Genomic DNA, 230,686 nt, shown 5'->3' with positions numbered 1-230,686 from the left:
TCGGCCACGGCCCGGCTGGTTTCCTGGGTTCTTGATTTTAATGCAATGACAATGGCCTGGGCATCGTCAGGGCGATCCGGGGAATGATGGCGGTCCGGGCCTTTTTCTAAAGCCGGTTGATCCGGGATTCCGTTGTAAAGGCGGACACTCATACCTCCTTTTACCAGAAAGGAAGCCGCGTCACTGGCCCCGGTGAAATCATCGGCAATGCATCCTAATACAGCCATGGGTATACCTCCTTTTACCTTGCGGTATTTCATTTATACCTATTATACAGCAATTTTCATGCCAGACGTAATAATATTTTTTTATGTCTTTACATTCCAGGCAAAAACCACGCCGGTACAGGAATGGGGAAAATGATCCCTCCATTCTGTCTCTTGACTGTAAATGTTGCAGCGTTGTATAATCAAAACAATGCAACATTTTCGCAACACAACATTTTTGCAACATCTATTATGATAAAACATGGGGGTAAACTATGATCCGTCTTTTATTTATTGTCCCGTATCCCGAGTTAAAAGATAAGGTAGAATACGTGGTTGCACATCATCCTGAGAGTCAACGGCTGAATGCGGATATCCGGGTGATGACAGTGGAGGATACGCTGGATGTTCCGGCTGACCAGTATGATGCGATCATTGCAAGGGGGTACTCGGCACTAAAAACATCTGCTAAATACACACAGATCCCTACGATAGGATTATCCATCTCAGGATATGATGTGGTGAGGGCCATTTCCGAATGCTGTGAGACCTACCATCCAAAAAAGATCGCAGTATGCGGATTCAGCGGGCAGATGTATGAGGTAAAGGATATCTGTCGTTTATTTAAGACAAGCGCGGAAGTCTATGCTCCCATCAATCCGGAGGAATTGCCCGCTACTCTGGAAAAAGCCAAAGCAGCGGGATGCGATGCCCTGATCGGCGGGTATTCAGCCAACATCCTGGCGCGGCAGTACAATATCCCGTCTGTTATAATACGGACAGGGGAGGATACGGTTTTGCAGACATTGGATGAGACTCTCCATACAGTGGACCAGATCCGCCAGGAACGGATCATTTCCCAGATGTATAAGACCATCATCTATTCATCCAAGGACGGTTTACTTTATGTGGATTCCGGGGGCGTAATCAAGGTGCGTAACCGGGTGGTGCGTCAGATGAATGGGGATATCAGCCTGATGAACCAGCCCCTAAAGCAGGTTCTTCCCTATCTTCATAAGATGTTCCTTTCCGTTGTTGCCAGCGGGCAGGGGGAAACAGGGCGGATCCTTGCTATTCCCGGAACCAAGGTTACTGTATCTGTGAGTTGTACGCCGGTCATTGCCAACAATGAAATGTCAGGAGTTATTTTCAATCTCTCTGACATTACCATGATCCAGGACCTGGAAAGCCAGATCCGGCGCAAGTTAAGCGAGCGGGGCTTCCAGGCCAAATATACCTTTGATGACATCATTTATCAGAGCAGTATTATTCACAATACCATAGAAAACGCCAAACGGTATGCTGACTCTGATTCCAATGTCATCATTGTGGGGGAGACGGGAACGGGCAAGGAGCTGTTTGCCCAAAGCATCCACAACAGCAGCCAGCGTAAAAATGGACCCTTTGTAGCGATCAACTGCGCGGCCCTGCCTGAGAATCTGCTGGAAAGCGAACTGTTTGGATATGTGGAAGGCGCCTTTACCGGGACAAGCAAAGGCGGGAAAATGGGGCTTTTTGAGCTGGCCCATGGGGGAACTCTTTTTCTGGACGAAATTGGGGAGATATCCCTATCCATTCAGAGTAAGCTTTTAAGAGTACTGCAGGAGAGACAGGTGCGAAGGATCGGTGACAATAAAGTGATTGATGTTAATGTGCGCATTATTTCCGCCACCAATAAGAGTATTGGAAAACTTTCCGAGCAGGGACTGTTCCGGAGAGATCTGATGTACCGTCTGGATGTGCTCCGCCTGTTCCTGCCGCCTCTTAGGATGCGGGAAAATGATGTGGAACTGCTGTTTCTTCATCTGTTGAACGTGCACAGCAGGGAGAACCGCCTTCCGGTTCCCCGGCTGGAGACAGGGGCCCTTGCAACCCTTCACAATTATCCTTTTATTGGAAATATACGGGAACTTAAGAATATAGTTGAACGTACCTGTGTGTTTAAGACTGGGGATTGTATTACAAAACAAAATCTTCAGGATGCCCTGTACCCACCGGACCTGGACGGGGGGCCGCTTCCTGCGCCTGCTCATTCTCTGCCGGACTCTCTTTCCCTGGATGAACCGGAGAGGCTGCGCTCGGCTCTGAAGCAAAGCGGGGGAAGCCGGACGCAGGCGGCCAGGATCCTTGGCATGGACCGCTCTACTCTTTGGAGAAAGATGAAGAAATACGGATTGCAACAATGATGCGTTGCGATTTAAAACAATTGCAACAAATATTGGGGAATATTTAAAATTGGGACCAATGATTTGGGGATAGGAAAAAACACAGATTTGTATGTATTTTAGCGGAGTTTTTTCCTGCCCCCATGTTTGATTGACTGATTTGGCACATTAATTGCTATATATGTGGTTAGCATGTGAGACAGAATGCAATAACCACAAAGGAGAGATGAGGTATGAAGATTTGTGCAACAATGAAAAAATTTCCGGGGGGAATGATGGTAATACCGCTGTTGCTGGGGTGTGTGATCAACACGTTTATACCGCAGGTGTTGGAAATCGGGGGATTTACAACCGGGCTTTTCAAAAATGGAACATCGGCACTGGTAGGACTGTTTATCCTGTGCAGCGGTGCAACCATCAGTTTTAAGCAGGCTGGTATGCCCCTTTACAAGGGCGCTGTCCTGACCGCACTAAAGTATATAATCGGTGTGTTGATCGGCTGGGGGCTGAACAGGGTGTTTGGACCAGCCGGAATACTGGGGTTGACTCCATTGGCAGTTATTACGGCAGTTACCAACTCTAATGGTGCGATCTATACCGCTCTTGCAAAGGAATTCGGCGATTCCACGGATGTGGGAGCAATCGCGATCCTGTCCTTAAACGATGGACCGTTTTTGACAATGATCGCCCTTGGTGCAACCGGATTGGCAGAAATTCCGCTGATATCCATTATTGCTGTGATTGTACCCCTTTTTATCGGTATGTTTTTGGGAAATGCAGATGAGGAGTTTAAGATGCTTCTGACAAACGGACTTGCTATGCTGCTGCCGTTTAATGGATTTGTGCTGGGCGCTAACATGAGCCTTATGTCAATCGTAAAGGCAGGTGCAGGCGGTATTGTCCTGGGACTTGTGACCGTTGTATGTACCGGTGTCCTGACCTATTACATCTACAGTGCGATCCGCCGCAAACCGGATCCCATGGGTATGGCTATTGGAACCACTGGCGGAAATGCAGTTGCAGTGCCGGCCTCTGTTGCAATGGCGGATCCATCCCTGAATCCTGTTGTGGAAGTGGCGACTGCCCAGGTTGCGGCATCTGTAGTTGTCAGCGCGATCCTAACTCCGCTGCTGACAGGGTATTTTTATAAAAAGGCACAAAAAAAACAAGCTGAGACAAGTGATAAGTAAGGAGCCGGATTATGGAACGATTATTAATAAAAGCAGGGACGATCATTAAAGGACAGGATTTAACTGAGGTAAAAAATGGTGCCGTATTAGTGGAAGACGGCAAAATTTCAAAAATTTATGAGCAGGTTACGGACGTAGAGGGACTGGAAGACGCGGTTACTATGGATGTGGGAGATAAGACTCTTATTCCCGGCATGATCGACTGCCACAATCACCTGGCCCTGGACGCCAGGATACCTAATCATCTGGTAAAGATGAGCGACTGTGAGGCGGAGCAGACATTGAGGGCAGTAAAGACCATGCATGACGACCTTCATGCCGGAGTCACTACGGCCAGATGCCTTGGAGACAAATATTACATTGATGTTACCTGCCGCCAGGCCCAGAGGGAAGGAAGGCTGGAGGGGCCAAGGCTGGTAGTCAGCGGAATTGGGATGAGAAGTCTTCACGGCCATGGTTACGTGGGCATGCCTCACTGCGGTGCGGAAGACTTTAGAAAGACATCCAGGGAAAATATTGCCAGAGGGGTGGATTTCCTTAAAGTCTTTATGACAAAGGTGATCAATGCCACACCATTCATCTATCACTTTATCACCCCGGAGGAGCTTCGGGCAGTGGTTGAGGAGGCAAAGAGTGTAAATATAACCACGGCATGCCATTGTTCCGGAGGCCAGGGGCTGGATGACTGCCTTACGGCGGGAATTGACTGTCTGGAGCATGTGTACTACATAACAAAGGAACAGGTAGAGCGGGTCAAGAAGATGGACCGGTGGGTGGTGTATACGCCCAGTTATGCGCTGAATGACGATTTGCTGTTCAAGTTTTCGCCACATGACAAGGAGGGAAGTCTGAGAGAAAAAGAAATCATCTGCGGTTGTCTGTCAGAGGCCATTGCAGGCGGATTAAAGTTTGGAATCGGCACAGACGGGCTTCACGGCAGCCTTGCCAGGGAGGCCCAGTACATTGCACAGTTGGGAGCAAGCAACAGGAATGTGCTTGCAGGCGTTACCACCCAGGCAGCTAAGCTCTGTGGAGTGGACCAGATCACAGGTGCGGTCAAGGAAGGACTAGCTGCGGATCTGGTGATTGTGGACGGCAATCCTCTGGAAGATATAAAGGCCCTTTCCAGGGTAGAGCATGTGATCCAGGGTGGAAATGTAATTCGATAATAAAAAACTCACATTCAGGATGTAAAGGAGACTTATCAGTATGGATTATACAAATTTAATCAACAACACAACCGGAAAAACCTCCAAGGTAGGCATTATCGGCGCCACCCGCGGCTATGGCTACACGCTGCTTGCCCAGATCCCCAAGGTAAAGCATATGGATTTAAGGGTTATCTGTTCCCGGCATCCAGAGGAGTGCCTGGAGGTGTTAAAGGAAATCGGGTATGATGAGGACCAGATCATTTTCTGTGAGGGAAAGCCTGAGATCGAACAGGCGCCCAAGGAGGCTATCCTTATAGTCAGTGATTACCGCCTTGTGATGGAATGCGGAATTACTGCCCTTGTGGAGTGTACGGGAAATACGGCGGTCAGCTCTGACGCAGCCCTTGCAGCCCTTCGGGCAGGAGTTAATGTGTATATGGTTTCCAAGGAAACAGACAGTGTGTGCGGCCCCCTTTTGAACCAGGTGGCTGCAGAACATGGTGCGGTGTATGCACTGGTCAATGGCGACCAGCCCCGCAACCTTCTGGACCTCTATTCCTGGGCCATGCTTTTGGGCCTGGAGGTAGTGGCGGCCGGGAAGTCCAGCGAATATGATTTTGTGTGGGACAGGGAGACAGGGGAATTTACCTGCACGGATGGAAGCGGTGTTGTGGAGAAGATACCGCAGATGCAGGACTGCTGGTATTATAATGGCGTGGAAACACTGGATCAGCGCCGCAGCATACTGGAGAAATACACAGGGGTTATCTCCGCTGACCTTTGCGAGATGAACCTGGTTTCCAATATTACCGGACTTGTGCCTTCCTCTCCGTTTTTAAGCTATCCTGTGGCCAAGACCAGCGAACTGGCCAACATTTTCATTCCCGAGGAAGATGGAGGAATCCTTAAGAAGACAGGAGTAGTGGATGTGTTCTACAACCTGAGGGGTAAGGATGAGGCCAGCTTCTGTGGCGGAGAGTTCATTATTGTCAAGTGCGAAAACGAAAAAATGTGGGAGATCCTTAAGAGTAAAGGTCATGTGATGAGCAAAAACGACAAATACGCATGCATCTATTATCCATACCACTATATGGGCCTTGAGACTCCCATATCCATTCTCCTGGGAGACCTTATGGGGATCGGGACCCATCCTGAGTGCCGCCAGGTATCTGTTCTGGCCGGTGTTGCTGAGCGGGATCTGCCAAAGGGTACCCAGCTTATGGTACAGGGCCATCACCATGCAATCGATGGCCTGATTCCTGAACTTTTGGAAAGAACATCCGGCCAGGACCTTGCTCCGTTTTACCTGCTAAACGGAACAACCTTGCTCAGGGATGTAAAAAAGGGCGACCCCATCACCCTTGAGGATGTGGATCTGGCAGGTTTGGAGACATATAAGCTGTATGCCCAGGGTCTGGATATCAAGTAGAACAGGGGAGATAGAACATATATAACAAAATAAGCTGAGTTAAAACAACCCGGCAGTAAGGTCCAAGAGATCTCCTTTAGGAGATCGTACCTTACTGCCGGGTTGTTTTTAATTATGATACTTCCCGCAAAATTGCTTTTTTGAGCCTGAGAACTGAGAATGAATAGGCCGAAGCCTGGTAGGTAAATGTGTCCGCCCCATTGTCAAAGGTGCGGGTTACAGGGGAGACTTTCAGGGGCTCCTCAAGCGAATTTGTATCCTTTGGGCAGCCGGTTAACAGCTCTGCCTCATATATTGCCTGGATGCCGCAGTCCAGGCAGATCTCCACCGCCTCATGGGTCTTGTCAAAATTTACGATCTTTACATAGATATAGGTGTCATCCTCAGACGCAAGTTCAGCAATCATGGGATAGGGAACCATCTCAGCTGTCTGTACCAGCAGGCCGTTGAGGTAGCAGTCAAATCCCCCATGTCTTGTGACTACCTGGAAATGGTTGTATTCCCCGTAGCGTATGGGAAGGGGGCTGGTTGAACCGAAGTAGCTGTAATTAAAACGGTTGACGGATGCAAACCGTCCCTGCCCCTGTTTGATGGACCATACATACCGGTCTGTATAAACAGGGTTCCAGGATGTATAAAAGGGATCGGTCTCATCCCTGGAGAACAGCATGGGAGTGCTGTGGGCCCATACGGCGATATCGATCTCCTGGTCCGGTGATAATAGCAGAACCTCCAGATCATAGGTGCAGTGTGATGCTTCTTCCTCCCCAAAGGTGACAAAGGCGGTATGCGGGGGGATATGCCCCATGTTGGGATAACCCTCCAGCTGGTCTGTGTAATCGGAGGTAAGCTCCAGGGAGCCATCCTCATGGTGCGTCACGCTGCCAATAATCCCATGGGAGAAACCAGCAGGGCGTCCGTCCACCTTTACATTCCGTACCCGCGTGCCTTCCTGGTAGGCAATGAGACCATTCAGGCCTTCCGGTTCCGGGTAACCGTTTTTAACGTCCGACCGGGTACATAACAGCCTTTGGCCATGGCTTTTGGAAAGCATGGACAGGGCGTGGTAAAAGGGGATTCCGTAGCAGGCATGATTGTTAAAGGCGATCAGGTTGGGATACCATGCAGTATAATCCACGTTCTGGAACAGGGGCGCGTAGGCTGTGAGCCGGACAATGTCCTGATTTTTTTCAGCGTCCATGAGATACATGGTCTCTGCCAGGGCTGACTTCAGGTTGCCGATATCCAGTCCGCTGGTGACCGCATATTCCCCAATGAATATTTCAGGTCCGTTCCTGTGGTAATCACAGTATTTTTTGGCAGCGGTCACAAATGTGTCTGCCGTGCTGTACAGGTGTTCATCCACGATCTGGGTGGGAAGTCCCAGCTTTTCCGTGTGGGTGTTGGATATCAGTTTCAATTGGGGGTAACGCTGGTGGATCGCATGATAAAATTTCTCGTACCTGGAAAAGTATACTTCCCTGTCATTTTCATTTCCGATTTCCAGGTAAGTTAGCTTAAACGGCTCCGGGTGGCCTGCCTGGGCGCGCAGTCTGCCCCACCTGCTGCGGGCAGGGGCGATAGCGTAGTCAATGGCGTCAAAGGCTTCCCGGATCCATTGTTCCAGCTCCTCCCCCTCAAAGAACTCTGGTTTTCTTCCCTGGCAGGTAAGGCCGCAGTTGACCACGTACATGGGTTCTAAGTCCAGATCCTCGCAGATCTGCAGGTATTCATGGTATCCCAGGCCATTGGTGGTGCGGTAATGCCACATCAGGTTGTGGCTGGGGCGTTCCCATACAGGGCCGATCATATGGGGGAAGCGGATCGCGGTTTCCTTGGTAAAGCCTTCCACAATACATCCTCCGGGAAAACGCAGGAATCTGGAATGGGTATTCTTAAGCATTTCCATCAGGTCTTTTCTCATTCCGTGTCCCTTGTAGGTATCCCGCGGCATCAGGGAGATAAAGCCGATCATCAGCGTTCCCCCGCTGTCGGAGCTCAGTGTGAAACGGGCATCCGGATCCGTCTGGTCAGGGCAGAGGGAAAGATCAAAGCGGGTGTATTCAGGCGCATCTATATCCAGGGATTCCCTGGCATAGACATGGCAGTCTGCGGATTCCAGATTGACGGACAGCTTTACCCTGCCTTTGGCAAACAGGTAAAGATCATAAGATTGCCCCTGAACCAGAGACAGGCCCCGAAAACCGATGTTGGTTACAGAACCTCCTGGTTCAAATGTCAGGTCCAGGGCTGCCAGCCTGTTTGCGTTTAACCTGTCCTCAACATTCAATTCCATGGAGACACCGTGGGCGTACCAGGCCGGAACAGGGGTTTTTTCAATCCCTTCCAGCCAGCGCTCTAAGCCTTCTCCGTTATTAAACTGGTCCCTCCATCCCTCAGGGGTTACAAATCCATAGGTTCCCTTAAGGGGTTCACAACGTTTGGGAAGGATGGAATCTTCAAATGCCCGGTTGCGGAGCATTTCCGGGTAAAGCCCCCCGTCCCCTGAACGGTTGATATCCTCGAAAAAAAGCCCATAAAAGTCCGGCGCTGTGTCAAACAGTGCCTTTTTTGTACAAATCTTGATAGAACTCATTGTGGTCACGCTCCTTACTGTTGGTATGCTGCCTGAAAACAGGTTTTTGTTACGTATGATAAGTAATGAAAGCAAAATCAATGCCAAAGGTAAAAAGGCTGTGATACCGGCAGCATTTGCATAAAAATCCCCTTTTGTTTTCATGGCCAAGTGTTACATGGTCTGTTCATTGCGTTCGGGCGCTGCAACGGTTTGAACATGCCGGGATACCCTTTCTCGTATTTATGTGCCTTAAAGGCGGTAAAAACGTGATGGGAAAGGATAGGATCCTTGAGATTTGCATTGGCATGATATTTGCGAGAATATAAACCATAGAACGAGATGAGCAGAACTTAGAGAGAAGTGTATGAGAGATGTATATTAATGGAGAGTGGTCATTGCAATGTGGCAAAAGGTTCTGGCATTGCATGAGATGAACCATTGTGATAAAATTCAGAAAGATGTGAGAAAATTTGCTATGGATAATCTGATTTTCAGCCTTCAATCTGTTATACCCGTATTCCTTGTAATGATTGTGGGATATTGTTTGTCAAAATGCAAAATTATAGACCAGTCTTTTGTGGGCCAGGTGGGATGGAGTATGGCTGGCTCCTTGTATAAGGTGGTCATCACACCGCTGGCATTTGTCATTCCCATGACGTGGCTGGGATTCAGTTCCGAGCAAATTGCAACTGCCTTTGTTTTAGTTTCAGTTCCGTCTGCCATGAATGCATATATTGTGACGAAAAAGATGGGCGGGGATGGAGAACCGGGAGCCGCAGTTATTGTGGCTGCCATGTTTTTGCCTGTCCTCACCATGCCTGCCGGCATATGGCTCATCAGGTCAGCGGGCATTATATAGGGAGGTCTGATATGAAACAGTTTTTTAATGTAGATAATATTATTTTCAGAGGAATCAGCAAATGGATGGATTATATATTTGTAAGCTTCCTGTGGTTTATGTTTTCCATACCCCTGATCACCATGGGAGCTGCCACGGCAGCTCTTTATCATACATCAGGGCAATGTCTTATATCTGACAGGGGGTATATCTTCCGGTCATTCTGGGGCAGTTTTAAGAACAGCTTCAGGCAGTCAACCATGTTGGCAGCAATCCTGGGGGTGTTATTCGGGGCGATCCATTTGGATATGAACCTGGTAAGGGGGCAGGCGGCTATGAAAATGCTCCAGACCCTATTTGTGGCTGCCAGGCTGCTCTTTCTAATGATAGGCGTTTATGTGTTTCCGTATATTTCTAAGTACAGGATGGGAATGGTTCAGATCATAAAAGATTGCGTCTGTCTTTGCGTACTGAGTCTTCCATGGACTATTCTTCTCACCCTTATACTGACAGCAGCCCTGTGTCTGATATCCATCATACCGGGAGCGATCCTCATTATGCCGTCCTGCGTGGGAGTGTTTTTTAACCTGATCCTGGAGCGGATCTTCAGCAAGTACGGGGATAACGGGGGGAGGGAGGAAGATTGAGGAAAATTACATATTTTGTCCCATATCCGGAGCTGATACCTGTGGTGAGGCGGCTTATGGACCAGCCGTGTTATCAGGGGATATTTGTCAATGCATCCATCCAATATTTTCCAATAATGTATGACGTGGAGGTGGAAGATGACTGCGATCTGGTAATTGCCAGGGGCTATTCCATCCATGTGATACGGGAACGGTTCAGCGGGGCCATTGTGGAGATCCCCATAACGGGCAGCGATATTGTCAAGGCCATTGCCCAGTGCAGGAAGAATACAAATTGTCAGAAGATAGGGCTGATCGGGGATTATTCAAACATGAAGGATATCCAATCCATGAGCTCTCTTTTTAATATTAATTTTGTGGTCTACGTGATCGACAATCCGGACCAGATCGAGGACATGGTAAAACGTGCCATAGAAGAAGGCTGTGACGCTTTGATCAGCGGCAGCCATGCAAATAAGTGCGTGATTAAAAATGGGTTCAAGGTCTACTCCGGTATTATAGAAAACAGTGAGGAGGCCATTGCACGGGCGCTGAACTCAGCGGCCAGCCTTTTAAAGAATATGGAATATGAGGCCAGCCAGATGGAACTTTTAAGACTGTTGGCTGAAAATGTAACGGACGGTCTTATATTTGTGGATGATAGGGAGCGCATAAGGATAGCCAACGCCAATGTGGGAAGGATATTCCCAAACAGGCGCCCGGTGGCCGGAAAGGGATTCCAGGAGGAGTTTTCTTTTATGACCCGCAATTATCTGAAGGCATGCAGGGAAAAGCAGCATCTGGACAATGAGATCTACCGGACCAGGGATATGAACATTGCGGTGGATTTTACCCCGGTGATGATCGAGGATAATTACAAAGGCATGATCATCACTATCCGCGACATTGGAAGGCTGCAGCAGAGGGAGGCGCAGATCCGCACAAAGCTGAATGAGATGGGCCTTTACGCAAAGTACCAGTTTTCTGATATCATCCATCAAAGTCCTGTGATGGAGCATGTGATCCAACGGGCAAGGAAATTTGCATCGGTCACCTCCAATGTGCTGGTATATGGTGAGACGGGAACAGGTAAGGAGCTGGTGGCACAGAGCATACACAATGCCAGCAAGCGGAAAAACGGCCCCTTTGTGGCCATTAACTGTGCGTCCTTTCCCGAGAACCTGTTGGAGAGCGAGCTGTTTGGCTATGAGGAGGGGGCGTTTACCGGCGCGGTCAAGGGCGGGAAGGCCGGACTGTTTGAACAGGCGCACAACGGCACACTGTTTTTGGACGAGGTATCGGAGCTGCCTGTCAGTTTCCAGGGAAAACTTCTCCGGGTCCTGCAGGAGCGGGAAGTGCGGCGTGTGGGAGGAAAACGGGTGGTTAAGATTGATGTGAGGATCATTGCAGCCACCAATAAAAACCTGAAGCAGATGATCCAGGAGGGACTTTTCAGGGAGGATCTGCTGTACCGGCTGGATGTCCTGAACCTTTCCATACCGCCTCTCAGGAAACGGAGGGAGGATATCAGGCTTCTGGCTGAGTATTTTCTGCTAAAATACAAAGAGCAGTTTGAGACATGTGCGGACCATTTTACCGAACATGCGGTTGAACTTCTATGCGGTTATCCTTTTAAGGGAAATATACGGGAGCTGCGCAACATTGTGGAACGTCTCAGTGTTACTGTTCAGGACACAACAGTCCATGCCTCGGATGTGGAGGAATCCCTGGGTCTGAATGACACGGATACACAGCCGTATCCGATCCAGCATCCAGGCCAGATGCCTCCCGTGTACCAAGATTCCCCGGCGGATCCGATATATGCCAAGGAAATCCGGAAAGAGGAGGTCGTAAGTCTTTTAAAGGAGTGCGGCTATAATAAGAGCGAGGTGGCCAGGCGGTTAGGCATCAACCGGACAACCCTGTGGAGAAAGATGGGGAAAATGGGTCTGTTATAACCAATCTGTTCGTGTTCAAGAAGCAACGTTCAGGGCAACGGAAAAAGGCAACACATCCAGGAGATGGGAGAACGGTTCGTAACGTTCTCCTGTTTTTTGTTTTTGGGGAAAGCATGGATAAACAAGGTTTTTGGGGTTCTTTGCCTCAACGGTAAGGTCATATCCGGGAGTTGGCATATTGTTTGCTTATTATTATGGCATCAAGATAATAAGGAGGTATTTCTATGAAAAAATTATTGGCACCGGCTCTGGCACTGACAATGGCCTTATCGCTGACAGCGTGCGGCGGGGGCTCCTCTGAGACGGCAGGGGGAGGAAATTCAGGGGGAACACAGGCGGCACAGACAGCGCAGACAGAGGCTGCGGGAGGCCAGACCGGCTCTGGGGAGGGCAATGTAGTGACTGTCTGGACATCCAATGAGCTGCACAACCAGATGTTTGAATTCGGGGAAAAGGTTTACAATGAAAAGCATGGGGATAACCCGGTGGAATTGAAGATAGAGGTCTATCCCAATGCGGAAATGGCTAATAAGCTGCTGATCGCCCTGCAGTCCGGTGTGGGCGCTCCCGATATAGCGGATATTAATATTAACTATTTTTCCAATTTCTTAAAAGGGGATATCCAGCTGGTTCCGCTGAATGATATTGTGGAAAAAGAACTTTCCAGCTGTGTCCAGTCCAGATTCGATCTCTATAAGAAGGACAGCAGCTACTATGGGATCCCTACCCATGTAGGGGCTTCAGTAGTCTATTACAATATGGAGATCCTTGAAAAAGCAGGATTTACCATTGAGGATGTGGATGCCATTGAGACATGGGACCAGTACAAGGAGATGGGCTTACAGGTATTTGAAAAGACAGGTATACCCATGACCATATATGAAGTATCCAACCAGCGTCCCTTCTGGCCTATGATCGTACAGCGCGGCGGGGATTACCTGAACCCTGACGGAACCGTTGCAATGGACAGTGATTCCAACATACAGGTTCTTGAGTGGATGAAGGATTTCTGGGATACAGGGGCAGTGGTAGCTGCACCGGGCGGTTCCACGTCCGTGGAGGAATTCTGGACATGGATGAATCAGGGCGGCTGTGCATCCCTGACCATGCCGTCCTGGTTCATGTCACGCTTTACAAACTATATGCCTGATCTGAAAGGAAAGATCGCGATCCGTCCTATGCCTGTGTTTGAGGAGGGACAGCCTAGAACGGTTGGTATTGGGGGAACCGGTACGGCCATTACCACCCAGTGCAAGAACGTGGAACTGGCAAAGGAAGTGCTGTATGAGTCAAAGCTTACATATGAAGCAAATGTAAATATTTGGGAGTGTCTCCAGTTTGACCCGGTAAGGACTGATGTGTGGACGGATGAAAGGCTGACAGCCCCCATGGAGTATTTTTATAATGAGTCCTTCTTTGAAATCATGGGCGCATACGTGGACGGCTGCCCGTCACCGGTCAATGCAGAACTTTCCGTTGCGGCGCAGGATCTTGTGAACAACACGGTCATGTACAGCGTGTTTGTGGATGGCTCCCAGAGCCCGGCAGAGGCGTTAAAAGCAGCAGCTGAAGAATTGAGGGCGCAGCAGTAGATGTCCTCTGGCTGCCGCGTCCGGTCAGAACCGCCGCGGCAGCCTTGGCATGAGGAGGTAAGGCATTTATGAATCAGAACAAGGAGATAAGGGGTTTTCGTAAGATCTTATACAGTAAAAAGGCAGCGCCGTACCTGTTTTGCCTGCCGTTTATCATATCGTTTTTAATCTTTTTCCTCTATCCCACCATTAATACGGTGCTTATGAGCTTCCAGAAGATAGAGGGATTTAACAATGTGAAATGGATCGGCCTTAACAATTACAAGCGTCTGTTTAATATCCACTTTTACAATGCGCTGAAATCCAGCACCATCTACATGGTATGTATGGTCAGCATCATGCTGATCCTTCCCATCACAATTGCCACATTTTTAAACTCGAAAATACTGAAGTTCAAAAACTTCTTCAGGTCAGCCATATTTGTGCCAACCCTTACATCCGTTATTGTGGCAGGTATTGCCTTCAGGCTGATGTTCGGGGAAACGGAAGCCGGTTTGTTCAACTCCATTATCTTAAAGCTGGGCGGGGAGATTGTAGCATGGAAAACAGGATATGTGACCGGAATGATCATGATGGTCACGCTGGCAGCCTGGCGTGAACTGGGCATCAATATGGTGTACTGCCTGTCCGCGCTCCAGAGTATTCCCGAGGAGCTTTACGAGGCAGCGGACATAGACGGAGCCAATGCGGTCCAGAAGTTTGTGTTCGTAACCATACCCCAGGTCAAACCCATCATTATCTATATCCTGACATTGACCATTCTCAATGGGTACAGAATGTTTACAGAAGGGTATGTGTACTGGAATGAAACCAACCCGGGGGATATCGGCCTGACCATTGTCCGCTACATTTACCAGCAGGCGTTCCAGAGAAATGATTTCGGCATGGGTTCCGCCATCGGCGTGGTGCTGCTGGCAATCGTACTCACCGTCAATATGTTCCAGCTGAACTTCTTTGGTCTGTTTAAAAAGGAGGATGCATAATGAAAGCGCGCAGAAGAATGATGTCCGTACTGGTTTTCATCCTGTTTATGCTGGTGTCCCTGATCATGCTGTTTCCGGTCTATTACCTGGTCATAGGATCACTTCAGGACGGGCAGGAGATATTCCGGGCAGGTATGAAGTTCTTCCTGAACCCGGGAGACATGAAATGGTCCAATTATCCCAACCTGTTCACATATAATAACGGGATCTATACAAGATGGTTTACCAACAGTGTCTTATACGCAGTGGCTTTTACCGTATGCGCGCTGTCTCTGTCCTCCTTTGTGGGATATGGGCTTGGAGCATATAACTTTAAGGGCAGGAACATGATCTTTGTGCTGGTCCTGGCCGTAATGATGATCCCCCTGGAGATCCTCATGCTTCCTCTTTATAAGCTGATCGTTAAGATTAAGCTGATCAATACGGTGGGAGGGATTATCTTCCCCTTTATGGTCGCCCCTGTGGCCATCTTCTTTTTCCGTCAGTTTGTATCCGGCATTTCACAGGAGTTTATGGAGTCGGCCAGGATTGACGGGTGTACGGAATTTGGGATCTTTTTCCGGATCGTGGTGCCGCTGATGAAGCCGGCTTTTGGGGCCATGACCATACTCCTTGCCATGCAGAACTGGAATGGTTTTGTTTGGCCCCTGATCGTGCTGAGGGACAGCGGCAAATTTACATTGACCATAGGAATTGCATCGCTGATCAATCCCTACAGTGCAAATTATGATGTGATGATAGCGGGCTCTGTTGTTGCAATCCTGCCCATCTTGATCCTGTTCTTATTTAACCAGAGATTCTTCATTGCCGGTCTTACGAGCGGCGGTGTTAAAGGATGATACAAATATTATTTACTAATCTTATTTAGGAGGACTGCAGTATGGCAAACCAGATCATTGTCAATGCAAAAGCAGAAAAGTCAACGATCAACAGAATGATTTACGGACATTTCGCAGAACATCTTGGAAGATGTATATATGACGGCTTCTATGTTGGGGAGGATTCCAGGATCCCCAATGTAAGAGGCATGCGGACCGATATCATTGAAGCGCTTAAGAAAATTAAGATCCCGTGCCTGCGCTGGCCGGGAGGATGTTTTGCGGATGAGTACCACTGGCGTGACGGCATTGGACCCAAGGAGTCCAGGCCATCCATGGTAAATACTCACTGGGGCGGTGTGGTGGAGAACAACCATTTTGGCACTCATGAGTTTTTTGACCTGTGTGAAATGCTGGACACGGAACCTTATATCTGCGGCAATGTGGGAAGCGGTACCGTGCAGGAGATGTCGGAGTGGATCGAATATATGACCTTTGACGGACAGTCCCCCATGGCGGACTTAAGAAAAAAGAACGGACGGGAGAAGCCGTGGAGATTAAAATACTTTGGCATAGGCAATGAAAACTGGGGCTGCGGAGGCCGCATGAGGGCAGAGTACTATGCGGACGAAGTGACCCGTTATAACCTGTATGCCAGGGATTACGGCGATAATAAGCTCTACCGCATAGGAGCCGGGCCCAGGGGCGCAAATTATAAATGGACGGAGGTCATGATGCGGGACGCTTCCATGTTCTTAGATGCGATTGCCCTCCATTATTATACAAGGGTGGGTGATAAGGTGATCATCGAATACCTTCCCGATGGAAATGAGCGTTATTTGAGGGATAATTCCAAGTCCCGGAAATCAGCCACTGATTTTGACGAGGACCAGTGGTTTGGCGTTATGAAAGCAGCTGCATTTACGGATGAACTGGTTTCAAAACACATTGCCATTATGGACCAGTATGATCCTGAAAAAAAGGTTGCGCTGATCGTAGATGAGTGGGGAACCTGGTTTGACAATGAACCAGGAACCAATCCGGGATTTTTATACCAGCAAAACACCCTTCGTGACGCGGTATCGGCCGGAATCAGCCTGAATATCTTTAATAACCATGCGGACCGCATCCACATGACTAATATTGCCCAGACCATCAATGTGCTCCAGGCCATGGTCCTTACAGAAGGGGAGAAGATGATCCTCACCCCCACCTACCATATATATGATATGTACAAGGTGCACCAGGATGCAAAGCTTCTGGATTTCGCAGTGCTTTCAGATGACTATGAGTGCGGCACGGAAAATCTGAAGCAGATCAATGCCTCTGTTTCCAAGGATTCACTGGGCAACATCAATGCCACCCTGGTCAACCTGGATCCAAACCAGATGGCGGAGGTGACATGCCATATCGCGGACTTTGGAATGATCTCAAAGGTGAGCGGAACCGTCCTCACATCAGGGGCCATGAACACCATGAATACCTTTGAACATCCGGACCAGATCCAGCCGGAGGAGTTTGAGGACTTTGTCATTGAGGGAAATACCATACACATTAAAATGCCTTCAAAGTCCGTTGTCCTGCTCACTGTAAAACGTTAGTCTAAAGAGGGGACAGGTTGAGATGGCAATAACCGGGGAAGTCTGTATTCCGTGCCTGCAGACAGGATTGTCCGACAGGGACTATGAACAGATCCTTAAGGATTATCTGGAATATATGGATGAGGATATAAAGACTCCTGACCATATCTATCAGGAAAGGCTGTCTGCTTGCAGCCAGTGCGGATTCCTGAGAAACGGAATGTGCAGGCTCTGCGGCTGTTTTGTGGCGCTGAGAGCAGCCAAAATACACAACCACTGTGCAGATACACCTGTGAAATGGTAAGGAAGGAATACAGGAACAGATCAGGAATACCCTGTCGGCATGACAACGATGATGGTTGTTATGCCGGCAGGGTATCTTTTTATGCTTTCACAAAGGGAACTTCCGGCTGCTCGTTGGGATAGAAGATAACCTTCACAGCTCCGCCCTTACGATTGACAAAGGTATCGATCCCCTGTCTGAACTGGGTGAGGGGGAAGGTGTGGGTAACCAGGTCCCTGACTCGCAGCTGGCCGGTTGCCATCAGGTTCACAACAGCAGGAGTCACATTGGGGTTGCCCCTGCTTCCAAACAGGGCCAGTTCCTTAAATGTGATCTTTTTCATGGGAATCTCCACCATGGTTCCCTCAGGCGGGGTGCCTAGAAGGGCAATACTCCCGCCCTTTTTACACATCTCAATGGCCTGGGCCATGGCGCCCTTGGCTCCGCTTGCCTCATATACATTGTCGGGCCCTATTCCTCCTGTCATTTCCACTACTTTCTGTACTACATCCACGCCGTCCCGTTCACATGCTTCAAAATCAATTGCCTTGTCCGGGTCGCAGGCTCCGGTGGCAACAGCAGCTTTCAGGCGGGCGCCCCGGCCCACTGCGATCACATGGGCGGCTCCAAGGCAGCGTGCGATCTTCATGGACATCAGGCCGATAGGGCCGGGCCCGATAACGCAGACCGTGCCTCCGGGAGTGACTCCGGCACGTTCCAGACCGTGGAAGGCAACACCGGCAGTGTCACACATGGCTGCTTCTTCAAAGCTTACATTGTCGGGGAGCGGGGTCAGGGACCCGCAGCTGTACCGCACATACTGGCAGTATGCTCCATAGGTGGTAAATCCGTAATGGCGGTGTCCGGTGCTGTCATTTCCGTAATTAAGGCAGAGAGAATAGCGCCCCTCCTTACAGTTTTTACACACGCCGCATCCGCGGTGGGCTTCTCCTGCCACCCGGTCGCCTACTTTCAAATTAAACACGCCGGGACCCACCTTGACAACAATGCCGGACCACTCATGTCCGATGATAAAGGGATACTCCTCCGGGCAATAGTGGTAAGGCTTCCCTTTTAAAAGCTTGGGGTCGGTACCGCAGATAGCAATTGCCATTACTTTACAGATAACCTCCTGGTAACCAGGTTCAGTTGGCGTCTCAATATCATGGCGGATCTCGTATTGATCATTGGTTCCTGTTAATACCACGGCGGTCATGGTTTTTGGAAGTACATAATGTTCCATTCTGTATCAGTCCTTTCTTTTAAATACCAGTTTTTACATAATAATGATTAAGGCCGGTTCTCAAAATCTGACTATATTCTACAATAGTTTTAAAGCAAATAGTAATATAAAGTTGCAAATAAATATGTAAAACCTGCTAAAACCACATGGATCAGGATCATAGGAAGAAATTACAATAAAAGAATGGACAAGCTCGGATAGAAAAGGCATAATAACCAATATAATTTACAAATATTTGAAATAACCCCCTCCTTAAATGGAGTTAAGTTATCTGAAATAAATAAAAAATAAGATATAAAATTATGTAAAAAATGATTGCTCCAGAACCGCACTAAAACTGTAAGAATATGTAAATAACAAAAAATCATCATCACTTCATTTGATTAAAAGCAAAATTTACATATACATAGACAAGTTTTAATGACTATGACCAGTAAAATCTCTTTACAATATAGTTATATAAAATGTGCGTTCGGAAGTTCCAAGAGTACGCTATCGGAAATGGGAGGAAGAAAATGCGGATGAAGTGGAAACGGTCTGTACTCAGTAAAATTGAAGGGATTTACTGTGTGGAAGTCCTTCATACCAATACTGGCATCAAGATAGCAGCCGCATCTGAACTGCGCCATGGGATCTGCAAGATCATTGATTTTAAATCACGGGAAGAGGAGATCGTGTGGAACGGCCCCGGAGGCTGCATGAATGTTGCCCAGTGGAAAGAGGACGGCAGCCTCATAGGTGTCCAGAATTTCTATAAAGGGGCCCAGGCCCTGGATGCCCAGGTGGCTGTCGCCTACAGAGAAGGACGGGGATGGGTTACAAAGGTCCTTGCAAAACTTCCATACCTGCATCACTGCGGTGTGGTATATGTGGAGGGACGGGCGTATGTGATCGCCTGCACCCTGTGCACCAAAAGAGAATTCCAGGGGGACTGGAGTCATCCGGGCAGAATACAGGTATTGGAGGTACCCGATCCGGCAGAGCATCCTGAGCCGGTGCAAGGCCCGGAGCCGGCGGACAGTTTCGGCGCACATGGAGACATCCGCATCATTCGGGACGGGATAACCAAAAATCATGGTTTCTGGCAGGGAATGCTGGACAACAGACAGGTGACCCTTGTATCGGGGAATGCGTTGTATTGTGTTACGGCGCCAAAGACAAAGGGGGATGATTGGAGGACGGAGATTCTTATAGAACGGGAGATCAGTGATATTGCTGTGGCTGATATAGACGGTGACGGGGAGGACGAGATCCTGGCATTTGAAGGGCTTCATGGAAATCAGGCCACAATCAATAAGCGGGTGAACGGCCAATGGAAAGTCATCTATTCCTGCCCAATGGAATTTGCCCATGGAATCTGGGGCGGAACACTTTTGGGAAAACCGGTTTTTGTTATTGGATCCATGAAAGGGGAAGGAGAACTGTCCGTTCTGTCCTTTACCAGGGATCAGGGAAACGGTGCTTTTTTGCGGACCGTGCTGGAGACAGGGATCGGACCCAGCAATATACGGGGGCTTTCCCATGAGGGTAAGGATTACATCCTGGCAGCGGCAAGGGAAGCAGGTGAACTTGTACTGTTTGAATTATATTAGGAAGACGGAGGGGTAATATTTATATGTCATTAATAGATGATACAACGCGTGAGAGTTGGATACAGTCTGTTTTTCCTGAATGGGGAGAATGGCTTAACGAGGAAATTGGTGAGACCAGGGTTACACCCGGAACATTTGCCATGTGGTGGCTTGGATGCACGGGGATCTGGCTGAAATCAGAGAACAACACGGATATAGTGGTGGACTTCTGGGTGGGAAGAGGAAAGGTGACACAGGACTTTTCAAAGCTTCCTCCTCATTTGGGAGGACCGGATTTCCAGCTGAACCGGATGGTGGGAGGAAGGCAGAGGTTTCCCAACACAAGGATGATTCCGGTTGTGATGGATCCCTTTAAAGTAAGAAAACTGGATGCCTATCTGGTAACCCATAACCACAGGGATCACATGGATCCCAACTCTCTGGCTGCGATTTACCACAAGTTCCCGGATATTCCCTTTATCGGGCCTGAGTATGTGACAAAACAGTGGATTGAATGGGGGTTGCCAAAAGAAAGATGCACCACGGTAAAGCCGGGGGATGTGATAAAGGTTAAGGACTGCGAGATCGTGGTATTGGACAGCTTTGACAGGACCGTATTGCTTACTGCCCCGAGGGATGGGGAGCTGAAAGGCCATTGTCCGGATGATATGGACCGGCGCTCTGTCAACTACCTGATCAAGACGCCGGGGGGAAGTTTTTATCACAGCGGGGATTCCCATTTTTCCAATTATACATTAAGGCATGGGAAGCAGCACCAGATCGATGTGGCGATCGCATCCTTTGGGGAGAACCCGCCCGGACTTACGGATAAGATGACGTCCAGTGATGTTTTGCGCATGGCGGAGAACTTAAGATGTAAGGTCATCATACCGGTTCACTATGAGACCTGGAGCTGCTTTATGGCAGACACCAGAGAGGTGGATGTGCTGTATGATATGAGACGGGACCGGCTTAAGTATGAGTTTAAGCCTTATATCTGGCAGGTGGGAGGCAAGTTCGTGTATCCGGACAATAAGGATGACCGGCATTTTATGTTCGAGCGGGGATTTGAGCACGCAATGGAAGAGGAGCCGAATGTGTATTTTAAATCATTTTTATAAAGCGTTCAATTAAAAGAGGAGGAGAAAAAATGTTTAAGAGAGTGTTATCAATTACGTTGGCGGTGGGGTTGGCGGCAGGTCTCATGGGATGCAGCGGAGGGAAAAAGGCAGAGCCGGCAGCAACTCAGGCGGCATCCACCCAGGCAGAATCAGCCCAGGAAGCAGCAAAGGCGCCGGAAACAGCAAAAGAGGCTCCCGGGGCGGAGGGAGAAAAGAAGGAGTCAGAGGCCCAGGCAGCCGGTAACAGCGGACAGGCAGCCCCGGTCAAGGCGCCGGAAGGCTTTCCCAATAAGGATATCACGCTTGTGAATCCATACGAGGCAGGCGGCACATCTGATATCCCTGCAAGGATCTACGCCGACTATATCAGCGGTATCATGGATGGGGCCATGATGAATGTTACGGATGTAACCGGATCAGGCGGTGCGGTCGGCGCCCAGCAGGTAATGTCCTCACCTGGGGACGGATATACCCTTCTTGTGGCCCCGGCAGGTTATGCCATGCAGTATGCGAAGGGGTCCTGTGAATTTACATATGAAGATTTCAAACCTGTAAGCCTGTTTGTCACCTCTTATTTAGGGATGGCGGTGAATACCTCTTCCGGCATCAAAACCTATGAGGATCTGGTCCAGGCAGCAAAGGACAGGCCCGGGGAACTGAAATTCGGCGTGGCTACCGGCGGACTTCCTATGTTCTGTGTACTGGCAATGGAAAAACAGGAGGGCGTTGATTTTAATATTGTAGATATAGGGGGCACAACTTTAAAGGCTCCTGAACTCTTGAGCAATCGTATTGATGTGATGATCGATTCTCTGGCAGGGCTTACCAGTTATGTGGATTCCGGGGACTTTACGATCCTGGGATTATATGCGGATGACCGCTTTGCAAATTACCCGGATGTGCCTACCTTTGCCGAACTGGGGTATGAGACAAACGTGATGAACCAGGTATTTGGCATCTGGGCGCCAAAGGATACTCCGGACGATGTGGTGGAATACCTCTCCAGCCTGTTTGGGGCAGCCGCAGCGGACGAGGGAGTTCAGAAACAGCTCACGGACCTTACCTATTCCGCAAGCTATATTCCTACGGCTGAGTATGTAACTTATCTGGAAAAGATGTATGCTGATTTCCAGGAATTTGCGAAAGGGCTGAATTAAACGTAGTTTTGGGGCAGGATCCGTTCAGGCGGATTCTGCCTTACAGATAATGAAAGGCAGGAGAAGGATTAGGTAATGGGTGAAATATACTTTAATCTATTTTTATTCGTTGTAAGCATTGCGGGACTCATCAACACATTGTCCTGGCAGGTGATCAAGGACACCTCAGGAGGACCGGCAACTTATCCCCGGATCATTCTGACAGCGCTTCTGGCCTGTTCCCTGATTCGTATCATACAGATACTGAAACAGAAAAAGGAAGAACGACCGGACTTTATATTTATGGACCTGTTTAAAGGCCACAGAGGATTTTTTCTGCTGGCTCTGGTCGTCTATGTGGCAAGCCTTAATATATTGGGATTTATGATCGCCACCATTATTTACCTGAATGTTGTTGTGAACGTGATGATCTATTTTTCAAAGGGAAGCTTTAAGGTTGATAAATGGCTGTTTATCAGGGGAATCTGCCTAGTGGCAGCGGCCTATGGGGTGACATGGTTCTTCCAGTCCGCTCTTAGGGTCATGGTCCCCACAGGCATATTCGGGATTTAGAAGTAATGGGGCAGATCGGAAGATGAAACTGCCTGGTATAAAGGAGGTTATATTTTGGAGGCAATAATGTCAGTAGCGGGCTCCATCCTCAATCCAGAGGTAATGGCCCTGATGTGTCTGGGCGTGGTGGTAGGCATCATATTCGGAGCGATCCCCGGGCTCAATACACCTATTGCAGTAGCACTGCTGCTGCCTTTCAGTTTTGCTCTGGATACGGTTCCGGCCGTATCCCTGCTGATCGCAGTCTATATGGGAGGGATCTCCGGTGGTCTTGTGTCCGCCATTCTTCTTCGTATACCCGGGACCGCGGCAGCCATAGCGACAACCTTTGACGGGTATCCCATGTGCCAGAAAGGACAGGCCGCGGAAGCTCTGGCCATAGGAACCTTTGGCTCTTTTATCGGCGGACTGTTCAGCGCCTTTGCCCTCTGGCTCATCGCGCCGTCCCTGACAAAGATGGCAATCAAATTCGGGCCATGGGAGTATTTTGGAATCACATTCCTCTCCCTTTGCCTGGTCAGTGTGCTGATGGGGAACAACGTGGTTAAGGGACTGATCAGTATGTTGATCGGCCTGCTGCTGTCAACCGTGGGCATGAGTTCCATGGATGGTGTTGTGAAGCGGTTTACATTTAACTTTTACCAGCTGGAAGCAGGGCTTTCCATGGTAATTGTTATCATAGGGATCTATGCGGTGCCAGAGATACTGGCAACAGCGGGACGGCTTAGGGAGGATATGACTTCCGCCAATTTTGAAAAAAAGATATTCTATCTTCCAAGCAAAAAGAATATGCTGGGCTACTGGCCCTGTATTTTAAGAAGCAGTGTGATAGGAACATTTATCGGAGTCCTTCCCGGAATGGGAAGCTCTACAGGATCCATGCTGTCCTACGCGGCAGCCAAAAAGCTTTCCAAGCACCCCGAGGAATTCGGGCAGGGAACTCCCGAGGGTGTGTATGCCACGGAAGTTTCCAACAACGCAGTGACAGGTGGCGCCCTGATTCCTATGCTGAGCCTGGGAGTTCCCGGGGATTCGGTTACAGCAATTATCATGGCGGCTCTGGTCATGCAGGGAATCTCAGTTGGCCCCATGCTGTTTACAACTAATAAGGGGCTGATCCACACCCTGATCCTGGCTGTTTTTGTTGCCAATATACTGATGTTTGTGTTCCAAAGCTTTGGGATCCCCATTTTTGCCAGGATCGTACAGGTGCCCCGGTATTATCTGATGCCTCTTATTGCCATGTGCTGTGTCATAGGCTGTGTCAGCGTAAACAACAGGGTGTTTGATGTCTATGTGATCATTGTCCTTGGCATTCTCGGATACGCACTGGAAAAGAACCATTATCCCCTTCCGCCCCTTTTGCTGGGATTTGTGCTGGGCAGTATGGTGGAGCAGTATTACCGCCGTTCCCTGATGTATTATGGCAGTTTCTGGGGATGCATGAGCCAGTGGAGCGCAGGCTCCTTCCTGGTGATCGCAGCGGTTTTGATTCCTGTAGTCTCCTTTATGATGAAACACATGTCGTTAAAAAAGGCCGGAACAGGACAATAACAGGGCAGTAACAGGATAGCAACAGATAGAGAGGTGGAACATGGCGTATAAAATATCGCCGTCCCTGATCTGCATGGATATGCTGAAGGTGGGGCAGCAGTTGGAGATCATGAACCGGTGCGCGGACTATCTCCATGTGGATATGATGGACTCCCGGTTTGTCCCAACCCTGGGACTGTTTCCAGGATTTGTGGAAGCCGTGACGCGGGGAAGCAAAATACCTGTGGACTGTCATATCATGGTGGAAAAGCCCCTGGATTACATAGACCAGTTAGCGGCAGCGGGGGTTTCCGTGATTGTACCTCACGCAGAGACCATAACAACCGGGGCATTCCGCGTGCTGGACAGGATCACGGCCTGTGGATGCAGACCGGGAGTGGCGGTCAACCCGGCTACCAGTCTGGAGGCGGTAAGGCCGTATATACATAAGATCCGGCGGCTTACTATCATGACTATTGAACCGGGATTCCCCGGTGCGCCTTATATCCCGGAGATGGCAGAGAAGATCAGGGAGGCGGCAAGGCTGAGACGCGAACTGGGCCTGGATTTTGAAATTGAGATGGACGGTTCCCTGTGTTCCCGTAATTTAAAGGAACTAAAGGAAGCGGGATGTGATGTGTTCGTGGCAGGGACAGCGGCGCTTTTTGGAAATGGCCCTGACCTGGAAGCAAATTTTGCAAGCCTAAAAAAACAATTTGAGGATATTGAGTATGGGTGTTGAACAGAGGTTGATGACGTGCCGGTACAGAGATGGCGCAACAAGGCATGATATCCATTATCACAATGCATATGAAGTGACTTATGTGGTGTCCGGTCGGATGAATGTACGCATTGACGACATGCAGTATGAGGTCGGCCCCAATCAGCTGGTATTTATAAGTAATTTTGAGGAGCACCACTACAAGATCGTGGAGGAGCCGTGCTGCCGCTATTTTCTCATACTGGACACGGAACGGATCGACAGGCTTCTGGCCATTCCACAGCTCATATCCATATTAAAGAACCGCCCCGCAGGATTTGACCACTGTGTTTCCATGGATGGTCATCAGGAACTGATGGCCGCCCTGTTCTGGCAGCTGCTCCAGGAGAGCAAGGCAAAGGACAACCGGTATTACGAGGAAATGGTGGTGAATATCATACGCCAGATCCTTATTATGGCGGACCGCATCATAGGCGCATCCCATGACAGTGAGCAGCCCAAGTTCAAGATGGAAGTCTATGAGATCCAGAAATATATGGAAGAGCATTATGCGGAGGAAGTGCAGATCGGAAGTCTGGCGGAGATGTATTATATTAATCCTTATTATCTGTCCCATTGTTTCAAGCGTTCCACGGGATACAGCCCCAAACGTTTTCTGCTGCTCACCAGGATCGCAAAGGCAAAGGAACTGCTTTTGAACTCGGATCTGCTGGTAAGTGAGGTCGCATTTAAGTCGGGATTTTTAGACACGAATAATTTTATCCGGTATTTTAAGCGTGAAGTGGGAATGACCCCTAACCGGTTCAGAAAGCTGTATTAGAGCATTTTTCAGGTATGCTCATGGTAAAGTAAACAAAGGAGGTTTACATAATGGGAATGATAAGAGATATCCGGACTAAATTTCCGGAGACTCATATGTGGTGTGATTCATGTGCAGAAAAGGACCTTAAGTGGGGTATTGAACACGGGATCGTGGGAGCCACCACCAACCCGGTCATTGTGGGCAGTGTATTAAAGCAGGAACTGCCCATGTGGGAAAGCAGGATCTGCGAACTGTTTGCCAAGCCTGAGGTCACGGAGGATGAGGTGGCCTGGGAGCTGATCAAGGAGATGGGGATACGGGGAGCCGGTATGCTGCAACCATTATTTGAGGAAAGCAATGGCCGCTATGGACGCCTTTCCATACAGACCAATATAAAGAACTATAAAAACGCCGGGAAAATGACGGCCCAGGCAGTGGAGTTTTCCAAACTGGCCCCTAATATGCAGGTGAAAATGCCTGTATCACCGGCCGGGATCAAAGCGTTTGAGGAGGCCACGTACCAGGGTGTCAATATCAATGCCACCGTATCCTTTTCAGTGGCTCAGGCTGTGAAGGTTGCGGAGGCAGTGGAGCGGGGGCTGGAGAGAAGAAGGAAAGAGGGACTTGAGACAGAACACATGACCCCTGTGTGCACCATAATGATCGGCCGCATTGACGACTGGCTTAAGAAGGTGGTTAAAAGGGACAATATTGCCATTGACCCGGAATGCCTGGAATGGGCCGGAGTGGCTGTGTTTAAGCACGCTTATGAGATATTTGAGGAGAGGGGCTACCAGACCAGACTTCTGACCGCTGCATACAGAAACCATTATGCCTGGTCCGCTCTCATGGGGGGCAGGATATCCATGACACTCACCCGCTATTACCTGGAACAGGTGGAACTAAGCGGATTTGAGATAAAGGAATCCATGAGTGCCCCGGTCAGTCCGGAGCTGGTCGCCCAGCTGAAGGATAAGCTGCCTGACTTTGTCCGGGCCTATGAGGAGGATGGGATGAAAGAGGAGGAATTTGAGCACTACGGCGCCTTTATTACCTGTCTGGAAGGCTTTTTTAAAGGATATGACGACCTGCTGCAGATGATCCGCCCGTATCAGTTTGGGAAACCCATAAGAGAATGAGATTTGAGAAGATAGCCGCAGGGGGGCTGGAGAAATGTTATTCTGTCAGTGCACTCCACATAGATGGAACATGTAAACTGCTTGCTGCTTCTGAGACTGATGGAGGCGGGGTGGTGATGGATCTGGATCTGACCAGGCCCTTTCCAACCCCTGGCGGAGTAATGCAGATGGCAGAGTGGCCCGGGAGCGGGGGTGGTTTTGCCTCCATATATGGATTTTTCCCGCCGTTTTTGGCAGCAGACTCCGGCCTGCTCCTGACCAATGCCCGGGAGGATGGGAGCTATGCCAGCAGGACGCTTTTTAAGCTTCCCTATCTCCATCGCTTTGAGGTGGTAAAGGCAGGAGATCAGAACTGGCTGGTCCTGGGAGTTCTGTGCAGGAAAAAGGAGGGGAAGGATGATTGGAGCAGCCCGGGCTACGTGGCGGTCCTTCCTGTGAGAGAGGATGGGAGCTTGGGGGAGGACTTTCGGGCCGGAGGGTCAGGGGGCGGCCGATCCCGGACAGAGCAGTCCATGGAAATCCTTCTGGACGGCCAGTTCCACAACCATGGAATGTGGAAGGGGATGCTGGACGGGCGGCTGACGGTAATGACTGCGTCAGATCAGGGGGTGTACGCGTTTGAACCCGGTGCGAAGATAAAGGACTGGAAGGTCCGGCAGCTTTTGTCAGAATCATGCGGGGAAGCGGCGGCTTTTGACCTGGATGGCGATGGGGAGGACGAACTGGTTACCATTTCCCCCTTTCACGGCGCCTGCTTAAGGGTCTATAAAAGAGGAGCGGACAGCTCATCAGGCGCGGAATCCGGCAGTCTGCCGGGGATGTCCCCGGTTGGCCGGAACGGGCCATGGCATAAAATTTGGCAGTATTCCGGGGAACTGGAGTTTGCCCACTCACTTTGGGCAGGCCTGTTCCAGGGAAGAAGGATGATCATCTGCGGTCACCGCAGAGGAAATGGAAATCTACTGGCATTCTGGATAAAAGAAGGACAATGGCAAAGCGTTGTGGTGGACTCAGGGGCGGGGAGCAGCAATGTCTGCGTAACAGAGATCAGGGGAGTATCATTCCTTGTAAGCGCCAACCATGGACAAAACCAGTATGCGGTATATAAAATAGCAGAAGACCTATAACACAGGAAGATAATGGACAAGAAGATAATGGAATGGAGGGGATTGAATGAGCTGGAGTTTTTCTTTACCGGTAAGAATAGAATTTGGAGCAGGCAAGGTATCCGGGGAACTGGGACGCCTTATAGAAGGGGAAGGCCTGTCAAACGGCCTGCTGATCAGTGATCCGGTATTTATAAAGAACGGGTTGGCCGATCAGGTGGTGGAGGCGTCAAAAGGCAGGATAACGGGTGTGTTCTCTGACCTGGTACCAAATCCTACTGTTGAGAATGTGGATACTTGTTCCGGGCTTGTCAGGGAGCGGGGATATGAGTTTCTGGTATGCCTGGGAGGAGGAAGCTCCCTGGACTGCGGAAAGGCAGTGGGAAGCCTGTGTAAAACCCAGGATTCCATACGGGAATATATGTATGGGAAAAAGACCTTTGGACCTGGGCATCTGCCCCTGATCGCCATTCCCACAACCGCGGGAACCGGCAGCGAGGTGACCATGGTGGCAGTGATCTCAGATGAGGAGAATAATAAGAAGATGCCTGTGGGAACCCCTAACTTTTATCCTGACCTGGCCATACTGGATCCCCGGCTGACATTGTCGCTGCCTCCCTCAGTGACTGCATCATGCGGGATCGATGTGCTGAGCCAGGCGCTGGAGGGGTATTGGAGCAGGAACCATCAGCCGGTATGCGATGCATGTGCGGTCAGAGCGTGTTCCCTGGTATTTGAATATCTTGAAAGGGCTTATAAAGATGAAAATGACCTTGAGGCCAGAACCGCAATGTGCGAAGCCAGCCTGCTGGCCGGAATCGCATTTGCAGCGCCTAAGACAAGCGGGCCCCATGTGTGCTCCTATCCTCTTACCAGCATTTACCATGTGCCCCACGGTGAGGCATGCGGTATAACCCTGGACAGCTTCCTGAGACTGAATAAGGATGCACAGGGTGGCCGTCTCCACCAGCTGGCAAAGATGATCGGCAGGCAAGACGCCTGTGAACTGGCGGATGATATCCTTGCATTAAAACAGAGAGCGGGACTGCGCTGCAGGCTGAGTGAGGCAGGGATATCAGAAGGTAACATTCCATCACTGGTCAAAGAATGCCATCACCCCAATATGGCTCTGAACCCGGTGGAAGTAACGGATGAGATTTTAGATGCCATGTTCCGCAAGCTTCTGTAAAACATGGATACCATACATACACTGGGCTTTTGCGGTGTCATGCTGCTGGCCTATCTTATCGAAGCCACATTGGGATTTGGGGGAACTGTGACCGCGCTTCCTCTGTGCAGCATGATCGTGGGGATTCATATCGCCATTCCGGCCATCACCGCTATTGTGTGTGCAGCCGCGCTGATGATCCTGGTACATGACAGGGCATATGTTGAGAAGCGCGCCTATACAGTCATGTTCCTTCTTATGGTATTGGGAATGCCCATAGGCATGGCTGCCTACTCCTGTCTCCCGGAGCGTCCGTTAAAACTTGCATTGGGAATATTTACTATTCTTGTGGCACTGAAGGGATTGTTCTGGCATGACAGGAGAAAGAAAACAGAGAAGCGGATCGGGTTTAGATATTATGTATGCCTGTTTCTGGGAGGCGTGATTCACGGGGCATTTTCCTGCGGCGGGGTTCTGGCGGTCATATATGCAAACCGGGCCATTACAGATAAGCGGTCCTACCGGGTGACCCTAAGCGCCATCTGGTTCTCCCTGAACCTTCTGCTTACGCTAAAAAACATAGTTACAGGCAGTATGACCCTGCCTGCAGCCAGGCTGTCTGTGTGCGGGCTTCCCTTTGTAGCGGCAGCTGTGATGGCAGGAAACCGGATGATCAGCCGGCTGAATACAAAAACCTTTGGAACCGTTGTCTATGTGATGCTGCTGGTGTCAGGATGCCTCCAGGTACTGAGATAGACAGACGGTGACGCAAAAAACGAACGCAAAAAACTCTCCAAGCCAAGGCGCCGGACGATACCGGACCCAGGCGGTTGGAGAGTTTTTTTATAAAGCTCATTGTCAAATCGTTATGAGGTGATACTTTACCTGATTGGCGGTTAAAAGCTGCGCTTCCCTTTGATGGCATGTAAATATGATGATCTGGCTGTCATATGCCTTTACCAGCCACTTAAGGGCGGTTCTTAACCGGTCGTCATCATAGAGCACAAAGCTGTCATCAAATATCAGGGGCATGGTGTCCCGTCCGTTCTGGACCAGTTTGGCAGCTGCCAGACGCACGGCCAGATAGATCTGGTCCATGGTGCCGCTGCTCACCTGCTCAATGGGGACCAGTTTGCCGGGCGTGTTCATGAACACATCCAGGTTCTCATCAATGCTCATGCTGCGGTAGATACCCCCTGTAATCCCGGATATCAGGTCGGAGGCCGTTTTGTTCAAGTATAGTCCAAAGGAATCACGGATGGAGGTGGACAGGGCGGTCATGGTATCCTGGGCCAGGTCGATGGCGTTCAGTTCCTCCTGGACGCGCTCATTCTCTGCCAGTACATGTTTCAGGGCCTCGGCCCTTGTCTTGCAGTCGGCCAGATGCTCCAGCTTCTTTTCCAGCTCCCACTGGATCCGCTGCTGTTTTTCAATCTCCTCCGAGAACACATCCTCCTTTGACTGCAGCTGCCCGATCTCCGCAGTGAGCTGTTCCAGCGTCTGCTCAGACTGCTCCACCGCCTTGCTGAGGCGGAGAAACTCTGCCATCTTGCCCTCCAGGGCATTCATTGCTTCCGGAGAAATGGATGAGTCCCCCAAATGACGGGCAAATATTTCCTGCAGCAGGCGTGTGTTGGTGTCCAGTTCTTTCTTAAACCGGCTGTTTTTGTTCAGCTGCACAATGGCTATGATCAGGGCAGCCAGGGCGATACCGCCTGCGATCCCCGCCGCCGCAGTCATGTGCAGGGGAACCTGTATCAGGGTGCGCACTGCCTGGGGCGCTGCCAGGCATGCGGCTGAGATCCCGGAACATACCAGTGTAATAAGGAACATGAACACTGCGCACACGGTCCTGGATTTCTTGCTGCAGGCCGCTCTGGCGCGGTCATATTCGCCGTACAGTTTTTTTGTATCATCAATATAGACCTGGACGGAAGCCTGGTCCGTGAACTGGCTGTTAAGGAGGATCTGGCGGCCCTTGGCAGCCTTTTCCAATAACCCTTCCTTTTCCCTCTGAAGGTGGTCCAACTGCTTTCTTACCTCGGTTTTCTTGGTGCGGCAGGCAATAAGCTGGTTGGCATATTCAGGTGCGGATATCTCCTGCTCCACCTTGCGGATCTCACCCAGAAGGCCGGTGTAGGTGCGCGCAGCCTCGGGTACAAGCTGGTTCTCCAGTTCCTTCCGCTGGGCCTTTAAGTAGGCAGTGGCCTTTGTTATGTTCAGGGCAATGCTGCCCGAGGTGTTAAGGTTGGCAATATAATTTCTGAGCTCGGACACCATGCCGCCCTCTGTGGCACATTTTAGCTGTCCGATGCTGATGGTGTTGTCATAGGCTGTCTCAGACAGGCCGCAGCGCAGCTGGTCCAGCAGGGCCTTGGTGGGCTCTACCTCCCTGCCCAGGGTCTCATTGACAATGGTAAGCTCCCTGCTGCGCTTATGGAACCTGCGCTGGATGCGGTACACCTGTCCTTCGCTTTCCAGGCGCAGCCATCCCTCGTAGGTACCGCTTCCCTGCCAGGGCTCATATCTGCTGTAGGTGTCGTTTCGTGCGGCGCGCCCCCGCTGGCGCTCCAGGCCAAACAGCATACCCTTGATAAATGTGTGCAGGGTGGATTTACCGGCCTCGTTTTTGCCATACACCACATTCATTCCATCCTGAAAGGAGATGTCCTGGTCGTGGAGTTTGCCAAAGCCGTCAATATGCAGACTCAGTATCTTCATGGGTTCAGCTCCTTTCATCCGTGGTGCGAAGCAGTGCATTGACCCCGTAGTACAGCGCCTTTTTCTCCACCGGGCTCATGTCGTCTTTTTGAAGGGCCTGGATATAGAACCCGATCATATCGCTGGAATGTTCAGCAAACAGGGCTGAAAAATCATATTGAGGTTCTGAGTCATCGATGATCTCAGCAATTCTGAAACGTGAGGATAGCTGCTCCAGATCAAATTCAATCTCAGGGTCCCTCATGCCTTTTAGACGGAAGCGGTAGATATTCTGTTCCCCGCGGTTTTGGATTTCCCTGGCAATCCGGTCGGACAGTTCGCCGTTAGTGGTGTCCTTGGACACATTCACTGCCAGGGGAACATACTGGAGACTGGACGCCGGAACAAACTTAAGGCTGAGAAGCTTTCTGGTAACAGGATGGATCTCGCCCATATAGTAGCCGTGAGGGCCTGTCTCAGTGAGGTCCAAAGGTTCCGGGGAGCCGCAGTATGCCATTTTCCCCTCCACCACGATATGGGGCTTGTGGATATGCCCAAGGGCTATGTAGGAAAATGGGGACAGTTCCAGGCTGTTAAAACTGATGGGAAGGTGGGCCGGGTCACCGCCATGGGCCATGAGGATCTGGATCCTGCTGTTTAGGGGAACCTGGATGTCGTCCAGAAGCGGTTCCTTAATCTCAGCCCGGTGATAGCTGAAGCCGTGTACCTCTGTGTTAATATCTTCAAAGTAGACAGAGGTCAGGTTCTCATCCATGAGGAATGTCACATTGGGACTCCAGGTAAAACTTAAAAGGGCGGAATTATCTCTTATACGGTCGTGATTGCCTGCTATGATAATGATCTTAACGGAAGGTGCTGTGGAAAAAAGATAATTGACCTCCTTTAAATCTTTCATCAGCGGCTGCCTGTGAAACAAGTCGCCGCTGATGAATAAGCAGTCCACATCCATCTCTTTTGCATTTTCAATGATTGTCCTGAAGGTATCTTTGATCGCCAGGGCCCGTTCCTTGCCCCAGGGTTTATTGGCATCCGGGCACATACCCCAGTGGATATCCCCAGTGTGGATGAATTTCATGTCTGCCTCCTAAATTAATTGTGTGTACTCCCGGAGTCTGGAGATTCCGAGAGTACACTTGTTTACAGCTCGCAGTTGTTTACGGTTCTTGGGAAGGGGATCACATCGCGGATGTTGCCCATTCCTGTGAGATACATAACGCAGCGCTCAAAGCCAAGACCGAAACCGGCGTGGCGGGTAGAGCCGTATTTGCGCAGATCCAGGTAGAAACCGTAATCGTCCTTGTTCAGGCCCAGTTCATCCATTCTTGCAACCAGCTTCTCCAGATTGTCCTCCCTCTGGCTTCCTCCGATGATCTCGCCAATGCCGGGAACAAGGCAGTCCACGGCGGCAACGGTTTTGTTGTCCGGATTCATCTTCATATAGAAGGCTTTGATCTCCTTTGGATAATCTGTTACAAACACAGGCTTCTTGAATACCTTCTCCGTCAGATAGCGCTCATGCTCGGTCTGAAGGTCGCATCCCCAGGATACCTTATAGTCAAATTCATCATTGTGCTTTTCCAAGAGCTCCACTGCATCTGTGTAAGTGATGTGTCCGAATTCTGCGTTCAGCACATTGTTAAGGCGCTCCAAAAGGCCCTTGTCCACAAACTGATTAAAGAAATTCATCTCTTCCGGCGCGTGCTCCAGCACGTACTTTATGATGTACTTAAGCATTCCCTCGGCCAGGCGCATGTTGTCGTCCAGGTCTGCAAATGCCATCTCGGGCTCGATCATCCAGAATTCAGCTGCATGGCGGGCTGTATTGGAATTCTCGGCGCGGAAGGTGGGTCCAAAAGTGTATACGTTGCGGAAGGCCATGGCATAGGTCTCAGCGTTCAGCTGTCCGCTTACGGTCAGGTTGGTGGGCTTATTAAAGAAATCCTGGCTGAAATCCACCTTGCCGTCATCTGTCTTGGGGATATTGTTCAGATCCAGAGTGGTGACCTGGAACATTTCCCCGGCGCCCTCACAGTCGCTTCCCGTGATCAGCGGTGTGTGCACATATACGAAATCCCGTTCCTGGAAATACTGATGGATGGCATATGCGATCAGTGAACGGACGCGGAACACGGCCTGGAAGGTGTTGGTCCTTGGACGCAGGTGGGAGATGGAGCGCAGATACTCAAACGAGTGGCGCTTTTTCTGCAGAGGATAATCGGATGCGGATGTGCCCTCCACCGTTACCTCTGCTGCCTGGATCTCAAATGGCTGCTTGGCATCGGGAGTGGCCACCAGGGTGCCCTTTACAATGATGGCAGTGCCTACGTTCAGCTTGGAAACCTCTGCAAAGTTGGAAAGGTTGTCGTGATATACAACCTGAAGGGTCTCAAAATAACTTCCGTCACTTACCACAATAAAGCCAAAGGATTTGGAATCACGCAGACTGCGGACCCATCCTCCTATCTGTATCTCCTTGTCAAGATATTCCTCCGGATGTTTGTAAAGTTCTCTTACGGTAATCAGATCCATGACTGATAATCTCCTTTTCTTTTCTCTCTATACAATACAGTATCCCCAATTCCCCAGGAAATGGACGGTAACTACATATAACGTGATTATAAGATATTTCCCGTAATGTTTCAAGGTTATTCTACCTTCCTCTTATAATGGCCTGCCTCCAAAGGACGGTACAGTGGAAGAATTTAACAGTCATACAAGAGGCGTTTATCTGATATGATGGGTAAGCGGGCCTTTTTGTCGAACCATGACGGTATGCGTCCTGGGGGAAGGGGGATATTTAGTGGCGGCTTAATAAATCAAACACTAGATATAGAGAAAACCGGTGATAAATGGAGAAATAAGGGAGAAAATGTCGGAAAAATGCACAAAAACAGAGAAATATATTAAAAAATTTATGTACTATTTACGAAGTTTGTGATATAATTAAAATTACAAAAATCTTAACAGCAAGAGGTGATAACGTGATTAAAAAAGAAATGATAGCTATGCTATTAGCAGGCGGACAGGGAAGCCGCCTTGGCGTACTGACACAGAAAGTAGCCAAGCCGGCCGTATCTTTTGGGGGGAAGTACCGGATCATTGATTTTCCACTGAGCAACTGTATCAATTCCGGGGTAGATACTGTCGGAGTTCTGACACAGTATCAGCCATTACGTTTAAATTCTCATATTGGAATTGGTATTCCATGGGATTTGGACCGGAATGTTGGTGGTGTAACAGTATTACCTCCTTATGAGCGCAGCAAAGGCAGCGACTGGTATACAGGTACTGCCAATGCCATCTATCAGAACCTGGAATATATGGAGACATATAATCCCGAGTATGTTCTGATCTTATCCGGCGATCACATTTACAAGATGGACTATGAGGTTATGCTGGATTATCACAAAGCTAACAACGCAGATATCACCATTGCTGCAATGCCGGTACCGATTGAGGAAGCCAGCCGTTTCGGTATCCTGATTACGGACGAGTCCAATCGTATCATGGAATTTGAGGAGAAGCCTCCCGTTCCCAGAAGCAACCTGGCGTCCATGGGAATCTACATCTTCAGCTGGCCGGTGCTCAAGGAAGCGCTGATTAAGATGAAGGACGAGCCGGGATGCGATTTCGGCAAGCATATCATTCCATACTGCCATGCAAAGGGCGACAGGGAGTTTGCTTACGAGTACAACGGATACTGGAAGGATGTGGGTACCCTTGGCTCCTACTGGGAAGCGAATATGGAACTCATTGATATCATTCCGGAATTCAACCTGTATGAGGAGTATTGGAAGATCTATACCAAGAGTGATGTGATCCCTCCCCAGTACATATCATGTGATGCGAACATTGAGAGAAGTATCATAGGTGAAGGCACGGAGATCTACGGCGAGGTTGTCAATTCCGTGATCGGTGCCGGTGTTACCATTGGAAAGGGGGCAGTGGTCCGCGATTCCATTGTGATGCAGGGAAGCGTCATTGGAGCGGGAAGTGTAGTTGACAAGGCTGTCATTGCAGAGAATGTAAAGATTGGCTCTGACGTCCAGCTGGGAGTGGGTGAGTATGCCCCCAGCACATATGATCCAAAGGTATATCAGTTTGACCTTGTAACCATCGGCGAGAATTCCATTGTGCCTGACGGGATGAGGGTTGGCAAGAACACTGCCATAGCAGGCGATACAACCGTAAGTGACTATCCTGACGGATTACTGGCAAGCGGAAATTACATTATAAAGGCAGGTGGCGTAAAATGAGAGCAATCGGTATCGTATTAGCAGGTGGTAACAGCAAGAGGATGCGGGAACTTTCTAATAAGAGAGCAGTGGCTGCCATGCCGGTTGCAGGAAGCTACCGCAGTATAGACTTTGCATTGAGCAATATGACGAATTCCCACATCCAGAATGTGGCTGTATTTACACAGTACAACTCCAGATCCCTGAACCTGCACCTGAGTTCTTCCAAGTGGTGGGATTTCGGACGTAAACAGGGCGGGCTGTTTGTATTCACGCCTTCCATCACACCGGAGAACGGTGACTGGTACCGCGGAACAGCAGATGCACTTTACCAGAACCTGACCTTTTTAAAGAACAGCCATGAGCCGTACGTGGTAATCGCTGCAGGTGACGGCGTGTACAAGCTGGATTACAATAAGGTCCTGGAATACCATATTGAGAAAAAAGCAGATATCACAGTTGTCTGCAAGGACATGGAAGACGGCACTGACGTAACCAGGTTTGGCTGTGTGAAGCTTAACGATGACGGACGTATCACGGACTTCGAGGAGAAGCCTATGGCAAGTGATGCAACCACCATTTCCTGCGGTATCTATGTGATCCGCAGAAGACAGCTGATCGAACTGCTGGAGCGCTGTGCAGCTGAAGACAGATATGACCTGGTTAACGATATCCTGGTGCGCTATAAGAACCTTAAGAGGATCTACGCGTACAAGCTGAGCGGATACTGGAACAATATCGCTTCCGTGGACTCCTATTATAAGACCAACATGGACTTCTTAAAACCTGAGGTCCGGGATTACTTCTTTAAGCAGTATCCTGATGTATACACCAAGATCGATGATCTGCCGCCGGCTAAGTACAATCCGGGCGCCATTGTAAGGAACAGCCTGATTTCCAGCGGATGTATCTTAAACGGAACGGTGGAGAACTCCATTCTCTTCAAAAAGGCATATGTGGGAAACAATTGTGTGATTAAGAATTCCATTATTCTAAATGATGTCTATATTGGCGATAATACCGTGATTGAGAACTGCATTGTTGAGAGCAGGGATACCATCCGCGCCAACACCACACATATCGGCACGCCGGAGAACATCAAAATCGTTGTGGAGAAGAACGAAAGGTATACATTATAAGACGCAGCGGACAGCGGGTTAAGCGCACGGGGAGCGCAGCTGCAGGCTGAAGCGGGATAAGACGGAAGGGGTATAAGAACATGCAGGTTACGGACGTGAGAGTAAGACGGGTAGAAAAGGAAGGGAAGATGAAAGCAATTGTTTCCATCACCCTGGACAATGAATTCGTCATTCATGACATCAAGGTTATCGAGGGGGAAAAGGGTTTATTCATAGCAATGCCAAGCCGCAAGGCAGCAGACGGAGAGTACCGGGATATTGCCCATCCCATTAACTCCAACACAAGAGACATGATCCAGACCATTATTCTGAACAAGTATGAGACCACCTTGCTGGAGAATGAAGCGGCTGAGGAAGCGCTGGCATAGTATATTGGTAGATTATAACTGTTCAGGACATCCGATGTGAAAATAGGTGCAAAAACGGACTTATAAGCAAGCTTAACGCTCGCTTTTGCACCCATTTTCCCGCCGTCCTGAACTGTTACGGTAGGTTAATAATTAAGAGCCGTTTCTGGATAACGAAATGTTAGCTGGGGAGCGGCTCTTGTTTTCTATGTATTCTTATGCTATAGTGAAAACACGGTTTTTATCACAATCTTGACACATCAAGTGTCAGACAATCTTTGGTGCCCTATGGGCGCTGTAATGGCCACTTCGGCCGTGGTTCCAAACTGTACTACTGGGAAGTATATGATGCTACAAGAGTATGCTCTTACAAGAAAGTCAGGTGATGTTCCGGATGTTCTATTGAAGATGGGAAAGAAATTTATTATAATATAAGGAGGAAATGTATGGATAAAAAGCGGCTGCAATGGCATCCTGCCTTTTTTGCAGTATTGCAGATTGAATTGGAAGAAGAGAAGCAGTTTATACAGTTTTATGCGGAGTATAATCTTACATGTAAGCCTATGCAGATTGATGTATTGGTGATAAAAAAAGATTCGGAGCGAAGGATAGAAAAGAACATAGGCAGAATGTTTCGCCGATATAATGTGGTGGAATATAAGGGAATGAAAGACTATGTGAGTGTAAATGACTTCTATAAGGTTATAGGGTATGCATGTATCCTGCTGTCAAATACAAAGCAGGTTCGGGAGATCCTTCCCTCCCAGATAACGGTGACATTGGCAGTAAGCCATTATCCGCAAAGCTTGTCAAATTTCCTAAAAAGAACGTACAGGGTAGATATGAGACTGGCATATCCGGGGATTTATTATATAAACGGACTTTTGTTTCCTGTACAGATCCTGGTTATCCGGGAATTATCAAAGGAAGACAATATCTGGCTGAGCCGTCTGAGAAGCGGACTGGAACTGGATGAGGATATAGAGGTCCTTGCAAAGGAATATAAGGGAAATGAAGGAAATCCGTTGTATGAGACGGCCATGGATCTGATCATGCGGGCTAACTGGGAAAAATATCAGGAGGTGAGGAAAATGTGTGACGCGCTGAGGGAGCTGTTTGCAGATGAGCTGGAGGAACGGGAAAGTATAGGGATAGAAAAGGGTGGAATGGAAAAGCTGATAACGCTGGTCATGCGGAAGATGGAAAAAGGACAGTCGGCAGTCCGGATTGCTGAGGATCTGGTGGAACCCCTGGATGCGGTTCAGGAACTGTACGATATGATCGAGTCCCATCCGGATTATGATACAGCCCGCCTTTACGCTCTGCTGGCTGATAGACGAAAAGATCAATATTTGATACGTAAGTAAGGCCATTATTTTAAAAACGCCGGAAATCTCCTTAGGAGCAGGAGATTCCCGGTGTTTTGGCTTCTAAGATTTAAAACTCTTACAGCCCCCTGGAACGAATGGACAACAGAAAGTCCGATGTCAAGTCCGCCGGACTCTTGCGCATGCCTTCCGACTCTTTGTCCGACTGGGTAAACAGGTCGGGGAAACGTTTCAGGAGCCAGCGCTCCTGGGCTTTGTAGCGGTCTGTGTGCAGGGAGGACCAGAACATCAGCTTATCCAGGTTTCTGGTGGACACTGCCCTTATCATGGACTCATGTTCCTCAATGGAGTTCTTCATGAAATTTTCGTCCGCCATCAGGGCCAGCAGACGTATCCTTTTATAGTTGCTGCATTCTCTTTCGATCACGGACAGACAGTAGTCTCTGAATATCTCTGAAAAAAACAGGGCGTGAAATTCTTCATCCGCGTCAAAAAAGCGCCGGATGTCCTTGGCGCGGTACTGCTCCTTTTGCTCCAGGATGCAGTTTTCCATGCGAAGGATGACGGACGGGGAAAACATGCCGATAAAGTCCCTGAGAACATTCTCCTCAATGGAGCGGTGGACAAAACGCTCGTTATCGATCCGGTCCAGATCCAGCTTTGATACAATGCTTCCCCTGTGGGGCAGAACCGTGATCAGATCTTCCTGTTCCAACTGAAGAAGGGCCTCCCGGCCAGGGGAACGCCCCACATCGTAGAGCCTGCATATATCCTTAATATTAAAGAACATACCAGGCTTTAAACGCAATTTCACAATGTCATCTCTTAGAATTGAATAAATATTCGTATCTTCTTTTATAACTGGTTCAGTGCCCATATCTCACTTCCAAATCCTGATTTGCCGCAGCCATAAGATATCTGGTATAGATGTATGGCGAAAACGCCACATCGGACATCAGCTTTGAAAAATGGATGGCGCCGATCTCACTGGCAGCTTCCACCTTTCTGCAGCATGGTATCATACCCAGGAACCGGCCCGGTACGCGGACGTTCCTGGTGTAGATGTCCGGTGTACATTCCTCGATCACATGGTAGAGCTCATGCCAGCAGACAATCTCCCGCAGCTTTTGCCTACGGGAGATATCTTCGGGCATATGGACTTCCATATAATGCTCTACCATGGATATAAGGGTCATATTGATCCAGACAGTTTTGCTGTCCGGTTCCATTAATCCCATGTATAAGAATGCGGCCATAGGTTCGCGGCCGTCATCCTTAAGGTCAAAACCCATCCTGCCAAGACAGCTCTCCGGGGGCTGATCTCCAAAGCATTTTCTGATGTGCTCTTTCTGCAAAGCGGCTTCTTGCATACTTTGTTTAATTATAATTGATTTCTGCATAGAAGTCAAAGGTCTGGCCGCAGAATCTTTGGACAGCAGCAGGCCGTACCAGTATTCATCGGGGTAATTGTCCATGGTCCTTCTCCTTGTAACAATAGGCGTCTGTGATCAGCCCAGAGCATTTTTGGCCAGCACAAGTATGATCTCATCGGAGGGGGCCCTGTCGGAAAGCTCTGCTTCTATAAGCCCTGCCACCTGTTTGTATTCCGGAATGCCGGAATAGTCGATCACTCTTGAGCCGCAGATGACATACACGTCCGGATTGATGCGGACTTCGGAGGAAAAGTTGGAGGAGGCATCCCATATCTTTTTGAGATTTTCGCCGGATTTTTCCATAGTGGTGGTCAGGCAGCTTCCATCGGAGCGCTGGATTTTTACAAAGCCTTTTTTATCAATTACCCGGAGCTGGTTTTTATTGCCCTGCCTGCAGGTGGCCACAAAAATCTGTCCATTGGTCGCTTCCAGGTTTACCTTGTCCTCTGCCACGCCCATGGATGCGGCTGCTATGCTGACCGCTTCCTTCTCATCGCAATTTTTCATCAGATCAGTGGTCTTTACCTCGGTGGATCCCATGGCAATGGCCGTCACTTTCTGGGCCTGCTCATCGATTTCCACATAGACTTCTATGCTGTCTTCTACTGCACCGGAGTTCATGGCCATTTCCTTTGCCTCCTTTTTGAGCTGCGCAATGTCCTGGGCAGAGGGATTGGGCAGGGTGCGCTCAACCATTTCCCTGACCATGGCAAGAGCTACCCCAATGGAGGAGATGACTTCTGCATTTTCCGGGATCTGGTATTTAAAGCCCATATCATTGGCCGTAAAGGTGAGCAGAGTACCGGCGCCGCCTCCGGCTCCCACCAGCACGATCTGGTCACGCTCTATTTTATATTTTGCGATCAAATCTTCAATTACGGGTTTGATCTTGTCTGTGGATTTCTGGAGAATGGCTCTGGCTGTATCCTCCACGGACATTCCCACTTCATCTGCCAGGAGCTTGATAGCCATCCTGGCGGAGTCCTCATTGCCGCAGGCATAGTCTCCCTCGGCCAGGATTCCCAGGACATTGGCGGCGCATGTGTTGGTAATGGTAACGGATTCCCCGTTGTTTAAGCGGATGGCAACATAATCATCCGGATCATTTTCCCGCGGCTGCATATGGTAGAGCGCGGCTCCCTCCAGCAATGAAGGATCGGTAAAACAGGCGTAGCCCATGTTTGCAATATGGGCGGACCTGGGTCCCACATCCGTGATGCCGTTCTTTCCGGCCCTCACCATGGAACCTCCCGCAACACCCAGCACACGCACATCCAGTGAGTTGACATAAGTCCGGTGCCCACCTATGATGGCATAGTCAACAGCGGGGCGTCCGTTCTTGATCACGCCGATATTGGTGGAGGTGCCGCCTACCTCAAAGTAGATACCATTGGATGCCCTGAGGTACATCAGGGCTCCGATCACCGATGCGGCAGGGCCTGAAAGCATGGTGAGCACGGGCCGCTTTTTCATCTCATTGACTTCCATGACGCCGCCATCGCCGCGCATGATCATTAGAGGCACATTAACGCCTGTGGAGCGCACCGAGGATTCGGTGCTGTTGGCTGTTTCCATCATTTTTGGAAGAATACTGGCATTGAGCGCAGCGGTCCTGGTCCTGGTGGTCAGGCCGTAAAGCTTGGTGATGTCGGAGGCCATGGAGGAGGGAAGCCCCATCTTATCCGCGGTTTCGGACACCAGCTTTTCTTCGGACATGTTATCCACGCCAAAAGCCTTGGATGCTACAATAACCCGGTCGCCCTGGTTGTACATGTCCTGGATCAGTGCTCGGACGGAATTTTCATTCATGTCCTTTGCCTTGATAAAGTGTGAATCAATATGGATGAATTTGCCTGTTCCCAGGTCAATGTCGGGAATCTTTGTCTGGCGTTTGGTGAGAAAACTCTCCAGACCGCCTTTTCCAATACCGATCACTCCTACTTTGGCAACATCGCCCTCCAACAGGGCATTGGTGGCCTGGGTGGTGCTGTGGGCGATAAAAATCACTTCATCCGGCTGTATATTATTTTCCTCCAGGCATTTCTGAAAGGAATCCACCACTCCTTTGGCCACGCCTTCTTTGGCAAAGTGGGTCGTCATAACCGACCCTTTTCCCACGATCCGGTTGGTACTGTTGTCAATGGCAACAGCTTTGGTGTGAGTGCCGCCCACATCGATTCCGATTCTGATTGCTCTTTTTTCCATCATTCAGTGACGTCCCTTCTTAAATAATGCTGTATGTAAAGTAACCGACTATCTGTATTGCGATAAAGGCGATCCAGCCCCATGGCAGGTTTGTCTTGATGTAGGTTTTTGGCTCCAGTTTGGAGTAGCTGAGGGCCCACATGGTCCAGGACTGCGTTGGGCAGGCTGATGCCACGATGGAAACCGGCGGAACCAAAAACAGCATGAACAGGTACGGTTCTGTGAAAATACCCATGGCCTGCAGGATGGATGCAAGGGCAATTCCTGAACCCCAGATCATAAGGGGGCCTCTGAACAGGGCCAGGGGAGCCAGGATGCAGAACAGTACAAGCAGTACAAGGGGAGACTGGGGGATCAGTCCGCCCAGCAGATTCTGCAGGATGGGGGCCACTTCCTTGGCGGCTGCCTGGAAAATATTAACCCCATACAGCATTCCGATCAGTAGACCGGAGTCGGCAACACCGTCATACAATGTTTTCTGTACCTTTTCCACGGCAGCGGAGTAGCTTGAAAGGTTGCGTGTGAAAAGGAGTCCCAGAAGAATGCCCAGCAGGAAAGCCGGTACGGGCTGCCATTTGAAAAAGGATACCATGATAATGGGAACAAAGGGTACCAGGATGCAGTAGAAGGGAAGCTCCTGGGCATCCACGGATACGGGAGCGGCAAATGCCCTGGTCTTATTCTGACGCATGAAGTTAAAAACAATAAAGGCGATCATAACTACAATGCTGATGATCGTGGCGATCACTGCAAAGTGGATGTATTTATTATCGTACTGTATATTGGGGAATACGGCAAAAAACTGGCTTACATATGCGATATTCAGGTACATGCCGGATGCAACTGCCAGCATGTAAGCGCCTACGGCTGCCTTTTTGTCAATTCCCACAGAAAACATGATCGGCAGAACGATCATACCAATGGCCATAACAGAGCCCACACCGAAGGCGCTGCAGAAGATCAGGGCACATACAATGTTTAACAGCAGGGCTGTGACCAACGGCTTGTCGCCGGCAAATTCAACGGTTTTTTTGATGATATAGCCTGCGATCCCGGTATCCACCAGAACCCGTCCGAACCAGGCGCCGAACACAATGATCGCTATGGTTTTTCCGTAGCTTTCAACTGATTGTTCAAATACAACATTTACCACTGTTTCCAGGGGCACCAACCCGATGATACACCATAAAACCGCGGTTGTGATAAAACCGATCAATAGATTTCCACCTTTAAAGCAATATACGATTAATCCGATAAACGTGATCAACAGTAAGATGCCGGCAACCATATCTGCCATAACTTTTCCTCCTATTTTCCAATATGCAATTGTTTTGTAGTAACTGGCCATGTGCTAAAGTGATATACCACTTACTATATATTACAACTGATATACCGGTGTGTCTATTCATGTTTTGCACTAATATAAAGTTTATTTTTGTGCAATTAGCAAATAAATCGTGAAGAAAATGTTAACTTTAAATCAAAATATGTACATATATCATAGCAAAGATGAGAAAATAAGAGCAGATTGAATAGATGAAAATACGGAAAAAATGGAATATCATTAAATAAAAATGGACAAGTGATATACCACTATGAGGCTAGGGGATGAGAAGGATGCATAAAAACAGGGCCATACCATTAGGTAAGGCCCTGACAGGATAGGGAGAAGCTTAAGCTTCCATTTGTTTTAAGATACTTCTTGCCACGCTGATACCGTTAGCGGACGCCTGCTGCAGTCCGCGTGTGACGGATGCGCCATCGCCGATGGCCCGAAGGCCTTTGATGCTGGTCTCAAAATCTGTGTTCACTACCACCTTGTTGGAGTAGAATTTGACCTCCACGCCGTAGAGAAGGGTTTCATCACTGGCAATGCCGGGGGTCACTTTATCAAGGGCCAGGAGCATTTCCTTAATATCGGTCATGATGCGGTGAGGGAACACCAGGGACAGGTCCCCGGGTACTGCGTCCTTTAAGGTGGGAATCAGGTTGTTGCGGCAGAGGCGTTCCTCTGTGGTGCGGCGCCCTCTCTGGAAGTCGCCGAAGGTCTGCACCATGATCCGGCCGCCGCAGAGCATGTTGGAGAGCTGGGCAATGTGTTTGCCGTATTCAATAGGTTCATTAAAAGGCTTTGTAAAGTTCTTGCTCACCAGCAGGGCAAAGTTGGTGTTGTTTGTCTTGTATTCCTTGGACTTGTAGGCATGTCCGTTGACAACGGCCAGGCCGTTCTCGTAGTATTCCGTGGCAACCTCACCGGAAGGGTTGGTACAGAAGGTGCGGACCTTGTCGTCAAAGGTGGGGGTATAGTATACCAGCTTGGCCTCGTACAGGTTATCGTTCAGGAACTTCATGACCTCGTCCCTTACCTCCACGCGGACACCGATATCCACGGTGCCTACCTGGGTCTCGATCCCGTGGTCCCCGCAGATGTGTGAGAACCAGTCTGAGCCTTCACGGCCAATGGCAGAAACGATCTCAGGGGCGTAGCAGGTCTCATCCTTGTCTGTGAGAACTCCCTTTACCCTGTCTTCTTCTATGATAATATCCTTGACCATGGTGTTGAATTCCATGGTAACGCCCTGGGCCAGAAGATGTTCCTGAAGGCGGGTATAGATCTTATATCCTTCTTCCGTTCCGAGATGGCGGATGGGACACTCAATCAGCTTTAAATTGGCATTGATGGCCTTGCGGCGGATCTCCTCGATCTCTTTCTGCTTGTCCAGACCGTAGACATTGGTGTCAGCGCCGAATTTAAGGTAAATATTATCGGACTCCTTTAAGAGTTCAATGGTCTTGTCATAGCCCAGGATCTCCGGCAGGTTACCGCCAACGTCCGGTGACAGGGACAGCTTTCCGTCTGAAAATGCACCGGCTCCCGCGAAACCTGTGGTGATGGAACACGGTTTACATCCAACACATACCTTGGTGGTACGCTTGGGGCATACGCGCTTTTCAATGGGGCGTCCTTTTTCCACCATCAGAATCTTCATGTCCGGTTTTTTCTGGATTAACTCGTACGCGCAGAAGATGCCGGAGGGACCTGCGCCAATAATGATCACGTCAAAGTTCTTGGTTGGATTCATAGAAAAACTCCTTTCGCTGTGTAACTTCAGGGCATTTTTTAATATGCCCTAACATAAAAAAAGCCAGTATACAAAATAGAAGCATGTAGTCAACTATTCCGGTAGCTGGTAGAAACGTTCATCCGATTATGAACTTATACAGGCATTGCAACGGTTTTAGTTTAACATAGATTGAGTGGATATGCAAGGGCAGAACGCCCAAAAATTTTGGCCAAATCACAAAGAACACAAAAAATATTTAGGCATCATTAAAAAAATGTATCTATAAATTACAAAAAATTGTGCATTTAGCATAATTAAACTGGTGTTGCCATGTTGACAACTTGGCTGCCATGTTGTAAAATATGTGTACAAGATGAGAAGAAAAGACTTGATGAAAAAATAAGATAAAAATGAGATGAGAAAAAGGAGCACATATTTATGAAACGGATAATAATTGATGCGGATACAGGCGTGGATGATTCCCTGGCTATCCTATACGCATTGAGGTCACCTAATTTCCATGTGGAGGGGATCACCACATGCTTTGGCAATAATAATGCGGAGCAGTCCGCAGACAACTGCCTGCGCCTGATCCGGCTTTCAGGCTGCGGTTATGAGGTGCCGGTGGCCGTGGGCTCCAACGAATCTCTGGACGGCGTGTTCGATTCGGCTCCCGCCCACATCCACGGGGATAACGGGATCGGCAATGTGGAGCTGCCTGAGAGCAGCCAGAAGCCGGTGGACGAGACTGCCTGGGATTTTATTATAAGAAAGGCCGGGGAGCTGAAAGATGAGCTGACCATCATCACAACGGGGCGGATGACCAACCTGGCCCGCGCCCTGGAGAAGGATCCTGAGCTGCCCTCTAAGGTAAAGAAGGTGGTGGCCATGGGCGGAACCCTGAAGGAACCGGGTAATGTGAATCCCTACGCAGAGGCCAACATCCACGGGGATGCAAAGGCGGCTGACCGGGTATTCAGGGCCGGATTCAACCTGGCCCTGGTAGGGCTGGACGTGACCATGAAGACATTTATCACGGACAGGGATGTAAAAAATCTCTGTACCTACTGCCGGGAGGAGTGCAGGGCCATTGCGGATTACATAAGGGATGTTCTGAAGTTTTACTTTGAATTCCACCGGGTATCCATGGGCATGGCGGAGGCATGTGTGGTCCACGATCCGCTGGCCGTACTCATCGCCGAGGACCCGTCACTGGGAGTGTTTCGCATGGTCAGGGCCGGAGTGGAATATGAACATGAGCCGTTTCGGGGCATGATCAAGACGGACACGGGATTTGTGCCGGTTCTGGACCGGGAGGAGATTGCGGTGTGTGTGGAGGTGGATTCCGAGAAAGCGGTCCGAAGGCTGTTTTCACTGTTTCAGGACATGACGCCGGGAAGATACAACAGGAAGTAAGAGCATTAAGATGGATTAACATAAAATAAGAAAAGGGAGATGTGTTATGGGAAAAAAAATGATGCACATTGCACTGGAGGCCGGGGATGTGGGAAGGTATGTGTTTCTTCCGGGAAGCCCGGAGCGCACGGAGAAGATCGCGGCATACTTTGACAATCCGCAGGAGATTGCCTACAACAGGGAGTACAGGACATTTGTAGGTGAGCTGGAGGGCGCCCGGGTGGCTGTGACCAGCACAGGGATCGGCGGCCCGTCTGCGGCCATTGCTGTTGAGGAGCTGCATCAGTGCGGGGCGGATACCATGATGCGCGTGGGCACCTGCGCTTCCGTATCACCCAAGGTGTCGCTGGGGGATGTGGTAATCCCCAACGGAGCCGTGAAGATGGAGGGGGTGAGCCTTCACTATCTGCCGGTGGAGTTTCCCTCGGTGCCGGATTTCCATATGCTTAAGTGCATTGAACAGGCGGCTAAGAACCTGGATTATCCCTACAACGTGGGCGTTACCATCACAAAGGCGTCCTTTTACACACAGACTGAGCCGGAGACAAAACCCGTGGGACCGGAGCTTATGTTTAAGTGGTCCGCCTACGAAAAGGGAGGCGCCACCTCCACCAGCATGGAATGCGCGCCCCTGTTCGCCATTGGCTCCTGCCTGGGGATTCGGACCGCATGTGTGATGGCCAGCGCCACTAACTGCAGGAATTACAGTGATAACGGCAGGAATACGGAAATTGACATTGAGGACAGGGCGATCCGGACCGCTATCGAAGCCATGAGGATCATCATCAGGAATGATAAGGAGATGAAGTAGTTGATGGATTATAAGGAAATGCCTTTGTTAAAGGAAATGAATATTCCTTATTACGTACAGATTTATGATATTATTTACCAGCTGATCCAGGAAAATGTGCTGCAGGAGGGGGATACCCTTCCGGGGGAGAATATTCTGGCCGAGTACTGGAACGTGAGCCGCAGCACGGTGCGCATGGCAGTGCGGAAACTGGAGGAGGACGGCTATATCTATAAGATGCAGGGCAAGAAGACCATGGTCACGGGCCAGCTGGCCAGGAACAAGGATGGGCTTCAGCATATCTCCAATCCCTGTATCAGCAGCTGCATCGATACCATAACAAAGGCGGAGGCAGTGATCAGCGTGCAGAATGGCGGACGCCTTATAGGGGATCTGTTGGGCTACAACGGCAAGGTATTCACCGCAGTGGCCGTGGATATGAAATATTATGTGGGGGAAGCATACGTGGCCTCCTCTGTGGCCATTATACCGGTGCTCCGCCTGGAGCAGGAGGGGATCGCCATTGATGAGGAAGAAAAACTAAAGGACCTGGCCCTTTCCGGACTATACAAGCGCGCAGGACGTTCCAGTCTGTCCATGAGCGCGGTGGAGTGGACGGAGGAGGTGGCGGACCAGCCCCAGAGCCCGATCATTATAGTTATGGATGAGGTGCTTTATGAGGATGAAGCTCCCCTTGCCTATCACAAATACAGGATGGACAGCAACTGGTACCGGTTTACCCTGGACCGCAGGCTGTAAGATATGAAACCTTCTGCTTTTTAGCAGTTTGTTGATAACAAGTTAAACATAGGAGGATATGGAAAATGAAGAAAAGGATCGTAAGTACCGTACTGGCGGCCGCGATGGCCGCATCCATGCTGGCAGGCTGCGGATCTTCAGCAAAAGAGACAGCAGCAGCTGCCGGGAAGCAGGAACAGTCAGGGGATGCCGCTGCCGAAAAGGACAAGGCGGAGAGCGCGGATCCAGCGGACGCGGATGCATCCGGTAAAAAGTTGAAAGTGGTATATCTGTGCAACGGCAACCTGGGAGACAAGGGATTTAACGATTCCGCCGCCAGCGGTATGCAGATGCTGGCTGACCAGATGGGAGCTGAGGTCAAGACCATTGAGATGGGCAGGGATGAGACCAGCTATGAGGGCAACTACCTGGATGTGTCCGAGCAGGATTGGGACATGATCGTATCCGGTACATGGTCTGTGAAGGAACTGGCTCAGGATATTGCCTCCCAGTTCCCTGAAAAGAATTACCTGATCTTTGATGTTTCCGTTGACAGGGACGTGGTTACGGACGGCAATATGATGGGAGTTAACTATTACTCCAACCAGGCAGCATTCCTTTCCGGCGTGCTGGCTGCAAAGATGCTGGATTCAGGGGATGCCAAGATCGATGCTTCCAAGAAGATCCTGGGATTTGTGGGATCCATGGATACATCCAATATCAACGATTTCCTGGTAGGTTATCTGGAAGGCGTTCAGTATGTGGACCCTGAGATCAAGGTAGTGACCTCCTATGTGGGTTCCTTTGAGGATGTTTCCAAGTGCATGGAAATGACCACCCAGCTGTACAACCAGGGAGCCCAGGTAGTATATGCGCCCGCGTCACAGTCCATCCTTGGCGCTGTAACAGCAGCCCAGAAGTCAGACAAATATCTGATCGCCTGCGATCAGGACCTGTATTCCGAGTTAAAGGAATCCGATCCCCAGCTGGCAGCCAATGTTATTTCCTCCAGCTTAAAGAATGTGGGAGAATCCATTTACACATCCGTTAAAGCATGGTCGGAGGGAACCATGACGCTGGATCAGGATTATATCCTGGGCCTGGACAGCGGCGCTGTGGGCCTGGCTGAGAACGAGAATTATAAGGCAATTGTTCCTGAAGAGATTCAGAAATTCATCGATGAGACAGAACAGAAAATCATCAATGGCGATATCGCGGTCGGCACTGCATTTGACATGTCAACAGAAGACGTAGCAGCTCTTCGTGATGGCATGAAGCCATGATTTAATTAACACTGAGGCTGCGGATGCGCAGCCTCTTTTTTCAGAAATAACAACTGTGGAATGATTCTGTGGAATGATGAGGTGCTGATTATGGCAGATGAAGCATTGAGAATGTCGCATATTGTGAAGATATATCCCAATGGAGTGATGGCCAATAAGGATGTGACATTGTCTGTTGATCTGGGAGAGATCCATGCCCTTTCCGGGGAAAACGGGGCAGGGAAATCAACTCTGATGAAGATCCTGTTTGGCGAAGAACAGCCAACATCGGGAGAAATTTTTATAAATGGAAAGCAGGTACATATGTCATCTCCCCAGATGGCGATCAAGATGGGGATCGGCATGGTGCATCAGCACTTTATGCTGGTGTCTTCGCTGACAGTTGCGGAGAACATTATCCTGGGCATGGAGCCCAGAAAGGGAGTTATGGTGGATCTGGCATATGCCAGGAAGCAGGTGGAGGAGATGGGCAGGAAATATAACCTCTATGTGGAGCCTGACAAGCGGGTGGAGGACCTGACCGTTGGCCAGAAGCAGAAGGTGGAAATCCTCAAAGCCCTGTTCCGGGGAGCAAAGATCCTGATCCTGGACGAGCCCACGGCCGTGCTTACGCCCCAGGAGACCCAGGAACTGTTTGAGGAGCTTTTAAACCTGAAGGATCATGGCTATACCATCATCTTCATTTCCCATAAGCTGCAGGAGATCAAGCAGATCTGCAACCGGATCACCATTATCCGCAGGGGGATCACCATGGGCGTACATGATGTTGAGACTGTTTCTGAACAGGATATCTCCCGGCTGATGGTGGGAAGGGATGTGATACTGGATGTGAAAAAGGATGCCGCCAAGCCGGGTGAGGCCCTGGTTAAGGTAAAGGATCTGGTGGTGGTGGATGAGAACGGAAAGCATGCGGTGGACCATGTATCCTTTTCCTTAAGAAAGGGAGAGATCCTTGGAATCGCCGGAGTGGAGGGCAACGGCCAGACGGAGCTGGTCCGTGCCATAACCGGCATGGGCGCTTACAGCCACGGTGCCATTGAGATAAGCGGACAGGATATCAAGGGATATTCGGTTGAGAAGATCAGGAACCTGAAGCTGGCCCATATCCCTGCGGACAGGATGACCATGGGCATGGCTCCCCGCCTTTCCATCACAGAGAATATGATCGCTGACAAGTTAGGCTGGAAGCGTTTCTTTAAGAAGGGTGTGAGGGATAAACGGGCGGTAAAGGAATACGGGGAAGAGATGGTAAAGCAGTACCTGATATTCTGCAAATCCCAGGATGTGGCTATTAACAGCCTGTCGGGAGGAAATATCCAGAAGGCTGTCCTGGCAAGGGAACTGTCCGGTTCACCCCAGGTCATCATCGCGGACCAGCCCACCAGAGGCGTGGACGTGGGTGCCACGGAGTTTATCCGCCAACGTCTGGTTGAGATGAGGGATGAGGGAAATGGGGTCATTCTTGTAACCTCTGACCTGAACGAAGTACTGGGGCTTTCCGACAGCCTGATCGTCATGTATGAGGGAAGGATCGTGGCCTATATCAGCGACACTTCCAAGATGACGGAGGCCCAGCTGGGTACCTATATGCTGGGGATCCGGGTACAGTCCGAGGAAGAGATAAAGGAGGCACGGCATGAACAGTAATAAACGAATCAACCTGCTGGTGGATCTTGTGAAGCTGGCACTGATCATTCTCATTGCCTGTGTGCTGGTATCGGTCATTGTATTGGTTGTAAGTGATGACCCATGGACCGCCATAAGCAGTTTTTTTCTGGGGCCATTTACCTCACTGAGAAGGGTGGGGAATATAATTGAAGCAGCTTCCCCACTTATGTTTACCGCTTTGGCCGTGATCATCATATTTGGCTCAGGCCAGTTTTCCATGATTGCGGAGGGATCCTTTTTTATCGGCATTACAGGCGCCATGATCGTGGCCATTGCCTGTAAGCTGCCGGGAGGGATCCATCCTGCGGCCGCGATCCTGTTCGGAGGATTCTGCGGCGCTTTGGTAGCCCTGGTCCCTGCGTTCCTGAAGATGAAGTGGAATGTGAGTGAGCTGGTCACATCCATTATGTTTAACTATGTGGTGCAGTTTTTTGCCATTTATATGGTGAGTTATCATTTCCGCGAGGTCAGCAGCTCCAGCCTGGCTTCCCTGGAATTTGAAAAGACCTCCAAGCTTCCGGTGGTCCTGGATGGGACCAGGATCCATGCAGGCGTTGTGCTGGGGATCGTGCTCTGTGTCCTGGTGTGGTTCTTCCTGTACCGCACATCCCTTGGGACAAAGCTGAGGATCACAGGCGACAACCCGCTGTTTGCAAAATATACCGGCCTTAAGGTGACCGGCCTTATGGTGGCGGCCCAGGTGATCGCCGGAGCCATTGCTGGCATGGGCGGCGGTGCGGAACTGCTGGGCATGTATAACCGGTTTAAATGGACCACAACTCCCGGATACGGGTGGACGGGTATCGTGGTTGCCCTGCTGGCCAGGAGCAATCCCCTGCTGGTTCCCCTGGCGGCCGCCTTTATCGGATACCTGAATGTGGGAGCTGATATCATGGCGCGCAGCAGTGATGTGGGCAGGGAGGTCGTGGACATCATCCAGGGTGTCATGATGTTCCTGATTGCAGCGGACGCACTGTTAAAGGGCTGGAGGCAGCATCTGATCGTAAAGGCTGCAAAAGCAGAGGAAAAGGAGGCAATGCAGGCATGAATTTATTGAACTTGATCCTTAGCACAGACTTCGTATATATGTGGATACGCGTTGCCACCCCCATTATTTTTGCCTCTTTGGGGGCTGTGATCTGTACAAAAGCAGGCGTGGTCAATCTGGGGCTGGAAGGCATTATGCTGATATCCGCCCTGGCAGGCGTGCTTGGAAGCGCCTTTGGGGGAAACCTGGTATGGGGCGTTGCGGCAGGTATGCTGGCAGCCGTTGCGGTGAGCGCGGTGTTTGCGTATTTCCACCTTGTTTTAAAAGCCAATAATGTGCTCTGCGGTACGGCTGTGAATACCATGGCTTCAGGCCTTACGGTATTTGTGCTTCAGCTGGCAACCGGGGAAAAGGGCAACTCCTCCTCCCTGAAGAGTTTTGCATTTCCCAACCTGGACATCCCTGTGATCAAGGATATCCCGGTGATCGGAAGTGTTCTGTCAGGCCACAATTCCCTGACCTATGTTGCGCTGGTCATGGTGGCTGTGATCTGGTTCTTTCTCTACAAGACACCTACCGGCCTTCGCATGAGGGCGGTGGGCGAGAACCCGGACGCTGCTTCCAGCGTGGGGCAGAATGTGGTAAGGATCCAGTTCCTGGCCATTGTCCTGTGCGGACTTATGACAGGGCTTGGAGGAATGTATCTTTCCATGGGTTATCTCAATATGTTTGTAAGGGATATGACGGCGGGACGCGGGTTTATTTCCCTGGCCGCCTGTTCCATGGGACAGGCCACGCCGGTGGGGGCGCTGCTTTCGTCCATGATCTTTGCGTTTTTTGACGGGCTTTCCAATATTCTTCAGGTACTTAAGATCCCGTCTGAATTTATCCAGATGCTCCCGTATCTGGCAACCATTGCAGGCCTTACGGTTTATTCCATACAAAAGTCAGCCGCGGCCAGCCGTAAGATAAAAAAATTAAAGGAGGTACAGGGCTGATGGCACTGGACAAAGAGAGTAAGACAGCAGGAAAGAAACAATATCACATCCACCTGAAACCAGGTGATATAGGCAATTATGTGCTCCTTCCCGGGGATCCGGCCCGTTCCGACCGTGTGGCACAGTATCTTGAGAATGCAGAGCTTGTGGCCAATAACAGGGAGCACAGGACATTTACGGGATATTATAAGGGCGTTAAGGTATCCGTTACCTCCACTGGCATGGGCTGTCCTTCTGCGGCTATTGCGGCGGAGGAACTGATGAATATTGGGGCGGAATGCCTGATCCGTATCGGAAGCAGCGCAGCCCTGCAGGAGGATATTAAGATCGGGGATCTGATGATCTCCACGGGTTCCATGAAAAACGAGGGGACCAGCCGGTTCTATGTGCCGGACTGTTTCCCGGCAGTTCCTGATTTTGACCTGACCAGGACCATTATTGACACCGCAAGGGAAATGCAGCCGCAGCTGTACGGCAGGGTCCATTATGGGATCAATGCCTCTGATGATGCGTTTTACGGGGAAACCCAGGAGTGGATTGAGAAGCTTTCCTCCCTGGGATGCCTGAATGTGGAGATGGAGAGCTCCGCGCTTTATACCGTGTGTCACAGAAGGAAGAAAAGGGCGGCCATGATCAGCGCTGTTTCCGGTAACCTGGTGACAGGGGAAGTGATCTACGAGACGGCCAACCAGGGGCTGGCAAGGGGCTGGGACGAGGAGATCAAAATCGTTCTGGAAGCAATTTACAGGTTTGAACAGGAACAAACGCAGCGCTGTACCGACGGTGCGGAGAACTAGAAAAGGAAGGTAAAGAACATGGGAGAACAAAAGACCATGCACCTGGATATCACTTCAGACCAGGTTGGCAAATATGTATTTCTGCCCGGCAGCGTGGAGCGGGCGGCCCTGATCGCAGAGCATTTTGATAACCCGGTTAAGATTGCCCACAAAAGAGAGTTTCTGACCTATACAGGCACTCTGGAGGGCGTGCCTGTGACCGTGACCAGCACGGGGATCGGGGGCCCTTCGGCTTGTATTGCCATTGAGGAGCTTCACTCCTGCGGCGCACACACCATGATGCGAGTGGGATCAGCTGCATCCACCTCCCAAAAGGTTAAGATCGGGGATGTGGTCATACCCAACGGCGCCGTGCGCATGGAGGGGACGGGCAACCATTACCTTCCCTTTGAATTTCCTGCAGTGCCTGATTTTGAGATGCTGAAGGCGCTGGAGACAGCGGCGTTAAAACTGGGGTATCCATATAATGTGGGGATCACCATCACAAAGGATTCCTACTATACAGAGGCTGAACCCGAGACAAAGCCGGTGTATGAGGAGCTTAAGTACAAGTGGGATTCCTATGTGAAAGGCGGAGCCACCAATACCAGCATGGAGTGTGCCGTACTGTTCCTGATCGGCGCGTCACTGGGGATCAGGACGTCCAGCGTGATGATCAGCGCCACCAACTTTGGGGAGTACTCTAATGATGCGGCTGATTATCCGGACAGATGGGAACAGAGGGCCATTGAGGTGGGGATCGAGGCCATGAGACAGATCATCCTTCAGGATAAGGAAAAAGGGATTACCATGTAACAATAACGCATTATGACAGGGAATATGGAATTACTGCATGAGATTATTGTATGAAAAGACTAAATGAGATTATTGTAAGGTTCCCGGAAGGCATCAGGCTTTCCGGGGACCTTTTTTGTTAGATGCTGAGATTTGGAAAATAACAAACAAACTTTGAGGAATCCTTTATTTTAATTCTCCCATTTTACCATTAATATAAATGTATCAAAATGCTGGAAAACAAAAAAGAAAATGGATAATGACCGTGCAGTTTGACGGTGAAAATATGAGAGGGGGAAATAGAGAAATGAAAAATGCCCGGAATGTAGTTGCGGCAAAAGGAGGAAGAATGAAAAATGACGGTGCTCTGCGCACCCAGCTTTTTCCATATCTTCTGGTTGCGCCCACTGTGATACTGATCCTGTCGTTTTTGGTATATCCCATTGCCAGGGTTTTTTATCTAAGCTTCCAGAATTATGACCTTACCCAGGCCTGGAAAGACGGATTTGCGGGATTTAAGAATTATCAGAAACTGTTTCATGATGGAAAGTTCTACAGCTCCCTGACGATTACGGCAAAATGGGTTCTGACCCAGGTGGTGGGGCAGCTGGTGCTGGGAACCGTGGTGGCGCTGCTGCTGAACCAGAAGTTTAAGGGCAGAGGCTTTGCCAGGGCCATATCCCTTGTGCCGTGGGCCGTATCCGGCGTGCTTGTGACCATGCTGTGGACCCTGATGTATGACCAGAGCTCAGGTCTGATCAATGATATGCTGATGAAATCAGGTATCATTTCAAAAAAGGTTGCATGGCTGGCTGATTCCAGAACCTTCTTCCCTGCGGTAAACATTGCGGAGCTGTGGAGGGGAGTGCCCTTTTTTGCCATCAACATCCTGGCAGCGCTGCAGTCCATACCGGCAGATGTATATGAGTCCAGCGCCATTGACGGATGCGGGCCGGTGAAGAATTTCTTTTACATCACCCTTCCCTACCTGAAGGAGAGCATTATATTTGCAACGCTTCTCCGCGGCATATGGGAGTTTAATTCCATTGACATGATCTTCACCATGACCAACGGGGGTCCTATGGACAAGACCACAACACTGCCGATCTATATGATGAAGACAGCCATTATCAAGGGAAATTACGGATATGGCTCCACCATCGGAGTGATCGCATTCCTGATCCTTCTGGTGTTTGCGGTCTTCTATATAAAAGTCAGCGGTTTCGGAGGTGAGGAAAATGAGTAGGAAACAGAAAACTGCAGCTGCCAGGATTGCAGTACTATACATACCTTTGTTCATTGTATTGGCGTTGGTCCTTATCCCGTTTTTGTGGGCTGTGTCCACATCCTTTAAGACCATACCGGAATTTCAGTCCGAAACGCTTCATTATCTGCCGCAGTCACTGAATTTTGATAACTATTCCTATGTATGGGGCAAGAGCGGATTTTCCACCTATTTTGTCAACAGTGTGATCGTATCCTCGCTGTCGGTGGTTGTGGTGATTCTGCTGTGTATCTGCAATGCGTATGCCTTAAGCCGGTATAAATTCAGAGGAAAATCCGGTATGACCCTGCTGCTCCTTGGAACGCAGATGATGCCGGTGATCCTGTATCTGGTGCCCCTGTTTTCCGTATTTAAGACCATTAAGCTGATCGACAGCCCTGCGGCCCTGGTTATTTTCAATATTATTCTTCAGACTCCGTTTAATACGCTTCTGATGCGGAGCTTTGTAAACGGAGTTCCGAAGGAACTGGACGAGGCGGCCATGGTGGACGGAGCAGGACGGATGACGATTATGTGCCGGATCCTGCTGCCGGTGTTAAAACCGGGCATTGTGGCGGTAAGTGCATTTACCTTTATCGGATGTTGGAATGAGTTCCTGGTGGCATTTACATTTATACAGACCCAGAGGAAATTTACCATTCCGGTAGGACTTAAGACCATGATCGGAGAGTATTCGGTCAACTATCCGGCCCTTGCTGCCGGAAGCGTGATCGCTCTCATCCCTCCTGTGATCCTGTTTGCCATTATCCAGAAGCATCTGGTGGCGGGACTCAGCGCCGGGGCGGTAAAAGGCTGATTGTAAAAAGCTGATCGTAAAAGCTGATTCACCCATGATTTTTCTACATGGAACAAAATACATGCGGTTTCAGAAAACTATGATATAATTTTGAAGGAGGGTTTTATTTATGAAAAGAAAACAGGTAATGGCGGCAGCCCTGGCAGTTGTGATGGCGGCGGGAAGTATGCTCACAGGATGCGGCAGCAGCAAGGACAGCGGTTCTGCTGCACAGCAGAGCGGACAGGAACAGGCGGGTGCGTCCGGTCAGTCTGGTAAAAATCAATCCGGGAGCAGCCAGTCTGGTGAAGGAAACGGGGAGCAGACCACGGTTACATTCTGGGCAGCTGCCGTGACCGAAGAGCGCCAGGGATTCTTTGACTGGTTTGCCGGCTATGTGACCGAAGTGTATCCTGATATTAAGGTGGATATGCTGGGCGTTCCGGGTGATCTGAGTGATTACAGGCAGAAGCTGGACGTGGCGATCCAGGCAGGAACAGCGCCTGACATCACCAATGATTTCCGTCCGGAACTGGTACTCAATGGATATTATGAGAACCTGAACCCTTATTTTGAAAATTGGGAAGACAAGGATAAAATCAATGAAGCCCTGATTAAATCCAATAAGACATATGACCCCACCGGAGAAGGACTCTACGCGCTTCCCTACAGTTCCCAGACTTGGAATATGTGGGTAAGACCGGATTGGCTAAAGGAAGTTGGAATGGACGTTCCCACCAACTGGAATGATTTCTTTACAGCCGTAGAGAAGATGACGGATGCGTCCAATGATAAATACGGCCTTTGTATCCGCGGCGGTGCAGGCAGCGCCAATACACTGGAGATGCTGATGTACGCATATTCCGGCCTGGACCACTATTTTACCGAGGATGGAAAATCCACCATCAATGACCCAAAGAATGTGGAATTTGTACAGAAATATCTGGTAGACTGTTACAATGTATATACGGCTCAGGATGACCTGACCAAAGGCTGGGCGGATCTGGCTAATTCCTTCCAGTCCGGCAAGGCAGGGATCGTGGTGCATAACCTGGGTTCCGCAGCATCCATGGTACAGGCATTTGAGGAGGATTACAGCAAATTCCAGGCAGCCAAGTTCCCGGCCTGTGATGGCGGTTATGTGGTTCACGCAGGGCTGATGCCTCTGGGACTTTCCATGAACTCTCAGTCCCAGAATAAGGAAGCGGTCTGGAAGGTGATCTCCCTGTATCTGAGCAAGGAAGTAAACACCAAATATTGCCAGCTGTACGGCGAGATTCCGGCCAATATGGAAGCTGCGCAGGATCCATTTTTCAAGGATTCGCCTTACATGAGCGTGGGTGTTGACATTGAGACCAGCGCAGATGTGAAATTTAATGATACTCCATACTATCTTCCGACCTATTCCAATATCCAGTCCGATATGGAGTCCAATATCCAGGCAGTTATGTCCGGGGAAATGACCCCGCAGGAACTGCTTGACACATGGGCGGCAGCTCTGGAAGAAGCGTATGTGGATTATAATGAATCCGTAAAGCAGTAATATTAAAATAATGGCCGGACATTCCGGCAGACCAGGGGCACTGAAAAGTGCCCTTGTTGTGGAATATGATAAAGATCCGGCGGCACGGGGGAGAAGGAGGCACAGCCAATGGCATACAGAAGCAGGCGAACATTTCAGAAGCAGGTCATGAGGACGTTTCTTCCGGCCACGATCCTTCTTATCCTGTTTTCCGGCATTATGATGTACATGCTGGGGGCCGGGCAGGTAAAAAAGAATGCCAGATACCTGATCGCCAACACGACCAGGCAGACCGCTGCCGTGGTGGACAGTAAGCTGGAGCTGACACTGGGGAAATGCAGCGAGCTTAACAAGACCCTGGCCCTGTGGCGAATGGTGAACCATCCTTATACGGAGGACAGCAAAACCAATGAATACCAGGATATGATCACGGTCCATAAGTTTCTTCAGGGGATCTACAATGACAGCAACGGAGCTATTGACTCCATTGCATTCCAGACCGTTTACGGCAACCGGCTGAACGTCTATTACGATATGGTTTACGATTATTCGCACTTAAGCTGGGACAGTTTTGAGGACGGCAGACGTGATTCCCTATTCTGGGTGAACGCCCATGCGGATGAGGTATTTTCCACAAGGATCCCCAGGGAGGTATTTTCCCTTGTCATCCCCTATAACAATACAAAGAAAGAGTACACGGGGCTCTTGGTGATCAACTTTAAGGGAGATTATTTCCAGGAACTTTTAAACGAGGCGGAGATCAGCCGCAACGGCTATGTATTTCTGTTAAGTGAAGACGGCTGCCTGATGCCGGAGCCATCGGACAACCGGTCCGGGCTGAATGAGGAACAGCTGGACCAGCTTCGCGGTATGACGGGGAGCGGGGATTTTGAGATCTGGGATCAGGAATCCAGGGAGATGCTTGATATTCATTATACACCTTTAAAGGCTAACAGCTGGACAGCAGTATCTGTTACGCCTCATTCGGATCTGTACAGCACCCTGGATAATTTCAAGGCCGTATTCTTCATGATCATTGTGGCGGCGGCTATCCTTTCCGTGCTCGTAGCCGTGTTCTGTTCGCGCTATGTTTCCAGGCCTATTAAAGAGTTGTCGGAACAGGTGCTGGCATTTGAGAAGAACCGGGATATGGTCTTTGGCGTGAACGCGGGATACGAAATCACCACCCTGGCCGGCGGACTGAACCATTTAAAAACCACCATTGACCGGCTGTTGGAGCAGGTGCGGGAGGAGCAGAAGCAGAAATCCCACCTGGAACTGATGATCATGCAGTCCCAGATCAAGCCGCATTTTCTCTATAACACGCTGGGGTCTATCAAGGCTCTGGCGGATCTAAAGGAATCCCAAAAGGCTTCCTCCATGTGCGAATCGCTGATCCGGTTTTACCGGATCAGTTTAAGTAACGGGAATTCGGTTATTACAGTGGGCATGGAAATGGAATTGGTGGACAATTATCTTCGGATATTGGAATACAGGTATGGGGAAAAGTTTGAGTATTCCTTTGAAATCGAGAAAGGTCTGGAACATGCCAAGATTCCGCGTATGATGCTGCAGCCGTTGGTGGAGAATGCGGTTTACCATGGAATCAAACCCAAGGACGGCGGGGGAATGATTCTGGTAAGCGGCAGGATGGAAGACGGCTTTATGGTCATAACCGTGTTTGATGACGGTGTGGGAATGGATGCAAACACGCTTGACCGGCTGCGGGAGGATTTAAAGGAGGAGGCAATCGCCCCGGGCAAACAGGGGGGATTTGCCATGCGCAATGTATATATGAGGCTGAAGGGATTTTATGGGGAACAGGCTGGGATGAAGATTGACAGCGTAAAGGATGTCTATACCCAGGTACAGATCATGGTACCCCTGGATGTAATGGAGGGAATCGCTTATGTACAGACTGATGATCGTGGATGATGACGAGATGCTGCGCCGCGGCCTGGTGCAGAATGTGGACTGGGCCGGGCACGGGTTTGAGGTGGTTGCACAAGCTGCAAATGGGAAGGAAGCCCTTTGCAAAATAGATGAATCCATGCCGCAGCTGATCGTGACGGATATCCAGATGCCGATCATGGACGGTTTGCAGCTGACAGAAACCATCAGCAGGCTGTATCCGGAGGTGAAGATCGTCCTGCTGACCGCATATGAGGAATTCGAGTATGCAAAAAAAGCATTGGAATATAAGGTAAGCCAGTATGTTCTGAAATACGAAAGCCAGGATGCGGTTTTGGACGCCGTGCTCCAGGCTGCCAGACAGATTGAGGCGGAGAGTGAGAGCCGGCTTCTTAGGGGGAAGAGCCTGGATATGCAGCGCAGGAATTTTTTCCGTGAGATCAGCTGCAATAAGATGGAATTGGGGGAAATCCAAGCCCAGGCTGGCCGCCTGGGAATCAGCCTTTCCTGTGGACGATGCCGTATGGCGTCATTTAAGATCGAGTCTCTGAAGGCTATGGATGAAATTCCATTTCTGATTCAGACCAAGGAATGGTTTTATGCCATTGAGGAGGCTATCCGGGCAGTGTGCAGGGAGGCCGGGTATGATCTGTCTTTCTTTCAGGGGAAAGAGTATTTGAACGCGGTTATCATGGAAGGGGAAAATGAACCAAGGCGCAGCCGGGAAGAGATACAGAGCAGTGGACGGCCGGATCTGCGGGATCTTCTTGGGGATGCTATGTCCAGACTGATGAACCGGCTTGATATCCACCTGTATGCCGGGATCGGCCGTTGGTATGACACCATTGACCGCATCCATGATTCCTATATGGAGGCTCTCAAGATCAACAATCTGCGGGACGTGCTGGACCGGGAATATCCAAAGCGGCAGTATCCCATTCTGGAGTACAGCCCGTATATGTTTGCCGAGGAGACGGCGGAGGAATTGGTGGGCAAGGTGAGCAGTTATATCAATATGTGTTTCGCAAAGACGGACCTGTCCCTGGAGCGGATCGCAGACCAGGTTCATCTGTCAGCCAACTATGTCAGCACTTTATTTAAGAAACATTCCGGTATGAATATCAGCGATTATATCATAAAGATCCGCATGGAGCATGCGGCCGGCCTGCTTTCAGCAACAAACTTTAAGACATATGAAATTGCCGAACGGGTGGGTTATACGAATTCACAGTATTTCAGCGTCCTGTTTAAAAAATTCTACGGCATGACGCCCAAGGAATACAGGAACCAGAATAAAATTTGACCATAAGGAGATTAGAATCATGGCGCAGATACAAAATCCCATATTAAAAGGATTTAACCCGGACCCATCCATTGTGCGGGTGGGGGAGGAATATTATATTGCAGTATCAACATTTGAGTGGTTTCCGGGAATCACTGTGTACCGTTCCCGTAACCTGCGGGACTGGGAGTTTGCAGCGGCTCCGCTGAATGACGACCAGAAGCTTGATCTGCGGGGAATCGATACGGCCTGCGGAATCTGGGCGCCAAACCTGACCTATGACAATGGACGTTTTTATCTTATCTATACGATTGTCTACACCAACCGTTCCCGTTTTAAGGATACCCATAATTTCCTGGTTACAGCTGAACACATTGAGGGCCCATGGAGCGATCCTGTATTTCTCAACTGTTCCGGGTTCGACCCGTCCCTGTTCCATGACGGTGACCGGAAATGGCTGGTCAATATGACCATTGACCACAGAATGGACAGAGCGCGTTTTTCCGGAGTGGATATCCAGGAATATGATGAGATGGGGAACTGTCTGAAGGGCCCTGTTTACCGCATTTTCCGGGGAAGCCCCATTGGAAAGACAGAGGGTCCCAACATGATGAAGCGGGGCGGATATTATTATCTTATCTGTGCGGAGGGAGGAACGGAATTCGGACACTGCGTAACTGTGGCGAGATCCAGGAACATCACCGGGCCTTATGAGGTGGACCCCCAAAATCCCATGCTCACATCCAAGGCAGATGATGATTATCCCATACAGAGAGCCGGACACGGACAGCTGGTACAAACCGCGGACGGCAGCTGGTATATGGCGCATCTGTGTTCCAGACCCGTGGACGGGTGCAGCATTCTGGGACGTGAAACCGCGCTCCAGAATATCCGTTGGACAGAGGATGGATGGTTCTGCCTGGCGGGCGGGGGGAGGCTCCCGTTTGGGGAGGCGAAGATGGATGCGGAGTTGGAGTTGCTTACAAAAGCAGAGAACGCTTCGGATAAAGTGGAAAAACAGGGAACGGTTTTATGCGCGTCCGGTAATATGGCGGAGGATTTTAACAGTCCTTCCCTCCCGTGGCAGTTCCTCACTTTGCGGGAGTCGGCCGCGCACTGCGGACTGGACCTTAATTCCAGGCCGGGCTGGCTTCGGATCCACGGCGGCAATTCCCTGTCATCCAAGTACCGCCAGGCATTTACCGCCAGGCGTCAGCAGGCATTTTCCTATGATGCGGTGACGAAGGTGGATTTCTGCCCGGGCGATTATCATCATATGGCGGGATTGGTGTGCTACTATAATTATGACAATTATTTTTATCTGAAGATCACCCGTGATGAGGAGCTGGGGCGCTGCATTCAGATTACGTCCGTCATCAACAGGGAGGTGGAGGACAGCCCTTGTGTATCAGTACCGGACAAGGGTGATCTGTATCTCAAGGCAAAGGTAAGGAGAGGAGAACTTACATTTTTTTACTCCACAGATGGAGAAAATTATGAAGCTGCAGGCAATGTCCTGGACATGCATGGGTTGTCGGATGAGCGGGTGAACGGGAATGGCTTTGCCGGCGCCATGGTGGGGATCGGATGCCAGGATCTCCAGGGGAATGGGGTCTGGGCGGACTTTGACTGGTTTTTGTATGAGGAGATCTGATATTTTGTAACTGTTCAGGGCACCCAGTTTCCTGTTGTCTCCCTTAAGAAATTCTAACATTTCCTTTAGAAAAAATTCCACAAATAGTCAGGGAATAGTCATGTGATGTTAAGGCATTTTCAAGGATTAAATCTAAGGTATATGATATGATAGATACATAAAAACAGATATAATCCACATATCCTTAATAAGGGAATGATCTGAGTGAATCTAAGTGGGAAAGCGGGTGAAGCAATGAAGGTGCGTAGAGGATTAAAATATATGGCAGCCGTTGTCTTGGCAGTGGGTATTTACCTTTGTGCAACGGTCATCATGGATGGCTATCATATGTACAGGGATGCGGTGGCTGAGGTAAGCCTGGAGGACAAGGTGGCCTCTATCCGCGGCAAGGAAAACTATACCACCTATCATGAGCTTCCCGAGATCTATGTGGACGCGGTGCTGTCGGTGGAGGACCACAGGTTTTATAACCATCCGGGGATTGACGTGATCGCCATCGGCCGGGCGGTGTTTAACGATATACGGGCAGGAGCCTTTGTGGAAGGCGGAAGCACTGTGACGCAGCAGCTGGCCAAGAACATGTATTTTACCCAGGAAAAGGAACTGCAGCGCAAGGTGGCGGAAGTGTTTGTTGCCTTTGACCTGGAGCGCAATTACAGCAAGAATGAGATTTTGGAGCTGTATGTGAATACGATCTATTACGGAAACGGATATTACTGTGTTAAGGATGCCAGCCAGGGATATTTTGGAAAAGAACCTGGGGACATGACGGATTATGAGAGCACGCTGCTGGCCGGGATCCCCAATGCGCCGTCCAAGTACGCGCCCACCGTCAGCCAGGAGCTGGCAGGCAAGCGCCAGGAGCAGGTTCTGGCACGTCTTGTGAAATGCGGATATTTCACAGAGGAACGGGCACTTGAGACACTGGCTGCAGGGAATATGCTGTAGGCAGGTGTATGCTGTGGGTGAATGATTGCTGCGGATGAGTCCAAGGCGCATTGACGATGGGAATCCAGGATGATATGATGGAAGTATTCAGATTCAGGAGGAGAATACATGCAGATATCGTCCAGCTTAGGAACGAGCATTGTCACGGAAGTAAAGAAAATCATCCATGAAGATCTGACGTTCATGAATAAGAGCTGCCGTATTATTGCCTGTACGGATGAAAAACGGATAGGGGATTTCCATGAGGCCAGCAGGAAGATGCTGGATGAGGGCCTTAAGGAGCTGACGGTGCCGGATGATGATACATATCAGGGAACCCGGTCCGGGATTAACCTGACGCTGGAGATTGAAGGCCAGGTCGTAGGGGTCGTGGGCATCACGGGAAACGAAGAAGAGGTCAGCCGCTACGGACAGGTTGTAAAGAAAATGACGGAAATCCTGCTGCTGGAAAGTTATTTGAAAGAAGAAAAAATGCGGATTCGCAGTGCCAGAAACCGCTTTTTGCAGGAATGGCTGATGACGGATGAGCTGAGGATGAACTCGGCCCTGGTGGATGAAGGTATCTCTCAGGGAATCGATGTGATGGTGGCCAGACGGGTTGCGGTGCTTGAGCATACCGGGAATTCCATCATGAGCCAGGAGGATGTGGAACGGATTGAACACAGGATCCGCCGCATCCTGAAAGAGGACATGCGCAATGTAAATGGCAGCAGCGGCGGAAGCTTTATCGTACTGATGAGCGAGCGCAGCGATGAGATGGCGGCGAAGCTGATTACCCAGATCCAGAAGGATATCCAGAAGGAATGCGGATATCAGCTGATTGCAGGCGTGGACAGCCGTACTGTAAGCGGCGGACAGCTTAAAGCCGGATATCTTCGGGCCATTAAGGCCCTGAACGGGGCCGCGGTGCGGGGAAACGGCGGGATTGCCTTTTACGACAGTATTTTATTGGAAATATTCATCAACGATATTGGACAGGCCACAAAGGAAGAGTTCATACAGCGGGTATTTAAGGGGTGTTCGGAAAAACGGATGAAGGAAGCTGTTCGTATTTTGAGGGTGCTCTATGAGTGCAACGGTTCCATCAACCAGGCTGCCGAGCAGCTGTACCTCCATAAGAATACGCTGCAGTATAAACTGAACCGGTTAAGGGAAAAAACGGGTTATGACCCGCGTAAATTAAGCTCGGCGCCTTATTACTATCTGGCGATCGCGTTTTATGAGAGCATGGAATGAAGGATATTTATAGAAAGAGGATTACTGCGGGCAGCGGTAGTCCTTTTTTGATAGATATTCGGACATATATGGAAATGGGTAATAATAGATAAGAATGTGTATGGAATAAAGTAAAAATAATACAAAACATACAAATGAGTTTGTTACACATACCATATTAATGCTATTAAATGTAGTTTCTATACCATATCGCCCATATTGGATTTATGATATAGTTAATTCATGAAACACACACAGAAACATCGATGAGGAGGGGGACATGGAGATAGAAATACCATATGGGAAATCTGTTCTATCAGCCGACATACCAGATGGAAGAATAGGAGCAGTGCTAACTAACCAGCTTCATGATTATGAGCCTCCCGCTCCGGCGGATGTACTGGTTGAGCAGGCGCTTGCATCGCCAATTGGAAGCCTTCCTTTATGTGAGCTGGCAAAAGGAAAGGAGAATGTGGTTATTCTGGCAAGTGACCATACCCGCCCTGTGCCCAGCAAGGCAATCATACCCGCCATGCTACGGGAAGTAAGACGGTTTAACCCACAGGTAAAGATTACAATCCTTATAGCAACCGGGTGTCACAGGGGATCAACCAGGGATGAACTTGTCCGTAAATTCGGCCGTGAGGTCTATGAACAGGAACATATAGTCATCCATGACTGTCTGAAGGATACCATGGTGGATTATGGAATCCTCCCATCGGGTGCGCCCCTATGTGTAAACCGGATTGGCGCCCAGGCTGACCTGCTGATAGCGGAAGGTTTTATTGAACCGCATTTTTTCGCCGGGTTCTCCGGGGGACGTAAAAGCGTGCTTCCAGGAATTTGCGCAGCCAGTACGGTTTATGCCAATCACAGTTCCGGCATGATTGACAGCCCATATGCCCACAGCGGCTGTCTCAAGGGGAACAGGATTCATGAGGACATGGTGGAAGGTGCGCGGCGTGTTGGATTGTGTTTTATCGTAAATGTGGTCTGTAATGGCAATAAGGAGACTGTGGCTGCCTTTGCAGGGGATTTTGAGCAGGCCCACCTTGCAGGCGTCAGTTTCCTTAATGAGCTGTGCAGGATGCAGGTGGACGAGGAAGCGGGGATTGTCATCACGGGCAACGGCGGTTTCCCGCTGGACCAGAATATCTACCAGGCAGTCAAGGGAATATCCACAGCAGATATCATTTGCCGCAGGGGCGGTGTGATCATCATGGCAGCCGCCAGTGTGGACGGTCATGGGGGGAATGAATTCTATCACACATTCGCATGCGGGAAAACAGCAGGGGAAATCCTGCAGGATATCCTCAGCGTACCCCAGGATAAAACCCGGCCGGACCAGTGGCAGTCCCAGATTCTTGCAAGGGCAATGGCAAGGCATCCGGTCATTCTCATAAGTACGCAGCCGCCTGAATTAGTTCAGAGGATGGGACTCATACCTGCTGACAATCTTTCTCAGGCCGTTGAAATAGCGGATGGGATCTTAGGCACCAAGGAAAAAATCGTGGTAATACCGGATGGGGTCGGATGCATTCCTGCCCTGAAGGAAACATAGTGTACGGCAGTTAAAGGAGGAAAAATATGAGGGAAAAGGCAAAATTATCAGTGAGGAGTAAGAAGTGGGCCCTCCGGTGGCTGAGTATTGGTATCATACTCATTTTAATCAGCTGCGTTGGAGCATCTGTTTTACAGACAAATTTCTATAAGACACAGGTATATACCTTTAAGGTGCCCACCAGCGGCGGAAAATACCTGTCCTGCAACATGTACCGGCCAAAGACAGCCAGTGCGGAAAATAAGGTCCCCCTGGTGATCGCCACAGCGGGAACCTATGCCAGTAAGGAGCAGATGGATATTCCGGGAATAGAACTTTCCAGGCGGGGGATTGCGGTTATTACCTTTGATCCCTACATGCACGGACTCTCCAGCGGCGGCACGGAACCCTATGACCAGTTTGCCTGGACTGACGCGGGTATGATTGCGCTGGTTGAGTTTGCAGCGGCCAATCTGGATTTTGTAGATACCGGGAGAATCGGCGTGACCGGCCATTCTCTGGGAGGACGTATTATTTCCAACACGCTGGCCCATTATGGCGTGGCCTACGAGAAGGCGCTGGCCCAGGCCCAGGAGCCGGATTCTGAGGGGGGTACGGAGATTACGGAAAAAGAGCAGGCATATGCCCGGTCCCAGAATAAGGTGATGGCGGCATTTGCCTCCGGTGTACAGACAAGCGAGATTTCCTTTGGCGTAAAGGACGATACCTTTGCAATTCATGGAATCAAAGGCGCGCCCGAAGATAAGGAGATGCCTCAGAGGGCTTACGCCAGCGTTGCTGTATATAATGGATTTAATGATGAGTTTGGCCGTGGGAATTATCAGGTGGACGGTGTGGCTTATGATTTAAGCGTGCATCCCGACATGATTTCCCTGGTGAACAGCGTGCTTGTGCCGGAGGATAAGGTGGATACCATAGAGATTGACCATTTTTATGGAAATGCGGGGGATCACACGCTGCGTGTGGTGTATAATCCGCCGGAAGTCCACGCTTATGAGCGCTTCTCCACCACGGAGGCCAGGGAAATATCGGATTTCTTTACAAAGGCCTTTGAAATGGAAAATCCCGTTACGCCGGAGAATCAGTTATGGCTTTTGAAAGAATGCTTTAATTTCCTGGGCTTTATCGGAATGTTTCTGCTCCTTGTGCCTCTGGCTTCGCTGTTCATGCGCCTTCCGCTCTTTGCAGAGCTGGCAACGTCCGTACCGGAGAAGCTGCCCGCCCTTAAGTCCGGCCGCAGCAAGCTGATTTTCTGGGGAACCTGGCTGTTTTCAGCAGTGGCATCCTGGCAGTTTTTCCTTCCCGCCATCGGAATATCAACGGCCCTGTTCCAGGTGCAGTCAAAGCAAGGTACGCTGACCTGGCTTTTCCCGCAGAAGATGACAAACTTTGTATGGGTCTGGGCTATCTTTAATGCCATTGTAGGGCTTGCACTGTTCTGGCTCAGCTACCGTTTTAACGGCTCTAAAAACGGCGTTACCCCTAAAATGTGGGGGATTAAAACAAGCGGAAAAGAGCTGCTTAAGAGCCTTCTTCTTGCCTTCACCGTATGCGCCTGCTTTTTTAGTGTGGTTTTTCTCGCCAATTATTTCTTTGTGGCGGATTTCCGCATCTGGGTGCTTGCCATCAAGGTATTTAAGCCCATACATATCATTTATGCCGTAACCTATGCCGTTATGTTCTTCCCTTACTATTTTATGGTATCTGTATCGACCAACAGCTCACGGCGTGTGGAAGGGCAGAAGGAATGGGTGAATCTGCTGATTTGCGGAATCGGTAATATCCTGGGCCTTGCCCTGATGCAGTTTGTAATGTACAGTAACGTGTACGCCACGGGAATCAACCCTTATGGAACGGCCTGCTTAAACTGCATCCAGACCTACCAGCTTCTGGTACTTTTATTTATCGTCCCATACCTTTGCAGGTATCTGTTCAAGCTTACAGGAAAGGTGTGGCTGGGAGCCATGATAAGCTGCCTTACAGTGGTAACGATTAATGTTGCAAACTCCATGCTGCACATTCCGGCATAGAATGGAAATCATGCCAGGTCCCGGTAAGTCCCAATTATTATGAGTCTTTACAATTCATATAGAATCTGTTAGAATGAGAAAACAGCTAAAAAGCGTTAGATACCCCCCATCGGTGCGTATCTAACGCTTTAAGGCGTGTCGTCAGGACATGCCGCGGCACCGGTTTGATATCAGATGGATGAAACAGGACAGAGGGACGTAAAATGAGCGGAATATGGGACAGAATAAAGGATATACTGGGATGGGGAAAAAGGGAACCGGATAAGAGGGAGGACGACAGGGTCATGTATATCATAGCGGGTTTGGGCAATCCCACAAGGGAATACGAGAAGACAAGGCATAATGTGGGATTTGAGGTCATTGATGTGCTGGCCGATATGCTGGGCACCACGGTTGAGGAGAAAAAGTTTAAGGGACTTTACGGCAGGGGGATCATAGGCGGTGAGAAGGTCCTGCTTTTAAAACCTCAGACCTTTATGAACCTGAGCGGCGAGAGCGTAAAGGCGGCTGCGGATTTCTATAAAGTGGACCATGAACATATTATTATCATATATGATGATATCAGCCTGGATGTGGGGCAGCTGCGGATCCGCAAAAAGGGCAGCGCGGGCGGCCATAATGGGATCAAGAACATCATCGCCCACCTGGGGACCCAGGAGTTTTCGCGGATCCGGGTGGGAGTAGGCGATAAACCTAAGAAGATGGACCTGGCGGATTATGTGCTGAGCCGTTTTTCCAAAGAGGACCGTGTGCTTATGGAGGATGCCTTTAAGGACGCGTCAAAGGCGGTAAACGTGATGATCACGGAGAGTGTGGACGCAGCCATGAATCAGTTTAACGGCCATAAGGCTTGATGTGAGGTAAAGGGTAAGATGGAAAATCCATTGTTGGAATTACAGGAATATGACAATCTGGTCCAGGCTCTGAAGAAGGAAAAGGGCCCTCTTCAGGTGACAGGGACCCTGGATTCCCAGAAGGTTCATCTGATGTATGAGCTGGGGGAGGAGACAGGGGTTCCCTGGAAACTGGTGGTGACCTATGACGATACCAGGGCCAAGGAAATATATGACGACTTCCGGAATTTTACAAAGCAGGTGTGGCTGTATCCGGCCAAGGACCTGCTGTTCTACAGCGCGGATATTCACGGGAACCTGATGACACGCCAGAGGATCGCGGTCCTTAAACACCTTATGGAGGAAAAAGGGGGTATTATCGTCACCACCATGGACGGCCTTATGGACCATCTGCTTCCGCTGCAGTTTCTAAAGGAGCAGGCCATTACGGTGGAAAGCGGCCAGGTGATCGACCTGGACCTGTGGAGACAGCGGCTGACAGCCATGGGATATGAAAGGATGGCCCAGGTGGATGGCATGGGGCAGTTCTCCATCCGCGGAGGGATCATTGACATTTTCCCGCTGACAGAGGATGTGCCCTTTCGTATTGAACTATGGGATGACGAGGTGGATTCCATCCGGACCTTTGACCTGGAGAGCCAGCGCTCCGTGGAGCAGCTGGATGAAGTGACCATTTATCCGGCAGCGGAGGTGGTGCTGGATAAAACACAGCTGGATGCCGGGATCGCACGCCTTAGAAAGGAAGAAAAGACCTATGAGAAGGCGCTGAGGGACCAGCACAAGCCGGAGGAAGCCCATCGGATCCACTCCATCATAGAGGAATTGTCGGACGGACTGGAGGAAGGCTGGAAAATAGGCGGGCTGGACGCATATATACGGTATTTCTGTCCTGATACAGTCTCCTTCCTGGAGTATTTTCCCAGGGGAGAAAGCGTGGTTTACCTGGATGAACCGGCCAGGCTGCGGGAAAAGGGAGAGACCGTGGAACTGGAATTCAGGGAGAGCATGGTGCACCGCCTGGAGAAAGGATATCTCCTTCCGGAGCAGACAGAGCTGCTTTACCCCGTGGCAGAGGTGCTGGCCAGGCTGCAGAAGCCGCATACGGTCATGCTTACAGGGCTGGACCAGAAGCTGCCCGGCATGAAGATAAACCATAAGTTCAGCATTGATGTGAAGAATGTTAATTCCTATCAGAACAGCTTTGAGATCCTGATCAAGGATCTGACCAGGTGGAAAAAGGAGGGCTACCGTGTAATCCTGCTCTCCGCTTCCAGAACAAGGGCCAGCAGGCTGGCCAGCGACCTGAGGGAGTATGATCTGCGGGCTTACTGCCCGGATGGAGGGGAGGATGCCGGTGACAGGGGACCGGCCGCCCATTCCAAGGTAAAACCGGGGGAGATCATGGTCACCTACGGCAGCCTTCACCGTGGCTTTGAATACCCGCTTCTCAAGTTTGTCTTTATCACGGAAGGCGATATGTTCGGCGCTGAAAAAAAGAAAAAGCGCAGGAAGAAAACCAACTACCAGGGAAAGGCGATCCAAAGCTTTTCGGAGCTGTCCGTGGGCGATTACGTGGTCCATGAGGAGCACGGGCTGGGTATTTATAAAGGCATTGAAAAGGTGGAGCGGGATAAGGTCATTAAGGACTATATCAAGATCGAGTATGGGGATGGAGGAAATCTCTACCTGCCCGCCACCCGGCTGGAGAGTATCCAGAAATATGCAGGAGCGGACGCCAAGAAACCAAAGCTTAACAAGCTGGGAGGTTCGGAGTGGAACAAGACCAAGACCAGGGTCAAGGGGGCGGTTCAGGAGATTGCCAGGGATCTTGTAAAGCTCTATGCAGCCCGCCAGGAAAAGAACGGATTCCAGTACGGACGCGATACGGTGTGGCAGAATGAGTTTGAGGAGCTGTTTCCCTATGATGAGACAGATGACCAGATGGATGCCATTGATGCGGTGAAGGCAGATATGGAGAGCCGCAGGATCATGGACCGGCTGATCTGCGGAGATGTGGGCTACGGCAAGACGGAGGTGGCCCTGCGGGCAGCCTTTAAGGCGGTCCAGGACAGCAAGCAGGTGGTCTATCTGGTGCCCACCACCATTCTGGCCCAGCAGCACTATAACACGTTTGTACAGAGGATGAAGGATTTCCCGGTCCGTGTTGACATGCTCTCCCGGTTCTGCACCCCGGCCAGGCAGAAGAAGACCCTGGAGGACCTGCGAAAGGGGATGGTGGATATTGTGATCGGCACCCACCGTGTACTGTCAAAGGACCTGCAGTTTAAGGATCTGGGGCTTTTGATCATAGATGAGGAGCAGCGGTTCGGCGTTGCCCATAAGGAGAAGATCAAGCAGCTGAAGGAAAATGTGGATGTCCTCACCCTGACGGCAACACCCATTCCAAGAACCCTGCACATGAGCCTGGCTGGCATCCGGGATATGAGTGTTCTGGAGGAACCTCCGGTGGACCGGACCCCGATCCAGACCTATGTGATGGAATATAACGAGGAAATGGTCAGGGAAGCCATTAACAGGGAACTGGCAAGAAACGGACAGGTGTATTATGTATACAACCGGGTGACGGACATTGATGATGTGGCCGGCCGGATCCAGGCACTGGTGCCTGAGGCCGTGGTCACGTTTGCCCATGGACAGATGCGGGAGCATGAGCTGGAGCGGATCATGGCTGATTTCATTAATGGGGAGATCGATGTGCTGGTATCCACCACCATCATTGAAACGGGACTTGATATCCCCAATGCCAATACCATGATCATCCATGATGCGGACCGCATGGGCCTTTCCCAGCTGTACCAGTTAAGGGGACGTGTGGGCCGGTCCAACCGGACCTCCTATGCCTTTCTCATGTACAGACGGGATAAGCTTTTGCGGGAGGAGGCTGAGAAGCGGTTGCAGGCCATCAGGGAGTTTACGGAGCTGGGATCAGGCATCAAGATCGCCATGCGGGATCTGGAGATCCGCGGGGCGGGAAATGTCCTGGGAGCGGAGCAGCACGGCCATATGGAGGCAGTGGGATATGACCTGTACTGTAAAATGCTCAATGAGGCTGTTCTGGCCCTCAAGGGAGAAATGCCTGAGGAGGATTCCTACGAAACCGTGGTGGAATGCGATATCGATGCGTACATTCCAGCCGCTTATATTAAAAATGAATATCAGAAGCTGGATATTTATAAGAGGATTTCTGCCATCGAGACAGAGGAAGAATACATGGATATGCAGGATGAGCTGATGGACCGCTTTGGGGATATCCCCCGCAGTGTTGCCAATCTCCTGATGATCGCGGCTCTCAGGGCATTGGCCCATAAGGCTTATGTAACTGAGGTGATGGTCAACCGCCAGGAGGTAAGGCTTTTGATGTACCAGAAAGCCAGGATCCAGGTTGACAAGATCCCTGAACTGGTACAATCCTTTAAGGGCGATTTAAAGCTGGTTCCGGGTGAAGTACCCTCCTTCCACTATGTGGACAGAAGGAATAAGAACCAGGACAGCCTGGCCATGGTGGAAAAAGCAAAGGAGATATTAAAGGGGCTGTGCGGACTGAGGTTATAGGGAGAGGGAGTCATGTTCTGTCTTTTCTTCTTCCTTGATCTCCCAGTGGATCAGGAAGGTCAGCGCGGCACGCAGGGCAATGATGCCGGCCACGATCCCGATCTCCTTCCACTCGCGCACCACCACGGTACGCAGGATCTCACTTCCCATCTTAAACTCCAGACCCATGGCCAGGCCTTTGGCCAGGTATATCTTGGTGTCGGGGGAGTGGCGCAGGAATTTAGAAAAGCCTGTAAGTCCGGAATAGATGATAATGCCCACGCCGATAAATTCAAATATGAGGATTGCTATGTTTGCTATCAGGGACAGCAGCGCTTCCATATGCTCCATTGTTCTGCCTTTCTATAGGTCGGTCCGGGGCTGGTGGTCTGCCACCGGTACCTGGATGGATTTTACCTTTACCCCGTCCACTTTGCCCAGATCTCCGGCAAATGAACTGATCTGGTTCTGGGTCCCATGCATTACGATGCTGATAACAGACACGCCGTATTCCCGGCAGGGAACGCCCAGGCGGGCAATGATCATGCTGGACTGGAGATGGAGTTTCTCGTTAACCATTGCCACAGATTCCGGATTGCTGATGATACAGCTTATGACAGCCAGACGGTCTTCCATAGAGTATGTCCTCCCTTTTGTGTTTTTAATCTGGGGTTACGTACACAGGGGGCCTTTGTGCCCTTGTACACTGATGGTATGATATCATGGGAATTGCGGTAAAGTAAAGACGTGAATTGTTAATTTTTAATTTAAGCTTGCTTTTTTCCATTGTCAGGAATATGATGGTAAATAATCGAATAAGACCTTTCTCTGATGCGAAGTAACCCTGAGATAAAGAGAGAGCGGAGCCTTCTGGCCATGTGCGCGTATATTTATGCGGTGACGCGCGGATTGGACCGGTTGTATTTTAGTTATTCTATCCTCTCTCTGTTTTCAGAGAGAGGATTTTTTGTTCCTATCAGCCCAACCTATTAAAATGTAAAGGGGAAAATGACTATGTTGAAAATAGCGGTTTACGGAAAAGGCGGGATCGGAAAATCCACCATCTCGTCCAACCTGTCGGTAGCTCTGGCAAAACGGGGATTTAAGGTAATGCAGATCGGATGCGACCCCAAGGCGGATTCCACCATACAGCTTCACCATGGAAATGGAGTCGCCTCCATTCTGGATACCATCCGTGCAAAAGGAGATGAGGCCGGCCTGGAGGAGCTGGTCACAGAGGGAAGCGAAGGCGTGCTCTGCGCCGAGGCAGGGGGACCCACTCCCGGCATGGGATGCGCGGGGCGGGGGATCATCACGGCCTTTGAGGCCCTGGAGGCACGCCATGCATTTGACATCTACCAGCCGGATGTGGTGATCTATGACGTGCTGGGGGATGTGGTGTGCGGCGGTTTTGCAATGCCCATCCGTGAGGGATATGCGGATAAGGTGTTCATTGTCACATCCGGGGAGAACATGGCCGTCTATGCGGCCGCCAATATTGCCAGCGCGGTGAAATCCTTTGAAGCCAGGGGATATGCCAGCCTGGGCGGCATTATCCTCAACAGGCGCAATGTAAAAAGGGAACAGGAAAAGGTGGAGGAGCTGGCCCGCGACATGGGTACGGCCATCATCGCTTCCCTGGATTTCAGCCCGCTGGTTGGTGAGGCGGAGGAATTGGGACAGACCGTGATGGAGGCATTTCCGGACAGCGATGTTGCGGCAGGCTATCTAAAACTGTCGGATGCCGTGCTGGCGGCCTGCGGGGAAGATGAGGTGAAGGTGGCGTATGCTTAAGGATCTGCATGAGGTAAACAGCCGGGGAGCCGGCATTGAGATAGCGGATGTTTCCGGCCTGGCGCCCTTTACATACGGGCTGGAGTACAGCGCGCCGGCCAGAGGAGGATGGACCATTGTACATATCGGCATGCTGCTGCCCGAGAGCCACCAGGTCTTTGTCTGTGCCCAGAGCTGTCTCAGGGGAGTGGTCCTGTCAGCGGCGGAGTTAAATGATTCCCACCGGTTCTCCACCATATCAGTGGACGAGGACTCTGTGCTGGAAGGCGACTGCGAGGAGATCATCATCCGGGGGGTCACCCATATATTGGAGGAAATGCCTAAGCTGCCCAGAGCGCTTTTATTGTTCACCAGCTGCATCCATCATTTTCTGGGAACTGATATGAAGCTGGTGTTTGGGGAACTGGACAGACGGTTTCCGCAGGTGGGGTTTGTGCAGTGCTGGATGAACCCCATTATGAGAAAGACAAAGATGCCGCCGGACCCATTTATGAGAAAACAGCTGTATTCCCTGCTGGAACCCGCGGAAATTTCCGAAAAGCAGGTCAATATTATTGGCAATAACCTGGCAGTCAGGCGGAGCTCAGAGTTGTACCGGATATTGGAGGAAAACGGATTTGCCCTAAAGGACATATGCACCTGCCGGGACTTTGAGGAATATAGGACCATGGCTGAAGGCTGCCTTAACATTGTCATACATCCCCTGGGCCGTCCGGCTGCCCAGGAATTGGAGGAACGGCTGGGACAGAGGTGGGTGTATCTGCCAGTGAGTTATAACTGGGATGAGATCAGCGAGCGCTGGAAATGCCTGTCGGACCTTTTAAATCTGGACTCAAAAAAGGTATGGAGGGATATGGAGGCGGACAGACTGCAGCAGGCTGCGGAACATGCACTGCGCACCCTGGCCCAAACCCTGTCTGACTGGTCCGTGGTGATTGATTACACCATATCCTCCCGCCCCTTGGGAATGGCTAGGCTTTTGGTAATGTGCGGTTTTAAGGTGGAGCGGATCTATGCTGATACCATATCTTCGGAGGAGGCGGACGTACTGGAGTGGCTGAAGATCCATTGTCCGCGTATTCTGGTCTGTCCCACGGTCTACCACAAGATGGCGGTCCTTCCCAGGACATTCTGCGGGGAAAAGTCCGGAAAGGTGCTGGCCATGGGACAGAAGGCCGCTTATTTTACAGGGACGGGGCATTTTGTGAACATGGTGGAGGACGGAGGCCTTTACGGCTACGGCGGGATCCTGGAGCTGGCAGGCCTTATGGAGGAAGCGGCCCGGGAAGAGAAAGACACGGAGAAACTGATACAGGTAAAGGGATGGGGGTGCTGCTGTTGAGAAGGACGAACCGCATTCTGCCGGTGTACTCGGCGGACATATCAGGGGTTTGCTCAGCCCTTTATGAGCTTGGGGGAATGACCGTGATGCATGATGCATCGGGCTGCAACTCCACTTATACCACCCATGATGAACCCAGGTGGTATTCCATGGACAGCATGGTATATATATCCGCATTGTCGGAGCTGGAGGCTGTTATGGGGGATGACGGGAAACTGGTGCGGGATATTGTGGATGCGGCAAAGAACCTCCATCCCAGATTTATCTGCATGGGGGGAACGCCCATTCCCATGATGATGGGAACCGACTTTAAGGGAATCGCCAGGATGATCGAGAAGGAGACAAAAATCCCCACCTTTGGCATTGCCACCAATGGAATGCATTCCTATGTACAGGGAGCAGGGGAAGCGCTGAGGCAGATTGCGGTGCGCTTCTGCCCTTCCGGGGAGGAACTTTGGGGAATGGCCGGGGAAGGCGCACACGATGTTTTACACGGCGCGCCTGCCGGCTCACGCGGTACCAGGCTGCGCGTCAATCTGCTGGGGGCCACGCCATTGGATTTCTCCCTGACGGGAAATGTGGCCGGCATGAAAGCATTCCTTGCATCCCACGGAATGGAGACCTTAAGCTGCTGGGCCATGGAAAGCAGTCTGGATGAAATGCGCCTGGCCGGACTGGCAGATGTGAACCTGGTGGTATCCGCGGCCGGTATTCCACCGGCCATGGAGTTGGAACGAAAATACGGAACTCCCTATGTGGTGGGAACTCCGGTGGGAAGAAGGGCGGCCCTGCGCCTGGCCGGACTGCTGCGTCTTGGAGCCGGGACAGGGAAGAGCCGGAGCCTGTTTGCAGGAGGGAACGGGCACAGGGACCCGTCAGACGGCCCGTCAGGCGGCCCATGGGGCGGCTCCGTGGATCTGGGGCTTACGGGACTTCCTGAGGACCTTTCCGGGGAACACATCCTGATCGTGGGGGAACAGGTGATTGCCGGCTCCCTGCGGTGCAGCCTGCGGGAGGATCTGGGAGCTGGGGATATTCATGTGCTGTGCCCCACGGAAGGCGGCGCGGACCTGGCTGAGCCGGGGGATATCCTGGTCTGGGATGAGGATGAGGCCATTGCGGCCATGGAAAAGAGTACAGTTGTCATTGCAGACCCTTTGTACCGCCAGGTATGTCCCGGGGACGGACGGCAGGTCTTTGTGGACTTTCCCCATGAGGCGTGTTCAGGGCGCATGTACCATGACAGAATGAAGCCGTTTGTGTGCGGCGTTTAGAATTGTCCGGAAGTCCGGGCAAAGGAGAGGAAGAGAGATTATGAAAAAGTTAACAGCAGTAATATTAAGTCTATGCCTTGGGGTGGCAGGCCTGACAGGATGCCAGGCAGACGCCCGGGGGACGAATGTGCAGGCATCGGATCACCAGGAAGCGGAAACCGCGGACCAGTCAGGACCTAAGACCATCACCGACCACGCGGGCAACCAGGTGGAGATCCCGGCGCAGGTGAACCGTGTGGTAGTCACGGACATTCTTCCCCTGCCCTCCATCATCACCGTATTCCTGGGCTCGGGTGAAAAGATCGTGGGTATGAATCCGGCCAGTATGAGCGCTGCAAAAACCGGGCTTTTGGGAGAACTGTTTCCGGATATCCTGAATGCCAGCACGGACTTTATGAACGGCAGCGACATCAATATGGAGGAACTGATGAAGCTGGAGCCGGATGTGGTATTCTACAATGCAGGCAGCAAGGAGATGGGGGAGGCCCTGACTTCAGCCGGATTCGCAGCCGTAGCAGTGTCTGTGAACAAGTGGGATTATGACAGCATTGAGACATATGATCACTGGGTGGAACTTTTAAGCCAGATCTTCCCTGAAAAAGGAGACACCGCAGACAAAGTATCCCAGTACAGCCAGAAAGTCTATGAAGATATCCAGAAGCGGGTATCCGGCCTGAAGAAGGAGGAGCAAAAGAATATCCTGTTCCTGTTTAATTACAGTGACACCACCATGATCACCTCGGGCAAAAAGTTCTTTGGGCAGTTCTGGTGTGATGCCGTGGGCGGACGCAATGCGGCAGAGGGAGTGGCGGCAGAAAATTCCAATGCCGTCATCAATATGGAGCAGGTCTATGAGTGGAACCCGGATGTGATCTTTATCACCAATTTTACCCCGGTACAGCCTGAGGACCTGTTTGAAAATGCAGTGGGGCAGGACGATTGGAGCCCGGTAAAGGCAGTACAGGACGGGCATGTGTATAAGCTTCCTCTGGGCACTTACAGAAGCTATACGCCCAGCACGGATACGCCCATGACCCTTTTGTGGATGGCTAAACAGGTGTATCCGGACCTGTTTGAGGATGTGGACATCACCAAGGAGGTGAAGGACTACTATCAGGCCATGTACGGTGTCAAGCTGAGCGATGAACAGGTGGAGAGGATGTACCACCCGGGCCGTGACGCGGCAGCGGGCTATAAGAAATAAAAAGTAAGGATGGATTAAACATGAATGTGAGAGATTGTTTGAGACAATACTGTACCCGGCTGACTGCCCCGCTTTGCGGTGCAGCTGCCTTAGATTCGGCCAGAATAGCCCACCCAGCCTCCTCTATCCGGGGCAGGTCATCCTCAGATCGGGACAGCCAGCCGGGCACAGAAATTGCACAGGCAATCTCCGGCGCCCGAAGGTGGAACCGTTACTGGACCCTGGGTTCCCTGGCAGTGATCTTCCTGTGTGCGGCTGGGGCAATGGCCGTGGGACGCTTTACCATTTCACCCAGGGAGCTGGCAGCCGTGCTGGTTCCGGGTGCATTCCCTGAGGTGGAGGTATCAGGCCAGGTCAGGACCGTGATCACCAATATCCGCCTTCCGAGAGTGATATTAGCCCTTCTGGCCGGCGGGGGACTGGCGGCGTCCGGCGCAGCCTTCCAGGGGCTTTTTGCCAATCCCCTGGCCACGCCCGATACCCTGGGCGCGGGAAACGGCGCATCCTTTGGGGCTGTGCTGGGCATCCTTTTAGGGCTTCCTGCATTCGGCATCCAGGTGCTTGCCATGGTTTTGGGTGTTGCGGCAGTGCTTATGGCCTGGAGCGTGGGCCGGGTCAAGGGAACCATGCCTCCCCTTATGATCATACTGGCTGGCATGATGGTCAGTTCCCTGTTTTCAGCCCTGGTGTCTTTGATCAAATATGCCGCGGATCCACAGGATGTGCTGCCCTCCATCACCTACTGGCTCATGGGAAGCATGGCATCCACCACAAAATCCACCCTGGTAATGGGAGCGCCCTTTATCGCAGGGGGAAGCATGCTTTTGTTCCTGCTGCGGTGGAAACTCAATTCCATGTCCCTGCCTGAGGATGAGGCAAAATCCCTGGGGATCCCGGTGAAGCGGATCCGCAGCCTGGTGATCGTGGGGTCAGCCATGGTCACAGCCGCCGTGGTATCCATGTGCGGCCAGATCGGCTGGGTGGGTCTTCTCATCCCCCACATGGTGCGGATGATATTTGGAAATGACAACAGCTCCGTAATGCCTGCCAGCATGGCTTTTGGGGCGGTGTTCATGCTTATCATTGACACCCTGGCCCGGTCCGTCACGGCATCGGAGATACCGGTATCCATATTGACAGCCCTTATAGGAGCACCTTGCTTCATACTGCTCCTGAGAAAGACAGGAGGAATCCGATTATGAAATTTGAAGTGAGAGACGGCGGATTTGGATATTCCCGCGGCCAGTACATTTTACAGAACGTGAACTTATCCATGGATAAGCCGGAGGTGCTGTCCGTGCTGGGAGCCAACGGCGCGGGAAAGACCACGCTGCTCAAATGTATGCTGGGCCTTCTGGAATGGAAGACAGGAGGCACATACATTGACGGGGCCAACATTAAGGAGATCCCTTATCATCTGCTTTGGCAGAAGATTGGATATGTGCCCCAGGCCAAAGCGTCCGCTTTTGCATACCGCGCAGAGGATATGGTGCTCCTTGGAAGAAATGCCCATCTGGGTACATTTGGGCAGCCAAAAAAGGAGGATATGGACATTGCCCTTGCCTGTATGGAAGAGATAGGGATCAGCTATCTGAGAGGCAGGCTGTGCAGCAGGATCAGCGGAGGGGAGCTTCAGATGGTGCTCATTGCCAGGGCACTGGCGGCTGATCCCTCTATTCTGGTTCTGGATGAACCTGAATCCAATCTGGACTTCAGAAACCAGCTCATTGTGCTGGAGACCATTGAACGGCTGTGCAGGGAAAAGAGTATCTCCGCGGTGGTGAACACCCACTACCCGGAGCACGCCCTGTCTATTTCCCAGAAAGCCCTTCTCCTCACCCCCCGTGGTTTTACCATGTTCGGCCCCACAGAGGAAGTGCTCAGCGAGTCCCATCTGGATGAGGCGTTTGGGGTGGAGGTAAAACTGTATCCCCTTAAGCACAAGGACCGTACCTACACCTGTGTCCTTCCGGTGGGATTAAAAGAAGTCATGGAAAGAGGTGCGTGATGGATACCATAAAAGAACTGGTGGACCGGCTGGCAAAGCACCGGATCCTGGACAGGGAGGAATTTTGTTTCCTCATTGATCATATGTCAAAAGACGGGGCAACCTATCTTTATGAAAAGGCCAGAAACGAAGCGTTAAACAGCTATGGGAACAGGATATTTGTCCGTGGCCTCATGGAATTTACCAATTATTGCAAGAACGACTGCTATTACTGCGGCATACGCAGAAGCAACCCAAAGGCGGCCAGATACAGGCTGACTCCGGATCAGATCATGGACTGCTGCCGGATCGGCTATGGACTGGGGCTGCGCACCTTTGTGCTTCAGGGCGGGGAGGATCCGTGGTTTACGGATGAAAAAATCGCTTATCTGGTGGAGAGCATAAAAAAAAGCTATCCCGACTGTGCGGTCACACTGTCCGTGGGTGAAAAGGATCTTCACACCTACAAGCGCTGGTTTGACGCCGGGGCGGACAGGTATCTGCTGCGCCATGAAACAGCCAATCCATGTCATTATGCCAGCCTTCATCCGCCTCAGATGTCCTCGGAACACCGCAAGGAATGCCTCAGGAACCTGAAAGCCATCGGATATCAGACGGGGTGCGGGATCATGGTCGGGGCGCCCTATCAGACAACGGAGCATATTGCTGAAGACCTGGAATTTATGTACGGCCTGCAGCCGGAAATGGTGGGGATTGGTCCGTTTATCCCTCATCACGATACCCCGTTTAAGGATCGGCCGGCCGGAACCCTGCGCCAGACCCTGCTGCTCTTAGCCATTGTCCGGCTGATGCTGCCCTCCGTCCTGCTTCCGGCCACCACGGCTTTGGGCACCATTGAGGAAAATGGCCGGGAGCAGGGTGTTATGGCAGGGGCTAATGTGGTCATGCCCAACCTGTCACCAGTGGATGTGCGCAAGAAATATATGCTCTATGACAACAAGATCAGCACTGGAGTGGAAGCTGCCACCAACATTAATGAATTAAAAAAACGTATGAAAGCAATCGGATATGAGGTGGTGACAGACCGGGGCGACTATAAGAAGCCATAAATCCTCATAATTACTTTGAAGGTTACTTTAAGTATAAATTCCTCTGTTTTACAAATACTACATTTACGGGCAACAAAGAAGATAAATGTCAGAGAGTAAAATGGAGGAATTTTTTTATGAAAGCTACAGGAATAGTAAGAAGAATTGACGATCTGGGACGTGTGGTCATTCCAAAGGAAATCCGCCGTACCCTGAGACTCAGGGAAGGTACGCCATTAGAGATATTTACGGACAGGGAAGGAGAGATCATTCTCAAGAAATATTCACCCATGATGGAGCTCACTTCATTTGCAGTACAGTACGCGGAGGCAATGGCCCAGTCCACCGGCCTGCTGGTATGCATCACGGACAGGGACCAGATCATCGCTGTAGCAGGCGGGGCAAAGAAGGATCTGCTTCAGCGCAACATCAGCCGCCAGCTGGAACAGGCCATCAATGAGCGCAACACGGTGATGGCTGCAAGGGATGACAAGGCATTCATCCAGCTGGTGGACGAGGAACTGGAGGGTATATCAGCCCAGGTTATAGCCCCCATTATCTGCGAGGGGGACGCCATCGGCGCCGTGGCTCTTATGAGCAGGGAAGCCAGGGCCAAGTTCGGAGATATGGAAATGAAACTGGCTGTGACGGCAGCCGGGTTTCTGGGCCGCCAGATGGAAGGCTGAGATTAAAGGGAAGCCATGGGCAACTTGGGCTTATGGGCTGTCGTTTACGGGTATGTCCCGGTACAGGAAAGGAAATGTGATACCTGTGCCGGGATTTTTATCCTATTATTTAGGGCTTTTTTCCTGGTTACGTTTATGCTATACTGGCATTATTGATATTTGGAAATGTAATTTTACAGGCAGATTCAGCATTGAAAGGGTTTCCCCATCTCTGAAGCGGCAGGATAGAGCGAATTTGATCCGAGGCGGTATGATCTTCTTTTGGATAGGGAGGCCTCCGGCGCCAAGGCGAACCGGAACGTCACCATGATGGGGAAGATAGGGGTATACATAGATCAGAGATGAAAACAAAAGATTACCATGTCAGGGTACGCCTTCTTTTCCCGGTGTTCCTGGCGTCAGTTCTCCTTATGGCCATGGAAGTATGGGCCACGCCCGGAGTCAGGACGGCCCAGGATCAGAGGACGGCCCAGGAGGAAGAGGAGAAGGCCCGGGAGGAGAAGGCCCGGGAGGAGAAGGACAAGGCCCAGGAGGAATTGGATAAGGCCCGGGAGGAGGCGGATTCCCTGGAGCATAAGCGGGATGATACCCAGAAGCAGGCCCGGGAACTGGAGGATCAGCTTACCAGGCTTTTGATGCTTAGCAGTCTTCTGGAGTCTGATATGGAAGAACTGAAACAACAGATAGAGACGGCGGAACATGATTATGAGACAGCAGTACAGAACTGGGAACAGCGGTATGAGATGCTGAAAAAAAGGATCCGGTTTCTCTATGAGGAGGGAAATATAACTTACCTGGATATCCTGCTGAGGGCCAGGAATATCGGGGATGTGGTGAACCAGACCGAGTACTTTTCCCAGCTTTACCAGTACGATCAGGAGATGATCACACAATACGAGGAGATCAGGGTCCAGGTACTGGAGAAGAAGGCGCGGCTGGAGGGAAAGCAGTCTGAGATGGAGGTCATGGAACAGGAATACAGAGGACAGCAGACGCAGATCCGATCCATGATCCGCCAAAAGGAGCGGGAGTCAGAGACATTTTCAACCCAGCTCACAGAGGCCAGGGAACGGGCAGCCGGGGCGGCAGATAAAGTGCGCTTAAAGAATGAGGAGATCAGACGCCTGAGAAAGCAGGCGGAGGCCCGGCGCAGTGAGGAAGACAGGAGCAGGGAGGAAGCCCGGCGCAGGGAGATGATCAAAAGCCATGGCGGCACTTCCTTTGGGCGGGAAGTGGCTGATTACGGTCTCCAGTTTGTGGGCAATCCCTATGTATATGGGGGTACAAGCCTGACTAAAGGGGCTGACTGTTCCGGATTTACACAGTCCGTGTACCGTCATTTTGGGGTGAACATTCCCAGAACCTCCGGGGAACAGGCCGTGTTTGGCAGGGAGGTTTCCTATGAGGATATGGAGCCGGGGGATCTGGTCTGCTACTCCGGCCATGTGGCCATGTACATTGGGGACGGCAGGATCGTCCACGCCAGCTCCACAAAGGAAGGCATCAAGGTGGGATATGATCCGGCTTACCGGACCATTGTGTCCGTCAGAAGGCCGTGGCAATCGTGATAAAAGATGAAAAATACAGTGATTATGGGAGGTTTGGGAGTGACCGGCAGGAGAAGGTATGTGTGTAAAGGGGTTAAAATGGCAGCGGCGGCAGGTCTGTGTCTGGCAGTCTGGTGGTCTGCGGCTACAGCGGTATATGCGGATGAGGCCATCAAATCAGTGGCAGTGGCAGTGACCTCCTCCGTGGTTGCAAACGGGGACGGCGGAAGTGTGTCCGCAACGGCCGACAGTACAAAGTATCATGTGGTATCCTGTGATTTTATCAATGGAAAGTCCCAGTGGAAGGCCGGAGACATACCTAAGGTATCCATAGAACTGGCAGCCGAGGAGGGTTACTATTTTAACAGTATCAATGCTTCCGGCGCCCACATCCGGGGAGCGGACTATGTGACTTCCAAGAAAAGCGATGCCAAGCGGAGTCTGACTATGACGGTAAAGCTAAAAGGCGTAAAGGGAACCCTGGACCGCGTGGAGGACGCGTACTGGGAAGAAAAGCCTCTGGGCAAGGCCAGATGGGCAAAGGTGGAAGGCGCCTCCTCCTATGAGGTAAAGCTGTTCTGTGATGGAAGCATGGTCTATCATGTTCCCAGGACCAATTCGGTCAGTTATGACTTTTTCCCCTATATGACAGAGGCTGGGGATTATTACTTTAAGGTGAGGGCGGTTGCCAGGTCGGAGTCGGAATCCGATTATCTGAAAGCAGGAGACTGGGCGGAATCTGAGAACCAGGAGATCACCAGAAAGGACGCCCAGGCCGCCGGCAAGCGGTCCGTATCCACGGGAGTAAAGGGAGTAAACGAAAAGGATGGTACAGGTCCACAGTCCCAGGCTCCGGGCTGGGTCCAGGACCAGAACGGCTGGTGGTATAAAAATGAGGATGGGACCTATCCTGTGGGCAAGTGGAATATGATCGGGGATAAATGGTATCTCTTTGACATGAACGGGTATATGCTCACAGGGTGGCAGTGGAAGAACGACAGGGAGTATTATCTCACCTCCAACGGAGATATGGTTACAGGCTGGTTTCAATATAACAGGATCTGGTATTATCTGGATCCGGAACAGGGGAAGCTTACCGGAACATGGCTGCAGCAGGGGGATGACTGGTATTACCTGAACCCTGACGGAAGCATGGCCACAGGATGGCTCTTATCCCAGGGCAGCTGGTATTATCTGGACCCGCGGGACGGCCGGATGGTGAAGGACCAGGTGGTGGGAGAATACTATATTGGTCAGAATGGGATATGGGCACCGTAAACAGGAGGAGAATTGCAATGATACATATTTGGAAAAGGGCGGCAGGACTGATTATGAGTGCCTCGATTGCAGCGGCATTGTCCATCACATCCATGGCAGCTGCAAAGACGGAGACAAGAACCCCCATTACCAGCGTCTCCATCCGGGTGCGCTCGGATGTGCAGGCGGATTATGAACTGAATGAGGCCACTGTGTATACCACCACGGACAGTAACCTGTATACCATTGGCGCGTATAAATGGGCCAACAAAAATAAGGAATACTGGGAGCCGGGGGATGAACCAAAGGTACAGATCGAGATCCATGCCAGAAGCGGATACTATTTTAACCGCACCACGGGACCCAGCAAATTTCAGATTGACGGAGCCACCTATGCTTCCGTTAAGCGGACCAACAATGATGAGACGCTTCTGCTGACCGTGAAACTGACGCCGGCGTCCGGTACACTGGAGATACCGGAGAGCGCGGAGTGGATGGGATATCCTCCCGGAAAGGCCACCTGGTCTGCGGTTCCCTTTGCGGGGGCATATGAATTAAAACTTTACAGGGGAGATCAGATGATCCAGGGAGTGCCCAAGGTCATTGCAACCACATATGATTTTTATCCCAGTATGACCCTTCCGGGCACCTACCAGTTTCGGGTACGGGCAATACCAAAGGACTCGGAGGAACTTGGTTATATCACCGGCAGCGACTGGGTGTATTCGGACGAATGTGATATTGATGCGGATGAGGTGTGCAGTCTTACAGGCGCGGTGACCGGACCTGTAAAAAATGAACAGCTGACCCCGGCCCAGATCGGATGGGTAAAGGACAACGAGGGCTGGTGGTACAGGAACACGGACGGCACGTATCCCTCAGGTACATGGCAGAACATAGACGGGGAATGGTATCTTTTTGATTTCAGCGGATATATGCTTACAGGCTGGCAGACCAGGAACGGAAAGAGTTATTTCCTGGATATCAACGGGGTCATGAACACGGGGTGGATCCAGGATAACAGAAAATGGTATTATCTGGAGGAGGACGGAGCCATGCACACGGGCTGGCTGAATGTCCAGGGCCAGCAGTATTTCTTTGACCAGGACGGTTCCATGCATACAGGGTGGCTGATGGACAACGGCCTGTGGTATTATATGAACCCGGACAACGGGACCATGTTAAGAAACACCTCTGTGGAGGGAAGATACCTTGATTCTGAGGGAAGATGGAGGGGTTGAGAACACATGCAGCACTGATGACGGGAAGCCGGAATGGAAAATTCTGGCTTCCTGTTTTTTTGTATAAAAACTACATATTTTTCATTATGTGGTAAATTCTTACGGAAAAAATTACAAACTGGTTATAATTTTCTTAAAATTTGTTGACGAAGTGACCTGTTGGACGTATACTGAAGGCAGTGTAGAATATTGTTGAAACAAGGGGGATTACAGGGGGAGTTATGTTCATAGTGCCGATAACCAAAATGGACGTTATTACGTCTTTAGATAAAATGCACAACACACAGTCCGCCGGACAGGCCGGCAGGAAAACCGAGTTTAAGGATGTGCTAAAGGAAGCAGTTAAGGAAGCGGACCAGGCTTTAAAGGATAATCAGGACATGGATGTGAAGCTGGCATCAGGACAGGTGGATCATCTCCACACAGCCCTGATACAGGCGGAAAAGACCGCGGCAACCATAGAATTCACCACTCAGTTAGCATCAAAGGCCGTGAATGCGTACAATCAGATCATGGGAATGCAGGTTTGATGACAAAGCGTTAAATTTGCGTATTTTGATATTAAAATGAAAGATTACAGTGGTGGGTTATGGGGATCAGAGATAAATTTAAGTCGGTAACCGGGGAAAACAGCGGCGCAGGCCGTATGCTGGGTACCGGAAGGCGAAAGGCAGCCGCTGCCGGAATCACGGCAGCGGTTATTGTGGCTTTAGCGGCCACTGTTGTGCTCAATATGGGCAAAGGCGGGAATTATGTTGCATTATTCCCGGGAATATCAAAAGAAGAGAATAGTGAGATCCTTACGGTTCTCAATGCAAGGGGCGTTGAAGCCAGGAGGAACAGCGAAGGAGAAGTGACGGTTCCGGAAGACCAGTTGGGCGATATCATGCTTGATATGTCAGAATTGGGTTATCCGAAAACGGCACTTCCTTTTGACATTTTTTCGGATAATATGGGGTTCACAACCACTGAATTTGAGAAGCGTCAATACCTCTTGATGAATCTTCAGGACCGGATCGAGCGCACATTAAAGGACATGACAGGGATTAAGAACGCCATCGTGACCCTGAATGTGCCGGACGAGAGTCACTACGTGTGGAATGAGGACCAGCCCTCCAGCACGGGATCCGTCTCACTCACCCTGATGCCCTCCTATGAGCTTTCACCTGAAAAGGTGTCGGCCATCAAGAACCTGGTGTCGGACAGTGTTCCAAGGCTGGCTCCGGAAAATGTGACGGTAGTGAACGCCCAGACCATGCAGGAGATGGTTTCCGATGATATCGGCACCACTGCCTATGGCCTGAACCGCCTGGACTTTGAGACAAAGGTGGAGGAACGCCTGGAGAACAAGATTAAAAATGTCCTCACCCTGGCATATGCTCCGGATAAGCTTCGCGTGTCCGCCACCGTGGTCATAGATTATGACAGGATGATCACGGAAGACATGCATTATGAGCCCCAGGAAAACGGACAGGGGGTTGTGGACCGGTATAAGGAGGGAAGGAACCTTGAGGGAGGAGCTTCCGGCGCGGGCGGCATTGCAGGCGAGGAAAACAACACGGATATACCCTCCTACGGAACAGCAGGGACTGGCGCTGCCGGGGGGACCTCGGGAGACTATTACAGGGATGTGGATTATCTTGTAAGCTACATCAAAAAGCAGATTGAAAAGGATAATGTAAAGCTTCAGAAAGCCACGGTTGCCATCACGGTCAATGACGACAATCTGACAGAGGCAAAAAAACAGCAGCTGGTGGACGCGGCTTCCAAGGCGGCTAATATTGCGCCTGAGGACATTGTGGTTTCCAGCTTTCGGGAGATGCCAAAGGAAACGGTTCCCGCTCCAAAGCCGGCCCTGCCGGTACAGGCGCCGGCGCAGACAGGCCTGGATTACAGGACCATTGCGGCTGCAGCCGGTGTGGGTGTCCTGTTATTCCTGCTGATCCTGTTGCTTTTGATGAGCCGCAGGAAGAAGAAACACATGAGGGAGGATCAGGAGCTTTTTGCCCATTTTGAGGATGAGGGCGGGGAGGCTGCGGGTGCGGACAGTGCAGAGCAGCGTGCCGCTGAGGATGCGGTTCAGACCAGTCTGGGGAAACATATGGAGGACTTGACCAGTCCTGTAGACCAGGTGCGGTCCTTTGCACAGATGAATCCTGAGATCATTGCATCCATGATCAGTTCATGGCTGAAGGAGGATAAAAAATAAGATGCCTGCAGAAGAGAGAAGACCAGCTGAAAAGGCTGCTGCCGTCATATCCATCCTGGGGAGCGAACGGGCGTCCGAAGTGTTCCGGTATCTGACGGAAAACGAAGTGGAGCAGCTGTCCATGGAGATCACCCGGCTACCCAGGCTGACAGAGGGGGAACTGGAGGATATTGCCCAGGATTTTTATAATTGCTGTGTAACAGAAAAGGTCATTACAGAGGGCGGAAGGGATTATGCCAAGGAGGTCCTGGAAAAGGCCTTTGGCCAGCAGCAGGCCAAGAACCTGATGGACCGGGTCAGCAAGGCATTAAAGACCAAGGCCTTTAGTTTTATCAGGAAGGTGGATTACAAGACCCTGATGGCTGCTGTCCAGAATGAGCATCCCCAGACCCTGGCCCTGATCCTGTCATACGCAACTCCGGAACAGGCATCCAAGATCATAGCCAACCTGCCCCAGAACACCAGGGTGGATGTGGTGGAGCGCATAGCCAATATGGACCGGGCCCTGCCCATGGCCATCAAGATCGCTGAGGAGGTACTGGAAAAGAAGATCGGCTCCTCCTCATCGGAGGAAACCATGGAGGTGGGCGGACTGACCTATGTGGCTGATGTGATGAACCATGTGGACCGCAGCACGGAGAGGGATATCTTTGATGAACTGAACATGAAGAATCCGCAGCTGGCAGAGGATGTGCGAAAGCTGATGTTTGTATTTGAGGATATCGCATACCTGGATCCGCTGTCCGTACAGCGTTTCCTCAGGGAGATCGAAACAAAGGACCTGTCCGTGGCCCTTAAGGTTGCCAATAAAGATGTTACCAATACTATCTTCTCCAACATGTCCGGCCGAATGAGGGAATCCATACAGAGCGATATGGAATATCTCCATAATATACGTATGAGCGATGTGGAAGAGGCACAGCAGAGGATCGTGGCTGTGATCCGGCGGCTGGAAGAGGAAGGCGAGATTGTGATTTCCAAGGATGGAAAGGATGAGATTATTGTCTAGGATATTAAAGTCCGCACAGACTGTTCCGGGCAGCGCGGCGGTGAGGGTATACCAGCCCGAAGCCAGCCGGAACGCGCAGCAGGGGGACGCACAGCAGGAACAGAACCTGTCCGGGAATGAATGGTCCGGGAACGGATGGTCTGAGAACGGATGGCCCGGGAACGGTTTGTCCGGCGGAACTGAAATGACGGGAAAACGCTATGCCCTTATATCGGAGGAAAAGCGCAAAATATTGGAACATGCCAGGGATCAGGCGGAACAGTCCGCGGCAAGGATTCTGGAGGAAGCTTATGCCCAGCGGGATAACATAGTAAATATTGCCAGAGGTGAGGCCGGCAGGATCCAGGAGCAGGCCAGACAGGATGGGTATGCACAGGGGCTTAAGGATGCGCTCGGCGGCATTTCCCATGATATAGAGGGGATCCGGGGCTCGGTGGCAGACATGGAACAGGAGTTTGAGGGATTTAAAGAGCAGCTGTGCGGCAGGATTGCGTCATTGTCTTTTATGATGGCGGAAAGAATACTCAGAAAACGGGTGGAAGAAGATGAGACTGAAATGCTGGACCTGATCGAGCAGGCAGTGCTCTCGGAGCGGGATAAAAGGAGTATTACGGTCCATGTTCCGGCCCGCGCCTCCGGGTTGGTGGAAGAGCTGGAGCAGCGTCTAAAACCCTTAATGGGCAAGAACGGAAGCAGCCTGAGGATCAAAACAGAGGACCGGCCCGCCGGTTTTGTACAGGTGGAGACCGAGGAGGGGATTGTGGATGCATCCCTGGATGTACAGCTGGCTAATCTGAAAAAACAGTTAACGGCCCTGGAGGGCCGGTGATAAGGCGGTAACCATATGGAAATGGGGCAGATCGAGCAGGCAATACAGAATGCTGAATTATACACCTATCTGGGAAAGATAGACAAGATCGTGGGGACCACGGTGGAGTCCATGGGCCCGGCCTGCAGGCTGGGGGATGTGTGTACCATTGACGTGGTGGAGGGGGGAAGCCCTGTCATGGCCGAGGTGGTGGGATTTAGGGAGAACAGGGTGCTGCTCATGCCCTATGAGGAGATGGAGGGGATCGGTTACGGAAGCGCGGTGCGCAACACCGGGGAACGGCTCCGCATTGCTGTCTCTGATCAGCTGATAGGAAGAACGGTGGACGCCATGGGAATGCCCATAGACGGCCTTGGGCCGGTGGGGGATGTATCCTATTACACCATTACGGGAAAGCCTTCCAACCCCATGACACGTCCCAGGATCGACACCGTTATTCAGATGGGAGTTAAGGCCATAGACGGCCTGCTGACCGTGGGAAAAGGGCAGAGAATGGGAATATTTGCCGGAAGCGGCGTTGGAAAAAGCACCCTCATGGGCATGATCGCCAAGAATGTAAAGGCAGATGTCAATGTCATCGCCCTGGTGGGGGAGAGGAGCAGGGAGGTGGTGGAGTTTATCAACAGGGATCTGGGCGAGGAGGGATTAAAGCGTTCGGTCCTGGTGGTGGCTACTTCCAATCAGTTGGCCATGATGCGTTCCAAATGCACCATGACCGCAACCACGATCGCCGAATATTTTAAGGACCAGGGCATGGATGTGCTGCTGATGATGGATTCCCTGACACGCTTTGCCATGGCTCAGAGGGAAGTGGGATTGAGTATAGGGGAACCGCCGGTGGCAAGGGGATACACCCCATCCATCTATTCGGAACTGCCCAAGCTTTTGGAGCGTTCCGGAAACTTTGAGGAGGGATCCATTACGGGGATCTATACCGTGCTGGTGGAAGGGGATGACGCCAATGAACCCATATCCGATACGGTGAGGGGTATCATAGACGGGCACATTATGCTGTCCAGAAAGGTGGCTGCCAAAAACCGTTACCCGGCCATTGACATCCTTTCCAGTATCAGCCGTCTGATGAACGACATTGTAATGCCGGAACACAGGGAAGCGGCAGGGAAGCTGAGAAGGCTTCTGGCCGTATATGAAAGCAACAGTGATCTGGTTTCCATCGGAGCTTATAAAAAAGGGACCAATCCGGAATTAGATGATGCATTGGCGCATATAGACCGGATATACGGGTTCCTTCAGCAGAAAACAGATGAGAGTTTTTCGCTGGACGAGGCAGTGATCCAGATGATCCAGGCAACAGATTAAGGGGCGCTATATGAAACGGTTTGTATTTACGCTGGAGCGTATGCTTGTATACCAGCAGCAGAACCTGGAAAAGGAAAAGGGAGTCCTTGGAAGGCTGACCGCTGTCAGGGATGAGCTGGAAGAGAGAAAAAGGGACAGTGAATCCATAATCCGCCATATCCAGGAGGATATTGGAAGGCGCCAGGCCCAGGGAACCACAGTGTTTATACTGAAGGGCTGCCACAGTGTGCTGGAGGGAGCCAGGATCCAGCTGGAGGAAACAGCGGATGAGCTGACCCGGGCACAGGCAAAGGTGGAAAAGCAGCGTTCTATTGTGACAGAGGCTTCCAAGGAAGTGAAAAAGCTGGAGAAGCTGAAGGAAAAACAGTTGGAGGAATACCGCCATGACGAGGCAAAGGAGCAGCAGGACCTGATCACAGAGCATGTTGCAGGAGAATTTGTCAGAAATGGCGTTTCCTAGGGCGTTTGCCGGGGCCGCCCAAAGTGTATATGAACACGCTTTGGAACATACCTGGAAAACGTTCTGAATAGAAAGGCGTATGGGAAAGGAGGTGAGAAAGATGAGTACGGAAACATTGATACAAGCAGGAGCATTTTCACAGATAAAGGTATACCCCCAAAGGGCGTCCGGTCTGGCTTTTGGCGCTTCTTCTGCCGGGAGACAGGGGAAATCAGGGTTAGATGGCGGTTTTGCAGAAGTATTTACCAGGAATTTAAAAGATAGCAGCTTGTCCCAAACCTACGGGAACAAAGCGGATGCAAGCCATGAAGGAAACGGCCCGGAGAACACAGGCAAGACAGGAACAAAGGGCAGGGGGATCCGGGAAGGTGAGGATGCCAAAAAAAGCGGAGATGCGGGAAAAGGCAGAACTGCCGGAGGAGACAGCCATGGTGTAAAAGACCGGGATGCGGGAAACGGCAGAGAGGTAGGAAAAGACCAAGATGGAGGAAAGGGCATAGATGCCGGAACAGATGAAGGTACCGGAAAAGACGGGACCCCCAAAGGTGAAGACAGCAGCCTGACACCGGAGGAGGCAATGAGCCTTCAGGCCATGATGGCGTTTCCGCAGATTCCGCCGGAACAGATGCAGATAACAGATATGGCCGGGATCCGGTCCGCAGGCATAGGGACAGAAACGGTGCTGCAGCCGGGGAAACATGGAACTATGGATATTGGAACCGGATATTGGACACAGGCTTTGAAGCAGGATGCAGGGCAGGTTCAGGAACTGGCAGGAGGCGGTTTATCCTGCACGGAACAGGCATTGGTACAGGAAGCAGCCCAAAAGGCAACCGGAATGGACAGGCAGACAGGTCCTGATCCGGCAGGGACTCTGGGGAGGACGGCTGATCCCGGCAGGGAAAGTTTTGGTCAGATACTGTCAGTTCAGGGTAATGAACAGGAAACCGCGGGTAAGGAAAATGAGGATACGGGTTCCCGGATGCAGGACAGGCAGGATTTGTGGAAAGCCGTCAGTCCCAAACAGGATGAAACAGCAGGCGGGACGCCGGAGGATGTCAACCATGTCCTGGAGGAACTGAAGCGCAGTGCGGATGCCAGTGGAATGGATCTTAACGGAAGGATGGCATTTGACCGGCTGAATGGAAATTTAAAGCCGGAGGAGCCCGCGGGGGATGTACACACACCGGCACCGGTGCTGGAACAGTTTAAAACCGGTCTGGAGCGGGGCGTCAAGGAAGGACTGAGGGAGCTTACCGTTCACTTAAAACCCGAAGGACTGGGGGATATGGTGATTCACCTGGCAAATGCCGGAGATAAGCTGACGGTCCGCATCGGTGTCACAAATCCTGAGACTGAGAAACTGGTCACCAGCCAGATGGAGAGTTTGAAGGATATGTTAAGGCCGCTGAACGCACAGGTCCAGGAGGTGTACCGGGACAGCCGGGGAACCATGGATTTCTCCGGGTTTAACCAGCAGATGCAGGAGCATCCCGGACAGCAGGCTCATGCAGGCCATAACCGTTACCGGATATCCGGCAATGAGGAATATGGAGCGCCGGATGAGGATCTCCTCATGGAAGCAGAGCGCATGATGGCGGAAAGCCGCATAAGCAGACTCTATGCCTATGTATAAAGGCATGGGAGGGAAAGGAAAAAAGAATGCCAGTACAAATGCCAAATGCCACCTCGCCCTATACTGCGGCAGAGCCTGCAGGTACGGACAATCATACCAGTGACACTTCACAGACAGAGGGCACATCAGGTTCCGGCAGCGTGATAGACGCCGTATTCGGAGACGGGTCGGACAAAAAGGTTACAATGGAGGATTTTCTCACCTTGATGGTAGCCCAGCTGAAGAATCAGGACTTCATGAATCCGGTGGATGATACCCAGTATGTGACACAGCTGGCGCAGATCAGTACCATGCAGCAGATGGAGGAAATGTCTTATAATGCAAAGAGCACCTATGTGGCCTCCCTGGTGGGCAAATATGTAGCGGCCGCCAAGTTTACGGTATCAGGTGAGCTTAAGAAAACAGAGGGGATCGTGGATAAGATATCACTTCTGGATGAGAAGTTCGTGATCTACGTTAATGGAGAGTCATACAACATGGACGAGATCATGGAGATCAAAACCGAGCCGGCCAATAATCCGGATGACAGCGGGAATAAGAAGCCCGGTGAAGACAAGAATCCGGAGGAGGGCAGCGGCAAGGCGTAATGTATGTACAGAACTGACAGTAACCGCATCAGGGCACAGGAGGATGAACAATGGATTCAATGATATACAATAAAATGCTTCATACCCCCATATACACGGGGACTCCAGGTGAGCCGCCGGCAAACAGGCCCCGGGAATCGGCAGGCAGCGACAATGCCTTTAAGGAACTGCTGGAGCAGAAGATCAGGGAGGAAAGTCAGGTGTCCTTTTCAAAGCATGCCATAGAGCGTGTGGTGGAACGGGGAGTGGATGTATCCTCTGAAAAGATTGAGCGCCTTAATGAAGGGATCCGCATGGCGGAGGAAAAGGGTTTAAAAGAGCCGCTGATCCTTTTGGGATCCACAGCATTTGTTGTAAATGTAAAAAATAATAAAGTAGTTACAGTGGTAAATGAAGACAGCCTGAAAGGCACGGTCTTCACCAATATTGACGGAACCGTTATGATATAGCCGGTCCTTTTGGAGGCTATCCTTACCCCGAATGACGGACGGGTAGGGCGGTTGGAAAAGGAGAACTGAATATGTTAAGATCATTATTTTCAGCAGTGTCGGGCATGCAGGCCCATCAGACCAAGCTGGATGTTATCGGCAATAATATTGCCAATGTCAATACCTATGGCTTTAAATCAAGCCGCGCCCGCTTCCAGGATGTGTATTATCAGACATTACAGAGCGCTACCAGCGGCGACAACAACAGAGGCGGCACCAATGCCAGCCAGGTAGGCTACGGTGCGCAGCTGGCAGGCATAGACCTGAACATGGGCCGGTCGGCTCTGCAGTCCACGGGCAGGCCCATGGATGTGGCGATCACAGGAGAGGGATTTTTCCAGGTCATGGATTCTGACGGCAATGTCTTTTATACCAGGGCAGGAAACCTGCAGCTGGATTACAAAAGCGGCAACCTGGTGGATGCCAACGGATATACGGTGCTGGGCGTGACCGGTGATCCATTGGGTAAGGCGGCTGGATCGGATAAGATCCATTTAAGCGTCCCATCCAAAAACAACGCGCAGTCCAGCAGTACACAGGAGATCAATGGGATCAAATATACAATTACGTCCCAGAATGCAACCGGAGATGCCAATGTGTCCATCACATTTAAGCTGGATGACACGCTTCCGGACGGCGCTGATGTGGTCGTAAAGTCAGACGAGTTTAATACTTCAAGTATCACGGTCAGGGTCAGCAACAGGGCCAGCTTTGACAGCTTATCTCAGTTTAATGAACAGATGAACAATGCCATTACCAGAACAAACAACGGAAAGCCGCACCCGGCAGGAAACTTTACCATAACAGCGGTTCCGGCGCGTAATGGAGCTTTTACCGGCGAAGAGCTGCTGGGTGAAAATTTTGGAATCAAGCCGGGGGTCCAGACCTTTGACCCTGTCTATAAGGATACCGGTATTTTTGGAGGGATCAAGCCGTCTGCAACCAGTACGGAACCCATGTTTACGGCATCGGGCGATGTGAGCTATGAGGCGGTGTTTGTGCCTGCAAAGGGAAGTAACCCGGCGGCATGGCAGATAACCGCAACCGTGTCAGACGGCACAACCACCAGAAAGTTCCAGGGATCCATCAATGAAAACAGCACTTCGGCCAACAGCATATGGCTGAAGGAGGTAGGTACGCCGCCGGATGGTGAGGCAGGACAGTATATTGAGGTGACTCATCCCGGGTATACGGCAATCAATGATTATTTTGACAAGCATACGGATGCCGATGATAAAGAGGTTAAGAACGCAGCTACCATTACCGAAGCCACCAACTCCCGAGACCTGGGTCTTGGCAGCAAGGCGTTTTCCCTGACCTCAGGCAGCGAGGGCGGAACCGTGTCCCTGGCTGATGCCGGTGTGACTATCCTGGCCAACGGTATCATTGAGGCCAACCATCCCAACCTTGGAAAGATCCAGATCGGCCGTATCGACCTGGTGACCTTTGACAACCCGTACGGACTGGAGGGCGTGGGCAATTCTTACTTTAAGCAGACAGGCAACTCCGGTGAGGCCAAGGCATGCAAGGCGGGGGAAGACGGAACCGGCGCGCTCAAGACCTCATCCCTGGAAATGTCCAATGTGGATATATCCACGGAATTTGCAGATATGATCGTTACACAGAGAGGGTTCCAGGCCAACTCCAGGATCATTACGGTGTCGGATTCCATTTTGGAAGAGCTGGTTAACCTGAAACGATAAGCAGATGAGAGGGCGGTATCATGATCCTGTTAAAAAAACTGAACGGTGAGGAGTTTATATTAAACTGCGACCTGATCGAGACCATTATGGAGAATCCTGATACCACCATCCTCCTGACCAATGGTAAGCACCTGATTGTGAGGGAATCCAAGGAAGAAGTAGTGGACAAGGTGGTGGAATTCCGCAGGGAGGCCTTTAGAGGCATCTTGGATCAGATTAAGGGCTGATGGTACGGCAGAATAGTTTAGGAAAAGGATGTATTGTTATGGATATCTTGTCAATTCTGGGTTTTATTTTAGCAGTGGGGCTTGTGGGATTCGGTATGACCTTTGACCAGGAGGCCATGAAGCTGGTGTTTACCAACCTGAAAGCATTTGTTGACATACCAAGTATTGCCATTACCGTGGGGGGAACCATCGGCGTTATGATGATATCCTTTCCGGCAGGTGCGTTTAAAAAGATCGGGAGCCACCTAAAGATCATTGTGAGGCCTTATCAGTTTGATCCGGCCCAGTCCGTGGCTCAGATCGTGGGCCTTGCAACCGAGGCCCGCATGAAGGGGCTTTTGTCCCTGGAGGACAAGCTGAGTGAAATTGACGAGCCGTTTTTACATAACAGCCTGATGCTGGTGGTGGACTCCGTGGATTCGGAAAAGGTGCGCAAGGCCATGGAGACAGAGCTGGAACAGCTGGACGAGCGTCATGCCCTGGACCGCCGCTTTTATGAAAAGGCAGCCAGCTATGCTCCTGCCTTTGGAATGATCGGAACTTTGGTAGGCCTGATCCTGATGCTGGGCAACATGGCTGATGTGGACGCCCTTGCAAAGGGCATGGCCGTGGCGCTGATCACCACGCTGTACGGATCGCTGCTGGCCAACATTGTGTGCCTTCCCATGGCGAGCAAGCTGAAGGCCAGGCATGATGAAGAGTTTCTGTGCAAGCAGCTGGTGATGGAGGGGGTTCTGGCCATACAGGAAGGGGAAAATCCCAAGTTTATAGAAGAAAAGCTGTTTAAACTTCTTCCCGCCAGCTACAAGCGGTCCGGGGAGAACAAAGAGGAAAAGAATAAAGCGGAAAAGAAAAAAGCGGTCAGAAAGAAACGCAGAAGAAATACCAAAGAGATTGAGGAATAAAAAGGAGCTTAAACCATGGCAAAGGAACAGGGAAGCCGGAATGTCAGCGAAGTGACGGACCGGCAGATGTTGGAGGAACTCATCAGAATACATGCGCAGGCGGCGGGAGAATCCATCTCGTCCATTCTGCGGGCCAATATTGAGATAGGGGAACCAGAGCTACAGGAAATAACGGTCAGGGAAGTGGAGTACAGCATCCTGGAACCGGCTGTCTTTGTAAAGACCTGCCTTACGTCACAGGTGGCGGGCAGTCTGGTCCTGATCCTCCGGCAGAGGGATATGCAGGTATTCCTGAATGAACTGATGGGCGTGGATGACCTTCCCGACCCTGACTTTGTGTTTGATGATGTGGCTATGAGCGCGGCAGGGGAGCTGATGAACCAGATGGGTCACGCATCGGCGGCAGCCATGGCGCAGTTCCTGGGTGATACCATGGATTTTGCAGACTGCCAGCTGACGCTGTCGGACGGCCGACAGAGCCTGGCTTCGGTTATGGGAGAGGCGGAGGATTCCGGTGTTTTGGCAGTGACCTACCGCATGAAGATAAAGGACATGGTGGAGTCGGAGTTCATTGAGTGCATATCGGCCAATGCCATGGACAGCCTGTACCAGGAGATCCAGGCCAGGAAAGAAGCGGAGGCCAGGGCAAAGCAGGAGGAAGAGGAAGCCGCAAGGCAGGCCGCCCTGCTTGAGCAAAGCTCGATTGTGGGCAAGGGAGCATTGTCAGATGCAGACCAGGCCGAGGGCAAAGATGATGAGGCCGGAGAACTTGCGAACGCCGGAGGCAGAAGGACTGGGGCCGGACCCCGGAGGAGCGGGCCGGGAGCCGGACAGCCCGGCGCAGCCGGTATCCTGCACAGAAACCAGACCATAAGCGGCAACCTGGGACTGATCATGGATGTGCCCCTTAACGTGTCAGTAGAGATCGGCAAGACAAAACGGCGGCTGAAGGATGTGCTGAATTTCAACAACGGAACTGTGGTGGAGCTTGACAAACAGGCGGATGCGCCGGTGGACATCATTGTCAACGGACAGCTTATCGCGAGGGGCGAGGTTGTGGTGATCGATGATAACTTCGGAGTGCGCATCACTGAAATAGTAAATACACGAAGCATTATTGGAAATGGTGAATAAAGTTGAAACGGTTTAATATCCTTGTAACAGCGGGGATCATAGGGATCATTTTCCTGATCCTGATCCCCCTGCCCACACCCATACTGGACTTTTTATTTATACTGAATATATCGCTGTCCCTGCTGATCCTTGTGATGACCATGTACATCAGGGAGACACTGGAATTTTCCGTGTTTCCGTCCCTGCTTTTAATCACGACTTTATTCAGGCTGGGGCTTAATATTTCATCCACAAGAAAGATCCTGTTTGACAACGGCTACGCGGGACAGGTGGTCAAGACCTTCGGACAGTTTGTGATCCGGGGAAATGCTGTCATTGGTTTTATCATTTTCCTGATCATTGTGCTGGTTCAGTTCATAGTAATCACAAAGGGTTCGGAGCGTGTGGCGGAGGTTGCCGCAAGGTTTACCCTGGATGCCATGCCGGGAAAGCAGATGGCCATTGACGCGGATCTTAACAGCGGCCTGATTGATGAGCAGCAGGCAAAGGAACGGCGTTCCAAGATACAGAGGGAAGCGGATTTCTTCGGTTCCATGGACGGAGCGACCAAGTTTGTAAAGGGAGATGCTATTATCTCCATTATTATCACATTTATCAACTTTGTGGGCGGCCTGATCGTGGGCATCATGAACAGTCAGGGCACCATACAGGATATCATGCAGATCTATACCACCTCCACCATCGGAGACGGCCTGGTATCCCAGATACCGGCCCTGCTCATATCCGTTGCAACCGGTATGATTGTGACCCGTTCCGCATCTGAGAACAGCCTGAGCGAGGATCTCACCAGTCAGTTCCTGGCGCAGCCCAGAGTACTGATGACAGCGGGCGCCGCGGCTGCGTGCCTGTGCCTGATCCCGGGATTTCCGGTGTTACAGATCCTCATCATATCGTCCGGTTTAACAGGCGGAGGATATCTCCTGTACAAGCGCCAGCAGAGCATTGCGGCTGAGACCGTACAGGAATTTGTGGAGACGGAAGTCACCAGCGAAGCGTCTTATTATAAGAATATTGAAAATGTCTACGGTCTTTTGAATGTAGAACAGATTGAAATGGAATTCGGCTACAGCCTGATTCCGCTGGCGGATGAGAGCAACGGCGGCAATTTTATCGACCGCGTGGTTATGTTCCGCAAGCAGATGGCGCTGGACATGGGATTTGTGATTCCGTCCGTGCGCATTAAGGACAGCGGGCAGCTCAATCCTAACCAGTACAGCATCCTCTTAAAAGGGGAGGAGGTAGCCAGGGGAGATATCCTGATGGACCACTACCTGGCGCTGCCGCCCGGCACGGATGCGGATGATGTTCCGGGAATCGACACCATTGACCCGGCGTTCCATATACCGGCCAAATGGATCGGCGAGGACCGCAGGATCCAGGCCGAGCTGGCAGGATACACGCTCATCGATCCCACCTCGGTGGTGATCACCCACCTGTCCGAGGTGGTGAAGGAGCATTTGCATGAGCTTCTCAACCGCCAGGAGGTCAACAACCTGTTGGAGACACTGAAAAAGACAAACAGCAGTATTGTGGAGGATACCATTCCTTCCGTTATCACGGTGGGAGGACTCCAGAAGGTTTTGGCAAACCTGTTGCGGGAGGGGATCCCGATCCGTGATATGGAAACGATTGTGGAGACGCTGGGTGATTACGGGAGCCAGATCAAGGATACGGATATGCTCACCGAGTATGTGCGCCAGGCGCTGAAACGGACCATTTCCCGCCGCTTCTCAGAGGCGGGGCAGATGAAGGTAATCAGCCTGGACGACAAGATCGAGAACATGATCATGTCATCGGTGAAGAAGATGGATACCGGCTCCTATCTGGCGCTGGAACCAACGGTGATCCAGAGCATCGTAAGCTCAGCCACGTCAGAGATCAACAAGATCAAGGATCTGGTCAACATACCGGTGGTTCTCACCTCGCCGGTGGTGCGGATCTATTTTAAAAAGCTCATTGACCAGTTTTATCCCAATGTGGCGGTGGTATCCTTCAGCGAGATCGATAACAATATACAGATACAGGCTTTGGGAAGCATTTCCCTTGGCCAGAGGTGACAGGACAGGGGTAACAGTTTATGCAGATGGAACAGACAGACAGTGAGGATATGGCCCGGGCGCTGGCATCCTATAAAAAGACCGGCAGCCAGGAGCTTAGAAACCAGCTGGTTGTACACTACCTCCCCATTGTACGTTCCGCGGCCGTGCAGCTGCGCGCCATGGCAGGAAGCTTTCTGGAGCAGGAGGACCTGGCGGACCAGGGCGTGCTGGCATTGATGGAATGCCTGAACCGGTACGATCCTGACCGGGGTGCCAGATTTGAAACTTACGCGTTTATGCGGGTGAGAGGGTCCATGATCGACTACATACGCAGCCAGGACTGGGTGCCTCACCGGGCAAGAAATTTCCAGAAAAAGGTAGACCAGGCATTCTCCATACTGTCCCATGAAAAGATGGGGGAACCGGATGTAAAGGAAGTGGCAGGGTATCTGAACCTGCCCGTGGAAAAGGTGGAGGATCATATCAAATATATGAACCATGCAGCGGTCCTCTCCTTTGAATCCGTGCTCCAGGATATGACGGCCGTATTTGCAAAGGGAGAGCTGGAAGCCGGGGACATGGACGGGAAGCCGGAGGAGAGCCTTTACTATAAGGAACTTATGGAAATGCTTACCACCGCCATCAACGGGCTGGGAGAAAAGGAACGGCTTGTTATCACACTGTATTATTACGAAGAGTTAAAATATTCAGAGATCGCGGAGGTTATGGGCGTGGGGCAGTCACGTGTGTGCCAGATCCATACCAAAGCAATCGGGAAGCTAAAGAACTGTTTGGAAGGCTATATGAGAGGATAAGGATATGTTTTCAGGATTTTACACAGCTGCATCCGGTATGCTGATGAATCAGAGGTCACTTGACATGGCGGCCAACAATATTGCCAATGTGAAGACCAGCGGGTATAAGCCCAAACGTCTGATCAAGACCACCTTTGACCAGCAGCTGGTGCGGCAGATGAACGGACAGACCCAGGGACTGGGCCGGGGTTCCACCATATCGGTTGGCACCAGGGAAATAACTGCCCACGGGCAGGGAACGGTCACGGACACGGGACAGACCTATGACCTGGCGATCAACGGGGACGGTTTCTTTGTGATCCAGGGAACGGACGGACAGTATCTGACCCGCAACGGCCATTTTGACCGGGACGGGGAAGGCAATCTGGTGCTTCCGGGCGTGGGTCAGGTCATGGGGGACGGCGGCCCTGTGTATGTGGATGAGGGCGGGTTCCGCGTGGGTTCGGACGGCATTATCTATGACAATGAGGACGGTGCGCTGGACCAGATCCAGATCGTGGTGCCGGACAATTACGACAATCTCACCTTTTATGACAATGGCACCTATGGAGCCGGGAATACAGTGGCGCTGGAGCAGGTGTATCCCACTGTGTATCAGGGAAAGCTGGAGGCATCCGGGGTGAACCTGAATAACGAGATGACAAGGGCCATGGAGGTCCAGAGAGCGTTCCAATCCTGTGGAAAGGCGCTGACCATCATAGACCAGATGAACCAGAAAACAGCTAACGATATCGGCAAGCTGTAGGGGGACCATACATGAATATATCATATTTTACGGCAGTATCGGCAATGAACGCATTTCAGAAGGATCTGGATGTGACTGCCAACAACATGGCAAATGTAAGCACCAACGGATATAAATCCATGCGCAGCAGCTTTGACGATCTGCTGTACACCCGGATGGATATGAGGCCCCAGGCCCAGGTCGGCCATGGGGTGAAAAATGACGGTCCGGGAACCGTGTTCCAGCAGGGAATCTTCCGCAAAACCGACCGGAAGCTGGATTTTGCCATATCCGGCAATGCATTTTTTGCAATCCAGACAAGTGAGGATGAGGAGGAACCGGCCTACACAAGGGACGGCGCATTCCAGATCTCATCCACGGAGGACGGCAATTACCTGACCACCAGCGATGGAAGCTATGTGCTGGACCAGGACGGGGATCCCATTGAACTGGAGTATAAGCAGTCGGAAGATGGCGGGGACGGCACGCCCGGAGAGCTGGACCTGGATCATCTGGCAGAGCAGATCGGCCTGTTTGTGTGCGAGAATCCCGAAGGGCTGATGCACGCTGGTGTGAACCTGTTCCGCACCGGAGAGACATCCGGCGAATGGGTGTCCATCGAGGATCTGGATGACGAGGAGGAGAAAAGCAAGGTCCTTACCATGACCCTGGAGCTTTCCAATTCCAATATGTCCACCGAGATGGTAAATTTGATGCAGACGCAGCGTGCGTTCCAGCTTAACAGCAGGATCGTCAGTACGGCGGATCAGATGGAAGAGATGATTAATAACCTGCGGTAAGGCAGCATAAGAATTGCTGAAAGGGGGGATGTCCATGAACGAAAAAAGCCTGATATTCAGTTTGTTTTCCAAGTTTCTTGAGGATGAAAAGGACGATATATCCCCGGAAGAAAGCGGGACAGATAAAAAAGAGAGTGAGACAGAGGACGGGGGAACGTCCAAGGATGGCGCGGGGGGTGCACAGAGCCGTGGAAGAGCGGAGGGTGCGCAGAGCCGTGGAAGAACGGGGGATGCGCAGAGCCGTGGAAGAACGGGGGATGCGCAGAGCCGCGAAAGAACGGGGGATGCGCAGCAATATGGAAAAGCGGAGGATGCGCAGCACCGGAAAGAGGGACGCGGCTTGGCGGATGACGGTCATGATCACCGGGTAGAGACGGTGGAGGACTGGAACGAGGCGGAACAGAAACGCCGGATACAGCTGGAACGGGAACTTTTAGGAGAAGCCGCGGTATTGGATGATTCTGAAGGTAAGGATCTGTTGGTTTTAAATGAAAAAGACCGGGAGGAAGTATCTTCAGATGCGGAAGAACCGGACATGGACGCCCATGCAGAACTTATGGTGTCGGACGATAAGATGGAAGTTTCCATGATGCTGTACGGGCCGCAGGGCAGCGGTGAACACATCTCCATAGAGATGGTGCGTGAGGCGCTGGAAAAGAAAGGGATCTGTTTTGGCATAGACGAGGAGAAGGTCGCAGCTATGGTCAGGGAACAGCAGTATCTCCAGATGGCCATAATAGCAAAAGGCCAGCCGTCCCTGAACGGGGATGACGGTCATATTAAGGATTATTTTCCCAGAAAACCCCAGATAAAGTATGCGTCCAAGGGCAACGGCGGGATTGATTTTAAGAGCATGAACCTGATCCATAACGTGAAAAAGGGGGACGTGGTCTGTGAGATTTCCATGCCCACGGAGCCGGAGGACGGAATGGATGTATTCGGCCAGCCGGTCCGCGGCAAAAACGGCACCATGCCGCCCATTCCCCAGGGAAAGAACATTGTATACTCACCGGAGCGGGATAAGCTTCTGACGGCCTGCGAGGGCAATCTGACATTCCGGTCCGGGCGTTTTCATGTGGAAAATGTATTTTCCGTGTCCGGAAATGTTGACAACTCCATTGGAAATATTGATTTTACCGGAAGCGTTATGGTGCACGGGGATGTGCTGGAGGGATACAGTGTCACGGCCAAGGGCGATATCACGGTAATGGGAATTGTGGAAGGCGCCCATCTGAAGGCCGGCGGGGATATCCTGCTTCATAAAGGAATGCGGGGCATGAAATCGGGAGTGCTTGAGGCGGAGGGAGATATCACGGCCAAATTCCTGGAGGACTGCAGCATTTTTGTAAAAAATAATATCCAGGCAGAATATATCATCAATTCCGAGGTGTCCTGCGGGCACAACCTGACACTCATCGGTAAAAGAGGCGCGCTGATCGGCGGGAATTGTTCGGTTTATAACTGCATGAACGTAAAGGCGGTGGGGGCGCCCAGCCACATCACAACAGCCATAACCCTGGGCCTTACCCCACAGCTTTTAGAGGAGATGGAGGCCCTTGGAAAGGAATTGCTTATGCTTTCCAGAAAACTGATCGAGATTAACAAGGATATCTCATATCTCAACGGAAAGCTTAAGGAAGGTACCATCACACCATCCCAAAGGGACCGCCTTGCAAAGCTGAAGCTGGAAGCGCCCATCAACACGTTAAAAGAGAAAAAATTAAAACAGCAGGCGGCGGAGCTGTCAAAAAAGCTCCGCGAGGTGGGAAAATCCAGGCTTACGGCCAGGGAAGTGTATCCCGGAACCGTAATCAATATCGGGGATTGCAAGATGAGCATCACCAAGAAGGAGGACAGCTGTTCCTTCTACTATCTTGACGGGGAAATCAGGAAAGGAATTCGTTAATGGCAGACATCCTACGGGTGACATCTCCGGTCATCAACAAGAATATCATACAGACGGACAAGGCGTTAAAGGACCCCTCGGTTCCGTTTGACATGCAGGAGATCCGGCACATTACAAAGAATCCTGAGGGCAGCGGCCTTCTGGGACATCACAATGTGCTGGAACGGGAAGCCGGCGCCGCCACCCTGATGAACCTGTTAAAAGACCCGGCAGTGACGGTCAACTATCTGAAAAATATTTACATGCTGGAGGAGATCATCAACCTCCTTCCGGTGAATAACAATACTATGACCCAGGAGATCCGCCAGCTTTTTGACGCTTTATTGATCAACCCGGAGCACATTGTAGACGAACTGGTGGATCAGGAGTATGCTTCCACGCTGTTTAAGGGAGAACTGTTTGACTTCCTAAGAGGGATGTTAAGTGACAAGCCGGAACTGAGGATGGAGACGGCGGAGCTCTTAAAGGCGGTCAACGGCAGTATATCCAGGCAGGATGTACTGGACTCCGTGGCTAACAGTCTGGAATACCTGTCCGAACAGCTTTCAGGGAGCAGGACGCTGGCGGGAATATTTGCGCAGCTGGGAGAGCGGGTCAGGCAGGTACAGGGCGGGCAGGAATTTGAGGCCCTGAAAGCAGATGTGCAGCAGGCTTTAAAGGAACTGGAGGGAAGCGTGCTCTACACGCCCCAGACAGCCCGGGTGATCCCCAATATCATGTACAATATGTCGCGTTACCAGGACAATGACGCATATCTCCAGGAGGCCCTTATGAATCTTCTCATCCATGTGAACAGCAGGGAGGACAAGGGACGTTTGCGGGAGCTGGTACGGCAGTACATAACCAGTTTCCAGGAGCCGGAGCACCTGGTGAACCGGTCCCGGATCATGGATACGCTGGCAAAGATCATTGCAAAGCAGGACCGGGAGACTCCCATGAACAGCCTGAACGGGGAGAGGATCGAGAAAATCATCACAAGCCTTTTATCCTCACCCTGCAACTATACGCCCCTTCTGCATTTTGTGATTCCGGTGGATTATGAGGGCATGAAAGCATTTTCCGAACTTTGGATCGATCCCAAGGATGAAGGCCGGGGAGGCGACCGGGCGGAGGGGGAGGGAAACCATGTCCATGTGCTGATTACCTTTGATATACCGGGGATCGGGCAGATGGAGGCGGAATTCATGATGGCGGGCAGGGAGCTGGGATTTCATCTGTATTGCCCGGAATCGTACACGGAAGTATTTGAGGGCCTGATCCCGGAATTCCGCGGTATTATGGAAGAACACGGATATAGGGCGGCTGACATAGAAGTAGAGCGCATGGACCATGTGCGCAGCCTGATGGAGGTATTCAAAAACCTGCCATTCAAAAGGACGGGTGTGGATGTCAAAATATAAGAAGAATAAAGCAGTTGCTTTAAAATACAATGCAGCCGAGGACGCGTCACCGGTGGTGATCGCTTCCGGTTACGGCACGGTTGCGGAGCATATCATTGATATTGCAGAGAAAAAGGGGATTCCCGTATTCAAGGATGACAGCGCGGCCTCCCTTCTGTGTATGCTGGACGTGGGGAGCAATATCCCGGTGGAGCTTTACGAGGTGGTGGCGGCAATTTATTGTAAGCTGATTGAAACCTCGGCTCAGATTCGGGGGATTGAGGATGCGGAGGGCGTGAGGAAGGGGAATGCGGCGGGAGACGGCAGTGCCGCGGACAAAACAGGAGATGGTAATACTGCGGGCAGAACCGGCGTTGGCAGTATGGGCAACGGAAGTTCCAGCCGTTTGCGCCGGAATCTGGCATCCAGACGGAACAGGGATGGTGGAGAAATCAGAGAATAAAGAGAACAGCAGGCAACAGACGATAACAGGACGATAACAGGACGATAACAGGGGGGTGGGGAACATGGTTGAATTGCTGGACGGATATGTTGGATCATCGTGTGTCATGAAAGCAAAGAATAACGACCTGATCAGCATGGGAGTCCTGCACAGGATCGGAAAGAATTTTATTGATGTGGGAAGCTCACGCAATGAATTGCCCACCATACCATATAACCTTTTGGTAAAGATTGAGGTATATAATACACAGCTGGGTTTCAAGGTACTGATCGGGAGAGTGTACCTGTCATCTCCCAAACTGGCGCGTATCATTGATCTCAATGAGGCCACCAATGACGAAAGGCGGGAGTATTTCCGGATCAGTACAAGGGACAAAGCGGTGATCTATAACTGCATGCGCGGAGATGAGCTGATGAACCCAGGGGAGGAATCAGAGCATGATTCTACAGGGGATTCTGCGGATTACAACGGGCTTAAGGTTCAGCTGGTGGATATCAGCCTGGGCGGCTTGATGTTCAGAACGGATGAGATATTCAAGATCAATGACCGTCTTAATATCGTGATCCCCGCCATGGGCGATTCCATGCTGTTTGCGTGCGAGGTGCGTAGGCAGATGAACCGGCCGGAAGGCGGCTATGGCTACGGATGCGAGTTTATGGAGATGGCAACCAGGCAGGAGGACCTGCTGTACCGTTATATTCTTAGACGGCAGGGGGACCAGCTTCGGAGGATACGGTGAGAGCAGGGATATGAGGAGTACGGATGAGATTAAATGAGGTCAAGTCAGGAGGAAGCGCGGGAGATGGCTTATAAGAAATCTAAAGACCGGCGCGTGGTCAGGAACCGGCGGGTAATGATCTATACGTTCCTGCTTATCCTGGCCTTGTTTTATATATCGGCTCACAGGACGCTGGAAAAGGAGAGGGGTGCTGATAGGGCGGAAGTGGAGATGATGGCCGGTGGAGATGGGACGGCGAAAGCATTGGATGGGGCGGCGGCGGATGCCGGGGAAGCGGACCCACTGATGGAGGCTGGAACATCAGCCAGGCCGGCGAAAGCGCAATCAGAGGTATGGTCCGGGGAAACCGGGCTGACAGCAGGACTGGCCAGCCGGAAAAGTGAGCAGGATGCTAACAGGGTGCAGGGAGATGAACTGATAATCGGTGAAAGCGACCTTTGGTGCCTGATTCTTACCAATGCGGAATATCCCGTACCAGAGGACTATACAGTGGAATTACAGATGATTCCTGGGACGGAACAGTCTGTGGATGTGAGAATCTACGAGCCTCTTATGGAAATGCTGGATGCCATGAGGGAACAGGGGCTTGCCCCAATCATATGCTCCGGATACCGGACGCTGGATAAGCAGGAAAAGCTGTTTAACAGGAAGGTGCAGTCCTATGTGAGGAGCGGCCACACAAAGGAAGAATCCTACGCACTTGCAAGGCAGACCATTTCAATTCCCGGTTCAGGGGAGCATTGCCTGGGTTTGGCTGTGGATTTCTATACGAAGAAATATCATAAGCTTGAGAAAGCATTTGAGAATACGCCGGAAGGAAAGTGGCTGATGGAACACGCCCAGGAGTATGGATTTATCATGCGTTACGGGGAAGATAAGGTGGATATAACCGGAATTGAGTATGAACCGTGGCATTACCGGTACGTGGGTGTGGAAGCGGCGGAGTATATAAAGGAACACAATCTTTCATTGGAAGAATTTTATATTGAACAGAGTCTTTATGGATAAAGTGCACATAAATCGTAAATGATTTTTGTGCATTTTTTTGGTAAATAAAAGAGGAGAGGTGTACGATAAATATTACAGAGCGGAAGGGATGGTATGTTCCGGAAGCTTAGTCCAGTGTCAGACAGGGCCCGTCCGGCATTGGGAGAAACATTTTTAAAACAGGGAAAAGGAATTCCCGGAACAATATAATTACATGGAGGTAATTAGTATGAGGATTCAACACAATATCATGGCATTAAATTCCAGCAGGCAGCTGGGCGTGAACAACAGTGCAGTATCTAAGTCGCTTGAGAAGTTGTCATCCGGTTACAGAATCAACCGTGCAGGTGATGACGCGGCAGGTCTGGCTATTTCCGAAAAGATGAGAGCACAGATCAAGGGATTAACTGCTGCAAGCGACAACTCGCAGGATGCGATTTCTTTGGTGCAGACAGCGGAAGGCGGACTGCAGGAAGTTCATTCTATGCTGAATCGTATGCAGGAGCTGGCTACGAAATCATCTAATGGGACTTATACGGATGATGTGGATAGGAAGGCTCTTCAGGATGAAGTGGATGCACTGAAGGATGAGATTAACCGTATTGCTGATAGTACCAATTTTAATGGGATTAAACTTCTGGATGGATCAATGGGAGTAGGGACTGCCGGTAAGGTAGGAAATGGAACCGTAGCGGCAACTACGGGCATTACTGCAGCGACAAGTTTTACATTTAAGGCTCCAGAAGGATATAGTGTTCAAATTGGAGCTGGAACAGGGGCGTCATCTGCAAAGTGGGATGGCAAGACTTTACAGATTACTTTACAGAACACAGCAGGAAAGACATATACACAGAGCGATTTGGATGCATTGGTTAAAAATGCAAGTGGAGTTCCGGCAGAGGTAGCAGGAAAGGTATCGCTGACAGCGGATAAGAGTTTTACTATGGGAAGTGCAGTTGTTGCAGGTACTGATAACATTTTATCCAATACTGTATCGGAAGCAGCCACCAAGGCAGCATATACAACCGCCACAAATGGGGTTGTTGTTACGGCAACAAAAGCTGGTGCAAGTTACGCTCAAAAATTGACTGTTGATACTGTTGCTGGAGATGCATTGGGAGCAACTGCCAATGCAGATGGTTCTGCAAAGCTAAATTTAAAGGCTACAGATTCTTATAGCGCTAGTCAGATCAATCAGATGTTGGCCAATGCTGGTGTAAATATGCAGGTCAGTTTTGATGGGGAAAAGACAGGCGCTCAAATTAAGGCGAATGGCGCAGGAACAGCGGGAGAGTATGCTTTAGTAGGAGGCACTGGGCTTGCAGAAGGTGGTGGATTAAAACTTCAAATTGGTGATACAAATGATAATTGGAATCAGTTGGATTTATCAATTAGTGATATGCATGTATCCTCTCTTGGTATTGGTGACATTGATATAAGTAATCGAGAAGGGGCATCTGCTGCTATCAGTAAGATTACACAAGCCATCAACCAAGTATCCACCAGCCGTGGCAAACTGGGCGCGATCCAGAACCGTCTTGAGCACACCATTAACAATCTGGGGGTTACCACAGAGAACATAACAGCAGCCGAGTCCCGTATCCGTGACGTAGACATGGCAAAAGAGATGATGGAATTCACAAAGAACAGCGTTCTGATGCAGTCTGCACAGGCTATGCTGGCACAGGCTAATCAGCAGCCACAGTCCATCTTACAGTTATTACAGTAATATTCTTAAGTATATGATTTAAACCAGAAATAAAAGATAAGGCATTGCCTCCGATTTGAATATGAAAAACAAATAGGAGGCAATGCTTTTTTGCGTAGTTCATTTGTTTCTACCCTTTGCCGCTACTGGCGGTGTATTATCCGGCATGTTCATCCGGAAGTAGAGTACTCCATGAATCTGTCGGTTTTATTTTCTGTATAAGGGAATATCTAAATCGGGGTATAGCATTGGAAACAGCGGTGGATCATGCGGTAGATGAGTGTATCAGCAAAGGAATCCTGTCAAAACTTTTATCAAAGCACAGATCGGAGGTACAGGATATGATATTGTAAGAATATGATGAACAGGTTCATATGGCTATGGAGAGAGGGGAAGGCCGGCAAGAGGGAGAATTTATAAAGCTGATTAAACAGGTTAAAAAGAAAATTGAGAAGAGTATACCTGAGGAGAGGTGCGCGGATATGCTGGAGGAGGATATCGCTGTTATCGGGAAGATTTATGATATTATAAAAAATAGTATTTAATTTTGTTTTATCAAAAAGTTTTCAACTATGAAAACTCTCGTAAATACAGATTTTCACAAAGGTTAAGGTGCCCAAAATAGCAATATTTTTGACGCTTTGGTGCCCAAATGGTGCCTGAATTTTCCATAGCGAAATAAAACGATATGGACAAATATAAGAGAATACTATTCATGCAAACAGGGAAATGATAGAAAATTTCGTATATGAGTGCTATAATCTAAGCAAACAAATTAACAAATTGAAAGTTGTAGAGGAGCGTGCATAATGGAAAATCAATATATAAAACTTGTTCCAGCAGACCCATCTCTTGCAGAACAAGTAGTTGATTACTATAAAAGGAACCGCGCTTTTTTAGAAGCCTTTGAACCTGTACGAAGCGAGGAGTTTTTTTCACTGGAATATCAGCGAGCCGTATTAAAAAAGGAAGTGGTTGATTATGAGGCAAGGACAGCATTTCGCTATTATATTATGCCAATGGAACAGCCCTCAAAAATTATAGGGATAATTGGGTTGAACAACGTGGTATGGGGAGCCTTTTGTTCTGCTTTTCTGGGATATAAGTTGGACAAGGATTATGTCAATAAAGGGTATATGTCTGTTGCAGTAGAAATGCTGACAAAATATGCGTTTGAAGAATTAGGTTTACATCGTATAGAAGCGAATGTAATGCTGAAAAACAAAGCATCTTTAAGAGTTTTAGAAAAAAATCAGTTTATAAATGAGGGAATTTCAAAATATTATTTAAATATCAATGGAGTTTGGGAAGACCATATTCACATGGTAAAGATAAATTACGCTATGCACTAAATCTCAGTTTGTACAAGGGCTTGGGATATTCCCAACAAGTAAAAATTTCTCATACTGTCACAGACAGCAACGAGTGATTTTTACGAAAAGGGTACCACTTTCCTATGCTTGCTACGGAACTTTTTACACTCATTTTTGCTTTTTGAATGTTTGGAAAAATAATTCGGTGTAGTGCTATTTCCATTGCTTTTTCAACCACCCATATTCTGTATGGAAATAGGTTTAGGGAAAGGTATAGAGAGGAAAATTAATAGAGGTAAAAATATGTGCGATTATTGTTCTAAAACAGCGTTGAAAGATAGATTTCAGACACCTAACGAGTATGAAAAGACAGTTGCCTATATCAAAGAACTTGTAGATACCCAACACTTCATTTTAATTGAGGGCAATTGTGAATTAGGTTGCCATAAAAATGTAAACGGGCATTGGATAGATGATATCATTTATCATAGCATAAAATGCCCTAAATGCGGTCAGACATATACCTGCATTGTAAACACATATAGAGGTGGTGGCTCGTTTAGTAAAGGCAGTTAATCTTTATTTAAATTGAATCTGCAACACATAGAGACAAATGGGAATACTTTGTTACGCAGTTAAAGAACGTTTTTGATAGGCAAGGTATAAACATCTTGCCCTGTTGGTTTTGAGTATGTAAAGCCTTTTTTTGCAAGGCTCACCGAACCTCCAATGCGTAACAAAATAGCCATACATAAACCTAACTTTGTGAGTGTTATAGTGCTGTCCTATGCCTATGTGTATCGTCTTGTTTGTGGTGCTAAAATGGTGCCCAGCTTTACAAAACCAACTCATGCGATGATATGAGGAGATACAAGCAAGAACGTGAAAACCATTGAAAACACAGAGTTTTTCCTCATTTCTATAAACACTTGCAAGAAGTTATAAGACGATTTTCGTCTATAAAGTCAATAAAAAATCATCCTGACTGGGAGGATATAAGGGTGTACGAAACTGTTGAGGGATTGTTTCTTCCCATATTACCTGATATAATGGTAACCATACTATGACGATTAGGGAACAGTTTGTTTCTGGGGGAGTTGCTATGGCGGTTACCATTGTGTTGTCAAACCAGAAGGGCGGGGTGGGTAAGACCACCTCGGCCTATGTGCTTGCAACATCGCTGAAGGAGAAGGGATATAAGGTGCTTGCGGTGGATATGGATCCGCAGGGGAATTTGAGTTTTGCAATGGGGGCGGATGTGGAGAGCGCCACTATTTATGATGTGTTAAAGGGGGAGCTAAAGCCCAGGTATGCGGTACAGAAGTCCGCGTTGGTTGACATAATTCCAGCTAATATCCTGTTAAGCAGCATTGAATTGGAATTTACAGGGCAGCACAGGGAATTTCTTTTAAAGGAAGCACTGGATTCCCTGAAGAACCTGTATGATTACATATTGATCGATTCACCTCCGGCTCTGGGAATCCTGACAGTCAATGCCTTCACGGCTGCTGATTACGTGCTGGTCCCTATGCTTTCGGATATATTCAGTCTCCAGGGGATTACACAGCTGGAGGAGACCATACGCCGTGTGAGAAATTACTGTAACCCTGGGATTCAGGTCCTAGGTGTATTTTTGACAAAGCATAATCCCAGGACCAGGTTCAGTAAAGAGGTGGAGGGAACGCTGCGTATGGTTGCGGATGATTTAAAGATGCCTGCCCTGAATACTTTTATACGGGAGAGTGTGGCGCTTCGGGAGGCCCAGTCCCTTCAATGCTCAGTGTTTGATTATGCGCCCGGATGCAACGCGGTACAGGATTATGAGAACCTGCTTCAGGAGTTGATGCAAAGGGGGCTGAAGGTAAATGGCTAAGACCAGAACAGAGATTGACAAGGATATGATGTACCGCAAGATCATGCCTTCTGCCGTAAAAAAGGATGGGGGAGATCAAAAGGGGACCGCAGCAGATGGAGTGCCGGGCATGGAAAGACCGGGTGAGCCGGGAGCAGATGGGCAGGGTGCATCTGCCGATGCCGAGTCCTCAGACAACACGGCGGCGGGAAACCAGCCGTATTCACTGCCCACGGCAGCATCAATGGCAAAGGCGCTAAAGAGGAACCCTGTTTATCTTCCCTTTAAGGAGGAGAACAACATGGTGTTGGTCAATTTGATGGAGGAACTGGTTATCTCCAGGCTGGATTCCACACTGGACCGTTTTAACTGCTGTAAATGTGATAAATGCAAGAAGGATATCGCCGCCCTTGCTCTGAACCGGCTTAAACCGCGTTACGTGGTAATGAGGGAAGGAGATCAGGAGAAGCGCGGTAAGGCGGAGCAGGAAAATGGCCAGGAGGTGACCGGAGCATTGGTACAGGCGATTCTGGTTGTAAAGAAGAACCCGCTGCATTAGAATGTATCACTGTATTTGTAATGGATCACTCCATTAGAAAATTCCACTGTATTAGTAAAACCGGATCATATGCAATGATTAAGCCGCCAGGATATGGGATGATTCAATTCCGTATCCCGGCGTTTTTATTCGCAGCAATAGTTGTATTCACATAAATATTTTAAAAATGATAAAAAATCTCCTCCAAACTGTAAAGTTTCATTCCCCGCGTCCGATAAGTACTATAGGAATATCAGAGTCACCATATAGAGAGCACCGAAAGAAAGGAAGCGAAGATATGGATATGAAGATCACGAGAAATTATGCGGCTTACCAAAATGCTGTGAGCAACGCAAAACATACAGAAAAAAACATTTCCACTCCGGCGCCCGCGGCAGGGAAGGCCAGGGGGGATGCGGTCTGTATCAGCAGCGAAGGGGCGAAGAAAAGCGGGGCGTCCACATTTGCGGCAGCGCTCTCCAAATCCATGGAGGAAGGCGCGCCGGCCGACCGGATCGCGGCTTTGAAGCAGCAGGTACAGGAAGGTACCTATGAGGTTTCGGCAGAACAGATAGCCAGGCGTCTGATGAGCGGTCTGTAGAGAGGGGAAAGGATTGGAAGAGATCATTTGTTTTTTGACAGAGTATACGGAAGCGCTGGAGGCCATGGAACAAAAGCAGGTGGAAAAGCTGGGGCTTCTTATGACGAGAGAGCTGGATAAGGTGGAACAGACCATTATGATACAGCAGGCCATGGATAAGAAGCTGGAGAGCCTGGAACAGAAGCGGCAGGAACTGTTTGCAGCCCATGGGCTGGATGGAAAGACGTTAAAGGAGATCGCTGAATCTATGGATGGGGCGCGGCAAAAGGAACTGCTGGAGCTGTATCGCAGGATAGACGGTGCCATTGGCAATATCCAGTATTATAACAAAAAGGCGGAGATGATTGCAAAGTCGGAGCTGGAGCGCATGGGCATTGATTCCAGGATGATGGGGAATCCCACCGGTATCTATGGACGCCCTTCCATCCAGAAGGGAAGCAAGCTTGAGAAGAAGGCCTGATAAGGACTGATATGGGGAGAGTGGTAGATTGAGACCGACATTTATGGGGCTGGAAACAGCTAAGAGAGGTATCATGGTGAACCAGAAGGCCATTGATATCGTGGGAAATAATATCAGCAATATTAACACCAAGGGATATACGAGGCAGCGCCTGGACTCGGTGAGCGTGCATGTCTACGGAAGCGACCAGTATAATTACAGTTCTATACCGCTGGCAGGACAGGGCGTGGATGCCAGGGGCGTTGCCCAGATCCGCAACCCCTATCTGGACGCTAAGTTCAGGGAGCAGTACAGCGATGTGGGATATTTTGACCAGAAGGCAGCGATCATGGACCAGATCGAGGGGATCATCAGTGATCCCGAGGTGGAGGGGACCGGTATTAAGAGCGCTCTTACCACGCTGTCCCAGGCGTTGGCGGATTTCAGCCAGTATCCGTACCAACAGACTAATGCCAATATTGTTATGCATGCATTTCAGGGTGTGACTCAGGTCCTGAATGAATATGATGCCAATTTAAAGATCCTGATGGAGCAGACGAAGAATGATTTTTCCATTGCGGTAAAGGACATCAATACCAAGCTGGATCAGCTGTCGGAGCTGAACCGCTCCATTGCCCATGAGGTATTTGTCAACAGCGATTATGATGGGGTGAATTATGGACCCAATGACCTGCTGGACCAGAGAAATACGATTCTGGATGACCTGTCCAGATACGGTGTTGTCCAGGTGACGGATCTGGAGGACGGAAAGGTACAGGTTAAGTTTAACGGAAAAGTAGTGGTGGATGCTTCAGGGGCCTCCCATACCAATGACCATCTGACCATTGGAAAGGACGGAACCAGCCTGACGTGGGACAGCAGCGGAAAGGCGGCAAATCTTGGAAGCGGGGCTATCCGGGGATTTACGGATATGCTCACGGGCGGAGATTCAATTACAGCGGGTATCCCTTATTACCAGAACCAGCTGGATCATCTGGCCAAGACCCTGGCTCATGTGTTTAACAGCAAGGTCCATGCGGACGATCCCGCGCAGCCGGATAAGTATAAGGAACTTCTAAGCGGGGACGGGAATGGTAATATCACGGCGGGAAACATTTCCATCAGTGATAAGTGGGCGGAGGATTCCTCCTATATTATCCGGGAAAAGAATCCGGACGGCGATCTGGACAACACGGATATTATGGCAATGAAGGCGGCGCTGGAACAGGATTTTGATTTCGGCGGCGAGTTTACAGGCACATTCAGCGAGTTTGTAGCCAGGACCACAAGCATACTGGGAAGCGATATCAAGACTAATAATTCGCGGATGGATGCATCCCTGTCCATTGCGGAGAGCGTGGAGAAGGAGCGCATGAGCGTGTCCGGTGTATCCCTTAATGAAGAGGGGATCAACATGATGACTTATAATAAAGCATATCAGGCGCTGGGGCGTCTTATGACTACCATGGATGAGCAGCTGGATATGATCATCAACAAGATGGGTATGGTAGGACGTTAAGGAGGAACATATGAGAATCACGGAAAATATGATGACAACTTCATATAACAAGAATCTTCAGAGGAATATATCAAATCTGGCTTCCTCTAATCTGAAGCTGGCATCCCAGCGCCAGTATAACCATGTGTCCGAGGATCCGGCAACCGCGTCCAAAGCATTTGCCATCCGCGACCAGATCGCCAGGACAGAGGAACACATTAATGTGGTGAAAAATGCAACGGGCGAGTTAGAGACAGCGGATTCCAATATCCTGACCCTGAACTCGATCCTTGAGAATATTTATGAAAAGGCAACCAAGGCAGGAGGCGCCAGCAGCCAGGATTCACTGGATGCCATTGCGGAGGAATTAAACGGCCAGATGGAAGAAATCCTTCAGACCATGAACGCCAGGTACGGAGATAAATTCCTGTTCTCCGGTTCGGCCAACAGCGAAGCGCCGTTTTCCCTGGATGCGGACGGAAACCTGCTGTTTAACGGGAAACAGGTGGATGCCTATGATAAAAATGATCCGGATACGTATTTTACGGAGAATAAGCCGGTTTATCTGGATGTTGGTTTTGGAACGTATGCAAGCGGCATGAACACGGCCAAATCCGGGATCAAGATTTCCACCTCCGGCGTGGATGTGCTGGGATATGGAAAGGATGAAAACGGATATCCCAATAACCTGTACAGCCTGATCGGCCAGGTGAGCGGCCAGCTGAAGGCCGGTGATAAGAACGGCGCCATGGATACCCTGGCACAGCTTAAGAAAAAGCAGAGCAATATTTCCATCGCCACTTCGGAGATCGGTACACGGGAGAAAATGCTGGAGCGCACCCAGAACAGGCTGGAGACAGGCCTGGTCAATCTGCAGAAGACACAGAAGGATCTGGAAGCAGTGAAGGTGGAGACGGAAGCGGTCACCAACAAATCTGCTGAGACAGCCTGGATGGTTACCCTGCAGCTGGGTTCCAGTATTATACCGCCGTCCATATTTGACTTTATGAAATAAGGTGAAGAGAGGTGCCAGAGGATGAATGTGTTAAAGATAACAACAACTCCTATTCAGCTGTCCATGACCTCCCAGAGGGCCAGGCTTGAGAGCAGAATGCCTGATCCGGAGGTGGGAATTATTCAGAATCCCGGCAAACTGAATATGAAGTCAGAAAATATAAAGGTGGAGATCGACACGTCCCGTTCCAGGGACAGTCTGGGATTCAGGACAGCCAAAGGACTTATGAGAGATGCGGCCCAGGCCGGTCTTAAGGCTGTGGCGGATGCCACGGCACAATATTCCCGTGTAGGGAATCAGATGATGCAGATCCAGGATGGGGTAACAGTGGCGGATATTATAAAAAACCAGATGGCGGCCCAGACCAACATTACCACCGGAATTGCATTTATACCTTCGGCTGCCCCTGATATCTCATGGCAGCCCGCGGATCTGACCATTGACTATACCCCGGCGCAGGTAGCGTTTGATCCGCAGGTGCAGGAACCTGCGGCCATGTATGTACCGGGCGAGCTGCGCGTGAATGTGGAGCAGTACCCCAAGGTTGAGATTGAGTATATGGGTGATCCCATGTATGTGCCGCCCAGTGCCAATCCGGCCTACGAGGCGGCAAAGTAGAGGACAACGGCAGATCAGTGGAATGCAGATATACGGCTGACGCGGGTCAGGATGATATGGAGGGATACGCTTGAAAATCGAAACTCGGGATTTTGGAATCCTGGATATAGAAGAGAACAACATCATAACATTTAAACAGCCTCTGTTTGGATTTGAGGAATATACGCAGTACGTCCTTGTAAATGATTCCAATATGGGCAACGGTATCTGCTGGCTGCAGTCCATTGAGCAGAAAAATGTATGCTTTATCATGTTAAATCCTCTGGAGGTCAGGCGGGACTATGCTCCGGTGGTAATGCAGGATGTGCTGATCCTTTTGCAGGCTGTACCGGAGGATAACCTGGACTGCTGGGTACTCATGGTCATAGGGGAAACCTTCCGGGATTCCACAGTTAATCTGAAAAGCCCTGTTATTATCAATCATGAGACCAATCTGGGCGTCCAGGTGATACTGGACCAGGATTATCCCATACGGCAGCCCATATTCAGCCGGGGAGAAAGGGATGGCCTATGCTGATATTATCCAGAAAAAAGGGCGAGTCAATTAAGATTGGCGATGATATCGAGATATTTGTGGCGGAGATCAAAGGTGATAAGGTGCGCCTTGGCATATCGGCGCCTGAGAGTATGAAAATATGCCGCACAGAACTGTATCTCACGGTTGAGAATAATAAGGAAGCGTCTGATAAAGTGGATCTTCTCAAGGTGTTCCAGTTGTCCAGGAGCCTGAAAGCCCTTGGGACAGAGGAAGGGCAGAAGAAGGAGGGAAAAGATGGAACTGCTTGAGCAGATGAGAATGCTGCTCAGGGAAAAGACCATTTTGTTTGGGCAGTATGAGAAGGAAACGCTGCGGCTGGACAGGGATGACCTTGAAGCGGTGGATGAAATCGTGGAGGCGGTAAACGCCAGGCAGGCCATCATTGAAAAAATCAATGGCCTGGACCGGGAGATTGAAGCCATCCGGGACCGTTCTTCCTACGGTTCCCGCTGTTATATGATTGGAAAAAACAGGTGCGATTACAGCGGCCTCAGCGAAGCGGAACAGATCCTGTTTAAGGATGGACAGGATGTATTTACCATGATTACCAGGATACGCGATCTGGAGGCAGGGGTGCCGGGGAAGATGGCAAAGATCCGGGCCCAGCTTCAGAGCAGGATAAAACAGAACAATGTAAACGGTAAATTTACCGGGTATTTAAAACAGATGAATCAGGGGAGCAAGGGCGTGCTCTATGATAAACGAAGATAGGGGGAAGAGCGATGGCATCGGCTTCATCAATTAATACAGTCAGCGCGAACGGCAATAAGAATTACATATCAGGCCTTGCTTCCGGTATGGATACGGACAGTATTGTTGAAAGTCTGCTGCTGGGGACACAGACAAAGATCGATAAGCAGACAGGTCTTAAGCAGCAGCTGGAGTGGAAGCAGGAGACATACAGGGATCTCATCACTAAGATCAATACATTCGGAGATCAATATTTTTCTTATTACGGTTCGGGCCAGACGAATCTGCTGAGCACCAGTTTATTTAAGACAATGGCGGGAATCAGCAGTTCCAGCGCCATTAAGATAAGCTCCGTATCCTCCAATGCGGTCAGCTCCATGAGGGTCAGCGCGGTGAAGCAGCTGGCAACGGCCTGCTCGGTGAGAACGGCGGGAACGGTGACGGGGGAGCCGAGAGGGAATGATGTTGATTTCACAAACTTTACAGATGCAATCGGGGAGACAAAGTCATTTTCAGTCACATTGGATGGCGTGAGCAGAACGATTGATTTTACAATTGAAGGAAAACTATCAGATCCTGCTGATCCGAATTCTCCGGAAGAGGTGGATGAAGAAAAAACGCTTAAGAATATTAACCAGGTATTGTACCGTAACTTTGGGACTTCGGTAGGAATGAAATTCGAGGAGGATCCGCCCAATAGTAAGAAAGGGACAATGAAACTGGTTCAGCTAAACGCAAATGGTGCTGTAACGAGCAATGCGGTTGATTCATCCAGACGGGTTATCATTGAGACAACAGGAGACAGCGACTCCTCAAACACAATTGCCAATTTAGGATTTAAAGGTGGATTTTCTAATAAGCTGGATTATGGAACATCTTTGAAAAATATGAATTTTTCTACGCCCTTACAGGGAAATCGGTTTGAATTTGATATCAATGGTGTCACCATCAAGGGATTGAACGGGGATTCAACGTTAAGCGATGTGATCAGCGCGATCAACAGCAGTGATGCAGGGGTTAAGGTATCCTATTCATCGGCATCTGATAAATTCATCATGGAATCTTCCTCTACAGGCGAGATATCCAATATAAAGATGGGACAGAGATATGGAAATCTGCTCACCACTATGTTTGGGGTGGAGGCGACCGGTTTACAATCCAATATTTTTTCCAAGCCGATTGAGGGGACGGATCATGTGGATTTAAGTTCTGTTATCAATAAGTTAAATAGCGGAAAAGACCAGTCATTGGTATTGCAGGTGGATGGACAGGATTTTACCGTTAAGTTGGAGGGAAAAACAGGAAGTGAGAGCTACAAAGATGAAGAAGGCTTAATAAACGCCATTAATTCAAAGCTGAATAAGGAATTTGGCTATGGTAAGATTGCATTTTCCTGGGATGATACCAACAAACAAGTCACGTTAAAATCTTCGGAACATAAAGTGGGATTTACAGATGCTAATCTGACAACGGGGATTGCATCCGATCTTGGATTCAGTGAGAAAGATAATGTGTATGACGGAAGCACGGAATTAAGCAGTCTGGGAATAACGGGAGATATTAAGGTCGGTAACACCACATATCATTTAGGTGATCCTTCTGCCAAAACGATCAGTGACCTGGCTGGGATAATGGGCGGAACCTATGTGGATGGAAGGATCAATATATCCGGTCAGACAGGCGGCTTTACTGTCAGCGGTAATGCTGTAATAAACGGAACGAATTTGGTTGAGAATCTGTTTGGACGGGAAAACGTGGAGCTTACGCCGGTGTCCAATACGCTGGCCTCCAATTCCGTATCCGATCCAACCATTTTAAAGGGAACATTGGAATTAGCCGTATCCGGCGGAAATACGATTACGATTAATGCCGGTTCATTGACAAATGGCTTTGATGGTCTGGCTGCAGCAATACGGGCTGAAACAGGAGGAAATGTAATTTATACAGCTGATGGCCGCTTACAGATCAGCGGCACTGCCGGTGAATTTACCATTAAGGGAACGGATGATGACGGAAAGGAGTTGCTGAACCAACTCTTCAGCCAGGACACAGTAACCTTCAACCCCCACATGACCGCTTCCGTCACCTCCGGCCAAAACGCCGTCCTCACCGTGGACGGAACCGATATTGAGCGCAATACCAATACGTTTGAATTGGATGGAATTACCATGGAATTAACTTCCACTTATGATGCTTCCAACCCTCCAATCAGCTTGACTACGTCCCGCGATACTGATAAAATAATAGATAGTTTGAAGAGCTTTGTAGATGATTACAACGCCCTCATCGAAGAACTGAATAAACAGCTCACGGAGACAGCCAACTATAAGAAATACGCCCCTCTCACGGATGCACAGAAAAAGGAGATGAGCGATAAGGAGGTCGAGCTTTGGGAGGAGAAATCCAAACAGGGCCTCCTTCACAACGACTCCAATATCTCCAGCTTTTTGAGCGAGATGAGAATGGCGCTTTACAGCAGTGTGGAAGGCGCGGGACTGTCTCTCTATGATATCGGGATCGAGACATCGGATAACTGGCGTGACAACGGCAAGCTTGTTATTGACGAGGACGCATTGAGGTCTGCCGTAGCCACCAACCCGGATGCCATCAGTAAGCTGTTCACGGACAGGGACCAGGGATTGGGAATTAAGATGCAGAACGCCATCAAGGCGGCGGCCAATGTAAGCAGCGGCAGTCCCGGAAGTATGGTGCGATACGCGGGCACAAAGGATGTGCTTCTCACAAGCAATACCCTCTATGAGGAGATGAAGCATATTTCAGAGACACTTTCCAACCTGAACACCAAGTATGAGCTGGAGAAGACGCGGTACTGGAAGCAGTTTACCGCCATGGAGCAGGCGATTTCCAATATGAACAGCCAGAGTTCCTGGCTCACCCAGCAGTTCTCATCATGATGAAGGAGTAATGACTATGCAGAATCCATATGCAAAATATAAACAGCAGTCCGTAATGACCATGACCCAGGGCGATATGATCAACCTGTTGTTTGATGAGATGATCAACCGTCTGAACAAGGGGCTTCTGGGGCTGGAGGTACGGGACTACGAAGCCAGCAATACCCATTTTAAGAAGGCGCAGGCAATTATCAGCCATCTGGTATCCACATTGGATCACCAGTATCCGGTATCACAGAGCCTGGCCTCTCTCTATGAGTATTTCAATTACCAGATCCTGCAGGCCAATGTAAAGAAGAGCCCTGAGCCAGTGAATGAGGTTCTTCCTATGATCATGGAACTGAAGGAAGCATTTGCCCAGGCGGATAAACAGGTGCGCATGGGCCATACAGGATGAGATAAGGGGGCGGGATCATGCCGTTATTTGATGACAGGGCTGTAGGAGCCCTGGAGCGGGGAATGGATGCCATGTGGCTGAAGCAGCAGGTTGCCAGCCACAACATAGCCAATGTGGAGACGCCGGGCTATAAGGCTAAGAAAGTGGAATTCAAGGATGTGTTAAGGGATACGGCCCAGGGGCCGGAGCGCTTAGCAAAGCCGGTGGTGGAGGAAGACGGGGACACCCAGGCCAGGCCGGACGGGAATAATGTACAGGTGGAAAAAGAAGAGCTTGAACTGTGGAAGGCATATACCCAGTATTCGGCCCTGACCATGCGCATGTCGGGGAAATTATCCACGCTGCGGTATGTGATCAATAATACAGGCAAGTAAAGGAGCAGGTTATGGGGTATTTGGATTCTCTTAATATAACAGGTTCTGCACTGACGGCGGAGCGTTTCCGCACGGATATCATTATGCAGAATCTTGCCAATCAGAACACCACCAGGACGGCGGAGGGCGGTCCCTATGTGAGAAAGCAGGTGGTCTTGCGGGAGAACGCGCTGGACTTTAAGAACGAGCTGGGCAAGGCCATGACAAAGGCTGAGAACGGCGGTGTGTACGTGGAGGAAGTGGTGGAAAGCCAGAACCCTCTGGTTCCGGTCTATGATCCGGACCATCCGGATGCTGATGAGGACGGATATGTGATGATGCCCAATGTGAACAGCGCGGAGGAGATGGTGGATCTGATGGCCGCCACCCGCGCATACGAAGCCAATGTCACGGCACTTAACATTGCAAAAAGCATGGCTTTAAAAGCCCTGGAGATTGGTAAATAAATGAAGAAGCAAAAAGAGGAAGAAGGAGGCCAGGAGTGGTTAAATACCTACGCGGATATGATAACCCTTGTCCTGACCTTTTTTGTATTATTGTACAGCATTTCCAATGTAAATATAAGTAAATTGGAGGAGATCGCTTCGGCTATGCAGCGGCAGCTGGGGATCGAGTCCCAAACCGAACTGGAGGACGTGCCCGATGATCTCAAGTATCCCACCATTGGCGAGAACACGGATGAACCGTCCCAGGCAGTGACCGGTTCCCAGAACACCCAGGCGTCAGCCAGGGAGATGAGGCAGATGTCACGTGATATCCAAACCTATTTTGATTCTGAGAACCTGGACGCCATTGTATCCAACACGGAGAATGCGGTGTATATCCGTTTTAAGAATGACCTTCTCTTTGATCCGGACAGCGCCAATCTGCGGGACGGCAGCAAGTCCATGCTGGACGCAGTGGGGATCATGCTGCAGGAAAAGCAGGATAATATTCTTGCGGTTTACATAAATGGGCATACGGCCCAGGCAGCCAATTCTCTGATCAATGACAGGATCTTATCCTCAGAGCGGGCGGACAATGTGGCCATATATCTGGAGGAACAGGTGGGGCTTAACCCCAAAAAGTTAATATGCCGTGGCTACGGCAAATACTATCCCATCGCGGACAATACCACAAAAGAGGGGCGGGAGCAGAACCGCCGGGTGGACATGATCATCCTTGGAAATGGATACAGGCCGCCGGAATCAGTGGAGGGAGTGGAGACCATGGATCCCCTTTTCCCGGTTGTGATGCCGCAGGATGAGGCTATGATGCAGGAAGGAACAGCCAGTGATTAAGAGTTACGATTTTAAATCACCCAAGAAATTTACAAAAGAGCGCATGAGCACGGTGGAAAACCTGTACGACAGTTTTGCCCGTGCCCTGGCGCCGTATCTTACAGGGCTTCTCCAGTCTTACTGTGAGATCCGTATCAACAGGATCGTGGAGAAGCGCTACCAGGAATTTACCAATTCCGTACAGGATCATTCCCTGTTTGGGATGATCACCCTGAGTCCGGCCAATAAGGATTACAATGAGGCGCCTCTGACCATGGAAGTGGATACCAGGCTGGCGTTTTTTATGATTGAGCGCCTATTGGGCGGCGCCGGGACAGAGTATGAGCTGACCAGGGATTTTACGGATATTGAAAAGGCGGTTCTTCAGTATGTGCTGGGGAAACTGACGGAATTTGCAGGCGAAGCCTGGGCGCAGTATCTGGATATTGATGCCACGCTCACCGGCCTTCAGACCAATCCCCATCTGCTCCAGATGAGCGCCCAGGAGGACGTGGTGATCCAGGTGGAGCTGGAAGTGGTCATTGACAAGCTGGCGGCAAGGCTTAACATGGTGATGCCGGCTCCCAATGTGGAGGAGCTGACGTCCAAGTTCGGCTATTCCTTTGCGGTCAGCCAGAAAAAGCAGGATGATGAGAAGCAGAAGTCCAAACGGCAGTACATTGAACAGCACATTCTGGAATCGGAGGTGGAGATCCGGGCCATTCTTCATGAGTTTTCCCTGGACGCCCAGGATATCCTCCAGCTGACCCCGGGAGATGTGATACCGCTCAACAAGAAGCTGGACAGTAAGATTTCCGTTTATGTGGAGGATGTGGCCTGTTTTGAGGCAAAGGTGGGCCATACCAGACTGCGCAAGGCAGTGGAAATAAGCAGTGAGCTGTAACCGGGAGGGACGAGTATGTTAGATGTGGATAAGGATGCCATAAAGGAACTGATGGAGATGGAAGCAGTCCCTGTCTGTGACAGGCTGGGCTCCCTTCTTGGCAGAAGCGTGAAGATGGCTGTGTCAAAGGTGGAGGAGACAGATACCGGAGCGCTTGCGGAGTGTCTGCCTCATTTTAATGTGGTCATTGAGGGGCGCAGGGCGGTTAACGGGCTGACGGCGGACCAGCTGTATGTATTTTCCAAGGACGATATGATCCGGGTGGCCAATTATATTATGGGGGTGCCGGTGGATAACCCCAGCCCTCTGGATGAGATTGCTTTAAGTACCCTGAAGGAGGTTGCTTCCCAGTGCATATCCGCTGCCATGAATGAACTCAACGACCTTTTGGGGCGGGATATGGGAGTGGCAATGTCCAGGATCGCCGCATTTGACAACACGGAGCGGATTCTGGAAATGATCCGGATCTGGAAGACGGACCAGTCCCTTCTTTTGGTGCGCCTGCATTACCTGATCGATGGCGTGGTGGAGTCGGACGCGTATATCATCGCATCCCAGGCCATCAGCCAGGTTCTGGGGATACCGGAACTGGAAGAACTGGAACTGGAGGAACTGGCTGAGAGCATACAAAAGCCAAAGGAAGCCGTGGCTGTCCAGGAAGTGTCATTTCCGGAATTTAAGTATACGCCCCTTGAGTATGACAAGGAGCAGATTGGCGATGACAGGAAGAAGCTTTTGGATATCACCCTGGATGTATCGGTGCGGATCGGCAGCACGGTGTGCAGCGTAAAGGACGTGCTGGCCCTCAAGGAAGGGCAGGTGCTGGTGCTGGACAAGCAGGCAGGCTCTCCGGCTGATGTGGTGGTGAATGGGGAACTGATCGGCAAGGGGGATGTGCTTGTGACAGGGGAGCATTTCGGAACACGCATCATAGAAATTGTGGGCAAGAGGGAGTAATATGGCATTTCTGAAAGTACTGTTTTACCTGGTTGTCCTGATCCTTGTGCTGGTGTTGGCTTATTATACCACCAGGATACTGGGGCGAGGCATGAGATTAAAGCAGAGGACCGGCGGCATGGAGGTCCTGGACCAGATGACCGTGGGCCGGGACAGCTTCCTGGTGGTGGTAAAGGTTCAGGAGAAGATCCTGCTGTTGGGCGTGTCACCTTCCGGGATTGAAAAGCTTGATAAACTGGATTCATATGAGAAAATGGAGCCGGCGGAGGCACCGCCGGATTTTGTTGCGGTTTTGTCATCCCAGCTGAAAGCGCGCAGGCGCGGTGAGGATGACGGGATGAAAAAAGGCGGGAGAGGAAAAGAATGAGAGGAACGGTAAGACAACTTGGAAGGCTGGCGGCCGGGGCCGCATTTGCCCTTGCCTGGAGCCAGAGCACATTGACGGCATTTGCCACGGATGTGTCTGTGACGCTCCAGGGCACCTCGGGCAGCGGAAAGCCCATGGACATGCTGGACATCATGTTCCTTTTCCTGTTTTTGGCAATTGTTCCCTCCCTTGTTATCATGATGACTAGTTTTACCAGGATCATCATTGTACTGTCATTCCTGAGAAATGCCCTGGGCACCCAGCAGTCCCCGCCCAACCAGATCCTGGTGGGCCTGGCTCTGTTCCTCACTCTGTTTATCATGAGTCCGGTGCTTTCCTCGGTGAATACCCAGGCCTATCAGCCCTATAAAGCGGGGACCATAACCAGGGAGGCAGCGTTTGAGCGGGCCCAGGAACCAATAAAGGAATTTATGTTAAAGCAGACCGAGAAAAAGAGCCTGGATCTGTTTCTCTCCATTTCCAAGACGCCGGAGCCGGACGTGTCCCAGGGACCGGAGGGCTATATGAAGCTGGGGCTTACAACCCTGGTGCCGTCCTTTATCTTGAGTGAACTGAATAAGGCGTTTACCATGGGGTTTTTAATCTTTATTCCATTCCTGATCATTGATCTGGTGGTGTCCAGTACCCTGATGTCCATGGGTATGGTGATGCTGCCGCCCACCATGATCGCCCTGCCCTTTAAGATCATGATGTTTGTTTTGGTGGACGGATGGAGCCTGGTGATCAAGACCTTGGTTCAAAGCTTTCGGTAAGGAGGAACAGGTATGAATGCGGAACAGGTGATGGAAATCATGAAGGAGGCAATGCTGGTTGCGTTTGAGATAGCGGGTCCTCTTCTTATTATCAGTATCGTGGTGGGGCTTCTGGTGGCAATCTTTCAGGCAGCTACCCAGATCCATGAGCAGACATTGACTTTTGTGCCCAAGCTTCTGGTGATCGCCCTGGTCCTTCTGGCTCTGGGTTCATGGATGAGCAAGGTCATGAATGAATTTGTGGTGGAGCTGTTTGCTATCATGGCAGCCCTCTGATGCGGGGGTGAGGGATGGACGGAGGATTGTTGGAATATTTTGATGTGTTCCTCCTGGTATTTGCCAGGATGGGGGGCATGGTATTTATCAATCCTGTTTTTTCCAGAAAAGGGGTTCCCTTTATGGTAAGGACAGGACTTGTACTGGCCCTTTCCATGCTCATTGCCCCGGCAGCCCGGAGCGGGGCAGCGGGGATGATCTCATTTTCCACCTTTGACATGGCTGAGGCATTGATCAGGGAAGTGGCCCTGGGGGTCGGGATCGGGTGCATATTCCAGATCTTCTTTTATATGCTTTATGTGGCCGGGGACCTTTTGGACACGGCATTCGGCCTGGCCATGGGAAAGGTCATGGATCCCATGAATGGGGTACAGACAGCGATTTTAGGACAGTTTGTAAATGTATTCTTTTTCCTGTACTTTTTTGCCACGGGCTGCCATCTTTTGACAGTGAAACTGTTTGCCTATACATATGAGGTAATACCGGTGGGAGCCGGTGACTTTTTTGCAGGAAAAGTGATCTGGTACATCACATCCCTGTTTGCCACTGTATTTTTGATGGCGGTAAAGCTGGCCCTGCCCTTTGTGGCAGCAGAGTTTGTGCTGGAGATGACCATGGGGGTGCTGATGAAGCTGATCCCCCAGATCCATGTGTTTGTCATTAATATCCAGTGCAAGATCCTTCTGGGTATGCTTTTGATGATCCTGTTCGCCCATCCTGTGGGAGCGTTTCTGGATGGATATATAGATACAATGATGAGAGAAGTACGGAATGTGATCATGATGATGACATAGGGAAATGTGATAGGCGGACGTCATAGGACTGCATGATAAGGATGGGATGCTGTTTGCGCAGCATCCCATTTGTGAAGCAGGCGGATAAAGCAGGCGGCCAAAGCAGGCGGATGAAAGGAGGTGGTGAAGGGTGGCAGCTGATGAGAAGACTGAGAAAGCCACGCCCAAACGAAGGCAGGATGAACGGAAAAAGGGAAATGTGTTCCAAAGCAGCGATGTGGCGGCGGTATGTTCCATGCTGGTCATGTTTCATGCACTTAAGGCCCTGGCTCCCAGGATGTACCGGAATTTCCGGCAAGGCATATACCTGTTCTTTTCCTATGGGGAGAATCCCGACCGCTTTCTTGCACAGTCGGGCAGGGAAATGCTGACCAAGGCAATGATGCTGTTTCTGGAAGCAGCCCTTCCCCTTCTTTTTATCGGTATCCTGGTGGCGGTTGCGGTCACATTTTTCCAGACCAGGATGGCATTTTCCATGGATGTGCTTAAATTTAAGGGGGAACGCATCAGCCCACTGAAAGGGTTTAAAAGGATGATGTCTGTAAGGTCAGTGGTGGAACTGATCAAGGCGCTTATTAAGATTACCATCCTGGGATGGGTGGCCTACGACTTTTTAAAGGGCAGGATGAGGGAGCTGGCCGTCCTCATGGAGGGATCGGTGGAGGGCGCCCTGATCTTTACAGGGAACACGGTCATTTCCCTTGTGGACACGGTGGGAGTGGCATTTGTGTTCCTGGCTGCCCTGGATTATATGTATCAATGGTGGGAATATGAGAAGAACCTGCGCATGAGCAAGCAGGAGATCAAGGAAGAATATAAGCAGACAGAAGGAGACCCTCAGATCAAAGGAAAGATCAGGGAAAAGCAGCGCCAGATGGCTTCCAGGCGCATGATGCAGAATGTACCCAAGGCGGACGTGATCATCCGCAATCCCACCCACTATGCCATAGCTTTGGGATATGATTCCAGCCAGAACCGGGCCCCGGTGGTACTGGCTAAAGGGGCGGATCATCTGGCTTTGAAAATTGTGGAGGCAGGGGAGGCCAACGGGATTTATATCCTGGAGGATAAGCCCCTTGCCAGAGGATTGTATGCAAGCGTTGAGGTGGATATGGAAATCCCTGAGGAGTATTACCAGGCGGTTGCCGGAATCCTTGCATTTGTGTATAAACTGAACAAGAAAGATATATGATTGTGGATAAGATCAGGAGAAGAGCGGTATGCCAGTGGATAACAGTATGATTGTCTTTGACAAGGTGACGAAAATATACGGAAAGACCCAGAAGGCTTTGGATGAAGTGAGCCTTCAGATCGATAAAGGCGAGTTTGTGTTCCTATCAGGCAACAGCGGGGCGGGTAAGACCACCCTTCTGGAGCTGGTCTTAAGGGACGCCAGACCTGATAAGGGGGATATATGGGTCAATGGCATTGAACTGGGGAGTCTGAGGGAGCGCCAGGTCTATCAGTACCGCCGGTACATAGGAATGGTGTTCCAGGATTTCCGCCTTTTTCAGGATTTTACCGTGTATGAGAATGTGGCATTTGCCCAGCGTGTCATAGAAGCGGAGAAAAAGAAAATGAGATCCAGGGTAAGGGAAGTGCTGAGACAGGTGGGGCTGGAGGATAAAGCAGGCTGTTATCCCGGACAGCTGTCCGGCGGCGAGCAGCAAAGGACCGCTCTTGCAAGGGCGGTGGTGAATCAGCCCGTACTTTTGCTGGCGGACGAGCCCACAGGTAATCTGGATCAGAAGAATGCGGAGGAGATCATGCGGCTTTTGGAAAAGGTGAACAGACAGGGGACCACGGTGCTGGCAGTGACCCACAACCAGGAGCTGGTAAAGCACATGCACAAACGCCAGATCGTGCTGAGTTGCGGCAGGATAGCCCGGGATCTTGCAAGGGAGGGATTGGCATATGCGCGCTAGGACTTTTTTGTATCTGTTCAAATTGGGGATAAAAAACCTGTGGTATCACAGAGTATACACGGCTGCATCGGTCATCACCATGTCGGCCTGTATTTTCCTGTTTGGAATCTTTTACCTGGCAGTGGCAAATGTGGACAGTGTGGTCAGGCAGACGGAGCAGGATGTGTATGTTTCGGTTTTCTTTGATGAGGGGATCGCCCCCCAGAAAGTAGAGGAGGCGGGAGGGATGATCCAGGGCAGGCCTGAGGTGCTGAGGACCGTGTATGTGTCTGCAGAGGAGGCGTGGAGCGGATTTAAGGAAGATTATTATGGAAGCGGGGAAGCGCTGGACGGTATCTTTGAGGAGGATAATCCCCTGAAAGCCAGCGGAAATTATCAGGTATATATTGACGGGATGGGAAATCAGGAGGAATTTGTCCGGTTTGCCATGGGATTGGAGGGGGTGCGGAAAGTGACTTACTCCGCGGACACCATCATGGCTTTGCAGCGGATGCGGGCCGCTTCCGCACAATTGATCCGGGGAAGCGGGGCTGTTCTGGTGGTGATCTCGGTGCTGTTGATCCATAATACACTGGCTGTGGGGATTGAGGCCCAGAAAGAAAAGACAAAAGTCATGCGCCTGATGGGGGCCAGGGAAGGCTTTGTAAAGATCCCATTTGTGGTGGAGGGCATTGCTATGGCAGTGGTAGGAGTATGTATCCCCTTGGGGCTGCTGTTGGTTTCCTACCGCTGGTTTGGTGAACTTAACGTGCTGGAACTGGGGCTGTATGCCAAAGACATGGGGCTTCTGACCGAGGGGGAAGTATTCCCCGGGCTGGCAAGGGCTTCCGTTCTTCTGGGGCTGTTTACAGGGACGATGGGAAGCGTTTCCGTGATGGGAAAATTAAAGAAACCATAGATCCAAAGTGGATACGCTGCCCTTGTCCGTCCGCAGGCAGGCCGTATACGCCCGCAAACAGACTATATCCGTCCGCAGGCGGACCGTCTCAGTCCGGTGATATGGGCGGAATCATAATGGGGATATAATGCCTGCGCAAAAGATCGATAAAATACTGCTCCGCAGTGGTCAGGTACGTTCCCTTGCGAAAAGAGATGGCAATGCCAAAGGACTCCCTTGGCTCAACGGGATAATACACCACCCCACGATGGGGAAGGCATAGATTCTGGGGAACAAAGGTGAGGGCGATCCCCTCCTGGGCAATGGCATGGGTCATGTCGATCTTGCTGCATTCAAACAGGATGTGCGGGGTGAAACCCGCCCGTTCAAAATACAGGTTGGCAATGTCACGGATCAGGCTGCTGCTTTTCATCAGTACAAAGCGTTCTTCTCTGTAAAGGGAAAGGTCTGCAGGTTCTGTCTGTATATAATGGCCGGAGGACCGGTGTCTGCATTTGGCTTCAGGTACTGCCAGAAGCACTTCGCTTTTATGGAATATGGTATGTTCAAGCCCGGCCTCTTCACAGTGGAATCCGCTCCAGGCAAAGTCTATGCGGCCGCTCAGAAGATAAGAATACAGATCTTTTACATTTCCCTCCACCAGATCCAGGTCATATTTGGGATACGCTTTGTAGAATTCCGGGAATACCACGGAAAACAGGGCCTGGCCGTATCCGGGCGTAATGCCCAGGCTCAGAGTGCCCCGGGCGCAGTCCACCATGTCCTCCAGATTCTTGCGGCAGTCTTTGGAAATCTGCAGGATCTGATACGCGTGATCCAGAAACACTTTTCCGGCAGCCGTGGGGATCATAGTGTTGTTGATGCGCTTGAACAGGGGCAGCCCTATTTCCTGTTCCAGGTTTAAAAGGCTGTAATTCAGCGCGGAGCGGGATATAAACAGGTTTTCCGCCGCACGGGTAATATTTTGTGATTCTGCAATGGCAGTTATATAATGAAGCTGCTTGAAATCCATAGATCCCCCTCCCTATTGGTGTAAATTAAATTCACAGTAAATCTAAATTTAATATACTTTCCAAACGAATACACAGCTATTATACTGAATACATAAACAAAAAACAATATTTTATAGATAAAAATGACAAAAGGAGAAGGGATTTATGAAAAAACAATGGATGTACTTGTTAATGGCAGCGGGACTGTCTGCGGGTATTCTCAGCGGATGCAGCGCAGCGGGGGCGGACGGCGGCAGCGGTACGGCCAAGAGCAGCGTGGCCCAGGACGGCAGCGGGGTGGGCGGATCAGCTTCAGCTAAGGAAGCGGATGGAGCAGGCAAAACAGAAGCAGGCAGCGGGGAAACGGGCAGCGGCCAGGCGGGCAGTGGACAGGAATCCTGGGATGCGGATACAGTGACCATCTATGTCCCCACCAAGGCGGGAAATCAGGCGGACTTATATATCCGCTTTATCACTCCGGTCCTTGAGAAGAAACTGGGTAAAAGTTTTGTTGTTGTGAACCAGACTGACGGCAATGGAGTGGTAGCGTATGAAACGGTGAGGAATGCCCAAAAGGACGGCAGTACGCTTTTATATTTCCTTAATTCCATGGTAGTGCAGAGCCACACCGGTGTATATGACAAGACCCTGCCGGAGAATTTCACGCCCCTTGCAGTGGATACAAGCACGGGAAGCATGTGGCTTACTGTCAAGGCAGATTCAAAATACCAGTCCGTACAGGATATCATCGATGACGTCAAGGCAAATCCCGGCAAGATAACATACGGCATGACCAGCGGACAGGCACTTCATATGCTGGGCGGAATGATGGAGACAGATATGGGCGCTTCCCTGGCCATGGTGGATGCGGGAGGAAATGCGGAAAGGCTTATTTCCCTTCTGGGAGGCAATGTGGATTTTACGTTCGTGTCCACGAGCGCTGCGGAACAGTATCTGGAAACCAATGAGATCAAGGTCCTGGGCTGTGTCACCGGCACGGGGGAGCGGGATCCTCTTTATCCGGATATCCCCAGTGTCACAGAGGAGGGACTTGCCAGCACCATGTTTGGATTCGATACCCTTTTGCTGGGACCGGCCGGTATGGATCCGGAGCTTGTAGAAGAGATCAACACAGCGTTCCAGGATGCGATGATGGACAAGGAAGTGGTGGACCAGTTTGCGGCCATGAAAAATACCATGGAAGCCCTGGATGTGGAGGGCTCCGCGGCCTATATCAGGGAATTTGACGCTAAGATGGCTGAAAACGCAAAGCTGTTGGGTTTTGAATAACAGAAAAGATAAATGGGACAGGCGGTGTATAGATGAACAATCAGATGAAAAAGGACCGGATAGCAGGAGCTGTCCTGGCGGCGGCCGGCGGCCTGGCCGCAGTGGGCACAAAGCTGATGAAGGTGAAGATGCGGCTGTCGGTGGGGGATCCGGGGCCAAAACTATTCTTGTACATAGCTGCATTTGGAATGATGGTGTGCGGGGCGGGAATCCTTTTCTCCAAAGTGCCGGATAAAAAAATGCTCACCCTGGACAGGGGACAGTGGGGAAAATTCGGGTTCCTGTTCCTGGTGCTTATATGCTATCTTCTGGGGCTTAAGTACCTGGGGTTCCTTGTGTCCACCCCGCTGGCTGCATTTGCGCTGATTTATATATTAAAGCAGAAAAAGAAGATCAATCTGGCAGTGGCAGCTGCCTATTCCCTGATACTTACAGGAGTGCTGTATCTGGTGTTTGTTAAGCTGCTGTCCATTGTTCTTCCATAGAGCGTGTCTGAAGATACGGCTCTCCTTCCCTTTGGGGCTCCCGCCTTTTTAGGCGGTGGGCAGCAATCAATCATCGTTTATGGAGGTTCGTTATGGAGTATTTTTCACTTACCCTGCACACGCTCTTGGAGCCAACCAGCTTTGCCGTTATGCTGGGAAGCGTTGTACTGGGAATTGTATTCGGTGCTGTGCCGGGCCTTACCTCCAATATGGCCATCACACTGCTTTTGCCGGTCACCTTTAAGATGACCGCAAAGCTGGGCATCACCACCCTTATGAGTATCTATGTGGGCGGCATGTCGGGGGGATTTATTGCCGCCACCCTGGTGGGCATACCGGGCACGCCCTCGTCCATTGCCACCTGTTTTGACGCCTATCCCCTAAGCCAGAAAGGACAGACTACAAAAGCCCTGGGAGCCGGGATACTGGGATCCTTTCTGGGAACATTTCTCAGCACCATCATAGCTGTGTTTTTCTGTCCCCTGATTGCAAAGGCAGCCGTAAATCTGGGGCCGTGGGAATATTTCGGCCTCTGTACCATGGCCATTACTCTGGTCATCTCCCTTTCCAAGGGGAATATGTTCAAGGGGCTGGCCGCTGCTTTTATCGGGCTGTTACTCTCAGCGGTGGGGTATGCGCCCTTTGACGCCACGGCCCGATTTACCTTTGGGGTAAACAGTATCAGCGGCGGTATTAATATGGTGGCCCTGATGCTGGGAACATTTGCCGTATACCAGGTTATCCTTAATTACGCCACGGATCAGCAGAACCTGCCCACCATTGAAAAAGCCAATATCCGGGGAATCGGTGTCACCCTTAAGGAGCTGAGGGACAATGTGGTCAATATTGTCAGGTCATTTCTCATTGGCCTGTGGATCGGGTTCCTTCCGGGAATGGGAGCCGGCATTTCCAATATGATCGCCTATTCCCAGGCTAAAAGCGCATCCAAACATCCGGAGAAGTTTGGAACGGGCTGTGTGGACGGTGTATTTGCATCTGAGGTTTCCAACAATGCCGCCATCGGAGGCGCCATCATTCCGCTGATCGCCCTGGGCATTCCCGGGGACACTGTGACGGCGATCATGCTCAGCGGGCTGATGATACACGGGATCGAACCCGGACCTCTTCTCATGACCAAGGAGCCGGAGCTGGTATATGTTATCTTTGGGGCCGTGCTTCTGGCAGCGATCCTTACTCTTATACTGCAGCTGTTTGGAATGCGTCTGTTCCCAAGGCTTCTCACCATTCCATACCACTATCTGTTTGGCACCATCGGCATCATATGTTTTGTGGGTGCGTTCAGCGATACCAATACCCTGTTTAACTGCGGACTGATGCTGGCATGCGCTCTGTTTGCCCTGCTGATGCAGATGGGAGGATTGCCCATGGGGCCCATGATGCTTGCATTCATACTGGGAAGTGAGCTGGAAACCAACCTGCGCCGTTCCATGATGATGGCGCAGGGCAATCCCTTTGTATTCTTTACAAGGCCGGTTTCCTGTGTCTTCCTGCTGATCGCCCTGGTCAGCGTATTGATGCCCCTTATATCCATGGTCAGAGAAAGCAGCAAAAAAGAAAACTAGAAAAGGATGACAAACATGATTTCAAAGCAGATTACTTATAATATGGATCGGGAAAATTTTTCTCCTGTATCAGCAGAGGGGATGAAGGTGATCTACGGGGACAGGACAGACAGCTTCCGGGCCACTCTGATCCCCAATATTGTGTATGTGGTGCGCAACAGGCCTCTCCATCTTCAGCTCATGAAGCTGATATCCCATGAACCTGACAGGAGATACCCGCTGATCGTTTACGTCCAGGGATCGGGATTCAGAAAACAGGAGTATTTTAAGCCCATTCCCCAGTTGGCCCAGTTTGTCCATGAGGGATATGTGGTGGCGTCCGTGGAGTACCGCTACAGCGATGAGGGAGGGGTGTTCCCTGCGCAGGTACAGGATTTGAAAGCCGCGATCCGCTATCTGAGGGCCCATGCCGGGGAGTATCAGATCGATCCGGACCGGATCGCCCTTTGGGGGGATTCCTCAGGCGGGCACACAGTGGCATTGGCCGCGCTTTCTGATGGGGTGGAAGAGTTTGACACTCCGGAATACAAAGAACAGCATTCCAATGTGAAATGCTGTGTGGATTTCTATGGTGTGTTTGAATTTGAGAGTATGTGCGAAACCATGACGCCGGAGCTGATCCAATACTTTGAGGGGGACCCCATTGAAAAATTATTCGGCGGCCCCATCAGTGAACACCAGGAGGAGGTGAAACGGGCCAATCTGGCCGGTTATATCACCAGAGATAAGGTAATTCCCCCCTTCCTCCTGGTCCACGGAGATGAGGATGCAAAGGTGCATTTTACGCAGAGTGTAAAATTCTATAATCTGTTAAAAGACAATGGGCATTCCGTTGAATTCTATAAGGTAAAAGGCGGAGGCCACGGAAACCGGACCTGGACGCCGGAGGTGATGGGTCTTGTAAAGGAGTTCCTGAGAGCCTATCTGTAGGAAAGCATTCTTTGCAGAAAGCATTCCCCACAGGAATATTCCTTCCCTTATTTATTTTCCTCTATCAGCCACTCATTAAAGTAAGGTTTGATCACACTGAAGGGAGCCGGTCCGATGTCCAGAAGAAAACGGTTGAACTCCATGTTGGTGTAACGGCTGCCCAGGGTCTTTTTCGCCTCGCTCTGCATGTTAAGGATCTCCAGGTATCCCACATAATACTCCAGATAGTTGGCGGGGTTTTCCGCAATATCGTAGTATATGGTGGTGATGACCGAGGGATCGCTGATCCGGAAATAATGATTCAGGTAATCCTGTACCTGCTTGATGTCCCAGCCCTCATAGTGGATATTAAGATCCAGGATGGCATAAAGGGACAGGGTAAATGCTGCATTGTGCATGAGAAGCTCGCCCAGGTCAGGATCCAGCCCATTGTCCAGGGTGTAGGAGTAATATTCCACATAGGTGGCCCAGCCCTCGGAGTAGCTGCTGAAACTCAGGAGTTTTCTCAGGTTGCAGCTGTTATTCCTGTTAAAATACAGGGTCTGGTACATGTGCCCCGGATATCCCTCGTGAGCCAGGGTGGAGTACAGGTTTCTGGCCGTGTTGGTGCTGCCGTTGTTGATGTAGATGGAATTGTCCTGGGGCCGGTCGATGGGAACGGTGAGGTAAAATGCTGGGCTTAAGGTGGCTTCCAGGGCAGAGGGTACATTTTTTATATTGCACACATAGTCTTCAATGGCCGGGAAATCCTTGATGCACTGGGTGCGCAGGTTTTCCAGTATTTCATTAGGGTCCGTCAGGCTGAAGGAATAGGAATACATCTTTTTTGCCAGGGTGGGATTCTCAGTGAGCAGCTCATCCATGGCAGTGAGATCATTCATCATCTGGTCGCTGATGGCCTTTTTAAGTTCCGGTATATCCTGATAAGAGGTACCGGTGTAGGCGTTTACCAGGTACTGGTAATATTTTTGCCCCTCAGGGAAATAATACAGCCCCTTGTCATTGGTCCCGGTGCCTTTTAAGGGTGTCAGACCATCTATGAGCTTCTGGTAAGCAGGCACAAAATGTTCATTGATGGCAGCGCGGTTTCTTGCGCTGTAGTCCTCTTTTTCCGTATCGGTCAATCCCTCCACCTGATCCAGCCTCTGGGCAAATGTTTCTGCCATAAAGCTGTGGTCAGCGTCCAGTAGATAGGCGTTGCAGGACTCGATGATCCTGTCAATGGCAGTGTCGCAAAGGCCAAGCCCGGCTTCTGTTTTCTGCTTTTCAAATTCTATGATGCTTTCATAATAAGTGTCAATGGAGGAGAGCAGTGAAAGGTAATCCTCCACATCCTGTTTGGTGTAGAACACATACTCTGACAGCAATATGGGCAGCTGGGCCTGGATTCCCAGGGAAGAGGACAGAGGCTGGTCATAAAGCTCCAATCCCTCGCTGCTTAACATGGTGTTCAGATAGGAGGACAGGATGGTATATGTAAGGAGCTGGTCCTCACGCAGATGACGGCTGTCAATATCATTTAGTTGTACTTTCAGGGATTTGGCATCGGCGAGAGCCTGTTTGCTTTCCTCCAGGGTAACGGTCCCCAGGGTTTTATCGTAATCAGTGATGCCGAAGGCGGCCGGATTGGCCAGGGTATAGTGAAGGGTGATCAGGGAGTTGTCTACTTCGTCCAGGAACAGGTCGTTCATCATCTGGTCAAAGTGCTCCTGGGCATCCAGGTGGGCCTTCTCATATTTTTCATAGGAGGCGGAGCTTTCAAGTCCGGCCTCTGTCTGCGCGTTCGTTTCCTTGTCCGCACTCTGTCCCGGGGCAACGCATCCTGTCACCAGGGAGATGACCAGGATCAGGGACATGATTAGTTGTAAATATATGGTTTTACGCTGTTTCATTATACTGTCATTCCTCCAATGGGGTATAAGTTGTTGTTTTTTGCCTGCACTCGAATCATTATATAGTATATGTAGGGAAATTACAACTTATGTGTGAAAGAATGCCCCCTGTCAGGGGGAAAAACCGGGGTCATGTCTTGACGAATATGGGTGGAACGCTTATACTTAAAACGTAACTGTTCAGGACGGCTCATCTTCTTGACCGGAAAAGCCGGTTAAGAAGCATCGGATGTCCATCCGATGTGAAAATGGGTGCAAAAACGGACTTATAAGCAAGCTTAACGCCCGCTTTTGCACCCATTTTCCCGCCGTCCTGAACTGTTACCTTAAAACTATTAAAACGGCGCCAGCCGGGCAGAAGAAGAGGGAAATGAATTATGTGTCAGGATTGTAAAAAACCATATTATATCACAACAGCCATTGCATATGCATCGGGAAAACCGCACATTGGCAATACCTATGAGATCATTCTGGCTGACAGCATTGCCAGGTATAAAAGGGAACAGGGTTATGACGTGTTTTTCCAGACAGGAACGGACGAACACGGGCAAAAGATAGAGGAAAAGGCAGAGGCGGCCGGTGTTACGCCTAAGGAATTCGTGGACAAGGCAGCCGCTGAGATCCGGAGGATATGGGATCTGATGAATACCTCCTATGACAAATTCATCCGCACCACGGATGAGGACCACGAGGCCCAGGTCCAGAAGATCTTTAAGAAGCTTTATGACCAGGGGGATATCTACAAGGGCTATTATGAAGGTCTTTACTGCACTCCCTGCGAGTCATTTTTCACAGAGTCCCAGCTGGTGGACGGCAAGTGCCCCGACTGCGGGCGGGAGGTCAAGCCGGCCAAGGAGGAGGCATATTTTTTCCGTATGAGCAAGTATGCTCCCCGGCTGATCGAGTATATCAATGAGCATCCGGAATTTATCCAGCCGGTGTCCAGGAAGAACGAGATGATGAACAATTTCCTGCTTCCCGGACTCCAGGACCTGTGTGTTTCCAGGACAACGTTCAGCTGGGGGATTCCTGTCAGCTTTGATCCCAAGCATGTGACCTATGTATGGCTGGACGCGCTTACCAACTATATCACCGGGATCGGTTATGACTGTGATGGAAACAGCACGGACCAGTTTGGAAAGCTTTGGCCCGCCGACCTGCACCTGATCGGAAAGGACATTATCCGCTTCCATACCATTTACTGGCCCATTTTCCTGATGGCCCTGAATGTGCCCCTTCCAAAGCAGGTGTTCGGCCATCCGTGGCTGCTTCAGGGAGACGGCAAGATGAGCAAGTCCAAGGGAAATGTACTGTATGCAGATACCCTGGTGGATTTCTTTGGCGTGGATGCGGTGCGTTACTTTGTGCTTCATGAGATGCCTTTTGACAATGACGGCGTCATCTCATGGGAGCTGATGGTGGAGCGTATGAACTCCGACCTGGCCAATATCCTGGGCAATCTGGTGAACCGCACCATTTCCATGAGCAACAAGTATTTTGACGGCGTGATCGCTGATAGGGGCGCTGCAGAGCCGGTGGATGAGGATCTTAAGAGTGTTGTTCTGGAAGAGGTGAAAAAAGCGGATGCCAAGATGGAACAGCTGCGAGTGGCCGATGCCATGACGGAGATCTTCAACATTTTCAGAAGATGCAACAAGTATATTGATGAGACAACGCCATGGACCCTGGCCAAGGATGAGGCGCAAAAGGACAGACTGTCCACCGTGCTTTATAACCTGACAGAATCCATCACCATTGGAGCATCCCTGCTGTACTCCTTTATGCCTGAGACTTCCGGTAAGATCCTGGCGCAGCTTAACACAGGAAAGAGGGAGCTGGCTCAGATGGATACATTTGGCCTGTATCCGTCAGGCGGCAAGGTGACGGATAAGCCGGAGATCCTCTTTGCCCGTATGGACATGAAGGAAGTGATGGAAAAGGTAGAAGCCATGCATGCAGCGGATCAGGCTGCGGAGGGAGCCCATACCAAGGGAGCAGATGACCGGGGAGATACCCGGGAGTCAGGTGACGCAAAGGAGAACGTAATAGATGTTGAGGCAAAGCCGGAGATAACCTATGAAGATTTTGCAAAGCTCCAGTTCCAGGTGGGTGAGATCATCCGGTGTGAGGCGGTTCCCAAATCCAAGAAGCTGCTTTGCTCCCAGGTGAAGATCGGAAGCCAGACACGCCAGATCATCAGCGGTATTAAGGCTTGTTATTCACCGGAGGAGATGGTGGGCAAGAAGGTTATGGTGGTCACCAACTTAAAGCCGGCCAAGCTGGCGGGTATGCTGTCCGAGGGGATGCTTTTGTGCGCTGCGGATGCGGACGGCGGCCTGGCTCTTATGAAACCGGAAAAGGATATGCCCGCAGGCGCTGAGATCTGCTAAGGGAATCTGATACAGGAGTGGGACAGATGGATGTCCCGCTCCATTTTTTTATACGGGGACATGTTGTGTTCTTGTGAGCGGGAAAAAGGCGTGTTGTGGCGTACTCACCCACTTTGCTTTGGAAAATGGCTGTAAATCACACGAAAATAGGTAATAAATGGGAGATAAGGGGCGCTTTTGATGGAAAAATAGACCAAAAGTGGGAGAAACTTGCATTTTTTACCATTTTGGAGTATGATAATAAGACACCAAAGACCAGGGGCATGATTGGCCCGCTATTTAGACGAGGAATAGAGATGAATACGAGAACAGGCAGTCTGAGTTCATATGGAAGCCGGCGCCCGGGCCTTACGGGAAACCAGCTGAAGGTGCTTGGCATTGTGGCGATTCTGATTGATAATATGGGAGCTGTGGTCATCCAGGGAGGGATTCTCCACGCTGCGGACAGAGCCGTGTATCAGGCAGTGATAGCGACCCCTTCCGGGCATATATGGATGATCGCGGGACAGGTCTGCCGATATCTGGGCCGTCTGGCGTTTCCTATTTTTGCATTTCTGGTGGCGGAAGAATTTGTCCGCACCAGGGACAGGGGAAGGTATGCGCTGCGTATGCTGATCTGCGCCCTCATCTCAGAGGTCCCATTTGACCTGGCTATCTATGGCAGGGTCTTCTACCCCTACTATCAGAACATGCTGTTTACCCTTTTGATCGGAATTATGGTTATATTTGTAATGGAATATACCAGGAAGCTGGGCATTCAGCTGGCTGCCCTGGCCGGGGGATGCGCCCTTTCCTGGATCCTGCAGACGGATTACAATGTGATCGGAGTGCTTTTGATCGCGTCCATGTACTGGTTCCGCCACAACGACATTGCCCAGCTGGCGGTGGGGGTGGTCTTATGCGCCGCGGAGAGTGTGAGCTATTACTGTGTATCCGCCCTGGCATATGTGCCCATTGTGTTGTATAATGGCAGGCGGGGAGCGTTTCAGTTAAAATATCTTTTCTATGTGTTTTATCCCGTCCACCTTCTGGTGCTTTACGGGTTGGCCCATGGATTGCAAAAAGGAGTTTGAGTCCAATGATTTTTGATACACATGCCCATTATGATGATGAGGCGTTTGATACTGACCGTGAGGAACTGCTGGGTAGCCTTAAGGACGCCGGCATCACTTCTGTGATGAATGTGGCGGCCAGCCTTGACAGCTGTGTGACCACCCTGAAGCTGGCAGAAACATATGACTGGATGTATGCGGCCCAGGGGATTCATCCCAGTGAGACGGCGGAACTTGACGAGGAGAAGATCCGGTGGATCGAATCCTGCTGTGCCCATGAGAAGGTAAAGGCAGTGGGAGAGATCGGTCTGGATTATTACTGGGAGGAACCTGACCATTCCATACAGAAGAAATGGTTTGTCCGCCAGCTGGATCTGGCGAGAAGGACAAAGCTTCCTGTAATCATACACAGCAGGGATGCCGCAAAGGATACCCTGGATATGATGAAGGCAGAGAAAGCAGGGGATATGGGCGGTGTGATCCACTGTTTTTCCTATGGAAAGGAGATTGCCAGGGAGTATCTGAACATGGGATTTTTTCTGGGGATCGGAGGCGTTGTCACATTTAACAATGCAAAGAAGTTAAAGGAAGTGGTGGAGTATGCTCCCCTTAAATCCCTTGTGCTGGAGACAGACTGTCCCTACCTTGCCCCTGTGCCCAACCGGGGCAAGCGCAATTCCTCCCTTAACCTGACTTATGTAGTGGACGCCATCAGCGGGATCAAGGGGGTGGACAGGGATACGGTCATGAAGACGGCCTGGGAGAATGCACTGCGTCTGTATAGGATCAGCCCAATACCCACATCGGATGTCTGAATCGTTACGATTGTTTGGGGAAATATTCTGTTTCCCATTTAAAGCGTTGAATACTTCCTGCATTTTTGTTAAAATATTTGTATTCCACTCAAAGGATCGATGCAAAAGAAGGGATAGATTTGCTTATCCGGATATACTGCCGGGGTTTATGGCCACAAGGTATGGAGCTGATTGAAGGATAGGAGTGCAGGAAAATGAAAATTAGTCAAATGTTTCAAAAGAAAATACAAAGGCCGGTTCAGGGAATTATAAAGGTCACACAGGATTCTGCGGATATCATGGCGCAGGAGTTGGAGGAGTATGTTGTGACCCGGGAATTGAACCGGCATTTTGACGTGTTTTTTGAAAATTATTGCACAGGGATAAAGGAGGGACTGGATCATACGGGCGTGTGGGTCGGCGGTCCCTTTGGCAGCGGTAAATCACTGTTTTTAAAGGTATTATCCTGTCTGCTGTCCGGCAGGGAATATAAGGGCAGGCGCGCGGTGGATATCCTAAGCCGGGAAATAGAGGACAGGCATACCATAGCCAATATGCGGGCCGCAGCGGAGATCCAGGCCGACACCCTGCTCTTTCACATGGATGAGGATGGCGGACGGCCTGCAGCCGGTGGTGACAGGGTTGTCAGGGACTTTAGGAGGGCATTTGATCATTTTCAGGGATTTTGTGAGAATATGCCCTGGATTGCGGATCTGGAGCGTCAGATGACCAGAGATGGTGTGTACGGGAACTTTTGCCGCCGCTTCAGGGAGTTATCCGGAAGTGACTGGAAAGAGGCGCGGGAAGATTTTTATTTTGAAGAAGAAAATATTGTAAAAGCCCTGGCGGATACAACACAGATGAGCCCTGAAGCGGCAAAAGGCTGGTATCAAAATGCTGAAAGGAATGATCCGCCAGGCATTGATGATCTTGTGCATATGGTGCAGGAATATATTGAAGAAAGAAGCGCTGCCGGCCGGAAAAAACAGGTCATTGTTTTTTTATATGACGGCGTAGATGCCGCCCAAAATGACGTCAGCTGCCTGTTATCCCTGCAGGCCATAACGGAAAGGCTGGGGGAGTTGTGCAGTGGGCAGGCCTGGGTCGTAGCGGCAGGAAAGCAGGATGTGGATGCACCTGCGCTGCCGGGCAGCGGGGGACGGACGGAATACAGTGACGCTTTGAAAACCGCATCACGTTTTAGGACCCGTATCCTGTTGTCATCCGAGGATGGGGAGGAGATCGTCAGGAAACGGCTCCTGGCCAAGACAGATGCGGCGGCAGGGGAATTAAAGCATCTGTATGCTGAAAGGTCTTCTGACTTTAAGGAGTTGTTCCGGCTCTCCTCTGATGTTTTGAGACAACAGCTGTATGGGGGGGAGGAGGAGTTTACAGAGACATATCCGTTTGTTCCCTACCAGTTCAGCCTGCTCCGGTCCGTGCTTCAGACCATGTTTCGGAGGATTCCCATCAAGGGGGCAGCCATAGGCGGTCAGAATGCCTCAGGGGATGGGACAGCCATAGAAACTCCCTCCGGCCAGGTGCGCTCTCTGCTGCACGCCTTTCAGGCGGCGGCGGTCCGCTATCAGGAATCCCAATGTGGTGCGCTGGTTCCTTTTTCCGCTTTTTACCAGGATGTAGAGCCCTTTTTAAACGCTGATATCCGGGGGACGGCGGCAAAGGCTGCGGATATGGCCGCGGGCCGTGATGGGGGTCTGGAGCCCTTTGATCTGGAGGTCTGGAAGGCCCTTGTACTGATCCGGTATGTATCCGCCGCACTTCCGGCTAATGTGGAGAATATCACCACCATCATGGTAAAGGATATCGGTGAGGACAGGGCTGAAGCGGAACAGAGGACCGTGGATTCCCTGGCCCGCCTGGAAGCGCGGGACCTGATCGCCAGCATTGGGCAGCAGTATATGTTCCTGGTCATAGAGGACAGCAGGCGGGATCAGCCGATTGAAATCAGGAAGGGTTATGATCCTGGGATGCGGGACAGAATAGTAGAAGAGTTTGTTTCCCTCCTGTTTAACGGGAATAAGACATACCGATATAAGGATTACCGGGACTTTACCTTGCGCATTGCAATAAATGATCAGCCGTGGGGAATGCAGAAAGGCGAGATAGGGATCCGTGTGATGCTATCGACCCATGACAGGATGCCTGGGACTGAAGACCAGGTCAAGGCACGGTCCGTTAAAGAGCAAAGCGTGGTCATTGTGCTTCCGGCCCGTATGAAGCTTATAAGGAGGATGGAGCAATGGATCAGGCTAAAAGCATATATGCTTCGTCTGGCTGAATTAGATGAAGGATCATACCGCGGATCCGGGACAGCGGACGCAGATACAGGAGCGTTAGGTATAGGGGAAGGGGCAGGGCACTGTCATGGACTGCTGGCGGACATGGTGAGAGAGGCAGATATATATGTGAATGGGAACATGATGGATGGGAAGGAAAAGGAGCCGGTTTGCCGGATCAGTGACGCGGTAAGGATACTGGTGGAAAGCTTATACACCAAGCTTAACTGTATTATCCCGCCTTTTGACCAAACGGAACCGGTTAGCTCCCGTTTCAATGAACCTGCCAGGGAGGAGATGCTGAAAGCCATCAACCTCAGCTGCCTTGCCAATATTCCGGTTACCATGGAAAGCCTGGTCAGGCAGTTCTCAGGGATTCCCTACGGCTGGAGGAAGGCCGATACGGCAGGGACGGTCCTTGCCCTGTTTGAACAGCAGGATATTGAGTTGGTCTTTAACGGCTGTACGCTTACGGCAAAAGAGGATGATCTGTTATCCTATGTTACCAGGCAGGATTACCTGGAATATATAACGGTCAAGTCGCGGTTCAGGGGCTGTCCCCAGCTGGCGGACACGATCCGGCGGTTCTTTGAAGAACAGAGGGAACGGTTAGACCATGGGCTTAGGATCCTCTCTGCATATGAAAAGCAGGAAGGCTATAGGCCGGATCCGGGACTGGAACGGATGGCGGATCTGGCCTCACAGTACACGCAGGGATTTATGGATATCAGGCAAGAGGGCAGGAATAGGATAGAGTGAGACCAAAGTATGGCTTGATATGGAAGGAGCGGCGGCAATGGCCCTTGAACAATTACATTTGGAAAATTTTACTGTATTTAGGAAACTGGATTTGAAGTTTTGCCGGGGGATTAATGTGCTGATCGGGGAAAACGGCACAGGAAAGACCCATCTCCTTAAGGTTTTGTACGCTTTTTATGAGAGCAATACATTGTCGCGTAACGCAAAACTGCTATTTTTTGAAACATTGTCCCAATGCTTTTGCGCGGACCGGTTTGATGTTATGTTCAACCGGCTGGGGGAACCATTAAAAATCACCCTGGGTGTAAATGAGAAGTTCTTTGCCTACCAGGCTGCTTTTAAAGACAATATTCCAAAAGAGGAGCAGCTGGAACCGCCCCTTGGACAGATGGAGGTCTCGCTGCAGATTAAAGGAAAGAGGACGAGGGAAGAAGTAAAAACCGCGTTCATTCCTGCCAAAGAAATGCTGACCCATGCGGGGATTGAAAAAGATTATGTGGAGAGGCATGTGCCCTTTGATAAGACGCTGGTAGATATATTGTTTAAATCAGGCATGTCCCAACTGCGGGAGCTTACGCCCTCTGCCCGGGAAACCCTGGATTGTATCCAACAGATCATTGGGGGAAGGGTGGTATTTGAAAAGGACCGATATTTTATCATGCACAATGGTTATAAAACCGGCTTTCAAAGTGAAGCGGAAGGTTTCAAAAAACTGTCCGTGCTGTGGCGGCTGATCGAAACAGGATTGCTGGCCAGAGGGTCACTTCTTTTCTGGGATGAGCCGGAGGCCAATATTAATCCCAAGTATATCCCCCAGCTGGTGGATATGCTCTATGCATTGCAGGAGTCAGGTGTTCAGATCGTGCTGGCAACCCATGACTATGTGCTGGCAAAGTACCTGGAATTAAAATCCAGGGGCGCGGATTCCCTGGGGTTCCACTCCCTGTACTATAACGGCAGCCACCTGGTGGAGGCGGAAAGTAAGCCTTTGTTCAGGGATCTGGAGAAAAATTCCATTGGAGACGCCTACAATCAATTACTGGATGAAGTATTTGAACAGACCATAAGGGGGTAATTCCTTGGAAAAGGCTGTTTATAAGGAAGAAAACGGTGTCTACCAGATCGACTGTTCAGCGGCCGTGTGGTCCACGGACCAGATATACAACCTGTACCACACTGCCGGGGTATTTTTAAAGGATGCGGATTTTGTGATAGAGACACCGGAATACATACTGCTGGTGGAATACAAAAATGCGGACATCCCGGGAGCGGTAAATCCCCAGGCATTTAAACCCTTTGAGGAAAAAAGGACAATAGGCGTGGCGCGCAAATTCTATGAAAGCCTGCATTACCTGGCCATGGAGAAAAAGGACAAGCCTGTAAAATATATTTACATAGTGGAATATCCACATGCAGGGGCAACGGACAGAAAGCTGCTGCGCAACTGTATTGCGGAGAAACTGCCCTTCCGGCTGCAGCAGGGGAGAAAGGCAAAGCTCATTGAGGACTTTGAGGTCCTGTCAATTGCGGAGTGGAACAGTCACCCGGACTATAGGGCATATCCCATAACACCTGTTAAAGCCGAAGAGAACCATTGATATTTGGCGGACATGTTGACTTTTGTCCGGGAATAAAGTAATCTTAAAAGAGGGTCTTGCATGAGGATGGACGGAATGGATGCAGTGTACGCAGTGCTTGGCCGGGAAAGGAATTTATTACATGGCAGATTTGGGTAATCCGAAACATACCATAGAGATCATACAAAAATACCAATTTGCGTTTCAGAAACGGTTTGGCCAGAATTTTCTCATAGACACCCACGTATTGGACAAGATCATAAGTGCGGCAGGAATTACAGAGCAGGACTGTGTGCTGGAGATCGGGCCTGGGATCGGCACCATGACCCAGTACCTGGCTGAGCATGCAAGGCGTGTGGTGGCGGTGGAGATCGACTCCAATCTCCTGCCTATTCTGGATGAAACATTAAAGGGATATACGAATATCACCGTGATCAATGACGATATTTTAAAGGTGGATGTGGGAGGCCTGGTGAATGAATATAATGAAGGACGTCCCGTTAAGGTGGTGGCCAACCTTCCTTACTACATCACCACTCCGATCATCATGGGGCTGTTTGAGAGTGATGTGCCCATTGACAATATAACGGTCATGGTCCAGAAGGAAGTGGCGGACAGGATGCAGGTGGGGCCGGGGTCCAAGGATTATGGGGCATTGTCCCTGGCTGTCCAGTATTATGCCGAACCCTATATTGTGGCCAATGTACCGCCCAACTGCTTCATACCAAGGCCCAATGTGGGCTCTGCCGTTATCCGGCTTACCAGATACAAGGAACCGCCGGTACAGGTGGACGATCCCAAGTTTATGTTTAAGCTGGTCCGGGCTTCCTTTAACCAGCGCAGGAAAACCCTGCAGAACGGGCTTAACAATTCGCCGGAGATACCTTATGACAGGGAAATGATCGCAAAGGCCATTGAGAGCCTGGGTGTGCAGCCGGCCATCAGGGGGGAAGCCCTGAATCTGGATCAGTTTGCCCAGTTGTCCAATTATTTTACAAGAAATGCATAAAATGGCACGGGCCATGTATCTACAGGCGGAAAAAGGGGAACACTGAAGTGTGGTTTTAAGACCGTTGAAGGAATTATTTTCTTAGATATCTGAGAATTTATATAAACGGAAAGGAAGGAAATGCCAATGAACAAGAAATTGGGAAAGGTCCTGGCAGCGGCTGCTGCAGGGGCGGCCGCAGGGGTGGCGGTAAAGAAACTGCGCGACAACAAAAAAGAGCAGGAAGATGCAAGGATATCAGCCATTGAGGAAGCGGTGATGAACAACCGGGATTACGGCAGCAGAAAGGCGTATCTGGTTGGCGGAGGCCTGGCAACCATGGCAGCGGCAGCATATTTGGTGAGGGACTGCAAGTTCCCCGGCAAGCAGATCACCATCTATGAGGGGATGCACATCCTGGGCGGCAGCAATGATGGAATCGGCACACCTGAAAAGGGATTTGTATGCCGCGGCGGCCGTATGCTCAACGAGGAGACGTATGAGAATTTCTGGGAGCTGTTTGATTCAATTCCCTCCCTGCGCCAGCCCGGACGCAGTGTGACTGAGGAGATATTGAGCTTTGACCATGCCCATCCCACCTGCGCAAAGGCAAGGCTGGTGGATAAGGACGGCGTGATACAGGATGTAAAATCCATGGGCTTTAACCAGGCGGACCGCATGGCTCTGCTGAAGCTTCTTCTCACAGATGAGAAAAAGCTGGATAACCTGACCATTCAGGATTGGTTTAAGGAAACCCCTCATATGTTTGAAACCAATTTCTGGTATATGTGGCAGACCACCTTTGCATTCCAGAAATGGAGCAGCCTTTATGAGTTCCGTAGGTACATGAACCGTATGATTTTTGAATTCAGCCGTATTGAGACGCTGGAGGGCGTGACAAGAACACCCCTGAACCAGTATGACAGCGTGATCCGTCCGCTGGAAGCCTACCTGAGAAAGGCAGGGGTTACCTTTGTGGAGAACTGCGAGGTGACGGATATTGATTTTGAGGATGGCCATGGCATTACGGCAAAGACCCTGTATCTGAAGCGCAGGGTGGAGAACACGGATGATATGGGAGAGAACGGGGAAGCTGCTGCAAAGGATTCCTACGTGTTTGAGACGGTCGCCCTGAACAGCAACGATATCTGTATCATGACCAACGCGTGCATGACGGACAGCGCTACTCTGGGAGATTTCCACACACCAGCGCCAATGCCTGTGCAAAAGCCTATCAGCGGTGAATTGTGGGCCAAGGTTGCGGCAAAGAAGCCTGGACTGGGAAATCCGGAGCCGTTTTTTACAAAGCCTCATGAGACCAACTGGCTCAGCTTTACGGTTACTTGTAAGGGAGATGCCATGCTTAAGGTCATTGAAGAATTTACCGGAAATGTACCGGGCAGCGGTGCCCTTATGACATTTAAGGATTCCAGCTGGCTGATGAGCAGTGTGGTTGCAGCACAGCCTCACTTTGTAAACCAGCCCATGGACACCACCATTTTCTGGGGTTATGGTCTGTATACCGATGCAGTGGGAGATTATGTAAAGAAACCAATGAAGGATTGTACAGGTCAGGAGCTGCTGAACGAATATCTCCATCACCTGCATATTCCGGAGGATCAGATTGCGGAACTGATGAAGACGGTTATCAATGTGATCCCATGCTATATGCCATATGTGGATGCCCAGTTTGAGCCGCGCAAATACAGTGACAGGCCGCAGGTGATTCCGGCAGGCTCCACCAACTTTGCGATGGTGAGCCAGTTTGTGGAGATTCCGGACGACATGGTATTCACAGAGGAATATTCTGTGCGTGCCGCAAGAACTGCTGTGTATGGTCTTCTGGATGTGAAAAAAACGATCTGCCCGGTCACACCGTATAACAGGCAGCCAAAGATTTTGATGAAAGCTCTTAAAAAGGCATATCTTTAAAAATAACGGACAGAGTTGGCACATAGCCGGACTCTGTCCGGATTAGTCTGAGGGGAGAATCAGCAGATATGATATTCATAGGAGGAATCAGCCAGGGACGGAAGATCCTGAATTATGTGAAGACCGTAATCTGTGACCGGTGCGGCGGATACGGACGGTACGAGGTGTTCATGACGTATATGTATTTCAGTTTCTTCTTTATTCCCTTATTCAAGTGGAATAAAAAGTTTTATGTTAAAATGTCCTGCTGTGATGCGGTGTATGAGCTGGACCAGGAGGTGGGCAAGGCCCTGCTCCGCGGCCGGCAGGTGGATATTACCCAGTCGGACCTGACGCTGGTCCAGGAGGGAAACAGGAGAAGTACTTACAAGGATGGGGCCTATAAGGTATGGAAAAAATGTGTCCGGTGCGGATATGAGACAGAGGAGGATTTTGAATACTGTCCCAAGTGCGGAGGAAGACTGTAGGGGAGACGGATGGTACATACCCTTAAGGGGCAAGTGACCTGTTCTCATTCATATTAAACGATAAAAGATTTTGCACAGCAGATTGATGACATGCTCATTGTCTGTGGTGCAAAATTTTTTTGTTTTACCATCATTTTACCAAATCCGCCTTTTTGATTTTACCGGCGCCATTTAAAATTGAATGGTAGATTACAGATAGGAAGGAACAAAAATGTCTGATATATCATTGGTAAATGTTTGTAAAACCTATAAGAACGGTTACAGTGCGGTGAAGGATTTTAATCTGGATATCAGGGATAAGGAGCTGATCATTTTTGTGGGGCCCTCTGGCTGCGGAAAGTCCACTACCCTGAGGATGATCGCGGGACTGGAAGAAATTTCTTCCGGTGAACTGTGGATCGACAACTGCCTGATGAACATGGTGGAGCCAAAGAACAGGGATCTGTCCATGGTATTCCAAAATTACGCCCTGTATCCCCATATGACGGTGTATGAGAATATGGCCTTTGGACTGAAGGTACATAAAACTCCGGCGGCAGAGATCCAACGGCGGGTCAGGGAGGCGGCGGATATACTGGAGATCGGCCATCTTCTGGACCGGAAGCCGGAGGCACTGTCAGGCGGACAGAAGCAGAGGGTGGCGATCGGAAGTGTGATCGTGAGAAAGCCTAAGGCCTATCTGATGGATGAACCCCTGTCCAATCTGGATGCCAAACTCCGGTCCCAGATGCGGGTTGAGATCGCCAAGCTCCATAAGCAGCTGGATGCCACGATTATCTATGTAACCCATGATCAGGTGGAGGCCATGACCTTGGGAACCAGGATCGTGGTCATGAAAGAGGGGATGATCCAGCAGGTGGCTCCGCCGGCGGAATTGTATCAAAATCCCGTGAACCAATTTGTGGCCGGATTTATCGGTTCCCCATCCATGAACTTTCTGGACAGCCAGGCAGTGGTTTTTGATAAAATGCTGTGGCTGGAAGGAAATGGGTGGCGGCTTCAGCTACCGTCCGTATTGAGTAAAAGGCTGCTGAGAGGAGGCTATGCAGGAAAAAATATCACCCTTGGCATAAGGGCAGAGGACCTTCACCAGGAGGGGGAAGGTGATTCCTTTTTACAGGTGGATGTGCGGGTCAGGGAAATGCTGGGCTCGGAGGTACTGCTCCACGGGGATACATGCGGACAGGGAACGGTGGAACATGTATCCGCCAAGCTGCCGCCTTCCTGTACTGCAAAGGCCGGAGACCGGATACGTCTTTATGCGGATATGGACCGCATCAAGTTATTTGACAGGGGAACCGAAGAAAATATTCTGTATGTTTAGGAGTCTTGCCATGAAAGGACAGTCGTTTACAAAGAAAACAGGGCCTTATGTTTATACGTTGCCCGCACTTTTGGTGTTTGCCGTATTTCTTTTTTATCCTTTTTTTAAAACTATTTATCTCAGCCTTTATAAGACAAATAAGATGGGCCAGGCCAAATTGTTTGTAGGTCTGGGAAATTATGTGGAGCTTTTTACATCCAAATCATTTTTTAACAGCCTGGCTGTTACATTGGCCTTTGTGGTGATCGTGGTGGCGGGCAGTATGATACTGGGCCTTTTGTCCGCAATGCTGTGCAACCGTTCATTTCCGGGGATCCGGGTGTTCAGCACGGCTTACGCCCTGCCCATGGCAATTGCCTCCAGTTCCGCGGCCATGATCTTCAGGATCATGCTGCATCCTTCCATCGGCATTGTGAACAAACTGCTGGGACTGGATATCAATTGGGTCAATGATCCCAAATACGCCCTGGTGTGTGTGGCCCTTCTCACAGCGTGGCTGAACAGCGGAATTAATTTTCTGTATTTTTCCGCGGGCCTGAGCAATATTGACGAGAGTATCTACGAGAGGGCCTCTGTGGATGGGGCGGGTGAAGTGCAGAAGTTTTTCCGGCTTACCCTGCCGGGTCTGAGTCCCATTATGTTCTACACATTGGTAGTGAATATCATCCAGGCATTCCAGGCATTTGGACAGGTGAAGATCCTGACAAAGGGAGGGCCTGGGGAATCCACCAACCTGATCGTATACTCCATTTACAGGGATGCATTTTTTAATTACAGGTTTGGCAGCGCAGCGGCTCAGTCCGTTATCCTGTTTGCCATCATTATGGCACTGACGCTGGTGATGTTTAAAGTTGAAAAAAGGGGGGTCAGCTATTGATGGACCAGACACTTGTGATCAGAAGGACCGGTGAGATTGACCGGGAACAGATTGTAAAAATGCAGGAGGCGGCAAACCGCAGAGCGCTTTTGATCAGAAGAAGCAGGACGATCCTGCTGGTTGTGCTCAATCTTGCTGTTTCGCTGTTTGTGCTGCTGCCGCTTCTGTACGCGGTGAGTGTGGCGTTCATGCCATCCAGTGAGCTGTTTACAACGGAAATGAACCTGGTACCCAAGGCGCCCACGTTTGAAAATTTCCGGCAGGCTCTGGTAAAAGTGCCCCTGGCCAGGTTTGTGTTCAACTCATTTTTGGTTGCGGGCCTTATCACCCTGGGACAGATCATATCCTGCTCCCTGGCGGCATTTTCATTTTCCTTTCTGGAGTTTAAGGGAAAGGAGATCCTGTTCATGCTGGTAATGGCCACCATGATGATACCCGGGGAAGCCACCATTATATCCAATTACCTGACGGTAAGCAGTTTTAACTGGCTGGATTCCTACCAGGTGCTGATTGTGCCCTATCTTACATCGGCCATGGGCATTTTCCTGTTCCGCCAGTTTTATAAGTCATTTCCCATATCACTGTACGAGTCTGCCAGGATAGACGGGTGCACCAATCTGCGCTTTATATTCAGGATCCTGCTGCCTCTTACAAAGTCGGCCATTGGGGCCATGGCAGTATACACGTTTATCAATGCCTGGAATATGTATATGTGGCCCCTGCTGGTCACCGGATCCAATGAAATGCGCACGGTACAGATCGGTATCAGCATGCTGAACAATGAGGACGCCCAGTCCATTACACTGATGATCGCAGGGGTTGTACTGGTCATCATACCGTCCATTGCCATTTTCATTGCAGGTCAGAAGCAGCTGATCAGAGGAATGTTTTCAGGGGCGGTTAAGGGTTAGGTATGTTATGCAGTTATTGAAGCATGCCTCCGCAACACGCCGGAGGCTGCATATAAAATTATTAGAATCGGAGGAATGATTGATCATGAAAAAAACATGGATGGTATCAGCAACAGCAGGGGTTCTGGCCGCCGCCTTATTATGCGGCTGCGGTGCACCGGCTGCAACGGCAGGCAGTGGGGGAAGCCAGGCAGGAGGACAGTCAGTGGAAGGACAGCCATCAGAAGGACAGTCAGCAGCACAGCCAGCGGCACAGAACACCCAGGGGGCAGCTGGCCAGGCCGGGGGAAAGAAAGCCGCAGAGGGGACTGCCATCACGTTCTGGCATTCCATGGGCGGTGTGAATGGGGAAGCGCTGGATTATCTTGTGAGTCAGTTTAATGAAAAAAATGAGCTGGGCATCAAGGTGGAAGCCCAGTACCAGGGAGAGTATGATGATGCCATCAACAAGCTGAAAAGCGCTCAGATCGGCAACATGGGAGCTGATCTGGTGCAGATTTATGATATCGGCACACGGTTTATGATCGATTCGGGCTGGGTCATCCCCATGCAGGAGCTGATTGATGGGGATGGCTGGGATAAATCAGTGATTGAACCCAATATTGCCGCGTATTATACTGTAGATGAGAAGCTGTATTCCATGCCCTTTAATTCTTCCACGCCCCTTCTCTACTACAATAAGGACATGTTTGAAAAGGCCGGGATATCAAAGGTTCCGGAAAGCCTTGGGGAGATTGCGGACGCAGCGGACGCCCTGGTGCAAAAGGGCGGTGCAGGGGAACCGATCTCCCTGGGGATTTACGGATGGTTTTTTGAGCAGTTCACCTGCAAACAGGGGCTTAGCTATGTGAATAACGGCAATGGAAGGCAGGGTGCTGCCACTGCGGTGGAATTTGACCAAAATGGAGCTGCTGTCAATACGTTGACCGTGTGGAAGGACCTGTACGATAAGGGATATGCGCCCATCGTGGGGAGGGGAGGCGATTCCGGGCTGGCTGATTTCAGTTCGGGAAAATCCGCAATGACGTTGGGGTCCACGGCTTCCCTCAAGCAGATCCTGGAGGATGTAAACGGCAAGTTTGAAGTCGGTACCGCCTATTTTCCAAAGGTAAATCCTGAGGACAAGGGCGGCGTCTCCATCGGAGGAGCTTCCCTGTGGGCGCTGAACAATGAGGATGAGGCGAAAAAAGCTGCCACATGGGAGTTTGTGAAATACCTTGTATCCCCTGAGAGCCAGGCGTACTGGAACGCCCAGACCGGATATTTCCCGGTGACCACGGCTGCCCATGAGGAACCTGTATTTAAGGAGAACCTGGAGAAATATCCCCAGTTTGGAACCGCCATTGACCAGCTTCACGATTCCACTCCGGAATCCGCAGGTGCGCTTATAAGCGTATTCCCTGAGGCCAGACAGGTGGTGGAGACAGAGATTGAGAACATGCTGAACAACCATATCAGTCCCCAGGATACGGCTGCCAATATGGCAAAGCAGATCAACAAGGCAATTGAGGAATATAATCTGCTAAATGAGTGATAATAGTTGTATTGTGACGCGGTCACATGGATGAAAGGGGTTTGGAAATATGAAAACACAGGTTTGGGCCCACAGGGGCGCATCCGCCTATGCGCCGGAAAACACATTGGAGGCATTTTCGCTGGCAGCAGAGCAGGGGGCGGACGGGGTGGAGCTGGATGTGCAGCTGACCCGGGACCATCAGCTGGTAGTAGCCCATGATGAGACCATAGACAGGGTGAGTGACGGATTTGGTTATATTAAGGATCACACCCTGAGCCAGCTGAAAAAACTGCATTTTAACAAACTGTTTCCGGAGTACCGCCAAGCTTCCATCCCTACCTTAAGGGAGGTCTATGAACTTTTAAAACCCACGGGGCTGGTCATCAATGTGGAACTGAAAACAGGGATCGTCCGGTATGAAGGGATTGAAGAAGAGGCGCTTTCACTGGCCGCTGAGATGGGGATGAAGGACAGGATCATTTACTCCTCCTTCTACCATCCAAGCCTTGTTAGGCTCAGGGAATTGGACCCCTCTGTATATACCGGCCTGCTGTATTCGGACGGCTGGCTGGACGTGGCCTCCTATGGAAGGAACAGGGTCCATGTAAATGCCCTCCACCCTGCCTTGTACCATATGCAGGATAAGGATCTGGTCCCCGCTGCCATGGCCTGGGAGTTAGGGCTCCATGTGTGGACCGTCAATGAAGAACCCCATATGGAAATGCTGGTAAAACAGGGCATAGAGGCCATTATTACAAATAAACCCGATTTGTGCCGGTCCGTGGTTGACCGGATGGGGTGAAAGGATTGGTTGAATGGTAAAATTAGTGGCAGTTGATATGGACGGCACTCTGCTGGGCCCGGATGGGCATATATCCGTGCGCAATGCCCATGTGATCCGGTGTATGCAAAATGCAGGCGTAGAGCTGTTGGTATGTACGGGCAGAAGCTATGCGGATGCCCTGCTGCCTTTGGAGGAAGCCGGGCTGAAGGCAGCGGTCGTATGCATGAACGGGGCATCTGTCTATGACTGGAAAGGACGGCTGATCCATAAACAGGAGCTTGCCCGGTCCCAGGTGGAACATATACTGGAATGCTGCCGGAACGAGGATGTTATCTTTGATTTTATGACAGACAGGGGGAGCTGCACCATTGCCGGTGAGGAGGAGTTCAGGGAATGTTTTGAGCGCGATATCCTTCTTCCCATGGCGGAATACTCCTATGAGAATATAAGACGGAGATTTACGCTGATACCGCCCGGTGAACTGCTTTGCAGGGGATTGGAGTTCTATAAGATATCCGTGATCCATGAATCCCGCCAGGTTCTGGAACAGGTAAAGGAGCGGCTTAAGGCAGTGGAAGATCTGGCAGTGGCCTCATCCTTTATCACCAACCTGGAACTGACCCATATTGAGGCCCAGAAGGGCAAGGCCCTGGCCGCCTATGCATCCATGAAGAATATACGGCTGGACCAGGTCATGGCCATAGGTGACAGTGAAAACGACTATTCCATGCTTTCCATGAATCTGAAATATACGGTTGCTATGGGAAATGCCATGGAACGCATAAAAAATACAGCCAAATGCCAGACCCGTACCAATGCACAGGACGGGGTGGCCTATGCTATTGAGAATCTGGTCCTGTACAAGGAGGCCGGCAGGGCGTGACGGAACATGAGCAAAATTGACCCAATGCATTGACAAAGCAAATAACCAGTGCTATGCTTATTGACAACAGGGAGCTTGTAAAGCAGGCTGAGAGGAAGTAATCGAACTTCGACCTATTGTACCTGATTTGGGTAATGCCAACGTAGGGAAATATGCGCCGGTTAATTGATTGTATATCATGGTTCATATCCCACGGGGTATGGGCCTTTTGTTTTTCATATCCAGAAGCGGTCAGAATATCCAGGATCGAGTACACCATAAGATAATGGAGGAAATAAGTATGAAAATGAGTGTTAAAAAGTTGGCGGTAAGCGCCATGCTGGTGGCTTTGGCAGTGTCACTGTCCAGTTTTGCGATCCCTATCGGAGCGTCCAAATGTTTTCCCATCCAGCACCTGGCAAATGTGGTTGCAGGCGTGTTCCTCGGCCCGGGGTACGGTGTGGCCATGGCATTCTGCACCTCGCTGATACGCAACCTTATGGGCACGGGAAGCCTTTTGGCATTTCCGGGAAGCATGATAGGAGCCCTGATCTGCGGCCTGGCGTACCGGTATTCCGGTAAACTGATGCTGGCCTATGCGGGAGAAGTTTTTGGCACCGGTATCGTGGGCGGTATCCTGTGCTACCCCGTGGCAACCATGGTCATGGGCAAAGAAGCAGCCATATTCGCCTATGTGATGCCGTTTCTGATGAGCACGCTGTGCGGCACTGTGATCGCGGCATTTTTAATCGGGGTGCTGTGCAAGTCCGGGGCATTTAAATATATGAAGCATTTGCTGGATACGGATATCCAGCCGTCTAAGGCAGTGGGAAAATAAATACCGGTGGAGATACGGACACCGGTGGAGAAACAGATAACGGTGAGGATACAGACACCAGTGAGGAAATGGATACAGCGTCATGATACATAGAGAATGGATAAAAGAGATCAGAAATACCGCCCCGCGGATCCACTGCATTACCAATTATGTGACAGCCGGGGATGTGGCTAATATGATACTGGCTGTGGGCGGTTCGCCGATCATGGCTCAGGGGATCAGGGAGGTGGAGGACGTAACCACCATCTGTCAGGGGCTTGTGCTGAACATGGGGACCCTGGAGGAAGAACGGGTGGATGCCATGATCCTGGCCGGAAAAAGGGCGGCGTCACTGGGGCATCCCATTATCCTGGATCCCGTGGGTGTTACCGCATCCGGGTTTCGCCGGGCATCTGCTTTAAGGATCTTAAGGCAGGTGCCTGTATGCGTCATCAGAGGAAATGCATCCGAGATCTGTGCACTGGACCAGGCGTTTGGGGGAATGGACCGCGGAAATGTATGCGGTGTGGATTCCTGTACAGATTCCGTCATGGACGGACAGGTCTCATCAGCCCTGTCCCTGGGACGCCGCACCGGCGCAGTGGTTGTAATGACCGGAAGCGTGGATGTTGTGGCCGGTCAGCACCAGGTGGTGACTGTAAGGAACGGACATCCCTGGATGGCGCGTATCACGGGGAGCGGGTGCATGCTGGACGGCGTCATGGGCGCGTTCTGTGCCGTGGCGGCCAGGTATGAGGACAAGGGCCCGGCTGAGGGCGGAGACCCGGTTGAGGATGGAGGCCCGGCCGAGGGAGGAACAATCGGCAGAAATGGCGGGGATGCGTATGTGCAGGCCGCCGTAGCCGCACTGTGCGCCCATGGGATCTGTGGGGAACTGGCAGCTGAAAAGGCCATGGAAAGCGGTGGCGGAACCGGTACCTTCAGGATGTATCTGATGGATTATATGAGCATTTTAACGGATGAAATGCTGGAAGGAGGCAAACGGATTGAGATTTCATAAAGACCAGCTTTTGATATATGCGGTGACGGACAGGGCATGGACAGGGGGCAGGAGCCTCTGCGGGCAGGTGGAGGAAGCGCTTAAGGGCGGTGCCACCATGGTCCAGTTTAGGGAGAAAAGTCTGGAAAAGAAGAACTTTGACCAGATACTGGGAGAAGCAAAGGCACTGAGGGAGTTGACGCAGAGGTATCACGTTCCCCTGATCATAGATGACAACATGGATCTGGCAGAGGCATGCAATGCGGACGGGCTCCATGTGGGGCAGGATGATATGGATGCCCAAGCAGCAAGAAGGATCCTGGGCCCTGACCGAATTCTGGGAGTCACGGCAAAGACCGTGGAGCAGGCACTGAGAGCCCAGGCACAGGGGGCTGATTATTTGGGAAGCGGTGCTGTTTTCGGCACCACCACCAAGGCGGACGCACGTCCCATGACCATGGAGACCCTGCGTGAGATTTGTGATAGTGTGGATATTCCGGTGGTTGCCATCGGAGGCATCAACCTGGGGAATATCGGACAGCTGTCAGGCAGCCATGTGGCAGGAGCAGCCATTGTTTCAGGGATCTTTGCGGCTGAGGATATCTGCGGGACAACCCAATGCCTGGTGGAGGAAATGAAAAAAAGTTTGAATTTATTTCCAAAAACAGTTGACAATTCAAAATGATGTGATTATAATAAGTTCAACATTCAACAAAACATAAAAAACTGTTGAGCAGGAGTAAGTAAGATCATAATTCCAGGCGCAGAGAGCTTCCGGCCGGTGTAAGGGAGCATTGGATTAGAATCTGAATGGACCTGCGAGGGCAGCTGGAAACCGGAAGCGTTTACGCTGATGGGAGTATGGGCTGACGGGTATCCCACCGTTAACAGGGAGGACGCATGATGGTGCGTTACAGAGCGGGCGTATTTTATTTTTGTTCAATAACACAGCATCAGGTTAATTTTAACTTGATGCTTTTTATTTTTCCTTTTCACAGGAATGGAACGGAAACAACGTCAACCAGGGTGGTACCGCAGAAGTATTAAAAGCTTTTGTCCCTGCCGATTGAATCGGCTGGGGATGGAGGCTTTTTTTGTGTACAGAACACGGCGTCCAGTTTATGCAGCCACATTAAAAACAGTAAACCCACATGATCATTTACCCGGAAAGGAGCCACACATGATAATCCCAACCTGCGAAGAAATTTTAAAACTTGCTCCCAAATACGACATTATTCCAATCTGCCGCGAAGTATACGCGGATGTGATAACCCCCATCACCCTGCTCCGCCGTATCGCCAGGCAGAGCAAACGGTTCTTTCTTCTGGAAAGCATTGAGGGAGGAGAAAAATGGGGGCGCTATTCCTTTCTGGGATATGATCCCGTTATGCGCGTGACCTGTAAAAGCGGATCCGTGACCATTGAGAGCAGCTTAAGGGAGATACCGTCCCGGACCCTGGCCTCGGATCAGCCCCTTCAGGTCATCAGGGAGATCCTCTCCCGGTTTAAGTCCCCCAGCCTGGAAGGCCAGCCTCCTTTTACCGGCGGGTTTGTGGGATATTTTGCATATGCCATGGTGGAATATGCAGAGCCGGTCCTCCATATTTCCAGGGGGAGCGCCAATGATCTCGACTTAATGCTGTTTGACAAGGTTATTGCCTACGACCACTTAAAGCAAAAGATAGAAATCGTTGTAAACATGAGAACGGGCAGAACAGCAGATCCCGATCCCCGCCCCAGGGAGACCCAGTATCTGGAATATCTGATGAAGGAGTATGGAAGGGTCTGCGGGGAAATTGAAACCATAACATCCCTGATCAACCAGTCCAGTCCGTTGGAAAAGATGACATCCCCGGATAAACCGGTATTTACCTGCAATGTGTCCAAGGAAACGTTCTGCCGCACGGTGGAAAAGACAAAGGAGTATATTCTGGACGGAGACATTTTCCAGGCAGTCATATCCAGACAGTTCACAAGTCCCTATAAGGGCAGCCTGCTGGGGGCCTACCGGGTTCTGAGAACCACCAACCCGTCACCCTACATGGTCTACATGAACATTGATAATGATGAGATCATCAGCACCTCACCGGAGACGCTGATCCGGCTGAAGGACGGACGCCTCACCACCTTCCCGGTGGCAGGTTCCAGACCCAGGGGAGCCACACCGGAGGAGGACAGACAGCTGGAAAAAGAACTTCTGGAAGATGAAAAGGAACTGTCGGAGCACAACATGCTGGTGGATTTGGGACGCAATGACATTGGAAAGATCGCAGCCTTTGACTCCGTGGAGGTGACAGAGTACAAGATGATACACCGGTATTCAAAGATCATGCACATCTGCTCCCAGGTGGAAGGCGATATAAGGCCCGGGCTGGACGGATGCTCCGCCATCGAGGCCCTCCTGCCCGCAGGTACCCTGTCAGGGGCGCCAAAGATCCGGGCATGCCAGATCATTGAGGAGCTGGAGCAGGTGCCCAGGGGAATATACGGCGGGGCGCTGGGATATCTGGACTTTACCGGCAACCTGGACACATGTATTGCCATCCGCATGGCGGTAAAACAGGGAGGAAAGGTAACTGTGCAGGCCGGAGGCGGTATTGTTATGGACAGTGTGCCGGAAAATGAATACGAGGAGTCAGCCAACAAAGCCAGGGCAGTGATAAATGCCATTATAAATGCAGGGGAGGTAAATGACAGATGATCCTTCTGATTGACAATTACGACAGTTTTTCTTACAACCTGGTACAGATGATCGGCAGTATAAACCAGGATATACAGGTGGTCAGGAATGATAAGATCACCATCCGGGAGATAGAGGATCTGGATCCCAGCCATCTGGTGTTATCTCCCGGTCCCGGTTATCCGGGGGATGCGGGCATTATGGAAGATGCGATCAGGCAGCTGAAGGGCAGGGTACCCATCCTGGGAGTATGCCTGGGACATCAGGGCATATGCGAGGCATTTGGAGGAACCATCTCCCATGCAAAAAGGCTGATGCATGGAAAACAGAGCAGGATCGAGTTAGACAGCAGATCGCCTTTGTTTAAGGGGCTGCCTTCCAAAATCCAGGCAGCCAGATACCATTCCCTGGCAGCACAATCCGGGAACTTACCGGAGGAACTGGAAGTGACGGCCAGGGATTGTGAAGCAGGTGAGATCATGGCAGTGCAGCACAGAAAATACCATGTCTACGGGCTTCAATTCCATCCTGAATCCATCCTGACACCTGATGGAAGTAAAATATTGGAAAATTTTCTTTCAATTGCCTGACCGCCGCGGCGGCTTTGAGGCATATTGGAACGTGATCATAAGGACAGACTACGCGACATTGACGCATGGGCATAGCCCGTATTTGAAAAGGAGAATGATTATGATTCAGCAGGCAATCCACCAGTTAGTTGAAAACAGAAACCTTGATTTTGAAACCACAAAAGCAGTTATGGATGAAATTATGAGCGGCCAGGCAACCCAGGCCCAGATATCCTCTTTCCTTACAGCGCTGAGAATGAAAGGAGAGACCATTGATGAGATAACAGCGTGCGCCACAGTTATGAGGGATAAGGCAGTGAAACTCAATCCGCCTTTTTCCGTAATGGATATTGTGGGAACAGGAGGGGATGAGGTGGGAACCTTTAACATTTCCACCACCAGCGCCTTTGTGGCAGCGGCAGGAGGCATCCATGTGGCAAAGCACGGGAACCGCAGTGTATCCAGCAAGAGCGGGGCAGCGGATGTGCTGGAGTGCCTGGGAGCAAAGCTGGCGCTGACAGCAAAACAGGCCGAGGCCGTCCTGGAGCAGACCGGAATGTGTTTCCTCTTTGCGCCATCCTACCACTCATCCATGAAGTATGCGGCGCCGGTGAGAAAGGAAATCGGGATCAGGAGCATTTTTAATATATTAGGTCCTTTGTCCAACCCGGCAGGGGCGTCCATGCAGCTTTTGGGCGTGTACAGCAAGGAACTGGTGCAGCCCCTGGCACAGGTCCTGGCTAACCTGGGAGTGAAGCGGGGCATGGTGGTGTGCGGAGGCGATGGACTGGATGAGGCCACCCTCACAGGTGTTACCCATGTGTGCGAGATCCGTTTTGGAGAGCTTTCCTCCTATGACATCACTCCCCAGGAACTGGGGCTTACAACCTGCAGGCTTGAGGAACTGATCGGAGGGACGCCGCAAGAAAATGCCCTGATCACCAGGGATATCCTTTCAGGCAGCTTAAAAGGGCCAAAGCGGGATGTGGTGGTGATCAATGCAGCCATCAGCCTATACCTGGGGATTGACGACTGTACCATAAAGGACTGTGTGAAGAAGGCGCAGGAGATCATTGATTCCGGTGCGGCCATTGGGAAGATGGAGGAGTTTATCCAGGCAACGGTCCGGGCTGATCTGGAAGGCAAAAAGGAGATGGCGTCATGATACTGGATACCATTGCAAAATCCACCAGGAAACGGGTGGATGAGAGGAAATACGCAAAACCCCTGAAACAAGTTATGAGAGAGGCGCTTTTGTGTGCGGAGAGGGACAGGGACGGAGGACATTTGTTTGAGAAGGCGCTGTCCGGTCCCGGGGTTTCTTTTATCTGTGAAGTAAAAAAGGCTTCTCCCTCCAAGGGCCTGATCGCCCCGGAGTTTCCCTATGTGGATATAGCCAGGGAGTATGAGCAGGGGGGAGCGGACGCCATATCCGTACTCACGGAGCCGGAGTTCTTTCTGGGAAGCGACAGGTATCTGGAGGAAATACACCGGGCCGTATCCCTTCCCGTTCTGAGAAAGGACTTTACCCTGGACCAGTACCAGATCTATGAAGCAAAAACACTGGGAGCATCAGCGGTCCTTTTGATCTGTTCCCTGCTGGATCAGGCACAGCTGGCACAATATATGCGTATCTGCAGGGAACTGGGCCTGGGCGCCCTGGTGGAGGCCCACTCGGAACGGGAGGTATCCATGGCAATGGAGGCAGGCGCAGCAGTCATAGGGATCAATAACAGGAATCTGAAGACATTTGAGGTGGATTTTTCCAATGCCCTGAGACTGAGAAAGCTGGTAGGGCAGGATACCATATTTGTGGCGGAGAGCGGTATCAGGACGGCAAAGGATATAAAGGCATTGGCGGAGGCCCAAGTCAACGCGGTCCTGATCGGTGAGACGCTGATGAGGGCGCCTGACAGGAAAATGGCCCTGGCCGGGCTGCGGGGAAATGAGGGAGCTATACCCATAAGGAGCTAAGAGATGGACACATGTAAAATAAAAATATGCGGCCTCAGCCGCTTCCGTGATATCCTGGCAGTAAATGAGGCGCTGCCTGACTACATCGGGTTTGTGTTTGCAAAGAGCAGCCGCCGTGTCACGCCGGACAGGGCAAGGCAGTTAAAGGGAGAACTGGATCCGCGGATCCGGACCGTGGGGGTGTTTGTCAATGCGCCCATGGAGGAGATCCTGTGCCTGACAGAGGACTGCGGGGGACAAAATGGGACGATCGGCATGATCCAGCTTCATGGGGATGAGGATGAGGCCTATATAAGAACCCTAAAGGAACATACCCATGTGCCGGTCATAAAGGCGGTCAGGGTGCAGGGCACGGACCAGATACAAAAGGCACAGGAACTGCCCTGTGACTACCTGCTTTTGGACACCTACACCAGGGACGCCTACGGAGGCATGGGCGTGGGATTTGACTGGAATATGATTCCCCGGCTGTCCAAACCGTTTTTTCTGGCAGGCGGGATATGCAGCGGGAATCTGGCCCGGGCAGCTGCGCTGAGGCCCTACTGCATTGATGTGAGCAGCGGTGTGGAGACAGATGGACGTAAGGACTGTAAAAAGATAAGGGAATTGGTAAATCTGCTGAGAGCCACCCATGAATATAAAGAGAGCAAAGGAGCCTGAGACAATGTCAAATGGAAGATTTGGAATACACGGCGGTCAGTTTATACCTGAGACGCTGATGAGCGCTGTGACCGAGCTGGAAGCAGCTTATGAACACTATAAAAATGATCCGCAGTTTGTGGCGGAGTTAAGATACCTGCTGGAGGAGTACACAGGCCGTCCCTCCCGTCTTTATTATGCCGAAAAGATGACGGCGGACCTGGGGGGAGCCAAGATCTACCTGAAGCGGGAGGATCTAAACCACACGGGATCCCACAAGATTAATAATGCCCTGGGTCAGGTGCTCCTGGCAAAGAAGATGGGAAAGACACGCGTGATCGCCGAGACAGGGGCGGGACAGCACGGAGTGGCTACCGCCACCGCAGCGGCCCTGCTGGGGCTGGAGTGCGAAGTGTTCATGGGCAAGGAGGACACGGACCGACAGGCATTAAATGTATACCGCATGGAGCTGCTGGGCGCAAAGGTACATCCTGTCACCAGCGGCACCATGACCCTGAAGGATGCGGTCAATGAAACCCTGAGGGAATGGACCAACCGGATCGCGGATACCCACTATGTGATCGGTTCCGTTATGGGACCCCATCCCTTCCCCATGATGGTCAGGGATTTCCAGAGCATCATTGGAAGAGAGATCAAGGAGCAGTTAAAAGAAAAGGAAGGAAAACTGCCCCACATGGTGATCGCCTGTGTGGGCGGGGGCAGCAATGCCATGGGAGCCTTTTATGAGTTTATACAGGATGAGAGCGTAAAACTGGTGGGCTGTGAGGCGGCCGGTCTGGGAGTGGACAATGAAAAAAATGCAGCAACCATTGCAAACGGCCGTCTGGGTATCTTCCACGGCATGAAATCCTACTTCTGCCAGGATGAGTACGGCCAGATCGCGCCGGTATACTCCATCTCCGCGGGCCTGGACTATCCGGGCATTGGTCCGGAACATGCCCAGCTTTACGACAGCAAACGAGCTGAGTACGTGCCTGTGACTGATGATGAGGCGGTGGATTCCTTTGAATACCTTTCACGCATGGAAGGCATCATCCCGGCTGTGGAGAGCGCCCATGCAGTGGCCTATGCCAGGAAGGTGGCGGGAACCATGGACAAAGACCAGATCATTGTGATCAATCTTTCCGGCAGGGGAGATAAGGACGTTGCGGCAATTGCAAGATACAGGGGGGTGGAACTCTATGAATAGGATACAGAAAGTATTTGAGAACAAGAAGGCATTTATACCGTTTATAACAGCGGGGGACCCGGATCTGAGTGTGACGGAGGAATTGGTGCCGGCCATGGCTGAGGCGGGAGCGGACCTGATTGAGATAGGCATCCCCTTTTCCGACCCCGTGGCAGAGGGGATCGTGATCCAGGAGGCGGATATGCGCGCCCTGGCATCGGGCACGACCACGGATAAGATATTTGACAGTGTGAGACGCATACGGTTAAAGACAGATGTGCCCCTGGCTTTTATGACATACATCAACCCCATATTTGCCTACGGTGTGGATAAGTTCATGAAACAGGCGGCTGATTGTGGAATCGATGCCCTGATCGTGCCGGATATGCCCTTTGAGGAGCGCCAGGAGCTTCTGCCCGCCTGCAGACAGTATGGACTTGTATTGATCTATCTGGTGGCTCCCACCTCCAGGGAGCGGGCCCAGGCCATTGCCAGGGAGTCGGAGGGGTTTGTGTACTGCGTCTCATCCCTGGGCGTGACCGGAGTGCGAAAGGAGATAACCACCAATATAAAAGAAATGGTGGAAACTGTAAAACAGGGAAAAAATGTGCCCTGCGCAATCGGTTTTGGCATCTCCACCCCGGAGCAGGCCACAAAGATGGCCGCCCAGTCGGATGGTGTCATTGTAGGCAGCGCTATTGTAAAGATAGTGGCTGAATACGGAACGTTATGTGTGAAACCGGTCTGCGATTACGTGCACGAGATGAAACAGGCAGTGGGAGCATAGGAAATCATCAAAAGAAAAAGATCCGTCTCCGGAGAGTAATTTCCGGTCACGGATCTTTTTTAATATAAAATGAACCGATCCTTCTCAAGGCGCCTCTTTATAGCAGGTGCACCGATCAACCGGTCCTTCTGGCCACAGAGCCGGCAGAAGGATATAATGGATTAAAAAAGACAGGAAGTGGAAGGGAGAGAGCCATATGGAGCAGTCAGCGGCAGAACTTGCGCGCCGGATGATGGAAGGCGACAGTCAGGCATTTGACCGGATCATGGAGTACTATTATCCAAAGGTGCTGCGCATGGCCTATCTCATATCCGGAAGTTATGCGGACAGCGAGGATATTGTGCAGGAGACCTTTGTGCTGTGCTGGACAAACCGAAGGAAGATCAAGGATCCGGAGAGCTTTGGCAGCTGGATCTACAGAACGCTGACCAGGGAAGCCTGGCGTTTTTGCAGAAAGCACAGGAAGGAACAGCCTGTGGAGGCGGTATATGGGGAGGAAGAACCCCAGTCTGGATCTGTTCTGGAAGAGGTGATGAAGCGTTCCCGTGATCAGGAGCTGTACAGGGCTGTCAGAAACCTTCCGGTCAAGCAGAGGACTGCGGTTGTGCTCTACTATTTTAACCGGATGTCCGCAAAGGAGATCGCCCAGATCATGGGCTGTCTGGAGGGAACCGTCAAGTCCAGGCTGTACACGGCCAGGGAAAATTTAAAGAAAGAATTGACAAAGGAGCAGAATACGGGAAGGGAGGTAACCCTATGAATGGACAACAGGATACTGATCAGACGGCTGGGCTGGAGGTGCAGATCCGCCGGACTCTTTTACGCCGGGCAGAGTCCTTAGAGGTCACTTCCGCGGATGAGGAGCGGATGAAACGCTCTGTCCATCAAAGAATAGAGGAGGAATCAGGAATGAGAAAATGGAGCGCAAGAAAAATAGCAGTGGTGGCAGCCGCAGCCTGCGTGCTGGGAAGCATGACGGCAGTGGCTGCAGGAAAGATTACACATGTAAGCTCCCATAGCTACCATACCAATGATTTCACATATGAAAAGCTGGGGGAGACGGAGGAAAGGCTGGGATTTGCAACAAAAGCGCCGGAAGCTTTCAGCAACGGATACCGATTCAGCGTTGGTGTTCCTGTGGAACAGTCCGGTATGGACGAGGAAGGGAACCCTGTGGAAATGGGGGAGGCCGTTTCCCTGACTTATAAAAAGAAGGGCCAGCCGGACCTGTTTGTGTCCGTGGAAAAGAGCGGTCCGTATGGGATATCAGGCCAGGCGGACCAGGTTTTTGACCATAACGGGATTGCCATTGAATTTAGTGAATATGAGTACCGTATGGTACCGCCTGATTACCAAGTCTCTGAGGCGGAACAGGCCATGGTGGATGCGGGAGAGCTGGTCATCGCCTATGGTTCCCGGAAAGTGGAAAATAAGGTCTACCAAAGCCTGTCATGGGAGGAGGGAGGCGTCCATTACAATATGGATGTTTTTGACAGTGACCTGACAGCTGATCAGATGGCCGGCATGGCGGTAGAAATCATAGAGGGTCATTCATAAATACACAGGCCGGGCCGTGTCCAGATCATATCTGGCCACTGTCCGGCCGTGTGATTTCCCTGATCTGCTCTGATCTGCACCTGATCCGCACCTGATCCGCATATAATCCTCACATTATCTGCAGGCTTCCACAAAACTCTTAAAGATATTGGCGGCAGCCCTGTCCTTGGGCCACATATGTTCCGGATGCCACTGTACGCCCAAAAGGTAGGGATAATCCTGCATTTCCACAGCCTCTATGATACCGTCCGGCGCGTAAGCGCTGACCGTAAGACCGGGAGCCGGTGTCTGTACCGCCTGGTGGTGGAAACTGTTGACCGCAAGCTCCGTCTGCCCGGCCGCGATCCCGGCCAGAAGCGAATCCTTTAAAACAGTTACATGGTGGGATGGAACCGGGTAGGGAAACGGCTGTTTGTGGGCAATGGGAAAGCTGCGCTCTGTCTGGCTGGGGATATCCTGGTAAATGGTTCCTCCCAGGCCCACATTGATGATCTGTGCTCCCCGGCAGATCCCAAGAATCGGTTTTCCGGCCGCCATGGCCGCTTTCAGGAGCAGGAGTTCCATGGTGTCCCGGGCAACGGATGCATTGCCGCAGTGGGCCTGAGTCTCCTCTCCGAAAAGAAATGGATGGGGATCCGGGCCGCCGGAAAATAAAAATCCATCACACATATGGACCAGCTGTCCTAAGTCCTCCTGGGTGATCTCAAGGGGCAGTACCACAGGAATGGCCATGGCTGCCTGGACCGCCCTCAGATAGGTAGGGCGCAGGCTGATGTCATCATTCTCTGTGTTGTGGGAAGGGGTGATGCCAATGACTGGTTTCTTCATTTTTTCAATCCTCCAATAATGATATATGCGGCAAGGCGCCCTCAGTTTACAAAACCCTGTGTGTCCTTGTAAACGTAAGGGATCTTCCAGATAGCGAAAAAGAGCCCCTTCCATATGGAAGAGGCTCTTATGTACTGCAATTAGCCTTCGATTGCTCCTGTTGGGCAGGTAGCTGCACAAGTACCGCAGTCAATGCAGGTATCAGCATCGATTACGTACTTTCCATCTCCCTCAGAGATTGCGTTTACTGGACATTCGCCAGCACAGCTTCCGCAGCTTACACAAGAATCATTAATTACATATGCCATGATAAAGTACCTCCTTAAATTTGTCTACATTGTTATTTTATTTTATACTATAAAGGACAATTATTCAAGAGGAAATTGATTCCTCTCCGGGTTAATATTGTATTAATTTAGGAGCAATTAGCCCTTGCGTCACGCATTCCCCTGAGAATCACTTTTCTGGCCTCCGCTGCCTTTTCAGGAGCCATGGGGGGCACATCCTCAAGGGCATAGGGAATCCCCAGCTCATGATATTTAACCTTTCCCATATCGTGATAGGGCAGGACGTCCAGGGCTTTGATATTTTTAAGGGTGCCCAGGTATTGTCCCAAGCGGTACAGATAGGTTTCCTTGTCCGTTATGCCGGGAACTGCCACGTGGCGGATCCACACAGGTATTTTTTTCTGTTCCAGATACCTGGCAAAAGCCAGTATATTGTCCTGGGGCTGGGCGCAGAGCTTAATGTGCTCCTGGGGATCAATGTGTTTAATGTCCAGCATTACCAGGTCCGTTGATGACATCAGGCGGTCAAAACGCGCCAGGATGCCATCTGAGTCCGGATTAAAGGTAATGCCCGAGGTGTCCAGGCAGGTATGGATATTCCTGGCCTTGGCTGCCTCGAATAATTCAGTGACAAAGCGGATCTGGGTCAGGGGTTCACCGCCGCTGACCGTGATGCCGCCTTTCTTATAGAAGGAACGGGCCTGCTCAAACTGGTTCAGTATCTCATCCACAGTCATGGCAGTGCCGCCCTTGGGATCCCAGGTATCGGGATTGTGGCAGTAAAGGCATCTCATGGGGCAGCCGCTCAGGAAAATGACCATACGGATCCCGGGGCCGTCAACCGTCCCAAAACTTTCAATGGAATGAACACGTCCAATCATATACAGCTCTCCTCTCCGACTAGTTCCGCAATCACCTAACTTACTTTACCACAATCCCTGAAAATATGATAGTATCCGCCGGATTAAATCGCTCCGTGGAATGTCCTGGAAATGACCTCGTCCTGCTGTTCCTTTGTCAGCTTGTTAAAGTTAACGGCATAGCCGGATACCCTTACAGTGAGCTGGGGATATTTTTCAGGATGAGCCTGGGCGTCTAACAGGGTTTCTTTGCTGAATACATTTACATTGAGATGGTGTCCGCCTTCCTGGGCATAGCCATCCAACAGTGCTACCAGGTTATCAATCTGAGCTTCGCTTGCTTTTACCATAGTATTTGTCCTCTCTTTCTTATGAAACAGTTCATCGATCATGATTCCTCAATATCTGATTCGGAATCCAGTCCTTCAAACAGGTTTCCGCCCATGTCACAGCTGGGGCAGCTGGACAGTTCCACTTCCAGGTCTCCCATAAAAATCTGGTCATCCTTACCCAGGGCGCCGGGGATGATGGAGAAGGTATTGGAGATACCATCCTGGGCATCCCTGAAAGGAAGCTTTGCCACAGAGGCCAGGGAAGCGATGGCTCCGTGGCTGTCCCTGTGGTGCATGGGGTTGGCTCCGGGAGCAAAGGGCTGTCCGCCTTTACGGCCGTCCGGTGTGGAACCTGTATTCTTGCCGTACACCACATTGGAGGTGATGGTAAGAATGGAGGTGGTGGGGATTCCGCCGCGGTAGGTGTGGTTGCCTTTGATATAACTCATGAAAATGTGTACCAGGTCAGCTGCCAGCTGGTCCACACGGTCATCATTGTTGCCGTATTTGGGGAAGTCTCCCTCTACAATATAGTCAGTGACAATGCCCTTTTCATTGCGGACCGTCTTAACCTTTGCATATTTGATCGCGGAAAGGGAGTCTGCCACAACGGAGAGACCGGCAATACCGGTTGCAAACCATCTGACCACCTTCTTGTCATGAAGGGCCATCTGCAGTCTTTCATAGCTGTACTTGTCATGGTTGTAATGGATGATGTTCAGGGCATTGACATATACCTTGGCAAGCCATTTCATCATGTCCTTATATTTGTCCATAACCTCATCAAAAGCCAGGTACTCAGAGGTGATGGGACGGTATTTGGGGCCTACCTGCTTGCCGGTGATCTCATCCACACCGCCGTTGATGGCGTACAGCAGGCACTTGGCCAGGTTGGCTCTTGCGCCGAAGAACTGCATTTCCTTGCCCACCCTCATGCTGGATACGCAGCAGGCAATGGCATAGTCGTCACCATGGGTGGTCCTCATCAGGTCATCGTTCTCATATTGGATGGAGGAGGACTCGATGGAGGTCTTTGCACAGAACCGTTTAAAGTTCTCCGGCAGCCTGGTGGACCAGAGTACGGTCAGGTTGGGCTCAGGGGCGGTGCCCAGGTTATGCAGGGTGTGAAGGTAACGGTAGGACATCTTGGTCACCATGTGGCGTCCGTCAATACCAATGCCTCCAATGGATTCCGTTACCCATGTGGGGTCGCCGGAGAACAGGTCATTGTACTCAGGGGTTCTTGCGAATTTAACAAGACGCAGTTTCATGATAAAATGATCCACGAATTCCTGAACCTGTGCTTCCGTATATCTGCCTTCTCTTAAGTCACGCTCAGCGTAAATGTCCAGGAAGGTGGAGGTGCGTCCAAGGGACATGGCAGCTCCGTTCTGCTCCTTCACAGCCGCCAGGTATCCGAAGTATGTCCACTGGATGGCTTCCTTTACATCAGCGGCAGGCCTGGAAATATCAAAACCGTAAATAGTACCCAGGGTCTTTAGATCCTCCAGTGCGCGGATCTGCTCGGAAAGCTCCTCACGCTCCCTGATCACATCAGAGTACATAATGGTACGTGTTGAATCCTTTTCTTCTTTCTTTTCCTGGATCAGGGCATCCACTCCGTAAAGAGCGATCCTGCGGTAGTCGCCAATTATCCTGCCGCGTCCGTAGGCGTCCGGAAGTCCTGTTATGATATGGCTGGAACGGCAGGCCCGCATTTCATCGGTATAGGCGTCAAACACACCTGCATTGTGGGTCTTTCTATGCTTTGTGAAAAAATCTACAACTTCAGGATCCACCTCAAAGCCGTTATCCTGGCATGCCTTCATGGCCATGCGGATACCGCCGTAGGGCTGGAGGGAACGCTTAAAAGGCTTGTCGGTCTGAAAACCAACAATGGTTTCTTTATCCTTATTTAGATAGCCGGGACCGTGGGAAGTGATGGTGGATATAACTTTTGTATCCATATCCAGGACACCGCCCGCTTCCAGCTCCTTCTTGGAAAGCTCCATTACCTGATCCCAAAGTTCCGTGGTATTCTCCGTGGGGCCTTCCAGGAATTGGTCATTGCCGTCATAAGGGGTATAATTCTTCTGGATGAAGTCGCGGACATTGATCTCCCGCTGCCATACACCGCCTTTAAATGTGTTCCATTCTGTTCTCATAGACTTTTCCTCCTGTGAAATGCGTAAACTGATAGTATCCAATATGAAATAGTATGAGCCACTTGACCGACAGCCATACCGGACAGAAAAATTTGCCGGTTCCTCTGAACAATCATAGTTTACTAAAAATCATTGCTTTCTGCTGTTGCTTTTGCAACACTTATTATATTATGCACATTGTATACACGTCAATAGTTTTTACTGATAATATTTTTTAACAATCCTTGATAAATCTGGTTAATATGAAAAAAATGTAAGTCTTGTCAAAAAAGGAAATTCGTATTATGATGATAGAAGCGCAGTAATCCGTTATTGTGGGAATACTAATAGCAGAAATAAAAGGAGGTACACTACCATGACGATTGATAAGAGCATGCTGATCGGCCAGTTGATCCAGGTCGATGAGATCATCCCCAACATCCTTATGCGTGCAGGAATGCACTGCTTAGGCTGTCCTGCTTCCCAGGCTGAGTCCCTGGAAGAGGCATGCATGGTTCACGGCATTGACTGTGACACACTGGTTTCTCAGATCAATGAAGTTCTGGCAGCCAAAGGCTGATTGGCATTTTCATAAGTTGAGACAGGAAGGACGTTTGCTGCACCCATTGGTGTGTGACAGGCGTCTTTTTTTCATATCATAGGGGATTCCTCTGAGATTCCCCATAAAATGAAAAAACGCTCAGCGGTGATTGCCCTGTGCCCTCAGTGTACAAGGGCTGACCAAAGGTTAAATATATTTCAGGCCGTAGTGGATTTCCTGTACTTTTTGTGATATACCTGATACAGTGTACTCTCGGAATCTCCTGGTGGTCAGATTTGCGAAAATCAGACGCAGAAATGGGGGCCGGGGAGATTCCGGGAGAACCTGCAGAAAGGGGAGGTAAGGCAATGTATACATGCGCATATTGTACGGTTCTGGCCTGCGGTCAGGAACATCCGGAAACCATGCCTGCAAATTGTCCCATGAGGGACCGGAACATGGTGGAGGCCGCGTTTAAGCGGTATGAGGAGGATGAAGTAAAGGATTTTTATATCTGTTCCTCAGAGATTGAAAGCCTGGGATACGGACAGTGGGTCCGGGTAAAGGAAACCATGGAATTCTGCAGGAAAATGGGTTATCACAGGATTGGGCTGGCGTTCTGTAAGGGATTGAGAAAAGAGGCCCGCATACTGGCGGACATACTGAAGAAGAATGGGTTTGATACAGTGTCCGTCATATGTAAGACCGGGGGAATTGACAAGACCAGAGCCGGGATTCCTGATGAAAGGAAGATACATCCCGGAGGGTTTGAGCCGATGTGCAACCCCATCCTTCAGGCAGAACTGCTTAACGGGCAAAAGACAGAGTTTAATATTGCCCTTGGCCTGTGTGTGGGACATGATTCCCTATTCTATAAGAACTCCCAGGCTATGGTGACGACCCTGGTTGTAAAGGACAGGGTCCTGGCCCATAATCCGGTGGGAGCGCTGTACTGCGCTGAGGGATATTATTCCGAAAAACTTCAATAAAATAATGGTCAATAAAATAATGACAATATGAATGGTGAATGCGTATTGACAAAGTCTGTGCCCGAGAGTAATATATTAGTATATTAAGCGTTGCTGATTTAGCATACGGATAAGGAGGACAAAGACTATGGATATGACATTGCGTTGGTTTGGGGAGGGTGTGGACTCTGTTGCACTGGAGCAGATCCGTCAGATTCCCGGTGTAAAGGGTGTGATCACAACCCTGTATGACATCCCGGCAGGGGAAGCATGGCCCATGGAGCGGATTCTTAAGATGAAGGAGCAGGTGGAATCCAAGGGCCTGAAGGTGATGGGAATTGAGAGCGTGAATATCCACGATGCCATAAAGGTGGGCATACCGGAGAGGGAGCAGTACATCGCCAACTATATCACTACCCTGGAGCGCCTGGGCCAGGCGGATATCCATATTGTGTGCTATAATTTTATGCCTGTATTTGACTGGACCCGCTCAGACCTGGCCAAGGTCCGCCCGGACGGCTCCACGGTGCTGGCATATGACCAGAGTGAGATCGACAAGATCAACCCTGAGAACATGTTTGAATCCATGGGAGAGAAGTCCAATGGTTTTGAGCTTCCCGGATGGGAGCCTGAGCGTATGGCCAGGATCAAGGAACTGTTTGATATGTATAAGGACGTGGATGCCGACAGGCTGTTTGACAACCTGGTTTACTTCTTAAAGGCCATCCAGCCTGTGTGTGAGAAATATGACATTAAGATGGCCATTCATCCGGATGATCCGGCATGGCCTGTATTCGGCCTGGCCAGGATCATCACAGGCAAGGAGCAGCTGTTGAAACTGATGAAGGCAGTGGATGCCCCCTTTAACGGCGTCACTTTGTGCACCGGTTCCCTGGGCAGCAATCCGGAGAACGATATCCCTGATATCATCCGTTCCCTTAAGGGCAGGATTCCATTTGCACATGTGCGCAATCTGCAGTATAATGCACCTGGGGATTTCCAGGAGGCTGCACACCTGTCATCAGACGGCAGTATGGACATGTACGAGATCATGAAGGCGCTTCACGATATTGCGTTTGACGGTATCGTGCGTCCGGACCATGGAAGGGCTATCTGGGGCGAAGTATCCATGCCCGGATACGGCCTTTATGACAGAGCGCTGGGCGCCTGCTACCTGAACGGACTTTGGGAGGCAATAGACAAGCAGAGCCGGTAATCCTTATAACAGACAGGAGGCCGTGTTCATGAAGATTGAGGAAAAGAGATCAGGGGAGACTGCCAGGGAATATGCGTACCGTACCATACGGGACAACATCATTTCCCTGGACCTGGAACCCGGGTCCCCATTTAATGATATGGAGATGTCGCAGCATATTGGCATCAGCCGCACCCCGGTGAGGGAGGCTGTCATCCAGCTCAGCGAGGAATCCCGCATCATAGAGATATTTCCCCAAAGGGGGATGCGGATCGCTCTTATAGATGTGGAACTGGTGGAGGAAGCGCGCTTTCTGCGCCTTGTGCTGGAGAAAGCAGCAGCGGAGCTGGTATGTGATATGGCCGGTGAAGAGGACCTGGCATGGCTGGAGGAGAATATCATGCTTCAGGAGTTCTACATGGAGAGGGGTTCCAGTGGAAAACTTCTGGATCTGGACAATGAAATGCACAGAAAGCTTTTTACCATCTGTAAGAAAGAACTCACATACAATATGTGCCAGCGCCTGGCCGTCCACTATGACAGGATACGCAGCCTTTCCGTGGCAATGGTTAAGGATTATAAGATCATTGAGGACCATAAGAAGCTTTTACAGGCCCTGAAGGCCAGAGATAAACATTTGGCAGTGGATACAATGGATAAACACTTAAACCGCTGGATGATGAACGAGCAGATGTTCAGGGCACAGTATCCCCAGTATTTTAAATGATCAAAACAAGTAAGGGTACCCTTGTATGATGAGGGTAAATATAAGACAACCCCCTGAAGTCCGGATATGGACTTTAGGGGGTTTTGTATTTAGATTTTTGCCAGGTTCTGCAATGCCTGGTCCTGGATCATCACCTCATAGTGTTCCTTAAAGTAAGCCTCACTGGCGCCTTCGCTGGGAAGCTTTGCGGCGTATTCCGCCAGAATATTGCAGACTCTGGAAAAGTCCAGATCCGTGCAGTCCTGACGCTTGATGATCAGATAATACTGCCGCGTGCCGGGCTTTTTGTAGAGGCTGTTAACACCGGTATAGATACCTTCCACTGCCCTGGATGCCTCGCTGATGCGGTCCAGGCTGTCAAAACGGAAAATGCGGCGGCTGCTGACAGCGCCCGTACCCTTTTTGGCAGTTTTGCCGCCCTGTGAGGCGGAATCCGCTTTGCTCTGCGCTTCCTCAACCGTATCCGGCTCCAAATAGTCCAGGGAATCCTCTGCGCCCTCCAGAAATTCATTGGCCAGCTGTGACAACAGAGAATCCTGGTTCTCCTCCGTAAATGGGGAAAACTTGGCAAAGCGGGTGTCCAGCTCTTCCGGGTCTTCAATTTTCGTGATGACCAGCATAATGCTTTCGCTGGATAAGGGAATGGCTTCCACCATCAGTGGAATGTCCTCTGCCTCAAAGCCCACTTCATTGGATGCCTTCTGGATCATCTCACGGAACAGCTTCCTGGCTTTCTCCGTGCCATAGGCCAGTTCCACAAGATTAATGTTGCGCACGCTTAAGTCAAAGCTGGTTAATGTACATCGGATCTGGTTGTCATTAATTCGTTCTATCTTCATAGGATCACTTCCTGTTCTATATCAACTGTGGTTTGTCTATCTGCAATTAGGGCAGAAGATAGACTTCTACACTTTAAATATACTACATTACATAGGAAAATATCAATTACTCATTGAAAAATTTAAGAAAAATTTTTGGAAATGAAGATAGAAGATATAACGACCATAGACGAGTGACAGAAAATAGTATAAAATTTATGTAAGAGATGGACTTGTGACAAAGGAGGGAAGCACAGAGGAGAAGATTTTATTTGGTAAATACCGCCTGCTGCACAAGCTGGGGACAGGGCGGACCGGAACGGTCTGGCTGGCGCTCCATCTGGGTCTGGAGGAGTACAGGGCGATCAAGTGCGTGCCCAGGACGTGTGCGGACTATGAGACATTCCGCAGGGAGGCGCTGATCCTAAAGGAACTGCAGCATCCGGGAATTCCCATGATTTATGACCTGGAAGAAGATCCTGAATATTTTTATTTAATCGAGGAGTATTTACAGGGATACTCTCTTTACACCCTGATCAAGTGTCAGGGCACTCTTAAGCAGGCAGATGCGGTCCGTTACGGAATGCAGATCTGCGGGCTTGTGGAATACATGCACTCTGCGTGTAAACAACCCATACTATATTTAGATTTACAACCACATAATTTGATTATCTGTAACGGCACGGTAAAACTAATCGATTTTGACCATGCTGCAAGCTGCCTGGATGCAAACCAGGAGGAGCAGCGTTACGGTACGGTGGGATGCGCTGCTCCCGAACAATATACATCTGACGGGATATTAGATCAAAGGACTGATGTCTATGCCATTGGTGCAGTCCTCCGTTTTATGCTGACCGGAACCCTGAAGCAGGGAGTATTTGCACCCCAAATAGTTACAGAACCGTTACAAAGTATAATTGAAAAATGTATGGAGCCTAATATGGACAGGCGGTATGAAAGCGCTAAGGAACTGAATTCAGTCCTGCGCCGCCTGTGTATCAGGGAATTGACCGTTAACAACGATCACAGGGCAGGTCCATCTCTTATTATAAACCTGGCGGGCGTGAGACCCGGAGCGGGTATCACCCATCTGTCATTGGGGCTGCTGCATTTTCTGACAATACAGGGCTATGAAGTACTGTACGAAGAGCATAACCGGTCCCAGGCAGTGCGGACATTGGCCCGGCAGGTGAATGCACGGCCGGACAGGCGGGGGATTTATTCAGTGAACGGCTGTTTTATGAAGCCATGGTACGGTCCGGCGGTCCGTTTGGAGGAGCCCCTTGATTTTTCTGTAGTGCTGAGGGACTATGGGACAGATTGGAAGATCCTTTTGGAGGAATCCGCCCGGGATCATGTCCTTGTCACGGCGGTCACAGACAGTGCCTGGGAAGCATGTTATATACAAAGGGCTGTCTCGGCACTGATGGACCAGCAGGACCTTTATAAGGGCAAAAAGGCGGTTTTTATATTCCGCCATGCAGGACAGGGGTATTCGGGGAGAAGGTTTCACATCCGGGATTGGAACGGTCTGCTCAAACAGTCTTTGTTATACAGATCACCGGAATATAGGGATCCTTTCAGCCGGGACAGGAGTACCCAGCTGTTTTTCAGATCCTTATGGGACGGCATATCCGGCGAAGCCGGAACGGAGCGGAGCAAAAGGGGCTGGTTAAAGGGATGGGACACTGCAAAAGGGGCCGTTTTAAGGGCGGCCGGAACCCTGAGGCCAGATGCAGGATCATCGGGATCATCGGAGCGGGAAGGGGAACGGGGGTAACCCACCTCAGTGTGCTGGCAGCTAATTATCTGTCCAGCTCCCTGCAGCGCAGGACTGCAGTCATTGAGTGGAACGATCATGGAAGCTTTTTCCAGATAAAAGCCACGTTCAGGGACAGCTTGGAAAAAAGGGCGGGTTCTGCGGATTACGGATACAAAATTTTCGGGGTTGCATATTATATGCAGGGAGACCCGCGTGTACTGGCCCGCTGTATGGACGGTTCCTATGATGACATTGTCATTGACTTTGGTGAAATGAGGGCCTCCATCAGGGCGGAATGGCTCAGATGCACGGTAAAGATCATAACAGCATCCCTGAGTGAGTGGAAGCTGAAGGCATTTATGGAACTTTTGACAGAGGAAGATGAACGCAGAACGGGATGGATATATACGGCTGCGTTTGGCAGTGAGGACATCAGAAGAGAAATTGAAAGGCAGTTTCATATTCTTTTGAAGAGAGTACCTCTTTCAGTGGATGCATTTTCAGTGGACTACAGGGTGATGGAGTGGTTTGGGGGAATTTTGTGAATGAGAAAGCAGAGGCGGCGTTTTGCCAAAAACGGAGATATGTCACGGATACTTCCTTGAGGGGCAGAAGCTGGCTTATGCAGTTTTAGGAGGGTTTACTTTATGGCGAGAAGTATTGAATACGCTGACCATAAGAAGCACCAGAGGACTTATCTGGACGGACTGAAACGATATAAAAACAAAGGGGTCCGCATTATAATTGACGGGGAAGAATGCCCGGAGTCAGATTGGGAACGCATATTTGAAATGGGGGAAGACGGCGGATTCTATATGGGAGACTATGTGGGCGCTGAACAGGGATGCCTTAGGGAGATCCGGTTTGACAAGGTATACCTTTGCGACCCTCCTAAAAAGAAAAGGAAAGAGTAGGAAAAATTAGCTTAATAAAAGGGAGTTTTTATGGGCGTGCTGCCGGAAGTACCATTCCAGCCTGTGCAGCCAAAGCAGGCAGTGCGCCCGTGATGCTCCTGAGATAAACACGCCCCGGCATACTCTGGGGCGTGGCCTGGTAAATGACCATAAATTGTAAGCAATTAAATGTCCCAATCCTATTGTTTTGTGGTAGAATAAAAACAATCATAGGATACTGGAGGACAGGATGAGCAGAAGAAAAAAAGGTCACGGCTGCGGGATTACAGTGTTGGTCCTGCTGCTGCTTTTTATACTGGCAGGCGGGGCCGCCGGATGGATTTATGTTAAGAAATACATGCCAAGCAGTGAACTGTCTGATAAGGCCAAGGTATTTGGTATTAAAAGCGGGCAGGTGGCATTGCTTTTAGATAATGAACTGCAGGAAGAAAAGGGAATTTACGAGGACGGTCAGGTATACCTGCCGGTGGATTGGGTGAACCAGCACCTGAACCAGCGTTTTTACTGGGACGAGGGAGAAAAGCTGCTGGTTTATACGCTGCCGGAGTCCATTGTATATGCGGATGAAAGTACACAGGGGGAAAAGGGACCTCTGTTTAAGGTGACGGACCAGGGGATGTATTTATCCCTGGGACTGGTGGTAAATTATACGGATATCCGTACCCAGTCCTTTGCCACAAGCCAGATCAAGCGGGTGTTTATCGATACCATATGGGAGCCCTATGACACTGCTGTCATAAAGAAGACAGGGCGGGTCCGGGAAAAGGGCGGGGTTAAAAGCCCGATCCTCACAGAACTGTCCCAGGGAGAGTCCGTGGATGTTCTGGAGCCCATGGAAAAATGGTCCAGAGTGAGGACCGGAGACGGTTATATTGGCTATATTGAGAACAGAAAACTGGAGGCGGGAGAGCAGGTGATGCCTGAGAGCCTGTTTGAAGCCCCTGTATATACCAGCATTTCCATGGATGAAAAGGTCCGGTTGGGATTCCATCAGGTGACACGCCAGGAGGCTAACAGCACACTGGAAAGCTACGCGGGTGTCACAAAGGACATGAATGTGATCGTCCCCACCTGGTTTAATGTGGTATCCAGCGATGGGACCTATAATTCCCTGGCAAGTAAGGAATATGTAGAGAAGGCACATGACATGGGGCTTAAAGTATGGGCCATGGTGGAGAATGTGAGTACGGAGGAAAGTGTAAAAAACCTTAATACCAAGACTCTTATGTCCTCAACCAGCACAAGAAAGAAACTGATCGCCAATCTCATGCAGGAAGCTGAAACATATGGCTTTGACGGTTTTAATCTGGACTTTGAAAGCCTGAAGGCAGAGGCCGGTCCCCATTACGTGCAGTTTATCAGGGAACTGTCCGTGTCCTGCCGCCAGAAGGGGCTGGTACTGTCTGTGGATAATTATGTTCCATCCTCCTACACTGCTTTTTACAACAGGCGTGAGCAGGGAATCGTGGCGGATTATGTGATTGTGATGGGATATGATGAACACTATGCCGGCGGGGAGGCAGGAACTGTTTCCTCCATTTCCTATGTAAAGGACGGAATAGAGAACACGCTAAAGGAAGTTCCAAAGGAAAAGGTGATCAATGCTGTTCCCTTTTATACCAGGGTATGGACGGTGAATGACGGAAAGACCACATCCAAGGCCTATGGCATCAAGGATGCGCAGCAGTGGGTCAAGGACAACAATGTGGAATTGACCTGGGATGACAGCCTGGGACAATATTATGGAAGCGCGGTGAACAGCAGCGGTGAACAGCTGATATGGATGGAGGAGAATGAATCCATGAAGCTTAAGATCGACTTGATCAGGGAATATGACCTGGCAGGAGTGGCCTGCTGGAAGCTGGGATTTGAGACACCGGAAATATGGGACATTGTGTCCACGGTAAAATAGACGTAAAACCGGGGGATGGATATGAGAAGTAAGAAGTGGATGATCGGAATTGCCATGGCAGCCGGCATAAGCGCTGCAGCAGCCGGATGCGGCAGGGAGGCGGCAGTGGAGGAAAGCGCACGGCCCTCGGTGAGCCGGACAGAGGAACCCTCATCTGAGGAACAGACACAAAAGCCCACCTCCCCTCAGCCCTCTGAGATAGAGCCATTTCCAGGCGCTGAGAAGGAGACAAAGGCGGAACCGTTAAAAGGCGGAAAACGAATCGTGGTGATGACTGATATCCACTATCTGGCTCAGTCCCTGACCGATCAGGGGGATATGTTCCGGTCTATGGTGGAGCATGGGGACGGCAAGCTTACCAATTATGTGTGGGAGATCACAGATGCAGCGTTTGAGGAAATCCAGCTGCTGAATCCCGATGTGCTGATCATAAGCGGGGATCTGACGCTCCAAGGGGAAAAGAAGAGCCATGAGGAGCTGGCGGAAAAGCTGGAACAGGTGGAGAATGCCGGTATTACCGTGGTGGTCATTCCGGGAAACCATGATATTAATAATCCCAGTGCGGCCGTGTACTCTGGTTCGGACCGTTTTCCGGCAGAGCCCACTACACCGAATGATTTTGTAAGGATATATGACGAATACGGCTACGCGGAAGCGAACAGCCGGGATCCTAATTCACTGAGTTACACTTATGACCTGGGGCCTGCCATGCGCCTGCTGATGCTGGACACCTGCCAGTATGAGCCGCGCAACCGGGTGGGCGGTATGATAAAAACAGAAACCTATGAGTGGATAGACCGACAACTGGAGGATGCCCGGGATGACGGGGTGATATTGCTTCCTGTGGCACATCATAACCTGCTGGAGGAAAGTAAGGTGTATGTGGATGACTGCACTATTGAGCACAGTGAGGAACTGATCCAAAAGCTGGAGGGTGAGAATATCCCTCTGTTCCTCAGCGGGCACCTTCACGTACAGCATTATATGCAGAATAATGACATTGGGATCTATGAGATCGTCACCAGCTCCATGAGCACCCCGCCCTGTCAGTACGGGGTGCTGGAATACATGGAGGATGAATCATTTTCCTACCATACAAACCAGGTCAATATTGAGAAGTGGGCCAGGAAGCACAGGAGTACGGATGAAAATCTGCTGAATTTTAATACATACTGTCCTCCTACTCTGAACCGGATCTTCTATAATCAGGCATATGATGCCATGAAGGATTCGGCGGAGGAGGAGACGGGAAGCGTCTATGTCAAGCTGACAGAACCTGAGAAGCAGCAGATGTCCAAAGTCTATGCGGATATCAATGCGGCCTGCTATGCGGGCAAGGCATATGAAGTGGCGGGGCGGACTGTAAAGGAACCAGGATATAAGATGTGGCAGGAATATTGTTATCCCAGCATCCTTTATGAGTATCTGGAATACATTGTGGAGGATGCCGTGAAGGATTATAACAGCCTGGCAGTGGAATAAAACAGGTCTTTTTCTTGTGGATGGGTGAATATACTGGATTAAAGGTTATCAGGGAGCACCCATTGATGAAGCAATCAGCATGGCAGACTGTGATGGGGATCCTGCTGCTTGGAATCGTGGCCCTTATATCGTGGCAGGCCGGGACACTGGTGTCGGTGCAGAACCATAAGGCGGATGCAGACAAGGCGAAGCCGGTGGTGGTCATAGATGCAGGACACGGAGGGAACGATCCTGGCAAGGTGGGAATCAACGGACAGCTGGAAAAAGACATTAACTTAAAGATTGTACAGCGCCTTAAGGAGTATCTGGAGGCAGCCGATGTAAAGGTGGTGCTGACCAGGGATTCGGATCAGGGGCTTTACAACTCCGGCGACAGCCATAAGAAGATGGCGGATATGCGCAGGCGCTGCGAAGTGATTGATGAGGCAAATCCTGACCTGGTGGTGAGCATCCATCAGAACAGTTATCATGAGGAGTATGTGTCCGGCGGCCAGGTCTTTTACTATAAAACCTCAGAAAAAGGAAAATATCTGGCGGAACTTCTACAAAAAAGGTTTGATTATGTGCTGGGAGAAGCCAACAAACGATTGGCCAAGGCCAATGATAATTATTATCTTCTTCTTCACGTAAAGGCGCCCATTGTCATAGTGGAGTGCGGTTTCCTCAGCAACAGCAAGGAAGCGGCCCGCCTGGAAGAGGAGGATTACCAGGACAGGATGGCCTGGACCATCCACATGGGAATCCTTCAGTACCTGAACACGGTGGGGAACCAGACCGCCAAGCAGTAAGGCCAGCGCCAAAACGGAATAAGACAGGAAGCTGTTCGTCATATGAGAATCCCGGATTCTCATTTGACGAACATTTTTTATAGGCACAGCAGGGCCGTACACAGGGGGATGTAAATAAAAGCAATGCCTTGCTATTATGTGCCCAGCCACATATAATGAAAACAGGATGAGCGCAAAAGGACCAACGTGTTGGTAGGTTTAAAATGGAGGAGATATGGATCAGGATACGGGAAGCAAGATAAGTGGAAGTAAGATAACCGGAAGTAAGGTAACAGAAGAAGAGACATGCCTGTGCCCGGATGTAAAGGAGTCACTGGTAGGTGCGGAAGGAGCCATCCATCTGGTTCCCATGAACCATGTGGGCGGATATGATGTACGGCCGGGCTTTTATGATATTTACGGAGCCACGGCAATTCCCGGGGGTGTGAATTTTACCATCCATTCCCACGCTGCCACCGGGGTGGAGCTTTTGTTATTCAGGCGGACCGAGGATGAGCCGTATGCCGTGCTGCCATTTCCGGAGCATTACAGAATCGGCAATGTCTACTCCATGATCGTATTCAAGCTGGACATTGGGGAGTTTGAGTACGCTTATCGGGTGGCTGGACCCTGGGAGCCGGAAAAGGGGCTGATCTTTGACCCATCCAAATACCTGCTGGACCCATATGCAAAAGCAGTAACCGGACAGAGCCTTTGGGGTCAGCCTTCAACTCTGGGCCAGCGTTACAAGGCCCGGGTGGTAAAGGATGACTTTGACTGGGGTGATAACCCCCAGCCGCTGATCCCCATGCAGGATCTGATCATATACGAGCTTCATGTGAGGGGGTATACAAAGCATGGGTCATCAGGCGTAAGATTTCCGGGTACATTTGAGGGGCTTAAGGAGAAAATCCCCTATCTGGTGGAATTGGGGGTCAATGCAGTGGAGCTGATGCCCATATTTGAGTTTGATGAAATGTTGGATTACAGGGAGATTAATGGGGAAAAATTGTACAATTACTGGGGATACAATACGGTCAGCTTCTTTTCACCCAATACCAGCTATACTGCCAGCAAGGAGTATAACCGGGAGGGAAATGAACTGAAGCGTCTGATCCACCTGCTTAATACCCATGGAATCGAGGTGTATCTGGACGTGGTGTTTAACCATACCGCGGAGGGAAATGAGAACGGACCTTATTTTTCATTTAAGGGGTTTGACAATAACATTTATTATATGCTTACACCGGAAGGGTTTTATTATAATTTCAGCGGGTGCGGCAACACTCTCAACTGCAACCATCCCATTGTACAACAGCTGATCGTCAGCTGCCTGCGCTATTGGGTAACAGCCTACCGGGTGGATGGATTCCGATTTGACCTGGCTTCCATTCTGGGACGCAATGAGGACGGCTCGCCCATGGATAAGCCTCCCCTTCTCCAACAGCTGGCCTTTGACCCCATACTGGGAAATGTCAAGCTGATAGCTGAGGCATGGGATGCAGGCGGCCTGTATCAGGTGGGAAATTTTCCTTCCTGGAACCGGTGGGCGGAGTGGAACGGGCGTTATAGGGATGACATGCGGCGGTATCTGAAGGGGGACGAGGGGATGGCCCAGGCAGCGGCCCTGCGCATAGCCGGATCCGGTGATATATATGAACCCTCTGTCCGGGAGAATGCTTCCGTCAATTTTATTACCTGCCATGACGGGTTCACACTGTACGATCTATATTCCTATAATGAAAAGCACAATGAGAGCAACGGATGGGACAACACGGATGGAAGCAATGACAATCACAGCTGGAACTGCGGGACGGAAGGGGAGACCAAGAATGAGGCGGTAAATGCCCTGCGCCGGCGGATGATACGCAATGCCTGCGCGGTCCTGATGTGCAGCAGGGGGATACCCATGTTTCTGGCAGGAGATGAATTTGGAAATACCCAGTTTGGCAACAACAATCCTTACTGCCATGACGATGAGGTGTCCTGGCTGGATTGGAGCCTGCTGGATAAGAACTGGGACATATTCCGGTTTTTCCAGTTTATGATTCATTTCAGGAAGGAGCATCCGGTTCTGCGGTCCAATATAAGCGATGGGTTTGGCGGGCTTCCCGATATCAGTTTTCACGGTACAAGTCCATGGATTAAGGAGTTTTCCAGCTATGACAGATATATTGGTGTGATGATGGCGGGACAGATTGAGGGGAAGGCGCCGGAGGCTGTCTATATCGCCAGCAATGCGTATTGGGAACAGCTGGATGTGGTGCTTCCTGAGCTTCCGGAGAGCATGGCGTGGTCACTGGAGGTCAGTACCTGGGAGAATGACAGCAGGGAAGGAAAGCCTGTGGAAAGCTCTTTTGTGATACCTCCCAGGACCGTGATGGTATTTTGCGGGAAAATATAAGAAAAACTCCACATAAAACTTGATGGGGGAAGAATAAATGGTTGAAAAAAGCGGCTTTACCAGAGATAATCCTTAAGACAAAGAACGCCCCGGTTTGCGGCATATTTGGTCCCGGTTCAGTCAGCGTAGACCACTACGCTGACTGAACCGGGGCCCGCTACGCTGGCTGCACCGGGACCAAAATTTCCCGTAAAGTGTGACGCACATCTGGCGAATAGTATCTGACGAACAGCATTTTACAAACACGTTCTAGTACTTTTCTGTCCGGGGGTATGAAGCCGGTTTCATAGGGGTTATACTGTACATAAAAAACAGCGGACCCTCTCTTCAAAGGCTTCCGCTGTAAATAAAAAAAGCGCGAGACGGGATTCGAACCCGCGACCCTCGCCTTGGCAAGGCGATACTCCACCACTGAGCCACTCGCGCATTATAACAGATATTTGATTAAAAAGCAGGTGATGGGAATCGAACCCACGTATCTAGCTTGGAAGGCTAGTGTTCTACCATTGAACTACACCTGCAATCTGCTGAATGCTTCTCAGCAGTGCCCAGAGCCGGAATCGAACCAGCGACACGAGGATTTTCAGTCCTCTGCTCTACCAACTGAGCTATCTGGGCATCGGTCTGCATAAAAACGCTGTAATTGCGTTGTTTCATCATGCCGACAACGCTAATATTTTACCTAGTTTTTGCTCAGTTGTCAAGAGATTTTTGAATTATTTTTATGAGTATTGAACGATTATTCAATTAATATTTTTTTCAGTCCTAATTTACACGTATTCCTTCCTGCCGCTGGCATCTGCAATTTCTTCCTCTTCCCGGTATTTTGCAACGGTCCTGCGTGAGATGGTAATGCCGCGCTCGCCCAGCTTTTCCCCCAGCAGGCGGTCACTGTAGGGCTTTTTTTTGTCCTCGGCATCTATGATCTCCCGAAGGGCCCGTTTGATATCCGCGGCAGTAACTGCCTGGGAGGACTGGGAGCCGGAAGCATTTTCCTGGACCGAAACCTGGCGGGAGAAGAAAAAGTTCATGGGATACACGCCCCAGGAACACTGTAGGTACTTTTTGCTTACAGCCCGGCTGACGGTGGACTCGTGGATATCCAGCTCCTGGGCAATGTCTGCCAGCTTCAGGGGAGCCAGGTGGGAGGGGCCGTAGGTGAAAAATCCTTCCTGGTGTTCCAGCAGGGCTTTGGACACCTGCATCAGGGTCTTGCCTCTCTGGGCCACGCACTGTTTCACCCATTCCGCCTGACGGATCTTGTTGCTCAGGTATTCCTTCAGCTCCGGGGAATCGGGGTTGCGGTTCATCTGACTGTAGTAACTGTTAACTTCTATATTAGGATACATGGATTCATTGAGAAGGATATCAAAGTGTTCCTTAAACTTTACAATGGTCACGTCCGGTATGATATACCTGAGTTTTTCCCTGCTGCTAAAGGAGACCCCGGGCTTGGGATTCAGGGATTTGATGATCTGGCAGTATCCGGCTGCCTCAGCAGGGGACAGGCGCAGTTTGCGTGCAATGGCGGGAATCTGGTTTTTTGCCACCATTTCCAGACAGTTATCAATAATGGCGGCCAGAATGGGAGTGAGCATCTCCCTTCGCTCCAGCTGAAGAGTAAGACACTCTTCCAGGTTCCTGGCGCACACCCCTGCGGGATCCAGTTCCTGTAAGGAGTACAGAAGCTTTTCTACCAGTGCGGCATCGGCCTTAAAATATGCGGCGATATCATCCGTGCTTTCGCTGAGATATCCTTTGTTATCCAGGGATTCCAGCATAAACTTTATGATCTCGGTCTCCTGTTGGGAAAAATCCTCTGTGACCAGCTGTGACCAGAGGTAATCCTGGAGTGTCTCACCGTCATCCGTGTTGATATTCCAGTTGCTCTTGAAATCGTAGTCATCATCATTATTCTGTCTCTGATAAAGATAGTAGTTTTCCTCATTGAAGGAGTTAAGCCACTGCTGTTCCTCGATGGACTCCCTCTGCTGGGTTTCGGCAGGAGGTTCCACAATATCGATTACGGGATTTTCCAGTGCCAGATCATTAATATATGTATTCAGCTCCTGGGATGTCATCTGAAGAATTTCTGCCGACTGTATCATACGCTGAGACAGTGCCTGAGTCTGTTTCACCTGCAGTTTTAAATCCATAGTACTTCCTTCTTTCATCATCAGTCCAATGTTTTTTTGCCCATACAATTATAACACAGAAGGCCGGCAAGTACAATCAGGGACTTGGACGGATTCCCCATTTGATTTCTTGCTTTTGATTCCCTGCTTAACGTCTCGGTCTTGTGGGAAAGGGGGTGGGCGTGGTATAATGTCCACTGAGGGTAGGCAATGAGCAGTGAGATAGAATATACTCCCAAAACCAATCCAGGAGGACCCGTTTCATATGCTGTTTAGCTCCATGATATTTTTATGGCTGTTTCTGCCGTTTGTCCTGATCGTAAATCTGATACTTCCCCACAGGATCAGTAACTGGTTCCTCATGGCAGCCAGTTTTATTTTCTATGCCTGGGGGGAGCAGGAATACATATGGCTGCTGCTGGTGTCGCTGCTGGTGAATTTTTACGGCGCCCATATCCTGGGATGCGTTGGCAGTCCCGCTCAGTCCCTGGGCTGCTTATCCCAGAGCCATGTATCCCAGCGCCATGTATTCCAGAACATCCGCCCGTTCTTTTTTGCCCTGCTCCTTGCAGTTAACCTGGGGTTCTTGGGATATTTCAAATATTTTGACTTTTTTACAGGGCTTTTGGGAAGGCTGGCAGGCCGTGAACTCATGGCGCCCAGGAACCTGCTGCTGCCCATCGGCATATCTTTTTACACATTCCAAATGATATCCTATATCGTTGATGTATACAGGGGCGACATTGAGCCGGAGAAAAAACTGTCCCATTTGGCGCTTTACATTTCTTTTTTTCCGAAAATGATCCAGGGCCCCATTGTGCGGTATCGGGGTTTTGGCGCATGCATAGAGACGCGTCATGTCACGCCGGAGACATTTGCCTACGGCGCCAGACGCTTTATCTACGGGCTGGCTAAAAAGCTGATCCTTGCCAATCAGTTCGGCAGTATCGTGGACAAGGTGTTGTCGAGCCCCATGGAGCAGATCAGCGGCGGTCTGGGCTGGTATATAGGGGTTCTCTACACCCTGCAGATTTATTATGATTTTTCAGGCTATTCAGATATGGCTGTGGGCATAGGGAAAATGCTGGGCTTTTATATTCCGGAAAATTTCAATTATCCATACCTTGCAAGGAATGTGGGGGAGTTCTGGCGCCGGTGGCACATTTCCCTGTCCTCCTGGTTTAAGGACTATCTCTATATACCCCTGGGAGGAAGCCGAAGGGGAAGGGCACGCACCTGTGTGAACCTGATGGCAGTGTTTCTCTGTACGGGATTCTGGCATGGGGCCGGCCTGTCCTTTCTTGCATGGGGGATCTATTATGGATGCCTGCAGATATTGGAACGCCTGTTTTTAAAAAAGTTCCTGGACCGGTTTCCGGGATTCTTTTCTTCTGTGATAAGCTATATTTATATGTTCTTTGTCACTGTGGTTGGATGGACCATGTTCCGTGCGGATTCTCTGACCAGGGGCATGACCCTTTTGCGTCAGATGTTTTTCTTAAAGCCCGGGATATATGACCTGTCCATGTTTGTCACCCATAAGACAACGGTATGTATGATGGTCGGTTTTCTGATCTGCGGCCCGGTGCAGAAAATGCTGCCCGGACTGGCCCGGCATATGCTGGATGAAGACAGCGTTTCCCTGACGGAAAGCATGGGGCTTATCCTGCTGTTTGCCTATAGTATGGCCGTGGCTGTGGGAAGTACATATAATCCGTTTATATACTTCAGATTCTAGGAAGGGGGCGCCGGATGAATAAACGTACAAAAGCATACATATTTGCAGCCATGTTCATGGGGATGATGGTGCTGCCCCGGCTTTTGTTCATTCCCCTGAAGGACTATGTTGACACGGAGAATTATGAAAACAGGGTCTACCAGGAAAAGCCTGTTCTTAGGGTCCGTGGAATAAAGACGTATCCGGGGTTGTATGACGCCTATTTTAATGACCACCTGGCTTTTAAGAATCCGCTGGTGGCATTTGTAAAGCTGGCGGATATCCGCGTATTCGGGGAGGTATCCTCAGATGCCGTACTGATGGGACAGGACGATTGGATGTTCTATAAGCTTAAGAACGAGAATGAGGACAGCCTGGCTGATTATCAGGGAACAAACCGGTATCCGGAAGAGAAGCTGGAGTGTTTTGCCCGGCTTTTGGAACAGGCGGACCATCATCTTGCCTCCAGGGACATAAAACTTATATTGTATATTGTGCCAAACAAAGAGCAGGTGTATAGTGAGTATATGCCTTCCAGCATAAAGGTTGTAAATGAGGAGTCCAAGGCGGACAGGCTGTTTGAATATCTGCGGGATCATACGGATGCGGACGTGTACTATCCTCTGGAGGAGTTTAAGAGGGCAAAGGATGACTGGTGTCAGATATACCGCAAGTATGATACTCATTGGAATGATATGGGGGCATTTCTGGCATCCCAGATGGTGATCAGAGATATTGACAATGAGAAATTCGGCCCTGAGTCCTATATGGAGTACCCCATTGAGAACAAGGGATCCTTTAGCGGGGATCTGGCCGTTATGCTGAACCTGCAGAACTATTATGATGACGATCCGTTTCTGAAGGTGGGAGGATACCGGGACGATATAACCATTTCCATGGATTATGAAAATGAAAGGGGCACCGTGACCCACTATTCATCAGATGTTCAGGATGACACCAGGAAAATATTGATCTGCCGTGATTCCTTCGGCGTCCATATGGCAGAATATTTTGCAAAGAATTACCCGGATGTGACCTTGCTGGATTACCGCACCGAGGATTGCGGGGCGGCAGTGATGGACCGGAAACCGGATGTGGTGGTGATAGAGGCCGCGGAACGGTATACGGATTATATGTTTGGGCTGCTGGACCAGCTGGCCGGTATATAGTGGGATCAGAGCAAAGAATGTGCATTGTGTTAAAAAAAGGAGGATTTTAACGATGAGATACAGGACAATGAGATTTGATAACGGAGAGGACAGGGTATCATTTCTGGGATTCGGATGTATGCGTTTTCCGAAGACAGAGGATGGGAGGATCGATGAGGCGCAGGCCGCGAAGATGCTGGACACTGCCATAAAAGCAGGAGTGAATTACATCGATACCGCATATCCCTACCATGACGGAGCCAGTGAGCCGTTTGTGGGCCGCGTGCTGTCAGGATATCCCAGGGATCAATTCTTTTTGGCCACCAAGCTGCCTGTGTGGAAAGCAGATTCAGCCCAGGACGCCCAGGAGTTATTCGAGGAACAGCTGAACCGTCTCCAGGTGAAATATGTGGATTATTACCTTCTCCATGCCCTGAACAGGGAGCGGTGGGACAAGCTGGTCCGCTCCGATATCATTCCGTGGGCAGAGCAGTTAAAGAGGGAAGGGAAGATCCGCCATCTGGGATTTTCATTCCATGATGATTATGAAATGTTCCGGGAAATCATTACCTACAAACAGTGGGATTTCTGTCAGATCCAGTACAATTATATGGACAGGGATGTCCAGGCCGGGGACAGGGGCTATGCGCTGGCGGAGAAGATGGGGGTCCCCATGATCGTTATGGAGCCGGTTAAGGGAGGCACCCTTGCGAATCTTCCGAAAGAGGCGGAGGACGTGTTCCGGGCAGCAGACCCGGATGCCACCTGCGCATCATGGGCCCTGCGCTGGGTGGGGAGCCGTCCCAATGTTAAAGTCATCCTGAGCGGCATGTCATCCCCGGAACAGGTGGAGGACAATTTAAGGTCATTCAGTCCCTTTGTGCCTTTGGATGAAGAGGAAGAACAGGTGGTGAGCCAGGCTGCCCAGGCGATCCGAAGCCGGATCAAGAACAGCTGTACGGCTTGCCGTTACTGCATGCCCTGCCCTGCGGGGGTGGATATTCCCGGAAATTTTGCCATTTGGAATGAAGGAAGCATGTATGACATTGAAGAAAAGGCAAGAAAAGCATTCAGAGAAAAGCAGGAAGCAGGCGCAGGCGCTGAAGCGTGCATTAAGTGCGGAAAGTGCGAGTCGGTCTGTCCCCAGGGGATCCATATAAGGAAAGATCTGGAAACGCTGGCCGGGGAGCTTGGGATGGACCGGGTGAAGGAGGAAGCGCCAAAGGAAGTAGATCCCTGTCTTAAGATCAGGTGATGCGGAAACAATCGAAAATAGAACATAATAAGAAACGGAGCCGCTGCAGCAACAGGCTCCGTTTTGTCAATCCGCTGTAAGCGGATCAGTGATTCTATTGTTGCCGGCCTTTTAATTAGCCAGGAATCCTTTCCCGATAATTTCGCTGGAATTGGAGATCAGCATAAAGGCGGTTGGTTCAATGCCGCGTATATAATTTCGCAGCTTCAGGGCCTGGCTTCTCTTCATGGTGGTCATGATAACTGTCTTTTCGTTGTGGGAAAATGCTCCTTGGGCGTGGTAGACCGTGGCGCTTCTGTGAAGGGTGTTGATGATATAGTCACAGATCGGCTCCGGGTTGTCACAGATAATGTTAAAGCATTTGCACAGGTTCAGGTTCTGGATCACATCATCAATGACAAGGGACTTGGCAGCGAGTCCAATGGTAGAGAACAGTCCTGTCTCCGGTCCGAACACAAAGAATGAGGATGCCACTGCTGCCACATCCACCAGCATCAGGACCGTGCCTATGTTCAGGCTGGTATGCTTTTTTAAGATCATGGCTATGATATCCGTACCTCCGCTGGACGCCCCCAGGTTAAAGAGAATGGCAGTGCCCACTGCGGGGAGGAAGATAGCAAACATAAGCTCCAGCAGAGGTTCGTCAGTCAGAGGCCGCGCCAGCGGGCAGACACGTTCCAGGAGGGATAAGGTAAAGGACATAAGCATGCTTGCGTAAACGGTCTTAATGCCGAATCCTTTTCCCAAAAACATAAATCCAAGCAGCAGTAAAAGCGTATTCACAATGGATGTGAAATCGCCGGCAGACCACCTGGTAACCTCGCTGACCACAGTGGAAAAACCGGTCACTCCTCCAAAGGCAAAATGATTGGGAAACTTAAAAAAGTAAATGCCCACCACCATGATCCAGATACTCAAAGTTATGACACCATACTCGGCGGCTGTGCGCCGGAATGGATTTTTTATTTCTTTCATAATCCCTGCTTTCCGGTTGGAAAGCTTACCCCCTTTGCAGCTCGGGGCTGCATTGTTATTATCATTTCAATGTTACATTTCAACCATATAATAATCGCAAAATGTTACAAGTGCAATCACCTTTTTTGCTGAAACAAGTACAATGCAGGGGCTGTGGAAAGACGTTGAAAATTGAGGGAAATAAAAAATGGTAAATAAAGACAAAACACAGTATTTTGGGTATTTATGTAAAAATACGGCTTGTAACCACAAGATATATGGTTTATAATGGGTTTCGTGACCGTAAGGTCAGTACTGCGCTGCATGTATGGAAGGAGATAAAAATAACATCATGAATGATAGGGATATAGAGACAGGATTGGGGAAATTGGAAGGATGGGGAGACAAAGGCGCCGGTCTGGAGAGATGCCTGAGGGAAATACAGAGGGATTTCCCAAAAGAGGGGGAAGAGGACCGGTATGCTTTGGAGCATCTGTTTGAGCGGTACCGCGCATTTGAAAAAACGGATATGACGTTCCCGGAGCGGATGGATGCCCTGATCCGGTCCGCGGCCGAGCTTACCTCCAAGGAGAATCCCAGATGGGAATTTGTGGCGGCCAGGCTTAAATACTGCCAGTTTTCCATGGAGCTGCAGGACCGCCTGGATGACCTGGGGATCACCTGCCTGTATGAAAAGCTGCAATATCTCACAGAACAGGGGCTTTACGGGGATTACATCCTGGAGCATTATGGAAAGCAGGAGATTGAGCAGGCGGAAGGGTATTTGTGTGAGGACAGGAATCACCTGTTCACATACGCGGGCCTGGACCTGCTTTTAAAACGCTATGTGATCCAGGACCACAGCCGTCACGCCCTGGAGACACCCCAGGAAATGTATCTGGGCATTGCGCTCCATCTGGCCATGAAGGAGGACAGGAACGGGCGCATGGAATGGGTGCGCCGGTTTTACGATATGCTGAGCCTGATGCAGGTCACCATGGCCACGCCAACCCTTTCCAATGCAAGAAAACCATATCACCAGCTGTCCAGCTGCTTTATAGACACAGTGCCCGACAGTTTGGAAGGTATTTACAGAAGTGTGGACAACTTTGCCCAGGTGAGCAAGTTCGGTGGCGGCATGGGCCTGTATTTTGGAAAGGTCAGGGCAACGGGAAGCAGCATACGCGGATTTAAGGGCGCGGCAGGGGGAGTGATCCGCTGGATCAAGCTTGTCAATGATACGGCTGTGGCCGTTGACCAGCTGGGGATGCGCCAGGGCGCCGCGGCAGTGTACCTGGATGTGTGGCATAAGGATCTGCCGGAGTTTCTTCAGCTCCGCACCAATAACGGAGACGACAGGATGAAGGCCCACGACATTTTCCCGGGAGTCTGCTATCCGGATCTGTTCTGGAAAATGGCAAAAGAGAGCCTGGACCAGGACTGGTATCTGATGTGTCCCCATGAGATCAAGGCGGCAAAAGGGTATTGCCTGGAGGATTCCTATGGCGCGGAGTGGGAAGAACGGTACTGGGATTGCGTGAAGGACCGGCGCATTTCCAAGCGGACCGTGCTTTTAAAAGATGTGGTAAGGATGATCCTCAAGTCTGCGGTGGAGACAGGGACTCCCTTTGCTTTTAACAGGGACCTGGTAAACGGCGCAAACCCCAACAGCCATAAGGGAATGATCTATTGCTCCAATCTTTGCACTGAGATTGCCCAGAATATGGAGGCCATTGAAACAGTATCCACGGAAATCGTGGACCAGGACGGGGATACGGTGATCGTGAACACTACCAGGGCCGGAGAATTTGTGGTTTGTAATCTGGCCAGTCTTTGTCTGGGGAACATTGATGTCACAAGGGGCCGGGAGGTGGAGGAGATCGTATCCTGCGCGGTCAGGGCGCTGGACAATGTTATAGACCTGAATTTTTATCCCCTTCCCTATGCCAAGGTGACAAACAGGCGGTACAGAAGTATTGGTCTGGGAGTCAGCGGCTACCATCACATGCTGGCAAAGCATGGTATCAGGTGGGAGAGCGAGGAGCATATCGTATTTGCGGACCAGGTGTTTGAACGAATCAATTACGCCGCCGTCAAAGCAAGCAGCGCTATTGGTGCGGAGAAGGGAAGCTATGCATATTTTCAGGGAAGTGAGTGGCAGACAGGGGAATATTTTGAAAAACGGGGATATGTAAGCGGCAGGTGGCGGGAACTGGCCCGCACCGTGGCCGAACAGGGAATGCGCAACGCCTACCTAATGGCAGTGGCGCCCACCAGCAGCACCAGCATACTCTCAGGCACCACCGCAGGTCTGGACCCGGTGATGAAGCGCTTTTATCTGGAGGAAAAGAAGAACTCCATCATGCCAAGGGTTGCTCCGGAACTGACCATGGGCACGTTCTGGCTGTATAAGAGTGCTTATACCATTGACCAGACCTATACGGTGAGGGCGGCCGGCGCACGCCAGCGCCATATTGACCAGGCGCAGAGCGTGAACCTGTATATTACCAATGAATACACCATGCGTCAGCTTTTAAACCTCTATATTCTGGCATGGGAGCAGGGGGTGAAGACCCTTTATTATGTGCGCAGCCGGTCTCTGGAGGTGGAGGAGTGCGAAAGCTGCTCAAGCTGATTTCAAGGCTGTTAAACGCAGTTTGCAGAGCATGCCAAGGAAGGAAAGGACAGATATGACAGTACTAAAAACAAAACCCCTGTTTAATCCCCAGGGAGACACGGACAAGAACAGCCGAAGGATGATCGGGGGAAATACCACCAATCTCAACGACTTTAATAATATGAAATATACCTGGGCCAGCAGCTGGTACAGACAGGCTATGAATAATTTCTGGATACCGGAGGAGATCAATCTGAGCACGGATGTAAAGGACTATCAGATGCTCTCCGGGCCGGAACGGGATGCATTTGACAAAATACTCAGTTTCCTGGTGTTCCTGGACTCCATTCAGACAGCCAACCTTCCCTGCATCGGCCAGTACATAACGGCCAATGAGGTGAATCTGTGCCTGACCATACAGGGATTCCAGGAAGCGGTCCACAGCCAGAGCTACAGTTATATGCTGGACAGCATCTGCAGTCCTGTGGAGAGGGACCGCATCCTTTACCAGTGGAAGGAGGACAGCCATCTGCTGCAAAGGAATACATTTATCGGAGACCTGTACAACGAATTCCAGGAAAAGAAGGATGATGTGACGCTTCTTCGGGTCATGATGGCTAATTACATTTTGGAGGGCATATACTTTTACAGCGGGTTCATGTTCTTTTATAATCTGGGGCGCAACGGGAAAATGCCGGGAAGCGTCCAGGAGATCCGCTATATCAACAGGGACGAGAACACCCATCTGTGGCTGTTCCGCAACATGATCACAGAACTGAAAAAGGAAGAACCCGGTCTTTTTACCCGGGAGAATGTGAGCATGATGGAGGAAATGCTGCGGGAAGGGGTGAGACAGGAGATCCAGTGGGGATGTTATGTGATCGGTGATGAGGTGCCGGGGCTGACAAAGGATATGGTCACTTCCTATATCCGCTACCTTGGCAACCTGCGCTGGACCAGTCTTGGATTTGAGCCCCTGTACCCCGGATCTGAAAAGGAGCCGGAGTCCATGGCATGGGTCAATCAGTATTCCAATGCCAACATGGTGAAGACGGATTTTTTTGAGGCAAAGAGCACGGCCTATGCAAAGAGCGCGGCGATCATTGATGATCTATAGGAAGCATGTGCTGTAATATAGGATGGATGGAGGAAATGACAGATGGAAGCAGAAGAGTTGGAAGAAGAACGGGAAGGGAAAGAACAGAAAGGGAAAGAACAGAAAGGGAAAGAACAGAAAGGGAAAGAACAGAAAGGGAAAGAACAGAAAGGGAAAGAACAGAAAGGGAAAGAACAGGAAACAGGCAGGCAGAAGTTAAACCGGGAAGCCTGGGAGCTTACCAGGCAGCTGGTGGAGATAGACAGTTCCGATCCCGGAGCCTATGAAGGCGCCATTGAAAAATGGATTTTCCGGTGGCTTGAGCAGAGGATCGGGGAGTATGCCGGGGACCTGGCGGACCAGATCAGGCTGGAGGAATCTGAGGTGCTTCCCGGACGGTTTAATATAATGGCCCGCATACCGGGCAGGGAACCGGGCCCGGGTCTGATCTACATATGCCATATGGATACGGTGATGCTGGGAGATGGGTGGAATGCGGATACACCGGCCCTGGGAGCGGTGGTGAAGGAAAGACGTCTTTACGGCAGGGGGGCCTGCGATATGAAATCCGGCCTGGCCTGCGCCCTGACTGCATTTTCACAGGCAGTCAGACTTGGAGGAGAGACCGGACAGCTTCCAAAGCGTTCCTTTGCCTTTATAGGGACTGTGGATGAGGAGGATTTTATGCGCGGGGTGGAGACCGCCATCAGGGAAGGCTGGGTACACAGGGATGACTGGATCCTGGACACGGAGCCAACGGATGGGCAGATCCAGGTGGCCCACAAGGGCCGGACCTGGTTTGAACTTACCATGGACGGGATCACGGCCCATGCCAGCAATCCATGGAAGGGAGCGGATGCCATCGCGGCCATGGCCGAGGCGGTGAGCTTTATACGCAAGTCCATAGCGGGCTGTCCGTCCCATGCAGACCTTGGAAACTCTACCGTGACCTTTGGCCAGATAACCGGAGGATACCGTCCCTATGTGGTGCCGGATTCCTGTAAGGTGTGGATCGATATGAGGCTGGTGCCGCCCACGGATACCCGGGCGGCAGAAGCGATTATAAAACAGGCCATAGACCTGGCGCAAAAGGAGGTTCCCGGAGTAAAGGGGCATTATATCATAACAGGGGACCGGCCCTACGTGGAAAAGGATAATGGATCTCTGCTCCTGGAATTGCTGAAAAAAACATGCGATCAAGTCACAGGCAAAGATACGGTGATTGGTTCTTTTAATGGTTATACGGACACGGCAGTGATCGCCGGCACCCTGGGCAGCCATAACTGCATGTCCTATGGGCCTGGAAGCCTGGAACTGGCCCACAAGCCCAATGAGTTCGTGCCGTATGAGGATGTGTGCAGGTGCCGGGAGGTGCTGTGGCATCTGGCTGAAAACGCGGTGTTTTAGCAGATCATGACCGTTCCTGATTTCGGTTCATGTATCTCCACAGGGTGGTCCTGCTGATCCCCAGCTGTTTGGCGGCCGCGCTTTGGTTGCCGTTGTGCCTGGACAGCACCTGACTGATTATATCACAGGTAATCTCGTCCAGAGTGCGGTCCACATCCAGACCTGTATGACGGGTCTTTGCTGGCTGGCTGCTGCCGGCAGAAGAGGAGGCCTTTTCTTTTTCTAATAAGTTCCTGACATCCCGGGCGCTTATATAGGGCGTGGAGGTAATGACCGCCAGTTCGTTGACCACCCGCTTAAACTGAGTATAATTATAAGGCCAGTCATATGCCTCAAGCAATGCCATTGCCTCAGACTCAAACCCAATGATCTGCCGGGCCAGCTCCACGTTCAGGTTGCCAAGGTACAAACTGGAGATGGTGGGAAGCTCCTCGGCCCGTTCCCGCAGAGGCGGCAGATGGATGGTCATGCAGGAGAGGAGATTGACAAATTCCCTGGCAGCAGACGGCAGGGCTGTCTGGCTGGCGCTGACACAGGAGAATATGAGCCGGTTCCGCTTGTCCAGATTCATGTCCAGTATGATGGACAAAAGCTGTTTACGCCGTTCCGTGGGAAGTTCTTCAATATTTCTAAAGTAAATCGTATTGCTGTCGTCATTTAGAGGTGAATTGTAGTGATTGGTTAAAAAGCCCCAGCTTTTATCATTCACAAGGCTGCAATTAATGGCGATCAGTGGATTGTGCTGCAGTGCGCTCTGGGCGTAGATGGCCCGGGCAATCTGCTCCTTGCCTGTACCCTCCTCACCGGATATCATAACAGGAAAACTGCTCTGGCTGATCTGCTCCACCGTGCTTCTCAGGCCCTGCATGGAGCCGGTGATGCTGTAAAAACTGTTGTAGAAATGCTGCTCAGCCTCTCTTTTATTTGAAAACAGTATGCCATATTTGCTGGTGGCCATAGGCACCTTGGTGGATGAGACGTAAAATACAACATACCGGTGCAGGGGTTTTTCAATTACACGGCTGTTTATGGAGAAAAGGTTGCCGTCTATGTTGCGGAAAGCCTTGTAGTTATCCCCGTTCAGGGTTTCCGGTATCTCCCTGCGAAGAATGTCGGTGATTTCAGAGCCATCATTGTCCCAGGTGGTGAAATAAAGGTTTTGCTTTTCGTCAAATACAAATGTATCGGAATTTTCCCCCCGGATGATCTCGCCTAAAAGGGAGTTCTCTTCCTTAATATTGGCATAGCTGATACACAGCTTATATGCCTGGTCAAAGGCATTCTCAATGCTCTCGCTTCCTGAGGTGATCAGGATGGAGTTGAGGCCCAGCTTTTTGGCAGTGGTGTTGGCGATCATGTCACACAGGATCATGCGGCAGCCGTTTTTCTTTAAATCCCGCAGGGTGGCCTCCACCTCGCTTTCGCTGTGGATGGTAACAATGTCCAGTTTATACTGGAGCAGGTCGCAGAGCAGATGCGCGCTGCCTGTAATGCCGGGAAATCCCACAACTGCATATTTGTCAGAATAGTTTTCCGCCAGCTTCATGGCTCTCAGGATATCATATACGGACAGGCTGATTTCGATGACGGGTATGTGGGTAACCTTTCCGATCATCTCCGCTGTGCCTCCGCGGGATATGATCACATCATAGTTTGCCTGAGTATACTTCTGTGCAATATCAACCCCTTTCTTTAAATCTCCCACATAGACATCCAGATCCATCTGCGGCCTCTTTCTGGCCAGTTTTTCCATTATAGTTTTCATGGCCTCATAAGGGGCGATTCCAAGGACTTTGATCTTGGGCGAATCCATATGCAACACCTCCACTGTTTCTGTTTGAAACAATTGTAACATATTTGAACACTTAAGTCCAGACGAAAAGAAATGATGTTTCAAAAATATACAAAAAAGTACATGGGACCAGTTGAAAATCCTCTGATTATTTAGTAAACTGAAACAGAACTAAGAAAAAGCTAAAAGACAGAAACGATATGTTCATATATGTAACATAAAAGGAGACGGGTGGTGATTGAGTGATAACCTTACTGATAATAGCAGATGATTTTACAGGTGCCCTGGATACAGGAGTGCAGTTTGCAGCAGCAGGTGCAGGTGTCAGGGTGGTCACGGATATCAGGTATGACTACAGGAAGTCGCAGCCGGGTGTCAGGGTCCTGGTCATGGATGCGGAGACACGGCATCTTGACGGCAGGGAGGCATATGAAGTAGTATGGAATATCACGAAACGGGCCATGGCCTGCGGAGTGCCCTTTATCTATAAGAAGACGGACTCGGCCTTAAGAGGGAATATTGGCAGTGAACTCACAGCCCTGCTGGATGCATCGGGACAGGACAGCCTTCCGTTTATACCTGCGTTTCCCCAGATGGGGAGAATCACAAGGGAAGGTGTTCATTATATAAACAATATCCCGGTAAAGGACAGCGTATTTGGGCGGGATCCCTTTGAGCCGGTGACCTGTTCGTTTATACCGGATATCATCCACCAGCAGAGCAATATACAGGTGGAAGTGATGAGGGAAGAGGATGACAAAAGGGGTATGGACCGGATGGAGACTGCCCGGGAACCAAACAGGGGACAGCAATCTAAAATAGTGGTGTATGATGCCCAGTCACAGGAAAGCCTGATAACAGCTGCCTCTGACCTGTACCGTAAAGGCTGTCTGTCAATCATGGCCGGCTGTGCGGGATTTGCATCCGTACTCCCCAAGCTTTTGGGATTGGAGGGCGGGGAATCACATGTACCTGAATTCATATCCCGCTTCCTGGTGGTTTGCGGCAGTGTGAATCCCATTACAAAGAGCCAGCTGGATTATGCGCAGGCTCATGGGTTTACGAGAATCCGTCTGACCCCGCGTCAGAAGCTGGACAGGGGGTATTGGGACTCGGAGGAAGGCCAGGGGACCTTAAGACGGTGGATGCTGCGCTGCCAGATCGAGAGCCGGTGCATTCTGGACAGCAATGATCCCGATGGTACGGATGAAACCTTGGAATATGCCAGGAAGAAGGGCATCAGCCTGGAGGAAGTGAGGACCAGGATCGCAGATGCCATGGGTTTTGTTTTGGGGAATATGGTGGAACGGGGGCTTAACAGTACGCTTCTGATAACGGGGGGCGACACGCTGATGGGATTTATGAATCAGATAAAGGTCTGTGAGATGGAACCGGTGTGCGAAATGGCTCCCGGAACCGTGCTTTCACGCTTTAGGATCAGCGATCATATGTATCAGGCTATATCCAAGTCGGGCGGCTTTGGCTCTGAGGATTTGCTGGTACAGCTGGCGGATACCATATTGGATAAGAAGGAGAGAGCATTATGTTAACACAGTATACATTAAAAATGCCCCATGGGGTATACAGCGGCCGGGGCGCCCTGGACCACGTGAAAGAGATCGTGGGAAAATGCGCAACAAAGGTGACGGTGTTCAGCGACCAGGGGATCATCGGAGCAGGCCTCCTTGAAAAGCCGTTATCCCTTATAAAGGAAGCGGGAGTGGAATATTCGGTTCTGGACGGACTTCCGGCAGAACCTGACTGCGACCAGGCACAGGCGGTTATTAATAGGTTTAAGGCTGAGAAATCTGATTTTATTGTGGCAGTGGGCGGAGGAAGCGTAATGGATATTGCAAAGCTTGCCTCTGTGCTTGCCACAGACGCATATACGGTGAGGGATCTGCTGGATAACCCCGGGCTTGCAGGTAAATGCGTTCCCACTCTTATGATACCGACCACGGCCGGCACAGGCTCGGAGGCCACGCCCAACAGCATTGTGGCCGTGCCTGAAAAAGAGCTGAAGGTAGGAATTGTCAATGATGCAATGATTGCCGACTACGTGATCCTGGACGGGGAGATGATCAGACATCTCCCAAGAAAGATCGCGGCGGCCACGGGAGTGGATGCCCTGGCCCATGGGATTGAGTGTTACACTTCCAATAAGGCAAACCCATTCAGCGATACCTTTGCCCTGGAGGCCCTGGACCTCATATTCAATCATATTGAGAGGGCCTGTGACGACCCCGATGCCCTGGATGCCAAGAACGCCATGCTGATCGCCGCATTTTACGCAGGGGCAGCCATCACAGCTTCGGGAACAACGGCCGTACATGCATTGTCCTATCCCCTGGGAGGCAAGTACCACATCCCCCATGGCGTATCCAATGCCATGCTGCTTACTCCGGTAATGAAGTTTAATGAACCTGCGTGCAGGGAACGTCTGGCAGCTGTCTATGACCGGGTGGCAAAGGGCGGACGGGAATCCGGATTGCCGCCGGAAGAAAAATCCGCCTGGATCATTAGACGCCTGGATGAGATCGTAAAACATCTGGAAATACCAAACAGCTTGAAAGAATACGGGATCGGGGATGAGGATCTGGATGTTCTGGTGGAAGCGGGAATGGATGTAAAGCGGCTTCTGGTAAACAATATGCGGGAAGTGACTGCGGAGGATGCAAGAAAACTGTATCTGGAGATCATGCGGTAAACATGGATAAATCAGCAGTTACGGATCTTAGCAAAAGGAGGAGAGGAAGAGAAAATGAAAAAAGTAGAGATTAGGGGAATCATCCCGCCGATCATAACTCCCATGAATGAGGACGAGACCATTAACGAAGGGGAACTGAGAAATCAGGTCAACCGTCAGATCAATGGAGGAGTACACGGACTGTTTCCCTTTGGGACAAACGGAGAAGGATACATACTAAGTGAGGCGGAAAAGGAACAGGTGCTGAGTATTGTAATCGATGAGACAAAAGGACGTGTCCCTGTCTATGCGGGAACAGGATGCATCAGTACCAGGGATACCATCCGCCAGTCCGGGATGGCCAAGTCTCTTGGCGCGGACGTGCTCTCCATCATTACCCCGTCATTTGCAGCCGCTTCCCAGAATGAACTGTATGAGCACTACAAGGCAGTGGCGGAGGCGGTGGATATGCCCATCGTACTCTACAATATCCCTGCAAGAACCGGTAATTCCCTGGCTCCGGCCACGGTAGCCCGTCTGAGTAAAATAGAAAATATTGTGGGAGCCAAGGACAGCTCAGGAAACTTTGACAATATGCTCCAGTACATAGAACAGACCCGTGAGAGCGGCGATTTTGCAGTCCTTTCCGGCAATGATTCCCTCATACTCTGGAATCTCCTGGCAGGAGGCGCAGGCGGTATCGCAGGCTGCGCAAATGTATTTCCGGAGGTGATGGCATCTATCTATGATTCCTTTGCGGCAGGAGATCTGGAAGGCGCCAGAAAGGCGCAGGACAGCATCCGGTCCTTCCGCGCGTGCTTTAAGTACGGCAATCCCAACACCATTGTGAAGACGGCTGTAGCCCTTCTTGGATATCCGGTGGGAAAATGCCGTGCGCCCTTTAACCAGGTTCCGGAAGAGGGAATTGAGGCATTAAAGAAAGTCCTGGCTGAAAACCACGAGAAAGGAATGTGCTGATGGAGATGGAGGAACGTCTGATCATAGGAATTACCATGGGCGATCCGGCCAGCATAGGGCCGGAAATAACGGTAAAAGCCCTGTCTTTAGAGGAGATATACCACAAGTGCCGTCCTCTGGTCATTGGGGATGCCAATGTAATGGAGGCAGCGGTCCGTATTGTGGGAAAAGACGGAATTAAGATCCACCCTGTACACTCGGTGGATGAAGCGCTGTTTGAACCGGGTACCATAGATGTATATGATATGGGCCTGGTAGATATGGACCAGCTGGAACGGGGAAAGGTTTCCGCCATGGCAGGGGAGGCTGCATTCCGCTATGTGGAAAAGGTGATCCAGATGGCTCTGGCAGGCGAGGTTGACGGTACTGTCACCAATGCGTTCAGCAAGGAGGCTATTAACCTGGCCGGTCATCATTATTCGGGGCATACGGAAGTGTACGCCGATATGACGGGAACAAAGAAATACACCATGATGCTTGCCCACGAGAATATGAGGGTGGTGCACGTTTCCACCCATGTGTCTTTGCGGGAGGCATGCGAACGGGTAAAGAAGGACCGGGTGCTGGAAGTGATCCGTATTGCATATCAGGCATGCAGGAATCTGGGCATCCAACAGCCTAAGATCGGTGTCGCGGGGCTCAATCCCCACAGCGGTGAGAATGGCCTTTTTGGCAGGGAAGAGATAGAAGAGATCATCCCCGCAATTGAGGCAGCCAATGGGGAGGGGATTTTCGCAGAGGGGCCGGTTCCGCCGGACACGGTTTTTTCAAAAGCCAGAGGAGGCTGGTATGATATGGTGGTGGCCATGTACCACGACCAGGGGCATATCCCCCTCAAGGTGGTAGGATTTGTATATAATCAGGAGCAGCAGAAATGGGATGCTGTTGCAGGCGTCAATATCACGCTGGGACTTCCCATTGTGAGAGCCAGTGTGGATCACGGAACTGCCTTTGACCAGGCTGGCCAGGGTGTGGCAAATGAGTTGAGTCTGATGAATGCCATTGACTATGGCATCCGTCTTTCAAAAAGCAACAGGGAAAAAACTGTCAAAAAACAATAAACGGAGGGATAAGTACATGAAAAAAACAGTGAAGAAATTATTGGCATTGAGTATGGCTGCTGTTATGGCAGCGGGGCTGGCAGGCTGTTCCGGTTCCGCAGAGACAACAACTGCGGCGGATTCCAAGGCGGAAACACAGGCGGAGGCAAAGACGGAGGCACAGGCTGGCGGAGGTGAAAGCCAGGCGGGCGGCGCTTACACGGTTACAGATCCGGTTGAGATCACATTTGCGACCCAGGATGTAGGAACAACCGCATATGTATATGCGTCCACCATGGCCAATCTTTTTTCAGATGCATTTCCAAGCAGTTCCGTCATAGATGTGACCACCACATCTCCGGGCGGTGTGGGATCTCCGGTCATTCTTGAGAATAAACAGTGTAATGTGACCATCAGCAATGGTGCTCCCGCAAAGTGGGCGGCTGAGACAGGCATTCTCGGAAATCCTCCCACAGAGAGCGTCAGGGGGCTGGCAGGCGGTCTGGATAAGGCCATCCTCAATGTGATCTTTACCCAGTCATTTGTTGACAAGACCGGTATTACCACGGTTGAAGAACTGGTTGCCCAGAAGTATCCGGTCCGCATTGCAGTTAAATCCTCCGGAGCATTCGGAGAGCTGGCCTGCAATAAAGTGTTTGAAGTACTTGGCGTAAGCTATGAGGATATTGAGTCATGGGGCGGAAGCGTTACACAGACCGGTTCCGATGCAATCGTCAGCCTGTTAAAGGATGGAAAGGCAGATATGACAATTGACCACATTGCTCCGGGACAGTCCGCCACATCCGAACTTTGTATGACGGCGAAGATGTATTTCCCGCAGTTAAGTGACGATACTCTGGAGAAGCTGACCAAAGAGGGGTTTGATTATACCGTGATTCCGGCCGGAACATGGTCGGGGCAGGAAACGGAAATCAAAACAGTCGGTTCACCCCAGGTCATACTTGTGTCTGCTGATCTGGATGACGCCATTGTCTACACCATGACAAAAGCCCTGTGTGAGAACACACAGACGCTGGTTAACGCAAGCGCTGCCCTGGAGGCATTTGACCCAGAGACAGCCTGGGAGCCGATCAAGCTGGGAGCTCCGATCCATCCAGGCGCTGAAGCATATTACAGAGAAATGGGATACATGAAATAGATGAAATTTGTCTGACAGAAAGGGGCAAATTATGGAAAAAGTAAAAGTACCGCCTAAGAAAATGGCCTATATTGCGATCGGTACGGCCTGGATCCTGTTTCAGCTGTATCTGGCACTGGTGTCACCGCTTCATCCCATGCTGCAAAGCCCGGTCCACCTGATGTTTGCGCTGTTTATTGTGTTTCTCAATAATCCGGCCGACAAAAAGTCCAAAAAACCTTGGATGAAGGTTTTTGATATCCCGATCTATGCAGGTATTGTTTTTATCCTGTATTATGTGATCGCCAATACTGCACGCCTGACATCCCGCGTGCAGTATGTATCACCTGTTACCATGATTGACAAGATTGCCATGGTAGTGTGTATTATCATACTTTTGGAAGCGGTCAGAAGAACACTGGGAACCATTTTGTTTGGGTTTATCCTGTTTTTCATTGTTTATTTCTGGTTTGGAAAATATTTTCCATCCATCTTCCGGTTTAAGGGAACCAACATGCAGCAGTTTACGGAGTTGATGACCATGGGTTCCAGCGGTATTTACGGCACGCCATTGTACACTTCGGCCAGCAGCTTATTCTACTTTATGCTTTTTGGAGTATTCTTCTCCGAGTGCGGAGGCGGACAGCTCCTCATAGATATGGGTATGAAGGTTTCAAAGAACGGCACGGGAGGTCCTGCAAAGGCTGCTGTTATCTCCTCCGGACTGATGGGGATGATTTCCGGAAGTGCGGTTGCCAATGTGGCAACCACCGGTGTCATGACAATTCCCATGATGAAGAAGATCGGCTATGAGCCGCATCAGGCCGGCGCCATTGAGGCGGTTGCATCCACCGGAGGGCAGATCATGCCTCCCATCATGGGTGTGGGCGCTTTCATCATGGCGGAAATGCTGGGCGTTCCGTATAAGACCATTGCATTTGCCGCATTGATTCCAGCCATCGCCTATTTTATGTCGGTGTTCCTTCTGGTCACATTCATGGCGGATAAAAAGAGCATGGTTGACGGGGCGCAGAAGGCGGAGGCGATCCAGACAGAGAAGATCCTTCCCAGGCTGTATCAGCTGATTCCCGCCATTGTGCTGGTGTATTTTATGGTTTCGGGCGCTTCCCTGATGAGAAGCGGAATGATGGGCATTTTTACCTGCCTGATCATAAATGTTGCAAGCAAATTCGTTTTAGACGGCAGGTATTGCGTCAGCCTTAAAAAACTGGGTGAAACTGCGCTTCAGGGCGTAAAACAGGCCTCTGAGATCGCAGTCCCCACGGCAGCATGCGGAATTATTATCGGTGTTGTGATCCAGTCAGGTCTGGCTACCAAGGTTTCCAAACTTATCGCCAATGTGGGTTCCACCTATCTGATCGTAGCGCTTTTGATCACAATGCTGGGGTGTATGCTTTTGGGTATGGCCCTCCCCACAGTGGCTGCCTATCTGGTGGCAAATGTTCTCTTTGTGCCAACCCTGATCGGATTGGATATCCAGCCATTACAGGCTAACATGTTTGTATTCTACTTTGGCATTATGGCCCAGATCACACCGCCGGTTTGTGTGGCTTCGTTTACAGCGGCCGGTATAGCGGGGGCGGATTCCATGAAGACGGGCCTCACGGGGTTCGCATATGCCCTTGTGGCATTCCTTGTACCATTTATTTTCATTTACGATCCGTCCATATTGCTAATTGGCACACCCCTTGAGATCGTTAAGGGAACCCTGATCCTGTTCCTGGGAACCTACCTGCTGGCCTCGGGAATGGCCGGATTCTTCCTGGTACCGCTGAACCGGATAGAGAGGACCATCCTGCTTGCATCTGCAATCCTCATCATCCTTCCGGAGACAATAACGGATATCATAGGTATTGTAGTGGCAGTGGCATTTTTTGTGATCTGTTCGGCAAAAAAACGGAAATTCTACAGCAACAAACGAGAAGAAAATAAAGTCGTGGCGTGATGGAGAAGATGGACATGCTAAAAGGAAAAACAGCCATAGTTACTGGCTCCAGCAAAGGGATCGGCCGGGAAATAGCCCTTGCCCTGGCTGAAAATGGCGCTGATCTGGTGATCAACGGCAATAACCAGGAGCAGCTGGAACATGTAAAGGCACAGATAGAGACCCTGGGTTCAAGATGCCGTGTTGTGAGAGGGGATATCTCTGACAGCAACACGGCTGCCAGGCTTGCGGCTGCCTGTATGGAAGCATTTGGGAAAATAGACATACTGGTAAACAATGCAGGTGTAAACAGCAGGATCCCCTTTCTTGAATTGACGGAAGAAGAATGGCGCAGGATGATGGGGATTAATCTGGATGGTGTGTTTTACTGCTGTAAGGCTGTACTCCCCCACATGGTGCATCAGCAGTCGGGAACCATCATTAATATATCATCCACGGCCAGCAAAACGGCTCATGCCAATGCGTCCATATGTTACGGGGCATCCAAGGCAGCGGTCAACTCCATGACACAAAAGCTTGCATATGAAATGGGACCCCACCATATCCGGGTAAACGGCATATGTCCGGGACCCATTGAGACGGATATGTCGCTGCAGTGGACGGAGGAATACAGGAAAAATGTTGTAAAAAAAATTCCGCTGGGTCTGTTGGGAACAACTAAAAATGTAGCGGATGTGGCGGTTTTCCTGGCCTCCGATATGGCCGGATTCATTAATGGGGAGACGATCAACGTAAACGGCGGAAGCTACATGAATTAAAGGACGATCATATGGTAATTGACAAAATAGAAAACATATTATTTTATAAGCCCATGATTCCTGCTCTTGAAGCAGGAATCGCGGCAGTTAAGGCAATTGAAAAGCTGGAGCCCGGAAAATACAGATTTGACGGGGGATATTTTAATATACAGAAGGGTGAAACAAAGCCCATGAATGAGGGCACCTTTGAGGCACACCGCAGATATATCGATGTGCAGATCCTTGCAAAAGGATGCGAGGAAGTGGCTTGGGCCGATGTGGGGGATCTTAAGACCGTGATCCCATACGACAGGGAAAAGGATGCGGAACGTTTGTCCGGGGATACAAAGAACCATATACGTGTGGACCAGGGGATGTTTTATATCGCATTTCCCCATGACGGGCACAAACCGGTATCCCACACAGATGAGCCCCATTCTTTTACCAAGATCATTATAAAGATACCCGTACCAGAGCGTGTTTAGGCATATTCTGGCGGATAAAATGGAGGTAGTTATGGCAAAAAAGCATGACGTTATCATTGTGGGCATGGGGCTTGCATCCCTGGCAACAGCGGCCAGGCTCTGGGAGCTGGGGGTAAAGGATATTGGAATCTATACCACTGCCTATGGCGGAACCCCTTTTATTGCGGCAATCAATTTTGTCCTGCCGGATAACCCGTATAATGATACCACGGAACAATACAACGATGATATGATCCATGCGGGCTATGGGATCAACAACCGCAGGCTTGTAAAAGAGATGACCGACAGTACCATGGAGGGATATAACCTTCTGCGCAGATGGGGAGTGGAATTTGCCAGTAATGCGGACGGCACTACAAAGCTGAGACATCTGTCAGGGCATACTTATCCCAGATCCCTGTGCTGCACAACCCAGCTGATCGGTGTGGAGATGGTTAAGAAGCTGGTGGACGGACTGGAGGAAAAAGGGATCCCTGTACATATGAATCATGAATGCCTTCATGTTCTGACTGAGGACGGTCATGTGTGCGGCATTACCGTGAAAAATCCGGATGGAGATATTGAAAATGTGTATGCTCCCATTGTGGTGGCAGGCTGGGGAGGCGTTGGGAACCTGTTTGGTGTTTCCACCTATCCGGGTGACATTAAGGGGAATACCCTTGCCATTGCAAAAGAGGCCGGAGCCAAGCTGGTGGATATTGAATTCCTGGAATATGAGCCCATGGTGGTAATGAGCCCGCCGGGAGCAGTGGGAGAACCATGTCCCACCGCCATGCTGGGCGAAGGCGCGCATCTGCTCAATTCAAAAGGAGAGCGCTTCATGTTAAAGGTGAGGCCTCAGGGAGAAGGCGGTTCACCAAAGACCCTGATCAACAAACAGATCTGGAAGGAAGTGGATGCGGGCAGAGGCACACCTCACGGCGGAGCGTGGGCGGACCTGCGCCATATTGACAGGGAAGTGCTGAAAGCATATCCCTGGTTCTTTAACCGTCTGATGGATAACGGAGTGGACCCCAATGAGGAGCTGGTTGAGGTGGGACCCATGGCCCATAGTTTTTCCGGGGGTATTATGGTGGATGAACATTATGAATCCACGGTGCCCGGGTTCTACGCGGTGGGAGAAGCCTGCGGCGGCGTTCACGGAGCCTGCCGGTGCGCGGGCAATGCAGCCAGCCAGGCAACCTTATCCGGCCTTTTGTGTGCACAGGCCATTGCAGAATCAGGTGATTTCCCGGCCCGGGAGGCAGCTGTCCATGAACTTCCGGCAGAATATGCCAGGGATACAGATGTATATGGCAGATTTGTCCCGGAAGCTAAGGAAATCGCTGTGAAAGCCCTGGGGATCTACCGCAGGGGGGAGACACTGGAGCAGGCCCGGATACGTCTGGATGAGATGCTGGCCGATGAAGAGATAAAGAAAGATACACAGGCATGGCAGGTGGTGCAGTCCATCCGTCTTATGGTGGAGGCCGCGTGGAACAGGAAGGAGAGCCGTGGAACCCACATGAGACTGGATTACCCTGAATCGGCAGAAGAGTTTGAAAAGGAGTTTTCCATATAGATGCTTAGATGGTATGGCCGGACCGATTGTCCGGTCATATATATTTGGTATGACCGGGCATGTATGTTTTGATTTTTTCCGACAATTGTGCTATTATGTAACCAGTTTATATCAAAGGAGAAAAAAAGAATGAAAGAGACTGCGCTGGTCATTATGGCTGCCGGCATTGGAAGCCGGTTCGGGGGAGGAATCAAGCAGCTGGAGCCCGTTGGACCGGGAGGAGAGATCATCATGGATTATTCCATCCATGATGCAATGGAAGCCGGATTTAATAAGGTCATATTCATTATCAGGAAAGACCTGGAAAAGGATTTTAAGGAAGTGATCGGAAACCGGATCGAGAAGGTGGTGCCGGTGGAATATGCATATCAGGAGCTGGATGCCCTTCCGGACGGCTATGAGGTGACACCGGGACGCACCAAGCCATGGGGAACCGGACAGGCTGTGCTGGTGGCAAAGGGACTGGTGGACGGTCCGTTCCTTGTGATCAATGCGGATGATTATTATGGCAGGGAAGGCTTTAAGAAGATCCATGATTATATGGTAAATGATATGGACACAAAAGCCGGTGTCTATGATCTGTGCATGGGCGGCTTTGTCCTTTCCAATACCCTTAGCGACAATGGCACCGTGACCAGAGGGGTATGCCAGGTGGATGACAGCCATATCCTTAAGACGGTGAATGAAACCTATAATATCAGAATGACGGAAGACGGACTTCAGGCAACGGATGAACAGGGGAATCCTGTCCGGATCAGTCCGGACCAGCCGGTTTCCATGAACATGTGGGGTATTCCGGCAAGCTTTTTGGACGAGCTGGAAAAAGGCTTTCCACGGTTTCTGGACAGCTTAAAGGAAGGCGATGTAAAGTCGGAGTACCTGCTTCCAAGAATTATTGATGACCTGGTACAGTCCGGGCGTGCCAGGGTGACGGTTCTCGACACCCCCGACAAGTGGTTCGGAGTGACCTACAAGGAGGATAAGCAGGCGGTTGTGGACGCTGTCAGGAAACTGATCGATGCGGGAGTATATAAAGAAAAGTTATATGATTAAGGTAACAGTTCAGAAGATTTCTATTATTAAGAGCACGCGGATGATGTCAATCCATGTGCTCTTTTTTTATGCATAATTTCAAAACCCCAAGCCTATACTATAAAAACAGCCCGTATCAACCGGAACATTTTCAAATACGTTCCAGGGCACGACATTATAATGAGTTTTGGGTGGACAACTTGGATATGAAATTATGGAAGACATTCAGCATACAAAAACGGGAAGATATTGCCTATTACAATACCCAGTCAGAGTTTGAGACAGAGCAGTTTGCAAGGCATCTCAACTGCCTCATCTGTCAGGAGATGGAGGCAAAGGGGAAAGACGGAGTTATGTTTCTGTGTATCGGTACAGACCGGTCAACAGGCGACAGCCTGGGACCGCTGGTCGGCCATAAACTGAGGGGAAGACGCCTGAAAGGGGCTGCAGTCATCGGTACACTGGATAAACCGGTCCATGCAATGAATCTGGACCTGTACGCAAGATATATAAGGCTTCACTATCCGGATTACGTGATCGTGGCCATTGATGCTTCCGTGGGCAGCCCGGACCATGTGGGTTACGCCACCCTGGGACGGGGAGCGCTGCAGCCCGGTCTGGGCGTATCCAAGGAACTGGAGGCAGTGGGGGATATTGCCATTACTGGGATCGTGGGAGGAGCCGGAAGCCGGGATCCCGTGATGCTGCAGAGCGTGCGCCTGTCCATTGTGATGAAGATGGCGGACTGCATTTGCGAAGGAATCTGCCTTGTCGAACGATTATGGGAAAATGCCGCCATAATATGACAGAAACTGCACATGGAATCTGCTATGCTTGTACAGATTAAAGACAGCGGGGTGATTCTATGGGAGAATTATATGAACCCTTTCCCAAGCTGCCGAAAAATATTCGGCAGATAGGGGAACGGGACCAGGTTTTAAAGTTATATTTGGAAGACTATGTGAATACTTATTTAAAACGCCTCCAGCCGGCCAAGGGGGCTGATCTGCGTGTGGGTCTGCTCCTTGGAAGCAGGGAAACCCATGAGGACACGCCCTATGTATTTGTGGACGGCGCCCTGGAAATGGATTCCGTCACCGAGGAAGGCGAAAAGGTTGTATTTACCGAGGATGCCTGGAAAAAGGCATACCAGGATGTGGAGCAGATGTTCCCGAAGAGGACTGTACAGGGATGGTTCCTGTGCGGAGGTCCGGGCTGTACCTTAAGTCCCCTTAATTACTGGCGCCAGCACAGCCAGTACTTCACAGGCAAGAACCAGCTGATGTACCTCAACTGCGGCCTGGAAGGAGAAGAATCAGTTTACATAACATCATCCGATGGCTTTTACAAGCTTCGTGGATACAGTGTATATTATGAACGCAACCAGATGATGCAGGATTATATGATACAGCGCAAGGATGCGCCCAGGGCGGAAACAGAGGTAAACGACAAGGTGATCCGTGATTTTAAGCAGCGCATGGACGAGCGCAAGCATGAGGTGGGACGTCACAGAAGCACCGTGGGCGTATTATCCGGCCTTTGCAGCGCCCTTGCGGTCACTGTTTTGGCAGGCGGTGTTGCCATGTTTAATAATTATCAGAAAATGCACCAGATGGAGAGTGTGATCGCCTCTGTGATGCCCGATGGAAGTGTTAAGGACGGGCTTTTGGCATCCTCCGGAAAACGGCCGGGAATTGCGGAAAATTCTTCAGGCAAAGGATGGTCCGCGGTGGACGAGCCGGACTATGTGATCGAGGAAGCAGCCGGCAAGGTCTATCCAACCACCGCTCCTGCGGCGGAAAGTGGAAAAGAACAGTCCTCTGAAGTGAAACCGGAAACCATGCCCGCGGCAGAGACTAGCGCCCTTGACGGCACGGCCGGAGGAGAAGCTGAAAGAGAGGCGGCAGGAGCGGCTAAAACAGAAGACGCCGGAGGGACGTCAGCCGGGTCAGGAACGACCGAAACAAAAGCGGCCGGAACAGAGAACTCCGGGACAGGGACAGACGGAACAAAGGCAGAGGGGACAACGGCAGCCGCAGGAGATGGAAGCGGTCAGGCTTCCTCCGGCCAGGCCGATCCTGCAAAACCGTCCGGTGACACATCCCCCACAGAGGAAACAACCCTTCCTCCCACCGGAGGCAGAGACGGATCCGCCGAAACCGTGTCCGCTGTCAACTACAGTGTGTACACAGTGGCGGACGGAGAGACATTGTACGGCATTTGTTTTAAGCTGTATCATAACCTGAAACATATTGACGAGATCTGCCGGGTAAATGCCCTGACGGATGAAAACAGCATCTATGCAGGCCAGAAGCTGCTTGTCCCTTAAACTTAATCCATTTCACAAAGGGGAAAGTCCGTCATCCGGAAAAAGATAATGCGTTTTGCCAAAAATTGTTGTATACTATTGCATATATGCGATAGTGGATTGTTGGGAGAACGTAAGATGGGCAGTACCAGTTCAATGAGCCGAGAAAATAAAAAAAAGCAGTTAAAGCGACAGATTGTTCCTCCAAACAGCCGGCACCAGGAAGAGGAAGACAGCCGAGAGATCGTCCATAAGGCCCATAAGCGTGTGGTACGGAAGCGGCTGGCCATATTTTTGGTGCTGGTTATTCTTGCGGCAATTGCAGCCTTAGTGCTGTTCAGATATGACAGGTATCACCAGTTTACGGATTACCAGGTCATATGGGAAAAGAATCTTACCAGCGAGGCCCAGGAAGCCGCCGTGCAGGGAGAGGGCAGCTTTTGCGCGTACAGGGACTATGGAGATGGTGTGTTAAAATACACCAAGGATGGAGCATCCTATATTGATGCCCAGGGCAAGGTGGTCTGGATCCAGAGCTATGAGATGAAGTCACCGGTGGTTTCCATCAATGGAGAGTATGTTGCCATTGGCGACCAGCAGGGCAATAGTATCTACATATGCAATAAGAGCGGCAAGGTGGGACAGGCCACCACCCTGCTCCCCATCCTCCGGGTGACTGTGTCGGCAAAGGGTGTGGTGGCAGCCCTGCAGGAGGATTCCAAGGCCAGCTACATTTATCTTTATAAAAAAGATGGAAGTACCCTTGACCTCAGTATCAAGTCTCTGTTGTCCGGTGACGGCTATCCTGTGGATATGAGCCTGTCACCCAACGGAACTCAGCTGATCACCTCTTACATGTATCTGGACCAGGGGATCATTAAGTGTAAGATTGTGTTTTATAACTTTGGACTGGGTAAGAATGATCCCAGACGAGTGGTGGGGATCTTCTTTCCCCAGGATCTTGGCGATGCAATGGCAGGAAGGGTCAGATTCCTGGACGAGAGCCATGCCGTGATATTCACGGACAAGGGCATGCAGCTTTTCTCCACCCGTGTGGAGACATCGCCGGAATCCGTGAAGCAGATTCCCATAGAGGAGAATATCCGCAGCATTGCCTATACGGAGGAATATGTGGGACTTGTGACAGATAATGTGGAGGGCGGAGATCCCTATTCCCTGAAGATTTTTGACAAGGAGGGAAATCCTGTATTTGACCGTACCTTTAATTACCAATACACTGGATTTGACATAGACGGAGGGCTTGTACTGTTGTATAATGACAGTTCCTGCAAGGTGTTTAATATGACAGGAACGGAAAAATATAACGGGACCTTTGAGTTTACGGTGTCCAAGGTATCGGCCGGCAGGTTTCCGGGAACCCTCCTGGTCATGGGACCGCAGATGATGATGGAAATAAAACTGCAATAATTAATAAACGGAAAGGATGTATGTACCATGGGGATGAAGTGTATCGGAGTTGACATTGGAGGCACATCTGTAAAGATCGGTCTGTTTGAGGTGACCGGTGAACTGCTTGACAAGTGGGAGGTAAAGACCCGCAAGGAAGACGGGGGATCCCAGATCCTTCCGGACGTGGCTGCCTCCATCCGAGAAAAGATGAAGGAACACGGGCTGGACCTTAAGGCAGACCTGGCAGGCGTGGGAATGGGAGTCCCAGGCCCTGTGCTTCCCGATGGATATGTGGAAGTCTGTGTGAACCTGGGATGGCATGATCTGAACCCTCAGGAGGAACTGAGCAGACTTCTGGATGGGATTCCGGTAAAGAGCGGCAATGATGCAAATGTGGCTGCCCTGGGCGAGATGTGGCAGGGAGGCGGCAAGGGCTACAGCGACCTTGTTATGCTGACACTGGGGACAGGCGTGGGCGGAGCTGTTATCATTGACCAGAAGATCATCGCAGGCAAGCACGGCCTGGGCGGCGAGATCGGACATATCCATGTCCGGGATGAGGAGTGGGAACACTGTAACTGCGGCGGCGTGGGATGTGTGGAGCAGATCTGCTCCGCCACGGGAATCGCCAGGGAGGCAAGGCGCAAGATGGCTGCCAGCGAAAAGCCCTCCCAGCTGCGCGGGTTTGGCGACTCCGTGACAGCCAAGAATGTGCTGGATGCCGCCAAGGAGGGCGATGAACTGGCCATGGAGGTGATGGAGGTGGTAGGCCGTTATCTGGGCCTGGCGCTGTCCATGGCAGTCATGACAGTGGATCCGGAGATCTTTGTTATTGGAGGCGGTGTCTCCAAAGCGGGACAGTTCCTGATCGATGTTGTGCAGAAGCATTATGACCACTTTACGCACATTTCCAAACATAAGGGAAAGCTGGGCCTGGCTACACTGGGCAATGATGCGGGAATCTATGGAGCCGCAAGGCTGATCCTGTAAGTGGGATGTGTGGAGCGGTACGGGACAGGGTATTGTATGGGACAATAATATAGAATAACATAAAAGAGGCAGACCGCCGGTTGCGATTGAAACCGGGGGGCTGCCTCTTTTTATGATTAAGTAAAATGTCATGAATAAATCATCCCCGCCCTCTTTCATCTTGTGCATTTAAATGTTATTCTGAGAATATATCCGGACATAAACCACTTCGGAAATTACATGTTACACAATAGGGAAAAGGCAGGGGACATATGAAGGGGATACGAAAATACTGGAGTAAACAGTCATTTACAAAACAGATATCTGTTGTATTTATCTTGTTATTTACAGCGCAGATCGTATTTCTGGCCGGTATAAGCAATACGTATCTGACGGATATTATTGAGAAAAAGATCATTGGTTTTTTTAGTATAGCAGTGGGACAGGCAGCATCCAATATAGCGGCAACCCTGAACGGATATGAGGAAGCAGTGAATCAGATGATTATAGATGAAAAATTTCTGGATCAGATGGAGCGGTTTGAAGAAGCCCAGGGGCAGATGGAGCTGAGTGTAAAGCAGGAACTGAGAAAGCAGATGCGGACCTATATGTCCTACCGGCCTCAGGTATGGTGCATGGCCGTTGAGACTGAGAATGGAAAAATATTCAGTTCGGACAGGCTTCAGATCGATTCTTTATACCAAAAAAGTCCGGAACTGTATGGCCGGTATTTTTCACAGGTGGCAAAACAGGAGATCCTTAAGGGGGAGTGGATTCCTACAGAGTATTATGACAGACAGGGAACCTCGGATTATTATCTTTTCACATACCGGAAGCGGCTGATGGATTTCTACACGACCAAGTATGTGGGAACCTTTCTCATGGGCGTTAATGAACTGGTACTTTCAGATATATGCCAGGAGGCTCAGATCACACCGGACAGGGATACGAATTATAATTTTATCGTGGACCGGAACAACCGGATCGTTTCTCATTATGACAAGTCCAGGATAGGCACGGATATTACTGATATGGACGGATGGGAACAGCTGGTTTTGGGAGACGGCCGGAATGTGCATCTGGTAAAAGATAACCATGAGGAAAAAACAGTGGTGCTGGTGGATATTCCAAAGACATCCTGGCGCCTGGCCGGTGTTCTGGATAATGACTACATACTGAAGGAAATCAGAAATTTCCAAAAGATCATATGGATGATAACCATTTGTCTGATGGTACTGGGTGGATTCTTCATATGGATCCTGTCCCGAAGGTTGTCGGCTTCTGTTAAGCAGGTTGTAAACACCATGAAGGAGGTAAGGGCCGGGGAAATGTCCGCCCATATGGAGATGGAAGGCAAAAATGAAATATCCATCATAGCCAATCAGTTTAATAAGATGATGAAACAGATCAATAATCAGATGGACGAGATCAAGCAGGTAAGTGAAATGAAAAAAGACGCGGAGATCAGGGCCCTCGAAGCCCAGATCAATCCTCATTTCATCTATAATACCCTGGATTCCATCCATTGGCTTGCCATAGAAAACGGGGAGGATGAGATCAGTGAAATGCTCAGTGAGTTTGCCCAGATCCTCAGGTACCAGATCAGTGGAAGCAATGCTGTGGTTAAAATAAAGGATGAGATGGAGTACCTGAAAAAGTACCTCTTTCTTCAAAAAATCCGATTCATGGATAATTTTGAATATGCGATTGACTGTGAGGAAGGAATCCTGGATTGTCATATCCATAAGATGATATTCCAGCCTTTTATTGAAAATGCGATAATCCATGGATACGCAAACATACGCCATGGAGGACTCCTGCGCATAAAGATTTATCATATAAATGAAACCGAGATCTGTTTTTCCATTATGGACAATGGACGGGGAATGTCGCCGGATAAATTAGGGGAAGTTTTTGGGAATGATGGAGGTACTCCGTCTATTGGCGTATCAAATGTATTGGCCAGGCTGAAGCTTTATTATGGGGATAACTACAGGCTGGAAGTACACTCAGAGGTAAACAGGGGGACTTCCATTAAAATTACCATACCAAAAATGTGATGCAAAAGAGGATGATGAGATGAAGATCATAATTGTGGAGGATGAAAGAAAGTCATTAATGGGACTTACAGCCCTGATCAGCCAGCTGGAAGAAAGATGGAATATCGTGGGGACAGCCGGGAATGGAGAAGATGGGACACGGCTGATCGCTAGGGAACAGCCGGATGTGGTCATCACGGATGTCATGATGGAGCAGATGGATGGATTGGAAATGATGGAGGCGGTGAGGAATCAAGGCAATGAGTGTAAATTTATTGTTTTAAGCGGGTTTGCTGATTTTAAATTTGCCCAGAAAGCAATTCAGCTTGGGAGTGTGGACTATCTCTTAAAACCCGTAACTAAAAAAACATTGAGGGAAGTGCTGGAACGGGTGGAACAAAAGATCAGGGAAGAAAAGCATCAGATACGGCCGTCCACCTTTTCTGAGCAGGAATTATGGGAGCGGTTATATTCAGTTCCTGAAGATGCAGCCGAGAGTTACCGGAGGGAGCTGGAAACCAGGATGGCGGGCAGAGGCGTATATCTGCTGATGCTGAAAGGGGATACTGGTTTTACCGTATCAGAAGAAAAAAGTGGAAGGAAATCATGAAGTATTACCTGGCAGACTTGGTATTTTATTCATTTTCCGGAGATAGGCATAAACTGTTTTATACAATTGAGCCACAAGGGTTTTCATGCCCTGAAACGCGGATACGGGAAGCGCTGAAGCGCGGGAAAAGCCTGTTCCACAAGCCCGTTGTAGCGGTATCATACCCACTTGGGAGGTTAAGTGAATTTTACAGAGCGCTTAAAGTGATGGAGGATAACAGTAACTGGGGACTGTCCGTTATACAGATGGATATTGTAAATGAGGAAAACCTTAAGACAGTGGCCTGCAGTAAGTTTATTTATCCAATGGAGATTGAACGGAATATGATCTGTCATATTGCGGACCTGGACATGGAAGCAGTCCGGGAGGATCTGCGGGAATTTGAGGAGTATCTGAAAAAACAGGTTTACCATTATGCTGATATACGTGAGGCAATGCTGTGTATGACAGTTGCTATTTTGTATGAAATCCGAAAAACAAGCTATGGAATATATGAGGAGATCAGTCATCTGAATGTACTGGAGTGGGTAAAAACCAGAATATCCACGGACACCTATGCAACCATGATGTTGAATATTCTGAGCGAATTTAAACGTTATAAAGATAATGTACATCACTGTGATAATGCGGTGATTAATGAAATATTAAATATTATTGAAAAGGAATACAAAGAAAATATTCTTGTGGAGGAAATGGCGCGCCGTTTTAACCTTACTCCTGAGTATCTGAGCACTCTGTTTGTACGGGAACTGGGAATCAAGTACACGGCATACTGCACCCAGGTTAAGATCGAGCATGCAAAAAAGCTTTTAAGAAACAACAATATGAAGATTTACGAAGTAGCTGAACAGAGCGGATACCTGGATGTAAAATATTTTTGTAAGGTGTTTAAAAAGTATACGGGAAAAAGCCCCAAGGAATATATCCAGATGTAACGTTTGTTTTGGACACCTTTCTTAGAAATGTAGAATGGGAAAAAAGATAAGGAGATGGTATTCTTTAATCAGAAAATAAACAGGGAGGGATTTCAATGAGAAAAGAACACAAATGGTTATGGGCGGCAGCAGCGGTCGCAATGGCGGCAGGAATCTGTATGGGGTGTGGCGCAAAGTCTGACGGGGGAAAAGACCAGGCCGCTGTGCAGGAGGAAAAAGGCCGGGAGGAAAGCACAGAGCAGGCAGCTGCATCACAGAATGGGGGGGATCAAAAGATCACATTACTTTTAACATATCCCAAAGAAAAGGCGGTTCTTTATCAATGCATCGAGGATTTTACAGCTGAAACCGGGATACAGGTGGAGATTCAGTATATGCCTCTGGCGGATTCCAGGAAGCAGATCAATATCATGGTGGCCAGCGACAGTCTTCCGGATGTAATGGATGTGGACAACACAGATACCGCTACTTATGCAAAAATGGGAATCCTGGCAGATATCACGGACCATGTTAATTCAGAACTGGAGCTGGACCAGTATTATAGCAGCATCCTGGGACAGAACCAGTATGAAGGAAGGTATTATGGCCTTCCATTTACATCCAATAATCTGTGTCTTTATTATAATCAGGAATTACTTGATAAAGCAGGTGTGACAGAGGTCCCGGCAAGCTGGGATGAGGTTCTTGAGGCATGTGGGAAACTAAAGGAAATTGGGGTCAATGGATTTGGTGTGGCGGGAAGCCAGACAACAGATACCACGTTCCAGATGTGGCCCTTTATATGGGGATCCGGCTCTGATGTAGACCATATTGATTCTCCCGAGACAGTAGAAACGCTGAAATTCTATGAGACAATGGTGGAAAACCAGTACATGAGTACGGAAGTGGTGAACTATAATTCCGGTGATAATGCAAACCAGTTTATTGCAGGCAAAACCGCAATGATCGTTGACGGTCCATGGCGTCTCAGTTCGATTCAGGCTGATGCCGGTTTTGAATTTGGCGTGGCCAAGATCCCTGAGGGAAACGCCGGATTTAAGACCGTTCTGGGAGGCCATAATTTTGCAATTTCCAATACGGGAAATGTGGATCTAAGCTGGGAATTTGTCAAATATATGAACAGGCCGGAGGTCATGGTAAAGTACAGTGAGGCCGAGAATTATATTCCGTCCAGAAAAGATGTAGCTGCAGAATCTGAGTATTTTGCTAAAGAACCTATACGGACATTTGTGGAAATGCAGGATTATGCAGTGGCAATGCCGGTGGAAAATTATAATAAGATCAGCGATATTCTGATCGAGATGTGGCAGTCGGTTGTGCTTGGAGCCAAGGATCCGGAACAGGCAGCCAAAGATGCAGGTGCATCCATAGCAGGATTATAATAAAACAAGATATATAACAAAGCGCTGCAAACACATGGCAATTGTGCTTTGCAGCACTTTTTATGCCAAAAATCACGTTAAATGAGTTGGAAAGCGGTGATCATTGATGATAAGAAAGAAAAAAGTTCCCATTTATAACAGATATACAAAGCGGGAGATTATGGCCGGATACTGTTTTATTCTTCCAGCAGCAGTGTTTCTGGCACTGATCGTAATATATCCGTTAATATACAACTTGAGTATGAGCTTTCATGAAGTAACGCTGGAAACCTTCCGGGGAGGACAGCCCTTTATCGGCCTTGAGAATTACAAGGAAGTCCTGGCCATGCCAATGGTGAGAAAGGCCATATGGAACACGATCTATTTTACGGTAATGTCCATTATATTTCAGTTTGTAATAGGGTTTGCCCTGGCCCTTCTGTTTTCCAAGGCATTCAGGCTCAGCAAGATATCCAGGGGCCTCTTGATGGTGTGCTGGCTGGTTCCTGTTATTGTATTTGCCTCTGTATGGAAATGGATATTTGCAGGGGACGGTTCCGGCATTTTGAATTATTTCCTGACACAGCTGCATATTGTTAAGGCGCCGGTTTCCTGGCTGACCACGGAAAGGGGAGCCATGACAGCCCTGATCATTACCAATATCTGGAGAGGCGTGCCCTTTAACATGCTTTTGCTTGCCACAGGGCTGACTACATTGCCGGAAGAGCTGTTTGAGGCAGCTGCCATTGACGGGGCAAACCGCATCCAGAGATTCCGCCATATTACACTTCCACTGCTTAAGCCCACCATCCTCAGTGTGGTGACACTTGGGTTTATCTATACATTTAAGGCATTTGACCTGATCTACATTATGACAAACGGAGGTCCCTTAGATTCCACACAGATACTGGCAACAGCCTCTTATAAACTGACATTCTCCAATTTTGAATTTGGACAGGGGGCAGCAGTGGCCAATATTATGCTGATCCTCTTACTGGTAGTTGCCATATTTAATTTGAAATTAATGGAGAAAGATGAGGTGATGTAACATGGATAAACGGAAAAAACGGGAACAGGTACTGTTTAATCTGATCGCACTTGCTGTTCTGATCTTATTTTTGTTTCCCATCTATTGGATGGTGATCACCTCCCTCAAATCTTCCAGAGAAATTTTTGCTGAGGTTCCAACCTTTTTTCCTAAGAAGATTGAACTTGAGGGATATATTTCCCAGTTGTTTGTCAGAGGAAGCGTACCTATCTGGATCAGCTTTAGGAACAGTTTTGTTATAGCAGCAGCCACAACTGTCATATCTACACTGCTGGCCACCCTGTCCGCGTATGGTCTGGCCCGCTTTAAACTGAGTATCAACCGGGCGGTACTGCTGGCGATCCTTATTACACAGATGCTGCCCACCGTGCTGTTCCTCTCCCCTCTTTTTATGACATTTAAAAAGATAGCAATATTAGACACCCTGGCAGCGCCTGTTATTTTTACCTGCCTGCACAGTATTCCTTTCTGTATCATTACACTCCGGCCATATTTTCTGGATATTCCAAAAGAGCTGGAGGACGCCGCTATTATTGACGGGTGCGGCCGGTTCCAGGTGTTCTGGAGAGTCATGGTACCCATTACGTATCCCGGCATTGTAGTCTCGGCTGCATTTACCTTTCTCTGGGGATGGGGGGACCTGATGGGAGCCCTCACCTTTATTAAGACAGACCGCCTATATCCTCTGACTGTTAATATGTATAAGGCAATAGGGGAATATGGGATCGAGTGGAACAGCCTGATGGCATTTGCGGTTATTTTGACCATACCTGTGCTTTTGATATTTATATGTCTTCAAAAGTATCTTATCACCGGTATTACGGCTGGTGCGGTAAAAGGATGAGTGCGCCCAGACAAGGAATATGAAAGGATGAATATATGAATGAGAGATGGCAGAGATCCCTCCCTGTAAGCTGGAAAAAGGTAAGATTTACAGGAGGGTTCTGGAAGAAGAGACAGGAGATCAACGAACAGGTAACACTTCCTGCTGAATATGAGCAATGCAGGAGTTCAGGCAGGGTGGATTCAATAAAATGTATTTATGATCCCGTGGAAAACAGTGGCCCGGCAAAGGGCGTGTTTACCATAGATGGTGTCCTGGAGGAGAATCTGACAGATGGGGAAAAAGTCCCCAGGCCGCATCACTACTGGGATTCTGATCTGGCAAAATGGATTGAGGGAGCATCCTATGCCCTCTGGTATCAGAGAGATCCGGAGACAGAAGCAGTCATTGATGAAATCGTTGATGACTTTGAAAGGCTGCAGATGCCCGATGGATATGTGAATACCTATTATACGGTAGTTGAACCTGGAAAACGCTGGACCAATGTCCACCGCATGCATGAACTTTATTGTGCCGGGCATTTGATCGAGGCAGCTGTTGCATATTATGAGGCCACGGGAAAAACAAAACTGTTGGATATCGTAGAGCGGTATGCCCATCATATTAACCGTGTATTCGGTCCGGCAGACGGTCAGATCCATGGATATCCAGGCCATCAGGAGATAGAACTGGCCCTTGTAAAGCTGTATCGGTTGACTAAAAATCAGACCTATCTGGAACTGGCAGCGTATTTCCTGAATGAGAGAGGAAAGCAGCCGTACTTTTTTGAGGAGGAGGCAAGACAGCAGGGAAGGGACCCGGAGGACGGCGGACCAAAGGGGATATTAGGGAAGAGTTTTCTGGCACAGGGCCCATATGCACTGTTTCAGGCTCATCTGCCTGTCAGGGAACAGATGACGGCGGAAGGTCATGCAGTCCGGCTGGCTTATATGGGAGGAAGTATGGCGGATGTGGCGGCAGAGACCGGAGATAAGAGCCTATGGCAGGCATGCGTCCGTCTATGGGATAATGTTACATTAAAGAGAATGTATATTACCGGAGGCATAGGTTCACAGGATGGGTGCGAGAGGTTCAACTTTGATTACCAGCTCCCCAATGAAGAATCATATCATGAGACATGTGCATCTGTTGCCATGGTAATGTGGGGATTCAGGATGCTTCAGGTGGTACCGGACCGCAGATATGGGGATGTGATGGAACGGGCATTGTACAATGGGGTGCTCAGCGGGGTTTCACTTAGCGGTGACCGCTTTTTCTATGCGAATCATCTGGCTGCCCATCCGGAAATGTTCCGGGACAGGATCATTAAGAACCCGCGTATGCTTCCTAAGCGTCAGCGCTGGTTTGCCGTATCCTGCTGCCCCATGAACCTGGCCAGACTGCTGGAATCCCTCAGCGGTTACCAGTATACCCAGGGGGAACTGGCTGACGGGGGACAGGCGGTATACGTGCACCTCTACCAGGAAGGCAGGGCTGATATTGAAGTTAAGGATAAAAGGGTTGTCATCCGGCAGGAGACAGCCTATCCATGGAAGGGAGATATCTCTGTGACGGTAGAGACAGACCTGGACGAGGCATGGGCCCTGGCTTTCCGGATACCGGAATGGGCCGGGCAGCCCGCACTGGAGACAGAGGATGCGGATATCTGGGAAGACAGAGGGTATCTTTATGTAAGAAAAAAATGGAACAGGAATGGACAACTGAATTTAAGCCTGCCAATGCAGCCGGTATTAGTGGAGGCACACCCGGGAGTCAGGATGGATTGCGGTAAAACCGCTATTCAATATGGTCCGTTGGTTTACTGCGTGGAGGAAGCGGATAATGGTGCGGATCTGTTTGACTGTACCCTGACCAGTGACAGCCGGTTTGAGGTGAACTTTGAAGAAGGGCTTTTGGGAGGAATCTGTACCGTCCAGGTACAGGGCATCAGGCGGGACCGGGAACAGTGGAAGGGCAGACTGTATCGGCCTGTATCCGGGTGCTATTTTGAACCGGTAAAACTGAGGGCTGTTCCATATTATGCCTGGGCCAACCGGGGAGATGGTCAGATGACTGTGTGGATGAACCACATTCCTGATATAGGCCATATGGGAATGGGTCGAATCGGTAAGGATAAGGAAGACAGGAGGAATCAGGATGAAAGGAATTGTTTATGAGGGACCCAATACCCTCACTTGCAGGGACGTACCGGATGTAGCGCCCCGGCGGGGAGAAGTAAAGATCAGGGTAAAGGCATGCGGTATCTGCGGAAGTGATGTGCACGGTTATCTGGGCATCACAGGCAGGAGGACAGCGCCAATGATAATGGGGCATGAATTCGCCGGGGAAATAGAAGCGCTGGGAGCGGATGTAGACGGATTAAGGCCTGGAGACAGGGTTTCTGTCTATCCGGTAGACTTTTGCGGAAATTGTGAAATGTGCAAAAAGGGTATGGTCCACTTGTGCCTGAATAAACGGGCCTTTGGTGTTCTGGATGTGAACGGAGCGTTTGCGGAATATATCTGCGTGCCCGCAAAATGCTGTTTTTCCTTATCAGATAAGGTTTCCTATTCAGTGGGTTCCCTGTTTGAGCCCCTGGCGGTTGCGTACAGGAGCGTGGAGCATGCAGGGGAACTGAAAGGAAAAACCGTGTTGATCGTTGGTGCAGGAACCATTGGACTGCTGGCATTGGCATGTGTAAAAATGAAGGGGGCCGCCAGGATCATCCAGTCTGATCTAAGCGATCACCGTCTAAAGGTTGCCAGGGAGATGGGGGCGGATGTGACCGTCAACCCGGGAAGCAGCGGATGGAAGGCGGAAATTCTTGCACAGACAGGTGGCAAGGGTGTGGATGTGGCCATCGAAGCAGTAGGCGCAGAACCTACGGTACAGCAGGCCATGTCTGCTCTGAGGTTTGCAGGCAAAGCCATTTGGATAGGCAATAACAAACCCATGGTTGCGGTCAACATGCAGGAGATCGTTACAAGGGAACTGTCCGTCCAGGGGTCGTTCTTGTACGGTTATGAGGAGTTTAGGACCGTGGTCGATCTTGTGAACCGGGGCAGGATCCATGTGGCCCCGCTCATAAGCAAAGAGGTAAGTATGGAGGAAACACCTGCCTATTTTGAAAAGCTGGCAAAGGATCCGGGTAACCTGATCAAGGTAGTAATGGTGGATCAGGAGTGAGGACTGTTTGGAAATAAATCATAAACACGCTCTGGGAAAGGATGGGATCCGTGATGGGATACGATGAAAAACTGATAGAAAATGAAAAACTGATAGAAGGATTAAAGAAAAAGGCCCAAAAGCTGAGACGGGATGTGATCATCAGCATGGGAGTGGGAGTGGCCGGCCACATCGGAGGGTCTAACTCTTCAGCGGATATAGTGGCAGCACTCTATTTTTATAAGATGAAGCATGATCCGAAAAATCCCAAATGGAAGGAGAGGGACAGGTTCCTGTTAAGCAAGGGACATGTTGGGATCCTTCAGTATGCGGCACTGGCGGAGAGCGGGTATTTCCCTGTGGAGGATCTAAAGCATACCAAGGAGATCGGCTCCTACCTGCAGGGGCATCCGGATGTGCAGAAGACCCCCGGTATCGAGGCCGGCACAGGTTCCCTGGGACAAGGGCTCTCCATTGGCCTGGGCATGGCCCTGGGACAGAGGCTGGATCATCTGGACAGCAGGACTTACGTGCTGGTAGGGGATGGCGAGATCGCCGAGGGCCAGATCTGGGAGGCAGCCATGGCGGCCAGCGCCTTTAAGGCCGACAACCTGACAGCCATTGTGGACAGGAACCGGCTGCAGGCCAACGGTAAGACCAAGGAGAGGTTTGACACAGGGGATATCATGGCAAAATTCCTGAGCTTTGGCTGGCATGTGATCGAGATCAATGGACATGACATGAGAGAGATCTTAGGGGCATTGGACGAGGCGGAGACGGTAAAGGGAGTGCCCACGGCCATCATAGCCAACACGGTCAAGGGAAAGGGCGTCAGCTTTGCGGAGAACGTGGTGGGTTACCACAACGGGATGCTGACAGAGGAGACCTACAGACAGGCGCTTCAGGAATTAACCGAACAGGAACAGGAGGCATAGAAATGGGGTATACAAATCAGAGAGTTGCATATGGCAATACATTAGTGGAACTGGGAAGACAGGATGAGCGGATCGTGGTGCTGGATGCGGATCTGGGAGCGTCCACCATGGGGAAGCTGTTCGAGACGGAATTTCCCGGGAGGCATTTTGAAATGGGGATCGCGGAGGCCAATATGACCAGCGTGGCGGCAGGTCTGGCCCAGACAGGAAAGATCCCGTTCACCAACTCTTTTGCAGTGTTTGCAGGCGGGCGGGCCTATGATCAGATACGCCAGACCATTGCCATAGGAAAACTGAATGTAAAGATCTGCGGATCATCTTCGGGATTATCCGATTTTGGAGACGGCGCCACCCATCAGTGCGTGGAGGACCTGGCTATTTTCCGTGCAGTGCCAAACATGACAGTCGTCTGCCCGGCGGACGCCAATGAGACTGTGGAGGCGGTAAAGGCCATAGCAGCCATGGACGGTCCCTGTTATCTGCGCTTGAACAGGAATGATTATCCCAATGTGACAAAAGAGGGAGAGAAATTCACCTTGGGCGTGCCCGGTGTTCTGAAGGAAGGAACGGATATTGCCCTGTTTGCCACCGGATATATGACAGGACTCGCCCTGGAAGCGGCCGCAGAGCTGGAGGGAAGCGTATCCGTAAAGGTCATCAATGTTTCCACCATCAAACCCATGGATGCAGAAGCTGTGAGAAAAATGGCAGAAGGCTGCCGGGCTGTGGTAACAGCGGAGGAACACAATGTTACAGGCGGATTGGGAAGCGCCCTGGCCGAGGTACTCTGCGGGAACCCCAAACCCATGAAGATGGTAGGGATCAAGGATACCTTCGGATGCAGCGGACACAATTATCAGGAGGTATTGGAGTTCCACGGCCTGACAAAGGCAGCCATTATGGAGGCGGTCATGGAGATGGCAGAGTTGTGACAGGAAAAGATGTGTACTCTCGGAATCCCCGAGAGTACACAGATATAAAAAGGAGCAAAAAGTGATGAAAATAGGATTTATCGGCTTGGGGATCATGGGAAAACCCATGGTTAGGAATCTGCTGAAGGCAGGACATGAATTGATCGTATATGATGTGGTTAGATCCAATGTGGATGAAGTAGTAAAAGGTGGTGCAAAGGCGGCTTCCTCCTCCAAGGATGCAGCTGCTCAGTGCAGCCTTATTATCACAATGCTGCCCAACTCCCCCCATGTTAAGAGTGTGGTCCTGGGAACGGACGGAGTTTTGGAAGGGGCTGCCCCGGGTACTATTCTGGTTGATATGAGTTCCATCGCGCCCCTGGCATCTCAGGAGATATGCCGGGAATGCGAAAAAAAGGGTGTAAAAATGATAGATGCGCCCGTGTCGGGAGGTGAGCCTAAAGCTATAGACGGCACCCCTTCCATTATGGCAGGCGGTGAAAAGGAGGTATTTGAACAGGTCTATGATGTGCTCATGACCATGGGGGCAAGCGCGGTCCACTGCGGGGATATCGGCGCCGGAAATACCGCTAAGCTGGCAAACCAGGTAATTGTAGCCCTTAATATTGCAGCGGTATCGGAAGCCTTCATGCTAAGCACCAGAGCTGGTGTGGATCCCCTTAAAGTTTTTGATGCCATCAAAGGCGGTCTGGCCGGTTCCACGGTTATGAATGCCAAGGTTCCTATGATCACAGGGGGAAATTTTACTCCCGGGTTTAAGATCGACCTTCACATCAAGGATTTGGGGAATGCGTTGGAGACTGGCCACGGAGTCGGCGCCCCGCTCCCCCTCACCGCTCAGGTGATGGAGATAATGCAGAACCTGCACGCGGACGGACTGGGGGAAAATGACCACAGTGCCATAGCAAGGTATTATGAAAAATTGACGGGGACAGAAATACGGAAATAGGAGTGCCTTCAGTGGTGGGGCAGTGTGTGAAGAAGTGTCCGCTGGCGGTGCGGATGAAACTGGAGAGGACTCAAAATTTTGTATGGAAATGAAAAGGGGCTGTCGGGAAATAGATGGTTCCGAACAGGGGCAGGCGTGACTCATGCGAGTCACGCCTGCCCCTGAAATTTATCCTCTAAAAAGAAAAAAA

At 50.4% G+C, this 230,686-nt stretch carries 204 protein-coding genes, 3 tRNA genes, 1 pseudogene and 2 riboswitches (1 of these 210 cut by a window edge); of the genes and pseudogenes, 181 read left to right on the top strand and 27 right to left on the bottom strand.

Annotated features, from left to right (window positions below; all coding sequences use genetic code 11):
• Positions 1-227 carry the beginning of a 3-oxo-tetronate kinase gene (gene otnK, locus ABID13_RS10445; RefSeq protein WP_048930085.1) on the bottom strand. It extends 1,060 nt beyond the left edge of the window, so the window shows 227 of its 1,287 coding nt (coding positions 1-227); its start codon is at positions 225-227; its stop codon lies off the left edge, out of view.
• A 254-nt stretch (positions 228-481) separates the two neighbouring features.
• Here otnK and ABID13_RS10440 point away from each other — a divergent pair, with 254 nt between their 5' ends.
• The 4 genes from ABID13_RS10440 to ABID13_RS10425 all read left to right on the top strand — a co-directional run bounded on the left by ABID13_RS10440 (position 482) and on the right by ABID13_RS10425 (position 6,141).
• Positions 482-2,392, top strand: coding sequence for a sigma 54-interacting transcriptional regulator (locus ABID13_RS10440; RefSeq protein ID WP_048930084.1), 1,911 nt, complete (start codon positions 482-484; stop codon positions 2,390-2,392).
• Between the two features lie 212 nt (positions 2,393-2,604).
• Positions 2,605-3,561, top strand: coding sequence for a 2-keto-3-deoxygluconate permease (locus ABID13_RS10435; RefSeq protein ID WP_007871298.1), 957 nt, complete (start codon positions 2,605-2,607; stop codon positions 3,559-3,561).
• Positions 3,562-3,572: 11 nt separating this feature from the next.
• On the top strand, positions 3,573-4,730 hold the full coding sequence (locus tag ABID13_RS10430) for an amidohydrolase family protein (RefSeq protein ID WP_048930083.1): 1,158 nt from the start codon (positions 3,573-3,575) through the stop codon (positions 4,728-4,730).
• Positions 4,731-4,770: 40 nt separating this feature from the next.
• Positions 4,771-6,141 (top strand): homoserine dehydrogenase, encoded by a 1,371-nt coding sequence (locus ABID13_RS10425; protein WP_048930082.1) that lies wholly within the window; start codon positions 4,771-4,773, stop codon positions 6,139-6,141.
• A 112-nt stretch (positions 6,142-6,253) separates the two neighbouring features.
• Here ABID13_RS10425 and ABID13_RS10420 read toward each other — a convergent pair whose 3' ends face one another.
• Entirely contained in the window at positions 6,254-8,737 is a 2,484-nt protein-coding gene (locus ABID13_RS10420; RefSeq protein WP_048930127.1) for an alpha-L-arabinofuranosidase family protein, read from the bottom strand.
• A gap of 457 nt (positions 8,738-9,194) precedes the next feature.
• Here ABID13_RS10420 and ABID13_RS10415 point away from each other — a divergent pair, with 457 nt between their 5' ends.
• The 8 genes from ABID13_RS10415 (at position 9,195) to ABID13_RS10380 (ending at position 17,418) form a co-directional block, all read left to right on the top strand.
• Complete coding sequence (locus ABID13_RS10415) at positions 9,195-9,578, top strand: AEC family transporter (RefSeq protein ID WP_156200094.1); 384 nt, start codon at positions 9,195-9,197, stop codon at positions 9,576-9,578.
• Positions 9,579-9,589: 11 nt separating this feature from the next.
• A complete protein-coding gene (locus ABID13_RS10410; protein ID WP_048930080.1) occupies positions 9,590-10,204 on the top strand; it encodes a YesL family protein in 615 nt (204 codons plus the stop codon).
• The gene (locus ABID13_RS10405; RefSeq protein ID WP_048930079.1) at positions 10,201-12,141 is read left to right on the top strand and encodes a sigma 54-interacting transcriptional regulator; all 1,941 of its coding nucleotides are present in this window, start codon (positions 10,201-10,203) and stop codon (positions 12,139-12,141) included. The genes ABID13_RS10410 and ABID13_RS10405 overlap by 4 nt, the downstream gene beginning before the upstream one ends.
• Before the next feature lie 224 nt (positions 12,142-12,365).
• Positions 12,366-13,733 (top strand): ABC transporter substrate-binding protein, encoded by a 1,368-nt coding sequence (locus tag ABID13_RS10400; protein WP_007865209.1) that lies wholly within the window; start codon positions 12,366-12,368, stop codon positions 13,731-13,733.
• 68 nt (positions 13,734-13,801) lie between these two features.
• Positions 13,802-14,716 carry a carbohydrate ABC transporter permease gene (locus ABID13_RS10395; RefSeq protein ID WP_007865211.1) on the top strand — a complete coding sequence of 305 codons (915 nt, stop codon included), beginning with the start codon at positions 13,802-13,804 and terminating at the stop codon, positions 14,714-14,716.
• A complete protein-coding gene (locus tag ABID13_RS10390; RefSeq protein ID WP_007865217.1) occupies positions 14,716-15,555 on the top strand; it encodes a carbohydrate ABC transporter permease in 840 nt (279 codons plus the stop codon). The genes ABID13_RS10395 and ABID13_RS10390 overlap by 1 nt, the downstream gene beginning before the upstream one ends.
• A gap of 41 nt (positions 15,556-15,596) precedes the next feature.
• On the top strand, positions 15,597-17,135 hold the full coding sequence (locus ABID13_RS10385; RefSeq protein ID WP_048930078.1) for an alpha-N-arabinofuranosidase: 1,539 nt from the start codon (positions 15,597-15,599) through the stop codon (positions 17,133-17,135).
• Between the two features lie 22 nt (positions 17,136-17,157).
• Positions 17,158-17,418 (top strand): DUF6171 family protein, encoded by a 261-nt coding sequence (locus ABID13_RS10380; protein WP_007865220.1) that lies wholly within the window; start codon positions 17,158-17,160, stop codon positions 17,416-17,418.
• A gap of 79 nt (positions 17,419-17,497) precedes the next feature.
• On the opposite strand, the gene ABID13_RS10375 is transcribed toward ABID13_RS10380, so the two are convergent.
• Positions 17,498-18,640: a zinc-dependent alcohol dehydrogenase gene (locus tag ABID13_RS10375; protein ID WP_045091153.1), complete on the bottom strand. Its 1,143-nt coding sequence runs from the start codon at positions 18,638-18,640 to the stop codon at positions 17,498-17,500.
• Between the two features lie 515 nt (positions 18,641-19,155).
• Between ABID13_RS10375 and ABID13_RS10370 the strand changes: the two genes are divergently transcribed.
• The 11 genes from ABID13_RS10370 (at position 19,156) to ABID13_RS10320 (ending at position 30,266) form a co-directional block, all read left to right on the top strand.
• On the top strand, positions 19,156-20,232 hold the full coding sequence (locus tag ABID13_RS10370) for a hypothetical protein (RefSeq protein ID WP_048930077.1): 1,077 nt from the start codon (positions 19,156-19,158) through the stop codon (positions 20,230-20,232).
• Positions 20,233-20,255: 23 nt separating this feature from the next.
• Entirely contained in the window at positions 20,256-21,332 is a 1,077-nt protein-coding gene (ulaG, locus tag ABID13_RS10365) for an L-ascorbate 6-phosphate lactonase (RefSeq protein WP_045091155.1), read from the top strand.
• Positions 21,333-21,361: 29 nt separating this feature from the next.
• Positions 21,362-22,489, top strand: coding sequence for a tripartite tricarboxylate transporter substrate binding protein (locus tag ABID13_RS10360; protein ID WP_048930076.1), 1,128 nt, complete (start codon positions 21,362-21,364; stop codon positions 22,487-22,489).
• Between the two features lie 75 nt (positions 22,490-22,564).
• Positions 22,565-23,041, top strand: a complete 477-nt coding sequence (locus ABID13_RS10355; RefSeq protein WP_045091157.1) for a tripartite tricarboxylate transporter TctB family protein — start codon at positions 22,565-22,567, stop codon at positions 23,039-23,041.
• Between the two features lie 54 nt (positions 23,042-23,095).
• Positions 23,096-24,595 carry a tripartite tricarboxylate transporter permease gene (locus ABID13_RS10350; protein WP_143111146.1) on the top strand — a complete coding sequence of 500 codons (1,500 nt, stop codon included), beginning with the start codon at positions 23,096-23,098 and terminating at the stop codon, positions 24,593-24,595.
• A 40-nt stretch (positions 24,596-24,635) separates the two neighbouring features.
• On the top strand, positions 24,636-25,316 hold the full coding sequence (locus ABID13_RS10345) for a ribulose-phosphate 3-epimerase (protein WP_048930075.1): 681 nt from the start codon (positions 24,636-24,638) through the stop codon (positions 25,314-25,316).
• On the top strand, positions 25,306-26,115 hold the full coding sequence (locus tag ABID13_RS10340; protein WP_045091160.1) for an AraC family transcriptional regulator: 810 nt from the start codon (positions 25,306-25,308) through the stop codon (positions 26,113-26,115). The genes ABID13_RS10345 and ABID13_RS10340 overlap by 11 nt, the downstream gene beginning before the upstream one ends.
• Before the next feature lie 50 nt (positions 26,116-26,165).
• Positions 26,166-27,236: a transaldolase family protein gene (locus ABID13_RS10335; protein WP_048930074.1), complete on the top strand. Its 1,071-nt coding sequence runs from the start codon at positions 26,166-26,168 to the stop codon at positions 27,234-27,236.
• Entirely contained in the window at positions 27,233-28,363 is a 1,131-nt protein-coding gene (locus ABID13_RS10330; protein WP_048930073.1) for a hypothetical protein, read from the top strand. Before ABID13_RS10335 ends, ABID13_RS10330 begins: the two co-directional genes overlap by 4 nt.
• Before the next feature lie 46 nt (positions 28,364-28,409).
• Complete coding sequence (locus ABID13_RS10325) at positions 28,410-29,531, top strand: iron-containing alcohol dehydrogenase family protein (protein ID WP_048930072.1); 1,122 nt, start codon at positions 28,410-28,412, stop codon at positions 29,529-29,531.
• A gap of 3 nt (positions 29,532-29,534) precedes the next feature.
• Entirely contained in the window at positions 29,535-30,266 is a 732-nt protein-coding gene (locus ABID13_RS10320; RefSeq protein WP_045091164.1) for a sulfite exporter TauE/SafE family protein, read from the top strand.
• A 102-nt stretch (positions 30,267-30,368) separates the two neighbouring features.
• On the opposite strand, the gene ABID13_RS10315 is transcribed toward ABID13_RS10320, so the two are convergent.
• The 3 genes from ABID13_RS10315 to asnS all read right to left on the bottom strand — a co-directional run bounded on the left by ABID13_RS10315 (position 30,369) and on the right by asnS (position 34,760).
• Entirely contained in the window at positions 30,369-32,231 is a 1,863-nt protein-coding gene (locus ABID13_RS10315; RefSeq protein ID WP_045091165.1) for an ATP-binding protein, read from the bottom strand.
• 4 nt (positions 32,232-32,235) lie between these two features.
• Positions 32,236-33,306, bottom strand: a complete 1,071-nt coding sequence (locus ABID13_RS10310; RefSeq protein ID WP_007865242.1) for a metallophosphoesterase family protein — start codon at positions 33,304-33,306, stop codon at positions 32,236-32,238.
• A gap of 62 nt (positions 33,307-33,368) precedes the next feature.
• A complete protein-coding gene (gene asnS / locus ABID13_RS10305) occupies positions 33,369-34,760 on the bottom strand; it encodes an asparagine--tRNA ligase (protein ID WP_045091167.1) in 1,392 nt (463 codons plus the stop codon).
• 204 nt (positions 34,761-34,964) lie between these two features.
• On the opposite strand from asnS, the gene ABID13_RS10300 reads away from it, so the two are divergent.
• The 5 genes from ABID13_RS10300 (at position 34,965) to ABID13_RS10280 (ending at position 39,319) form a co-directional block, all read left to right on the top strand.
• A complete protein-coding gene (locus ABID13_RS10300) occupies positions 34,965-35,138 on the top strand; it encodes a hypothetical protein (protein ID WP_156200092.1) in 174 nt (57 codons plus the stop codon).
• A gap of 74 nt (positions 35,139-35,212) precedes the next feature.
• Positions 35,213-36,487, top strand: a complete 1,275-nt coding sequence (locus tag ABID13_RS10295) for a glucose-1-phosphate adenylyltransferase (protein ID WP_007865248.1) — start codon at positions 35,213-35,215, stop codon at positions 36,485-36,487.
• Complete coding sequence (glgD, locus tag ABID13_RS10290) at positions 36,484-37,605, top strand: glucose-1-phosphate adenylyltransferase subunit GlgD (RefSeq protein WP_007865252.1); 1,122 nt, start codon at positions 36,484-36,486, stop codon at positions 37,603-37,605. Before ABID13_RS10295 ends, glgD begins: the two co-directional genes overlap by 4 nt.
• Before the next feature lie 80 nt (positions 37,606-37,685).
• Positions 37,686-37,973: a septation regulator SpoVG gene (gene spoVG / locus ABID13_RS10285; protein ID WP_007865261.1), complete on the top strand. Its 288-nt coding sequence runs from the start codon at positions 37,686-37,688 to the stop codon at positions 37,971-37,973.
• A 425-nt stretch (positions 37,974-38,398) separates the two neighbouring features.
• The gene (locus ABID13_RS10280; RefSeq protein ID WP_045091168.1) at positions 38,399-39,319 is read left to right on the top strand and encodes a hypothetical protein; all 921 of its coding nucleotides are present in this window, start codon (positions 38,399-38,401) and stop codon (positions 39,317-39,319) included.
• A gap of 79 nt (positions 39,320-39,398) precedes the next feature.
• On the opposite strand, the gene ABID13_RS10275 is transcribed toward ABID13_RS10280, so the two are convergent.
• The 5 genes from ABID13_RS10275 to ABID13_RS10255 form a co-directional block, all read right to left on the bottom strand.
• Positions 39,399-40,157: a GntR family transcriptional regulator gene (locus ABID13_RS10275; protein ID WP_007865267.1), complete on the bottom strand. Its 759-nt coding sequence runs from the start codon at positions 40,155-40,157 to the stop codon at positions 39,399-39,401.
• Positions 40,147-40,755: a hypothetical protein gene (locus ABID13_RS10270; RefSeq protein WP_045091169.1), complete on the bottom strand. Its 609-nt coding sequence runs from the start codon at positions 40,753-40,755 to the stop codon at positions 40,147-40,149. The genes ABID13_RS10275 and ABID13_RS10270 overlap by 11 nt, the downstream gene beginning before the upstream one ends.
• Before the next feature lie 33 nt (positions 40,756-40,788).
• Positions 40,789-42,918 (bottom strand): hydantoinase/oxoprolinase family protein, encoded by a 2,130-nt coding sequence (locus ABID13_RS10265; RefSeq protein WP_045091249.1) that lies wholly within the window; start codon positions 42,916-42,918, stop codon positions 40,789-40,791.
• Between the two features lie 19 nt (positions 42,919-42,937).
• Positions 42,938-44,215, bottom strand: coding sequence for a hypothetical protein (locus ABID13_RS10260; RefSeq protein ID WP_007865274.1), 1,278 nt, complete (start codon positions 44,213-44,215; stop codon positions 42,938-42,940).
• A gap of 376 nt (positions 44,216-44,591) precedes the next feature.
• A complete protein-coding gene (locus ABID13_RS10255) occupies positions 44,592-46,001 on the bottom strand; it encodes an NAD(P)/FAD-dependent oxidoreductase (RefSeq protein ID WP_007865276.1) in 1,410 nt (469 codons plus the stop codon).
• Between the two features lie 66 nt (positions 46,002-46,067).
• Positions 46,068-46,163: riboswitch (purine riboswitch) on the bottom strand.
• Between the two features lie 258 nt (positions 46,164-46,421).
• Here ABID13_RS10255 and ABID13_RS10250 point away from each other — a divergent pair.
• The 21 genes from ABID13_RS10250 (at position 46,422) to mfd (ending at position 74,045) form a co-directional block, all read left to right on the top strand.
• On the top strand, positions 46,422-47,399 hold the full coding sequence (locus ABID13_RS10250; protein ID WP_007865298.1) for a nucleoside hydrolase: 978 nt from the start codon (positions 46,422-46,424) through the stop codon (positions 47,397-47,399).
• Positions 47,400-47,445: 46 nt separating this feature from the next.
• Positions 47,446-48,210 (top strand): nucleoside phosphorylase, encoded by a 765-nt coding sequence (locus ABID13_RS10245; protein ID WP_007865300.1) that lies wholly within the window; start codon positions 47,446-47,448, stop codon positions 48,208-48,210.
• 3 nt (positions 48,211-48,213) lie between these two features.
• Positions 48,214-48,948, top strand: coding sequence for a GntR family transcriptional regulator (locus ABID13_RS10240; RefSeq protein ID WP_045091250.1), 735 nt, complete (start codon positions 48,214-48,216; stop codon positions 48,946-48,948).
• A gap of 65 nt (positions 48,949-49,013) precedes the next feature.
• Entirely contained in the window at positions 49,014-50,210 is a 1,197-nt protein-coding gene (locus ABID13_RS10235; protein ID WP_007865316.1) for a BMP family lipoprotein, read from the top strand.
• A 90-nt stretch (positions 50,211-50,300) separates the two neighbouring features.
• The gene (locus ABID13_RS10230; RefSeq protein ID WP_048930126.1) at positions 50,301-51,857 is read left to right on the top strand and encodes an ABC transporter ATP-binding protein; all 1,557 of its coding nucleotides are present in this window, start codon (positions 50,301-50,303) and stop codon (positions 51,855-51,857) included.
• A complete protein-coding gene (locus tag ABID13_RS10225) occupies positions 51,847-52,926 on the top strand; it encodes an ABC transporter permease (RefSeq protein WP_007865321.1) in 1,080 nt (359 codons plus the stop codon). The genes ABID13_RS10230 and ABID13_RS10225 overlap by 11 nt, the downstream gene beginning before the upstream one ends.
• Positions 52,923-53,864, top strand: a complete 942-nt coding sequence (locus ABID13_RS10220; protein WP_007865324.1) for an ABC transporter permease — start codon at positions 52,923-52,925, stop codon at positions 53,862-53,864. Before ABID13_RS10225 ends, ABID13_RS10220 begins: the two co-directional genes overlap by 4 nt.
• Positions 53,864-54,661, top strand: coding sequence for a nucleoside phosphorylase (locus ABID13_RS10215; RefSeq protein ID WP_007865327.1), 798 nt, complete (start codon positions 53,864-53,866; stop codon positions 54,659-54,661). Before ABID13_RS10220 ends, ABID13_RS10215 begins: the two co-directional genes overlap by 1 nt.
• A gap of 18 nt (positions 54,662-54,679) precedes the next feature.
• Complete coding sequence (locus ABID13_RS10210; RefSeq protein ID WP_048930071.1) at positions 54,680-55,456, top strand: nucleoside phosphorylase; 777 nt, start codon at positions 54,680-54,682, stop codon at positions 55,454-55,456.
• A gap of 328 nt (positions 55,457-55,784) precedes the next feature.
• Entirely contained in the window at positions 55,785-56,681 is an 897-nt protein-coding gene (locus ABID13_RS10205) for a carbohydrate ABC transporter permease (RefSeq protein ID WP_040416917.1), read from the top strand.
• Positions 56,674-57,516: a carbohydrate ABC transporter permease gene (locus ABID13_RS10200; RefSeq protein ID WP_007865365.1), complete on the top strand. Its 843-nt coding sequence runs from the start codon at positions 56,674-56,676 to the stop codon at positions 57,514-57,516. Before ABID13_RS10205 ends, ABID13_RS10200 begins: the two co-directional genes overlap by 8 nt.
• Before the next feature lie 109 nt (positions 57,517-57,625).
• Positions 57,626-59,038: an ABC transporter substrate-binding protein gene (locus ABID13_RS10195; RefSeq protein WP_007865368.1), complete on the top strand. Its 1,413-nt coding sequence runs from the start codon at positions 57,626-57,628 to the stop codon at positions 59,036-59,038.
• Between the two features lie 108 nt (positions 59,039-59,146).
• A complete protein-coding gene (locus ABID13_RS10190; protein ID WP_048930070.1) occupies positions 59,147-60,952 on the top strand; it encodes a sensor histidine kinase in 1,806 nt (601 codons plus the stop codon).
• On the top strand, positions 60,927-62,231 hold the full coding sequence (locus ABID13_RS10185) for a response regulator (RefSeq protein WP_048930069.1): 1,305 nt from the start codon (positions 60,927-60,929) through the stop codon (positions 62,229-62,231). Before ABID13_RS10190 ends, ABID13_RS10185 begins: the two co-directional genes overlap by 26 nt.
• Positions 62,232-62,250: 19 nt before the next feature.
• On the top strand, positions 62,251-63,864 hold the full coding sequence (locus ABID13_RS10180) for a glycoside hydrolase family 43 protein (RefSeq protein WP_007865373.1): 1,614 nt from the start codon (positions 62,251-62,253) through the stop codon (positions 63,862-63,864).
• A gap of 234 nt (positions 63,865-64,098) precedes the next feature.
• Complete coding sequence (locus ABID13_RS10175; protein ID WP_040416879.1) at positions 64,099-64,812, top strand: biosynthetic peptidoglycan transglycosylase; 714 nt, start codon at positions 64,099-64,101, stop codon at positions 64,810-64,812.
• Between the two features lie 108 nt (positions 64,813-64,920).
• Complete coding sequence (locus ABID13_RS10170) at positions 64,921-66,048, top strand: CdaR family transcriptional regulator (protein ID WP_048930068.1); 1,128 nt, start codon at positions 64,921-64,923, stop codon at positions 66,046-66,048.
• A gap of 259 nt (positions 66,049-66,307) precedes the next feature.
• Positions 66,308-67,588, top strand: a complete 1,281-nt coding sequence (gene larA / locus ABID13_RS10165) for a nickel-dependent lactate racemase (protein WP_048930067.1) — start codon at positions 66,308-66,310, stop codon at positions 67,586-67,588.
• A 26-nt stretch (positions 67,589-67,614) separates the two neighbouring features.
• Positions 67,615-69,618 carry an alpha/beta hydrolase family protein gene (locus tag ABID13_RS10160; protein ID WP_048930066.1) on the top strand — a complete coding sequence of 668 codons (2,004 nt, stop codon included), beginning with the start codon at positions 67,615-67,617 and terminating at the stop codon, positions 69,616-69,618.
• A gap of 203 nt (positions 69,619-69,821) precedes the next feature.
• The gene (gene pth / locus ABID13_RS10155) at positions 69,822-70,472 is read left to right on the top strand and encodes an aminoacyl-tRNA hydrolase (RefSeq protein ID WP_048930065.1); all 651 of its coding nucleotides are present in this window, start codon (positions 69,822-69,824) and stop codon (positions 70,470-70,472) included.
• A gap of 18 nt (positions 70,473-70,490) precedes the next feature.
• On the top strand, positions 70,491-74,045 hold the full coding sequence (gene mfd, locus ABID13_RS10150) for a transcription-repair coupling factor (protein WP_048930064.1): 3,555 nt from the start codon (positions 70,491-70,493) through the stop codon (positions 74,043-74,045).
• Here mfd and ABID13_RS10145 read toward each other — a convergent pair.
• A complete protein-coding gene (locus tag ABID13_RS10145) occupies positions 74,040-74,375 on the bottom strand; it encodes a DUF1622 domain-containing protein (protein WP_007865390.1) in 336 nt (111 codons plus the stop codon). The two genes, mfd and ABID13_RS10145, sit on opposite strands and share 6 nt — an antisense overlap.
• A gap of 12 nt (positions 74,376-74,387) precedes the next feature.
• Complete coding sequence (locus ABID13_RS10140) at positions 74,388-74,660, bottom strand: TM1266 family iron-only hydrogenase system putative regulator (protein ID WP_007865394.1); 273 nt, start codon at positions 74,658-74,660, stop codon at positions 74,388-74,390.
• 378 nt (positions 74,661-75,038) lie between these two features.
• Here ABID13_RS10140 and ABID13_RS10135 point away from each other — a divergent pair, with 378 nt between their 5' ends.
• The 59 genes from ABID13_RS10135 (at position 75,039) to ABID13_RS09845 (ending at position 132,413) form a co-directional block, all read left to right on the top strand.
• Positions 75,039-75,818, top strand: a complete 780-nt coding sequence (locus tag ABID13_RS10135) for a nitrogenase iron protein NifH (RefSeq protein ID WP_007865397.1) — start codon at positions 75,039-75,041, stop codon at positions 75,816-75,818.
• The gene (locus tag ABID13_RS10130; protein ID WP_048930063.1) at positions 75,811-77,160 is read left to right on the top strand and encodes a nitrogenase component 1; all 1,350 of its coding nucleotides are present in this window, start codon (positions 75,811-75,813) and stop codon (positions 77,158-77,160) included. Before ABID13_RS10135 ends, ABID13_RS10130 begins: the two co-directional genes overlap by 8 nt.
• Complete coding sequence (locus ABID13_RS10125; protein ID WP_007865401.1) at positions 77,142-78,434, top strand: nitrogenase component 1; 1,293 nt, start codon at positions 77,142-77,144, stop codon at positions 78,432-78,434. The genes ABID13_RS10130 and ABID13_RS10125 overlap by 19 nt, the downstream gene beginning before the upstream one ends.
• Positions 78,435-78,474: 40 nt before the next feature.
• Positions 78,475-79,638, top strand: coding sequence for an ABC transporter substrate-binding protein (locus tag ABID13_RS10120; RefSeq protein ID WP_007865404.1), 1,164 nt, complete (start codon positions 78,475-78,477; stop codon positions 79,636-79,638).
• Positions 79,639-79,658: 20 nt separating this feature from the next.
• Entirely contained in the window at positions 79,659-80,840 is a 1,182-nt protein-coding gene (locus tag ABID13_RS10115) for a FecCD family ABC transporter permease (RefSeq protein ID WP_227161409.1), read from the top strand.
• Positions 80,837-81,646, top strand: coding sequence for an ABC transporter ATP-binding protein (locus tag ABID13_RS10110; protein WP_048930062.1), 810 nt, complete (start codon positions 80,837-80,839; stop codon positions 81,644-81,646). Before ABID13_RS10115 ends, ABID13_RS10110 begins: the two co-directional genes overlap by 4 nt.
• Positions 81,646-82,695, top strand: coding sequence for a [FeFe] hydrogenase H-cluster radical SAM maturase HydE (gene hydE, locus ABID13_RS10105; protein WP_048930061.1), 1,050 nt, complete (start codon positions 81,646-81,648; stop codon positions 82,693-82,695). Before ABID13_RS10110 ends, hydE begins: the two co-directional genes overlap by 1 nt.
• A 116-nt stretch (positions 82,696-82,811) precedes the next feature.
• On the top strand, positions 82,812-83,360 hold the full coding sequence (gene spoVT / locus ABID13_RS10100) for a stage V sporulation protein T (RefSeq protein ID WP_048930060.1): 549 nt from the start codon (positions 82,812-82,814) through the stop codon (positions 83,358-83,360).
• Between the two features lie 341 nt (positions 83,361-83,701).
• Entirely contained in the window at positions 83,702-84,928 is a 1,227-nt protein-coding gene (locus ABID13_RS10095; protein ID WP_048930059.1) for a C40 family peptidase, read from the top strand.
• Positions 84,929-85,006: 78 nt separating this feature from the next.
• Entirely contained in the window at positions 85,007-86,185 is a 1,179-nt protein-coding gene (locus tag ABID13_RS10090) for an N-acetylmuramoyl-L-alanine amidase family protein (protein ID WP_045091252.1), read from the top strand.
• Positions 86,186-86,205: 20 nt separating this feature from the next.
• Entirely contained in the window at positions 86,206-87,405 is a 1,200-nt protein-coding gene (locus tag ABID13_RS10085) for an N-acetylmuramoyl-L-alanine amidase family protein (protein WP_040416929.1), read from the top strand.
• A 272-nt stretch (positions 87,406-87,677) separates the two neighbouring features.
• Positions 87,678-87,935: a flagellar hook-basal body complex protein FliE gene (gene fliE, locus ABID13_RS10080; RefSeq protein WP_243278001.1), complete on the top strand. Its 258-nt coding sequence runs from the start codon at positions 87,678-87,680 to the stop codon at positions 87,933-87,935.
• 59 nt (positions 87,936-87,994) lie between these two features.
• On the top strand, positions 87,995-89,614 hold the full coding sequence (fliF, locus tag ABID13_RS10075; protein ID WP_048930058.1) for a flagellar basal-body MS-ring/collar protein FliF: 1,620 nt from the start codon (positions 87,995-87,997) through the stop codon (positions 89,612-89,614).
• A gap of 1 nt (position 89,615) precedes the next feature.
• Positions 89,616-90,623 carry a flagellar motor switch protein FliG gene (fliG, locus tag ABID13_RS10070; RefSeq protein WP_048930057.1) on the top strand — a complete coding sequence of 336 codons (1,008 nt, stop codon included), beginning with the start codon at positions 89,616-89,618 and terminating at the stop codon, positions 90,621-90,623.
• Complete coding sequence (locus tag ABID13_RS10065) at positions 90,607-91,452, top strand: FliH/SctL family protein (protein WP_007865429.1); 846 nt, start codon at positions 90,607-90,609, stop codon at positions 91,450-91,452. The genes fliG and ABID13_RS10065 overlap by 17 nt, the downstream gene beginning before the upstream one ends.
• A gap of 15 nt (positions 91,453-91,467) precedes the next feature.
• A complete protein-coding gene (locus ABID13_RS10060; RefSeq protein ID WP_048930056.1) occupies positions 91,468-92,772 on the top strand; it encodes a FliI/YscN family ATPase in 1,305 nt (434 codons plus the stop codon).
• 10 nt (positions 92,773-92,782) lie between these two features.
• Complete coding sequence (gene fliJ, locus ABID13_RS10055) at positions 92,783-93,232, top strand: flagellar export protein FliJ (RefSeq protein WP_007865431.1); 450 nt, start codon at positions 92,783-92,785, stop codon at positions 93,230-93,232.
• Between the two features lie 100 nt (positions 93,233-93,332).
• Positions 93,333-94,868 carry a flagellar hook-length control protein FliK gene (locus ABID13_RS10050; protein ID WP_048930055.1) on the top strand — a complete coding sequence of 512 codons (1,536 nt, stop codon included), beginning with the start codon at positions 93,333-93,335 and terminating at the stop codon, positions 94,866-94,868.
• Between the two features lie 26 nt (positions 94,869-94,894).
• Positions 94,895-95,455: a flagellar hook assembly protein FlgD gene (locus ABID13_RS10045; protein ID WP_007865437.1), complete on the top strand. Its 561-nt coding sequence runs from the start codon at positions 94,895-94,897 to the stop codon at positions 95,453-95,455.
• Between the two features lie 50 nt (positions 95,456-95,505).
• Positions 95,506-95,904, top strand: coding sequence for a TIGR02530 family flagellar biosynthesis protein (locus ABID13_RS10040; protein WP_007865449.1), 399 nt, complete (start codon positions 95,506-95,508; stop codon positions 95,902-95,904).
• Positions 95,905-95,975: 71 nt separating this feature from the next.
• Complete coding sequence (locus ABID13_RS10035) at positions 95,976-97,646, top strand: flagellar hook protein FlgE (protein WP_048930054.1); 1,671 nt, start codon at positions 95,976-95,978, stop codon at positions 97,644-97,646.
• A gap of 20 nt (positions 97,647-97,666) precedes the next feature.
• Positions 97,667-97,873 (top strand): flagellar FlbD family protein, encoded by a 207-nt coding sequence (locus ABID13_RS10030; protein ID WP_007865454.1) that lies wholly within the window; start codon positions 97,667-97,669, stop codon positions 97,871-97,873.
• Positions 97,874-97,911: 38 nt separating this feature from the next.
• Positions 97,912-98,778 (top strand): motility protein A, encoded by an 867-nt coding sequence (locus ABID13_RS10025; RefSeq protein ID WP_048930053.1) that lies wholly within the window; start codon positions 97,912-97,914, stop codon positions 98,776-98,778.
• A 15-nt stretch (positions 98,779-98,793) separates the two neighbouring features.
• Entirely contained in the window at positions 98,794-99,912 is a 1,119-nt protein-coding gene (gene fliN / locus ABID13_RS10020) for a flagellar motor switch protein FliN (RefSeq protein ID WP_048930052.1), read from the top strand.
• Between the two features lie 2 nt (positions 99,913-99,914).
• A complete protein-coding gene (gene flhA / locus ABID13_RS10015) occupies positions 99,915-101,969 on the top strand; it encodes a flagellar biosynthesis protein FlhA (protein WP_007865463.1) in 2,055 nt (684 codons plus the stop codon).
• A 20-nt stretch (positions 101,970-101,989) separates the two neighbouring features.
• Complete coding sequence (locus ABID13_RS10010) at positions 101,990-102,766, top strand: FliA/WhiG family RNA polymerase sigma factor (RefSeq protein ID WP_048930051.1); 777 nt, start codon at positions 101,990-101,992, stop codon at positions 102,764-102,766.
• Positions 102,767-102,770: 4 nt separating this feature from the next.
• Positions 102,771-103,511, top strand: a complete 741-nt coding sequence (locus ABID13_RS10005) for a flagellar hook-basal body protein (RefSeq protein WP_007865469.1) — start codon at positions 102,771-102,773, stop codon at positions 103,509-103,511.
• A gap of 11 nt (positions 103,512-103,522) precedes the next feature.
• Positions 103,523-104,290, top strand: coding sequence for a flagellar hook-basal body protein (locus ABID13_RS10000; protein WP_045091193.1), 768 nt, complete (start codon positions 103,523-103,525; stop codon positions 104,288-104,290).
• A 34-nt stretch (positions 104,291-104,324) separates the two neighbouring features.
• On the top strand, positions 104,325-106,196 hold the full coding sequence (locus ABID13_RS09995; protein ID WP_048930050.1) for a flagellar assembly protein A: 1,872 nt from the start codon (positions 104,325-104,327) through the stop codon (positions 106,194-106,196).
• Entirely contained in the window at positions 106,196-107,596 is a 1,401-nt protein-coding gene (locus ABID13_RS09990) for a hypothetical protein (protein ID WP_048930049.1), read from the top strand. The genes ABID13_RS09995 and ABID13_RS09990 overlap by 1 nt, the downstream gene beginning before the upstream one ends.
• Positions 107,583-108,038, top strand: a complete 456-nt coding sequence (locus ABID13_RS09985; RefSeq protein WP_045091195.1) for an EscU/YscU/HrcU family type III secretion system export apparatus switch protein — start codon at positions 107,583-107,585, stop codon at positions 108,036-108,038. Before ABID13_RS09990 ends, ABID13_RS09985 begins: the two co-directional genes overlap by 14 nt.
• Positions 108,039-108,102: 64 nt before the next feature.
• Positions 108,103-108,777, top strand: coding sequence for a flagellar brake protein (locus ABID13_RS09980; protein WP_045091196.1), 675 nt, complete (start codon positions 108,103-108,105; stop codon positions 108,775-108,777).
• 63 nt (positions 108,778-108,840) lie between these two features.
• Positions 108,841-109,785: a M15 family metallopeptidase gene (locus ABID13_RS09975; RefSeq protein ID WP_048930048.1), complete on the top strand. Its 945-nt coding sequence runs from the start codon at positions 108,841-108,843 to the stop codon at positions 109,783-109,785.
• Positions 109,786-109,993: 208 nt separating this feature from the next.
• Entirely contained in the window at positions 109,994-111,493 is a 1,500-nt protein-coding gene (locus ABID13_RS09970; RefSeq protein WP_048930047.1) for a flagellin N-terminal helical domain-containing protein, read from the top strand.
• A 788-nt stretch (positions 111,494-112,281) separates the two neighbouring features.
• Positions 112,282-112,824, top strand: a complete 543-nt coding sequence (locus ABID13_RS09965) for a GNAT family N-acetyltransferase (protein ID WP_048930046.1) — start codon at positions 112,282-112,284, stop codon at positions 112,822-112,824.
• 1,063 nt (positions 112,825-113,887) lie between these two features.
• Complete coding sequence (locus ABID13_RS09960; RefSeq protein ID WP_007865502.1) at positions 113,888-114,658, top strand: ParA family protein; 771 nt, start codon at positions 113,888-113,890, stop codon at positions 114,656-114,658.
• Positions 114,651-115,196 (top strand): late competence development ComFB family protein, encoded by a 546-nt coding sequence (locus ABID13_RS09955; RefSeq protein ID WP_045091200.1) that lies wholly within the window; start codon positions 114,651-114,653, stop codon positions 115,194-115,196. The genes ABID13_RS09960 and ABID13_RS09955 overlap by 8 nt, the downstream gene beginning before the upstream one ends.
• 277 nt (positions 115,197-115,473) lie before the next feature.
• Positions 115,474-115,776, top strand: coding sequence for a flagellar biosynthesis anti-sigma factor FlgM (locus ABID13_RS09950; protein ID WP_048930045.1), 303 nt, complete (start codon positions 115,474-115,476; stop codon positions 115,774-115,776).
• Positions 115,777-115,789: 13 nt separating this feature from the next.
• Entirely contained in the window at positions 115,790-116,236 is a 447-nt protein-coding gene (flgN, locus tag ABID13_RS09945) for a flagellar export chaperone FlgN (protein WP_048930044.1), read from the top strand.
• Positions 116,237-116,264: 28 nt separating this feature from the next.
• Complete coding sequence (gene flgK / locus ABID13_RS09940; RefSeq protein WP_048930043.1) at positions 116,265-117,734, top strand: flagellar hook-associated protein FlgK; 1,470 nt, start codon at positions 116,265-116,267, stop codon at positions 117,732-117,734.
• A 10-nt stretch (positions 117,735-117,744) separates the two neighbouring features.
• Positions 117,745-118,728, top strand: a complete 984-nt coding sequence (locus tag ABID13_RS09935; protein ID WP_007865511.1) for a flagellin N-terminal helical domain-containing protein — start codon at positions 117,745-117,747, stop codon at positions 118,726-118,728.
• A 21-nt stretch (positions 118,729-118,749) separates the two neighbouring features.
• Positions 118,750-119,346 carry a DUF6470 family protein gene (locus ABID13_RS09930; protein WP_007865515.1) on the top strand — a complete coding sequence of 199 codons (597 nt, stop codon included), beginning with the start codon at positions 118,750-118,752 and terminating at the stop codon, positions 119,344-119,346.
• A gap of 70 nt (positions 119,347-119,416) precedes the next feature.
• Positions 119,417-119,863, top strand: a complete 447-nt coding sequence (gene fliW, locus ABID13_RS09925) for a flagellar assembly protein FliW (protein WP_007865518.1) — start codon at positions 119,417-119,419, stop codon at positions 119,861-119,863.
• Positions 119,857-120,132, top strand: a complete 276-nt coding sequence (csrA, locus tag ABID13_RS09920) for a carbon storage regulator CsrA (RefSeq protein ID WP_007865520.1) — start codon at positions 119,857-119,859, stop codon at positions 120,130-120,132. The genes fliW and csrA overlap by 7 nt, the downstream gene beginning before the upstream one ends.
• Positions 120,119-120,595 (top strand): hypothetical protein, encoded by a 477-nt coding sequence (locus ABID13_RS09915; RefSeq protein ID WP_007865521.1) that lies wholly within the window; start codon positions 120,119-120,121, stop codon positions 120,593-120,595. Before csrA ends, ABID13_RS09915 begins: the two co-directional genes overlap by 14 nt.
• A gap of 11 nt (positions 120,596-120,606) precedes the next feature.
• Positions 120,607-123,489, top strand: coding sequence for a flagellar filament capping protein FliD (gene fliD / locus ABID13_RS09910; protein WP_045091207.1), 2,883 nt, complete (start codon positions 120,607-120,609; stop codon positions 123,487-123,489).
• 16 nt (positions 123,490-123,505) lie between these two features.
• Entirely contained in the window at positions 123,506-123,886 is a 381-nt protein-coding gene (gene fliS, locus ABID13_RS09905; protein WP_007865523.1) for a flagellar export chaperone FliS, read from the top strand.
• Between the two features lie 17 nt (positions 123,887-123,903).
• Positions 123,904-124,260 (top strand): flagellar basal body rod protein FlgB, encoded by a 357-nt coding sequence (locus ABID13_RS09900; protein ID WP_045091208.1) that lies wholly within the window; start codon positions 123,904-123,906, stop codon positions 124,258-124,260.
• An 11-nt stretch (positions 124,261-124,271) separates the two neighbouring features.
• On the top strand, positions 124,272-124,706 hold the full coding sequence (gene flgC, locus ABID13_RS09895; RefSeq protein ID WP_007865528.1) for a flagellar basal body rod protein FlgC: 435 nt from the start codon (positions 124,272-124,274) through the stop codon (positions 124,704-124,706).
• On the top strand, positions 124,707-125,540 hold the full coding sequence (locus ABID13_RS09890; protein ID WP_048930042.1) for an OmpA/MotB family protein: 834 nt from the start codon (positions 124,707-124,709) through the stop codon (positions 125,538-125,540).
• Positions 125,533-126,423, top strand: a complete 891-nt coding sequence (locus tag ABID13_RS09885) for a flagellar motor switch protein FliM (protein ID WP_007865539.1) — start codon at positions 125,533-125,535, stop codon at positions 126,421-126,423. The genes ABID13_RS09890 and ABID13_RS09885 overlap by 8 nt, the downstream gene beginning before the upstream one ends.
• A 15-nt stretch (positions 126,424-126,438) precedes the next feature.
• The gene (locus ABID13_RS09880; RefSeq protein WP_045091211.1) at positions 126,439-127,380 is read left to right on the top strand and encodes a FliM/FliN family flagellar motor switch protein; all 942 of its coding nucleotides are present in this window, start codon (positions 126,439-126,441) and stop codon (positions 127,378-127,380) included.
• Between the two features lies 1 nt (position 127,381).
• Positions 127,382-127,747 (top strand): flagellar biosynthetic protein FliO, encoded by a 366-nt coding sequence (locus ABID13_RS09875; RefSeq protein WP_007865544.1) that lies wholly within the window; start codon positions 127,382-127,384, stop codon positions 127,745-127,747.
• A gap of 134 nt (positions 127,748-127,881) precedes the next feature.
• On the top strand, positions 127,882-128,520 hold the full coding sequence (fliP, locus tag ABID13_RS09870) for a flagellar type III secretion system pore protein FliP (protein ID WP_334291330.1): 639 nt from the start codon (positions 127,882-127,884) through the stop codon (positions 128,518-128,520).
• Positions 128,521-128,532: 12 nt separating this feature from the next.
• Positions 128,533-128,796 carry a flagellar biosynthesis protein FliQ gene (fliQ, locus tag ABID13_RS09865; protein ID WP_007865556.1) on the top strand — a complete coding sequence of 88 codons (264 nt, stop codon included), beginning with the start codon at positions 128,533-128,535 and terminating at the stop codon, positions 128,794-128,796.
• 14 nt (positions 128,797-128,810) lie between these two features.
• The gene (locus ABID13_RS09860; RefSeq protein WP_007865558.1) at positions 128,811-129,590 is read left to right on the top strand and encodes a flagellar biosynthetic protein FliR; all 780 of its coding nucleotides are present in this window, start codon (positions 128,811-128,813) and stop codon (positions 129,588-129,590) included.
• A 130-nt stretch (positions 129,591-129,720) separates the two neighbouring features.
• The gene (gene flhB, locus ABID13_RS09855; RefSeq protein ID WP_048930041.1) at positions 129,721-130,782 is read left to right on the top strand and encodes a flagellar biosynthesis protein FlhB; all 1,062 of its coding nucleotides are present in this window, start codon (positions 129,721-129,723) and stop codon (positions 130,780-130,782) included.
• Positions 130,783-130,810: 28 nt separating this feature from the next.
• Positions 130,811-131,515 carry a cell division ATP-binding protein FtsE gene (gene ftsE / locus ABID13_RS09850; RefSeq protein WP_007865561.1) on the top strand — a complete coding sequence of 235 codons (705 nt, stop codon included), beginning with the start codon at positions 130,811-130,813 and terminating at the stop codon, positions 131,513-131,515.
• Entirely contained in the window at positions 131,505-132,413 is a 909-nt protein-coding gene (locus ABID13_RS09845) for a cell division protein FtsX (RefSeq protein ID WP_048930040.1), read from the top strand. The genes ftsE and ABID13_RS09845 overlap by 11 nt, the downstream gene beginning before the upstream one ends.
• 88 nt (positions 132,414-132,501) lie before the next feature.
• On the opposite strand, the gene ABID13_RS09840 is transcribed toward ABID13_RS09845, so the two are convergent.
• Positions 132,502-133,425, bottom strand: a complete 924-nt coding sequence (locus tag ABID13_RS09840; RefSeq protein ID WP_048930039.1) for a LysR family transcriptional regulator — start codon at positions 133,423-133,425, stop codon at positions 132,502-132,504.
• Positions 133,426-133,570: 145 nt separating this feature from the next.
• Here ABID13_RS09840 and ABID13_RS09835 point away from each other — a divergent pair, with 145 nt between their 5' ends.
• The 4 genes from ABID13_RS09835 to ABID13_RS09820 all read left to right on the top strand — a co-directional run bounded on the left by ABID13_RS09835 (position 133,571) and on the right by ABID13_RS09820 (position 137,693).
• Positions 133,571-134,695 carry a tripartite tricarboxylate transporter substrate binding protein gene (locus ABID13_RS09835; protein WP_048930038.1) on the top strand — a complete coding sequence of 375 codons (1,125 nt, stop codon included), beginning with the start codon at positions 133,571-133,573 and terminating at the stop codon, positions 134,693-134,695.
• Between the two features lie 32 nt (positions 134,696-134,727).
• A complete protein-coding gene (locus tag ABID13_RS09830) occupies positions 134,728-135,180 on the top strand; it encodes a tripartite tricarboxylate transporter TctB family protein (RefSeq protein ID WP_007865571.1) in 453 nt (150 codons plus the stop codon).
• Between the two features lie 92 nt (positions 135,181-135,272).
• On the top strand, positions 135,273-136,763 hold the full coding sequence (locus ABID13_RS09825) for a tripartite tricarboxylate transporter permease (RefSeq protein ID WP_048930037.1): 1,491 nt from the start codon (positions 135,273-135,275) through the stop codon (positions 136,761-136,763).
• Positions 136,764-136,778: 15 nt separating this feature from the next.
• Positions 136,779-137,693: an alpha/beta hydrolase gene (locus ABID13_RS09820; RefSeq protein ID WP_007865579.1), complete on the top strand. Its 915-nt coding sequence runs from the start codon at positions 136,779-136,781 to the stop codon at positions 137,691-137,693.
• A gap of 47 nt (positions 137,694-137,740) precedes the next feature.
• Here ABID13_RS09820 and ABID13_RS09815 read toward each other — a convergent pair whose 3' ends face one another.
• On the bottom strand, positions 137,741-139,585 hold the full coding sequence (locus ABID13_RS09815) for a DUF885 domain-containing protein (RefSeq protein ID WP_048930036.1): 1,845 nt from the start codon (positions 139,583-139,585) through the stop codon (positions 137,741-137,743).
• 377 nt (positions 139,586-139,962) lie between these two features.
• On the opposite strand from ABID13_RS09815, the gene metG reads away from it, so the two are divergent.
• The 27 genes from metG to ABID13_RS09680 all read left to right on the top strand — a co-directional run bounded on the left by metG (position 139,963) and on the right by ABID13_RS09680 (position 169,327).
• A complete protein-coding gene (metG, locus tag ABID13_RS09810; protein WP_048930035.1) occupies positions 139,963-141,975 on the top strand; it encodes a methionine--tRNA ligase in 2,013 nt (670 codons plus the stop codon).
• Between the two features lie 296 nt (positions 141,976-142,271).
• Positions 142,272-143,048: a TraX family protein gene (locus tag ABID13_RS09805; RefSeq protein ID WP_040416885.1), complete on the top strand. Its 777-nt coding sequence runs from the start codon at positions 142,272-142,274 to the stop codon at positions 143,046-143,048.
• A 5-nt stretch (positions 143,049-143,053) separates the two neighbouring features.
• A complete protein-coding gene (locus tag ABID13_RS09800; RefSeq protein WP_045091220.1) occupies positions 143,054-143,842 on the top strand; it encodes a TatD family hydrolase in 789 nt (262 codons plus the stop codon).
• 194 nt (positions 143,843-144,036) lie between these two features.
• Positions 144,037-146,877 carry a BREX system P-loop protein BrxC gene (gene brxC / locus ABID13_RS09795; protein WP_117450344.1) on the top strand — a complete coding sequence of 947 codons (2,841 nt, stop codon included), beginning with the start codon at positions 144,037-144,039 and terminating at the stop codon, positions 146,875-146,877.
• Between the two features lie 37 nt (positions 146,878-146,914).
• Positions 146,915-147,952 carry an AAA family ATPase gene (locus ABID13_RS09790; protein WP_007865601.1) on the top strand — a complete coding sequence of 346 codons (1,038 nt, stop codon included), beginning with the start codon at positions 146,915-146,917 and terminating at the stop codon, positions 147,950-147,952.
• 4 nt (positions 147,953-147,956) lie between these two features.
• Positions 147,957-148,475: a hypothetical protein gene (locus ABID13_RS09785; RefSeq protein ID WP_045091223.1), complete on the top strand. Its 519-nt coding sequence runs from the start codon at positions 147,957-147,959 to the stop codon at positions 148,473-148,475.
• A 121-nt stretch (positions 148,476-148,596) separates the two neighbouring features.
• Complete coding sequence (rsmA, locus tag ABID13_RS09780; RefSeq protein WP_007865603.1) at positions 148,597-149,463, top strand: 16S rRNA (adenine(1518)-N(6)/adenine(1519)-N(6))-dimethyltransferase RsmA; 867 nt, start codon at positions 148,597-148,599, stop codon at positions 149,461-149,463.
• A 126-nt stretch (positions 149,464-149,589) separates the two neighbouring features.
• Entirely contained in the window at positions 149,590-151,374 is a 1,785-nt protein-coding gene (locus ABID13_RS09775) for an oleate hydratase (protein WP_048930033.1), read from the top strand.
• A gap of 68 nt (positions 151,375-151,442) precedes the next feature.
• The gene (locus ABID13_RS09770; RefSeq protein WP_045091085.1) at positions 151,443-151,841 is read left to right on the top strand and encodes a zinc ribbon domain-containing protein; all 399 of its coding nucleotides are present in this window, start codon (positions 151,443-151,445) and stop codon (positions 151,839-151,841) included.
• A gap of 211 nt (positions 151,842-152,052) precedes the next feature.
• Positions 152,053-153,165: an ABC transporter ATP-binding protein gene (locus ABID13_RS09765; protein WP_007865617.1), complete on the top strand. Its 1,113-nt coding sequence runs from the start codon at positions 152,053-152,055 to the stop codon at positions 153,163-153,165.
• A 10-nt stretch (positions 153,166-153,175) separates the two neighbouring features.
• On the top strand, positions 153,176-154,042 hold the full coding sequence (locus ABID13_RS09760) for a carbohydrate ABC transporter permease (RefSeq protein ID WP_007865620.1): 867 nt from the start codon (positions 153,176-153,178) through the stop codon (positions 154,040-154,042).
• The gene (locus ABID13_RS09755; RefSeq protein WP_048930032.1) at positions 154,042-154,953 is read left to right on the top strand and encodes a carbohydrate ABC transporter permease; all 912 of its coding nucleotides are present in this window, start codon (positions 154,042-154,044) and stop codon (positions 154,951-154,953) included. Before ABID13_RS09760 ends, ABID13_RS09755 begins: the two co-directional genes overlap by 1 nt.
• Before the next feature lie 85 nt (positions 154,954-155,038).
• Positions 155,039-156,487, top strand: coding sequence for an ABC transporter substrate-binding protein (locus ABID13_RS09750; protein WP_048930031.1), 1,449 nt, complete (start codon positions 155,039-155,041; stop codon positions 156,485-156,487).
• Positions 156,488-156,536: 49 nt separating this feature from the next.
• Entirely contained in the window at positions 156,537-157,271 is a 735-nt protein-coding gene (locus tag ABID13_RS09745) for a glycerophosphodiester phosphodiesterase (RefSeq protein ID WP_007865627.1), read from the top strand.
• 13 nt (positions 157,272-157,284) lie between these two features.
• Entirely contained in the window at positions 157,285-158,136 is an 852-nt protein-coding gene (locus ABID13_RS09740) for a Cof-type HAD-IIB family hydrolase (protein WP_007865628.1), read from the top strand.
• Between the two features lie 57 nt (positions 158,137-158,193).
• A riboswitch (TPP riboswitch) is annotated at positions 158,194-158,303 on the top strand.
• Positions 158,304-158,416: 113 nt separating this feature from the next.
• Entirely contained in the window at positions 158,417-158,953 is a 537-nt protein-coding gene (gene thiW, locus ABID13_RS09735) for an energy coupling factor transporter S component ThiW (RefSeq protein WP_007865630.1), read from the top strand.
• 82 nt (positions 158,954-159,035) lie between these two features.
• Entirely contained in the window at positions 159,036-159,953 is a 918-nt protein-coding gene (gene thiM, locus ABID13_RS09730; protein WP_048930030.1) for a hydroxyethylthiazole kinase, read from the top strand.
• On the top strand, positions 159,940-160,617 hold the full coding sequence (gene thiE, locus ABID13_RS09725; RefSeq protein ID WP_007865633.1) for a thiamine phosphate synthase: 678 nt from the start codon (positions 159,940-159,942) through the stop codon (positions 160,615-160,617). The genes thiM and thiE overlap by 14 nt, the downstream gene beginning before the upstream one ends.
• A gap of 495 nt (positions 160,618-161,112) precedes the next feature.
• Positions 161,113-162,633 carry an anthranilate synthase component I family protein gene (locus tag ABID13_RS09720; protein WP_045091089.1) on the top strand — a complete coding sequence of 507 codons (1,521 nt, stop codon included), beginning with the start codon at positions 161,113-161,115 and terminating at the stop codon, positions 162,631-162,633.
• The gene (locus tag ABID13_RS09715) at positions 162,630-163,202 is read left to right on the top strand and encodes an anthranilate synthase component II (RefSeq protein ID WP_048930029.1); all 573 of its coding nucleotides are present in this window, start codon (positions 162,630-162,632) and stop codon (positions 163,200-163,202) included. The genes ABID13_RS09720 and ABID13_RS09715 overlap by 4 nt, the downstream gene beginning before the upstream one ends.
• 100 nt (positions 163,203-163,302) lie before the next feature.
• Positions 163,303-164,346: an anthranilate phosphoribosyltransferase gene (gene trpD / locus ABID13_RS09710; protein ID WP_007865636.1), complete on the top strand. Its 1,044-nt coding sequence runs from the start codon at positions 163,303-163,305 to the stop codon at positions 164,344-164,346.
• Complete coding sequence (gene trpC, locus ABID13_RS09705; RefSeq protein ID WP_045091090.1) at positions 164,343-165,155, top strand: indole-3-glycerol phosphate synthase TrpC; 813 nt, start codon at positions 164,343-164,345, stop codon at positions 165,153-165,155. Before trpD ends, trpC begins: the two co-directional genes overlap by 4 nt.
• Positions 165,156-165,158: 3 nt before the next feature.
• A complete protein-coding gene (locus ABID13_RS09700; RefSeq protein ID WP_007865639.1) occupies positions 165,159-165,815 on the top strand; it encodes a phosphoribosylanthranilate isomerase in 657 nt (218 codons plus the stop codon).
• A gap of 4 nt (positions 165,816-165,819) precedes the next feature.
• Positions 165,820-167,004: a tryptophan synthase subunit beta gene (gene trpB, locus ABID13_RS09695; protein WP_007865641.1), complete on the top strand. Its 1,185-nt coding sequence runs from the start codon at positions 165,820-165,822 to the stop codon at positions 167,002-167,004.
• A complete protein-coding gene (trpA, locus tag ABID13_RS09690; protein WP_007865646.1) occupies positions 166,997-167,770 on the top strand; it encodes a tryptophan synthase subunit alpha in 774 nt (257 codons plus the stop codon). The genes trpB and trpA overlap by 8 nt, the downstream gene beginning before the upstream one ends.
• A 196-nt stretch (positions 167,771-167,966) precedes the next feature.
• Complete coding sequence (locus ABID13_RS09685; protein ID WP_007865647.1) at positions 167,967-168,530, top strand: RNA polymerase sigma factor; 564 nt, start codon at positions 167,967-167,969, stop codon at positions 168,528-168,530.
• A complete protein-coding gene (locus ABID13_RS09680; RefSeq protein WP_048930028.1) occupies positions 168,527-169,327 on the top strand; it encodes a hypothetical protein in 801 nt (266 codons plus the stop codon). The genes ABID13_RS09685 and ABID13_RS09680 overlap by 4 nt, the downstream gene beginning before the upstream one ends.
• Before the next feature lie 114 nt (positions 169,328-169,441).
• Here ABID13_RS09680 and ABID13_RS09675 read toward each other — a convergent pair whose 3' ends face one another.
• The 5 genes from ABID13_RS09675 to pflB form a co-directional block, all read right to left on the bottom strand.
• A complete protein-coding gene (locus ABID13_RS09675; protein WP_007865652.1) occupies positions 169,442-170,155 on the bottom strand; it encodes a gamma-glutamyl-gamma-aminobutyrate hydrolase family protein in 714 nt (237 codons plus the stop codon).
• Positions 170,156-170,295: 140 nt separating this feature from the next.
• Positions 170,296-170,463: a 4Fe-4S ferredoxin gene (gene fdxA / locus ABID13_RS09670; RefSeq protein WP_007865655.1), complete on the bottom strand. Its 168-nt coding sequence runs from the start codon at positions 170,461-170,463 to the stop codon at positions 170,296-170,298.
• Positions 170,464-170,570: 107 nt separating this feature from the next.
• Complete coding sequence (gene pflA / locus ABID13_RS09665; RefSeq protein ID WP_007865658.1) at positions 170,571-171,323, bottom strand: pyruvate formate-lyase-activating protein; 753 nt, start codon at positions 171,321-171,323, stop codon at positions 170,571-170,573.
• 83 nt (positions 171,324-171,406) lie between these two features.
• Complete coding sequence (grcA3, locus tag ABID13_RS09660; RefSeq protein WP_040416938.1) at positions 171,407-171,652, bottom strand: autonomous glycyl radical cofactor GrcA3; 246 nt, start codon at positions 171,650-171,652, stop codon at positions 171,407-171,409.
• A gap of 38 nt (positions 171,653-171,690) precedes the next feature.
• Positions 171,691-173,799, bottom strand: coding sequence for a formate C-acetyltransferase (gene pflB, locus ABID13_RS09655; protein ID WP_048930027.1), 2,109 nt, complete (start codon positions 173,797-173,799; stop codon positions 171,691-171,693).
• Positions 173,800-174,154: 355 nt separating this feature from the next.
• Between pflB and ABID13_RS09650 the strand changes: the two genes are divergently transcribed.
• The 4 genes from ABID13_RS09650 (at position 174,155) to ABID13_RS09635 (ending at position 177,209) form a co-directional block, all read left to right on the top strand.
• Complete coding sequence (locus ABID13_RS09650) at positions 174,155-174,358, top strand: DUF1858 domain-containing protein (protein WP_007865662.1); 204 nt, start codon at positions 174,155-174,157, stop codon at positions 174,356-174,358.
• Between the two features lie 329 nt (positions 174,359-174,687).
• Positions 174,688-175,308: a DUF1847 domain-containing protein gene (locus ABID13_RS09645; RefSeq protein WP_048930125.1), complete on the top strand. Its 621-nt coding sequence runs from the start codon at positions 174,688-174,690 to the stop codon at positions 175,306-175,308.
• 127 nt (positions 175,309-175,435) lie between these two features.
• Complete coding sequence (uxuA, locus tag ABID13_RS09640; protein ID WP_045091094.1) at positions 175,436-176,503, top strand: mannonate dehydratase; 1,068 nt, start codon at positions 175,436-175,438, stop codon at positions 176,501-176,503.
• 28 nt (positions 176,504-176,531) lie between these two features.
• Entirely contained in the window at positions 176,532-177,209 is a 678-nt protein-coding gene (locus ABID13_RS09635; RefSeq protein WP_007865672.1) for a GntR family transcriptional regulator, read from the top strand.
• Positions 177,210-177,298: 89 nt separating this feature from the next.
• On the opposite strand, the gene ABID13_RS09630 is transcribed toward ABID13_RS09635, so the two are convergent.
• Entirely contained in the window at positions 177,299-178,048 is a 750-nt protein-coding gene (locus ABID13_RS09630; protein WP_007865675.1) for an adaptor protein MecA, read from the bottom strand.
• 214 nt (positions 178,049-178,262) lie between these two features.
• Between ABID13_RS09630 and ABID13_RS09625 the strand changes: the two genes are divergently transcribed.
• From ABID13_RS09625 to glgX, 7 genes are all read left to right on the top strand, one after another.
• Positions 178,263-179,807 (top strand): serine/threonine protein kinase, encoded by a 1,545-nt coding sequence (locus tag ABID13_RS09625; protein WP_082173888.1) that lies wholly within the window; start codon positions 178,263-178,265, stop codon positions 179,805-179,807.
• On the top strand, positions 179,708-180,334 hold the full coding sequence (locus tag ABID13_RS09620) for a hypothetical protein (RefSeq protein WP_227161430.1): 627 nt from the start codon (positions 179,708-179,710) through the stop codon (positions 180,332-180,334). Before ABID13_RS09625 ends, ABID13_RS09620 begins: the two co-directional genes overlap by 100 nt.
• Positions 180,335-180,436: 102 nt before the next feature.
• A complete protein-coding gene (locus ABID13_RS09615) occupies positions 180,437-180,703 on the top strand; it encodes a hypothetical protein (protein ID WP_007865682.1) in 267 nt (88 codons plus the stop codon).
• Positions 180,704-180,932: 229 nt separating this feature from the next.
• Positions 180,933-182,615, top strand: a complete 1,683-nt coding sequence (locus ABID13_RS09610) for a glycosyl hydrolase family 18 protein (protein ID WP_007865683.1) — start codon at positions 180,933-180,935, stop codon at positions 182,613-182,615.
• A 21-nt stretch (positions 182,616-182,636) separates the two neighbouring features.
• On the top strand, positions 182,637-184,097 hold the full coding sequence (locus ABID13_RS09605) for a metallophosphoesterase (protein WP_045092391.1): 1,461 nt from the start codon (positions 182,637-182,639) through the stop codon (positions 184,095-184,097).
• Between the two features lie 65 nt (positions 184,098-184,162).
• Positions 184,163-184,885 carry an N-acetylmuramoyl-L-alanine amidase gene (locus ABID13_RS09600; protein ID WP_007865688.1) on the top strand — a complete coding sequence of 241 codons (723 nt, stop codon included), beginning with the start codon at positions 184,163-184,165 and terminating at the stop codon, positions 184,883-184,885.
• A gap of 349 nt (positions 184,886-185,234) precedes the next feature.
• Positions 185,235-187,268: a glycogen debranching protein GlgX gene (glgX, locus tag ABID13_RS09595; RefSeq protein WP_227884486.1), complete on the top strand. Its 2,034-nt coding sequence runs from the start codon at positions 185,235-185,237 to the stop codon at positions 187,266-187,268.
• Positions 187,269-187,622: 354 nt separating this feature from the next.
• On the opposite strand, the gene ABID13_RS09590 is transcribed toward glgX, so the two are convergent.
• From ABID13_RS09590 to rpoN, 4 genes are all read right to left on the bottom strand, one after another.
• Positions 187,623-187,694, bottom strand: a tRNA-Gly gene (locus ABID13_RS09590).
• A 24-nt stretch (positions 187,695-187,718) separates the two neighbouring features.
• A tRNA-Gly gene (locus ABID13_RS09585) sits at positions 187,719-187,789 on the bottom strand.
• 24 nt (positions 187,790-187,813) lie between these two features.
• Positions 187,814-187,886 (bottom strand) — tRNA-Phe (locus ABID13_RS09580).
• 152 nt (positions 187,887-188,038) lie between these two features.
• Positions 188,039-189,424: an RNA polymerase factor sigma-54 gene (gene rpoN / locus ABID13_RS09575; RefSeq protein ID WP_007865726.1), complete on the bottom strand. Its 1,386-nt coding sequence runs from the start codon at positions 189,422-189,424 to the stop codon at positions 188,039-188,041.
• A 244-nt stretch (positions 189,425-189,668) separates the two neighbouring features.
• Here rpoN and ABID13_RS09570 point away from each other — a divergent pair, with 244 nt between their 5' ends.
• Genes ABID13_RS09570 through ABID13_RS09560 form a run of 3 tightly spaced genes read left to right on the top strand, consistent with a single transcriptional unit; the run spans position 189,669 to position 193,523 of the window.
• Positions 189,669-191,141, top strand: coding sequence for an MBOAT family O-acyltransferase (locus ABID13_RS09570; protein ID WP_045092392.1), 1,473 nt, complete (start codon positions 189,669-189,671; stop codon positions 191,139-191,141).
• A 14-nt stretch (positions 191,142-191,155) separates the two neighbouring features.
• Positions 191,156-192,289 carry an alginate O-acetyltransferase AlgX-related protein gene (locus tag ABID13_RS09565; RefSeq protein ID WP_048930026.1) on the top strand — a complete coding sequence of 378 codons (1,134 nt, stop codon included), beginning with the start codon at positions 191,156-191,158 and terminating at the stop codon, positions 192,287-192,289.
• Between the two features lie 52 nt (positions 192,290-192,341).
• Positions 192,342-193,523 carry an aldo/keto reductase gene (locus ABID13_RS09560; RefSeq protein WP_045092393.1) on the top strand — a complete coding sequence of 394 codons (1,182 nt, stop codon included), beginning with the start codon at positions 192,342-192,344 and terminating at the stop codon, positions 193,521-193,523.
• Between the two features lie 111 nt (positions 193,524-193,634).
• Here ABID13_RS09560 and ABID13_RS09555 read toward each other — a convergent pair whose 3' ends face one another.
• Positions 193,635-194,498, bottom strand: coding sequence for a YitT family protein (locus ABID13_RS09555; protein ID WP_007865739.1), 864 nt, complete (start codon positions 194,496-194,498; stop codon positions 193,635-193,637).
• 331 nt (positions 194,499-194,829) lie between these two features.
• Between ABID13_RS09555 and ABID13_RS09550 the strand changes: the two genes are divergently transcribed.
• The 3 genes from ABID13_RS09550 to ABID13_RS09540 are packed head-to-tail and all read left to right on the top strand — an operon-like array spanning position 194,830 to position 199,597.
• A complete protein-coding gene (locus ABID13_RS09550; RefSeq protein WP_007865740.1) occupies positions 194,830-197,112 on the top strand; it encodes a ribonucleoside-diphosphate reductase subunit alpha in 2,283 nt (760 codons plus the stop codon).
• 55 nt (positions 197,113-197,167) lie between these two features.
• A complete protein-coding gene (locus tag ABID13_RS09545; protein WP_007865741.1) occupies positions 197,168-198,211 on the top strand; it encodes a ribonucleotide-diphosphate reductase subunit beta in 1,044 nt (347 codons plus the stop codon).
• Between the two features lie 42 nt (positions 198,212-198,253).
• Positions 198,254-199,597 (top strand): M20 family metallopeptidase, encoded by a 1,344-nt coding sequence (locus tag ABID13_RS09540; protein WP_082173887.1) that lies wholly within the window; start codon positions 198,254-198,256, stop codon positions 199,595-199,597.
• A 4-nt stretch (positions 199,598-199,601) separates the two neighbouring features.
• On the opposite strand, the gene ABID13_RS09535 is transcribed toward ABID13_RS09540, so the two are convergent.
• Positions 199,602-201,410, bottom strand: a complete 1,809-nt coding sequence (locus ABID13_RS09535; protein WP_007865750.1) for a sigma-54-dependent transcriptional regulator — start codon at positions 201,408-201,410, stop codon at positions 199,602-199,604.
• A 221-nt stretch (positions 201,411-201,631) separates the two neighbouring features.
• Here ABID13_RS09535 and ABID13_RS09530 point away from each other — a divergent pair, with 221 nt between their 5' ends.
• The 25 genes and pseudogenes from ABID13_RS09530 to garR form a co-directional block, all read left to right on the top strand.
• The gene (locus tag ABID13_RS09530) at positions 201,632-202,939 is read left to right on the top strand and encodes a four-carbon acid sugar kinase family protein (protein WP_007865753.1); all 1,308 of its coding nucleotides are present in this window, start codon (positions 201,632-201,634) and stop codon (positions 202,937-202,939) included.
• A complete protein-coding gene (locus ABID13_RS09525) occupies positions 202,933-204,096 on the top strand; it encodes an iron-containing alcohol dehydrogenase (RefSeq protein WP_007865756.1) in 1,164 nt (387 codons plus the stop codon). The genes ABID13_RS09530 and ABID13_RS09525 overlap by 7 nt, the downstream gene beginning before the upstream one ends.
• Positions 204,097-204,150: 54 nt before the next feature.
• On the top strand, positions 204,151-205,053 hold the full coding sequence (gene dapA, locus ABID13_RS09520; RefSeq protein WP_007865759.1) for a 4-hydroxy-tetrahydrodipicolinate synthase: 903 nt from the start codon (positions 204,151-204,153) through the stop codon (positions 205,051-205,053).
• A gap of 35 nt (positions 205,054-205,088) precedes the next feature.
• Positions 205,089-206,114 (top strand): 4-hydroxythreonine-4-phosphate dehydrogenase PdxA, encoded by a 1,026-nt coding sequence (pdxA, locus tag ABID13_RS09515; protein ID WP_195415987.1) that lies wholly within the window; start codon positions 205,089-205,091, stop codon positions 206,112-206,114.
• Between the two features lie 16 nt (positions 206,115-206,130).
• A complete protein-coding gene (locus tag ABID13_RS09510) occupies positions 206,131-207,252 on the top strand; it encodes a TAXI family TRAP transporter solute-binding subunit (protein WP_007865769.1) in 1,122 nt (373 codons plus the stop codon).
• A gap of 31 nt (positions 207,253-207,283) precedes the next feature.
• A complete protein-coding gene (locus ABID13_RS09505) occupies positions 207,284-209,197 on the top strand; it encodes a TRAP transporter permease (RefSeq protein WP_045092396.1) in 1,914 nt (637 codons plus the stop codon).
• Between the two features lie 14 nt (positions 209,198-209,211).
• Positions 209,212-209,955, top strand: a complete 744-nt coding sequence (locus ABID13_RS09500) for an SDR family NAD(P)-dependent oxidoreductase (protein WP_048930121.1) — start codon at positions 209,212-209,214, stop codon at positions 209,953-209,955.
• Between the two features lie 11 nt (positions 209,956-209,966).
• On the top strand, positions 209,967-210,419 hold the full coding sequence (locus tag ABID13_RS09495; RefSeq protein ID WP_045092397.1) for a NanQ anomerase/TabA/YiaL family protein: 453 nt from the start codon (positions 209,967-209,969) through the stop codon (positions 210,417-210,419).
• Between the two features lie 31 nt (positions 210,420-210,450).
• Positions 210,451-211,980: an FAD-binding protein gene (locus tag ABID13_RS09490; RefSeq protein ID WP_117450355.1), complete on the top strand. Its 1,530-nt coding sequence runs from the start codon at positions 210,451-210,453 to the stop codon at positions 211,978-211,980.
• Positions 211,981-212,109: 129 nt separating this feature from the next.
• Complete coding sequence (locus tag ABID13_RS09485) at positions 212,110-213,033, top strand: sugar phosphate nucleotidyltransferase (RefSeq protein ID WP_048930024.1); 924 nt, start codon at positions 212,110-212,112, stop codon at positions 213,031-213,033.
• A gap of 185 nt (positions 213,034-213,218) precedes the next feature.
• Positions 213,219-213,818, top strand: a complete 600-nt coding sequence (gene yyaC / locus ABID13_RS09480) for a spore protease YyaC (protein WP_048930023.1) — start codon at positions 213,219-213,221, stop codon at positions 213,816-213,818.
• A 59-nt stretch (positions 213,819-213,877) separates the two neighbouring features.
• Positions 213,878-215,341, top strand: coding sequence for a LysM peptidoglycan-binding domain-containing protein (locus ABID13_RS09475; RefSeq protein WP_045092414.1), 1,464 nt, complete (start codon positions 213,878-213,880; stop codon positions 215,339-215,341).
• 117 nt (positions 215,342-215,458) lie between these two features.
• The gene (locus ABID13_RS09470; protein ID WP_045092415.1) at positions 215,459-216,748 is read left to right on the top strand and encodes a DUF5711 family protein; all 1,290 of its coding nucleotides are present in this window, start codon (positions 215,459-215,461) and stop codon (positions 216,746-216,748) included.
• 27 nt (positions 216,749-216,775) lie between these two features.
• Positions 216,776-217,720, top strand: a complete 945-nt coding sequence (locus ABID13_RS09465; protein WP_048930022.1) for an ROK family glucokinase — start codon at positions 216,776-216,778, stop codon at positions 217,718-217,720.
• Positions 217,721-217,971: 251 nt separating this feature from the next.
• Positions 217,972-219,759, top strand: coding sequence for a cache domain-containing sensor histidine kinase (locus ABID13_RS09460; protein WP_048930021.1), 1,788 nt, complete (start codon positions 217,972-217,974; stop codon positions 219,757-219,759).
• Positions 219,760-219,778: 19 nt separating this feature from the next.
• A complete protein-coding gene (locus tag ABID13_RS09455) occupies positions 219,779-220,348 on the top strand; it encodes a response regulator (RefSeq protein WP_048930020.1) in 570 nt (189 codons plus the stop codon).
• 206 nt (positions 220,349-220,554) lie between these two features.
• Positions 220,555-221,283, top strand: a complete 729-nt coding sequence (locus tag ABID13_RS09450) for a helix-turn-helix domain-containing protein (protein WP_242849253.1) — start codon at positions 220,555-220,557, stop codon at positions 221,281-221,283.
• 95 nt (positions 221,284-221,378) lie between these two features.
• The gene (locus tag ABID13_RS09445; protein WP_227162503.1) at positions 221,379-222,665 is read left to right on the top strand and encodes a sugar ABC transporter substrate-binding protein; all 1,287 of its coding nucleotides are present in this window, start codon (positions 221,379-221,381) and stop codon (positions 222,663-222,665) included.
• Positions 222,666-222,771: 106 nt separating this feature from the next.
• The gene (locus tag ABID13_RS09440) at positions 222,772-223,692 is read left to right on the top strand and encodes a carbohydrate ABC transporter permease (RefSeq protein ID WP_007865803.1); all 921 of its coding nucleotides are present in this window, start codon (positions 222,772-222,774) and stop codon (positions 223,690-223,692) included.
• 1 nt (position 223,693) lies between these two features.
• Entirely contained in the window at positions 223,694-224,536 is an 843-nt protein-coding gene (locus ABID13_RS09435; RefSeq protein ID WP_007865806.1) for a carbohydrate ABC transporter permease, read from the top strand.
• A gap of 35 nt (positions 224,537-224,571) precedes the next feature.
• A complete protein-coding gene (locus ABID13_RS09430) occupies positions 224,572-226,692 on the top strand; it encodes a glycoside hydrolase family 127 protein (protein ID WP_048930018.1) in 2,121 nt (706 codons plus the stop codon).
• A complete protein-coding gene (locus ABID13_RS09425; RefSeq protein WP_048930017.1) occupies positions 226,673-227,701 on the top strand; it encodes a zinc-dependent alcohol dehydrogenase in 1,029 nt (342 codons plus the stop codon). The genes ABID13_RS09430 and ABID13_RS09425 overlap by 20 nt, the downstream gene beginning before the upstream one ends.
• A 53-nt stretch (positions 227,702-227,754) precedes the next feature.
• Positions 227,755-228,615 (top strand): transketolase, encoded by an 861-nt coding sequence (locus ABID13_RS09420; protein ID WP_207740165.1) that lies wholly within the window; start codon positions 227,755-227,757, stop codon positions 228,613-228,615.
• Between the two features lie 2 nt (positions 228,616-228,617).
• Positions 228,618-229,547 carry a transketolase family protein gene (locus ABID13_RS09415; protein ID WP_007865813.1) on the top strand — a complete coding sequence of 310 codons (930 nt, stop codon included), beginning with the start codon at positions 228,618-228,620 and terminating at the stop codon, positions 229,545-229,547.
• A 49-nt stretch (positions 229,548-229,596) separates the two neighbouring features.
• Positions 229,597-230,496 (top strand): annotated as a pseudogene (gene garR, locus ABID13_RS09410) (2-hydroxy-3-oxopropionate reductase); the annotation flags it as partial.
• Positions 230,497-230,686 lie beyond the last annotated feature (190 nt).

Origin of the sequence: Enterocloster citroniae (genome assembly GCF_040545455.1) — a bacterium.
GTDB classification, from domain to species: domain Bacteria; phylum Bacillota; class Clostridia; order Lachnospirales; family Lachnospiraceae; genus Enterocloster; species Enterocloster citroniae.
This window is presented reverse-complemented; position numbering and strand designations above follow the sequence as displayed.

Excerpts from the sequence above, each read along its gene's own strand:
- pth (WP_048930065.1), top strand. The coding sequence starts at position 69,822 with ATGAGCGGAATATGGGACAGAATAAAGGATATACTGGGATGGGGAAAA.
- brxC (WP_117450344.1), top strand. The coding sequence starts at position 144,037 with ATGAAAATTAGTCAAATGTTTCAAAAGAAAATACAAAGGCCGGTTCAG.
- ABID13_RS10320 (WP_045091164.1), top strand. The coding sequence starts at position 29,535 with ATGGATACCATACATACACTGGGCTTTTGCGGTGTCATGCTGCTGGCC.
- ABID13_RS10260 (WP_007865274.1), bottom strand. The coding sequence starts at position 44,215 with ATGGCAGATATGGTTGCCGGCATCTTACTGTTGATCACGTTTATCGGA.
- ABID13_RS10325 (WP_048930072.1), top strand. The coding sequence starts at position 28,410 with ATGAGCTGGAGTTTTTCTTTACCGGTAAGAATAGAATTTGGAGCAGGC.
- ABID13_RS09685 (WP_007865647.1), top strand. The coding sequence starts at position 167,967 with ATGGAGCAGTCAGCGGCAGAACTTGCGCGCCGGATGATGGAAGGCGAC.
- asnS (WP_045091167.1), bottom strand. The coding sequence starts at position 34,760 with ATGGATCTGATTACCGTAAGAGAACTTTACAAACATCCGGAGGAATAT.
- ABID13_RS09960 (WP_007865502.1), top strand. The coding sequence starts at position 113,888 with ATGGCGGTTACCATTGTGTTGTCAAACCAGAAGGGCGGGGTGGGTAAG.
- ABID13_RS10160 (WP_048930066.1), top strand. The coding sequence starts at position 67,615 with ATGAGGGAAAAGGCAAAATTATCAGTGAGGAGTAAGAAGTGGGCCCTC.
- ABID13_RS10370 (WP_048930077.1), top strand. The coding sequence starts at position 19,156 with ATGCGGATGAAGTGGAAACGGTCTGTACTCAGTAAAATTGAAGGGATT.
- ABID13_RS10310 (WP_007865242.1), bottom strand. The coding sequence starts at position 33,306 with ATGAAATTCATCCACACTGGGGATATCCACTGGGGTATGTGCCCGGAT.
- ABID13_RS09760 (WP_007865620.1), top strand. The coding sequence starts at position 153,176 with ATGAAAGGACAGTCGTTTACAAAGAAAACAGGGCCTTATGTTTATACG.
- ABID13_RS10170 (WP_048930068.1), top strand. The coding sequence starts at position 64,921 with ATGCAGATATCGTCCAGCTTAGGAACGAGCATTGTCACGGAAGTAAAG.
- ABID13_RS10035 (WP_048930054.1), top strand. The coding sequence starts at position 95,976 with ATGTTAAGATCATTATTTTCAGCAGTGTCGGGCATGCAGGCCCATCAG.
- ABID13_RS09645 (WP_048930125.1), top strand. The coding sequence starts at position 174,688 with ATGTATACATGCGCATATTGTACGGTTCTGGCCTGCGGTCAGGAACAT.
- ABID13_RS10095 (WP_048930059.1), top strand. The coding sequence starts at position 83,702 with ATGAAAACAAAAGATTACCATGTCAGGGTACGCCTTCTTTTCCCGGTG.
- ulaG (WP_045091155.1), top strand. The coding sequence starts at position 20,256 with ATGTCATTAATAGATGATACAACGCGTGAGAGTTGGATACAGTCTGTT.
- ABID13_RS10340 (WP_045091160.1), top strand. The coding sequence starts at position 25,306 with ATGGGTGTTGAACAGAGGTTGATGACGTGCCGGTACAGAGATGGCGCA.
- ABID13_RS10385 (WP_048930078.1), top strand. The coding sequence starts at position 15,597 with ATGGCAAACCAGATCATTGTCAATGCAAAAGCAGAAAAGTCAACGATC.
- ABID13_RS09755 (WP_048930032.1), top strand. The coding sequence starts at position 154,042 with ATGGACCAGACACTTGTGATCAGAAGGACCGGTGAGATTGACCGGGAA.
- fliS (WP_007865523.1), top strand. The coding sequence starts at position 123,506 with ATGCAGAATCCATATGCAAAATATAAACAGCAGTCCGTAATGACCATG.
- ABID13_RS09470 (WP_045092415.1), top strand. The coding sequence starts at position 215,459 with ATGGGCAGTACCAGTTCAATGAGCCGAGAAAATAAAAAAAAGCAGTTA.
- fliD (WP_045091207.1), top strand. The coding sequence starts at position 120,607 with ATGGCATCGGCTTCATCAATTAATACAGTCAGCGCGAACGGCAATAAG.
- ABID13_RS09770 (WP_045091085.1), top strand. The coding sequence starts at position 151,443 with ATGATATTCATAGGAGGAATCAGCCAGGGACGGAAGATCCTGAATTAT.
- trpC (WP_045091090.1), top strand. The coding sequence starts at position 164,343 with ATGATACTGGATACCATTGCAAAATCCACCAGGAAACGGGTGGATGAG.
- ABID13_RS09985 (WP_045091195.1), top strand. The coding sequence starts at position 107,583 with ATGTCAAAATATAAGAAGAATAAAGCAGTTGCTTTAAAATACAATGCA.
- rpoN (WP_007865726.1), bottom strand. The coding sequence starts at position 189,424 with ATGGATTTAAAACTGCAGGTGAAACAGACTCAGGCACTGTCTCAGCGT.
- ABID13_RS10440 (WP_048930084.1), top strand. The coding sequence starts at position 482 with ATGATCCGTCTTTTATTTATTGTCCCGTATCCCGAGTTAAAAGATAAG.
- ABID13_RS09605 (WP_045092391.1), top strand. The coding sequence starts at position 182,637 with ATGAGAAGTAAGAAGTGGATGATCGGAATTGCCATGGCAGCCGGCATA.
- ABID13_RS09875 (WP_007865544.1), top strand. The coding sequence starts at position 127,382 with ATGGCATTTCTGAAAGTACTGTTTTACCTGGTTGTCCTGATCCTTGTG.
- ABID13_RS09860 (WP_007865558.1), top strand. The coding sequence starts at position 128,811 with ATGGACGGAGGATTGTTGGAATATTTTGATGTGTTCCTCCTGGTATTT.
- ABID13_RS09445 (WP_227162503.1), top strand. The coding sequence starts at position 221,379 with ATGAGAAAAGAACACAAATGGTTATGGGCGGCAGCAGCGGTCGCAATG.
- ABID13_RS10200 (WP_007865365.1), top strand. The coding sequence starts at position 56,674 with ATGAGTAGGAAACAGAAAACTGCAGCTGCCAGGATTGCAGTACTATAC.
- ABID13_RS09900 (WP_045091208.1), top strand. The coding sequence starts at position 123,904 with ATGCCGTTATTTGATGACAGGGCTGTAGGAGCCCTGGAGCGGGGAATG.
- ABID13_RS10175 (WP_040416879.1), top strand. The coding sequence starts at position 64,099 with ATGAAGGTGCGTAGAGGATTAAAATATATGGCAGCCGTTGTCTTGGCA.
- ABID13_RS09890 (WP_048930042.1), top strand. The coding sequence starts at position 124,707 with ATGAAGAAGCAAAAAGAGGAAGAAGGAGGCCAGGAGTGGTTAAATACC.
- ABID13_RS10225 (WP_007865321.1), top strand. The coding sequence starts at position 51,847 with ATGAACAGTAATAAACGAATCAACCTGCTGGTGGATCTTGTGAAGCTG.
- ABID13_RS10000 (WP_045091193.1), top strand. The coding sequence starts at position 103,523 with ATGAATATATCATATTTTACGGCAGTATCGGCAATGAACGCATTTCAG.
- ABID13_RS09805 (WP_040416885.1), top strand. The coding sequence starts at position 142,272 with ATGAATACGAGAACAGGCAGTCTGAGTTCATATGGAAGCCGGCGCCCG.
- ABID13_RS09535 (WP_007865750.1), bottom strand. The coding sequence starts at position 201,410 with ATGGATTCGCCCAAGATCAAAGTCCTTGGAATCGCCCCTTATGAGGCC.
- ABID13_RS09825 (WP_048930037.1), top strand. The coding sequence starts at position 135,273 with ATGGAGTATTTTTCACTTACCCTGCACACGCTCTTGGAGCCAACCAGC.
- ABID13_RS10065 (WP_007865429.1), top strand. The coding sequence starts at position 90,607 with ATGAGATTATTGTCTAGGATATTAAAGTCCGCACAGACTGTTCCGGGC.
- ABID13_RS09950 (WP_048930045.1), top strand. The coding sequence starts at position 115,474 with ATGGATATGAAGATCACGAGAAATTATGCGGCTTACCAAAATGCTGTG.
- ABID13_RS09465 (WP_048930022.1), top strand. The coding sequence starts at position 216,776 with ATGGGGATGAAGTGTATCGGAGTTGACATTGGAGGCACATCTGTAAAG.
- ABID13_RS09715 (WP_048930029.1), top strand. The coding sequence starts at position 162,630 with ATGATCCTTCTGATTGACAATTACGACAGTTTTTCTTACAACCTGGTA.
- ABID13_RS10005 (WP_007865469.1), top strand. The coding sequence starts at position 102,771 with ATGTTTTCAGGATTTTACACAGCTGCATCCGGTATGCTGATGAATCAG.
- grcA3 (WP_040416938.1), bottom strand. The coding sequence starts at position 171,652 with ATGGTAAAAGCAAGCGAAGCTCAGATTGATAACCTGGTAGCACTGTTG.
- csrA (WP_007865520.1), top strand. The coding sequence starts at position 119,857 with ATGCTGATATTATCCAGAAAAAAGGGCGAGTCAATTAAGATTGGCGAT.
- ABID13_RS09990 (WP_048930049.1), top strand. The coding sequence starts at position 106,196 with ATGGCAGACATCCTACGGGTGACATCTCCGGTCATCAACAAGAATATC.
- ABID13_RS09565 (WP_048930026.1), top strand. The coding sequence starts at position 191,156 with ATGAATAAACGTACAAAAGCATACATATTTGCAGCCATGTTCATGGGG.
- ABID13_RS10140 (WP_007865394.1), bottom strand. The coding sequence starts at position 74,660 with ATGGAAGACCGTCTGGCTGTCATAAGCTGTATCATCAGCAATCCGGAA.
- ABID13_RS09555 (WP_007865739.1), bottom strand. The coding sequence starts at position 194,498 with ATGAAAGAAATAAAAAATCCATTCCGGCGCACAGCCGCCGAGTATGGT.
- ABID13_RS10420 (WP_048930127.1), bottom strand. The coding sequence starts at position 8,737 with ATGAGTTCTATCAAGATTTGTACAAAAAAGGCACTGTTTGACACAGCG.
- ABID13_RS10375 (WP_045091153.1), bottom strand. The coding sequence starts at position 18,640 with ATGGAACATTATGTACTTCCAAAAACCATGACCGCCGTGGTATTAACA.
- ABID13_RS10400 (WP_007865209.1), top strand. The coding sequence starts at position 12,366 with ATGAAAAAATTATTGGCACCGGCTCTGGCACTGACAATGGCCTTATCG.
- ABID13_RS10425 (WP_048930082.1), top strand. The coding sequence starts at position 4,771 with ATGGATTATACAAATTTAATCAACAACACAACCGGAAAAACCTCCAAG.
- ABID13_RS09930 (WP_007865515.1), top strand. The coding sequence starts at position 118,750 with ATGAATGTGTTAAAGATAACAACAACTCCTATTCAGCTGTCCATGACC.
- glgD (WP_007865252.1), top strand. The coding sequence starts at position 36,484 with ATGAGAGCAATCGGTATCGTATTAGCAGGTGGTAACAGCAAGAGGATG.
- ABID13_RS10250 (WP_007865298.1), top strand. The coding sequence starts at position 46,422 with ATGAAACGGATAATAATTGATGCGGATACAGGCGTGGATGATTCCCTG.
- ABID13_RS10410 (WP_048930080.1), top strand. The coding sequence starts at position 9,590 with ATGAAACAGTTTTTTAATGTAGATAATATTATTTTCAGAGGAATCAGC.
- hydE (WP_048930061.1), top strand. The coding sequence starts at position 81,646 with ATGGATACCATAAAAGAACTGGTGGACCGGCTGGCAAAGCACCGGATC.
- ABID13_RS09455 (WP_048930020.1), top strand. The coding sequence starts at position 219,779 with ATGAAGATCATAATTGTGGAGGATGAAAGAAAGTCATTAATGGGACTT.
- fliF (WP_048930058.1), top strand. The coding sequence starts at position 87,995 with ATGGGGATCAGAGATAAATTTAAGTCGGTAACCGGGGAAAACAGCGGC.
- ABID13_RS09630 (WP_007865675.1), bottom strand. The coding sequence starts at position 178,048 with ATGAAGATAGAACGAATTAATGACAACCAGATCCGATGTACATTAACC.
- pflB (WP_048930027.1), bottom strand. The coding sequence starts at position 173,799 with ATGAGAACAGAATGGAACACATTTAAAGGCGGTGTATGGCAGCGGGAG.
- ABID13_RS10215 (WP_007865327.1), top strand. The coding sequence starts at position 53,864 with ATGGCACTGGACAAAGAGAGTAAGACAGCAGGAAAGAAACAATATCAC.
- ABID13_RS10125 (WP_007865401.1), top strand. The coding sequence starts at position 77,142 with ATGGGGGTGCTGCTGTTGAGAAGGACGAACCGCATTCTGCCGGTGTAC.
- ABID13_RS09510 (WP_007865769.1), top strand. The coding sequence starts at position 206,131 with ATGAAAAAAACAGTGAAGAAATTATTGGCATTGAGTATGGCTGCTGTT.
- trpD (WP_007865636.1), top strand. The coding sequence starts at position 163,303 with ATGATTCAGCAGGCAATCCACCAGTTAGTTGAAAACAGAAACCTTGAT.
- ABID13_RS09775 (WP_048930033.1), top strand. The coding sequence starts at position 149,590 with ATGAACAAGAAATTGGGAAAGGTCCTGGCAGCGGCTGCTGCAGGGGCG.
- ABID13_RS10265 (WP_045091249.1), bottom strand. The coding sequence starts at position 42,918 with ATGGAAAAAAGAGCAATCAGAATCGGAATCGATGTGGGCGGCACTCAC.
- ABID13_RS09495 (WP_045092397.1), top strand. The coding sequence starts at position 209,967 with ATGGTAATTGACAAAATAGAAAACATATTATTTTATAAGCCCATGATT.
- ABID13_RS10135 (WP_007865397.1), top strand. The coding sequence starts at position 75,039 with ATGTTGAAAATAGCGGTTTACGGAAAAGGCGGGATCGGAAAATCCACC.
- ABID13_RS10315 (WP_045091165.1), bottom strand. The coding sequence starts at position 32,231 with ATGAAGATACTGAGTCTGCATATTGACGGCTTTGGCAAACTCCACGAC.
- ABID13_RS09440 (WP_007865803.1), top strand. The coding sequence starts at position 222,772 with ATGATAAGAAAGAAAAAAGTTCCCATTTATAACAGATATACAAAGCGG.
- spoVG (WP_007865261.1), top strand. The coding sequence starts at position 37,686 with ATGCAGGTTACGGACGTGAGAGTAAGACGGGTAGAAAAGGAAGGGAAG.
- ABID13_RS09830 (WP_007865571.1), top strand. The coding sequence starts at position 134,728 with ATGAACAATCAGATGAAAAAGGACCGGATAGCAGGAGCTGTCCTGGCG.
- ABID13_RS09560 (WP_045092393.1), top strand. The coding sequence starts at position 192,342 with ATGAGATACAGGACAATGAGATTTGATAACGGAGAGGACAGGGTATCA.
- fliP (WP_334291330.1), top strand. The coding sequence starts at position 127,882 with ATGGACATGCTGGACATCATGTTCCTTTTCCTGTTTTTGGCAATTGTT.
- ABID13_RS10335 (WP_048930074.1), top strand. The coding sequence starts at position 26,166 with ATGGGAATGATAAGAGATATCCGGACTAAATTTCCGGAGACTCATATG.
- rsmA (WP_007865603.1), top strand. The coding sequence starts at position 148,597 with ATGGCAGATTTGGGTAATCCGAAACATACCATAGAGATCATACAAAAA.
- yyaC (WP_048930023.1), top strand. The coding sequence starts at position 213,219 with ATGAAATTATGGAAGACATTCAGCATACAAAAACGGGAAGATATTGCC.
- ABID13_RS09615 (WP_007865682.1), top strand. The coding sequence starts at position 180,437 with ATGGCGAGAAGTATTGAATACGCTGACCATAAGAAGCACCAGAGGACT.
- ABID13_RS10355 (WP_045091157.1), top strand. The coding sequence starts at position 22,565 with ATGGGTGAAATATACTTTAATCTATTTTTATTCGTTGTAAGCATTGCG.
- ABID13_RS09700 (WP_007865639.1), top strand. The coding sequence starts at position 165,159 with ATGGACACATGTAAAATAAAAATATGCGGCCTCAGCCGCTTCCGTGAT.
- ABID13_RS09935 (WP_007865511.1), top strand. The coding sequence starts at position 117,745 with ATGAGAATCACGGAAAATATGATGACAACTTCATATAACAAGAATCTT.
- ABID13_RS09995 (WP_048930050.1), top strand. The coding sequence starts at position 104,325 with ATGAACGAAAAAAGCCTGATATTCAGTTTGTTTTCCAAGTTTCTTGAG.
- ABID13_RS10230 (WP_048930126.1), top strand. The coding sequence starts at position 50,301 with ATGGCAGATGAAGCATTGAGAATGTCGCATATTGTGAAGATATATCCC.
- ABID13_RS09980 (WP_045091196.1), top strand. The coding sequence starts at position 108,103 with ATGGTTGAATTGCTGGACGGATATGTTGGATCATCGTGTGTCATGAAA.
- ABID13_RS09540 (WP_082173887.1), top strand. The coding sequence starts at position 198,254 with ATGGAAGCAGAAGAGTTGGAAGAAGAACGGGAAGGGAAAGAACAGAAA.
- larA (WP_048930067.1), top strand. The coding sequence starts at position 66,308 with ATGGAGATAGAAATACCATATGGGAAATCTGTTCTATCAGCCGACATA.
- fliG (WP_048930057.1), top strand. The coding sequence starts at position 89,616 with ATGCCTGCAGAAGAGAGAAGACCAGCTGAAAAGGCTGCTGCCGTCATA.
- ABID13_RS09720 (WP_045091089.1), top strand. The coding sequence starts at position 161,113 with ATGATAATCCCAACCTGCGAAGAAATTTTAAAACTTGCTCCCAAATAC.
- ABID13_RS10245 (WP_007865300.1), top strand. The coding sequence starts at position 47,446 with ATGGGAAAAAAAATGATGCACATTGCACTGGAGGCCGGGGATGTGGGA.
- ABID13_RS09790 (WP_007865601.1), top strand. The coding sequence starts at position 146,915 with ATGGCCCTTGAACAATTACATTTGGAAAATTTTACTGTATTTAGGAAA.
- ABID13_RS10180 (WP_007865373.1), top strand. The coding sequence starts at position 62,251 with ATGGCGCAGATACAAAATCCCATATTAAAAGGATTTAACCCGGACCCA.
- ABID13_RS10435 (WP_007871298.1), top strand. The coding sequence starts at position 2,605 with ATGAAGATTTGTGCAACAATGAAAAAATTTCCGGGGGGAATGATGGTA.
- metG (WP_048930035.1), top strand. The coding sequence starts at position 139,963 with ATGTGTCAGGATTGTAAAAAACCATATTATATCACAACAGCCATTGCA.
- ABID13_RS09500 (WP_048930121.1), top strand. The coding sequence starts at position 209,212 with ATGCTAAAAGGAAAAACAGCCATAGTTACTGGCTCCAGCAAAGGGATC.
- spoVT (WP_048930060.1), top strand. The coding sequence starts at position 82,812 with ATGAAAGCTACAGGAATAGTAAGAAGAATTGACGATCTGGGACGTGTG.
- ABID13_RS09490 (WP_117450355.1), top strand. The coding sequence starts at position 210,451 with ATGGCAAAAAAGCATGACGTTATCATTGTGGGCATGGGGCTTGCATCC.
- ABID13_RS09570 (WP_045092392.1), top strand. The coding sequence starts at position 189,669 with ATGCTGTTTAGCTCCATGATATTTTTATGGCTGTTTCTGCCGTTTGTC.
- ABID13_RS09460 (WP_048930021.1), top strand. The coding sequence starts at position 217,972 with ATGAAGGGGATACGAAAATACTGGAGTAAACAGTCATTTACAAAACAG.
- ABID13_RS09425 (WP_048930017.1), top strand. The coding sequence starts at position 226,673 with ATGAAAGGAATTGTTTATGAGGGACCCAATACCCTCACTTGCAGGGAC.
- ABID13_RS09620 (WP_227161430.1), top strand. The coding sequence starts at position 179,708 with ATGGGACACTGCAAAAGGGGCCGTTTTAAGGGCGGCCGGAACCCTGAG.
- fdxA (WP_007865655.1), bottom strand. The coding sequence starts at position 170,463 with ATGGCATATGTAATTAATGATTCTTGTGTAAGCTGCGGAAGCTGTGCT.
- ABID13_RS09435 (WP_007865806.1), top strand. The coding sequence starts at position 223,694 with ATGGATAAACGGAAAAAACGGGAACAGGTACTGTTTAATCTGATCGCA.
- ABID13_RS09745 (WP_007865627.1), top strand. The coding sequence starts at position 156,537 with ATGAAAACACAGGTTTGGGCCCACAGGGGCGCATCCGCCTATGCGCCG.
- ABID13_RS10145 (WP_007865390.1), bottom strand. The coding sequence starts at position 74,375 with ATGGAGCATATGGAAGCGCTGCTGTCCCTGATAGCAAACATAGCAATC.
- ABID13_RS10185 (WP_048930069.1), top strand. The coding sequence starts at position 60,927 with ATGTACAGACTGATGATCGTGGATGATGACGAGATGCTGCGCCGCGGC.
- ABID13_RS09845 (WP_048930040.1), top strand. The coding sequence starts at position 131,505 with ATGCGCGCTAGGACTTTTTTGTATCTGTTCAAATTGGGGATAAAAAAC.
- thiW (WP_007865630.1), top strand. The coding sequence starts at position 158,417 with ATGAAAATGAGTGTTAAAAAGTTGGCGGTAAGCGCCATGCTGGTGGCT.
- ABID13_RS10050 (WP_048930055.1), top strand. The coding sequence starts at position 93,333 with ATGAGTACGGAAACATTGATACAAGCAGGAGCATTTTCACAGATAAAG.
- ABID13_RS09550 (WP_007865740.1), top strand. The coding sequence starts at position 194,830 with ATGAATGATAGGGATATAGAGACAGGATTGGGGAAATTGGAAGGATGG.
- thiM (WP_048930030.1), top strand. The coding sequence starts at position 159,036 with ATGATACATAGAGAATGGATAAAAGAGATCAGAAATACCGCCCCGCGG.
- ABID13_RS10240 (WP_045091250.1), top strand. The coding sequence starts at position 48,214 with ATGGATTATAAGGAAATGCCTTTGTTAAAGGAAATGAATATTCCTTAT.
- ABID13_RS10395 (WP_007865211.1), top strand. The coding sequence starts at position 13,802 with ATGAATCAGAACAAGGAGATAAGGGGTTTTCGTAAGATCTTATACAGT.
- fliN (WP_048930052.1), top strand. The coding sequence starts at position 98,794 with ATGGCAAAGGAACAGGGAAGCCGGAATGTCAGCGAAGTGACGGACCGG.
- uxuA (WP_045091094.1), top strand. The coding sequence starts at position 175,436 with ATGGATATGACATTGCGTTGGTTTGGGGAGGGTGTGGACTCTGTTGCA.
- flgC (WP_007865528.1), top strand. The coding sequence starts at position 124,272 with ATGGGGTATTTGGATTCTCTTAATATAACAGGTTCTGCACTGACGGCG.
- mfd (WP_048930064.1), top strand. The coding sequence starts at position 70,491 with ATGGAAAATCCATTGTTGGAATTACAGGAATATGACAATCTGGTCCAG.
- ABID13_RS09415 (WP_007865813.1), top strand. The coding sequence starts at position 228,618 with ATGGGGTATACAAATCAGAGAGTTGCATATGGCAATACATTAGTGGAA.
- ABID13_RS10360 (WP_048930076.1), top strand. The coding sequence starts at position 21,362 with ATGTTTAAGAGAGTGTTATCAATTACGTTGGCGGTGGGGTTGGCGGCA.
- ABID13_RS10195 (WP_007865368.1), top strand. The coding sequence starts at position 57,626 with ATGAAAAGAAAACAGGTAATGGCGGCAGCCCTGGCAGTTGTGATGGCG.
- ABID13_RS09680 (WP_048930028.1), top strand. The coding sequence starts at position 168,527 with ATGAATGGACAACAGGATACTGATCAGACGGCTGGGCTGGAGGTGCAG.
- ABID13_RS09965 (WP_048930046.1), top strand. The coding sequence starts at position 112,282 with ATGGAAAATCAATATATAAAACTTGTTCCAGCAGACCCATCTCTTGCA.
- ABID13_RS09880 (WP_045091211.1), top strand. The coding sequence starts at position 126,439 with ATGTTAGATGTGGATAAGGATGCCATAAAGGAACTGATGGAGATGGAA.
- ABID13_RS09600 (WP_007865688.1), top strand. The coding sequence starts at position 184,163 with ATGAAGCAATCAGCATGGCAGACTGTGATGGGGATCCTGCTGCTTGGA.
- ABID13_RS09610 (WP_007865683.1), top strand. The coding sequence starts at position 180,933 with ATGAGCAGAAGAAAAAAAGGTCACGGCTGCGGGATTACAGTGTTGGTC.
- ABID13_RS10330 (WP_048930073.1), top strand. The coding sequence starts at position 27,233 with ATGAGATTTGAGAAGATAGCCGCAGGGGGGCTGGAGAAATGTTATTCT.
- fliQ (WP_007865556.1), top strand. The coding sequence starts at position 128,533 with ATGAATGCGGAACAGGTGATGGAAATCATGAAGGAGGCAATGCTGGTT.
- ABID13_RS10210 (WP_048930071.1), top strand. The coding sequence starts at position 54,680 with ATGGGAGAACAAAAGACCATGCACCTGGATATCACTTCAGACCAGGTT.
- ABID13_RS09475 (WP_045092414.1), top strand. The coding sequence starts at position 213,878 with ATGGGAGAATTATATGAACCCTTTCCCAAGCTGCCGAAAAATATTCGG.
- trpA (WP_007865646.1), top strand. The coding sequence starts at position 166,997 with ATGAATAGGATACAGAAAGTATTTGAGAACAAGAAGGCATTTATACCG.
- ABID13_RS09740 (WP_007865628.1), top strand. The coding sequence starts at position 157,285 with ATGGTAAAATTAGTGGCAGTTGATATGGACGGCACTCTGCTGGGCCCG.
- ABID13_RS10300 (WP_156200092.1), top strand. The coding sequence starts at position 34,965 with ATGATGGGTAAGCGGGCCTTTTTGTCGAACCATGACGGTATGCGTCCT.
- ABID13_RS10190 (WP_048930070.1), top strand. The coding sequence starts at position 59,147 with ATGGCATACAGAAGCAGGCGAACATTTCAGAAGCAGGTCATGAGGACG.
- ABID13_RS09430 (WP_048930018.1), top strand. The coding sequence starts at position 224,572 with ATGAATGAGAGATGGCAGAGATCCCTCCCTGTAAGCTGGAAAAAGGTA.
- ABID13_RS10010 (WP_048930051.1), top strand. The coding sequence starts at position 101,990 with ATGCAGATGGAACAGACAGACAGTGAGGATATGGCCCGGGCGCTGGCA.
- fliJ (WP_007865431.1), top strand. The coding sequence starts at position 92,783 with ATGAAACGGTTTGTATTTACGCTGGAGCGTATGCTTGTATACCAGCAG.
- ABID13_RS09800 (WP_045091220.1), top strand. The coding sequence starts at position 143,054 with ATGATTTTTGATACACATGCCCATTATGATGATGAGGCGTTTGATACT.
- ABID13_RS10380 (WP_007865220.1), top strand. The coding sequence starts at position 17,158 with ATGGCAATAACCGGGGAAGTCTGTATTCCGTGCCTGCAGACAGGATTG.
- ABID13_RS10130 (WP_048930063.1), top strand. The coding sequence starts at position 75,811 with ATGCTTAAGGATCTGCATGAGGTAAACAGCCGGGGAGCCGGCATTGAG.
- ftsE (WP_007865561.1), top strand. The coding sequence starts at position 130,811 with ATGCCAGTGGATAACAGTATGATTGTCTTTGACAAGGTGACGAAAATA.
- ABID13_RS09635 (WP_007865672.1), top strand. The coding sequence starts at position 176,532 with ATGAAGATTGAGGAAAAGAGATCAGGGGAGACTGCCAGGGAATATGCG.
- ABID13_RS10390 (WP_007865217.1), top strand. The coding sequence starts at position 14,716 with ATGAAAGCGCGCAGAAGAATGATGTCCGTACTGGTTTTCATCCTGTTT.
- ABID13_RS10415 (WP_156200094.1), top strand. The coding sequence starts at position 9,195 with ATGGATAATCTGATTTTCAGCCTTCAATCTGTTATACCCGTATTCCTT.
- ABID13_RS09765 (WP_007865617.1), top strand. The coding sequence starts at position 152,053 with ATGTCTGATATATCATTGGTAAATGTTTGTAAAACCTATAAGAACGGT.
- ABID13_RS09975 (WP_048930048.1), top strand. The coding sequence starts at position 108,841 with ATGGCTTATAAGAAATCTAAAGACCGGCGCGTGGTCAGGAACCGGCGG.
- ABID13_RS10430 (WP_048930083.1), top strand. The coding sequence starts at position 3,573 with ATGGAACGATTATTAATAAAAGCAGGGACGATCATTAAAGGACAGGAT.
- ABID13_RS10275 (WP_007865267.1), bottom strand. The coding sequence starts at position 40,157 with ATGGGCACTGAACCAGTTATAAAAGAAGATACGAATATTTATTCAATT.
- ABID13_RS10235 (WP_007865316.1), top strand. The coding sequence starts at position 49,014 with ATGAAGAAAAGGATCGTAAGTACCGTACTGGCGGCCGCGATGGCCGCA.
- ABID13_RS10030 (WP_007865454.1), top strand. The coding sequence starts at position 97,667 with ATGATCCTGTTAAAAAAACTGAACGGTGAGGAGTTTATATTAAACTGC.
- ABID13_RS10115 (WP_227161409.1), top strand. The coding sequence starts at position 79,659 with ATGAATGTGAGAGATTGTTTGAGACAATACTGTACCCGGCTGACTGCC.
- dapA (WP_007865759.1), top strand. The coding sequence starts at position 204,151 with ATGAAAAAAGTAGAGATTAGGGGAATCATCCCGCCGATCATAACTCCC.
- pflA (WP_007865658.1), bottom strand. The coding sequence starts at position 171,323 with ATGATTGGACGTGTTCATTCCATTGAAAGTTTTGGGACGGTTGACGGC.
- ABID13_RS09485 (WP_048930024.1), top strand. The coding sequence starts at position 212,110 with ATGAAAGAGACTGCGCTGGTCATTATGGCTGCCGGCATTGGAAGCCGG.
- ABID13_RS10255 (WP_007865276.1), bottom strand. The coding sequence starts at position 46,001 with ATGAATCCAACCAAGAACTTTGACGTGATCATTATTGGCGCAGGTCCC.
- ABID13_RS10090 (WP_045091252.1), top strand. The coding sequence starts at position 85,007 with ATGGCAGCGGCGGCAGGTCTGTGTCTGGCAGTCTGGTGGTCTGCGGCT.
- ABID13_RS09525 (WP_007865756.1), top strand. The coding sequence starts at position 202,933 with ATGTTAACACAGTATACATTAAAAATGCCCCATGGGGTATACAGCGGC.
- ABID13_RS10025 (WP_048930053.1), top strand. The coding sequence starts at position 97,912 with ATGGATATCTTGTCAATTCTGGGTTTTATTTTAGCAGTGGGGCTTGTG.
- ABID13_RS09505 (WP_045092396.1), top strand. The coding sequence starts at position 207,284 with ATGGAAAAAGTAAAAGTACCGCCTAAGAAAATGGCCTATATTGCGATC.
- ABID13_RS10110 (WP_048930062.1), top strand. The coding sequence starts at position 80,837 with ATGAAATTTGAAGTGAGAGACGGCGGATTTGGATATTCCCGCGGCCAG.
- ABID13_RS09750 (WP_048930031.1), top strand. The coding sequence starts at position 155,039 with ATGAAAAAAACATGGATGGTATCAGCAACAGCAGGGGTTCTGGCCGCC.
- ABID13_RS09420 (WP_207740165.1), top strand. The coding sequence starts at position 227,755 with ATGGGATACGATGAAAAACTGATAGAAAATGAAAAACTGATAGAAGGA.
- ABID13_RS10220 (WP_007865324.1), top strand. The coding sequence starts at position 52,923 with ATGAATTTATTGAACTTGATCCTTAGCACAGACTTCGTATATATGTGG.
- ABID13_RS09955 (WP_045091200.1), top strand. The coding sequence starts at position 114,651 with ATGGCTAAGACCAGAACAGAGATTGACAAGGATATGATGTACCGCAAG.
- ABID13_RS09815 (WP_048930036.1), bottom strand. The coding sequence starts at position 139,585 with ATGAAACAGCGTAAAACCATATATTTACAACTAATCATGTCCCTGATC.
- ABID13_RS09450 (WP_242849253.1), top strand. The coding sequence starts at position 220,555 with ATGGAGGATAACAGTAACTGGGGACTGTCCGTTATACAGATGGATATT.
- trpB (WP_007865641.1), top strand. The coding sequence starts at position 165,820 with ATGTCAAATGGAAGATTTGGAATACACGGCGGTCAGTTTATACCTGAG.
- ABID13_RS10060 (WP_048930056.1), top strand. The coding sequence starts at position 91,468 with ATGGAAATGGGGCAGATCGAGCAGGCAATACAGAATGCTGAATTATAC.
- ABID13_RS10120 (WP_007865404.1), top strand. The coding sequence starts at position 78,475 with ATGAAAAAGTTAACAGCAGTAATATTAAGTCTATGCCTTGGGGTGGCA.
- ABID13_RS10345 (WP_048930075.1), top strand. The coding sequence starts at position 24,636 with ATGGCGTATAAAATATCGCCGTCCCTGATCTGCATGGATATGCTGAAG.
- ABID13_RS09820 (WP_007865579.1), top strand. The coding sequence starts at position 136,779 with ATGATTTCAAAGCAGATTACTTATAATATGGATCGGGAAAATTTTTCT.
- ABID13_RS10280 (WP_045091168.1), top strand. The coding sequence starts at position 38,399 with ATGGATAAAAAGCGGCTGCAATGGCATCCTGCCTTTTTTGCAGTATTG.
- ABID13_RS10045 (WP_007865437.1), top strand. The coding sequence starts at position 94,895 with ATGCCAGTACAAATGCCAAATGCCACCTCGCCCTATACTGCGGCAGAG.
- pdxA (WP_195415987.1), top strand. The coding sequence starts at position 205,089 with ATGGGCGATCCGGCCAGCATAGGGCCGGAAATAACGGTAAAAGCCCTG.
- glgX (WP_227884486.1), top strand. The coding sequence starts at position 185,235 with ATGAACCATGTGGGCGGATATGATGTACGGCCGGGCTTTTATGATATT.
- fliE (WP_243278001.1), top strand. The coding sequence starts at position 87,678 with ATGCACAACACACAGTCCGCCGGACAGGCCGGCAGGAAAACCGAGTTT.
- ABID13_RS09545 (WP_007865741.1), top strand. The coding sequence starts at position 197,168 with ATGACAGTACTAAAAACAAAACCCCTGTTTAATCCCCAGGGAGACACG.
- ABID13_RS09840 (WP_048930039.1), bottom strand. The coding sequence starts at position 133,425 with ATGGATTTCAAGCAGCTTCATTATATAACTGCCATTGCAGAATCACAA.
- ABID13_RS09915 (WP_007865521.1), top strand. The coding sequence starts at position 120,119 with ATGGAACTGCTTGAGCAGATGAGAATGCTGCTCAGGGAAAAGACCATT.
- ABID13_RS10040 (WP_007865449.1), top strand. The coding sequence starts at position 95,506 with ATGGATTCAATGATATACAATAAAATGCTTCATACCCCCATATACACG.
- ABID13_RS10205 (WP_040416917.1), top strand. The coding sequence starts at position 55,785 with ATGAAAAATGACGGTGCTCTGCGCACCCAGCTTTTTCCATATCTTCTG.
- ABID13_RS09675 (WP_007865652.1), bottom strand. The coding sequence starts at position 170,155 with ATGAAGAAACCAGTCATTGGCATCACCCCTTCCCACAACACAGAGAAT.
- ABID13_RS09650 (WP_007865662.1), top strand. The coding sequence starts at position 174,155 with ATGACGATTGATAAGAGCATGCTGATCGGCCAGTTGATCCAGGTCGAT.
- ABID13_RS09835 (WP_048930038.1), top strand. The coding sequence starts at position 133,571 with ATGAAAAAACAATGGATGTACTTGTTAATGGCAGCGGGACTGTCTGCG.
- ABID13_RS10270 (WP_045091169.1), bottom strand. The coding sequence starts at position 40,755 with ATGGACAATTACCCCGATGAATACTGGTACGGCCTGCTGCTGTCCAAA.
- ABID13_RS09970 (WP_048930047.1), top strand. The coding sequence starts at position 109,994 with ATGAGGATTCAACACAATATCATGGCATTAAATTCCAGCAGGCAGCTG.